At 68.8% G+C, this 219,658-nt stretch carries 221 protein-coding genes, 3 tRNA genes, 1 pseudogene and 1 riboswitch (2 of these 226 cut by a window edge); of the genes and pseudogenes, 120 read left to right on the forward strand and 105 right to left on the reverse strand.

The annotated features are described in order from the left end of the window. Positions 1-562, reverse strand: the 5' portion of a protein-coding gene (locus IEY14_RS08640; protein ID WP_308422008.1) for a GntR family transcriptional regulator. It extends 149 nt beyond the left edge of the window; 562 of the gene's 711 nt are visible here — the first part of the coding sequence; its start codon is at positions 560-562; its stop codon lies beyond the left edge, outside the window. Positions 563-894: 332 nt separating this feature from the next. Here IEY14_RS08640 and gbd point away from each other — a divergent pair, with 332 nt between their 5' ends. The 21 genes from gbd (at position 895) to aroQ (ending at position 24,109) form a co-directional block, all read left to right on the forward strand. Continuing rightward, positions 895-2,007 (forward strand): 4-hydroxybutyrate dehydrogenase, encoded by a 1,113-nt coding sequence (gbd, locus tag IEY14_RS08645; RefSeq protein WP_188907805.1) that lies wholly within the window; start codon positions 895-897, stop codon positions 2,005-2,007. 71 nt (positions 2,008-2,078) lie between these two features. Then, positions 2,079-3,104 carry a sugar ABC transporter substrate-binding protein gene (locus IEY14_RS08650; protein ID WP_188907806.1) on the forward strand — a complete coding sequence of 342 codons (1,026 nt, stop codon included), beginning with the start codon at positions 2,079-2,081 and terminating at the stop codon, positions 3,102-3,104. Positions 3,105-3,174: 70 nt separating this feature from the next. Then, the gene (locus IEY14_RS08655; RefSeq protein WP_188907807.1) at positions 3,175-4,683 is read left to right on the forward strand and encodes a sugar ABC transporter ATP-binding protein; all 1,509 of its coding nucleotides are present in this window, start codon (positions 3,175-3,177) and stop codon (positions 4,681-4,683) included. Beyond that, on the forward strand, positions 4,680-5,678 hold the full coding sequence (locus IEY14_RS08660; protein ID WP_188907808.1) for an ABC transporter permease: 999 nt from the start codon (positions 4,680-4,682) through the stop codon (positions 5,676-5,678). Before IEY14_RS08655 ends, IEY14_RS08660 begins: the two co-directional genes overlap by 4 nt. Next, positions 5,675-6,667: an ABC transporter permease gene (locus IEY14_RS08665; RefSeq protein ID WP_188907809.1), complete on the forward strand. Its 993-nt coding sequence runs from the start codon at positions 5,675-5,677 to the stop codon at positions 6,665-6,667. Before IEY14_RS08660 ends, IEY14_RS08665 begins: the two co-directional genes overlap by 4 nt. 76 nt (positions 6,668-6,743) lie before the next feature. Further along, complete coding sequence (locus IEY14_RS08670; RefSeq protein WP_188908121.1) at positions 6,744-7,712, forward strand: aldo/keto reductase; 969 nt, start codon at positions 6,744-6,746, stop codon at positions 7,710-7,712. Positions 7,713-7,734: 22 nt separating this feature from the next. After that, the gene (locus tag IEY14_RS08675) at positions 7,735-8,157 is read left to right on the forward strand and encodes an RbsD/FucU family protein (RefSeq protein WP_188907810.1); all 423 of its coding nucleotides are present in this window, start codon (positions 7,735-7,737) and stop codon (positions 8,155-8,157) included. 25 nt (positions 8,158-8,182) lie between these two features. Beyond that, on the forward strand, positions 8,183-9,019 hold the full coding sequence (locus tag IEY14_RS08680) for an amidohydrolase family protein (protein ID WP_244639393.1): 837 nt from the start codon (positions 8,183-8,185) through the stop codon (positions 9,017-9,019). Between the two features lie 227 nt (positions 9,020-9,246). Beyond that, complete coding sequence (locus IEY14_RS08685; RefSeq protein ID WP_188907811.1) at positions 9,247-10,068, forward strand: hypothetical protein; 822 nt, start codon at positions 9,247-9,249, stop codon at positions 10,066-10,068. A 61-nt stretch (positions 10,069-10,129) separates the two neighbouring features. Continuing rightward, positions 10,130-12,208 carry a hypothetical protein gene (locus IEY14_RS08690; protein WP_188907812.1) on the forward strand — a complete coding sequence of 693 codons (2,079 nt, stop codon included), beginning with the start codon at positions 10,130-10,132 and terminating at the stop codon, positions 12,206-12,208. After that, entirely contained in the window at positions 12,205-13,497 is a 1,293-nt protein-coding gene (locus IEY14_RS08695; protein WP_188907813.1) for a glycosyltransferase, read from the forward strand. The genes IEY14_RS08690 and IEY14_RS08695 overlap by 4 nt, the downstream gene beginning before the upstream one ends. Continuing rightward, positions 13,494-14,321, forward strand: coding sequence for a hypothetical protein (locus tag IEY14_RS08700; protein ID WP_188907814.1), 828 nt, complete (start codon positions 13,494-13,496; stop codon positions 14,319-14,321). Before IEY14_RS08695 ends, IEY14_RS08700 begins: the two co-directional genes overlap by 4 nt. A 1-nt stretch (position 14,322) precedes the next feature. After that, a complete protein-coding gene (locus IEY14_RS08705; protein ID WP_188907815.1) occupies positions 14,323-15,057 on the forward strand; it encodes a SapC family protein in 735 nt (244 codons plus the stop codon). After that, the gene (locus tag IEY14_RS08710; protein WP_188907816.1) at positions 15,054-15,935 is read left to right on the forward strand and encodes a SapC family protein; all 882 of its coding nucleotides are present in this window, start codon (positions 15,054-15,056) and stop codon (positions 15,933-15,935) included. The genes IEY14_RS08705 and IEY14_RS08710 overlap by 4 nt, the downstream gene beginning before the upstream one ends. Beyond that, complete coding sequence (locus tag IEY14_RS08715) at positions 15,932-16,591, forward strand: class I SAM-dependent methyltransferase (protein ID WP_188907817.1); 660 nt, start codon at positions 15,932-15,934, stop codon at positions 16,589-16,591. The genes IEY14_RS08710 and IEY14_RS08715 overlap by 4 nt, the downstream gene beginning before the upstream one ends. Continuing rightward, positions 16,588-17,844, forward strand: coding sequence for a glycosyltransferase (locus IEY14_RS08720; protein ID WP_188907818.1), 1,257 nt, complete (start codon positions 16,588-16,590; stop codon positions 17,842-17,844). Before IEY14_RS08715 ends, IEY14_RS08720 begins: the two co-directional genes overlap by 4 nt. 86 nt (positions 17,845-17,930) lie before the next feature. Beyond that, positions 17,931-19,064 carry a polysaccharide pyruvyl transferase family protein gene (locus IEY14_RS08725; protein WP_188907819.1) on the forward strand — a complete coding sequence of 378 codons (1,134 nt, stop codon included), beginning with the start codon at positions 17,931-17,933 and terminating at the stop codon, positions 19,062-19,064. Positions 19,065-19,296: 232 nt separating this feature from the next. Beyond that, on the forward strand, positions 19,297-21,066 hold the full coding sequence (locus tag IEY14_RS08730; RefSeq protein WP_210318320.1) for a type I secretion system permease/ATPase: 1,770 nt from the start codon (positions 19,297-19,299) through the stop codon (positions 21,064-21,066). Next, positions 21,063-22,388 carry an HlyD family type I secretion periplasmic adaptor subunit gene (locus tag IEY14_RS08735; protein WP_188907821.1) on the forward strand — a complete coding sequence of 442 codons (1,326 nt, stop codon included), beginning with the start codon at positions 21,063-21,065 and terminating at the stop codon, positions 22,386-22,388. Before IEY14_RS08730 ends, IEY14_RS08735 begins: the two co-directional genes overlap by 4 nt. Positions 22,389-22,391: 3 nt before the next feature. Next, the gene (locus tag IEY14_RS08740) at positions 22,392-23,669 is read left to right on the forward strand and encodes a glycosyltransferase (RefSeq protein ID WP_188907822.1); all 1,278 of its coding nucleotides are present in this window, start codon (positions 22,392-22,394) and stop codon (positions 23,667-23,669) included. Then, positions 23,666-24,109: a type II 3-dehydroquinate dehydratase gene (aroQ, locus tag IEY14_RS08745; protein WP_188907823.1), complete on the forward strand. Its 444-nt coding sequence runs from the start codon at positions 23,666-23,668 to the stop codon at positions 24,107-24,109. The genes IEY14_RS08740 and aroQ overlap by 4 nt, the downstream gene beginning before the upstream one ends. On the opposite strand, the gene IEY14_RS08750 is transcribed toward aroQ, so the two are convergent. From IEY14_RS08750 to IEY14_RS08775, 6 genes are read right to left on the reverse strand one after another with little or no spacing between them, the layout of a single operon-like run. Continuing rightward, positions 24,110-24,916 (reverse strand): IclR family transcriptional regulator, encoded by an 807-nt coding sequence (locus tag IEY14_RS08750; RefSeq protein ID WP_188907824.1) that lies wholly within the window; start codon positions 24,914-24,916, stop codon positions 24,110-24,112. 27 nt (positions 24,917-24,943) lie between these two features. Then, a complete protein-coding gene (locus tag IEY14_RS08755) occupies positions 24,944-25,327 on the reverse strand; it encodes a RidA family protein (protein ID WP_188907825.1) in 384 nt (127 codons plus the stop codon). Positions 25,328-25,344: 17 nt separating this feature from the next. Further along, complete coding sequence (locus tag IEY14_RS08760) at positions 25,345-26,115, reverse strand: amino acid ABC transporter ATP-binding protein (protein WP_210318321.1); 771 nt, start codon at positions 26,113-26,115, stop codon at positions 25,345-25,347. A gap of 13 nt (positions 26,116-26,128) precedes the next feature. Beyond that, entirely contained in the window at positions 26,129-26,791 is a 663-nt protein-coding gene (locus IEY14_RS08765; protein ID WP_188907826.1) for an amino acid ABC transporter permease, read from the reverse strand. A 4-nt stretch (positions 26,792-26,795) separates the two neighbouring features. After that, the gene (locus tag IEY14_RS08770; protein ID WP_188907827.1) at positions 26,796-27,458 is read right to left on the reverse strand and encodes an amino acid ABC transporter permease; all 663 of its coding nucleotides are present in this window, start codon (positions 27,456-27,458) and stop codon (positions 26,796-26,798) included. Positions 27,459-27,516: 58 nt separating this feature from the next. After that, positions 27,517-28,323, reverse strand: a complete 807-nt coding sequence (locus IEY14_RS08775; protein ID WP_244639421.1) for a transporter substrate-binding protein — start codon at positions 28,321-28,323, stop codon at positions 27,517-27,519. A 165-nt stretch (positions 28,324-28,488) separates the two neighbouring features. Between IEY14_RS08775 and IEY14_RS08780 the strand changes: the two genes are divergently transcribed. Beyond that, complete coding sequence (locus IEY14_RS08780; protein WP_188907829.1) at positions 28,489-29,547, forward strand: alanine racemase; 1,059 nt, start codon at positions 28,489-28,491, stop codon at positions 29,545-29,547. On the opposite strand, the gene IEY14_RS08785 is transcribed toward IEY14_RS08780, so the two are convergent. From IEY14_RS08785 to IEY14_RS08795, 3 genes are read right to left on the reverse strand one after another with little or no spacing between them, the layout of a single operon-like run. Continuing rightward, positions 29,542-30,750 carry an MFS transporter gene (locus tag IEY14_RS08785; RefSeq protein ID WP_188907830.1) on the reverse strand — a complete coding sequence of 403 codons (1,209 nt, stop codon included), beginning with the start codon at positions 30,748-30,750 and terminating at the stop codon, positions 29,542-29,544. The genes IEY14_RS08780 and IEY14_RS08785 overlap by 6 nt on opposite strands. A 56-nt stretch (positions 30,751-30,806) precedes the next feature. Further along, positions 30,807-32,246, reverse strand: coding sequence for a M81 family metallopeptidase (locus tag IEY14_RS08790; protein WP_188907831.1), 1,440 nt, complete (start codon positions 32,244-32,246; stop codon positions 30,807-30,809). A gap of 14 nt (positions 32,247-32,260) precedes the next feature. After that, positions 32,261-34,180: a beta-N-acetylhexosaminidase gene (locus IEY14_RS08795; RefSeq protein WP_188907832.1), complete on the reverse strand. Its 1,920-nt coding sequence runs from the start codon at positions 34,178-34,180 to the stop codon at positions 32,261-32,263. Positions 34,181-34,293: 113 nt separating this feature from the next. Between IEY14_RS08795 and IEY14_RS08800 the strand changes: the two genes are divergently transcribed. Both IEY14_RS08800 and IEY14_RS08805 read left to right on the forward strand, forming a co-directional pair. Then, positions 34,294-34,536 (forward strand): type II toxin-antitoxin system Phd/YefM family antitoxin, encoded by a 243-nt coding sequence (locus IEY14_RS08800; protein ID WP_188907833.1) that lies wholly within the window; start codon positions 34,294-34,296, stop codon positions 34,534-34,536. Beyond that, positions 34,536-34,961, forward strand: coding sequence for a type II toxin-antitoxin system VapC family toxin (locus tag IEY14_RS08805; protein WP_188907834.1), 426 nt, complete (start codon positions 34,536-34,538; stop codon positions 34,959-34,961). The genes IEY14_RS08800 and IEY14_RS08805 overlap by 1 nt, the downstream gene beginning before the upstream one ends. A gap of 30 nt (positions 34,962-34,991) precedes the next feature. Here IEY14_RS08805 and IEY14_RS08810 read toward each other — a convergent pair whose 3' ends face one another. The 6 genes from IEY14_RS08810 to IEY14_RS08835 all read right to left on the reverse strand — a co-directional run bounded on the left by IEY14_RS08810 (position 34,992) and on the right by IEY14_RS08835 (position 41,298). After that, positions 34,992-36,128 carry an ABC transporter ATP-binding protein gene (locus IEY14_RS08810; protein WP_188907835.1) on the reverse strand — a complete coding sequence of 379 codons (1,137 nt, stop codon included), beginning with the start codon at positions 36,126-36,128 and terminating at the stop codon, positions 34,992-34,994. An 88-nt stretch (positions 36,129-36,216) separates the two neighbouring features. Continuing rightward, positions 36,217-37,440: an extracellular solute-binding protein gene (locus tag IEY14_RS08815; RefSeq protein ID WP_188907836.1), complete on the reverse strand. Its 1,224-nt coding sequence runs from the start codon at positions 37,438-37,440 to the stop codon at positions 36,217-36,219. Positions 37,441-37,482: 42 nt separating this feature from the next. Continuing rightward, complete coding sequence (locus tag IEY14_RS08820; RefSeq protein WP_188907837.1) at positions 37,483-38,340, reverse strand: carbohydrate ABC transporter permease; 858 nt, start codon at positions 38,338-38,340, stop codon at positions 37,483-37,485. Then, entirely contained in the window at positions 38,337-39,221 is an 885-nt protein-coding gene (locus IEY14_RS08825) for a carbohydrate ABC transporter permease (RefSeq protein WP_188907838.1), read from the reverse strand. The genes IEY14_RS08820 and IEY14_RS08825 overlap by 4 nt, the downstream gene beginning before the upstream one ends. 14 nt (positions 39,222-39,235) lie before the next feature. After that, positions 39,236-40,399 (reverse strand): Gfo/Idh/MocA family protein, encoded by a 1,164-nt coding sequence (locus tag IEY14_RS08830; protein WP_188907839.1) that lies wholly within the window; start codon positions 40,397-40,399, stop codon positions 39,236-39,238. A gap of 143 nt (positions 40,400-40,542) precedes the next feature. Further along, positions 40,543-41,298 carry a copper homeostasis protein CutC gene (locus IEY14_RS08835; protein ID WP_188907840.1) on the reverse strand — a complete coding sequence of 252 codons (756 nt, stop codon included), beginning with the start codon at positions 41,296-41,298 and terminating at the stop codon, positions 40,543-40,545. Positions 41,299-41,433: 135 nt separating this feature from the next. Between IEY14_RS08835 and IEY14_RS08840 the strand changes: the two genes are divergently transcribed. From IEY14_RS08840 to IEY14_RS08865, 6 genes are all read left to right on the forward strand, one after another. After that, a complete protein-coding gene (locus IEY14_RS08840; protein WP_188907841.1) occupies positions 41,434-42,402 on the forward strand; it encodes an ROK family protein in 969 nt (322 codons plus the stop codon). Between the two features lie 141 nt (positions 42,403-42,543). After that, on the forward strand, positions 42,544-43,800 hold the full coding sequence (locus IEY14_RS08845; RefSeq protein ID WP_188907842.1) for an ABC transporter substrate-binding protein: 1,257 nt from the start codon (positions 42,544-42,546) through the stop codon (positions 43,798-43,800). A gap of 30 nt (positions 43,801-43,830) precedes the next feature. Further along, positions 43,831-44,907, forward strand: coding sequence for an ABC transporter ATP-binding protein (locus tag IEY14_RS08850; protein ID WP_188907843.1), 1,077 nt, complete (start codon positions 43,831-43,833; stop codon positions 44,905-44,907). After that, positions 44,904-45,797 carry a carbohydrate ABC transporter permease gene (locus IEY14_RS08855; RefSeq protein ID WP_188907844.1) on the forward strand — a complete coding sequence of 298 codons (894 nt, stop codon included), beginning with the start codon at positions 44,904-44,906 and terminating at the stop codon, positions 45,795-45,797. The genes IEY14_RS08850 and IEY14_RS08855 overlap by 4 nt, the downstream gene beginning before the upstream one ends. A gap of 95 nt (positions 45,798-45,892) precedes the next feature. Continuing rightward, entirely contained in the window at positions 45,893-46,690 is a 798-nt protein-coding gene (locus tag IEY14_RS08860; RefSeq protein ID WP_373288950.1) for a carbohydrate ABC transporter permease, read from the forward strand. Between the two features lie 4 nt (positions 46,691-46,694). After that, entirely contained in the window at positions 46,695-47,195 is a 501-nt protein-coding gene (locus IEY14_RS08865; RefSeq protein WP_188907846.1) for a GNAT family N-acetyltransferase, read from the forward strand. A 237-nt stretch (positions 47,196-47,432) separates the two neighbouring features. On the opposite strand, the gene IEY14_RS08870 is transcribed toward IEY14_RS08865, so the two are convergent. From IEY14_RS08870 to IEY14_RS08880, 3 genes are all read right to left on the reverse strand, one after another. After that, positions 47,433-48,323, reverse strand: coding sequence for an alpha/beta hydrolase family protein (locus tag IEY14_RS08870; RefSeq protein ID WP_244639394.1), 891 nt, complete (start codon positions 48,321-48,323; stop codon positions 47,433-47,435). A gap of 89 nt (positions 48,324-48,412) precedes the next feature. Then, positions 48,413-49,441: an SIS domain-containing protein gene (locus IEY14_RS08875; protein ID WP_188907848.1), complete on the reverse strand. Its 1,029-nt coding sequence runs from the start codon at positions 49,439-49,441 to the stop codon at positions 48,413-48,415. Positions 49,442-49,447: 6 nt separating this feature from the next. Further along, entirely contained in the window at positions 49,448-50,200 is a 753-nt protein-coding gene (locus IEY14_RS08880) for a GntR family transcriptional regulator (protein ID WP_188907849.1), read from the reverse strand. Between the two features lie 365 nt (positions 50,201-50,565). Between IEY14_RS08880 and IEY14_RS08885 the strand changes: the two genes are divergently transcribed. Then, positions 50,566-50,964 carry a VOC family protein gene (locus IEY14_RS08885; RefSeq protein WP_188907850.1) on the forward strand — a complete coding sequence of 133 codons (399 nt, stop codon included), beginning with the start codon at positions 50,566-50,568 and terminating at the stop codon, positions 50,962-50,964. A gap of 23 nt (positions 50,965-50,987) precedes the next feature. Here the strand turns inward: IEY14_RS08885 and IEY14_RS08890 are convergent, their stop codons facing one another. Next, a complete protein-coding gene (locus IEY14_RS08890) occupies positions 50,988-52,979 on the reverse strand; it encodes a response regulator (protein WP_244639395.1) in 1,992 nt (663 codons plus the stop codon). A 661-nt stretch (positions 52,980-53,640) separates the two neighbouring features. On the opposite strand from IEY14_RS08890, the gene IEY14_RS08895 reads away from it, so the two are divergent. From IEY14_RS08895 to IEY14_RS08910, 4 genes are all read left to right on the forward strand, one after another. Beyond that, the gene (locus IEY14_RS08895; RefSeq protein ID WP_188907851.1) at positions 53,641-54,696 is read left to right on the forward strand and encodes a DHH family phosphoesterase; all 1,056 of its coding nucleotides are present in this window, start codon (positions 53,641-53,643) and stop codon (positions 54,694-54,696) included. Further along, on the forward strand, positions 54,693-55,742 hold the full coding sequence (gene uvsE, locus IEY14_RS08900) for a UV DNA damage repair endonuclease UvsE (RefSeq protein ID WP_188907852.1): 1,050 nt from the start codon (positions 54,693-54,695) through the stop codon (positions 55,740-55,742). Before IEY14_RS08895 ends, uvsE begins: the two co-directional genes overlap by 4 nt. A 43-nt stretch (positions 55,743-55,785) precedes the next feature. Further along, on the forward strand, positions 55,786-56,373 hold the full coding sequence (locus IEY14_RS08905; RefSeq protein ID WP_188907853.1) for a sugar O-acetyltransferase: 588 nt from the start codon (positions 55,786-55,788) through the stop codon (positions 56,371-56,373). Between the two features lie 150 nt (positions 56,374-56,523). After that, the gene (locus tag IEY14_RS08910) at positions 56,524-57,660 is read left to right on the forward strand and encodes a GGDEF domain-containing protein (protein ID WP_188907854.1); all 1,137 of its coding nucleotides are present in this window, start codon (positions 56,524-56,526) and stop codon (positions 57,658-57,660) included. A gap of 110 nt (positions 57,661-57,770) precedes the next feature. Here the strand turns inward: IEY14_RS08910 and IEY14_RS08915 are convergent, their stop codons facing one another. Beyond that, the gene (locus tag IEY14_RS08915; RefSeq protein ID WP_188907855.1) at positions 57,771-58,034 is read right to left on the reverse strand and encodes a hypothetical protein; all 264 of its coding nucleotides are present in this window, start codon (positions 58,032-58,034) and stop codon (positions 57,771-57,773) included. A gap of 242 nt (positions 58,035-58,276) precedes the next feature. Between IEY14_RS08915 and IEY14_RS08920 the strand changes: the two genes are divergently transcribed. The 6 genes from IEY14_RS08920 to IEY14_RS08945 all read left to right on the forward strand — a co-directional run bounded on the left by IEY14_RS08920 (position 58,277) and on the right by IEY14_RS08945 (position 65,569). Then, complete coding sequence (locus IEY14_RS08920) at positions 58,277-59,122, forward strand: SDR family oxidoreductase (RefSeq protein ID WP_188907856.1); 846 nt, start codon at positions 58,277-58,279, stop codon at positions 59,120-59,122. Positions 59,123-59,522: 400 nt separating this feature from the next. Beyond that, a complete protein-coding gene (gene cyoA / locus IEY14_RS08925) occupies positions 59,523-60,437 on the forward strand; it encodes a ubiquinol oxidase subunit II (RefSeq protein ID WP_188907857.1) in 915 nt (304 codons plus the stop codon). Positions 60,438-60,442: 5 nt separating this feature from the next. Further along, positions 60,443-62,446, forward strand: a complete 2,004-nt coding sequence (cyoB, locus tag IEY14_RS08930) for a cytochrome o ubiquinol oxidase subunit I (protein ID WP_188907858.1) — start codon at positions 60,443-60,445, stop codon at positions 62,444-62,446. 35 nt (positions 62,447-62,481) lie between these two features. After that, the gene (cyoC, locus tag IEY14_RS08935) at positions 62,482-63,147 is read left to right on the forward strand and encodes a cytochrome o ubiquinol oxidase subunit III (RefSeq protein WP_188908125.1); all 666 of its coding nucleotides are present in this window, start codon (positions 62,482-62,484) and stop codon (positions 63,145-63,147) included. Beyond that, complete coding sequence (gene cyoD / locus IEY14_RS08940) at positions 63,144-63,557, forward strand: cytochrome o ubiquinol oxidase subunit IV (RefSeq protein ID WP_188907859.1); 414 nt, start codon at positions 63,144-63,146, stop codon at positions 63,555-63,557. The genes cyoC and cyoD overlap by 4 nt, the downstream gene beginning before the upstream one ends. 203 nt (positions 63,558-63,760) lie before the next feature. Next, the gene (locus tag IEY14_RS08945; RefSeq protein WP_188907860.1) at positions 63,761-65,569 is read left to right on the forward strand and encodes a glycoside hydrolase family 15 protein; all 1,809 of its coding nucleotides are present in this window, start codon (positions 63,761-63,763) and stop codon (positions 65,567-65,569) included. A gap of 21 nt (positions 65,570-65,590) precedes the next feature. On the opposite strand, the gene glcE is transcribed toward IEY14_RS08945, so the two are convergent. The 3 genes from glcE to IEY14_RS08960 are packed head-to-tail and all read right to left on the reverse strand — an operon-like array spanning position 65,591 to position 68,913. Then, on the reverse strand, positions 65,591-66,820 hold the full coding sequence (gene glcE / locus IEY14_RS08950) for a glycolate oxidase subunit GlcE (RefSeq protein ID WP_188907861.1): 1,230 nt from the start codon (positions 66,818-66,820) through the stop codon (positions 65,591-65,593). After that, positions 66,817-67,407: a Uma2 family endonuclease gene (locus IEY14_RS08955; RefSeq protein ID WP_188907862.1), complete on the reverse strand. Its 591-nt coding sequence runs from the start codon at positions 67,405-67,407 to the stop codon at positions 66,817-66,819. Before IEY14_RS08955 ends, glcE begins: the two co-directional genes overlap by 4 nt. 12 nt (positions 67,408-67,419) lie before the next feature. Continuing rightward, positions 67,420-68,913: an FAD-linked oxidase C-terminal domain-containing protein gene (locus IEY14_RS08960; protein WP_188907863.1), complete on the reverse strand. Its 1,494-nt coding sequence runs from the start codon at positions 68,911-68,913 to the stop codon at positions 67,420-67,422. Between the two features lie 136 nt (positions 68,914-69,049). Here IEY14_RS08960 and IEY14_RS08965 point away from each other — a divergent pair, with 136 nt between their 5' ends. The 3 genes from IEY14_RS08965 to IEY14_RS08975 all read left to right on the forward strand — a co-directional run bounded on the left by IEY14_RS08965 (position 69,050) and on the right by IEY14_RS08975 (position 70,551). After that, a complete protein-coding gene (locus tag IEY14_RS08965; RefSeq protein ID WP_188907864.1) occupies positions 69,050-69,523 on the forward strand; it encodes a GFA family protein in 474 nt (157 codons plus the stop codon). A gap of 94 nt (positions 69,524-69,617) precedes the next feature. Beyond that, positions 69,618-70,259, forward strand: coding sequence for a LysE family translocator (locus IEY14_RS08970; protein ID WP_188907865.1), 642 nt, complete (start codon positions 69,618-69,620; stop codon positions 70,257-70,259). A 79-nt stretch (positions 70,260-70,338) separates the two neighbouring features. Further along, complete coding sequence (locus IEY14_RS08975) at positions 70,339-70,551, forward strand: hypothetical protein (protein WP_188907866.1); 213 nt, start codon at positions 70,339-70,341, stop codon at positions 70,549-70,551. Positions 70,552-70,554: 3 nt separating this feature from the next. Here the strand turns inward: IEY14_RS08975 and IEY14_RS08980 are convergent, their stop codons facing one another. The 3 genes from IEY14_RS08980 to groES all read right to left on the reverse strand — a co-directional run bounded on the left by IEY14_RS08980 (position 70,555) and on the right by groES (position 73,400). After that, complete coding sequence (locus IEY14_RS08980) at positions 70,555-71,247, reverse strand: metallophosphoesterase family protein (RefSeq protein WP_244639397.1); 693 nt, start codon at positions 71,245-71,247, stop codon at positions 70,555-70,557. Positions 71,248-71,367: 120 nt separating this feature from the next. Then, positions 71,368-73,014, reverse strand: coding sequence for a chaperonin GroEL (groL, locus tag IEY14_RS08985; RefSeq protein WP_188907868.1), 1,647 nt, complete (start codon positions 73,012-73,014; stop codon positions 71,368-71,370). Between the two features lie 86 nt (positions 73,015-73,100). Beyond that, a complete protein-coding gene (groES, locus tag IEY14_RS08990; protein WP_188907869.1) occupies positions 73,101-73,400 on the reverse strand; it encodes a co-chaperone GroES in 300 nt (99 codons plus the stop codon). A 375-nt stretch (positions 73,401-73,775) separates the two neighbouring features. Here groES and IEY14_RS08995 point away from each other — a divergent pair, with 375 nt between their 5' ends. The 4 genes from IEY14_RS08995 to IEY14_RS09010 all read left to right on the forward strand — a co-directional run bounded on the left by IEY14_RS08995 (position 73,776) and on the right by IEY14_RS09010 (position 79,724). Next, complete coding sequence (locus IEY14_RS08995; RefSeq protein WP_188907870.1) at positions 73,776-74,615, forward strand: TIGR01459 family HAD-type hydrolase; 840 nt, start codon at positions 73,776-73,778, stop codon at positions 74,613-74,615. Beyond that, the gene (locus tag IEY14_RS09000) at positions 74,612-75,595 is read left to right on the forward strand and encodes a bifunctional riboflavin kinase/FAD synthetase (RefSeq protein WP_188907871.1); all 984 of its coding nucleotides are present in this window, start codon (positions 74,612-74,614) and stop codon (positions 75,593-75,595) included. The genes IEY14_RS08995 and IEY14_RS09000 overlap by 4 nt, the downstream gene beginning before the upstream one ends. Positions 75,596-75,804: 209 nt before the next feature. Continuing rightward, entirely contained in the window at positions 75,805-78,843 is a 3,039-nt protein-coding gene (gene ileS / locus IEY14_RS09005; protein WP_188907872.1) for an isoleucine--tRNA ligase, read from the forward strand. A gap of 206 nt (positions 78,844-79,049) precedes the next feature. Continuing rightward, entirely contained in the window at positions 79,050-79,724 is a 675-nt protein-coding gene (locus tag IEY14_RS09010) for a hypothetical protein (protein WP_188907873.1), read from the forward strand. A 7-nt stretch (positions 79,725-79,731) separates the two neighbouring features. On the opposite strand, the gene IEY14_RS09015 is transcribed toward IEY14_RS09010, so the two are convergent. After that, a complete protein-coding gene (locus IEY14_RS09015) occupies positions 79,732-80,163 on the reverse strand; it encodes a nucleoside deaminase (RefSeq protein ID WP_188908126.1) in 432 nt (143 codons plus the stop codon). Positions 80,164-80,254: 91 nt separating this feature from the next. Here IEY14_RS09015 and IEY14_RS09020 point away from each other — a divergent pair, with 91 nt between their 5' ends. From IEY14_RS09020 to IEY14_RS09040, 5 genes are all read left to right on the forward strand, one after another. After that, positions 80,255-82,216, forward strand: coding sequence for a pseudouridine synthase (locus IEY14_RS09020; protein WP_188907874.1), 1,962 nt, complete (start codon positions 80,255-80,257; stop codon positions 82,214-82,216). A gap of 3 nt (positions 82,217-82,219) precedes the next feature. Further along, the gene (rsmD, locus tag IEY14_RS09025; protein WP_188907875.1) at positions 82,220-82,786 is read left to right on the forward strand and encodes a 16S rRNA (guanine(966)-N(2))-methyltransferase RsmD; all 567 of its coding nucleotides are present in this window, start codon (positions 82,220-82,222) and stop codon (positions 82,784-82,786) included. A gap of 109 nt (positions 82,787-82,895) precedes the next feature. Further along, a complete protein-coding gene (locus IEY14_RS09030; protein WP_188907876.1) occupies positions 82,896-84,317 on the forward strand; it encodes a M16 family metallopeptidase in 1,422 nt (473 codons plus the stop codon). Positions 84,318-84,355: 38 nt separating this feature from the next. Then, positions 84,356-85,678: a M16 family metallopeptidase gene (locus IEY14_RS09035; protein WP_188908127.1), complete on the forward strand. Its 1,323-nt coding sequence runs from the start codon at positions 84,356-84,358 to the stop codon at positions 85,676-85,678. Beyond that, complete coding sequence (locus IEY14_RS09040; protein ID WP_188907877.1) at positions 85,678-86,562, forward strand: patatin-like phospholipase family protein; 885 nt, start codon at positions 85,678-85,680, stop codon at positions 86,560-86,562. Before IEY14_RS09035 ends, IEY14_RS09040 begins: the two co-directional genes overlap by 1 nt. A 3-nt stretch (positions 86,563-86,565) precedes the next feature. On the opposite strand, the gene IEY14_RS09045 is transcribed toward IEY14_RS09040, so the two are convergent. After that, positions 86,566-87,600, reverse strand: a complete 1,035-nt coding sequence (locus IEY14_RS09045) for a DNA topoisomerase IB (RefSeq protein WP_188907878.1) — start codon at positions 87,598-87,600, stop codon at positions 86,566-86,568. Positions 87,601-87,766: 166 nt separating this feature from the next. On the opposite strand from IEY14_RS09045, the gene IEY14_RS09050 reads away from it, so the two are divergent. The 7 genes from IEY14_RS09050 (at position 87,767) to lpxK (ending at position 93,652) form a co-directional block, all read left to right on the forward strand. Continuing rightward, positions 87,767-87,985: a hypervirulence associated TUDOR domain-containing protein gene (locus IEY14_RS09050; protein WP_188907879.1), complete on the forward strand. Its 219-nt coding sequence runs from the start codon at positions 87,767-87,769 to the stop codon at positions 87,983-87,985. Between the two features lie 111 nt (positions 87,986-88,096). Beyond that, complete coding sequence (locus tag IEY14_RS09055; protein WP_188907880.1) at positions 88,097-89,437, forward strand: TldD/PmbA family protein; 1,341 nt, start codon at positions 88,097-88,099, stop codon at positions 89,435-89,437. Then, a complete protein-coding gene (locus IEY14_RS09060; protein ID WP_188907881.1) occupies positions 89,434-90,231 on the forward strand; it encodes a 3'(2'),5'-bisphosphate nucleotidase CysQ in 798 nt (265 codons plus the stop codon). Before IEY14_RS09055 ends, IEY14_RS09060 begins: the two co-directional genes overlap by 4 nt. Before the next feature lie 13 nt (positions 90,232-90,244). Next, on the forward strand, positions 90,245-90,481 hold the full coding sequence (locus IEY14_RS09065) for a DUF4170 domain-containing protein (RefSeq protein WP_188907882.1): 237 nt from the start codon (positions 90,245-90,247) through the stop codon (positions 90,479-90,481). A gap of 38 nt (positions 90,482-90,519) precedes the next feature. Then, complete coding sequence (locus tag IEY14_RS09070) at positions 90,520-91,299, forward strand: lysophospholipid acyltransferase family protein (protein ID WP_188907883.1); 780 nt, start codon at positions 90,520-90,522, stop codon at positions 91,297-91,299. After that, positions 91,296-92,627 (forward strand): lipid IV(A) 3-deoxy-D-manno-octulosonic acid transferase, encoded by a 1,332-nt coding sequence (gene waaA, locus IEY14_RS09075; protein WP_188907884.1) that lies wholly within the window; start codon positions 91,296-91,298, stop codon positions 92,625-92,627. Before IEY14_RS09070 ends, waaA begins: the two co-directional genes overlap by 4 nt. Continuing rightward, positions 92,627-93,652, forward strand: coding sequence for a tetraacyldisaccharide 4'-kinase (gene lpxK, locus IEY14_RS09080; RefSeq protein WP_244639398.1), 1,026 nt, complete (start codon positions 92,627-92,629; stop codon positions 93,650-93,652). The genes waaA and lpxK overlap by 1 nt, the downstream gene beginning before the upstream one ends. Before the next feature lie 10 nt (positions 93,653-93,662). Here lpxK and IEY14_RS09085 read toward each other — a convergent pair whose 3' ends face one another. The 9 genes from IEY14_RS09085 to pgi all read right to left on the reverse strand — a co-directional run bounded on the left by IEY14_RS09085 (position 93,663) and on the right by pgi (position 107,277). Continuing rightward, positions 93,663-93,893 (reverse strand): DUF2093 domain-containing protein, encoded by a 231-nt coding sequence (locus IEY14_RS09085; RefSeq protein WP_188907886.1) that lies wholly within the window; start codon positions 93,891-93,893, stop codon positions 93,663-93,665. Positions 93,894-93,974: 81 nt separating this feature from the next. Beyond that, entirely contained in the window at positions 93,975-95,846 is a 1,872-nt protein-coding gene (gene mutL, locus IEY14_RS09090) for a DNA mismatch repair endonuclease MutL (RefSeq protein ID WP_188907887.1), read from the reverse strand. A 4-nt stretch (positions 95,847-95,850) separates the two neighbouring features. Further along, a complete protein-coding gene (locus IEY14_RS09095) occupies positions 95,851-96,261 on the reverse strand; it encodes a DUF2442 domain-containing protein (protein ID WP_188907888.1) in 411 nt (136 codons plus the stop codon). Positions 96,262-96,534: 273 nt separating this feature from the next. Continuing rightward, entirely contained in the window at positions 96,535-98,571 is a 2,037-nt protein-coding gene (gene glgX, locus IEY14_RS09100; RefSeq protein WP_188907889.1) for a glycogen debranching protein GlgX, read from the reverse strand. Between the two features lie 22 nt (positions 98,572-98,593). Beyond that, positions 98,594-100,222, reverse strand: a complete 1,629-nt coding sequence (locus IEY14_RS09105; protein WP_188907890.1) for an alpha-D-glucose phosphate-specific phosphoglucomutase — start codon at positions 100,220-100,222, stop codon at positions 98,594-98,596. Next, positions 100,219-101,676, reverse strand: coding sequence for a glycogen synthase GlgA (gene glgA, locus IEY14_RS09110; protein WP_188907891.1), 1,458 nt, complete (start codon positions 101,674-101,676; stop codon positions 100,219-100,221). Before glgA ends, IEY14_RS09105 begins: the two co-directional genes overlap by 4 nt. Continuing rightward, complete coding sequence (gene glgC / locus IEY14_RS09115) at positions 101,673-102,941, reverse strand: glucose-1-phosphate adenylyltransferase (RefSeq protein WP_188907892.1); 1,269 nt, start codon at positions 102,939-102,941, stop codon at positions 101,673-101,675. Before glgC ends, glgA begins: the two co-directional genes overlap by 4 nt. Before the next feature lie 180 nt (positions 102,942-103,121). Next, positions 103,122-105,566 (reverse strand): glycogen/starch/alpha-glucan phosphorylase, encoded by a 2,445-nt coding sequence (locus tag IEY14_RS09120; RefSeq protein WP_188908128.1) that lies wholly within the window; start codon positions 105,564-105,566, stop codon positions 103,122-103,124. A 70-nt stretch (positions 105,567-105,636) separates the two neighbouring features. Next, on the reverse strand, positions 105,637-107,277 hold the full coding sequence (gene pgi / locus IEY14_RS09125) for a glucose-6-phosphate isomerase (RefSeq protein WP_188907893.1): 1,641 nt from the start codon (positions 107,275-107,277) through the stop codon (positions 105,637-105,639). Positions 107,278-107,495: 218 nt separating this feature from the next. Between pgi and IEY14_RS09130 the strand changes: the two genes are divergently transcribed. After that, a complete protein-coding gene (locus IEY14_RS09130; protein WP_188907894.1) occupies positions 107,496-107,804 on the forward strand; it encodes a hypothetical protein in 309 nt (102 codons plus the stop codon). Further along, complete coding sequence (locus IEY14_RS09135) at positions 107,801-108,127, forward strand: hypothetical protein (RefSeq protein WP_188907895.1); 327 nt, start codon at positions 107,801-107,803, stop codon at positions 108,125-108,127. The genes IEY14_RS09130 and IEY14_RS09135 overlap by 4 nt, the downstream gene beginning before the upstream one ends. 16 nt (positions 108,128-108,143) lie before the next feature. On the opposite strand, the gene IEY14_RS09140 is transcribed toward IEY14_RS09135, so the two are convergent. After that, positions 108,144-114,410 carry a translocation/assembly module TamB domain-containing protein gene (locus tag IEY14_RS09140; protein ID WP_188907896.1) on the reverse strand — a complete coding sequence of 2,089 codons (6,267 nt, stop codon included), beginning with the start codon at positions 114,408-114,410 and terminating at the stop codon, positions 108,144-108,146. 1 nt (position 114,411) lies between these two features. Then, on the reverse strand, positions 114,412-116,403 hold the full coding sequence (locus IEY14_RS09145; protein ID WP_244639399.1) for an autotransporter assembly complex protein TamA: 1,992 nt from the start codon (positions 116,401-116,403) through the stop codon (positions 114,412-114,414). Between the two features lie 383 nt (positions 116,404-116,786). Here IEY14_RS09145 and IEY14_RS09150 point away from each other — a divergent pair, with 383 nt between their 5' ends. The 3 genes from IEY14_RS09150 (at position 116,787) to IEY14_RS09160 (ending at position 120,555) form a co-directional block, all read left to right on the forward strand. Next, positions 116,787-117,299, forward strand: coding sequence for a (2Fe-2S)-binding protein (locus tag IEY14_RS09150; protein ID WP_188907897.1), 513 nt, complete (start codon positions 116,787-116,789; stop codon positions 117,297-117,299). Positions 117,300-117,386: 87 nt separating this feature from the next. Then, the gene (locus IEY14_RS09155; RefSeq protein WP_188907898.1) at positions 117,387-119,732 is read left to right on the forward strand and encodes a xanthine dehydrogenase family protein molybdopterin-binding subunit; all 2,346 of its coding nucleotides are present in this window, start codon (positions 117,387-117,389) and stop codon (positions 119,730-119,732) included. 22 nt (positions 119,733-119,754) lie between these two features. Next, a complete protein-coding gene (locus IEY14_RS09160; RefSeq protein ID WP_188907899.1) occupies positions 119,755-120,555 on the forward strand; it encodes an FAD binding domain-containing protein in 801 nt (266 codons plus the stop codon). Between the two features lie 84 nt (positions 120,556-120,639). Here the strand turns inward: IEY14_RS09160 and IEY14_RS09165 are convergent, their stop codons facing one another. Together IEY14_RS09165 and IEY14_RS09170 are read right to left on the reverse strand one after the other, a co-directional pair. Beyond that, a complete protein-coding gene (locus IEY14_RS09165) occupies positions 120,640-121,593 on the reverse strand; it encodes a bifunctional helix-turn-helix transcriptional regulator/GNAT family N-acetyltransferase (RefSeq protein ID WP_188907900.1) in 954 nt (317 codons plus the stop codon). Between the two features lie 143 nt (positions 121,594-121,736). Then, positions 121,737-122,282 carry a BA14K family protein gene (locus IEY14_RS09170; RefSeq protein WP_244639400.1) on the reverse strand — a complete coding sequence of 182 codons (546 nt, stop codon included), beginning with the start codon at positions 122,280-122,282 and terminating at the stop codon, positions 121,737-121,739. Between the two features lie 219 nt (positions 122,283-122,501). Between IEY14_RS09170 and IEY14_RS09175 the strand changes: the two genes are divergently transcribed. Next, on the forward strand, positions 122,502-123,743 hold the full coding sequence (locus IEY14_RS09175; RefSeq protein ID WP_188907902.1) for a putative DNA modification/repair radical SAM protein: 1,242 nt from the start codon (positions 122,502-122,504) through the stop codon (positions 123,741-123,743). Positions 123,744-123,746: 3 nt separating this feature from the next. Here the strand turns inward: IEY14_RS09175 and IEY14_RS09180 are convergent, their stop codons facing one another. Together IEY14_RS09180 and IEY14_RS09185 are read right to left on the reverse strand one after the other, a co-directional pair. Beyond that, complete coding sequence (locus IEY14_RS09180; protein ID WP_188907903.1) at positions 123,747-124,169, reverse strand: type II toxin-antitoxin system VapC family toxin; 423 nt, start codon at positions 124,167-124,169, stop codon at positions 123,747-123,749. Next, positions 124,166-124,435, reverse strand: a complete 270-nt coding sequence (locus IEY14_RS09185) for a type II toxin-antitoxin system Phd/YefM family antitoxin (protein WP_308422010.1) — start codon at positions 124,433-124,435, stop codon at positions 124,166-124,168. Before IEY14_RS09185 ends, IEY14_RS09180 begins: the two co-directional genes overlap by 4 nt. A gap of 145 nt (positions 124,436-124,580) precedes the next feature. Between IEY14_RS09185 and IEY14_RS09190 the strand changes: the two genes are divergently transcribed. Continuing rightward, positions 124,581-126,056: a UdgX family uracil-DNA binding protein gene (locus tag IEY14_RS09190; RefSeq protein ID WP_188907905.1), complete on the forward strand. Its 1,476-nt coding sequence runs from the start codon at positions 124,581-124,583 to the stop codon at positions 126,054-126,056. Positions 126,057-126,172: 116 nt separating this feature from the next. Further along, complete coding sequence (locus IEY14_RS09195) at positions 126,173-127,696, forward strand: helicase HerA domain-containing protein (protein WP_188907906.1); 1,524 nt, start codon at positions 126,173-126,175, stop codon at positions 127,694-127,696. A 184-nt stretch (positions 127,697-127,880) separates the two neighbouring features. Here the strand turns inward: IEY14_RS09195 and IEY14_RS09200 are convergent, their stop codons facing one another. Beyond that, on the reverse strand, positions 127,881-128,462 hold the full coding sequence (locus tag IEY14_RS09200; RefSeq protein ID WP_188907907.1) for a DUF2585 family protein: 582 nt from the start codon (positions 128,460-128,462) through the stop codon (positions 127,881-127,883). Between the two features lie 133 nt (positions 128,463-128,595). Here IEY14_RS09200 and IEY14_RS09205 point away from each other — a divergent pair, with 133 nt between their 5' ends. The 4 genes from IEY14_RS09205 to IEY14_RS09220 are packed head-to-tail and all read left to right on the forward strand — an operon-like array spanning position 128,596 to position 133,480. Then, on the forward strand, positions 128,596-129,861 hold the full coding sequence (locus IEY14_RS09205; protein WP_188907908.1) for a glycosyltransferase: 1,266 nt from the start codon (positions 128,596-128,598) through the stop codon (positions 129,859-129,861). Beyond that, on the forward strand, positions 129,854-131,023 hold the full coding sequence (crtY, locus tag IEY14_RS09210) for a lycopene beta-cyclase CrtY (RefSeq protein ID WP_244639401.1): 1,170 nt from the start codon (positions 129,854-129,856) through the stop codon (positions 131,021-131,023). The genes IEY14_RS09205 and crtY overlap by 8 nt, the downstream gene beginning before the upstream one ends. Continuing rightward, the gene (locus IEY14_RS09215) at positions 131,023-132,534 is read left to right on the forward strand and encodes a phytoene desaturase (RefSeq protein WP_188907910.1); all 1,512 of its coding nucleotides are present in this window, start codon (positions 131,023-131,025) and stop codon (positions 132,532-132,534) included. The genes crtY and IEY14_RS09215 overlap by 1 nt, the downstream gene beginning before the upstream one ends. After that, on the forward strand, positions 132,521-133,480 hold the full coding sequence (locus IEY14_RS09220) for a phytoene/squalene synthase family protein (RefSeq protein ID WP_188907911.1): 960 nt from the start codon (positions 132,521-132,523) through the stop codon (positions 133,478-133,480). Before IEY14_RS09215 ends, IEY14_RS09220 begins: the two co-directional genes overlap by 14 nt. On the opposite strand, the gene IEY14_RS09225 is transcribed toward IEY14_RS09220, so the two are convergent. Next, positions 133,416-133,988 carry a sterol desaturase family protein gene (locus tag IEY14_RS09225; protein ID WP_188907912.1) on the reverse strand — a complete coding sequence of 191 codons (573 nt, stop codon included), beginning with the start codon at positions 133,986-133,988 and terminating at the stop codon, positions 133,416-133,418. The two genes, IEY14_RS09220 and IEY14_RS09225, sit on opposite strands and share 65 nt — an antisense overlap. A 25-nt stretch (positions 133,989-134,013) precedes the next feature. After that, positions 134,014-134,970, reverse strand: coding sequence for a polyprenyl synthetase family protein (locus IEY14_RS09230; RefSeq protein ID WP_188907913.1), 957 nt, complete (start codon positions 134,968-134,970; stop codon positions 134,014-134,016). Positions 134,971-135,132: 162 nt separating this feature from the next. On the opposite strand from IEY14_RS09230, the gene fni reads away from it, so the two are divergent. From fni to rpe, 5 genes are all read left to right on the forward strand, one after another. Further along, positions 135,133-136,176 (forward strand): type 2 isopentenyl-diphosphate Delta-isomerase, encoded by a 1,044-nt coding sequence (fni, locus tag IEY14_RS09235; protein ID WP_188908130.1) that lies wholly within the window; start codon positions 135,133-135,135, stop codon positions 136,174-136,176. 43 nt (positions 136,177-136,219) lie between these two features. Continuing rightward, the gene (locus IEY14_RS09240; protein ID WP_188907914.1) at positions 136,220-137,209 is read left to right on the forward strand and encodes a class 1 fructose-bisphosphatase; all 990 of its coding nucleotides are present in this window, start codon (positions 136,220-136,222) and stop codon (positions 137,207-137,209) included. Between the two features lie 133 nt (positions 137,210-137,342). Next, positions 137,343-139,346, forward strand: coding sequence for a transketolase (gene tkt, locus IEY14_RS09245; protein WP_188907915.1), 2,004 nt, complete (start codon positions 137,343-137,345; stop codon positions 139,344-139,346). Beyond that, a complete protein-coding gene (locus tag IEY14_RS09250) occupies positions 139,343-140,539 on the forward strand; it encodes a phosphoglycerate kinase (protein WP_188907916.1) in 1,197 nt (398 codons plus the stop codon). The genes tkt and IEY14_RS09250 overlap by 4 nt, the downstream gene beginning before the upstream one ends. A gap of 214 nt (positions 140,540-140,753) precedes the next feature. Then, positions 140,754-141,422, forward strand: coding sequence for a ribulose-phosphate 3-epimerase (gene rpe / locus IEY14_RS09255; protein WP_188907917.1), 669 nt, complete (start codon positions 140,754-140,756; stop codon positions 141,420-141,422). A 6-nt stretch (positions 141,423-141,428) separates the two neighbouring features. Here the strand turns inward: rpe and eutC are convergent, their stop codons facing one another. Then, a complete protein-coding gene (gene eutC, locus IEY14_RS09260; RefSeq protein ID WP_188907918.1) occupies positions 141,429-142,232 on the reverse strand; it encodes an ethanolamine ammonia-lyase subunit EutC in 804 nt (267 codons plus the stop codon). Between the two features lies 1 nt (position 142,233). Continuing rightward, positions 142,234-143,598 (reverse strand): ethanolamine ammonia-lyase subunit EutB, encoded by a 1,365-nt coding sequence (locus IEY14_RS09265; protein ID WP_280515032.1) that lies wholly within the window; start codon positions 143,596-143,598, stop codon positions 142,234-142,236. A gap of 340 nt (positions 143,599-143,938) precedes the next feature. Here IEY14_RS09265 and IEY14_RS09270 point away from each other — a divergent pair, with 340 nt between their 5' ends. The 4 genes from IEY14_RS09270 (at position 143,939) to IEY14_RS09285 (ending at position 147,635) form a co-directional block, all read left to right on the forward strand. Further along, positions 143,939-144,892, forward strand: a complete 954-nt coding sequence (locus IEY14_RS09270) for a Bug family tripartite tricarboxylate transporter substrate binding protein (RefSeq protein ID WP_188907920.1) — start codon at positions 143,939-143,941, stop codon at positions 144,890-144,892. Continuing rightward, a complete protein-coding gene (locus IEY14_RS09275; protein WP_188907921.1) occupies positions 144,889-145,374 on the forward strand; it encodes a tripartite tricarboxylate transporter TctB family protein in 486 nt (161 codons plus the stop codon). The genes IEY14_RS09270 and IEY14_RS09275 overlap by 4 nt, the downstream gene beginning before the upstream one ends. 15 nt (positions 145,375-145,389) lie before the next feature. Then, positions 145,390-146,907 carry a tripartite tricarboxylate transporter permease gene (locus tag IEY14_RS09280; RefSeq protein WP_188907922.1) on the forward strand — a complete coding sequence of 506 codons (1,518 nt, stop codon included), beginning with the start codon at positions 145,390-145,392 and terminating at the stop codon, positions 146,905-146,907. 89 nt (positions 146,908-146,996) lie between these two features. Next, positions 146,997-147,635, forward strand: coding sequence for a TerC family protein (locus IEY14_RS09285; RefSeq protein WP_188907923.1), 639 nt, complete (start codon positions 146,997-146,999; stop codon positions 147,633-147,635). Between the two features lie 161 nt (positions 147,636-147,796). Here IEY14_RS09285 and IEY14_RS09290 read toward each other — a convergent pair whose 3' ends face one another. Then, positions 147,797-147,979, reverse strand: coding sequence for a hypothetical protein (locus IEY14_RS09290; RefSeq protein ID WP_188907924.1), 183 nt, complete (start codon positions 147,977-147,979; stop codon positions 147,797-147,799). Positions 147,980-148,086: 107 nt separating this feature from the next. Next, positions 148,087-149,046 (reverse strand): sugar kinase, encoded by a 960-nt coding sequence (locus tag IEY14_RS09295; protein ID WP_244639402.1) that lies wholly within the window; start codon positions 149,044-149,046, stop codon positions 148,087-148,089. A 59-nt stretch (positions 149,047-149,105) separates the two neighbouring features. Between IEY14_RS09295 and IEY14_RS09300 the strand changes: the two genes are divergently transcribed. From IEY14_RS09300 to gnd, 4 genes are all read left to right on the forward strand, one after another. Then, positions 149,106-150,164: a succinylglutamate desuccinylase/aspartoacylase domain-containing protein gene (locus tag IEY14_RS09300; protein ID WP_188907925.1), complete on the forward strand. Its 1,059-nt coding sequence runs from the start codon at positions 149,106-149,108 to the stop codon at positions 150,162-150,164. 222 nt (positions 150,165-150,386) lie between these two features. Then, a complete protein-coding gene (locus IEY14_RS09305) occupies positions 150,387-150,593 on the forward strand; it encodes a hypothetical protein (RefSeq protein ID WP_188907926.1) in 207 nt (68 codons plus the stop codon). Between the two features lie 75 nt (positions 150,594-150,668). Further along, positions 150,669-150,941: a DUF2312 domain-containing protein gene (locus IEY14_RS09310; protein ID WP_188907927.1), complete on the forward strand. Its 273-nt coding sequence runs from the start codon at positions 150,669-150,671 to the stop codon at positions 150,939-150,941. A gap of 126 nt (positions 150,942-151,067) precedes the next feature. After that, positions 151,068-152,495 carry an NADP-dependent phosphogluconate dehydrogenase gene (gene gnd, locus IEY14_RS09315; protein WP_188907928.1) on the forward strand — a complete coding sequence of 476 codons (1,428 nt, stop codon included), beginning with the start codon at positions 151,068-151,070 and terminating at the stop codon, positions 152,493-152,495. Positions 152,496-152,543: 48 nt separating this feature from the next. Here gnd and IEY14_RS09320 read toward each other — a convergent pair whose 3' ends face one another. The 14 genes from IEY14_RS09320 to IEY14_RS09385 all read right to left on the reverse strand — a co-directional run bounded on the left by IEY14_RS09320 (position 152,544) and on the right by IEY14_RS09385 (position 162,400). After that, entirely contained in the window at positions 152,544-154,304 is a 1,761-nt protein-coding gene (locus IEY14_RS09320; protein ID WP_210318323.1) for a complex I subunit 5 family protein, read from the reverse strand. Continuing rightward, positions 154,301-154,654, reverse strand: a complete 354-nt coding sequence (locus tag IEY14_RS09325; RefSeq protein ID WP_188907929.1) for a sodium:proton antiporter — start codon at positions 154,652-154,654, stop codon at positions 154,301-154,303. Before IEY14_RS09325 ends, IEY14_RS09320 begins: the two co-directional genes overlap by 4 nt. Positions 154,655-154,657: 3 nt before the next feature. Then, entirely contained in the window at positions 154,658-155,428 is a 771-nt protein-coding gene (locus tag IEY14_RS09330) for an MnhB domain-containing protein (RefSeq protein ID WP_244639424.1), read from the reverse strand. A 2-nt stretch (positions 155,429-155,430) separates the two neighbouring features. Further along, the gene (locus tag IEY14_RS09335) at positions 155,431-155,676 is read right to left on the reverse strand and encodes a hydrogenase subunit MbhD domain-containing protein (protein ID WP_188907931.1); all 246 of its coding nucleotides are present in this window, start codon (positions 155,674-155,676) and stop codon (positions 155,431-155,433) included. Then, positions 155,673-155,957, reverse strand: a complete 285-nt coding sequence (locus IEY14_RS09340) for a monovalent cation/H(+) antiporter subunit G (protein WP_188907932.1) — start codon at positions 155,955-155,957, stop codon at positions 155,673-155,675. The genes IEY14_RS09335 and IEY14_RS09340 overlap by 4 nt, the downstream gene beginning before the upstream one ends. Continuing rightward, complete coding sequence (locus tag IEY14_RS09345; RefSeq protein ID WP_188907933.1) at positions 155,954-156,208, reverse strand: monovalent cation/H+ antiporter complex subunit F; 255 nt, start codon at positions 156,206-156,208, stop codon at positions 155,954-155,956. The genes IEY14_RS09340 and IEY14_RS09345 overlap by 4 nt, the downstream gene beginning before the upstream one ends. After that, positions 156,205-156,660, reverse strand: coding sequence for a hypothetical protein (locus tag IEY14_RS09350; protein WP_188907934.1), 456 nt, complete (start codon positions 156,658-156,660; stop codon positions 156,205-156,207). The genes IEY14_RS09345 and IEY14_RS09350 overlap by 4 nt, the downstream gene beginning before the upstream one ends. 69 nt (positions 156,661-156,729) lie before the next feature. Beyond that, positions 156,730-157,902 (reverse strand): adenylate/guanylate cyclase domain-containing protein, encoded by a 1,173-nt coding sequence (locus IEY14_RS09355; RefSeq protein WP_188907935.1) that lies wholly within the window; start codon positions 157,900-157,902, stop codon positions 156,730-156,732. A gap of 11 nt (positions 157,903-157,913) precedes the next feature. After that, positions 157,914-158,750, reverse strand: coding sequence for an S-formylglutathione hydrolase (fghA, locus tag IEY14_RS09360; RefSeq protein ID WP_188907936.1), 837 nt, complete (start codon positions 158,748-158,750; stop codon positions 157,914-157,916). A 61-nt stretch (positions 158,751-158,811) separates the two neighbouring features. Further along, complete coding sequence (locus tag IEY14_RS09365) at positions 158,812-159,078, reverse strand: BrnA antitoxin family protein (RefSeq protein WP_188907937.1); 267 nt, start codon at positions 159,076-159,078, stop codon at positions 158,812-158,814. Beyond that, the gene (locus IEY14_RS09370; RefSeq protein WP_188907938.1) at positions 159,032-159,310 is read right to left on the reverse strand and encodes a BrnT family toxin; all 279 of its coding nucleotides are present in this window, start codon (positions 159,308-159,310) and stop codon (positions 159,032-159,034) included. Before IEY14_RS09370 ends, IEY14_RS09365 begins: the two co-directional genes overlap by 47 nt. A gap of 24 nt (positions 159,311-159,334) precedes the next feature. Further along, the gene (locus IEY14_RS09375; RefSeq protein WP_188907939.1) at positions 159,335-159,799 is read right to left on the reverse strand and encodes a GNAT family N-acetyltransferase; all 465 of its coding nucleotides are present in this window, start codon (positions 159,797-159,799) and stop codon (positions 159,335-159,337) included. A gap of 7 nt (positions 159,800-159,806) precedes the next feature. Next, positions 159,807-160,919: an S-(hydroxymethyl)glutathione dehydrogenase/class III alcohol dehydrogenase gene (locus IEY14_RS09380; RefSeq protein ID WP_188907940.1), complete on the reverse strand. Its 1,113-nt coding sequence runs from the start codon at positions 160,917-160,919 to the stop codon at positions 159,807-159,809. A 74-nt stretch (positions 160,920-160,993) separates the two neighbouring features. Next, a complete protein-coding gene (locus tag IEY14_RS09385) occupies positions 160,994-162,400 on the reverse strand; it encodes a phosphomannomutase (RefSeq protein ID WP_188907941.1) in 1,407 nt (468 codons plus the stop codon). 108 nt (positions 162,401-162,508) lie between these two features. Here IEY14_RS09385 and IEY14_RS09390 point away from each other — a divergent pair, with 108 nt between their 5' ends. Both IEY14_RS09390 and IEY14_RS09395 read left to right on the forward strand, forming a co-directional pair. Further along, entirely contained in the window at positions 162,509-163,390 is an 882-nt protein-coding gene (locus IEY14_RS09390; protein ID WP_188907942.1) for an aldose 1-epimerase family protein, read from the forward strand. 549 nt (positions 163,391-163,939) lie between these two features. Then, positions 163,940-164,734: a hypothetical protein gene (locus tag IEY14_RS09395; protein ID WP_188907943.1), complete on the forward strand. Its 795-nt coding sequence runs from the start codon at positions 163,940-163,942 to the stop codon at positions 164,732-164,734. A gap of 85 nt (positions 164,735-164,819) precedes the next feature. Here the strand turns inward: IEY14_RS09395 and IEY14_RS09400 are convergent, their stop codons facing one another. Together IEY14_RS09400 and IEY14_RS09405 are read right to left on the reverse strand one after the other, a co-directional pair. After that, positions 164,820-165,161 carry a hypothetical protein gene (locus IEY14_RS09400; protein ID WP_188907944.1) on the reverse strand — a complete coding sequence of 114 codons (342 nt, stop codon included), beginning with the start codon at positions 165,159-165,161 and terminating at the stop codon, positions 164,820-164,822. 31 nt (positions 165,162-165,192) lie between these two features. Further along, the gene (locus IEY14_RS09405) at positions 165,193-166,464 is read right to left on the reverse strand and encodes a flavin monoamine oxidase family protein (RefSeq protein ID WP_244639403.1); all 1,272 of its coding nucleotides are present in this window, start codon (positions 166,462-166,464) and stop codon (positions 165,193-165,195) included. 135 nt (positions 166,465-166,599) lie between these two features. Between IEY14_RS09405 and IEY14_RS09410 the strand changes: the two genes are divergently transcribed. Then, on the forward strand, positions 166,600-167,679 hold the full coding sequence (locus IEY14_RS09410) for a catalase family protein (protein WP_188907946.1): 1,080 nt from the start codon (positions 166,600-166,602) through the stop codon (positions 167,677-167,679). Positions 167,680-167,825: 146 nt separating this feature from the next. Here the strand turns inward: IEY14_RS09410 and IEY14_RS09415 are convergent. Beyond that, positions 167,826-167,900: transfer RNA gene (locus IEY14_RS09415), tRNA-Gln, on the reverse strand. A 156-nt stretch (positions 167,901-168,056) separates the two neighbouring features. Between IEY14_RS09415 and IEY14_RS09420 the strand changes: the two genes are divergently transcribed. Beyond that, a tRNA-Pro gene (locus IEY14_RS09420) sits at positions 168,057-168,133 on the forward strand. A gap of 223 nt (positions 168,134-168,356) precedes the next feature. On the opposite strand, the gene IEY14_RS09425 is transcribed toward IEY14_RS09420, so the two are convergent. The 5 genes from IEY14_RS09425 to IEY14_RS09445 form a co-directional block, all read right to left on the reverse strand. Then, positions 168,357-168,953, reverse strand: a complete 597-nt coding sequence (locus IEY14_RS09425; RefSeq protein ID WP_188907947.1) for a GIY-YIG nuclease family protein — start codon at positions 168,951-168,953, stop codon at positions 168,357-168,359. A gap of 68 nt (positions 168,954-169,021) precedes the next feature. Next, the gene (locus tag IEY14_RS09430) at positions 169,022-169,399 is read right to left on the reverse strand and encodes a hypothetical protein (RefSeq protein ID WP_188907948.1); all 378 of its coding nucleotides are present in this window, start codon (positions 169,397-169,399) and stop codon (positions 169,022-169,024) included. Positions 169,400-169,641: 242 nt separating this feature from the next. After that, entirely contained in the window at positions 169,642-170,109 is a 468-nt protein-coding gene (locus tag IEY14_RS09435; RefSeq protein WP_188907949.1) for a DUF6998 domain-containing protein, read from the reverse strand. Beyond that, complete coding sequence (locus IEY14_RS09440) at positions 170,106-170,561, reverse strand: type II toxin-antitoxin system VapC family toxin (protein WP_188907950.1); 456 nt, start codon at positions 170,559-170,561, stop codon at positions 170,106-170,108. The genes IEY14_RS09435 and IEY14_RS09440 overlap by 4 nt, the downstream gene beginning before the upstream one ends. Continuing rightward, positions 170,558-171,655, reverse strand: a complete 1,098-nt coding sequence (locus IEY14_RS09445) for a hypothetical protein (RefSeq protein ID WP_188907951.1) — start codon at positions 171,653-171,655, stop codon at positions 170,558-170,560. The genes IEY14_RS09440 and IEY14_RS09445 overlap by 4 nt, the downstream gene beginning before the upstream one ends. Positions 171,656-171,755: 100 nt before the next feature. Between IEY14_RS09445 and IEY14_RS09450 the strand changes: the two genes are divergently transcribed. Continuing rightward, complete coding sequence (locus IEY14_RS09450; RefSeq protein ID WP_188907952.1) at positions 171,756-172,562, forward strand: BglII/BstYI family type II restriction endonuclease; 807 nt, start codon at positions 171,756-171,758, stop codon at positions 172,560-172,562. Here the strand turns inward: IEY14_RS09450 and IEY14_RS09455 are convergent, their stop codons facing one another. Beyond that, a complete protein-coding gene (locus IEY14_RS09455) occupies positions 172,563-173,141 on the reverse strand; it encodes an MT-A70 family methyltransferase (RefSeq protein ID WP_188907953.1) in 579 nt (192 codons plus the stop codon). It abuts the gene before it with no gap. Between the two features lie 545 nt (positions 173,142-173,686). On the opposite strand from IEY14_RS09455, the gene IEY14_RS09460 reads away from it, so the two are divergent. Further along, positions 173,687-173,887, forward strand: coding sequence for a hypothetical protein (locus IEY14_RS09460; RefSeq protein WP_188907954.1), 201 nt, complete (start codon positions 173,687-173,689; stop codon positions 173,885-173,887). Then, a complete protein-coding gene (locus IEY14_RS09465) occupies positions 173,884-174,189 on the forward strand; it encodes a DUF3572 family protein (protein WP_188907955.1) in 306 nt (101 codons plus the stop codon). Before IEY14_RS09460 ends, IEY14_RS09465 begins: the two co-directional genes overlap by 4 nt. Before the next feature lie 30 nt (positions 174,190-174,219). Here IEY14_RS09465 and IEY14_RS09470 read toward each other — a convergent pair whose 3' ends face one another. Genes IEY14_RS09470 through IEY14_RS09480 form a run of 4 tightly spaced genes read right to left on the reverse strand, consistent with a single transcriptional unit; the run spans position 174,220 to position 175,440 of the window. Then, a complete protein-coding gene (locus IEY14_RS09470) occupies positions 174,220-174,390 on the reverse strand; it encodes a hypothetical protein (protein ID WP_188907956.1) in 171 nt (56 codons plus the stop codon). Further along, on the reverse strand, positions 174,387-174,860 hold the full coding sequence (locus IEY14_RS09475) for a hypothetical protein (protein ID WP_188907957.1): 474 nt from the start codon (positions 174,858-174,860) through the stop codon (positions 174,387-174,389). Before IEY14_RS09475 ends, IEY14_RS09470 begins: the two co-directional genes overlap by 4 nt. Beyond that, a complete protein-coding gene (locus IEY14_RS25755; protein WP_210318325.1) occupies positions 174,857-175,207 on the reverse strand; it encodes a hypothetical protein in 351 nt (116 codons plus the stop codon). Before IEY14_RS25755 ends, IEY14_RS09475 begins: the two co-directional genes overlap by 4 nt. Continuing rightward, positions 175,204-175,440: a hypothetical protein gene (locus IEY14_RS09480; protein WP_210318327.1), complete on the reverse strand. Its 237-nt coding sequence runs from the start codon at positions 175,438-175,440 to the stop codon at positions 175,204-175,206. Before IEY14_RS09480 ends, IEY14_RS25755 begins: the two co-directional genes overlap by 4 nt. A gap of 288 nt (positions 175,441-175,728) precedes the next feature. Between IEY14_RS09480 and IEY14_RS09485 the strand changes: the two genes are divergently transcribed. Next, positions 175,729-176,409 carry a hypothetical protein gene (locus IEY14_RS09485; protein ID WP_188907959.1) on the forward strand — a complete coding sequence of 227 codons (681 nt, stop codon included), beginning with the start codon at positions 175,729-175,731 and terminating at the stop codon, positions 176,407-176,409. Here the strand turns inward: IEY14_RS09485 and IEY14_RS09490 are convergent. Further along, complete coding sequence (locus IEY14_RS09490; RefSeq protein ID WP_188907960.1) at positions 176,375-176,638, reverse strand: hypothetical protein; 264 nt, start codon at positions 176,636-176,638, stop codon at positions 176,375-176,377. The two genes, IEY14_RS09485 and IEY14_RS09490, sit on opposite strands and share 35 nt — an antisense overlap. Positions 176,639-176,707: 69 nt before the next feature. On the opposite strand from IEY14_RS09490, the gene IEY14_RS09495 reads away from it, so the two are divergent. The 12 genes from IEY14_RS09495 to IEY14_RS09550 all read left to right on the forward strand — a co-directional run bounded on the left by IEY14_RS09495 (position 176,708) and on the right by IEY14_RS09550 (position 186,995). Then, positions 176,708-177,085, forward strand: a complete 378-nt coding sequence (locus IEY14_RS09495) for a hypothetical protein (protein ID WP_188907961.1) — start codon at positions 176,708-176,710, stop codon at positions 177,083-177,085. 210 nt (positions 177,086-177,295) lie between these two features. Beyond that, positions 177,296-177,646 (forward strand): hypothetical protein, encoded by a 351-nt coding sequence (locus tag IEY14_RS09500; RefSeq protein ID WP_188907962.1) that lies wholly within the window; start codon positions 177,296-177,298, stop codon positions 177,644-177,646. An 11-nt stretch (positions 177,647-177,657) separates the two neighbouring features. Further along, positions 177,658-178,065, forward strand: coding sequence for a hypothetical protein (locus IEY14_RS09505; RefSeq protein WP_188907963.1), 408 nt, complete (start codon positions 177,658-177,660; stop codon positions 178,063-178,065). Positions 178,066-178,457: 392 nt separating this feature from the next. Beyond that, on the forward strand, positions 178,458-180,569 hold the full coding sequence (locus IEY14_RS09510; protein ID WP_188907964.1) for a hypothetical protein: 2,112 nt from the start codon (positions 178,458-178,460) through the stop codon (positions 180,567-180,569). A 64-nt stretch (positions 180,570-180,633) separates the two neighbouring features. Further along, positions 180,634-181,452 carry a hypothetical protein gene (locus IEY14_RS09515; RefSeq protein WP_188907965.1) on the forward strand — a complete coding sequence of 273 codons (819 nt, stop codon included), beginning with the start codon at positions 180,634-180,636 and terminating at the stop codon, positions 181,450-181,452. A 524-nt stretch (positions 181,453-181,976) separates the two neighbouring features. Then, complete coding sequence (locus tag IEY14_RS09520; protein ID WP_188907966.1) at positions 181,977-182,507, forward strand: terminase small subunit; 531 nt, start codon at positions 181,977-181,979, stop codon at positions 182,505-182,507. Continuing rightward, entirely contained in the window at positions 182,504-184,741 is a 2,238-nt protein-coding gene (locus IEY14_RS09525; protein WP_188907967.1) for a terminase gpA endonuclease subunit, read from the forward strand. The genes IEY14_RS09520 and IEY14_RS09525 overlap by 4 nt, the downstream gene beginning before the upstream one ends. Next, on the forward strand, positions 184,741-185,037 hold the full coding sequence (locus tag IEY14_RS09530) for a hypothetical protein (RefSeq protein ID WP_188907968.1): 297 nt from the start codon (positions 184,741-184,743) through the stop codon (positions 185,035-185,037). The genes IEY14_RS09525 and IEY14_RS09530 overlap by 1 nt, the downstream gene beginning before the upstream one ends. After that, positions 185,034-185,306, forward strand: a complete 273-nt coding sequence (locus tag IEY14_RS09535) for an Rz1-like lysis system protein LysC (protein WP_188907969.1) — start codon at positions 185,034-185,036, stop codon at positions 185,304-185,306. Before IEY14_RS09530 ends, IEY14_RS09535 begins: the two co-directional genes overlap by 4 nt. Continuing rightward, entirely contained in the window at positions 185,303-185,752 is a 450-nt protein-coding gene (locus IEY14_RS09540; protein ID WP_188907970.1) for a hypothetical protein, read from the forward strand. The genes IEY14_RS09535 and IEY14_RS09540 overlap by 4 nt, the downstream gene beginning before the upstream one ends. Next, positions 185,749-186,303 (forward strand): hypothetical protein, encoded by a 555-nt coding sequence (locus IEY14_RS09545; protein WP_188907971.1) that lies wholly within the window; start codon positions 185,749-185,751, stop codon positions 186,301-186,303. The genes IEY14_RS09540 and IEY14_RS09545 overlap by 4 nt, the downstream gene beginning before the upstream one ends. Before the next feature lie 170 nt (positions 186,304-186,473). Next, on the forward strand, positions 186,474-186,995 hold the full coding sequence (locus tag IEY14_RS09550) for a hypothetical protein (RefSeq protein WP_188907972.1): 522 nt from the start codon (positions 186,474-186,476) through the stop codon (positions 186,993-186,995). 229 nt (positions 186,996-187,224) lie between these two features. Here the strand turns inward: IEY14_RS09550 and IEY14_RS09555 are convergent, their stop codons facing one another. Then, on the reverse strand, positions 187,225-187,449 hold the full coding sequence (locus IEY14_RS09555; protein ID WP_188907973.1) for a helix-turn-helix domain-containing protein: 225 nt from the start codon (positions 187,447-187,449) through the stop codon (positions 187,225-187,227). A gap of 173 nt (positions 187,450-187,622) precedes the next feature. On the opposite strand from IEY14_RS09555, the gene IEY14_RS09560 reads away from it, so the two are divergent. The 7 genes and pseudogenes from IEY14_RS09560 to IEY14_RS25860 all read left to right on the forward strand — a co-directional run. Continuing rightward, a complete protein-coding gene (locus IEY14_RS09560; protein WP_188907974.1) occupies positions 187,623-188,129 on the forward strand; it encodes a hypothetical protein in 507 nt (168 codons plus the stop codon). 51 nt (positions 188,130-188,180) lie between these two features. Further along, the gene (locus IEY14_RS09565) at positions 188,181-189,044 is read left to right on the forward strand and encodes a hypothetical protein (protein WP_188907975.1); all 864 of its coding nucleotides are present in this window, start codon (positions 188,181-188,183) and stop codon (positions 189,042-189,044) included. Beyond that, a complete protein-coding gene (locus tag IEY14_RS09570) occupies positions 189,041-189,430 on the forward strand; it encodes a hypothetical protein (RefSeq protein WP_188907976.1) in 390 nt (129 codons plus the stop codon). Before IEY14_RS09565 ends, IEY14_RS09570 begins: the two co-directional genes overlap by 4 nt. Then, a complete protein-coding gene (locus IEY14_RS09575) occupies positions 189,427-189,609 on the forward strand; it encodes a hypothetical protein (RefSeq protein WP_188907977.1) in 183 nt (60 codons plus the stop codon). Before IEY14_RS09570 ends, IEY14_RS09575 begins: the two co-directional genes overlap by 4 nt. Before the next feature lie 149 nt (positions 189,610-189,758). Then, complete coding sequence (locus IEY14_RS09580) at positions 189,759-190,670, forward strand: tyrosine-type recombinase/integrase (protein WP_188907978.1); 912 nt, start codon at positions 189,759-189,761, stop codon at positions 190,668-190,670. 4 nt (positions 190,671-190,674) lie between these two features. Further along, positions 190,675-191,874 carry an IS91 family transposase gene (locus IEY14_RS09585; RefSeq protein ID WP_188907979.1) on the forward strand — a complete coding sequence of 400 codons (1,200 nt, stop codon included), beginning with the start codon at positions 190,675-190,677 and terminating at the stop codon, positions 191,872-191,874. Positions 191,875-192,343: 469 nt separating this feature from the next. Further along, positions 192,344-192,894: pseudogene (locus IEY14_RS25860) on the forward strand (HAD-IC family P-type ATPase); the annotation flags it as partial. A gap of 102 nt (positions 192,895-192,996) precedes the next feature. Here IEY14_RS25860 and IEY14_RS09595 read toward each other — a convergent pair. From IEY14_RS09595 to IEY14_RS09605, 3 genes are all read right to left on the reverse strand, one after another. Further along, the gene (locus IEY14_RS09595; protein ID WP_244519575.1) at positions 192,997-193,599 is read right to left on the reverse strand and encodes a hypothetical protein; all 603 of its coding nucleotides are present in this window, start codon (positions 193,597-193,599) and stop codon (positions 192,997-192,999) included. A 200-nt stretch (positions 193,600-193,799) separates the two neighbouring features. Continuing rightward, the gene (locus IEY14_RS09600) at positions 193,800-194,237 is read right to left on the reverse strand and encodes an EamA family transporter (RefSeq protein ID WP_061934890.1); all 438 of its coding nucleotides are present in this window, start codon (positions 194,235-194,237) and stop codon (positions 193,800-193,802) included. A gap of 79 nt (positions 194,238-194,316) precedes the next feature. Then, on the reverse strand, positions 194,317-196,161 hold the full coding sequence (locus IEY14_RS09605; RefSeq protein ID WP_061934893.1) for a DUF190 domain-containing protein: 1,845 nt from the start codon (positions 196,159-196,161) through the stop codon (positions 194,317-194,319). A gap of 88 nt (positions 196,162-196,249) precedes the next feature. Continuing rightward, positions 196,250-196,324: riboswitch (Fluoride riboswitch) on the reverse strand. Positions 196,325-196,568: 244 nt separating this feature from the next. Between IEY14_RS09605 and IEY14_RS09610 the strand changes: the two genes are divergently transcribed. Together IEY14_RS09610 and IEY14_RS09615 are read left to right on the forward strand one after the other, a co-directional pair. Next, complete coding sequence (locus IEY14_RS09610) at positions 196,569-197,630, forward strand: molybdopterin-dependent oxidoreductase (RefSeq protein ID WP_061934975.1); 1,062 nt, start codon at positions 196,569-196,571, stop codon at positions 197,628-197,630. A gap of 112 nt (positions 197,631-197,742) precedes the next feature. Beyond that, positions 197,743-197,925 carry a hypothetical protein gene (locus IEY14_RS09615; RefSeq protein ID WP_139183988.1) on the forward strand — a complete coding sequence of 61 codons (183 nt, stop codon included), beginning with the start codon at positions 197,743-197,745 and terminating at the stop codon, positions 197,923-197,925. Between the two features lie 26 nt (positions 197,926-197,951). Here IEY14_RS09615 and IEY14_RS09620 read toward each other — a convergent pair whose 3' ends face one another. Both IEY14_RS09620 and IEY14_RS09625 read right to left on the reverse strand, forming a co-directional pair. Continuing rightward, complete coding sequence (locus IEY14_RS09620) at positions 197,952-199,334, reverse strand: YncE family protein (RefSeq protein ID WP_061934897.1); 1,383 nt, start codon at positions 199,332-199,334, stop codon at positions 197,952-197,954. Beyond that, the gene (locus IEY14_RS09625) at positions 199,331-199,735 is read right to left on the reverse strand and encodes a DUF305 domain-containing protein (protein WP_090672828.1); all 405 of its coding nucleotides are present in this window, start codon (positions 199,733-199,735) and stop codon (positions 199,331-199,333) included. Before IEY14_RS09625 ends, IEY14_RS09620 begins: the two co-directional genes overlap by 4 nt. 195 nt (positions 199,736-199,930) lie before the next feature. Between IEY14_RS09625 and IEY14_RS09630 the strand changes: the two genes are divergently transcribed. Beyond that, positions 199,931-201,082: a TDT family transporter gene (locus tag IEY14_RS09630; RefSeq protein ID WP_061934901.1), complete on the forward strand. Its 1,152-nt coding sequence runs from the start codon at positions 199,931-199,933 to the stop codon at positions 201,080-201,082. A gap of 25 nt (positions 201,083-201,107) precedes the next feature. On the opposite strand, the gene IEY14_RS09635 is transcribed toward IEY14_RS09630, so the two are convergent. The 16 genes from IEY14_RS09635 to IEY14_RS09710 all read right to left on the reverse strand — a co-directional run bounded on the left by IEY14_RS09635 (position 201,108) and on the right by IEY14_RS09710 (position 210,317). After that, positions 201,108-201,773: a uracil-DNA glycosylase family protein gene (locus IEY14_RS09635; RefSeq protein WP_061934903.1), complete on the reverse strand. Its 666-nt coding sequence runs from the start codon at positions 201,771-201,773 to the stop codon at positions 201,108-201,110. Continuing rightward, positions 201,770-202,663: a LysR family transcriptional regulator gene (locus IEY14_RS09640; RefSeq protein WP_061934905.1), complete on the reverse strand. Its 894-nt coding sequence runs from the start codon at positions 202,661-202,663 to the stop codon at positions 201,770-201,772. The genes IEY14_RS09635 and IEY14_RS09640 overlap by 4 nt, the downstream gene beginning before the upstream one ends. Next, the gene (locus tag IEY14_RS09645; RefSeq protein WP_061934907.1) at positions 202,660-203,469 is read right to left on the reverse strand and encodes an anti-sigma factor family protein; all 810 of its coding nucleotides are present in this window, start codon (positions 203,467-203,469) and stop codon (positions 202,660-202,662) included. Before IEY14_RS09645 ends, IEY14_RS09640 begins: the two co-directional genes overlap by 4 nt. Continuing rightward, a complete protein-coding gene (locus IEY14_RS09650; RefSeq protein ID WP_055851749.1) occupies positions 203,466-203,981 on the reverse strand; it encodes an RNA polymerase sigma factor in 516 nt (171 codons plus the stop codon). Before IEY14_RS09650 ends, IEY14_RS09645 begins: the two co-directional genes overlap by 4 nt. Positions 203,982-203,984: 3 nt before the next feature. Next, complete coding sequence (locus IEY14_RS09655; protein ID WP_061934909.1) at positions 203,985-204,401, reverse strand: nuclear transport factor 2 family protein; 417 nt, start codon at positions 204,399-204,401, stop codon at positions 203,985-203,987. A gap of 176 nt (positions 204,402-204,577) precedes the next feature. Continuing rightward, entirely contained in the window at positions 204,578-204,979 is a 402-nt protein-coding gene (locus tag IEY14_RS09660) for a hypothetical protein (protein ID WP_188907980.1), read from the reverse strand. A 24-nt stretch (positions 204,980-205,003) separates the two neighbouring features. After that, on the reverse strand, positions 205,004-205,234 hold the full coding sequence (locus IEY14_RS09665; RefSeq protein ID WP_188907981.1) for a hypothetical protein: 231 nt from the start codon (positions 205,232-205,234) through the stop codon (positions 205,004-205,006). A gap of 106 nt (positions 205,235-205,340) precedes the next feature. Beyond that, positions 205,341-205,487, reverse strand: a complete 147-nt coding sequence (locus IEY14_RS09670; protein ID WP_188907982.1) for a hypothetical protein — start codon at positions 205,485-205,487, stop codon at positions 205,341-205,343. Continuing rightward, entirely contained in the window at positions 205,484-205,873 is a 390-nt protein-coding gene (locus IEY14_RS09675) for a hypothetical protein (protein WP_188907983.1), read from the reverse strand. The genes IEY14_RS09670 and IEY14_RS09675 overlap by 4 nt, the downstream gene beginning before the upstream one ends. Next, positions 205,873-206,775, reverse strand: coding sequence for a metallophosphoesterase (locus IEY14_RS09680; RefSeq protein WP_188907984.1), 903 nt, complete (start codon positions 206,773-206,775; stop codon positions 205,873-205,875). Before IEY14_RS09680 ends, IEY14_RS09675 begins: the two co-directional genes overlap by 1 nt. Positions 206,776-206,994: 219 nt before the next feature. After that, positions 206,995-207,507: a metallophosphoesterase gene (locus IEY14_RS09685; protein WP_188907985.1), complete on the reverse strand. Its 513-nt coding sequence runs from the start codon at positions 207,505-207,507 to the stop codon at positions 206,995-206,997. Further along, entirely contained in the window at positions 207,504-207,689 is a 186-nt protein-coding gene (locus tag IEY14_RS09690; RefSeq protein WP_188907986.1) for a hypothetical protein, read from the reverse strand. Before IEY14_RS09690 ends, IEY14_RS09685 begins: the two co-directional genes overlap by 4 nt. Continuing rightward, the gene (locus IEY14_RS09695; RefSeq protein ID WP_188907987.1) at positions 207,686-207,868 is read right to left on the reverse strand and encodes a hypothetical protein; all 183 of its coding nucleotides are present in this window, start codon (positions 207,866-207,868) and stop codon (positions 207,686-207,688) included. Before IEY14_RS09695 ends, IEY14_RS09690 begins: the two co-directional genes overlap by 4 nt. Beyond that, entirely contained in the window at positions 207,865-208,056 is a 192-nt protein-coding gene (locus IEY14_RS09700; protein ID WP_188907988.1) for a hypothetical protein, read from the reverse strand. Before IEY14_RS09700 ends, IEY14_RS09695 begins: the two co-directional genes overlap by 4 nt. 14 nt (positions 208,057-208,070) lie before the next feature. Next, entirely contained in the window at positions 208,071-209,789 is a 1,719-nt protein-coding gene (locus IEY14_RS09705) for an AAA family ATPase (protein ID WP_188907989.1), read from the reverse strand. A 168-nt stretch (positions 209,790-209,957) separates the two neighbouring features. Beyond that, positions 209,958-210,317, reverse strand: a complete 360-nt coding sequence (locus tag IEY14_RS09710; protein ID WP_188907990.1) for a hypothetical protein — start codon at positions 210,315-210,317, stop codon at positions 209,958-209,960. A gap of 437 nt (positions 210,318-210,754) precedes the next feature. Here IEY14_RS09710 and IEY14_RS09720 point away from each other — a divergent pair, with 437 nt between their 5' ends. Beyond that, positions 210,755-212,029 (forward strand): tyrosine-type recombinase/integrase, encoded by a 1,275-nt coding sequence (locus tag IEY14_RS09720; protein ID WP_210318329.1) that lies wholly within the window; start codon positions 210,755-210,757, stop codon positions 212,027-212,029. Between the two features lie 487 nt (positions 212,030-212,516). Here the strand turns inward: IEY14_RS09720 and IEY14_RS09725 are convergent. After that, a tRNA-Thr gene (locus IEY14_RS09725) sits at positions 212,517-212,592 on the reverse strand. A gap of 199 nt (positions 212,593-212,791) precedes the next feature. Between IEY14_RS09725 and IEY14_RS09730 the strand changes: the two genes are divergently transcribed. The 3 genes from IEY14_RS09730 (at position 212,792) to IEY14_RS09740 (ending at position 216,396) form a co-directional block, all read left to right on the forward strand. Then, on the forward strand, positions 212,792-213,805 hold the full coding sequence (locus IEY14_RS09730) for a hypothetical protein (protein WP_188907993.1): 1,014 nt from the start codon (positions 212,792-212,794) through the stop codon (positions 213,803-213,805). Between the two features lie 55 nt (positions 213,806-213,860). Continuing rightward, positions 213,861-214,667, forward strand: a complete 807-nt coding sequence (locus IEY14_RS09735) for a putative quorum-sensing-regulated virulence factor (protein WP_188907994.1) — start codon at positions 213,861-213,863, stop codon at positions 214,665-214,667. A 64-nt stretch (positions 214,668-214,731) separates the two neighbouring features. Then, complete coding sequence (locus IEY14_RS09740) at positions 214,732-216,396, forward strand: cisplatin damage response ATP-dependent DNA ligase (RefSeq protein ID WP_188907995.1); 1,665 nt, start codon at positions 214,732-214,734, stop codon at positions 216,394-216,396. A gap of 9 nt (positions 216,397-216,405) precedes the next feature. Here the strand turns inward: IEY14_RS09740 and IEY14_RS09745 are convergent, their stop codons facing one another. Continuing rightward, a complete protein-coding gene (locus IEY14_RS09745) occupies positions 216,406-217,749 on the reverse strand; it encodes a sugar porter family MFS transporter (protein ID WP_188907996.1) in 1,344 nt (447 codons plus the stop codon). Between the two features lie 149 nt (positions 217,750-217,898). Between IEY14_RS09745 and IEY14_RS09750 the strand changes: the two genes are divergently transcribed. Further along, entirely contained in the window at positions 217,899-218,168 is a 270-nt protein-coding gene (locus IEY14_RS09750; RefSeq protein WP_188907997.1) for a DUF6460 domain-containing protein, read from the forward strand. Positions 218,169-218,174: 6 nt separating this feature from the next. Here IEY14_RS09750 and IEY14_RS09755 read toward each other — a convergent pair whose 3' ends face one another. Together IEY14_RS09755 and IEY14_RS09760 are read right to left on the reverse strand one after the other, a co-directional pair. Continuing rightward, positions 218,175-219,080, reverse strand: a complete 906-nt coding sequence (locus tag IEY14_RS09755) for a histone deacetylase family protein (RefSeq protein ID WP_188907998.1) — start codon at positions 219,078-219,080, stop codon at positions 218,175-218,177. A 99-nt stretch (positions 219,081-219,179) separates the two neighbouring features. Beyond that, positions 219,180-219,658, reverse strand: the 3' portion of a protein-coding gene (locus IEY14_RS09760; protein ID WP_188907999.1) for a polysaccharide deacetylase family protein. It continues 355 nt past the right edge of the window; only the last 479 of its 834 coding nucleotides appear in the window; its start codon lies beyond the right edge, outside the window — the gene reads right to left on this strand; its stop codon occupies positions 219,180-219,182.

The following is a 219,658-nucleotide window of genomic DNA, read 5'->3' on the forward strand; positions in this document are numbered from 1 at the left end:
CTTCGGCCAGGTGGCCCGGAACGGGGGCGCTCAATTGGCGCATCCGATCGAGATGCGCCTTCATCAGGTTAATGAATTTCCAGATGCGAGGGAACCGGCTGATCTCGGCGATCGTCGCATGAAAGGCGTCGTCCACCTCGATATAGTCGGTGAGGGCGTCGCGCCGCAGGATGTCGCGCATCTCGGCGATGAGCGCGTCGAGGCGGCGGATCTCGGCCTCCGTGACGAAGCGCGTGGCGCGGCGGATGCTCTCGATCTCCAGCGCCCGGCGGATGACGAAGCCCTCCTCGGCCACCTCGTAGGAGATCTTCGAGACATAGGTTCCCGAATGCGGAAACACGTCGACGAGGTCCTCCTCGGCGAGGCGCTTCAGCGCCTCGCGCACCGGGGTGCGCGACACGCCATATTGCAGGCAGAGCTCCTTTTCCGAGATCGCCGCGCCCGGCACCATCGCCAGACGGACAATGGCCTGGCGCAGCAACCCATATATTTGTTCTGCCTTCTGTAGCGGCCGCTCACCGGTCATTTCCGGTGCCTCCTGGGCCGCGACGCCTTTTCGCATACGGTTTCCGCCGATTTCGAAGGGGAGTTGACATCGCCAGTTTGGTCTGGCTTCAATAACTCATATATCAGTTGGCGGCGCAAGCTGCAAATCGCGATCGAGCCGGAAGGTCCGCTGGAGGGCGGGCGGCGCGGTCGGATCGGCAGGACAAGCCGAAACCCGGAGGACGATTCCCCCATTCGCGGCGCCGCGCGCCGCCTGCCGTCCGGCGACCCGTGCCCCGGGGCGCGGGACGGCGTCTCATCCCGAGTCGTTCCGCCGCGGTCCGGCAACGGGCCGCGCACGGTCCTGCTCGTCCCGAAAGTCCCGAAAGCTCGAAAGTCCGGCCCGCGATGGCGCTCATCACCTATCTCACCCGCATCGAATTCGACGAAGGCGCGGTGGCCCGCCTGCCGCAGATCCTCGCCGATCTGAAGGTGGCGCGCCCGCTTCTCGTGACCGATCGCGGCCTCGTCGCCACCGGCCTCGTCGAGCGCGTCGCCGGCCTTTTCTCCGCCGCCCCGGCGCTCTTCGCCGACACGCCCGCCAATCCGACGGAGGAGGCGGTGCTCGCGGCCTTCGAGACCTATCGCGGCGGCGGTTGCGACGGCATCGTCGCGCTCGGCGGCGGCTCCTCGATCGACCTCGCCAAGGCCGTGCGGCTTCTCTCGGGCCACGAGGGACCGCTCGCGCAATATACGGCGGTCGAGGGCGGCGCGGCGAAGATCCACGGCCGGATCTCTCCGCTCGTCGCCGTGCCGACCACGGCCGGCACCGGCTCCGAGGTCGGCCGCGCGGCGGTGATCATCACCCGGGAAGGGCGCAAGCTCGGCATCGTCAGTCCCCATATGCTGCCCTCCGTCGCGCTCTGCGATCCCGAGCTGACGCTCGGCCTGCCGCCCGGCCTCACCGCCGCCACCGGCATGGATGCCCTGTCGCACTGTCTCGAAACCTACATGGCGCCCGCCGTGAACCCGCCCGCCGACGCGATCGCGCTCGACGGCCTGAAGCGCGGCCTCGGCGCGATCCGCACCGCCGTCTCGGAGGGCGCGAACCGGCAGGCGCGCTGGGAGATGATGATGTGCGCCCTGGAAGGGGCGATGGCCTTCCAGAAGGGGCTCGGCGCCGTCCACGCGCTCACCCATCCGCTCGGCGCGGTGCGCGAACTGAACCTCCATCACGGCACGCTCAACGCCGTCCTGATGCCGGCGGTGCTGCGCTTCAACCGTCCGGCGATCGGCGGCAAATGGGACGTCCTCGCGCAGATCCTCGGCGGCGAGCCCGACCGCGTCGTCGCCGATCTCTGCCGGGACATCGGCATGCCCTCCGGCCTTGCCGCCATGGGCGTGACGGAAGCGATGATGGAGAGCGTCGCCGGCGAGGCGTTGAAGGACCATTGCCACGCCACCAATCCCCGCCTCGCCAGCCGCGAGGACTACCTCGAACTCATGCGCCAGTCGCGCTGAGGCGCGCCGGCCCCATCGCGGACCGGTCGGGAGATCCGGTCCGCCCATCCGAACCCCCGGGAGGACATGACATGACCCAGAACGACGACACCACCATGGACGGCGCCGGCTTCGGCCTCAGCCGGCGCGGCTTCCTGAGCGGCGCGGCGGCGATGACCGTCGCGGCGGCGCTCGCCCGGCCGAACTTCGCCTTCGCCCAGGACGCGCAGTTCTGCGCCTCGCTCGGCTGGACGGTCTGGGAATCCGGCCGCCACATCGTCAGCGGCTATCAGGACGCGATCAAGCGCCTCGGCGGCACGCTGACGATCGCCGACGCCAATTACGACGTGAAGAAGCAGGCCGACCAGATCGCCGCCTTCGTCGCCTCGAAGCCGGCCGCGATCTTCATCACGCCCGCCGACGCCGCCGCCATCGCGCCGGCCGTCCAGGCCGCCGTCGCCTCCGGCGTCCCGATCTTCTGCGGCGATTCCTACGTGCCGAACACCACGGTCACCTCGACCGCCATGTCGAACAATTTCGGCCTCGGCGCCTATGGCGCGCAGTACATCGCCGATCGCCTGAAGGGGAAGGGCAAGGTCGCCCTCGTCTCGCTGCCCTCCAACGAGTCCTGGGACCAGCGCACGCTCGGCGCGAAGTCCGTCTTCGTGCGCTATCCGGACATCAAGGTCGTGTCCGAGATCGCCTTCGCCCTCGGCGGCACCACGACGCCGCGCCAGGTGGTGGACAACATCCTCACCGCCAATCCCGAGCTCGACGCCATCTGGTGCGCCTGGGACGGCGCCGCCTCGGAAGGCACGCTGGCGATCAAGGCGGCCGGCCGCGAGGTCTTCATCACCGGCATCGACGGCGGCCAGCAGTCCTTCGAATATATCCAGGCCGGCTCGCCCTTCGCGCTGACGCTCGCCCAGAGCTTCTACGAGATGGCCTATATGAACGCCTTCTACGCGCATGAGGTGATCGCCGGCCGCAAGGCGCCGCGCTTCGTCATCACGCCGTCCTATGCCGTGACGCAGCAGAGCCTCGCCGAGATCGACATCCCGGACACCTACGACCAGCCGGGCGAAGCCGCCAAGATCGGCTGGACGCGCGTCCTCTAAGGACCTCCGACCCGTCCTACGGCATGGCGGGGGCGATCCCCGCCATGTCCTTTCCCGCGAAGGAGGCCCCATGGCCAAGATCCTGCGGATGCAGGCCATCCGAAAGCGCTTCGGTCCCGTCCAGGCGCTGTCCGGCGTCGATTTCGATCTCGAGGCCGGCGAGATCCATGCGCTGCTCGGCATCAACGGCGCCGGCAAGTCGACGCTGATCAAGATCCTGTCGGGCGTCTATACCAAGGACGAGGGCACGATCGAGATCGGCGGCGCGCCGGTCGAGCTCGGCAGTCCGCGCGCCGCCATCGAGGCCGGCATCGCCACCGTCCAGCAGCATCCCGAACTCGTGCCGGACTGCACCGGCGTCGAGAACATCTTCCTCGGCCACGAGGGCGCCAAGCAGGGCCTCTTCGCCCGGCTCGACCGGGCGCGCATGCGCCGCGCCGCCGAGGCGCTCCTGAAGCGCTTTCCGATCGAGATCGACCTCGAGGCGCGCGTCGGCGAGATGCCGGCGGTCGATCGCGAGATCGTCGCCATCCTCCACGCGCTGCGCCACGAGGACATCAGGATCCTGATCCTCGACGAGCCGACCTCGACGCTCACCGAGCGCGAGAAGGCCTCGCTCTTCCAGATGATGCGGACGCTGCGCGCCGCCGGCATCGCCATCATCTACATCACCCATCGCCTGGAGGAGGTCTTCGAGATCGCCGACCGCTTCACCGTCTTCCGCGGCGGGCGCAATGTCGCGACCCTCACCTCGAAGGAGGCGGCGACGCGCAATGTCTCGATCCCCGAGCTGATGCTCGACGAGGCGGCGGTCGACCTCTTTCCGCCGCGTGACGGCCGGGCGGACGGCGAGGTTCTCCTCGAGGCGAAGGGCCTCGGGCGCCACGGCCTCTTCTCGGGCGTCGATCTCGAAGCCCGGCGCGGCGAGATCCTCGGCATCTTCGGTCTCGTCGGCTCGGGCGTCGACGAATTGTCGAAGGCCCTCTACGGCGCGCTGCGCGTCGATGCCGGCACGCTCAAGGTCAAGGGCCGCGAGGCGCGGTTTCGCGGCCCGCACGACGCGCTGAAGGCCGGCGTCTTCCTCGTGCCCGGCGATCGGCGCACGGAAGGCCTGACCATGACGGCGGACGTCACCTTCAACACGACGGTCGCCCATCTCGGCCGCGCCTCGGCCGGCGGCCTCCTGCGCTTCGCCGCCAATCGCCGCGCGACCGAAAAGCTCGCCCGCGACGTCGGTCTCCAGCCCTTCGAGCTCGACCGGCCGGTCAGCGGCTTTTCCGGCGGCAATCAGCAGAAGATCGTCATCGCCAAGGGCCTCTATCGCGAGGCTGACATCTACATCTTCGTCGAGCCGACGGTGGGCGTCGATATCGGCGCCCGGGCGAAGCTCTACGCGCTGATGCGCGACCTCGCCAAGCGGGCCGCCGTGATCGTCATGTCCTCCGACTGCGACGAGGTCCATGGCCTCGCCGACCGGGTGATGGCCCTCTACAAGGGCCGCCCGGTGGAGGTGGCCGATGTCCGGGCCTCGCGCGACCAGCTTCTCGCCGCCGGCATCATGGGAGCGCGCGCCGCATGAGTTCCGCCACGACCCGCCGGACGAATCCCTTCGTCCTCCGTCTTCTCGCCTTTCTCGGGCTGCTGGCGCTGCTCGCGGCGGTCTTCGCCAGCCTGACGCCCGTCTATCTCACCGGCAACAATATCGGGGCGCTGCTCCGCCACATGTCGGTGCAGGGGCTGGCGGCGCTCGGCCTCACCTTCGTCATCGTGGTGCGCCAGTTCGACCTGTCCTTTCCGGGCGTCGCCTCGCTCGGCGCGATGACGCTCGGCTGGCTGATCGCCGCCAAGTACGGGCTCGCCATGGGCATCGTCGGCGGCCTCGCCGTCGGCCTTCTCTGCGGCCTCGTCAACGGCATCGCCGTCGCATTTCTGCGCCTGCCGGACATCGTCGCCACCATCGCGACCGGCGGCGCGGCGGTCGGCCTCTCCTATTTCTATTCGAACGGCACCTCGCTCTCGAAGAACTTCTTCTCCTCCGGCATTCTCAACCTCAACGATTCGAAATGGTTCGGCATCGACGGGCCGGTGGTGATCCTCGCGCTGGCGGCGGCGCTCGCCGCGCTCGTGCTGCACGGCTCGCGCTTCGGCCGCGCCTTCTACGCGACGGGCGAGAACCGCGTCTCGGCGGTCTATTCCGGCATCCGCGTCCGGGCCTATGTGCTCGCCGCCTTCGCCATCTGCGGCGCCGCCTCCTGCCTCGCGATCACGCTACTCGTCGCCTCCTCGGGCGCGGCCAATGTCACGGCGGGCAACCAGCTCCTGATGCCGGCCTATGCCGCCGTCTATCTCGGCGCCGCGCTCTTCGGCGCGCCCTCGGTGCCGGCGACGCTGGCCGGCACGCTCCTGATGTCGGCGATGCTCAACGGCTTCACGCTGATGGCCGTGCCGTATTTCTATTCCGACGCCATCGTCTCCACCGTCCTCATCGTCGCGATCGCCGCCTTCGATCCGAAGGTCGGGGCGGCGCTCCGCCGGCTGCGGCCGGCGCGTCAATCGAAGGAGGCCCGCGCATGAGCGCCATGTCGCATCCGCTGCCGCGCGCCGGGCGCCCGCCCTTCGACCTCCTGCGGCTCCTCGTCCGCATCGGGCCGTTCCTGCTCCTCGCCGGGCTCGTCCTCGTCTTCGCGCTGGCGCGGCCGAGCTTCGTCAGCGCTGGCAACATCACCGACATGCTGCGCTCGGCCTCGATCTCGGCCATCATGTTTCTTGGCCTCACCTGGATCATCGCGGCGGGCGAGATCGATGTCAGCTTCATGTCGGTGGCGGCGCTCGGCACGATGATCGTCGCGGGCCTCGTCCAGGCGGGGGCGGGCTGGCCCGTCGCGGCGCTCGCCGCGCTCGCGGTCGGCGTCGCGATCGGCAGCCTCAACGGGCTGCTCGTCGCGGTGCTGCGCCTGCCGGCGCTCGTCATCACCATCGCCACCGGCGGGCTCGCCGGCTCGGTCGCGGCGGCGATCGGCAAGGGCACCTCGATCCCGCTCGCCTCCACCGATTTCGTCGGCGCGCTAGTGAAGGCCAATCTCGGCATCGTGCCGCTGATCGCGGTGCTCGTGGCGCTCCTCTACGGCGCCGCGCTCTTCCTTCAGGACCGCACGACCTTCGGCCATTACATCTATGCGATGGAGCAGAACCGCGCGGCCGTGGTGGAGGCGGGCGTGCCGGCCGAGCGGCTTCTCTTCCTCCTCTACGTGTTGTCGGGAAGCCTTTCGGCGGTCGCCGGCGTGCTTTTGGCAGGCGACCTTTCCTCCGGCCAGCCTTATATAGGCACGTCCTACTTCATCGACGGGCTGACGGCGGTGCTTCTGGGGGGAATGGCGTTGAAGATGGGCAAGCCCAATGTCGTCGGCACCCTGGTCGGCGTCATGCTTCTCGCCGTGCTTCTCTCCGGCGCCGCCCTGCTCGGATGGACGGATTCGCAGCGCCAGATCGTGCGCGCCGCGCTGCTCATCGCCGGCGTCGCGCTCGTCGTCTGGACCCGCCGCAAGACCCGAGCCCATCTCTGAACCCAGAGGAAGATTCGTGAAAGCCTCCGACAAGAAGCGCCTCAAGCGCGCCGATATCGAACTGACGCTCATCGGCATGGGCACCGCCCCGCTGGGCGGCCTCTACGCCCCCGTCGCCACCGCCGACGCCAAGGCCGCCATCGCGGCGGCCTGGGATGCCGGAATCCGCTATTTCGACATGGCCCCGATGTACGGCCTCGGCCGCTGCGAGCATCTGTCGGGCGAGTTCCTGCGGGAGCAGGACCCCGATGCCTTCCACATCTCCACCAAGGTCGGGCGGCTGATGACCTTCGAGCGGCCGGGCCGCACCCTGCCGCCGGAACCGCCGAAGAACGAGTTCGATTCCGGCTGGCACAACGGCCTGCCGTTCCGCGAGCTCTTCGACTATTCCTATGACGCGATCCTGCGCTCCTACGACGATTCGCGCCAGCGCACCGGCCTCGGACGCCTCGACATCCTCTTCGTCCACGATATCGGCCGCGTCACCCATGGCGCGCTGCACGACCATCATTGGGGCGCCCTCACCAAGGGCGGCGGCTTCCGCGCGCTGGAGGAGCTGAAGGCGTCCGGGCTGATCGCCGGCTTCGGCCTCGGCGTCAACGAATGGCAGGTGATCAGCGACGCGATGGAGGAGACCGATCTCGACTGCTGTCTCCTGGCCGGGCGCTACACGCTGCTCGACGGCGACGCGGCCGAGACCTTCCTGCCGAAGGCGCTGGCCCGCGACGTCGATCTCGTCATCGGCGGCGTGTTCAATTCGGGCATCCTCGCCTCCACCTCCGGCCGCCGCAAGTTCAACTATGTCGACGCGCCGGAGGCGATCGTCGCCAAGGTCGAGAAGCTGGAAGAGGTCTGCCGCCGCTTCGACGTGCCGCTGCCCGCCGCCGCGATCCAGTATCCGATGCGCCATCCGGCCTCGACCTGCGTGGTGATCGGCGCGAAGACCGCCGCCCAGGTGAACGGCAATGTCGCCTGGTTCGAGCAGGCGATCCCCGACGAACTCTGGCGGACGCTCGAGGCCGAAGGCCTCATCCCGCCGCTCTGAAAACCCTCAAGACGAGACGCCCATGCTGAAATCGATCCATCCGCTCCTCAACGGCCAGCTCCTGGCGCTGCTCGACGACATGGGCCATGGCAACGAGATCGTCATCGCCGACGCCAATTTCGGCGCGGCGAACGTGGCGAGGCGTCTCGTCGACCTGCCGGGCGCCAGCGCCACGGATCTCGTCGACGCCATCCTCTCGGTCCTTCCGCTCGACGATTTCGTCGCCGAGCCGATGGCCGTGATGGTGGCGCCGCCGGAAACGCGCCCGATCTACGACGCCTTCCAGGCGAGCGCCGACAGGGCGGAGGGCCGCGCGATCGGCATCGCCGAGATCGAGCCGGGCGATTTCGTCGCCCGCTCGCGCGAGGCCTATGCGGTGATCGCCAGCGGCGAGCGCCGGCTCTACGGCAACGTGATCCTGCGCAAGGGCGTGATCCGGCCATAAGGCCCGGACGCGGGGAGGGGACGCCATGATGATCGACGCCCATCAGCACTTCTGGAAGATTGCGCGCGGCGACTATGGCTGGATGGGCGAGCATGTCGCCCCGCTCCTGCGCGATTTCCTGCCGGACGATCTCCGCCCGCTGCTCGCCCGCTCGGGCATCGCCCGGACGATCCTCGTCCAGGCGGCGGAAACGGAGGCCGAGACGGAATTCCTCCTCGAACGCGCCGAGGCGACGGACTTCATCGCCGGCGTCGTCGGCTGGCTCGACATGGACGACGACGCCTTTCCGGACCGCTTGGCGCGGTTTCGCGAGAATCCCTGGTTCGTCGGCCTCCGGCCGATGCTCCAGGGCCTGCCGGAGGACGACTATATCCTGCGCCCGCGCGTGCTGAAGCATCTCGGCCTCGTGGCGGAGGCGGGGCTGCCCTTCGACATCCTCACCTTCACCCGCCACCTGCCGCATGTCCTGCGGGCGCTGGAGGCGGTGCCGGGGCTTCGCGCGGTGGTCGATCATCTCTCGAAGCCCGAGATCGCGGCGGGCGGGCTCGACCCCTGGCGCGAGCATGTCGCGGCGGTCGCGCGCTTCCCGAACGTCTCCTGCAAGATCTCCGGCATGGTGACGGAAGCCTCGGCAGACTGGGTGCTGGAGGATCTCCGCCCCTATGTCGACCATGTGGTCGAATGTTTCGGCGAGGACCGCCTGATGTTCGGCAGCGACTGGCCGGTGGCGACGCTCGCCGCCTCCTATGCCGAGGTCTGCAACGCCGCTCATGTCCTGCTCGGCCGGCATTTCGGTCCGGCCGGGATGGCGAAGGTCTTCGGCGGCAACGCGGCGCGCTTCTACGGGGTCGAAGGGCGCTAGCGCCGCCGCCCCGCCGCGCCGCCCGCCGCCGCACGGTATAAACCGCGTCGTTACGACCACTTGCCTCGCAATGCCGGGCTTGCCGGGAGGTCTTCGAAGACGGCGAAACACCGGAGGGGGCGTGGTCACTGACCATATGCCGAATACTATTTGAATCAATGTATACCGGTTTGTAAGACCTCAAGCACATTCTGACGCCGTTGTTCGAGGAACGGGGTTCGGCAGAAATGGTGCGGGGAAATATCGAGCTCGCCACCACCGAGGCGATTCAGGGCTGGATCTTCACGGAAGACGGCAAGGTGCGGAACCGGACCGTGCTCGCCTTCAAGGGTGATCTCTGCGTCGGCGCCGGCAAGGTCGATTCCTTCCGGCCGGATCTCGCCGATGCCGGCATGGGCGACGGCTATCTCGGCTTCTCCTTTCCGATCTCGGTCGCGCCCGGCGAGGCCGGCGCCGTGGTCGTCAAGCTGGAAGGCAGCGACGCGATCCTCCTTCAGCACGGCGCCTTCGTCACCACCGGCGCGACGCCGGTCGAGGGGCTCGACCGCGCCACGGTGCGCCGCCGTCTGGCGGAACTGAAATGGGCGCTGAAGCACGGCCGCATCGCCCAGGCCGATTTCGACTATCTGCGCATTCTCTGGTCGCTCGGCGTCTACGAGCGCGGTCTCGTGCGGCGCAATGCCGGCGAGGAGGCGATCGTCACCGACAAGCCGGCCGCGGCGGCGGCGGCGCTCCTCGAATCCTATGTCGAGATGGATACGGAGATCGAGGCGATCCGCGTCGAGAGCGCCGAGGCCTTTTCGGCCGAGCTCGCCGAGCTCGCCGTCGGCGAGGTGCCGGTGGCCGCCGTCCATGCCGGTCACCGTGCGGTGCTGCGCGTCCTCGAAGGCTCGCATGTCGCCGATGCCTCGGGGCGCGGCGCGCCCTTCGTGGACTATCCGCTGTCGGCCGCCAATCTCGTGATGCTCGACGCGCGCGCCACGGTGGAGCTCGTGCTGCCCGAAGGCGGCGCGGTGGACATCTTCGTCGCCCGGCCGGCCCAGTCCTGAGCCGATCCGCTTCGTTCAAGGGTTCCCGCCGCCCGGCCTGCCCGAAGGCTGACGCAACGCCATGTCGCATTCCGCAAGCCCTTCCGATCGTCCTCGTGCCGTGCCGGGCCTGTCCTGGCGCGGCCTGGTGGAGCGCTTCGACCCGCTCGCTGGCATCGAGGGCTGGGCGCTGGCGGAACACGCGCCGGACGCGCCGGTCGAGCTGGAACTGACGGTCGGCGGCGACGCCTTCGCGCTGGCCGCGACCTATCCCGATTTCGCCGAGTTCGACGGCCGGCCCGCCGGGCTCGGCCTGCCGGGCTTCCGCTTTCCGCCCGAGATCTTCACCCGCCTCGCCAAGCTTTCGGCGCGACGCCGGTCGCTGCCGGTCGCGATCCGCGTCGCCGGCACCGATGCCGTGCTCGCCACCGCCACGGGCCGGCTTCCGAGCGTCGGCGAGCTGGCATCCGCCTGGCGCCGGGCGCTGCTCGGCGCCGCCGCCGCGCCCGAGCCGAGGATCACCAAGGGCGACCGGCTCCTGGCGCGTCTCGCCGCCTTCCGCGCCGAGGCGGAGGCGACGGCGCTGCTCCCGCTCCGCCCCTTTTCCGACAACGAGATCGGCCAGATCGAGGCCCTGCATCTCGCCGGCGAGGGCCAGGTCTGGTTCGTCGGCTGGATGAAGCGCGGCGCCGAGCCGGAATTCCCGGCCGTCATCCTCGACCGCCAGAAATATCCGGCCGGCATCGCGATCCTGCAATACGAGCGCGCCGACCTGCCGGCGAGCGCCATCGGCGTGATCGGTCTGATGGAGACCGGCTGGGCGCCGCCGCCCGCCGCCAGGGACGGCTTCGTCTATGTCGGGCGCCAGGGGCAGTACCATCTGCGCTACGGTGCCCAGACCAAGCTCCTGCGCGCCGAGGCGCTGCATGCCGCCTTCGCGCAGGTGCAGCCCGTCGCGCTGGGACCCGTCGCCGAGGCGCTCGGCCAGCTCGTCGGCGCCGGCTCGAACTGGCTGCCCGGCAATGCGGCGGCGGCGGGCATGGTGGCCGAGGGCGGCATCGACCGTCTCCTGATGCTGCCGGGCTTCGGCTGTCTCGCGGAAGGCTGGGCGGTCAGCCCCGCCAAGCGGATCGAGACCTTCCATCTGAAGCTCGGCGACTGCGCCATGATCGCCGACGAGGCCTCCACCGCCTTCCGGCCCCGGCCGGATCTCCAGCCGGTCTTCGGCGCGGCCTCCGTCACGGCGCGGGCCGGCTTCGTCGCGGCCCTGCGCGGCGCGCTGCCGGCCAATGCGACGGGCGCGCCGCTCCTGCGCATCGTGCATGACGACGGCTCGATGGCGGTGCAGCGCGTCGAGCCGAAAGCCCTGCGGCGGCTCGACCTTCTCGCCGATGGCGAGGAGGTGCTGCGCCTGTTTCCGGCGCTGCGCCACGAGCCCTTCTATCCGGCCTTTCTCGACGCCGCGCGCCGGCGGATCGACGAGCGCACGCGCGAGCCGGCACCGCTCTTCCAGCCGGCGCCGGCGCTTCGCGTCCTGGTGCTGCGCCTGCCCGGCGAGCCGGCCAATCTGCGCCTCGCCTTCGACCAGCTGGCGCGCCGCCTGCCATCGGCCCCGGCCGGCACAGGCGTCGCCCTCGTCGCCGACCAGGGGCCGGGTCGCGGCGAGGCGAAGCTGCTCTTCCGCGAATTGCAGGACGCCGTCGCCGCGCCGCTGTCGCTTTTCGGCACCAGCCACGAGGAAGACATTCTCGGCGAGCTGCCCTTCATCCTCGAAGCGCTCGGCGCCGAGCGCTTCGTCCATGTCGGCCGGGGCCTCGTCCCGACCGGGGAGGGCTGGGACGGGGCCATGGCGAGCCTTACGCGGCGCGGCCACGGGCTCGACCGCTTCGAGATCGTCGACGATACCGGCCGCCCGGATCGCGTCGACGGCGCGCTCTCCTCCGTCTGCTTCGGCTGGAGCACGGTCGGCTTTCTCGGCTGGAGCCGCAGGGCGCCCCGCTTCCTGCGCGGCGCCTATCGCTTTGGCGGGTTGCCGCGCCCGGCGCCCGGCGACCGGGTGATCGGGACGGCGGCGATCCGGCTGGAGCGGCCGCGCCCGGCGCGCCTCGCCGACATGATCGACGAGGATCTGATGCGGATGTCCGGGGAGGGCGGGCTATGAGGATCGACCCCGTTCCGCGCTTCGGCCGCGCCCGCCGTCTCCTGCCGGAGCGGATCGCCATCGTCTCCCATTCCCATCCCTCGCTGTCGAAGGGCGGCGCGGAGATCGCCGCCTATTCGCTGTTCCGGGGCCTGCGTCAGATCGGCATCGACGCGATCTATATCGGCGCATGCAATCTCGCCGATCGCGGCAGGCTCGCCTTCGCCGACGAGTTCGAATTCGCCGTCTTCTACGAGGGCGAGCGCTACGACCATTTCTACCATGTCGCGCCGCGCGGCGTGGAAGCGCAGCTCGTCCGCCTCCTGACCGAGGAGCGGATCGGCCTCGTCAACTTCCATCACTTCTTCAATCTGGGGCTCAACGCGCTGCGCGCCGCCAAGGCGCTGCCCGGCATCGCCGCTTTCCTCACGATCCACGAATTCCTGGCGATCTGCCAGAACCACGGGCAGATGATCACCAAGGGTGCAGAACTCCTCTGCGAGCGGGCGACGAACGAGGCCTGCGGCACCTGCTTTCCCGAAGTGCCGCGCACCCGCTTCGCCATGCGCAAGGAAACGATGCTCGACGCGTTCGGCGACTTTTCCGGCTTCGTCTCGCCGAGCCGGTTCCTGGCCGAGCGCTTCCTCGACTGGGGCCTGCCGCCCGAGCGCATGACGGTGATCGAGAACGGCCTCCTCAACCTGCCGGAGCACCATCGGCCGGAAAAGGCGGGCGATACCTGGACCTTCGGTTTCTTCGGCCAGATCAACCCGTTCAAGGGCGTCGACCTGCTTCTCGACGCCGCCGAGATCGTGGCGCGCGACAAGGAGCTTTCGGCGCGGCTGCGCATCCGCATCCACGGCAATCTGATCGGCCAGTCGGCGGCCTTCACCGAGCGCTTCGAGGCGGCGGTGAAGGCGCATCCCTTCCTGTCCTATGCCGGAGCCTACAACAACGCCTCGGTGCACCGGCTGATGGGCGAGTGCGACTATGTGCTGATCCCTTCCAAATGGTGGGAGAATTCGCCGGTCGTGATCCAGGAGGCCTATTCGGTCGGCGCGCCGGTGATCTGCACCGGCATCGGCGGTATGGCGGAAAAGGTGCGCGACGGCGTGTCGGGCCTGCATTTCCGGCTCGGCGATGCCGGCGATCTCGTCCGCGCGATGCGTCTCGCCGCCGATCCGCGCAATGCCGCGACGCTGAAGGCCGGCATTCCGCCGGCGCCGTCCTCGGCCGCCATGGCGGAGCGCTATCTCGCCTTCTTCGCCGCGATGCTCGCCGCCCGCGCCGCGCCGGCCATGCCCGCATGATCCGGGGCCATATCGACTTCGTCTCGCGCAGCCGCGTCGAGGGCTGGATCGCCTGCCCGCGCCTGCCGCTGACCGGGGCGCGCGTCCTCGCCTTCGTCGACGAGACCTGCATCGGCGGCGGCACGGTCAATCTCTTCCGCCAGGACCTTCTCGATGCCGGTTTCGGGGACGGCGTCGTCGGCTTCGGCTTTCCGATCGCGCCCGAGCCCTGGCACGACACCCGCGTCCTCGACGTGCGGCTGGAAGGCGGCAGCACGATCCTGAAGCAATCGCGCGCCTGCCTGGTGCCGCGCGAGGCGGTGGGCGAGGATCGCCGGCGCCAGGGGCGCGACCCGGCCTCGCTCGCCTGGATGCTGGCGCGCGGCTGGCTGAGCCAGGCGCATTTCGACGCCTTGCGCGTTCTCGGCGAATTCGGCGTCCACAGCCAGGCGCTCGCCTTCCGCTCGCCCCCCGATCAGGTGACGGCGCGCTGCGACGAGGCGGCGCTCGCCGCCGCCGATCTCGTGGAGATGCACATGCTCCAGCCGGCCGAGCTGGAGATCCGCGACACGCTGACGCCCGGCGATCTCTCCGGCATCCGCCGCGAATTGCGCAACGCCTTTCCGCATGTGCCGCCGGTGATCGGCCTCTGGGCGGCGCGGGAGCATGTGATCGACGTCGTGGAAGGCGCGCACCGGCCGGGCGCCCAGGCGCTCGCCGGGGGCGGCGTCGAATATGTGTTCGGCGGCCGGCATCTGATGATGCTCGATCTCGACGGCGACTTCTCCTTCGCGCGCGACGGCGAGGCCGGAGGCTTCTCCGCCTTCGTGCCCTGCCGGCCCTGACATGCTGTGCGAGAACCCCCAGCCGCTCGCCGGCGCGCTGATGGCGACGCGCATCTATTCGCCCTTCGCCTATCCGATGCCGCGCCGCGAGCGCGTCGTGCCGGCGGTGGCGGTGGAAGCCGAGCGGCTGGCCGGCGCCTTTCCGCTCGTCTGGCGGCGCGGCACCAACGGCGCCGAGCTCGTCGTGCTGCGCAGCCTTTTGGAGGACGGGTCGGGCTTTCCGCCGGAAGCGGAGCGGGCGCTTGCCCTCCTGCCGCTTCTCCTCCAGGCCTATCCCTTCGTGCTGCCAGCCCATGTCCCCTTGGCGGAGAGGGACAATCCGCGCCTCTTCGACGCGGCGATCCCCGACGCGCCGACCGATGCGGGCGCGGCGATCGCCGGGCCGGACGGGCGCCTGTCGCGCGGCGCCGAACTGCGGCTGCGGGCGCTCGCGATCTTCGAGCGCGACTTCGCCGCGACAATCGGCATCGGCCGCGCCCTGGAAGAGGAGAAGCTGCTGGAGCCCTGGCCGCTCGACTTCGATCTCGGTCATGGGAGGCGCGCCCGCGTCGACGATCTCCTGGTGGTGGCGCCGAAGGCCTTCGAAGGGCCGCGCCTCGCCGCGCTTCTGTCGCGCTTCGGCGCGCCGGCGGCGCGGCTGCTCGGGCTGCACCGCCTGTCGCTGTTCCGGGCGGGAGCCCTGCTCGGCGCGGCGCGCGGCGCGACGGCCGCGATGCGCGCGGGCGCGCGGCCATGAGCGAGGCCGGCCCCGTTCCCCTCGCCAGTCTGGCCGACCGCCGGCTCGAACCGCTCGCGCGCTTCGACTTCGCGCCGAGGCTCGGCTGGATCGCGCTGAACGATACCGAATTCCACCTCTCGGCCCAGCATCTGCCGCTCGCGCTGCGTCTCGTCGGCGGCTTGCCGCGCCTCGGCGCGGTGCTCGACCCGTCGCTGCTCGCCAAGCCCCAGGTCGGCGGCGAGGGGCGCTGGCTCGCGCCCTATCTGCCGATCGCGCTGCGCACCTTTCCCTTCGTGCTCGCCGGCCGGCCGTCGGAACGCCCGATCGACGAGATCCTCGTCCTGCCCGGCACTCGGCGCATCGGCACGCGCGGCCAGCCGATCTGCCTCGATCCGGCCACGGGCACGCTCGCGCCCGAGATGCAGGCCATCCGCAACACGCTGCATATGCTGCGCAAGGGCGGCGAGCGGCTGACGCGCGCCCTCGACCTTCTCGGCATCGCCGGCATTCTCGCGCCGCTCGGCCGGCCGGGCGGCGAGGCGACGCCCTTCCTCACGATCGATCCCGAGCGTTTCGCCGCGCTGGATCCCGGCGCCGTCGCGGCGCTCGCGCACGAATCCTTCCTGCCGCTCGACCTCGCGACGGCGATCCTGTTCTCGCGCCGGGCGCTCGCGCCCGGCTGCGCGGCGCTCCAGCCGGCATCGGGCGCGGCGGAGACGCAGACGGGCGCGCCGCGCGCCGATCCGCTCGACTTCATGTTCGCCAATCTGGAAACGCTGAATTTCGCGCTCGACCCGAGCGATCTCTTCGAGGCCGATCCGGCCGAGGTCGACTGGCACGATCTTGCCCCGCCCCCCTTGCCGGCGATGCGCCATGTCGAGGGCTTCGCGCCGTGACGTCGCGCCGCGTCCTCAATGTCGGCAGTGGGCCTCCGGGCCTGTCCCGCCTGCATCCGGTGTTTCGCGATCCGTCCTGGCGGGCGGTGCGGCTCGACATCGATCCGGGCGTCGCGCCAGACATCGTCGGCGACATGGCGGATCTACGCGCGCTCGTGCCCGACATGAGCTTCGACGCGGTCTGGTCCTCGCACAATCTCGAGCACCTGCCGGCGCATCGGGTCGGCGCGGCGCTCGGCGAGTGGCGGCGCGTCCTCGCGCCGACAGGCTTCGCGCTCCTCACCTGCCCGGATGTCGAGGCGGTGGCGCGGCTCGTCCTCGACAAGGGGCTCGACGCGACGGCCTACGAGTCGCCGGCCGGGCCGATCACGGCGCGCGACATGCTCTGGGGCCATGGCGCCTCCATCGCCGGCGGCCATGGCTTTATGGCGCATCGCACCGGTTTCACGGCCGAAAGCCTCGGCGAGGCGGCGCTCGCCGCCGGCTTCGCCGAGATCCGCGTCGCCCGCCGGCATTTCGCGCTCTGGGCGCTCTGCCTGATGCCGCGCGCCGTCTTAGGCGTGATCGAGACGCTGTTCGAGACGGCGGGCGAGGGGGCGCTGTTTTCCGCGCCGGACGACGAGGCCACGCCGGACCCCGCCTGGGCGGCGCCGTGAAATATCTCTTCGTCCACAACAACTTTCCCGCCCAGTTCCGGCATGTCGCGGCCCGTCTCGCCCGCGATCCCGCCAACGAGGTGCGGGCGATCGGCGCCGAGAACGCCCGGCCGCTGAAGGGCGTCGTCCTGCATCGCTACGCGCTGGCGCCGGCCTCCGTCGCCCATACCCATCCCTTCGCCCGCAGGTTCGACCTGGAATGCCGGCGCGCCGAACAGGCGCTCTATGTCGCGACCATGCTGGCCGAGACGGGCTTCACGCCGGATGTCGTCGTCGCCCATTCCGGCTGGGGCGAGACCCTGCCGCTGCGCGCCGTGTTTCCGCAGGCGCGCATCTTCGCCTATTGCGAATATTTCTACCGCGCGGAAGGATCGGACGTGAATTTCGATCCGGAATTCCCGGCCCTCGGCGTCGACGGGCTCGCCGGGCTCCATGCCCGCAACGCCGCGAGCCTTCTGGCGCTCGTCGAGGCCGATGGCGCCATCACCCCGACGCGCTGGCAGAAATCGACCTTCCCGGCCGAGTTCGCCGACAAGATCGCGATCGTCCACGAGGGCATCGACACCGCGCTCGTCGCGCCCGATCCGGCGGCCTCCTGCCGGCTGGACGACGGCCGCGTCGTCACGCGCGAGGACGAGATCGTCACCTTCGTCGCCCGCAATCTCGAACCCCTGCGCGGCTATCACGTCTTCATGCGCGCCCTGCCGGAGCTGATGCGGGCGCGGCCGAAGGCGCGCGTCGTGGTGGTCGGCGGCTTCGGCGTCTCCTATGGCCAGCGCCCGCCGAGCGGCGACACCTGGCACCGCATCTTCCTCGACGAAGTGGCGGACCGCATCGACCTGTCGCGCCTGCATTTCCTCGGCCATCTGCCCTATGCCGATTATCTCGACGTGCTGCGCGTCTCCTCCGTCCATGTCTATCTGACCTATCCCTTCGTCCTGTCCTGGTCGTGCCTGGAGGCGATGGCGGCGGGCTGCGTCATGGTCGCCTCGGACACCGCGCCGGTGCGCGAGGCGATCGACGGCTCGACCGGCATCCTCGTGCCCTTCCACGCGCCCGCCCGGCTCGCCGAGGCGCTGATCGACGTCCTGTCGGATCCGGCGCGCCATGCTGAGAAGGGCCGCGCCGCGCGGGCCCGCATCATCGAACGCTACGATCTGGAGAGCGTCTGCCTGCCGCGCGCCACGCAACTCCTCGCCGGCGCGGCCAAGCCGAGGCCGATGCTGGAGCCCGGACTTCTTTCCGCCTTCTGAGCGGAGCGATCCAGAGAGTTTTAATCGTTCTGAGCGATGGTCGGAAACGAATTCGTCACGATGACGCCGCGAGGGACATTGGTGCGATGCGCGCTGCACTGGTGAAATATTCGGGGCGTCGCCTCAACAATCACGAGGCCGTCTGGTTCGACATGCCGTTCCAGTCGACGCTGGAGGCCTATTACAATACCGGCGACATCTGCGTGTACGATTCGACGCTGCGTCTCGTCGACTACAGCGAGGGCCATCTCCTCAATATCGACGAGCCGGTGACGGAAGAGGGGGTGCGCCGCATCAAGTCCTCCTGCGACTTCATCATGCTGCGCGGCTCCAACTATATCCACGAGGAGATGGAATGGGGCCATTTCATCGACTGGATCGAGGCGCTGGACCTGCCGGTCCTCGTCATCGGCGTCGGGGCGCAGGCCGAGAAGGAACGGCCGATCATCCTGCCGAAGGAGGGCCGGCGCGTCTGGCAGGCGATCGCCGACCGCGCGCCCGTCATCGGCGTGCGCGGCGCCTTCAGCGCCGAGACGCTGCATCGCAACGGCATCCACAATCTGGAGATCGTCGGCTGTCCGTCGATGTTCCGCGGGCTCGACCGGACGCTGACGCTGCGCCATGCGCCGGGCGGTCCGCGCCGCGTCACCTTCAGCCTGCGGCGCGAGGTCGGCACAACCTATGCCGTCGATCCGGCCGAGTTCCAGCGCACGCAGAAGCGCATCATCGCCAAGCTCGCCCTCGTCGCCGACCTCTATCTCTCCTGCCATGGCGAGCCGGAGGAGAAGGCCTTCTTCTTCAAGGCGCCGCGCCATATGGAGGCGGCGGCGGCCAAGCTCGTCGCCGAGGGCTGGTTCGACGAGGTGACGGGCCGGCTCCTGCGCGGCCTCTACGAAAGCCGGCTCTTCTATGTCGGCGCGCCGGGCGACTACGACGTCTATGCGCCGCAATTCGACGCCGCCCTCGGCTACCGGGTCCATGCGGTGCTGCCGGCGGTGGCGGTCGGCGTGCCGGGCGTGCTCTTCGCCTATGACACGCGCTCGACCGAGCTCGCCGAGACCTTCGACCTGCCGATCTACAGCCCCGAAGCCTTCGAGCGTCAGACCCTGGCCGAGGCGCTGGCGCCGGAACGCTTCGGCCGCTTCCAGTCGCTCTTCGCCGAGCGCTACGACCGGATGAAGGCCTTCATCGAGCGGAACGGCGTCAAGAGCCGGATGTAGCGAAGCGGCCGAAGGGCCGATTCGCGTGAAATTCTCCTTTTAAATCGAGCTTTACCCGCCTCTGCCATCTTCTTAGGCAAGGGGGTGCGAAGGCCTGACGCTTGCGGCGGCGGGTCCTCGGCCAAAACCCCGGCGGCAAAGGGGACACGAGACTGGTGGGAGGGGTCCGGCACGGATCAGAGGGCGGAAGGCGGCGGCGGGATTCGCGCCGCCCGGCCGGACGTCCGTATCCTTGCGCCCCGCCACGGCGCTGGGGTGTCGCTTCCGCATGAAGCCGCTCGCCTCCTCGCCGCTTCTCGGGCTGTTCCGCGACTTTTCCCAGGGCTACGCGGCCCTCTTCGCCTTCGGCTTCGTCCTGCCCTTCCTCTATATGGCGATGTCCTTCATCCCGATGGGCATCATGGAGCGCGTCGGCACGAGCCGCAACGCCTCGACGCTCGTCATGCTGATCGCCATCGCCGCCGTGGTGACGATCACCTACACGCTGCTGGAGATCGTGCGCGCCCAGGTGCTGGAGCGGATGGGCACGGTGATCGACCAGAAGCTGACGCGGCTCTGCTTCGACGCCTTCAACCGCGAGAAGCGCGGGCCGGGCGGAACCCCCGCCCAGGCGCTGGCCGATCTCCAGACCGTGCGGCGCTTTCTCTGCGGCCCCTCGCTCTCGGCCCTTGTTGACGCCTTCTGGTCGCCGCTCTTCGTGATCGTGATGTTCGCGATCAGCCCGGCCTTCGGCGTCCTCATCCTCGCCCTTCTCGCCTTTTCGGGCGCCGCCTCCGTCGCGACCCATTATCTCGCCGCCGGGCACCTGAAGGCGGCGCAGCGCATGGAGGCGGAGGCGAACGAGTTCGGCCTCGCCGTGTCGCGCAATGCCGAGGCGCTGCGCGTCATGGGCATGCTGCCCTGGCTGACGGAGCGTTGGTACAACCTGCATAGCGAGGGCGTCGGCTGGCGCGTCGCGGCGCAAGCCCGCGCCGCCCGCATCGGCCTCCTGCCGCGCATCGTCCAGAACGGCCAGATGATCATCGTCTACGGGCTCGGCGGCTTCCTGTTCCTGCAGGGCGACATCCATATCGGCGTGCTCTTCGTCGTCCTGATGATGATGATGCGCGCGCAGGGGCCGCTCCAGCACATCATCACCAACTGGAGCGCCATCCAGTCCTTCTGGCTGGCGGCCAAGCGCCTCGACGGTCTCCTGCGCGGCATCGACGGGCGGACGAAGCATCTCAGCCTGCCGGCGCCGAGCGGGCCGCTCGTCGTGTCCCGCCTCGTCGGCGGACCGCCGGAGACCGAGAAGCCGATCGTCAACGACGTGTCCTTCACGCTCCAGCCGGGCCGCATCCTCGGCATCGTCGGGCCGAGCGGCGCCGGCAAGTCCTGTCTCAGCCGGCTCGTCGTCGGCATCTGGAAGGCGCGGCGCGGCCAGATCGTCTTCGGCGAGCAGGACCTGTCGCACTGGAACCAGGACGAGCTCGGCCGCCATATCGGCTATGTGCCGCAGGACGTGGAATTCCTGCCCGGAACGGTCGCCGAGAACATCGCGCGCTTCGATCCGGACGCGACGAGCCAGAAGATCCTCGCCGCCGTGGAACTCGCCGGCATCCACGACATCGTGCGCCTCCTGCCGCAGGGCTACGCGACGCGGCTCGGACCCGGCGGCCACACGCTCTCCGGCGGCCAGCGCCAGCGGCTGGCCCTGGCGCGGGCGGTCTACGGCCTGCCGCGCCTCGTCGTCCTCGACGAGCCGAATTCCAATCTCGACGCGGCGGCCGAACAGGTGCTCGGCCGCTCGATGCAGGCGCTGCGCGATGCCGGCGCGGCGGTGATCGTCGTCTCGCACCGCATCAGCCTTCTCGGCTATTGCGACGACATCCTCGTCCTCAACGAGGGCGCGGTGCAGGCGATCGGCGCGCGCGAGCAGATCTTCGCCCGCCTGCCGCGCCTCAAGAACCCGGCGCCCACCATGCCGCCGGTGCTGAACCTCGAGGCGGCGCGGGCCTCATGAGCGACGCGCCGCTGACGCTCGCCGCGCCGCCGCCGGTCAATACCGACTGGCGGGCCTCCTTGCGCCTCGGCTATCTGGTGCTGGCGCTCGGCGTCGGCCTTTGCGGCGGCTGGGCGGCCTTCGCCCATATCGACGCGGCGGTGGTGGTGAACGGCAGCTTTGCCGTGGAATCCAACCGCAAGACGATCCAGCATCTCGAAGGCGGCATCGTCGCCGAGATCCTGGTGCGCGACGGCGACCGCGTCGAGGCGGGCCAGACGCTGCTGCGGCTCGACACGACGCGCATCGAGGCGACGGCGGCGGCGGCGGCGAAATCGCTGGCGACGGCGCTGGCGACGGAAGCGCGCTACGGCGCCCAGCGCGACCTGAAGGACTACATGGTCGTGCCGGAAGAGGCGCTGCGGCTCCTGCGCGGCTATGCGCCGGACGCGATCGAGGACAATCACCGCGAGTTCGAGACGCGCCGCCAGGTGCTGTCCGGCTCGATGGAACTCGTCGACGCGCAGGTCAAGCAGGCGAAGAACGAGATCGCTCAGAGCCGGCTCGACATGCAGTCCGCCGCCGACCAGATGGCGAGCGTCGAGAAGGAACTGGCGAGCGTGCGCCCGCTTCTCGCCAAGGGGCTCGTCGCCATGAGCCGCGTCACCCCGCTGGAGCGGCAGAAGGCGCAATTCGAGGCGCAGATCAAGAAGGCGCGCAACGACGCGGTGAAGGGCGAGGACAAGATCGCCGAACTGGAACTGCGCAAGGAGGCGGTGAGGAAGGACTATAGCCAGGAAGCGGCCAATGCCCTGATCGAGATCGGCCGGCAGGTGGCGAATTTCCGTCAGGAGCGGCAGATCGCGCTCGACATGCTGTCGCGCACGGATCTGCGCTCGCCCGTCGCCGGCACGGTGCAGCAGATGCGCGTCTTCACGATCGGCGGCGTCATCCGCCCCGGCGAGCCGGTGCTCGACGTCGTGCCGGATTCCGACGTCCTCACCGTCAAGGCCAAGATCCCGCCCGCCGATATCGACCGCGTCCACGAGGGCATGGCGGTGGAGATCCATCTGGCGAGCCTGATGAAATATCGGCGCGAGGCGATCCGGGGCACGCTGCGCTTCGTCTCGCGCGACGTGGTGAGCGAGTCGGGCGCCAGCACGCCGCCCTTCTATCCCATCGAGGTCGCGATCGAGGCGGCGAGCATCCCCGACGACGTCCGGCCGAAGCTCGTCGCCGGCATGGAGGCGAGCGTGATCCTGCCGACCGAGGGCCGGAGCGTCCTCCAATACATCACCGCGCCGGTTCTGGAGAACCTGGCGGAATCGCTGCGCGAGCGCTGAGCGATGCGGGCGCTCGTCATCGCCCATGGCCATGTCGGGGCCGGGATCGGCGGCGGGGAACTCGCCGCCGACACGCTGTTCCGCGCGCTCCGCGCCGATCTGGCGGTGGAGGCGGCGGCGCTTCTCGCCCGCACGGGGCGGGAGGATCTGGCGCCGGGCGCGATCGCCGCCGTCGCGCCGGGCGAATTCCTCTGGCGCCGCCGGACGGGCGACTGGTTCCAGCATTGGGGGGAGGGGGGCTCGCTCGACCGCTTCCACGTCTTCCTGCGCCGCCTCGCCCCCGATGCGGTCTTCGTCCACCATTTCGCCCATCTCGGGATCGAGATCCTGCCGGAGATCCGGCGCGCTCTGCCGCAGGCGGCCCTGATCCTGACGCTGCACGACTATGCCGCGCTCTGCCACAATGCCGGGCTCCTGACGCGGCCGGACTTCGAGCGCCGGCCCTGTTCCGGCCCGTCGCCTAAGGCCTGCCACGCCTGCTTTCCGGACCATGCGCCGGAGGCCTTCGCCGCGCGCCGCGAAACGCTGCTTGCCGCCTTCGCGGCCGTCGACCGCTTCGTCGCGCCCTCGCGCTTCCTCGCCCGCCTCTATCGCGATTGGGGTCTCGAAGCGGAGCGCATCGCCGTCGTCGCCAACGGGCTGGCGCCGCTCGCGCCGCCCCCGACGCCCCGGCCGGCGGGTCGCTTGCGGCTCGGCTTCTTCGGCCAGGTCCGGCCGGAAAAGGGGCTCGACGTGCTGCTCGCCGCCCTGCATCGCCTGTCGCCGGACGAGCGCGCCCGTCTCGCCGTCGAGGTGCATGGCAGCCGGCTGGAAGCGCAGTCGCCCTGGTATCGAACGCTGGTCGAGTCGCTCCGCGCGCCGCTTCTCGCGGAGGGCGTCCTCACCTGGCCCGGCGCCTATCGGCGCGACGAGTTGCCGGCGCGCCTTGGCGGCGTCGACTGGACGATCGTCCCCTCGACCTATGTCGAGAACGCGCCGATCGTGATCCAGGAAGCCTTCGCGGCGAAGCGGCCGGTCATCGGCGCCGGCCATGGCGGCATCGCGGAGATGATCGAGGACGGGCGGAACGGGCTGCTCTTCGCGCCGGGCGATGCGCTAGCGCTCGCCGCGCTCCTGCGCCGCCTTCTCGCCGAGCCGGATCTCGGGACCCGGATCGCTGCCGCGACCTCCCCGCCGCCCGGCCCGGCCGCGATGGCGGAAGCCTATCGCGCCCTTGTCCGCGCCGTCCCGCCGAAACCGCTTGCCAAGGCGCGGCTCGGCGCGGAAGAGATCGTGGCATGAGCCTGATCTTCGTCCTCAACGGTCCGAACCTCAATCTCCTCGGCAAGCGCCAGCCCGAGATCTACGGGCGCGAGACGCTGGCCGATGTCGAGCGCGACTGCCGGGCGCTGGCGGAAGAGCTCGGCCACGCGATCCGCTTCCACCAGTCGAACCGTGAATACGAGCTGATCGACTGGATCCACGAGGCGCGCGACGCGGCCGCCGGCATCGTCATCAACCCGGCCGCCTTCACCCACACGTCGGTCGCGATCCTCGACGCGCTGAACGCCTTCGAGGGGCCGGTGATCGAGGTGCATATCTCCAATGTCCACAAGCGCGAGAGCTTCCGGCACCATTCTTATGTCAGCCTTCGGGCGGATGGCGTGATCGCCGGGCTCGGCACGGAAGGCTATCGGCTGGCGCTGCGCCGCCTCGCCTCGCTGATCGGCCCCGGCGCCTGATCAGGCCGGCGACCGGGCGGGCGTCGCCGGGCCGGCATCGGCATACCAGACGCCCAGCCGCTCGGCATTGGCGAGCAGGCAGTCGACATAGGCGCGATGGTTCGCCTTGGCATCCGCCTTCGGGGCGACGAGGCAGAGCGTCGCCGACGCGACGCCGTCCGGCCGGCGCACCGGCACGGCGAAGCAATGGGTATAGCTGTCGACGATCGAATCGAAGGTGAAGAAGCCGTCGCGCGTCGCCTGCCGTACCTCGGCGAGGAAGGTCTCGGGCGCCAGCCATTCGCCGGAGGGCAGGCGGAAATCCTCCGCCGGCACGAAGGCGAGGATCTCGGCGTCGCTGAGATGGTCGAGCAGCAGCCGGCCCGAGGCCGTCCAGGGGATGGGCGTGCGCTCGCCGACGCTGGAGGAGATGCGGAAGGGGCGCGAGCTCTCGCGCATCATGGCGACCGTATACTTGTCGCCGTCGAGCAGGCAGAACTGCGCCGTTTCCCGAACGTCCTCGACGATGCGATCCAGCACCGCCGCCGCCTCGCGCATGATGTCGGAGCGGTCGGCATAGGCCTGGCCGAAGAGGAACAGGCGGCGGCCGAGAAAGACGCGGCCCTCGCCGCCGTTCGGCTCCAGGATGTCGAGCCGAGTCAGCAGGCCGACCAGCTCGTAGACGGTGGAGCGCGGCGCGCCGAGCGCCGTCGCGATCTCGTTCGGACGCATCGGCCGGCGCGCGTCGCGCAGGCAGTCGAGAATGTCGAAGGCGCGTTCGAGGCCCCGCGCCCGGCGGTTCGCGACCTCGTCGACCGGCTTGTCCATTCTCGCGTCCCCGTTGTGGAAAGCCGCTTATTTCCGGCGATAGGCCACGCAGTCAATCTCCACCTTGCAATCCACCATCATGGAGGACTGCACGCAGGCGCGCGCCGGCGGATGATCCTTGAAATACTGCGCGTAGACGCCGTTGAAGCTCCAGAAGTCGCGCGGATCGTCCAGCCAGACGCCGACGCGCACCACGTCCTCCAGGCCGTAGCCGGCCTCCTTCAGGATGGCGACGAGGTTCTCCATCGTCTTGTGCGTCTGCGCGACGATGCCGCCGGAGACGATCTCGCCGTTCTCCATCGCCACCTGGCCGGAGACGTAGAGCCAGCCATCGGCCTCCACCGCGCGGGCGAAGGGCAGGGGCTGCTTGCCGGCACCGGTCTCGCCGGCGCCGTATCGGATGAGGGACATGCTGTTTCCTTTGGCCTTCAATCGAAGCGGGAGGATTTGAGGAAGTCGGCGAGGCGCTCGGTCTTCGGCGCGGCGAACATCGCCTTCGGGTCGCCCTCCTCGCCGATCCGCCCCTGATTCATGAAGATGACGCGGCTCGACACCTCGTAGGCGAAGCGCATCTCGTGGGTGACGAGAAGCATGGTCATGCCGTCCTCGGCGAGGCTGCGCACGACCTGGAGCACTTCGGCGACGAGTTCGGGATCGAGGGCCGAGGTCACCTCGTCGAAAAGCATCAGGCGCGGGCTCATGGCGATGGCCCGCGCGATGGCGACGCGCTGCTGCTGGCCGCCGGAGAGCTTCGACGGATAATGGTCCTTGCGGGCGAGAAGCCCGACCCGGTCGAGCCAGGTCTCGCCGAGGCTGCGCGCCTCCTCGTCCTTCAGCTTCTTCACGAGCTTCAGGCCGAGCGTGACGTTCTCCAGCGCCGTCATATGCGGGAAGAGGTTGAACTGCTGAAAGGCCATGCCGGTGAGCGCCCGCTGGCGGGCGATCTCCTTTTCCGGCTTGCGGCGGCGCTGGCCGCCCTTCGTCTCGAAGCCGATCTCCTCGCCGTCGATGCGGATCGTGCCGCCCTCGAATTCCTCCAGCATGTTGACGCAGCGCAGCATGGTCGTCTTGCCGGAGCCCGACGAGCCGATGATCGAGATCACCTCGCCGGGCTTCACGTCGCAATCGACGCCCTTCAGCACCTCCACCTGGCCGTAGCGCTTGTGGAGGTCGCGGATTTCGAGCAGGTTCGCGGTCATGAGTGGCCGCTCCTCAGGCTAGGCTCGTTCGACGCTCGACATAGCGGCCGAGACATTCGATGGCGTAGTTGACGATGAAGTAGAGCAGCCCGGCGAGGAGATAGAATTCCAGGCTCTTGAAGGTGCGCGAGATGATCTCCTGGCTGCGCAGCAGGAGTTCGGCGACGCCGATGACGGAGAGGAGCGTCGAGGCCTTCACCATCTCCGCCGCCGTGTTGATCCAGGCCGGCAGCGCGAGGCGCAGCGCCTGCGGACCCAGCACATGGCGGAAGGTCTGGCCGAAGGTGAGGCCGATGGCCTTGGCGGCCTCGTTCTGCCCCTTATGGATGGTCTGGAGCGCGCCGCGCGTGATCTCGCCGACATGCGAGGCGCAGAACAGCGTCAGCGCCAGGACGCCCGCCTGGAAGGGCGAGAGGTCGAGCCCCACCGTGCCGAGGATGTAGTAGCTCGCCAACACCAGGACGAGCACCGGCGTGCCGCGGATGAAATCGGTATAGGCGCGGGCGAAGAAGCGGGTGACGCGGTTGCCATAGGCGAGGGCGAGGCCGAGCCCGGTGCCGAGCACCGTGCCGCCGAGGATCGCCAGCGCCGAGATCGCGATCGTCGTGCCGAGCCCGTAGAGGAGCGGCCAGCGCGCCAGCCAGACGAGGTCGAGGAAGGAGGGAGGAGCGCTCATCGCATCATCTCGAAACGGCGAGCCGCGCCTCGATCCGCCGCAGGATGGCGGCGAGGAGGGAGCAGGTCGCGACATAGAGGCCGCTCGCGACGATCCAGGTCTCGATGACGCGGAAGGTCTCGACATTGATCTTGCGGGCCTCGAAGGTCAGTTCGGGCACCGCGATGGCGGCGGCGAGCGAGGTGTCCTTGAAGAGGCCGATGAAGGTGCTCCCGAGCGCCGGCAGCACGGCGCGGATCATGATCGGCAGGACGATGCGCCGCCGGATCTGCCCTTCGGTGAGGCCGATCGCCAGCCCCGCCTCGCGCATGCCCTTCGGCACGCCAAGCAGGCCGCCCCGGAACACCTCGGCGAGATAGGCGCCCGAATAGAGGGCGAGCGCCAGGACGAAGGAATTCGTCTTCGTCAGCCGGAGGCCCATCTGCGGCAGGGCGAAGAAGGAGAAGAGGACGAGGACGAGCAGCGGCAGGTTGCGGAAGACCGTGACGTAGAGGCCGGACAGGGCGCGCAGCACGCGCGAGCGCCCGATCCGCCCGAAGGCGAGGACGAGCCCGATGAGGCAGCCGATGCCGATCGCGAAGACGGCCAGGACGAGGCTGAGGCCGAGGCCCCAGAGCAGGTGATCGAAGTTCCGCCAGACGGCGGCGAAGTTCAGCGTATATCCCATCGGAGCGCTCGGCGAGGGGAAGAAGCCCCGGCGCGCCAAGACGCCGGGGCGGGCGGGCTTACTTAAATTCGACCGGGAAGCCGATCGCCGGCGGGGCGAGGTCCTTGCCGAACCACTTCTTGAAGGAGGCGGCATAGGTGTCGAACTCGACGCCGGTCATCGCCTCGTGCAGCGCGGTGTTGACGAAGTTCAGCCAGTCCTGGTCGCCCTTGGCCACGGCGCAGGCATAGGTCTGCGGGCTCCAGCCATAGCCGGCATCCTTGTACTGGCCGGGATTCTGCGTGACGTACCAGGCGATGGAGGACTGGTCGGTCGCCGCCGCGTCGGCACGGCCCGACTGGAGCGCCTGATAGAGGAGGTCCTGCGCGTCGTACTGGTCGACCTTCGCTTCCGGCAGCGCCTTGTGGACGAGTTCCTCGGCATAGACGTTCTGGAGGACGGCGATCGTCACGGAGGAGCCCGCCGCCTTCAGCGCGGCATAATCCGCGTAGGAGCCGCCTTCCTTCAGCATCAGGCCGACGCCTTCGCGGTAATAGGGAATGGTGAAGTTGACCTGCTGGGCCCGCTCGCCCGTCACCGTCATGAACTGGCAGGTGATGTCGACCTTGCCGGTGGTGATGTTCGGGATGCGGGCATCCGACGACTGGTTGACGAACTCCACCTTCTCCGCATCGCCGAACAGCGCCTTGGCGACGATCTTCGCCATGTCGATGTCGAAGCCCTGCAGCGTGTCGCTGACATCCTTGAAATGCCAGGGCGCGTTGGTCGAGCCGGTGCCGACGACGAGCTTGCCGCGCGCCAGCACGTCTTCGAGCTTGCCGGCCTCGGCGGTGCCGGCGGCAAGGACGACGGAACCCGTCGCCATGAGGCCGAGGATCAGGGACTTCACATCCATTGCCGCTCTCCAGTTCGGGCGCTCCGGCCCGTTGATATTCGATTGTCCGTTATAATGGACATATGCCTCAAATAACGGATTGACCTATTTGTGAGCCTGCTGCATTTCTTGTCAAGCGGCTTTTCGGAGACGATCGTGACCGACCCATTCGACACCCCCGCCGTGCTGGTGGATCTCGCCGTGGCGGAGAACAACATCCGCCGCTTCCAGGCGCATGCGGCGGCGGAGGGCCTTGCCGCCCGCCCGCATGTGAAGACGCACAAGCTGCCTCAGCTCGCCCGGGCGCAGATCGAGGCCGGGGCGGTCGGCATCACCTGCCAGAAGATCGGCGAGGCGGAGGCGCTGGTGGCGGCCGAGCCGGTGATCGCCGACGTGCTCCTCACCTACAACATCGTCGGCGCGGCCAAGCTGGAACGGCTGAAGGCGCTGGCGAGGCGCGTCCGCCTGTCGGTCGTCGCCGACAGCGCGGCGGTGGTGAAGGGCCTGTCGCGGGCCTTCGCCGGGGAGGAACGGGCGCTCGGCGTTCTCGTCGAATGCGATACCGGCGGCCAGCGCTGCGGCGTCCAGACGCCGGAGGCGGCGCGCGATCTGGCGCAGGCCATCGCGGCGGCGCCCGGTCTCGCCTTTCGCGGGCTGATGACCTATCCGGCCGCCGGCGGCGCCGGGGCGGCGGCCGAATTCCTGCGCGCCGCCAAGGCGCTGATCGAGGCGGAAGGGATCGCGGTGCCTGTCGTCACCTCGGGCGGCACGCCCGACATCTGGCGGTCGGCGGCGGACGGCATCCTCACCGAATACCGGCCCGGCACCTATGTCTACAACGACCGCTCGCTGATCGCCCGCGGCGTCGCGACGGAGGCCGATTGCGCCCTGTCGGTGATCGCGACCGTCGTTTCGGTGCCGACGCCGCATCGCGCCCTGATCGATGCCGGCTCGAAGGTGCTGACCTCCGACCTTCTGGGCCTTTCCGGCTACGGCCTGGTGCGCGGGCGCCCGGACATCGCGATCGACCAGCTTTCCGAGGAACATGGCCGGCTGGTGAGCGAGGGGCCGATCAGGCTCGAAGTGGGCGACCGCGTCTCGATCGTGCCGAACCATGTCTGCGTCGTCACCAACATGGTGGACGCGGTCCATGTCCGGCGGGCCGACGGCAGCCTGGAGCTCTGGCCGGTCGTGGCGCGCGGCAAGGTCCTATAGCGCCGGGGCTTCCACCCGCCGCCCGTCGAGCAGCAGCAGGAGCCCGGCGCCGAGCAGCGCCGCCACCGCGCCGAGATGGGCGGTGCCGGGATAGTCGCTGATCGTCGTGCCGAGCGCGAAGAGCCCGGCCGAGACGCCGCCGCTGAGGAAGAAGGCGACCGAGATCAGCGAGCTGCCGAGGCCCGGCCGCCCGCGCATCAGATCCTGGAGATAGGTGATCGGGATGCTGATCAGCGCCGCCGCGCCGAAGCCGCTGATCGGCGTCAGCGCATAGCCCTGCCAGGGTGCCGAGGCGAAGCCGATGAGCACGAGATAGAGCGCGTAGACGGCGGTGCCGAGCGCCAGCGCCGTCACCTTCGTCATATGTCGCTGGAGCCGCGCCCAGACGAAGATGAAGACGACCTCCAGCAGCGCGACGATGCCGACATTGAGGCCGATATCGGTGGTCGTGCCCTTCGCCGCGCCAGTGAGGATGAGCGGCAGCACGGCGGCGTTCACATGCAGCGTCGAGCCGATCAGCGCGAGCGCCACGAGCCGCACGGTGACGCGCGGCGACAGGACCTCGCCGAAGGACAGGCGGAAGGAGACCGACGGCGCCGCGTTCGCCGCCAGCCGCTCCTCCGGCGGCAGCAGGAACAAGACGAGGAGGACGCAGGCGAGCGCGCCGAGGCTGGCGATCAGATAGGCCGGCAGCATGCTGTGGCGGCCGGCGAGCGCCACGGCGACGAGGCCCGGCACGACGACCCAGGACAGCGAGATCGCCGAGCGGACGGTGGAATTGACGAGGCTCGCATCGCCATGGCCCATCCGGTCGGTGGTGCTGCGCACATTGGCGAAGAGCAGCGAATTCACCGAATGGTAGATCGGCAGGAGAAGCAGCGTCGCCAGCACGAAGCTCGCCTGCGAGGGCAGGACGAAGACCAGGCCGTAGCCGGTGACGCCGAACAGCGTCACCGCCAGGATCAGCGAGCGGTAGCGCCCGATCCGGTCGGCGAGGATGCCGATCGAGACGCTGACGAGGACGTTCACCGTCGCGGCGAGGAGGATGAGCGCGGCATAGAGGCCGTTGCCGAGACCGAGCTCGGTGATGCCGACGACCGACTGATAGGGCGCGGTCGCCGCGCCCGAGAAGCCGTAGAAGAAGATCGTCAGCATGCTCGCCCGGATCACCGGGTTCTGCAGGGGCAGGGCCAGCGCGGACATGGCGGGAAGTCTCGAATGAGGGCGGAGGAACGGCCTTTCGCGTGGGCCGCTTCGCCTTATGAGTCGCTCCAGCGCGCCGAGAGCCGCGCCTTCGGCGTGAAATCGAAGCCGCGCTGGAAGGGGAACTTCTGCCCCTCCCGCCGCTCGTTGGCAAGGCTCAGAATGTCCTGGTTCACGACGCCCTCGGTCAGCGCCATGAGATTCGGATTGGCGAGCGGCGCGAGCTCCGGCGACAGGTAGCCGGACTTGACGACGAGCAGCCGCACGGCCTTCGGATCGAGGCCGAGCCGGGCGAAATCGGCGAGGTCGTGATAGGGCCGGCGCTTCGCCGCGAGGACGAGCGTGATGCCGCCGATCGCGACGACGGCCTGCCGGTCGCTCGGCGCGCCCGGATCGTCGAGGCGCAGCACCTCCGCCTCCGCCTCCACCGGATCGCTGGAGATGTCGAGACTGCCGCCGATCCTCAGCCGCGCCCGCGCGCCGAGGCCGGCCGCGAAGGCGGCCTCCACCGCCGGCCGGTCGGCGATGCCGGCGACGAGCGCGCCCTGGAAACCACGCCGGATCAAAGCGGCGAGGACGTCCGCCCGGTCGCCGACGCCGCCGCCGGTCGGATTGTCGCCGGAATCAGCGAGGATCACCGGCCGCGTTTCGCTCGCCTCGGCGAGGTCGAGCATCTCGGGCAGCGGCCCCGTCACCGGGCCGAAGCCGAAATCCTCGCGCGCCGCCCAATAGGCGCCGGCGATCTCTTCCGCCGCCGCCCGCGCCGCCGCCCGGTCGAGCCCGGTGACGATGGCGGCGGCCGTCGCGCGCGGCTCGTCGGCCCAGACATAGCCGACCATCAGATTGGCATCGAGAATGCCGGGCCGGGCGTCGAATTCCGGCAGGCGGGCATAGAGGCCCTTCGCCGGCTCGTCCTCGGTCGAGGTACATTCGCCGGGCAGAAGCACCGGCACCGGCGCGAAGGCGACGCCCGGACGCGGCGCGCCGTTCAGGACATCGACCAGCATCGTGAAGGCCCGCACCATGGTCGAGCGCACGTCGATATGCGGCGCGGTGCGATAGGCGGCGAAGATGTCGAGCTGGTCGACGATGCGCTGCGAGACATTGCCATGGAGATCGTAGCTCGCCGCGACCGGGCAGTCGGCGCCGACCACGTCCCGCGCGGCGGCGATCCAATCGCCCTCCGCGTCGTCCATGCCCTCCACCTTCATCGCGCCATGCATGGCGAGATAGAGCCCGTCGAGCGGCAGCGCCGCTTCGAGCCGCGCCAGGAACTCCGCCTTGAAGCCCTCATAGGCGGCGCGCGCCATCGGCCCGCCGGGAATCGCCCGCGCGTGGAGGAGGGGCAGGATCTCGATCCCGTCCGTCGGCAGGAAGTCGAAATACTCGGACGCGAGAAGGTCCGCGCCCTTCAGGACGCGGAAATCCTCGCTCCGCGCCAGGACCGGCGAATAGGTGCTGCATTCGGTATGGATGCCACCGACGGCGACGCGCATGGGAAGTCTCGATCTCAGAGCTTGGGGCAGAGGGGAACGATCGCGGCGAAGCGATGCCAGTCCTTGTTCTCGCGCGGCGTCCAGGCCGCTTCCGCGACGATGGCGAGGCGCGGAAAGACGAGGCGGTTGAAATAGGCGCGCGACAGGAAATGCTCCGTCCAGATGCAGGCCTGGACGCCCTTCAGCCGCGACAGCAACTCCTCCGGGAAATCGCCGGCCGCCTCGTAGGCATAGCTATGCGCGGGCGGCACGGTGCCGGCCCAACTGGCGCCCGGCTCCTGCCATTCCTCGCCCTGCACCATGTCGAGATAATAGGCCTGGCCCGGCGTCATCACCACCTCGTAGCCCGCCTTGGCGAGCTCGATGCCGACCTCCGGCTTCTCCCAGGCCATCAGCAGCGTGCCCTCCGGCGGAACGCCGCCACCATGGGCCACCTCGTTCCATCCGGCGAGCTTCCTGCCGCGCCGCGTCAGCATCGCCTTCACCTTGCCGAGGAGATGCGACTGGAGCCCGAACGTGCCGGAGAGGCCTTCTTCCGCCATCAGCTTCTTGGCGAGCGGCGAGGCCATCCAGGCATCGTGCGCCACCTCGTCGCCGCCGACATGGACATAGGGCGAGGGAAAGAGCGCCACGACCTCGTCCAGCACCTTTTCCAGGAACTCGTAGGTCAGCGGCACGGCGGGATTCAGCGCGTTGTTCGCGAAGCCCTGCACCGAATGATAGCTGTCCGGCGCCTCCTGGCCGTCGGTCAGGTCCGGCAGCGCGATGAGCGTCGCGGCATTGTGGCCGGGAATCTCGATCTCCGGCACGACGTCGACATGAAGGGCGGCGGCATGGGCGACGACGGCCCGGACGTCCTCCTGGCTGTAGAAGCCGGACACGGCGGTCGCGCCGTTGCCGAGCTGCGGACGGAGCGGCGTGTCCGGGCCGCGCGTCGCGCCGATCGTGGTGAGTTCCGGATAGGCCTTGATCTCCAGCCGCCAGGCCTCGTCATCCGTCAGGTGCCAGTGGAAGACATTGAGCTTCAGCCAAGCCATGATGTCGAGGAGGCGCAGCACGTCCGCCACTGGATAGAACTGGCGCGACACGTCGAGATGGCAGCCACGCCAGCCATGGCGCGGTGCGTCCTCGATCGTGCCGCTCTCGGGAAAGGTGAAGGTCGCCGAAGCCTCGCGTGCGCCATGGAGGAGCTGGGCGAGGCTGACGAGGCCATAATGCCGGCCGGCGGGCCCGCCATAGGCGAGCGTAACGGCGTCTGCCGCGAACGCGATCTCGTAGCCGTCCGGCGCGAGCCGGTCATCGGATGCGAGGCGCAGCGCCCGCCCTTGCGGATCGGCGGCGAAGGAGAAGGGCGCGTGACCGGCCGGGAAGAGGCGCTGGAACAGCGCCAGCACCGTATGGATGGCGCGAAGATCCTCCAGCGCGGTGCCGGGCGCCGGATGGAGCGTCACCGGCAGCGTCTCGCCGGGCTCGGCCTCGATGGCGCGCGGCCAGGGCTGCAAGGCGAAGGGCAGGGGAAGGGCCACGTCGGGAAGAAGCACCGGCGGCGGCTCGCTGACGCGGCCTTCGAGCGCGAGGCCGGAAATCGCGATGTCGACATGCGAGCCGTCGGCCAGCGTCAGATAGGCCGATTTCGGCCCGTCGGTGCAGTGCCGGGCGGGGCGGTGCAGTCCGCCCACCTCGAAGCGCCACGTGGCGCCGGGCGCCAGGGCGAGGCCGGCCGGCGGGGCGAATTCGTGATAGTTCGCGTCGCGCCGCACCAGCCGCGCATTGCGGCTCGCCTCCGGCTCGATCACCCGCGTCAGCGCCGTATAGACGAGGCGGAACTCCGCGATCGTCTCCGGTCCGAGATTGAGAAGCTCGAAGACGAAACGGCCGTTGCCCGTGCCCTCGTCCCTCCAGAGGCTGCTCAGGCGAAAGGAAGCGCTCGGCATGGTCCCCTCCATTTTTCTGTCGTCCGCTGCGGCCAGATCGACCGATGGGTGCTAGGATCGGCGATCATTCGCGCCGGTGGCTCCACGAAGGCGCGCGCGATCAGGAGAGGATCATGGACGTGATCAGTCTTGCCGAAGCGCAGGCCCATCTTGACGAATTGGTCGATCGGGTCGAGGCCGGCGATACGATCGAGATCACCCGGCGTGGTCGTTCGGTGGCGCGGTTGAGCACCGTCGAAATCCCACGCAAGTGGATCGACCTCGCGCTTCTGCGATCTCTGACCGCAGCCCAGTCGCCGACAAGGATCGAAGCGGCCGATCTCGTCCGAGCCATGCGGGACGATGAAAGGTTCTGATGAACTACGCCGATACGTCTCTGATCGTCGCTGCTTTGTCGAACGAACGGGCGACTGTCTGCGCGCAAGATTGGCTTGCGGCGCAGGAACCGGGAGGCTTGGCGATCAGCGACTGGATACTCACTGAAACATCTTCCGCCTTGGCGATCAAGCTCAGGACAGGCCAGATGACGTTGGACCAGCGAGCGAACGCCCTGGCGTTGTTCAACAGGCTGGTCTCGGAAAGCTTCACTCTGCTTACCGTGGCGACCAGGCATTTCCGCCTCGCGGCGACCTTCGTCGATCAGCCTCACCTGAACCTCCGCGCGGGTGATGCCTTGCATCCGGCGGTGGCTGCCGATCACGGCGCCACGCTCCATACGCTCGACCGGCGCCTCGCCGAGGCCGGGCCGCTCATCGGCGTGCCGACATCCCTTCTCGCATGAACGGGTCGCCGACATCGCCTGTCCCGCCCGTCAGGCGGCCGCCGCCTTCATGATGGCGAAGTCGACGTCGGACAGGTCGACCCGGCGCTCGAAGGCCTGGCCGTCCTCGTCGAAAAGGTGGCAGTCCGTCGCGCGGATGCCGGCGGGGATCGCCTCGCCGGGCCGCACCGCCGCCGTGCCCGGCAGGACGGCGCAGAAATTCTCGCCCTCGCTGCCGCCGAGCGCCGCATAGGCGACGGTATTGGCGCCGAGGCGCTCGATCACGCTCGGCACGACGGTCAAGGATATGTCGGCCGGGCCCATCAGCAGATGCTCGGGCCGGATGCCGAGCGTCAGGCGGCGGCCGGCGAGGCCGGCGCGCGGCGCGACGGGGATCGTCGCGCGCTGGCCCTCGTATTCGACCTCCACCCCGGTCTCGCCGACGCCGACCGCCGTGACCGGCAGGAGATTCATCTTCGGATTGCCGATGAAGGTCGCGACGAAGACATTCGCCGGCTTGTGGTAGAGTTCGAGCGGCGCGCCGGTCTGGGCGATGAGGCCGCCATTCAGCACCACGATCCGGTCTGCCATGGTCATGGCCTCCACCTGATCGTGGGTGACGTAGATCATCGTCGCCTTCAGTTCGCGATGCAGCTTGGCGAGTTCGATCCGCATGTCGGCGCGCAGCGCCGCGTCGAGATTGGACAGCGGCTCGTCGAAGAGGAAGATCTTCGGCTCGCGCACGATGGCGCGGCCGATGGCGACGCGCTGGCGCTGGCCTCCGGACAGCATGCCCGGCTTCTGCTGGAGGCGCTGGTCGAGATGCAGGATGCGCGCGGCATTCTCCACGCGGGCGCGGAGCTCGGCTTCCGCCATCTTCTCCACGCGCAGGGGAAAGGCGATGTTCTCGAACACCGTCATATGCGGATAGAGCGCGTAGGACTGGAACACCATGGCGATGCCGCGCTTCACCGGCGGCAGGTCGTTGACCCTCTTGCCGTCGATGGCGATGTCGCCGGAGGTGATGTCCTCCAGCCCGGCGATCATGCGCAGCAGCGTGGACTTGCCGCAGCCCGACGGGCCGACGAAGACGACGAACTCGCCATTGCGCACGTCGAGATCGACGCCTTTGATGATCTCCAGCGTCTCGTAGGATTTACGGACCTGTCTGAGGCTGAGCTGTCCCAAAGGGCTCTCTCCGGCGGCCGGGATCGGCCCGGCCCTTCGCAGCGAAAAGGGGAGGGCGCCGCGCGAGGAGTCGCGCGGCGCCGGAACGTCACTTGTACTGTTCGATCTCGCCGGCGGCCTTCTTCAGCGCCTCTTCCGGCGTCGCCTTGCCGGCGACGACCGACTGGACCATCTCGATCATGGCGTTCTGGAAGCCCTTGTAGTCGGTGAAGAGCGGCTCCGGGCCACCGAACTTGATGCCCTCGATGAAGGGCTTCCAGGCCGGATGGTCGGCGACGAACTTGTCGACATTGGCGGAGGGACGCAGCGGCACGAGGCCGTCGTCGCCCTGGAGCTCGTATTCCTCCTGGCGGTCCGGCGCGGTCAGGAACTTGGCGAATTCGATCGCCTTGTCCTCGACGCCGGTGCCCTTAAAGATCGCGAGGCTGTCGGTGATCAGCAGCGTGCCCGGGCCCTTGGCCTCGGGGCCGAGCGGCAGGTTGGCGACGCCCCAGTTGATCTTGGTCTTCTCCAGGCGGGTGATGGCGCCGGTCGAATTCTGGATCATGCCCGCCTTGCCGTCGAGGAAGATGGCGCGCACCTCGTTCTGCTCGTAGGCGGTCGGGCCTTCCTCGGAATAGGGCGTGATGTCCTTCACACCCTTCAGCGCCGCGAGGTTCTGCGCGCTGTCGAGCGTGACGTTGCCGTCCTTGTCGGTGATCGTGCCGTTATTGGTGTAGACCCAGTGCAGGTACTGGTGCAGCGTGTTGTCGAAGGTCTTCGCCACGAGGCCGTAGCCGGCGATGCCGGTCTTTTCCTTGATCTGCTTGGCGAAGGCGATCTCCTCCTCCCAGGTCTTGGGCGGGGTTTCCGGGTCGAGGCCGGCCTGCTTGAAGAGATCCTTGTTCCAGAACAGCGCCTTGGTCGAGAAGGCGATCGGCACGCCCCATTGCTGGTTCTCGAAGGTGACCGTGTCGACGATGTGCGGCTGGTAGCTCGCCTTCTCAGCATCCGTCATCGGCACCGGAACGATGAGGTCATTCTGCGCGAACTGCTTCAGCGTGCGCGAGCCGACATAGGCGAGGGCGACCGGGTTGCCGGCGGCGGCGAGCGTCGTCGCCTTGTCCTGGCACTGTTCCCAGCCGACGAGTTCCGGCGCGATCTTGTCGTCCGGGTTCTTCTCGTTCCAGGCCTTAAAGGCCTTGTCATGGACCGGATTGATCTTGTCGCCGCAGTAGATGAAGCTGATGTCCTTGGCGGAGGCCAGCGTCGGCAGCGCGGTGCCGGCGAAGAGGGCGAGGGTTCCGGCGAGAAGCGAGAAACGTTTGAGCATGGGATTTCCCTGTTGCTGGAGGTCGTGGCCGCCTTCAGGCGGTCATTGCTTCACGGCGCCGGCGGTGAGGCCCGCGACGAGATAGCGTTGAAGAAGGAAGATCACGAACATGGCGGGGGCGATGCCGACGAAGCTCGCCGCCATCAGCTCGTTCCACACCACTTCCTGCTTGCCGAAATAGGCGAAGAGCCCGACCGGCAGCGGCATGTATTCCGTCTTGGAATTGAAAGTCAGCGCATAGATGAACTGCTGGGCATAGGCGCCGATGAAGGTGGTGATCGTCACGACGATGATGCCGGGCATGGCGATCGGCAGGATCACGCGGCGGAAGGTGTAGAAGCGGCTGGCGCCGTCGACATAGGCGGCCTCTTCGAGTTCGCGCGGGATGCGCAGCATGTAGGTCCTGAGCAGCCAGACCGCGGTCGGGATGAGGAAGGCGACGCCCGGCACGATCATCGCCAGATAGGTGTTGAGGACGCCCATCGCGCGCATCAGCCGGTAGAGCGGAATGAGAAGCACCGCGCCCGAGAACATGTTGACGGCGAGGAAGCTCGCCAGCAGCGGCCCGCGTCCCCGGAAGGCGAAGCGCGAGAAGGCATAGGCCGCCGGCACGGCGAGAAACAGGACGACGACCGTCGCCACGGTCGAGATGAAGAAGGAATTGAAGATGTACCAGCCAAAGCCCGGCACGCTTTCCCACATGGTGCGGTAGGCGGCGAAGGAACCGTTCTCCGGCCAGAAGCGATAGGGCGAGGAGAAGAGCAGCGACAAGGGCTTCAGGGAAACGAGGAAGCCTTCGAGGAACGGCGCGAGGAGGAAGGCCAGGAAGACGAGGATGCCGGCATAGATCGCGATGATCTCGTACCAGCGGTAGCGGTTGATCGAGGGCGTCGTCTTCATCGGGCCGGCTCCGTCGACAGGCGGCTCGTCAGGCGGAAGTAGAACAAGCAGAAGACCGACAGGAAGAGGCAGATCAGCACGGCGCGGGCGGCGCCCTCGCCATATTTGTAGGAGCCGATCGCGGTCTTGTAGGTGTCGATGATCATCGTGGTGGTCGAGCCGGACGGGCCGCCCTTGGTGAGAATCCAGATGATGTCGAAGGAATTGAAGGTCGAGATCAGCGAGATCATCGACATGGTGATCAGCGCCGGCACGATGAGCGGCAGGGTGATGCGGCGGAAGCGGTAGAAGCGCCCGGCGCCGTCCGTCCAGGCCGCCTCGTAGAGATCGCCCGGAATCGCCTGCATCGCGGCGAGGAGATAGAGCGTCACGAGCGGCACGCCGATCCAGACGTCGGTGACGATCGTCGCCCAGAAAGCGCTGTTGCCATAGGCGAGGAAGGCGACCGGGCCGCTCGCGAGGCCGAGATTCTGGAGGACGCCCGAGATCATGCCGAACTGGCCGTTATACATCCAGCCCCACATGAAGATGCCGATGGCCATCGGCACGATCCAGGGCGGCATGGTGAGAAGGCGGAACAGCGAGCGGCCGGGCACGGCGGAATTCAGCAGCACCGCGCCGAACGTGCCGATGATCATCTTCAGGAGGACCGAGAAGAAGGTCCAGACGAAGGTGCGCAGGATCACCCCGGCGAAGGTCTCGTTGAAGATCTTGTCGTAGTTGGCGAATCCGACCCAGGCGGTCGTGCGCTTCAGCGATGCGTCCGTGAAGGACAGGATGCCGGTCTCGACCAGCGGATAGGCGACGATCACCGCGATATAGAGGATCGCCGGAAGAAGCAGCGCCCAGGCGAAGAGCGTGGCGCCCCGCTTGTCGAACACCGGGCCGGCTCCCGTCAGGCCGCGCGGCGCGACTGGAGCGCCTCGTCGAAGCGGTCCCAGAGCGGGCGCATGTCGACGACGGTGCGCTTCGTGCGCGCCTCGTCCATCGAAAGGGCCAGAAGCCCGGCTTCCAGCGCGTTGAGGGTGGAGACCGGCAGCGGCGCGCCGCCCTGGAGATGGGCGAGGATATCCGCCGCCATCTGCTCGTCGGCGCCGTAATGATGCGAGAGGGTGGTCTGGCGCGAATATTCGTTCGCCACGACCTTCTCGCCGCTCAGGACCTCGTGGACGTTTAGATAGGCGCGGACGAAATCGCCCTCCGCCATGCCGCGCGTGCCGATCACGCAGAAGCGGCGGAATTCGTCCGGCACGTTGAGATTGGTGTGGAAGTTGAGGCCGACACCGTTGGCATATTCGACGATGGCGACCTGATAGTCGATGATGTCGGCATCGGAATCGAACACCTTGTCCGAGCCCATCCAGCCGCTCGGCTTGCGGTGGAAGACGTCGAGATCGTTGACGCCCGCCTGGGCCGGGTCGTTCGCCGGCACGAAGCTCTTGCGGCCGCCGAAGCTCGCCACCCGCTCCGGCCGCGCGCCGACGACGCCGTTATAGAGATCGAGGTCGTGGCAGCACTTCTCCAGCATGAAGCTGCCGGCATAGCGCTCGTAGCGCCGCCAGTCGCGCATGAAGAAGGCGCCGTGATAGGGGGCGATATGTTCGGAGGCCTCGATCGAGACGACGTCGCCGAGAAGCCCCTTGGCCTGCGCCGCCAGGAGATCGCGATACATCGGCGAATAGCGCAGCACGAGCCCGACCGCGAGGCGCTCATGGCCGTGCCGCGCCATCAGGGCGGCGAGTTCCAGGCTCTGCTCGATCGTGGTGACGACCGGCTTCTCGCAGAACACCTTCAGCCCGGCTTCGAGGCCGATGCGGATATGGTCGAGATGAAGATGATTGGGCGAGCCGATCATCAGGAGATCGAGCGCCTCGTTGCGGATCAGCTCTTCCGGCGTCGCATAGGCCTTGCCGGCCGAAATGCCCTTTTCGAGAAGGCCCGGCAGGCCGGCCGGCTGCGGATCGACATAGCCGACGATCTCGAAATTCTCCTCGACCGTGCTGAACACGTGGCCGAGATAGCCGAGGCGAAAGCCCAGTCCGATGATGCCGACGCGCATGCGTATCCGGTTCCTGCTCGATGGCGAAGCTGATGGGCGCAAGATTGGTACAGCTTTGGTCCGGCGTCAACAGGCCGCTGGCCGCTTCCTGCCGCAGACGACAGGCTTTCGCCGCCTTCCGCAAGCGCGAAGCCTGAGCATGCTTAACTCCTGGGCAGGGAATTCTCCGCTGTTTCAATCGACTCGCGCAGGAGGGCGATCGCTGCCGCGCTGGTTGCAAAAATCTGTTCGGGGGCAAATCCCCAGCGGGCGAGATCGGGCGCGGTCGGGGCCGCCGCGCGGGCGGAGGCGTGGATCTCATGGGCTCCGGTGCGGCGGAGGATTTCCGCCACGGTCTCCGGCCGGACGCCGCTGCCCGGCATGATCGAAATCCGCCCCGCCGCCCGCTGCCGCAACGCGGCGAGGACCTCGGCGCCGGCGAGCGCGTTCGGCGCGCCGCCGGAGGTGAGGATGCGCTCGAAGCCGAGCTCGATCGCGAGATCGAGCGCCGCGAACGGGTCGGGCACGAGGTCGAAGGCGCGGTGGAGCGTGCGCCCGAGACCGGCCGCTTCCTCGCAAAGCCTTGCCAACAATGCCGCGTCGAGGCTCCGGTCGGGACGCGAGGCGCCGAGCACCACGCCGGCGAGGCCGGCGGCGCGCACCGCCGCGATCTCGGCCCGCATCGCGTCGATCTCCGGCGGCGAGAAGCTGAAATCGCCGACGCGCGGCCGAATCATCGCATAGACCGGCACGGGGGCGGCGGCGGCGAGCGCGATCAGGCCGGGCGAGGGGGTGAGACCGCCGAGATCGAGACTCGAACAGAGTTCCACACGGTCGGCCCCCGCCGCGACGGCCGTCGCCAGACCCTCCGGCGAATCGACGCAGATTTCGAGAAGCACGCGCGGCGCGGAGGCGGTCATCGGGCGGATCCATGCGGCAGGAACGGGCAACCCGCCATTGCGGGACCGGGCTCGCCAATGCTCTAACCGGCCGATCCCCGGTCGGAAAGCGCCGCCGAAGCCGCGCCCCCGTCTTCCCCAACATGAGAGCATGCCATGGCGTCGCCACCGATCGTCCTTCCCGAGGCCTATCGTCCGAAGGCTGTGCCGGCGGGCGGCGTCGCGGGTGTCTGCGCCGATATCGGCGGCTCCTTCATCAAGGCCTCGCGCCTTGCCGCCGACGGTGCTCTCCAGCCGGAGATCCGCGTGCCGACCCCGGCGGCCGATTGGCCGGGCTTCTGCGAAGCGCTCGGCGCCCTCTGCGCCGGGCTGCCGGCGGGCGTGCCGCTGTCGCTCTCGATCGCCGGCGTCTTCGATCCCCGGAGCGGCATCGCCAAGGTCGCCAATATTCCCTGCATCGACGGGCGCCGGCTCGGCGCCGATCTCGAAGCCGCGCTCGGCCGGCCGGTGGCGATCGCCAACGATGCCGACTGCTTCGTGCTCGCCGAGGCGCTGCTCGGCGCCGGCGCCGGCCATCCGGTGGTCTTCGGGGTGATCCTCGGCACCGGCGTCGGCGGCGGCCTCGTCGCCGGCGGGCGGATCGTGGAAGGGGCTGGCGGCGTCGCCGGCGAATGGGGCCATGGCCCGGTGATCCGCCCGGCCGCGCCCGGCGCGCCGCCGGCCCCGGCCTTCGCCTGCGGCTGCGGCCAGACCGGCTGCATCGACACGGTGGGCAGCGCGCGCGGCCTGGAGCGCCTCGACCTGTTTCTGCATGGCGAGGCGCGCGACAGCCGCGTCATCGTCGAATCCTGGCAGGCCGGCGAGGCGACGGCCGGCGCCGTGGTGGCGCTCTGGCTGGACCTCCTGTCGGGGCCGCTGGCGATGATCGTCAATGCGACCGGCGCCTCCGCCGTGCCCGTCGCCGGAGGCCTCGCCAACAGCGCGGAACTCCTGGCGCTGCTCGACGGCGCGGTGCGGCGCGGCATCCTCCGCCGCATGGACCAGCCGCTCGTCACCGCCACCCAGCTCGGCCCGAATGCCGGACTTCTCGGCGCGGCGCTGCGGCTCGGCTCGACGGCCGGCTGATCGCGGCGATGCGCGGCGCAATTTTGTGCAGCGCATTCTGGAAGTTCACTTGACAGGCAGTCGGAGGTCCAATCCAATACCAGTACCGGCGGGTTCTGTTTGGATCCCGCGGCTCCGGTTCCGCCGTCAGGGAGATCGATCATGTCCTGGAAGACCCTCGCCCTCTCCGCCACCCTTCTGTCGGGGCTCGCCCTTGGCCCGGCCCGGGCCGAGACGATCACCATGTTCTGCGGCGCGACGGATTACGACCTCTGCGTCAAGGCCTCGAAGAACTGGGGCGAGAAGACCGGCAACGTCGCCAACATCAACAAGATGCCGGCCAATCTCGACGACGCGATCCCGCTCTTCCAGCAGCTCCTCGCCGCCAGGTCGCCGGATGTCGATGTGCTCTTCCTGGATGTCATCTGGCTCGGCATGTTCAAGAACAACCTGATGGATCTCGGCCCCCTCGTGCCGAAGGAGGAGCAGGCGCAGCATTTCAAGGCGACGCTGGAGGCGGGTCTCCTCGACGGCAAGCTGATCTCGATGCCGATGTATATGGATGTCGGCCTGATGTATTATCGCAAGGACCTCCTCGACAAATACGGCTTGCAGCCGCCCAAGACCTGGGACGAGCTGGCGAGCGAGGCCAAGACCGTGCAGGACAAGGAGCGCGCCGCCGGCCAGGGCGATCTCTGGGGCTATACCTGGCAGGCCAAGAGCTACGAGGGCCTGACCTGCGACGCGATCGAGCTCGTCGCCTCGCATGGCGGCGGCACGATCATCGACCCGGACGGCAAGGTGACGATCGACAATCCGGCCGCCGCCGAGGCGATCACCAAGGCCAAGGGCTGGATCGGCACGATCAGCCCGGAAGGCACGCTGAACTATGACGAAGAGGCCTCGCGCGCCGTCTTCGAGGCCGGCAATTCGGTCTTCCACCGCAACTGGCCCTATGTCTGGGGCACGTCGAACGGCGAGGGCTCGAAGGTCGCCGGCAAGGTCGGCGTGATGCCGCTGCCGGTCGGCAAGGACGGGCAGAAGTCGAGCGGCTGTCTCGGCCCGATGTATGTCGCGATCTCGAAATATTCGCAGCATGCCGAAACGGCGGCGAGCTTCGTGCGCTACATCACCGGCCCGGAAATGCAGAAGATCCGCGCCGTCGAGGGCGCCTACAATCCCTCGATCGCCGCGCTCTACCAGGACCAGGACATCCTGGCCAAGCTTCCCTTCCTGAAGGACACGAGCGCCGCCTTCGCCGATGCCGCGACGCGGCCCTCCGGCTATGCCGGCGCCAATTACAACCGCGTCTCCCAGACCTTCTATCGCGGCGTCCACGACATGCTGACCGGCGGCAATGTCGAATCGGGCCTGAAGGCGATGGCGGGCCGCATCGAGAAGCAGAAGGACGCGCGGTGATCCGCGCGGCGCGCTGAGGGCGATCTTCCCATGGCCTCCGTCGAGCTTCGCGGCGTCTCGAAGAGCTTCCACACGATCGACGTCATCCGCGACGTCGATCTTCGGATCGAGGACGGCGAGTTCGTCGTCTTCGTCGGGCCTTCGGGCTGCGGCAAGTCCACATTGCTCCGCATGGTCGCGGGGCTGATCCCGGTGACGCGCGGCGAGGTCGCGATCGACGGCGAGGCGGTGACGGACGTTCCCGCCTCCGCGCGGGGCGTCGCCTTCGTCTTCCAGTCCTATGCGCTCTATCCGCATATGAATGTCGAGCGGAACATCGGCTTCGCGCTGGAAACGGCGGGGCAGCGGAAGGAGGCGATCCGCGCCAAGGTGAAGGAGGTAGCCCGGCTCCTGAAGGTCGACCATCTCCTCGGCCGGCGCCCGCGCGAGCTCTCCGGCGGCCAGCGCCAGCGCGTCGCCATCGGCCGGGCCCTCGTCCGCAAGCCCGAGGTCTTCCTGTTCGACGAGCCGCTCTCCAATCTCGATACGGACCTGCGCGCCGAGATGCGGGTGGAGATCGCCCGGCTCCACAAGGAACTCGGCACGACCATGATCTATGTGACGCACGATCAGGTGGAGGCGATGACGCTCGCCGACCGCATCGTCGTCCTCAATGCCGGGCGGATCGAGCAGGTCGGCAGTCCGAGCGAACTCTATCACGCGCCGGCGAGCCGCTTCGTCGCCGGCTTCATCGGCTCGCCGCGCATGAACTTCCTGAAGGTGCGCGACGAGGCGGGCGTCCTCACGGGCGCGGGCGGTCTCGCCCTGCCGGTCGGCCTGCCGGGCGTCGCCGAGATCGGCCTTCGGCCGGAGGCGCTGCGGCTCGTGGCGCCGGGCGAGGGGGCGATCTCGGGCCGGCTCGAACGGATCGAGGATCTCGGCCACGAGCATCATGCCTATGTGCGCCTGTCCGACGATTCGGTCGTCGCCCTGCGCCTGCCGGGCCGCGTGCCGGCGGCGACGGTGGACGAGACGGTGGCGCTCGGCTTCGACCGCGACGATCTCTATCTCTTCGCCGAGGACGGGCGGCGGCTCGCGCCCGCCCTTCGCCAGGGCGCGGCGGCATGACGACGCGGCTCGAACGCCGCGAGCATCGCGCGGCCTGGCTCTTTCTCTTCCCCATGGCGGCGGCGATGCTGCTCGTCGCCCTCTGGCCGCTCGGCCGCACCTTCTTCTTCTCCTTCACCGACGCCTATCTCGACGACCCGACCACCTATGGCTTCGTCGGCTTCGAGAACTTCCTGGAGGTCGCGCGCGACCCGTCCTTCTGGCTGGCGGTCAGGAACACGCTGGTCTTCACGGTTCTGTCCGTCTCGCTCGAAACCCTGCTCGGCCTCGGCATCGCGCTTCTCATCAACGAGGCGATCCCGGGGCGGGGACTGGTGCGGGCGGCGATCCTCGTGCCCTGGGCGATTCCCGTCGTCGTCTCCACCAAGATCTGGGACTGGATGCTGAACGACCAGTTCGGCATCGTGAACAAGGCGATCGTCGGCCTCGGCCTCGCCGAGCACGGCATCGCCTGGACCTCCGGCTCCTGGCTGATCATGGGCGTCACCATCTTCATCGACATATGGATGACGACGCCCTTCATGGTGCTTCTCATCCTCGCCGGCCTGCAATTGCTGCCGGGCGAGATCTTCGAGGCGGCGGAGGTCGACGGCATTCCGGCCTGGAAACGCTTCTGGTCGATCACCCTGCCGCTGCTGCGCCCGGCGATCGGCGTCGCCGTGCTCTTCCGGGTGCTCGACGCGCTGCGGATGTTCGACCTCGCCTATGTGCTCTCCGCCAGCAACGAGAACATCATGACCATGTCGATCTATGCGCGGAACCGGCTGATCTCGTTCCAGGAGCTCGGCATCGGCTCGGCCGCCTCGACCTCCGTCTTCCTGATCGTCGCCCTCGTCGCGATCCTGATCATCGGCGCGCTGCGGCTCGACCGGGCGGCGGGAGAGGTCTGATGGACGCCGCCCTGCCGCTCTCCTCGCCGGCCTCGCTCGCCCGCCGCCGCGCCGCGCTGCGCCACCGCCGGGCCCGGCGCGTGAAGCGCGGCCTGATGATGGCCGCCCTGGCGCTCGCCCTCGTCTACACGCTCTTTCCCTATTACTGGGCGATCGTCTCCTCGACCAAGCAGGGCGACGCGCTCTTCGACCGGGCGCTCCTGCCGGCGCTCGATCTCACGAACTACCGGCTGCTCTTCGCCAATCCGGTCTTCATGCGCTCGCTCGCCAATTCGGTCTTCGTCGCGACCTCGACGACGGCGATCTCGCTGCTCCTCGGCGTCAGCGCCGCCTATGCGCTCGGCCGCATCGAGTTTCCGCAGCGGCGGGCGGTGTTGATCCTCGTCCTGATGATCTCGATCTTCCCGCAGGTCGTGGTTCTCTCCGGCATGTTCGAGCTGGTGCAATGGCTCGGCCTCTTCAACCGGCCGAGTTCGCTCGTCCTCACGTATCTCCTCTCCACCGTACCCTTCACCACCTGGATCCTCACGAGCTTCATCCGCGAGTTTCCGCGCGAGCTGGAGGAGGCGGCGGTGATGGACGGCGCCTCGCACTGGCGCATCCTCACCCGCATCCTCCTGCCCCTGATGGGGCCGGCGCTCGCCTCCACCGGCATCCTCGCCTTCATCCTGGCCTGGAACGAGTTCCTCTTCGCGCTGACCTTCATCCTCACCGACGAGAACCGCACGGTGCCGGTGGCGATCGGTCTCATCTCCGGCGCCTCGCGCTACGAATATCCCTTCGGCCAGATCATGGCGGCCTCCGTCACGGTGACGCTGCCGCTGATCGTCCTCGTCCTCCTCTTCCAACGCAAGATCGTCTCCGGCCTCACCGCCGGCGCCGTGAAAGGCTGATCCGATGTCGCTCGACATGCTCGTGAAGCTCTACGACCTCGCGCCCGATCCGGCGCTCGACCGGCGCCTCGCCGAAGGGGGCATCGAGATCCGCCGCGCGCTGCCGCCGGAACTCGTGCTGATCAACCGCTGGATCGAGCCGCGCTTCGGCGCCGGCTGGGTGAGCGAGACGACGGTGGCGATGGCGCGCCAGCCGCCGGCCTGCTTCCTGGCGGTGAAGGGGGGCGAGCTGATCGGCTTCGCCTGCTACGACGCGACGGCGCGCGGCTTCTTCGGCCCGACCGGCGTCGACGAGACGGCGCGGGGCCTCGGGGCCGGCCAGGGCCTGCTCCTCGCCTGCCTCACCGACATGCGCAACCAGGGCTATGGCTATGGCGTGATCGGCGCCGCCGGCCCGCAGGACTTCTATCGCCGCTGCGTCGGCGCCATCGGCATCGAGGGCTCCTCGCCCGGCATCTATCGCGGCATGCTGCGCGACGCCGAGCCGACCTACAAGGAGCACTGAGCCTCCATTTGGATCCTGGCGCGCTTATGCCTTGATGTTTGGCGAAACCGTCTCAGCTTCGTCATCCCGGCCTTGAGCCGGGATCCATGCCTCGGCGAGGCAGCATGGGTGGGGACAAGAAAGGGGTGCCCTTCCGCATCGTTCCCGGCCCGCCTTGACCGGCTTGGCATGGATCCCGGCTCAAGGCCGGGATGACGAAGGGCAAGGCGAGCAGATCGCTGCCAAGGCGCGATGAGATCAGATCCCGCCGAAGAAGGCGAGGCTTTCCGCCGTCTCGCCCGGGATTGCGGATGTATGGTCGCCGGCGACGATGCCGTGCCGGACCTTGCGGCCGGCCGCCGTCGCCCGCTCGGCGGTGAGGCGGATCGCGTTCTCGGTCCGCAGCTCCTTCGAACCGTGCAGCATCAGCACCGGGCATTTGAAGCTTCCCGCATAGCAGACGGCCGAGCGCATCTCGAATTCGCGCGGATCGGCCGTGTCGAAGCGGATGTCCTCGGCGAAACGGCCGAAGAAGGCGCGGGCGTCGGGATTGGGCGAGAAGGCCGCCGCCGCCCGGAAGAGCGGCGAGGCGAGGGCGGCGAGCAGCGTCAGCGTGCCGCCGACGCTATGGCCGGCGAGGAACAGGCGCGAGGTGTCGACGCCCGGCACGGCGCGCAGGGCTGCCGCCGCCGCCAGGACGTCGGCGGTCTCGTCGTAGAAGCCGGAAAAGGCGCCGGGCTGGCCGTTCTCGGCGCGGAGCGCCGGCATCAGCGCGACGAAACCCTGATCGCGATAGGGCTTCGTCAGATCCCAATGGCCGTGCCAGAGCGCGTTGCCGCCGTGCAGGAACAGGATCGCCGGGCGTGTCTCGCCCGCCGGCACCGGTTCGGACAGCCAGGCGGTGAGGTCCAACCCGTCGGAGCGATAGCGGATGCGGCGCGCGCCGGGCGGTGCGTCGAGCGACTCGCCCTCGTCCGGCGCCGGCCCGCGCCGGAGAAGATGCGTCGCGAAGCCGCGCCGCGCCGCCGCATAGTCCTCCGCGAAGAGCGGCGGCGCGGCATCGTCCGGATAGGGCTGGCGGGCGGGGGCGGGTTCGGCCCCGAAGGCGAGGCGCGGCGCCGCGCCGAACGCCAGGCCCGCGAGAACCATCCTTCGATCGAGGCCCATGACCGCCCTCCGAAGCGCCCGTCCACGATGGGGAACATAGGCGGGGCGCGGCCGGCGACGACCGCGCCGCGTCAGACCGTCTCGGTGACCTTGCGCAGGCCCCTGGGATTGTCCGGGTCGTGGCCGCGCGCCCGCGACAGGGCCTCGGCGAAGCCGTAGAAGGAGAGGATCATCGACAGGGGCTCGGTCAGCGGGTGGCCGGTCGGCGCATGGGGCAGGGCGGTCGGCCGGTTCGCCTCGCCGCCGATGGCGAAGAGCGCCGCGCCGCTCTCGGCGAGGCGCCGGCAGACGTCGATCATGCCGGGCCGGGCCGCGTCGTCCGGCATGAAGACGAAGGCCGGAAAGCCGCTCTCGACCAGCGAGACCGGACCGTGGATCAGTTCGGCCCCCGAGAAGCATTCGGCATGGAGGATCGAGGTTTCCTTGAACTTCAGCGCCGCCTCGCCCGCCATGGCGAGGCCGGGACCGCGCCCGACCGTATAGAGCGAACTCGCCTGCCGGCAGGGCTCCAGCGCGGCCGACCAGTCCATGGCGAGCGCCCGGGACAGGGCGTCCGGCAGGGCGGCCAGCGCGGCGAGCAGGGCCTCGTCCTCCGCCCAATGGGCGACGATGCCGAGCGCCGCCACCGCCGAGGTGACGAAGCTCTTCGTCGCCGCGACGCTGCGCTCCGGCCCGGCCGCCAGCGGCACCGCCCGCCCGGCCTCGGCCGCCAGCGGCGAGTTCTCGGCATTGACCAGCGCGATCGTCTCGGCGCCGGCCTCGCGCACCCGGCGCATCAGGGCGACGATGTCCGGGCTCTGGCCGGATTGCGAGATGCCGATGCCGGCGGCGCCCGGCAGGCGGAGCCGCGCGCCGTAGACGGAGGCGAGCGAGGGGCCGAGCGAGGCGACCGGAACGCCGAGCCGCAGTTCCGTGACATATTTCAGGAAGGTCGCCGCCTGGTCCGACGAGCCCCGCGCGACGGTGACGACGACGCGCGGATCGAGCCGGCGGAGCAGCGCGCCGGCCTCCCGCATGGCGTCGCCCGAAGTGCCGAGCAGCCGCTCCACGGCGGCCGGCGCCTCGTCGATCTCCTGGCGCATCAAGGAAGGCATGGTCATTCCGGCTCAGCTCCTGGAAGAAACGGTGAGTTCGGCGACGAAGTCGTAGGCGTCGCCGCGATAGTGCGATTGGGTGAGTTCGACGGGGCGGCCGCCGGCATCGAAGGCAACGCGCACCATGCAGAGCGCGGCGGCCCCTTCGGGCAGGCCGAGCAGGGCGGCATCCTCCGCCCCGAGATTTTCCGCGCTGATGCGCTGGAGCGCCCGGACGGGGCGGTGCCCGAGCCGGTCCATCGCGTCGTAGAGCGAGCCGTCCACGGCGGCGGGATCGGGCAGGAGGGCGGCGGGCACGCAGGCCCGCTCGACCACGATCGGCGTCGCGTCCGCGCGGCGCATGCGCGACAGCCGCGCCACCGCCTCGCCGGGCGACAGGCCGAGCCGCAGCGCCTCTTCCGGCGTCACCCGGCCGATCGAGCGGTCCAGCCATTGCGAGGTCGTCGCATGGCCGCGCGCCCGCATGTCCTCGGTGAAGGAGGTGAGATGCGACAGGCCCTGCTGGAACTTGCGCTGGGGCGGGGCGACGAAGGTGCCCGAGCCGTGGCGCTGTTCGATGAGACCCTCGGCGACGAGGCCTTCCAGCGCCTTGCGCACGGTGACGCGCGACACGCCGACGCTCGCGGCGAGCTCGCGCTCCGGCGGCAGCGCCTCCAGCGGCTTCAGCGCGCCGTCCAGCACCGCCTGACGGATCTTCGCCTGCAGGCGCAGGTAGAGCGGACCTTCGTCAGAAAGGAAGCCGTCCGGTCCGAAGATCGTGTTCATCGCCTGTCCGAGCAAAAACGACGCGGTGGGGGAAGTGGTTCGCTTCATCCAATACCAAAGAAGTCCAGGCGCTTGCAATGGACCACAGCGAATTCCGTCGATCGCCGCGCAAGATCGCGCTGCGACTATCCCGATATCGGAAGAAACATTAGCAAAAACATACGTCTAGACGGCTGAGCGCGCAGGTTGTCGAAGGCTTCCCCTTCCAATCGATGCGCCCGCCCGTTCGTGACAGTATTGGTACTTATTTGGTTCTGTCAATGAGTCCGAGGCGCAGCCCGACCGGCATGGATTCCGTCGCGGCTTTTCCCTAACTACCGGCGCGGCGGTGCGACCGCCAGGGCGAACGGGATACGGGGGCCGACGTGGCGAAGCTCATTCATTCGATGATCCGGGTGCTGGACGAGGCGCGGTCCGTCGCCTTCTATCGCACGGCCTTCGGCCTCGAGATCGCCGACCGGCTGGATTTCGACGGCTTCACGCTGATCTATCTCGCCAATGACGAGTCCGGCTTCGAGCTGGAACTGACCGTCAACAAGGGGCAGGCGGAGCCCTACGACCTCGGCAAGGGCTACGGGCATCTGGCTGTATCCGTCGCCGATCTGGAGGCCGAGCATCGCCGGCTGGCGGAGGCCGGCCTCCAGCCGAAGGACATCAAGGAGCTCGCCCATACCTCCAGCGGCGGCATGGCGCGCTTCTTCTTCATCGAGGACCCGGACGGCTACAAGATCGAGGTGCTCCAGCGCGGCTGGCGCTTCCGCTAGGGCGCGGCCGGGGCCGGCGCGGCTCAGCCCGGTCCGTCCGTCACCGCGCGCACATTGGCCGCTACCTCCTTCAGGCTGACCTCGCCCTTGGTCATGACATGCGAGGCGGATTCGAGCCGCACGCGCTCGGCGGCGGTGAGATCCCGCGCCGAAAGGACGATGACCGGGATGTCGCGGTCGCTCGGCCGGCTGCGCAGCGCATGCAGGAAGCTGAAGCCGTCCATCACCGGCATCGTCAGGTCGAGCAGGATGACGCGGGGCGGGGCGGCCGCGACGCGGTCGAGCGCCTCCTGGCCGTTCGCCGCCTCCACCACCGTCCAGCCGTCGCGCTCGAGGGACGAGCGCACCCGCTCGCGCGCATCCGGATCGTCGTCGACGACGAGCACGTCGCCGACATCCTCGCGGAAGCGGTCCATCACCTCGCGGAAGCGCTCCCAGCGCACCGGCTTGTCGACATAGTCGGCGGCGCCGAGCGAGGAGGCGAGGCCGCGCTCGCTGACGAAGGTGACCATCACGACCGGAATGCTGGCGAGATCGGGATCGGCCTTCAATCGGCCGAGCACCGTCCAGCCGTCGATGCCGGGCATCATCACGTCGAGCAGGATGGCGCGCGGCCGCAATTCCTTGGCGAGCGTCAGGCCCGTCGCCCCGTCGGCGGCGGTGACCGTCGAGAAGCCCTCGCGCGCGAGAAAGCGCGTCATCAGTTCGCGCTGCGCCGTGTCGTCGTCGATCACCAGCACCACCTTCGCCGGATCGACATCCGGGACGACCGGCACCTGCGCTTCGAGTTCGGCCTCCTCCGGCGCGGGCTCGGGCACGGCGAAGGGCAGGGTGAGGGTGAAGGTGCTGCCCCGGCCCGCCTCGCTGGTCACCGAGACTTCGCCGCCCAGCATGGCACTGAAGGCCTTGGTGAGGGCGAGGCCGAGACCGGTGCCGCCATATTTGCGCGTCGTCGAGGCATCGGCCTGCTGGAAGCGCTGGAACAGACGCTCCAGCTGCTCGGCCGTCATGCCGATGCCGGTGTCATGAACGGTGAAGACCATCGCCTCCGCCCGCCGCTCGACGCCGAGCGTGATGGTGCCGTCCTGCGTGAACTTCGCGGCATTGCTCAGGAGGTTGAGAAGGATCTGGCGCAGCTTGGTGACGTCGGAATGGAGCGTTCCGACCGCCCCGGCGAGACGCAGTTCCAGACGGTTGTTCTTCTTCTCCACCAGCCGCTGGGCCGTCGCCGCGACGTCCCGCACGATCTCGGCGACGTCGAAGGTCTCGGCATAGATGTCCATCTTGCCGCTCTCGACCTTCGACAGGTCGAGCACGTCGTTGATGAGGCTCAGGAGATGGCGGGCATTGCTCTCGATCTTGGCGACGTCGCGTGCGAGATCGGCGGGAGCCGCGCCGTCCTCGGCCTCCTCGATGATCATCTCGGCATAGCCGATGATCGCCGACAGCGGCGTGCGCAGCTCGTGGCTCATATTCGCCAGGAACTGGCTCTTGGCGATATTGGCCTCCTCGGCCGCCTGCAGCGCGTCGGTCGCCGCCCGTTCGGCGAGGATCTGGTCCGTCGTCTCGTTGCAGGCGCAGAAGAGACCGGTGACGGTGCCGGTGTCGTCGTAGACGGGCGTGTAGGAAAAGGCGAAATGCGCCTCCGCCATCGTGCCGTTGCGTTCGACATAGAGGGTGATGTCGTCGAAATGCACCGACTCCCCGTCGAAGACCTGAAGGACCAGCGGCTCGATCTCGCTCCAGATCTCGGCCCAGACCTCGCGGAAGGGATGGCCGAAGGCGGAAGGGTGCTTGCTCTGCAGCAGGCCGCAATAGGCGTCGTTGTAGAGCATCGTGCCCTGCTCGCCCCAGGCGAGGAACATCGGCTGGCGCGAGGCCAGCATCAGGCCGACCAGCGTCTTCAGCGCGCGGGGCCAGGTCGAGGGGGCGCCGAGCGGGGTCGCGACCCAGTCGAAGTCCCGGAAGCGCCCGGCCATCTCACCCTTGCCGCTCAAGAAGCGGGACGTCACCATGGCCGATCGCCCTCCTGCCGGCCGCCGCGCCACGCGCCCGGCCGACCGTCGAGCCTACCTAAGCTTCGATTGAGCACCTGACAGGGGGACATCATGTCCCGGAGAAAAAAGGGAAATCGCGATGGCTGAAAGCTGGCGGAAGGGTCTAGAAAACCAAAACGCCCACCGGGGGAGGACCGGTGGGCGTTGGTTTCAGCCCTCGCCTGGGAGGAGGAGAGCGAGGGCATCGCGGCGGGCGGTGGGAGGAACCGCCGGCCTATCCGCATCGCCCTGGGAGGAGGTGGGCGCTGCGAAACTCTGATGCACTGAACATACGGATTCGCGGGTCCTTGGAGAAGTTCCAATTTCGCATGGCCGCCTTGCCGATTTGCGGGGGCTGAGCCGGCGGCCGGATGCTTCCTGCCCCCGGAAACGAATGAGGCCGCTGCCCTCCCAAGCAGCGGCCCCAAGAAGCTCAGGAGCAATCGCTCGACCAAGCCGGTCTTCTGGATAGCGGGGAAAGCCCCCGTTCGTCTAGACCGTCATCAATCTGCTTCGTAAATATTCACCCCCTGCCTTCCGTAGCGGCGACCGGGACCATCGGCGCCGGTCGTCTCCGCCGGTTCCGACGGATCGAATCGAGACCTCCGCAGTTCCACGGCGAAGGAACGGCGAGGCAGGCATGGCGGCAGACTTGAGGATCGCGTCACCCGAGGATTTTCCCGAAGCGCTCCGCGCCTTCGGGCCGGAGCCGCTTATCGTCTGCCATAACGACGCCGACGGACTGTCAGCGGGGGTGATCCTGAAGAAGGCGCTGGAACGGCAAGGCCGGCATCCGGCGATCCGCATCGTCGGCAAGGGCGAGAACGCCTATTCGGACGCCTTCCAGGCCGAACTCGCGCCGCGCCGCCGCGACGGCGTGATCCTCGCCGATGTCGGCACGTCCTCGGCGCTGCGTCCCGCCGGTCCGGCGATCGTGGTGGACCACCATGTGCCGACCGGCCTCCCCGCCGGGGCCACCGTGATCTCCGGCATCGAGAACCGCCCCGTTCCGACCTCCAGCCTCATCGCCTATCGCGCGGCGCGGGCGCTCGGGCCGGCGGAGGATCTTCTCTGGCTCGCCGCGATCGGCCTCATCGGCGATCTGGCGGAAGGGGAGGGCTTTCCGGAAATGGAAAGCGCCCGCGCTCTCGGCATTACCGCCCTTCGCAAGGCGGCCTCGCTCGTCAACGCGCCGCGCCGCACGGCGAAGGGCGATGCCTCGGCCGCCTTCGCTCTCCTCGACAAGGCGGAAGGGCCGAAGGCGGTCCTGTCCGGCGCCCATACGGAAACGGCGGCGCTACTCGACGCCAAGGCCGAGGTCGCGCGTGAACTCGATGCCGCGCGCAAGGCCGCCCCGAAAATCGTCGGCGACGTCGCGATCATCCGCTTCCATTCGCCCTGCCAGATCCATCCGCTCGTCGCCCAGGCCTGGCGGGGCCGGCTGAAGGGCAAGATCGTCATCGCCGCCAATACCGGCTACCGGCCGGGCTTCGTGCATTTCGCCGCCCGCGCCGAGGGCGAGCGCGACCTCATCGCCTTCTTCGCCGCCCATCGCCCGCCGGGCGCCGACGAACAGTATGGCAACGGCCATCGTCTCGCCTCCGGCGGCGCGCTGCGCCTGCCCGACTGGAACCTCTTCGTCGCCGATCTCGGCTTCGGCGCCGAGATGGGGCTCGACGCCCGGGAGGCGGCATGAGCGCCCGCCTGTCGCGGCTCGGCTTTCCGGTCAAGGTGATGGCGCGGGACGACCTGAAGAGCAATGACAGCCGCCGCGCCGCCAGCGACCCGCATCTGAAGGTCTCGCTCGGCTATCTCGACCAGATCCTCGACCATCTCGACCGGCACGACATCCGCATGTACCGCATGTCCTCGGACATCGCGCCCTATGCGACCCATCCCGACATGCCGCAGTTCCACGCGATGGTGAAGGAAAGCGCCGCGGAGCTCGCCGCCTTCGGCCGGAAGGCGAAGCAGCTCGACATCCGCCTGTCCTTCCATCCCTCGCAATTCGTGGTCCTGAACAGCCCCGACCCGGACCTCGTCGCCAAGAGCGCCTGGGATCTCGCCAGCCAGGCCGAGATGCTGGACCTGATGGAGCTCGGGCCGGAAGCGGTGCTCGTCATCCATGTCGGCGGCACCTATGGCGACGTTCCGGCCAGCCGCGAGCGCTGGGCGCGGACCTGGCCGACCCTGCCGGAGCCGGTGCGCCGCCGCCTCGTCCTCGAACATGACGACCTGCGCTTCTCCGCCGAGGACGTTCTCTGGATCCACGAGCGGACGGGCGTGCGGCTGATCTTCGACTATCAGCATTTCTGGTGCCTCAATCCCGAGCGCGCCGATCTGCGGCAGACGCTGGAGCGCGTTCTCGCCACCTGGCCGGAGGGCCAGCAGCCGAAGCTGCATTTCTCCTCGCCTCGCACGGAGCTGCGCGAGCAGGTGCGGATCGACAAGGCGACGAAGAAGAAGAAGACCGTGCATGTCGCCCCGGTCTTCACCGGACATGCGGATTTCTGCAATCCGTTCGAATTCGCCACCTTCATGCGCGTGGCGGAAGGGCTCGACTTCGACGTCATGCTGGAGGCGAAGGCGAAGGATCTCGCCCTTCTGCGGCTGCGCCCCGATCTCCTGCGCTACGCGCCGGATGTCGCGGCCCGCTTCGGACTGGAAGCGCAGGACGCGCCGGCGCTCGAAGCCGAAGAGGAGGAGGCGGTGGAGGAGGAACTCGTGCCGGGCGGCGCGTGACGCCCGCCCGCCAGGCAAGCCGCGAGGGGAGGGGCATCCCGTCATGGTGACGCAGAAGGAACGCATGCTTGCCGGCGAGCTCTACAGGGCGGACGATCCGGAACTCGGCGCCGCCTACAGCCGCGCCCAGACGCTTCTCGCCGCCTTCAACGCGACGCGCGGCGACGATGTCGAGCGGCTGACCCGCATCCTCGGCGACCTCCTCGGCCATCTCGGCGAGGGCGCCATGATCAAGCCGGCCTTGCATTGCGACTATGGCGCGAACATCTCGATCGGCGCCCGCAGCTTCGTCAATGTCGGCTGCGTCCTTCTCGACTGCAACCGGATCGTCATCGGCGAGGAGGTTCAGATCGCGCCGGGCGTCCATATCTACACGGCGACCCATCCGCTCGACGCCGCGACCCGCCGGGCGGGCTGGGAGGCGGCGCATCCGGTTTTCATCGGCGACGGCGTCTGGCTGGGCGGCGGCTCGATCGTCTGTCCCGGCGTGACCATCGGCGAGAACACGGTCGTCGGCGCGGGCAGCGTCGTCACAAAGTCGCTGCCGGCGAACGTGCTGGCGGTCGGCAATCCCTGCCGTGTGCTGCGGGCCCTCGACGGGACCGACCCGGAGGGAGGCGGAAGCCGTTAACCGATGCCTCGGCCATCACATCTTGCGTGATCAGCCACTTCGAACCGCAATCGGCGGCATTCGGTCGCGGCGCGAGCCGCGGCCGTTAGGAATTGATGATGCTGCCCTGGATTATGCTCGCGCCACGACCCGTGCCCGCAGGCTGCGCCCATGGACCTTCATACGCTCCACGTGGCGAGCGCGCTGACCAACGTCACCTGCGGACTCGTTCTCGCCGTCGCCTGGTTCGTGCGAAACGAAAGGCCCTGTCTCGGCTGGTGGTCGGCGGCCTTCATGGTCTTCGCTCTCGGCCTTCTCCTGCAGATCGAGGGATCGACCCATCCGGCCGTCGGGGCGCTGACCTACGGGCTCCTCGTCGCCGGCTCGCTCCTGATGCTGTCCGGCTTCCGCAGCTTCGACGGCCGGCGGGCCTTCTCCAACGGCATGCTCCTGTCGCTGCCCCTGCCGCCGGCGACGCATGTCCTCTTGCGCGCCGCCTTTCCCGACACGGAATGGCCGGAGCTCGTCACCTTCGTCGTCAGCTGCCTCCTCCTCATCCAGGTGCCCTTCTACGTTCTCGCCGAGAATCGCGACCGCCTCGCCTTCCGCCGGCTCGCGGGCGCGACCATGGCGGCGCAGCTCGCGATCACGATCTCCGTCGTCGTCTGGGGCTCGGCCCTGGTCTCGCCGGAAAATGTCGCGCTGGCGATCTCGCTCTCCGATCAGGTCTGCAGCACGATCATCATCGCCTGCGTGCTCGGCGTGGTGATCGAGCGCGACAACCAGCGGCTCGGCCGGCTGGCCCATCGTGACGGGCTCACCGGCTGCCTCAACCGGGCGGGCCTCCTGGCCTATAAGGCGACGGCCTCCGGGGCCCACGGCGTCCTGGTCGCCGATCTCGACCATTTCAAGCGCCTGAACGACCGGCACGGGCATTCCGCCGGCGACGAGGCCCTGCGCGAATTCGTCCGCCGCGCCGAGGCGAGCCTGCCGATGAACACGATCCTCGCCCGCTCCGGCGGCGAGGAATTCGTCGCCCTCCTGCCAAGCCGCTCAGCCGCCGAGACGGAGGCCGCCGCGATCCGCCTGAAGGAGGCGGTGAACGCGCGTCTCGTGGATTTCGAAGGCGCCGGCATCGCCCTGACGGTGAGCGTCGGCGTCGCGAGCGTTTCGCCGGGCGAAGCCCTGCGCGACGGTATCCGACGGGCCGATGCCGCGCTCTACCGGGCGAAGGGCGCGGGTCGAAACCGCGTCGCGGTCTACGAGCCCTCGATGCCCTCGGCCGAGTCCGCGATCGCCGTCGCCTGAGGGAAAGGGACGGGGGCGCATCTTCGGCGGCATGCCGGGGGAAGGGCCGCGTGAAGGCGCTCCGGGACGTCGCGAGACCGCGGACGGGACGGCCGCAGTGCTGGCGACCCTTACGAACGTCGCTTCGCCGGAAGGGGGCGATAGAGGAGGATCCTCCCGGTCGGCCGCATCTGGAGGAGAATGTCGAACTCGGCCGCATTGGCGGTCAAGAGGGTCAGTCCCAGTTTCTCGGCCTGGAGGAACAGGACGCAGTCGTGCAGCGCCTTCATCCTGGCGTCGTCGCCATAGCCCTGCGTTCGGCTGAGGATTCCGGCATAGACCGCGGCCCGGCCCATGACGTCGGAATCCGGCGTGAACTGGCGGTGCGCCGGCATTCCTCGCACGATCCGCCCGATCGCCGATCTCGCTGCCGCCGTGCGCGGATCGTCCCCGTGCTACGCTCCGAACGCGAATATCAGTCTCAAGGCGCGGTATCCTCCGCTGCCCTTCCGACCGATCGTCAGCCGGTGACCGAACCCGTCGCCCCTTTTGCGGAACGCCGCGCGGCGGGCGGCCATTCCCGCCGTGAGGGTCGCGCCTCCAACCCGCGCGGCCAGACCAGCCAGGGACGGGACCCATGTCGAACTTTCCGCCGCAGCATCAGAACCATTCGCCGGGGCGCGAGCACGAGATGGATCCGGCGCCCGACTATGCGCCGCGCTATCCGGGCTCCGGTCGGCTCCAGGGCAAGGTGGCGCTCGTCACCGGCGGCGATTCCGGCATCGGCCGGGCGACGGCCGTCCTCTTCGCCCGCGAGGGGGCGAAGCTCGCCATCGTCTATCAGGAAGAGCATCGCGACGCGGAGGACACGAAGGCGCTGATCGAGGCGGAAGGCGGCGAGGCGCTGCTCCTTCCCGGCGACGTGCGCCAGAAGTCCTTCTGCATGAAGGCGGTGGCGGACACGGTCTCGCGCTTCGGCAAGCTCGACGTGCTCGTCAACAACGCCGCCTATCAGGAGGAGGTCGAGGACCTGCGCGATCTCTCCGAGGACCAGCTCCGCCGCACCTTCGAGACCAACATCTACGGCTATTTCTTCATGACGCAGGCCGCGCTCGACCATCTGAAGGAAGGCGCGTCGATCGTGATGACCACCTCGGTCAACAGCTTCAAGGGCAACACGACCCTCATCGACTATTCGGCGACGAAGGGTGCCATCACCGCCTTCGTGCGCTCCATGGCGCAGAACCTCGTGGAGAAGAAGATCCGGGTGAACGGCGTCGCGCCGGGCCCGATCTGGACGCCCTTCATTCCCGACACGATGCCGCCGGACAAGGTGGCGAGCTTCGGCAGCCAGGTGCCGATGAAGCGGGCCGGCCAGCCGAACGAGGTAGCCTCCTGCTTCCTGTTCCTGGCCTGCGAGGACGCTTCCTACATCACCGGCCAGGTGTTGCATCCGAATGGCGGTACGATGGTCGGCGGCTGAGCCGCGTAAGGCGCGAGCGCGAAAAGAAAACATGGCAGTCATGCAACCTCCGCATGGCTGCCATGCGCGTCTTCGGGGCTCGCTTGTGCCGGCCTCCGCCGGCCGAACCCTTCGAATTTTCCTTGAACTCCTTTCAAACTGCGCGCTGGCCGGCGCTCGCCGCGTCGGCCGGAGGACGGCGGCGAGATAAGCGCCGCTCCGCCGGGCCTTTGGTCGCGTCCTGCCGCCGCGCCGCCATTTGCCGCATTCGATTCCCTCGAGGCTTGCGCAATCCTTAAAGGCGGGAGAGTAGTCGCCTTGAGTGACGCGCCTGGATGCACGGGGTAAGAAATCGGCCATTGCCGGATGCGCCCGTTCTGTGCATGCAGGCGGCAAGCGTTCAACGGAAGATCGGCAGGCAATGACGGTTTCGCACGGTTCGAGAGCCAGGCGGCTGCTCACGCTCCTCGGCATAGGCGCGGCGGTGCTCCCGCTCTCGTCCTGCATGGGGATTCTCAATCCGGAAGGGCCGGTGGCCGAGGCGCAGCGGCGCATTCTCGACAACGCCACCTGGATCATGGTCGTCGCCGTGCTCATCCCGGTGATGTTCATCGTCGTGTTCTTCTCCTGGTGGTACCGGGCGAGCAACACGAAGGCGACCTATCGGCCGAACTGGGCCTATTCCGGCGCGGTGGAACTGGTGGTCTGGGCGATCCCGGTGCTCATCATCCTCTTCCTCGGCGGCATCACCTGGATCGGCTCGCACGAGCTCGATCCGCGCCGGCCGCTCGACGACGGCCGCGAGCCGCTCGACGTCCAGGTCGTGTCGCTCGACTGGAAATGGCTCTTCATCTATCCGAGCCTCAACGTCGCGAGCGTCAACGAACTGGCGATGCCGGTCGGCCAGCCGGTGCGCTTCCACATCACCTCGGCGACGGTGATGAACGCCTTCCAGATCCCGCAGCTCGGCAGCATGATCTATGCCATGAACGGCATGGAGACGCAGCTGAACCTGATGGCCAACAATGTCGGCGAGTATCACGGCCAGTCCTCGCACTATAGCGGCGACGGCTTCTCCGACATGTACTTCAAGGCTCGCGCGATGAGCGCGGGCGACTTCAGCGACTGGATCGGCCGGGCGCGCGAGACGGGCGAGGTGCTGGACACCGCCGCCTACGAGAAGCTCGTCCGGGAAAGCAAGGACGTGAAACCCTATACCTATCAGGCCGTGCAGTCCGGCCTCTTCAATTCGATTGTCCTGCAGACCGCGCCGCAGGCGCCCGGCCCCCAGAAGGGCGAGCCGAGCGTCGACGTGTCGCCTCGCTCGGAGGGCTGAGACCCATGCTCGGCAAACTCTCCTGGGATGCCATCCCGTTCCATGAGCCCATCCCGCTCATCACGTCCGGCCTCGTCGGCCTCATCGGCGCGGCGATCCTCGCCTGGATCGTGCTGAAGGGGCACTTGCCCTATCTCTGGCGCGAGTGGATCACCTCGGTCGACCACAAGCGCATCGGCATCATGTACATCATCATGGCGATGGTCATGCTGCTGCGCGGCTTCGCCGACGCCATCATGATGCGCACGCAGCAGGCCGTCGCCTACGACGCGCCCGGCTATCTGCCGCCCGACCATTACGATCAGATCTTCTCCGCCCACGGGACGATCATGATCTTCTTCGTCGCCATGCCCTTCGTCATCGGCCTGATGAACTACGTCCTGCCGCTGCAACTCGGCGTGCGCGACGTGGCTTTCCCGACCTTCAACTCGGTGTCCTTCTGGCTCACCGCCTCGGGCGCGCTGCTGATCAACGTCTCGCTGGTCATCGGCGAGTTCTCGCGCGCCACCTGGCTCGCCTATCCGCCGCTCTCGGAGCTGAAGTTCTCGCCGGGCGTCGGCGTCGACTACTATCTCTGGGCCCTGCAGATCTCGGGTCTCGGCACGCTGATGTCGGGCGTCAACCTCGTCACCACCATCCTGAAGATGCGCGCGCCGGGCATGACCTATACGCGCATGCCGATCTTCTGCTGGACCTCGCTCGCCTCCAACCTCCTGATCGTCGCGGCCTTCCCGATCCTGACCGCCACGCTCGCGATGCTCATCCTCGACCGCTACCTCGACTTCCATTTCTTCACGAATGACGGCGGCGGCAACATGATGCTCTACATGAACCTCATCTGGGCATGGGGGCATCCGGAGGTCTACATCCTCATCCTGCCGATCTTCGGCGTCTTCTCGGAAGTCATCTCGACCTTCTCCGGCAAGCCGCTCTTCGGCTACCGCTCGATGATCGCCGCCACGATGGTGATCTGCATCCTCTCCTTCATGGTCTGGCTGCACCACTTCTTCACCATGGGCGCCGGCGCCAACGTGAACGCGATCTTCGGCATCATGTCGATGGTCATCGCCGTGCCGACGGGCGTGAAGGTCTTCAACTGGCTCTTTACCATGTATGGCGGGCGCATCCGCTACACGACGCCGATGCTCTGGTCGGTGGCCTTCATCATCACCTTCACCATCGGCGGCATCACCGGCGTGCTCCTCGCCATCCCGCCGGTCGACTTCGTGGTGCACAACTCGCTGTTCCTGGTCGCGCATTTCCACAACGTGATCATCGGCGGCGTGCTCTTCGGCGCCTTCGCCGGCTATACCTACTGGTTCCCGAAGGCCTTCGGCTTCAAGCTCGACGAGCGGCTCGGCCGCTACGCCTTCTGGTGCTGGGTGATCGGCTTCTACCTCGCCTTCATGCCGCTCTACGTGGTCGGCCTGATGGGCATGACGCGCCGCATGCAGCATTTCGACGTCGCCGCCTGGTATCCCTGGATCCTCGTCGCGGGCGTCGGCGCCTTCGTCATCCTCGCCGGCATCGGCTTCCAGGTGCTGCAGCTCGTCTATTCCATCCGCCATCGCGAGAAGCTGCGCGACATCTCGGGCGATCCCTGGGACGGCCGCACGCTGGAATGGATCACGACCTCGCCGCCCCCGGTCTTCAACTTCGCGTCCATGCCGGACGTGCGGGGCGAGGAGGTCTATTGGGGCATGAAGCAGGCCGCGATCACGCAGGCGCAGCTCTCGCAGATGCCGAAATACGAGCATATCGAGATGCCGCGGAACTCGCCGACGGGCTTCGTCTCGGCGGTCTTCTCGACCATGGTCGGCTTCGCGATGATCTGGCACATCTGGTGGATGGTCATCGTCGGCCTGATCGGTGCCTTCGGCGTGTTCGTGGTCTTCGCCTGGCGCGATCACGACGAGTATGAAATCCCGGCCGAGGAGGTGGAACGGCAGGACGCCGAGCGTCGCCGGCAGAAGGCCGCCCTCCTGATCCGCGAAGGGGTGAAGGCATGAGCCACGCAGCCATTGGCAATCCCGCCGACCCGTACATGCTGGGGCACGGCTCGCACGACGCGAGCCGGCACGGCGACCCGCACAATGTCGGGCATGGCGGCGAGTCGGACGCGCCGGGCCATGGCGCCGGCGGCCCGGCGCCCAAGCGCATCATCGTCGGCTACGGCTTCTGGATCTTCCTCCTCTCCGACATCATCATGTTCTCGGCCTTCTTCGCGGCCTATGCCGTGCTGAGGGACGCGACGGATGGCGGCCCGACGGGGCGCGAGCTCTTCGACCTGCCCTTCGTGGCGGTCGAGACGGCGCTTCTGCTCCTGTCGAGCTTCTTCTGCGGCATGGCGGGCCTCGCCATGGCCCAGAAGAACCATCTCTGGTTCCAGCTGATGATGGCGGTGACCTTCGTCTTCGGCGCCGGCTTCCTCGCGATGGAAATCTACGAATTCCACCATCTGGTGGAAAGCGGCGCGGGGCCGTCGCGCAGCGCCTTCCTGTCGGCCTTCTTCGCGCTGGTCGGCTGCCATGGCGTCCACGTCGCGGGCGGCAGCCTCTGGCTGCTCACCATGATGGCGCAGATCTTCGTCAAGGGCTTCAACCAGAACATGGAGCGGCGCTTCCTCTGCTTCAGCCTGTTCTGGCACGCGCTGGACATCATCTGGGTCGCCGTCTTCTCCATCGTCTATCTCATGGGAGCCGGGGCATGAACACCTCGACCACCTCCGAATACGATCCGCACGGCAAGGATGTCGCGCCGGGCGACGACAGCGCCGAACACGGCTCGCTGCGCGACGGCATCGTCAACTACGTCATCGGCCTCGCCTTCGCCGGCATCCTCACCACCGCCTCCTTCCTGGTGGCGGGCTCCGGCTCGATCTACGGGCCGGGCGTCCCGGTGGCGATCCTGGTGCTGGCGGTGGCGCAGATGGGCGTCCATCTCGTGTTCTTCCTCCACATCACCACCGGGCCGGACAACACCAACAACGTCCTGGCGCTCGCCTTCGGCGTGCTGATCGTCGTACTGATCGTCGCCGGCTCGCTCTGGATCATGGCGAACCTGCACCAGAACATGGTGCCGGCGAACCCGATGGGCGCGATCTACAACGCCCCGCTCTGAGACTCGGACGGCCCGCCTCGCGCGGGCCGTCCGCCGTGACGATCCGGCGCATGGCGGCGCCGGGCCGTCCTCCTAGCTTTCGGCCGGTCCGCAACGGAGCGTAACCCGGTCTTGATCCCGCTTCATCCCCTTGCCGCCGCCTGGCGGCGGCGTCCCTGTCGCGAATGCCGCCTCGCCCGCCTCGCCGGCCGGCCCGCTCGCCGATGAAGCCCTATCCCCGCACGGGCGAGATGCCCGACCGCCGGCGCCTCGCCGGCCTGCCGCTGGAATCCTATGCCGCGCTCGGCGATGGCCGTTCCGTCGCGCTCAGCGGCGCCGATGGCTCCATCGACTGGTGGTGCGTGCCGAACATGGATTCGCCGCCGCTCTTCGACCGCCTCCTCGCCGAGGAGAGCGGCGGCTGCTTCATCGTCGCGCCGCGCCAGCCCTTCACCGTCGCGCGCGGCTACCGGCCCGGCAGCAATGTCTTCGAGACGGTCTTCACCACGGCGACCGGCCGGGCGAAGCTGACGGAATCGATGAATTCCGGCCATGCCGGGCGCCTGCCCTGGTGCGAGCTGGCCCGCCGGATCGAAGGACTGGACGGAACCGTCGATTTCGAGCTGCGCCTCGTCTTCGGCACGCGCGCCGACACGATCTGCCCCTTCCTCGCGCGCAACGACAATGCGACGACCTTCAATGCCGGCGAGGTGACCGGCCTTCTTCGCCATAGCGACGGCGTCACGCTCGATTTCGAGGACGATCTGGAGATCCGGGGGTCCTTCACTTTGCGGCCCGGCGATCGCGAGACGGTGGCGATCATCGCCGGCGAGAACGAGCCGCTGATCGCCGCGAGTGTCGAGGAGATCGACCGTCGCATCGACATCGCCGATGCCGAATGGCGGCAATGGTCGGACGATATCGGCTATAGCGGCAAGTTCGGCGAGGCGGTGAACCGCAGCGCGCTGGCGCTGAAGCTGCTTCTCTATTCGCCAAGCGGTGCCATCGCCGCCGCCGCGACCACCTCGCTGCCGGAGGGCTTCGGCTCGGGCAAGAACTACGACTATCGCTATGCCTGGGTGCGCGACGCCTCCTATACGATCAAGGCCTTCCTGCGCATCGGCGCCAAGGCGGAGGCGAAGGCCGCCTTCTCCTGGCTGATCAAGTGCCTCGACACCCATGGGCCGCATGTCTGCTACGACCTGCAGGGCGGGCTCGCCGAGGACGTGCGCGAATACGACCTGCCGGGCTATCGCGGCGAGCGGCCGGTGGTCGCCGGCAACCAGGCGGCCAAGCAGCACCAGCACGGCATCTTCGGCGACATCTTCGAAACGGCGGCGCGCTTCGTCGGCAATGGCCATATTCTCGACCGGCGCAGCGGCGCGGTGCTGGCGAGCCTCGCCGATCTCGCCGTCGAGAGCTGGCGCACGAAGGATTCCGGCATCTGGGAGCTTTCGGAACTCCGCGATTACACGATGTCGAAGATCTCCGCCTGGCAGGGCTTGGCGCGGGCGGTGGAACTCGCCGATGGCGGCCATATCCCCGCGACCTGCCGCGATCGCTGGGCACGCGGCCGCGACCGCATCGCCGCCTGGATCGACGCCAATTGCTGGTCGGAGGCGAAGCAGTCCTATGTTTTCCATCCGGGCTGCGACACGATCGACGCGTCGCTCGCGCTCGCCGTCCGCTTCGGCTTCGACGGCCGCGACCGCCTGGAGAAGACGATCCGGGCGATCGACCGCGAGCTCGGCGCCGGGCCGTTCCATTACCGCTATGGCGGCGTCGAGAACGACGAGGGCTGCTTCCTCGCCTGCACCTTCTGGGTGCTGGAAGGACTGGCGCTGCTCGGCCATCGCGATGAGGCCGAACGGCGCTTCGCCGAGGTGCTGGCGGCGCTCGACACGGGCTGTGGCATCTATGCCGAGATGGTGGCGCCGGACAGCGGCACCTATCTCGGCAACTTGCCGCAGGGCCTGACGCATCTCGCCCTGATCCAGACGGCCGCGACGCTGTCCGGGCAGGCTTTGAGCTGAGGCGGGTTTCGCGCCTTCCGCCTACATCCGGCCCGGATTGAGGATGCCCTTCGGATCGAACTGCGCCTTCAGACGCGCCGAAAGCGCGGCAAGGGCGGGGGCCTGCGGCTGGAACACCGGCACGGCCGCCCGGACGCTCGTCGGCGCGCGCACCAGCGTCGCATGGCCGCCGCCGTGCTGCGCCACGATCGCGCGGATGGTGTCGGCCTCCGGCTCGCCGTCGAGGCGCAGCCAGACGAGCCCGCCCTGCCAGTCGTAGAAGGCCTCGGCCGCCATCCGCATGCGGATCGCCATCACGATGGCGGGCGCGCGCGTCGGCGTCACCGACAGGCGCCAGACCGGGCGTTCGGTGCCGTCGGCGAAGGGGCGCGCGTCGCGGATGTCGCGCCAGAGCGCCGCCGAGGCCTCCGCCTCGTACCGCTCCAGCCGCGCGACGCGGGACAGGGCCGGGCCGAGCGTCGAAGCGCGGGCCGCGACCGAGGGGCCGAAGCCCTCCAGCCGGATCAGCGTCGCCGGCTCGTCGCCGAGCGCGCCGCCCGCCACGCGGCCGGCGACATAGGCCGGTAGATGCCCCGCGCCCGAGACCTCCGCCGGAGAGCCCATGGCCGCCGCCATCGCGCCCGCCGCCGCATCCTCTTCCAACCCGCGCAGCACCAGCGTCACTTCCGTTTCCGCCCGGGGCAGGACCTTGAAGGTCACCTCGGTGAGGACGGCGAGCGTGCCATGCGAGCCGGCCATGCCCTTCGACAGGTCGTAGCCCGTGACGTTCTTCACGACGCGCCCGCCGGAGGCGAAGGCTTCGCCCCGGCCGGACACGGCCTTGACGCCGAGGACATGGTCGCGCGCCGCGCCTTTCGCGATGCGGCGCGGGCCGGCGAGATTGCAGGCGAGGAGGCCGCCGATCGTGCCGAGACCGGGGGAACGGCCGTGCAGCGGGCCGTAGTCGATCGGCTCGAAGTCGAAGCGCTGGCGGTTCTCGCCGAGCAGCGCCTCGATCTCGGCGAGCGGCGTGCCCGCCTTCGCCGACAGCACCAGTTCCTCCGGCTCGTAGAGTGTGACGCCGGCGAGCCCGCCGAGCGACAGCGTCCGCGCGGCCTGGACGGGACGGCCGAGCCCGGCCTTCGACCCAGTGCCCTCGATGGCGAGCGGCGCTTCGTCGCGAAGTGCGTCCTGCACGAGGTCCACCACGTCCGCCGCAGAGGAAGGACGGAGCGGCGTCGAACCGGCCGGCAGGGTTACGGCAATGCTCATCGAACGGGAGTGCCCTTATAGAGGTCGCCGAGCCGGCGATCGAAACCGAATTCCGGCAGGGCGATCCGGTCCTCGATCGACCGGAAGACACGGCCGCGCCAGCCATCGGCCCGCGACCAGACCTCGGCACAGGCTTCCGTCTGATGAAGGATCAGGACGTGGAGGCAGTCCGGGGCCCGGGCATAGAGCTCGCGCTTGCGGCCGATCATTTCCGACGTGTTCGACGGCGACAGAACTTCGGCGGCGAGATGGAAGTCCCGAGCATAGTGGACCCTCTCGACGGAGCCGCCGACGACGGCGACATCCGCGATCGGCCGGAAATCGTCCAGCCCCTCGATCATCAGGCCGATCTCGATCATCGCGAAGAGATCGTGCCCTGCGCCTTCGAGCGCATCGTTCAGATGCCGGGCCAAGTTCAGCGAGATGCGCTGATGCACGAGGGTCGGCGGATTCATCATCAGGAAAGGTCTTCCATCGATCAGCTGCCACCGCTCTTCGTCCGGGCGATCCTCGATCGTCGCCTGGAACGTCTCCGCCGACAGTCGGGCGGCCGGCCATCGCAACGCGGGTTCGGGGAGAGCGCTCATCACGATGCCTTTTCAGAACCTCGGCAGTTCGGGGAAGGGCAGGGCACCCTTGTGCACCTGGAGCCGCCCCAGCTCGGCGCAGCGGTGCAGCACCGGGAAGACCTTGCCGGGATTGAGGAGGTGCTTCTCGTCGAAGGCGCATTTCACCCGCTGCTGGTGGCGCAGGTCGTCCTCGGAAAAGACCTCCGTCATCAGGTCGCGCTTCTCGATACCGACGCCGTGCTCGCCGGTAAGGACCCCGCCGACCTCGACGCAGAGCCGCAGGATGTCGGCGCCGAAGGCCTCGGCGCGCTCGAACTCGTCGTCCCGCGCCGCGTCGTAGAGGATCAGCGGGTGGAGGTTGCCGTCGCCGGCATGGAAGACATTGGCGACGCCCAGCCGATGCTTTTCCGACAGCGCCTTCATGCCGGACAGGACGCGCGGCAGCTCCTTCCTCGGAATGGTGCCGTCCATGCAGAGATAGTCGGCCGAGATGCGGCCGACGGCCGGGAAGGCCGCCTTGCGCCCGGCCCAGAACAGGGCGCGCTCCTCCTCGCTGCGCGAGATGCGGCATTCGGTGGCGCCATGGGCGAGCGCGATGGCCTCGACCTCCGACAGGAGGAAGTCGACCTCCGCCTGCGGCCCGTCGAGCTCGACGATCAGCAGCGCCTCGACGTCGCGCGGATAGCCGGCATGGACGAAATCCTCGGCGGCGAGGATCGCCGGCCGGTCCATCATCTCCATTCCGGCGGGGATGATGCCCTTGGCGATGATCGCGGCGACGCAGGCGCCCGCCGCCTCGCTGGTCGGAAAGCCGATCAGCACGGCCCGCGCCGTTTCCGGCGACTGGAGGATACGCACCGTCACCTCGGTCACGACGCCGAGCAGCCCTTCCGAACCGGTGAGGAGGCCGAGAAGGTCGTAGCCCTCCGCGTCGAGATGCTTGCCGCCGAGCCGGATCACCTCGCCCGCCATGGTGACGAACTCGACGCCGAGCACGTTGTTGGCGGTGAGGCCGTATTTCAGGCAGTGCACGCCGCCGGAATTTTCCGCGACATTGCCGCCGATCGAGCAGGCGATCTGCGAGGAGGGATCGGGCGCGTAGTAGAAGCGCTGATGCTCCACCGCGCGGGTGATGCCGAGATTGGTGACGCCCGGCTGCACCACGGCGCAGCGATTGTCGAAATCGATCTCCAGGATGCGGCTGAACTTCGACATCACCAGAAGCACGCCGTCGGCGAGCGGCAGCGCGCCGCCGGACAGCGAGGTGCCCGAGCCGCGCGGCACGACGGGGATGTTCTCCTGGTGGCAGTAGCGCAGGACGGCGGCGACCTCGGCCACCGTTTCCGGCAGCACCACGGCGAGCGGCAGCTGCCGATAGGCGGTGAGCCCGTCGGTCTCGAAGACGCGCATGGCGGCGGGCGCGGAAACGGTGCCTTCGCCCGGCACGATCGCCCGCAGGGCTTCCACCACCGCCTCGCGCCGCGCGAGGATCGCCTCGTCCGGCTTCGGCATCAGGATGGCCATGTTTCGTCCTCCCTGTTCCTCTCGGCCGGAACCTATGAACTGCGGTGGGCGATGTCCATCGCGCAAGCTGGCTCCATCCCCTCCCGAAGCTGCTATATTGCGCCGCGGCCGGGATCGGCGCGGCCCGGAGATCGCCATGTCTCTGTCTCTTCCCCTCGAAGGCGGCTGCCGCTGCGGCGCGGTGCGGTTTCGCGCCGCCGCGCCGCCGATGCTGACCATGGCCTGCCATTGCACCGGCTGCCAGCGGATGACGGCGAGCGCCTATTCGCTGAGCGCCGCCTTTCCGAGCGAGGCTTTCGCGGTGATCGCGGGCGAGCCGGTGCCGGGCGGGCTGAAGCGCGCCGATATCCACCATTTCTTCTGCCCCTCCTGCCTGTCCTGGCTGTTCACGCAGCTCGAAGGCGTCGACAGCTTCGTCAATGTCCGCGCGCCGCTCTTCGACGACACGTCCTGGTTCTCGCCCTTCATCGAGACCTGGACGGCGGAGAAACTGCCCTTCGCCTCGGTGCCGGCGGTCCACAGCTTCGCGGCGCTGCCGGCGATGGCGGATTACGAAGGGCTGGTGCGCGCCTATGGCGAATGGGCGGGCGCGGCATCGTCGCCCGGCTGAGGCGGTTCCGCGCCGGAACGCGGTGAGATCGTGCTGGACGGCGGCGCGGCCGCATGGCTTGCTGCGGATGTCGCACAACCGAAAGTGACGCTCCATGCCGGTTCCGCTCGATCACTTCCTCGCCTTCGCCCTGTCCAGCCTGGTGCTAGTCGCCATTCCGGGACCGACCATCGTGATGGTCGTCAGCGAGGCGCTCGCCCATGGGCGGCGCATCGCGCTGGCCAGCGTCCTCGGCGTCGCGCTCGGCGATCTCCTGGCCGCCAGCCTGTCGCTGGTCGGCGTCGGCACCGTGCTCGCCGCCTCCGGCCTCGCCTTCACGCTGCTGAAATGGCTGGGCGCGGCCTATCTCGTCTTCATCGGCCTCAAGATGTGGCGGGCGCCGGCGCCGGACTTCGCGCCACCCGAAACCGGATCGGTGCAGGTCGCCTCGCGCCGCATCTTCCGCGATTCCTTCCTCGTCACGCTGTTCAATCCGAAGGGCATCGTGTTCTTCATGGCCTTCGTGCCGCAGTTCATCTCGGCCGAGAGGGCGTTCGCGCCGCAGGCCGCGCAGCTCGTCGCGACATTCGTCGTGATCGGCATGGTCAATGCCTTCGCCTATGCCACGCTCGCCTCCGGCGCGCGCCGTCTCGTGCGGCGGCCACGCGTCCTCAAGGCGGCGACGCGCACCGGCGCCGGCTTCCTGATCGGCGCCGGCATCGCCTCGCTCTTCGTTCGCCGCGCCGCCGCTGCCTGAATCCGGCGGCGGAACGGCGGCCCGCCCATCCCGTTCTCCCTCGCAAGGCACGAATTCGTGACGCATGAAGGAGACCAAGATGTCGAAGCTCAGCAACGGGACGCCGATCGAGCCGCTCTACGGCAAGAACGCTCCGGCGCCGGAAGTGCGCGCCGATCCCGCCCCGGAAGGCCGCGAGGACCCGCAAGGATCCGTGATGGACGACGAGGAGAATCTCGACGAGGCGATCGAGGAGACCTTCCCGGCCTCCGATCCGATCTCCCCCAGCCGGATCGACGGCCCGAACAATTGAGGCTCAGAGGATCGCGGCGCCCGCCGCGTCCAGCCGCAGACAGGTGAGGCGTCCGGTCCGCACCGCGCCGGTGTCGATGCCGATCCGGTTCGGCCGGAATTCCGGTTCCTCCACCGGCGTATGACCATGCACGACGACGGCTCCGAGCGGGCCGTCGAAATCGAGAAAGTCGTGGCGGATCCAGACGAGATCGGTCGGGCTCTGCCGCTCCAACGGCAGGCCGGGCCGAAGGCCCGCATGGACGAAGAAGTAAGGGCCTCGGCGGACGAAGAGCGAAAGCCCTCGCAAGAAAGCGAGATGATCCTGCGGCAGGTCGAGAAGATCGGCCTGCCGATAGGCGCCGTCCTCGTCCGGCTCGATGCCATAGGAGGCGAGCGTCGCGTCGCCGCCATTGTAGAGCCAGGCCTCGATCGGCAGCTTGCCGTCCAGCGCGTCGAGCAGCATCGCCTCGTGATTGCCGAGGAGGCAGATCAGCTCGGCCTCGTCCATCCGCCGGCGCAACCGCGCGATCACCTCGGCGCTGTCCGGCCCGCGATCGATATAGTCGCCGAGATAGATCTCGGTGCACCGGAGCCCCGGATGCTCGGCCCGGTCCGCCGCGATCCGGTCGATCATGCGCTCCAGAAGATCGGCGCGGCCGTGGATGTCGCCGACCGCGTAGACGACTTCGCCCTCGGCCAGCCCCGGATAGGTCATGCTCGCATCCTCCATTTTTAGGAGATAAGCGCCTCGCGGCGCGGCGCCATGGCGGGAAAACGGAAAAGGGCCCGGCGATGCCGAGCCCCTTCCTCATTTCCTGGCGAATGGCCGGACGTCTTAGAAGTCCATGCCGCCCATGCCGCCCATGCCGCCGCCCGGCATGCCGGCCGGAGCGCCCGAGTCCTTCTTTGGGGCCTCGGAGATCATGGCCTCGGTGGTGACAAGAAGACCGGCGACGGAGGCCGCGTCCTGGAGCGCCGAGCGCACGACCTTGACCGGGTCGACGATGCCGGCCTGGATCATGTCGCCATACTCGCCCGACTGGGCGTTGTAGCCGAAGGTCACCGAAGCGTTGTCGAGCAGCTTGCCGACGACGATCGAGCCTTCGCCGCCCGCGTTCGTCACGATCTGGCGGATCGGAGCCTGGAGCGCCTTGCGGACGATGGCGATGCCGGCGTCCTGATCGGCGTTCTCGCCCTTGAGTTCGAGCGCGTTGGAAGCGCGGAGCAGGGCGACGCCGCCGCCGGCCACGATGCCTTCCTCGACGGCCGCGCGGGTCGCGTTGAGCGCGTCGTCAACACGGTCCTTCTTCTCCTTGACCTCGACCTCGGTCGCGCCGCCGACGCGGATCACCGCGACGCCGCCGGCCAGCTTGGCGAGGCGCTCCTGGAGCTTCTCGCGGTCGTAGTCGGAGGTGGTCTCCTCGATCTGCGCCTTGATCTGGCCGACACGGGCCTGGATCTGGGCGGTCTCGCCGGAGCCGTCGACGATCGTGGTGTTCTCCTTGGTGATGGAGACCTTCTTGGCGCGGCCGAGCATGTCGAGCGTGACGTTCTCGAGCTTGATGCCGAGGTCTTCCGAGATCACCTGGCCGTTGGTCAGGATCGCGATGTCCTCGAGCATGGCCTTGCGGCGGTCGCCGAAGCCCGGAGCCTTGACGGCGGCGATCTTCAGGCCGCCGCGCAGCTTGTTGACGACGAGCGTGGCGAGCGCCTCGCCCTCGACGTCCTCGGAGATGATGAGGAGCGGCTTGCCCGACTGCACGACGGCCTCGAGGACCGGCAGCATGGCCTGGAGGTTGGAGAGCTTCTTCTCGTGCAGGAGGATGTAGGGGTCCTCGAGCTCGGCCACCATCTTCTCGGCATTGGTGACGAAGTAGGGGGAGAGGTAGCCGCGGTCGAACTGCATGCCCTCGACGACTTCGAGCTCGGTCTCGGCGGTCTTGGCTTCCTCGACCGTGATGACGCCCTCGTTGCCGACCTTCTGCATCGCGTTCGCGATCATCTGGCCGATTTCCTTCTCGCCATTGGCGGAGATGGTGCCGACCTGGGCGACCTCGTCGGAGGTCTCGATCTTGCGGGCGGAGGAGACGAGCGCGTCGACGACCTTCGCGACGGCCGCGTCGATGCCGCGCTTGACGTCCATCGGGTTCATGCCGGCGGCCACCGCCTTGGCGCCTTCCTTCACGATCGCCTGGGCGAGAACCGTGGCGGTCGTCGTGCCGTCGCCGGCCTTGTCATTGGTCTTCGAGGCCACTTCGCGCACCATCTGGGCGCCCATGTTCTCGAACTTGTCCTCGAGCTCGATCTCCTTGGCGACGGAAACGCCGTCCTTGGTGATGCGAGGAGCGCCGAAGGACTTGTCGATCACGACGTTGCGGCCCTTCGGGCCGAGCGTGACCTTCACGGCGTCGGCGAGGATGTCCACGCCGCGCAGCATGCGCTCGCGGGCGTCACGGCCGAACTTGACTTCTTTGGCTGCCATCTGGGTTTCTCCTCGATGCGCTTCCTGGGGAAGGCCACATCGTTTTCGAGATGAAAAGGTTTAGGTCGGGCGTCGCTTCGAGGCGATCAGGCGGAGATCACGCCCATGATGTCGCTCTCCTTCATGATGAGGAGATCCTCGCCGTTCACCTTGACCTCGGTGCCGGACCACTTGCCGAAGAGCACGCGGTCGCCGGCCTTCACGTCGAGGGCCTGGACGGCGCCCTTGTCGTCGCGGGTGCCCGGGCCGACGGCGACGACTTCGCCTTCCTGCGGCTTCTCCTTGGCGGTGTCCGGGATGATGATGCCGCCGGCGGTCTTCTGCTCGGACTCGACGCGACGCACGACGACGCGGTCGTGCAGCGGACGGAAGTTCAGAGTGGCCATCGTCTGTTCCCTCAGCTTTCGTACTTCGCCGACGACCCGGAAGGGTGCCGGCGGGAAAGGTTGGCACTCGCTGTTCGAGAGTGCTAGCAGCGGCGAGATAGGCGGTGGAGGGCGAGGCTGTCAAGAAGCGGGCGGATCGGACCCCCGCGAATTTTTCATGACGCGGACCGTCGCGGCCGGGGTTCAGATGCGGTCGCCCCCGGCCGGGCGCAAGGGGCGGGCGCCGCGATCCCCCGGCATTCTCGCCGATGGTGAACGCGAAAGGCCGCAGGAATAACGGGTTGCTTGACGCGGCCGGGCGCGGCTTCTATCGCCCGGAAGAGGGCGAGCGCGCTCCATCGCCATGGCCCTCGAAGCGGATAGCAGCGAGAATCGATGAACGCACCCGAAGCCATCGCTTCCCTGGCGGCCGTCGCCCCGGCCTACAAGGCGATCTTCTGCGACGTCTGGGGCGTCGTCCATGACGGCGTCGCCAAGCATGCGGCGGCGGAGGCGGCGCTCACGGCCGCGCGCCGCGCCGGCTGCCATGTCGTCCTCCTCACCAATTCGCCGCGTCCGAACGAGGGCGTGCGGCGCCAGCTCGACGGTCTCTCCTTCTCGCCGGAAGCCTATGATGCGATCGTCACCTCGGGCGACGTGACGCGGCGCCTGATCGCCGAGACCGGCCGTCCGCTCCTGCATGTCGGGCCGCAGCGCGACCTCGACCTCTTCGCCGGCCTCGCCGCCGAATTCGTCGACGAGGCGCGGGCCGAGGCGGTGATCGTCACCGGGCTTCACGACGACACGACCGAGACGCCGGCCGATTACGCGCCGCTGCTGGAGCGCCTGAAGCGCCGCGACCTGCCGATGATCTGCGCCAATCCCGACGTCGTCGTCCATCGCGGCGAGCGGCTGATCTTCTGCGCCGGCGCGATCGCCCGCGACTACGAGCGGCTCGGCGGCCGGGTCGCCATGGCCGGCAAGCCGCATGCGCCGATCTATGCCGAGGCGCAGCGCGTCGCGGGCGTCGCCGGCCCGGCCGAGGTGCTGGCCGTCGGCGACGGGCTCAACACCGATATTCGCGGCGCGAACGCCTATGGCGCCGACGCGCTCCTGATCATGGCGGGCGTCCATCGCGACGAGCTCGGCGGCTTCGACGTCGCCGGCGAGGTGCTCGGCGCCCATCTCGGCGGCCAGGATCTCGCCGCCCGCTTCTTCATGCCGCGGCTCGTATGACGGACGGCTCGATCCGCCGCTTCGGCCCGGCCTCGACGCTTGCCGGAATGTATCGCGGCGGCGTCGTCGCGATCGGCAATTTCGACGGCATCCATCGCGGCCATCAGGCGGTGCTCGGCGCGGCGACGGATCTGGCTGAGAAGGAGGGCGCGCCGGCGCTGTGTCTCACCTTCGAGCCGCATCCGCGCAGCGTCTTCGCGCCCGACCGTCCGGTGCCGCGCCTGACGCCGCCGCCGGTCAAGGCCCGGCTTCTGGAGAAGCTCGGCTTTAGCGCGGTGGTGGAGCAGCCCTTCGACCGCGCCTTCGCCGCGATGACGGCGGAAGAGTTCGTGTCCGAGATCCTGGTGCGCGATCTCGCCGCCCGCCACGTCGTCGTCGGCTTCGATTTCCAGTACGGCGCCAGGCGCCAGGGCAGCGTCGCGACGCTGCAGGAGGCGGGCACCCGCCACGGCTTCGGCGTCACGGCCGTGCCGCCCTTCGTCGCCGAGGGCGGCGAGCCGGTCTCCTCCAGCCGCATCCGCGCCGATCTCGGCCGGGGCGACGTCGCCGGCGCGGCGGCGCTGCTCGGCTATCGCTGGACGATCGAATCGATGGTGATCGGCGGCCAGAAGCTCGGCCGCCAGCTCGGGTATCCGACCGCCAACATGGCGCTGTCCGAGGGCGGGCTCCTCGCCCACGGCATCTATGCCGTGCGCTTCCGCCGCGAGGGCGGGGCGCTGCACGACGGCGTCGCGAGCTACGGGCGCCGGCCGACCTTCGACAACGGCGCGGCGTTGTTCGAGACCTATCTCTTCGATTTCGAGGGCGATCTCTACGGCGAGACCTGCGACGTCTCGGTCTTCGCGCGGCTGCGCGGCGAGGAGAAGTTCGACGGCATCGAGGCGCTGATCGCGCAGATGGACCGCGACGCGGCCGAGGCGCGGGCGCTTCTGTCCGGCGTCCAGCCGCTCTCGCCGCTCGACCGGTTGCTGGCCTTCTAGGAGAGCGACGCTTTTCTTGGCGGTCCCGAGTTGCTAGAGCCCGTCCCCATGACGATCCCGCGCGCGCTCACCGGCCTTCTTCGAATTAGCCGCCCGGCCTTCTGAGCGGCCCGCCGCCGCTCGAAGGTCGGGATGCGTTTCACGCCGACACCCTTTCCTCCGATCCGCGCCGTGTCGAGCCTTCCACGGCGCCAGGCCTTCCGAGATCCATGAGCGACACGCCGAAGACGACCGACAAGCCCGCCGGCACCGACTATTCCAAGACCCTCTTCCTGCCGGAGACCGCGTTCCCGATGCGCGCCGGCCTGCCGCAGAAGGAGCCGGAATGGCTGAAGCGCTGGGACGAGATGAAGCTCTACGACCAGCTGCGCGAGGCTTCCAAGGACCGGCCGAAATATGTGCTGCATGACGGCCCGCCCTATGCCAACGGCCATCTCCATATCGGCCACGCGCTGAACAAGGTGCTGAAGGACGTCATCAACCGCTCCTTCCAGATGCGCGGCTACGACGCCAACTACGTGCCCGGCTGGGACTGCCACGGCCTGCCGATCGAGTGGAAGATCGAGGAGGAGAACTACCGCGCCAAGGGCAAGCCGAAGCCCGATCTCAACGACGCGTCGGCGATGGTCGCTTTCCGCAAGGAATGCCGCGCCTATGCCGAGCACTGGGTCGGCGTCCAGTCTGGCGAGTTCCGGCGCCTCGGCGTCGAGGGCGATTTCCGCAATCCCTATCTGACCATGGCCTATGAGGCGGAAAGCGTCATCGCCGGCGAACTGATCAAGTTCGCGATGAGCGGCCAGCTCTATCGCGGCTCGAAGCCGGTCATGTGGTCGGTGGTCGAGAAGACCGCGCTCGCCGAGGCCGAGGTCGAATATGACGACTACGAGTCCGATACGGTCTGGGTGAAGTTTCCGGTGCGCGGCGAGGGACCGCTCGCCGGGGCCTCGGTCGTCATCTGGACGACCACGCCCTGGACGATGCCGGCCAATCGCGCGATCACCTACAGCCCGAAGATCGCCTACGGACTCTACGAGGTCACGGCGCCGGAGGATGCGGACAATCCACGCTGGGCGAAGCCGGGCGAGCGGCTGATTCTCGCCGATGCGCTGGCCGCCGATGTTCTCGCCAAGGCCCGCGTGCCGGAAGGCGGCTTCCGCCGCGTCGCGGCCGTCCTGCCGGACGAACTGGCGGGGCTGGTCTGCGATCATCCGCTGAAGGGGCTGGCCGGCGGCTACGCCTTCGCCGTGCCGCTGCTCTTCGGCGCGCATGTGACGGACGATGCCGGCACCGGCTTCGTCCATACCGCGCCCGGCCATGGCCGGGAGGACTTCGAGGCCTGGGTCGACGCGCGGCGCGCGCTGGAGGCTCGGGGCATCGACCCGGCGATCCCCTTCGCGGTGGACGACGACGGCTTCTACACCAAGGACGCGCCCGGCTTCGGGCCGGAGGCGGAAGGCGGGCCGGCGCGGGTTCTCGACGACAAAGGCAAGAAGGGCGACGCCAACAAGCGCGTCATCGAGGCGCTGATCGCCGCCGGCAATCTTCTCGCGCGCGGCCGGCTGAAGCATCAATATCCGCATTCCTGGCGCTCCAAGAAGCCGGTGATCTATCGCAACACGCCGCAGTGGTTCGTCCATATGGACAAATCATTGTCTGACAACACAATCGATCTGAGCGCCATCTTCTTGGGTTGGTTAGGACCCGCCGCTCCTCCGCAGCCCCTTGTTGAAGATACGCTGCGAAACAGGGCTATGCGGGCAATTGCAGACACGCGCTTCGTGCCTGCCGCCGGCCGCAACCGGATCGGCGGCATGATCGAGACGCGGCCGGACTGGGTCCTGTCGCGCCAGCGCGCCTGGGGCGTGCCGATCGCGGTCTTCGTCGACGAGGATGGCGAGGTGCTGAGGGACGAGAGCGTCAACGCCCGCATCCTCGCCGCCTTCGCGGCCGAAGGGGCGGATGCCTGGTTCGCGGCGGGCGCCAAGGAGCGCTTCCTCGGCAACGCGCATGACGCCGCGCGATGGACCATGGTCCGCGACATCCTGGACGTCTGGTTCGATTCCGGCTCGACCCACGCCTTCTGCCTAGAGAAGCGGCCGGATCTCAAATGGCCGGCCGATCTCTATCTCGAAGGCTCCGACCAGCATCGCGGCTGGTTCCATTCCTCGCTGCTCGAAGCCTGCGGCACGCGCGGCCGGGCGCCCTACGACGCGGTGCTGACGCATGGCTTCGTCATGGACGAGGACGGGCGCAAGATGTCGAAGTCGCTCGGCAATGTCGTGACGCCGCAGGAGGTGATCCAGCAGTCCGGCGCCGACATCCTGCGCCTCTGGGTCGTCTCGTCCGACTATTCGGAGGATCTGCGCCTCGGCAAGACGATCCTCCAGACCAATATCGACAGCTATCGCAAGCTGCGGAACACCATCCGCTGGATGCTCGGCACGCTGGCGCACGATACCGGCGAGACGGTGCCGCTCGCCGAGATGCCGGAACTCGAACGGCTGATGCTGCATCGCCTCGCCGAGCTCGGCCGGCTGGTGCGGAAGGCCTATGACGAGTTCGACTTCAAGCGCATCGCCCGCGCGCTGCTCGACTTCATGGTGGTCGAGCTTTCGGCCTTCTATTTCGACATCCGCAAGGACGCGCTCTATTGCGACGCGCCCTCGTCGAAGCGCCGCCTTGCGGCGATGGAAGTGGTGCGGCAGCTCTTCGACCATCTGGTCACCTGGCTCGCCCCCATGCTGCCCTTCACCATGGAGGAGGCCTGGCTGGAGCGGCACCCGGACAGCCGCTCGGTGCATTTCGAGCAGATGCGCGAGCCCGATGCCGCCTGGGAGGATGCCGAGCTCGCCGCCAAGTGGCAGAAGATCCGGCAGGTCCGCCGCGTCGTGACCGGCGCGCTGGAGGAGGAGCGGCGCGAGAAGCGCATCGGCTCCTCGCTGGAGGCCGCGCCGATCCTCTTCATCGAGGAGGCGGATCTGCGCGCCCTCGCCGAGACGGTGGATTTCGCCGAGATCGCGATCACCAGCGGCCTCGCCATCCGGCCGGGGCCGGCACCGGAGGGCGCCTTCCGCCTGCCCGACGCGCCGGGCATCGCCGTGCTGCCGGAAAAGGCGAAGGGCACGAAATGCGCCCGCTCCTGGCGCGTCACCGACGATGTCGGCTCCGATCCCGACTTCCCGGACGTCTCGGCCCGCGACGCGGCGGCGCTGCGGGAACTGCGCGCGCTCGGGCGTCTCGGCGCCTGAGACGGGCGGTCGGCCTCCAGAAAACGGTGGGCGAGGCGGCTGTGGCCGCCGCGCCACGCCGGCCGTTTCTTGCGCGGCGCGCTACGATCCTTTAAGAAACGCCCGGAATTCGACAGATTTGGGTGGGATCGCGCAGGTCTTGGGGGCCGCGCGATGCAACTGTCGGGCTCGCAGGGGAAGTGGACCGGCAAGGGGGCCGTCACGGCATGAATCTTCGGAAGATGCGCGCCGCCACGGCGCTCGGCGTCGTCTTGGCCGGTCTCGGCCTTTCGGGCTGTCTCGGCCCGACCTACGGAACCGGAAAATCGGCCGGCGCCCAGCTCTTCAGCGATATCGACGGCATGCTGGCCCTTGGACCCAAGGAGCGGGACGAGATCGACTATTCGCCGCGCGCCGAACTGGTGCGCCCGAAGGACAAGTCGGTCCTGCCGGCGCCGCAGGCGAGCGTGGATGCCGCGAGCGGTGGCAAGTGGCCGGAATCGCCGGAACAGCGCCGTGCCCGCATCCGCGCGGCGGCGGACGCGCGGGATACCGGCGGCGTCGTCCAGCCCGGCGAACTCCTCGCCGACAAGGAAGGCGTGACCGAGGACGAGAAGGCCCGCAACACCTGGGCCGGCGCCCGTCAGAATCAGGTGAAGGGCATCCTGACCCCGGACGAATTGAAGTCGGGCCGCGAGGGCTTCATGCAGCGCCTCGCCGAATCGAAGCAGGGCAGCCCGACGACCCGCAAATATCTCTCCGAGCCGCCGATCGCCTATCGCCAGCCGTCCTCTTCCGCGCCGGTCGGCGATCCGGGCGAGGACGAGGACGTGAAGCAGAAGCGCATCGACGGCAAGGACGAGACCTTCCTGTCCAAGCTGAAGAGCCTCAATCCCTTCTGATCGTCCGTCAGTCGCGCCGCGCGGCGAAGAAGTCGCGCAGGATCTCGCCGGCCTCGCGGCCGGCGATGTCGGAATAGACATCCGGCGCGTGATGGCAGGTCGGCTGGGCGTAGAAGCGGGCGCCATGCGCCACCCCGCCGCCCTTCGGGTCTTCCGCCCCGTAATAGAGCCGGCGCAGCCGCGCGAAACTGATCGCCGCCGCGCACATGGCGCAGGGCTCCAACGTCACGTAGAGATCGGCGCCGACGAGGCGTTCCTGGCCAAGCTCCGCGCAGGCGGCGCGGATCGCCAGCATCTCGGCATGGGCGGTCGGATCGTTCAATTCTCGCGTGCGGTTGCCGGCCCGGGCGACGACCGCGCCGCCGAGCACCACCACCGCGCCCACCGGCACTTCGCCGCGCGCCCCTGCGGCGCGCGCCTCAGTGAGCGCCTGTTCCATATAACCGCTGCCTGGCTGCTCCGGCACCACCTGTTCCCTCGCGCCTGTTCGAGCGACCTGATAAGCAGCGCCTGATTCGAAGGCAAAGACGATGAGCGATAAAAGCGACGGCGACGACAAGAAACGCGGCGGCAAGTTCGGCCCGCGCAAGAGCGGGGGCGGGCGCCCGGGTTTCGACAAGGGCGGCGACCGGCCGCGTTCGCGGGCGCCGCGCGCCGCCGAAGGGGGCGAGACGCCCTATCGCGGCCGCGCCCAGCGCAAGGATTCCGGCGCCGAAGGCGGCGCCAAGCCCTTCCGCAGCCGTGGCCCACGCCCGGAAGGCCAGACCGCCGACGACGGCGGCAAGCCGTTCCGGGGCCGCGCGCCCCGGACGGAAACGCGCGGGGAGGGCGGCGCCAAGCCTTTCCGCCCCAGCGCGCCGCGCGGCGACGACCGCGCCACCGAGGGCGGCGGCGAGCGCCCGCGCCGCAGCTTCGGCAAGGATGGCGAACGGCCGCGCGCCTTCGCCAAGCGCGAGGAAGGCGGCGAGGAGCGCCCGCGCCGCAGCTTCGCCAAGGATGGCGAGCGCCCGAGCGGGCCGCGCCGCGAGCGCGGGACCGGCGACGACAAGGCGACCGCCCGGCCGCGCCGCGCCGCCGAGGACGGCGAGGAGAGCGGCGGCGCGATGCGCATCGCCAAGCGCCTCGCCCGCGCCGGCATCGCCTCGCGCCGCGACGCCGAGGGCATGATCGCCGACGGACGGGTGCGGCTCAACGGCCATCTGGTCGAGACGCCGGCCGTCACCGTGACCATGGCCGACCGGATCGAGATCGACGGCGAGCCCTTGCCGGCGGCCGAGCGCACGCGGCTCTGGCTGTTCCACAAGCCGGCCGGCATCGTCACCACCAATCGCGACCCGGAAGGCCGCCCGACCGTCTTCGACCGCTTGCCGGACGACCTGCCGCGCGTCCTCACCGTCGGGCGTCTCGACATCAACACCGAAGGCCTCCTGCTGCTGACCAATGACGGCGGCCTGTCGCGCACGCTGGAACTGCCGGCCACCGGCTGGCTGCGGCGCTATCGCGTGCGCGCCCATGGCAAGATCGATCAGGCGCAGCTCGACGACCTGAAGCACGGCATCGCCGTCGACGGCGTGTTCTACGGCGCGATCGAGGCGACGCTCGATTCGCAGAAGGGCTCGAATGTCTGGATGACGCTCGGCCTGCGCGAGGGCAAGAATCGCGAGGTGAAGCGGGTGCTCGGCCATCTCGGGCTCGAGGTGAACCGGCTGATCCGTCTGTCCTTCGGCCCGTTCCAGCTCGGCGACCTGCCGGAAGGGGCGGTGCGCGAGATCAAGGGGCGGACGCTGCGCGACCAGCTCGGCGAGCGCCTGATCGAGGAATCGGGCGCCGACTTCGATTCGCCGATCCTGAACCCCTTCACCAACGAGGTGGTGGAGCCCGGCACCCGCCGCGCGCCGTCCGCCCCGACGAAGGCCGAGCCGGCCGACAAGCCGGCCTCCCGCCGGTTCGACGCGCCGGCGACGGACGAATGGGTGTCCTCCAAGGTGGAGGCCAAGCCGAGCCGCAAGGCCTTCGGCCAGGCCAAGCGCGAATCCGCCCTGTCGCGGCTCGACACCAAGCCGCGCCGCGAGGCGGGCGGCGCGCGCCCCTTCAAGCCGAAGCGCCCGCGCGAGGACGAGGCCGAGGCGGCGCCGGCCCGGCCGAAGCCCGGCGCCCGGCGCAATGCCAATGTCTGGATCGCGCCCGGCGGCCGGCCGCTCGGCGAGAAGAAGGCGGCCGAATTGAAGGCGCGCGAGGCCGAGCGCGCCGAGGGCGGCGACAAGCCCTTGCGCTCGCGCGGTTTCCGCGACCGGCCGGACGGCGCCCCGGCTTCGGCCGATGGCGACAAGCCGCGCCGCTCGGCGGGCTTCCGCCAGCAATCGACCGGCCGCTCCTTCGGCGAGCGCGAGGAGCGCGGCGGCAAGTCCGGCTTCAAGCCGGGCGGCACCGGCCCGAAGGGCGCGGGGGGCAAGCGGCCGGGCGGCGGCGGCCGGCCGCGGCGCGACGGTTAAGTCTTGCGCATCGTCGGCGGCCGCCTGCGCGGGCGCGCGCTCTCCACGCCGAAGACGGACACGATCCGTCCGACCACGGACCGGGCGCGCGAGACCCTTTTCAACGTCATCGAGCACGCCCATGCCGGCGTGCTGGACGGCGCGCGCGTGCTCGATCTCTTTTCGGGAACGGGCGCGCTCGGCCTCGAAGCCCTGTCGCGCGGCGCGCGCTTCTGCCTCTTCGTCGAGGAAGGGGTCGAGGGCCGGGGTCTCCTGCGCGCCAATATCGAGGCCTTCGGCCTCACCGGCGCCACCAAGGTCTTTCGCCGCGACGCGGCGGCGCTGGGTCCGGTCGCGCCGCTCGAAGCCTTCGATCTCCTCTTCGCCGATCCGCCCTATGGGCGGGGCCTCGGCCACCGGGCGCTCGCCAGCGCCCGCGACGGCGGCTGGCTGAGCGAAGGGGCGCTTGCCATCGTCGAGGAGGCGGTCGGCGCTCCCTTCGAGCTGCCGGAGCGCTTCGAGCTCCTGGACGAGCGGCGGATCGGCGACACGGTCTTCCGCTTCGCACGCTTTTCCGCCGGCCCGCCCTAACGAAAACGTAAATTGCGCCTGTCATGGCGGCGGACTACCTCCCCGGAAACGGGGCTCGGCCTAGTTTGAGCCCCGTCTTCGTTTTCAAGGACCGAAGGACAAGCTGCCGATGATCTCGATGTCCCGCCTGGCCGGCGCGTCCCTTTTGGCCCTCGCCCTCGGCTTCGCCCTGCCGGCTCTGGCCGAGGCGCCGCAGAAGCCGGCGACGGCGGCCGAGCGCATGGCGGAAGCCGAGGCGAAGCGGCCGAAGATCGAGAGCTTCACGCTCGCGAACGGCCTCGCCGTCGTGGTCCTGCCGGATCATCGCGCGCCGATCGTGACGCAGATGGTCTGGTACAAGGCGGGCGCCGCCGACGAGGTGGCCGGCACGTCCGGCATCGCCCATTTCCTCGAACATCTGATGTTCAAGGGCACGAAGAACCACAAGGCCGGCGAGTTCTCGGCCGCCGTCTCCGAGATCGGCGGCGAGGAGAACGCCTTCACCACCTCCGACTACACGGCCTATTACCAGCAGGTGCCGGCGAGCGCCCTCGAAGAGATGATGCAGTTCGAATCCGATCGGATGGAGAATCTCATCCTGTCGGACGAGGCGGTGCTGCCCGAGCGCGACGTGATCCTCGAGGAGCGCCGCATGCGCGTCGAGAACGATCCCGCCGCCAAGCTCGGCGAGGCGATGGATGCCGCGCTCTACCAGAACAGCCATTACGGCATTCCGGTCATCGGCTGGCGGCACGAGATGGAGAAGCTGTCGCGCGAGGATGCGATCGCCTGGTACGACCGTTACTACACGCCGAACAACGCCACGCTGATCGTCGCCGGCGACGTGACGGCGGAGGAGGTGCGGCGCCTCGCCGAGAAGACCTTCGGCCAGGTGAAGCGCCGCGCCGAGCCCGGCGACCGCGCCGCCCGCCGCGCCACCGAGCCCGAGCCGAACGCCGCCCGCAGCGTCACCCTGAGGGACCCGCGCGTCACCCAGCCCTCGATGCAGCGGAACTATCTCGTGCCCTCGGACGTGACGGCGGCGCCGGGCGAGGCGGAGGCGCTGGACGTTCTCGCCGATATTCTCGGCGGCGGCACGACGAGTCGGCTCTACCGCTCGCTGGTGGTGGAGCAGGGCCTGTCGGCCGGCGCGGGCGCCTTCTACCAGAGCGGCCGCCTGAAGGAGGCCGAGTTCGGCGTCTACGGCTCGCCGCGCGGCGAGGCGGACCTGCCGAAGGTGGAGGCGGCGATCGACTCCGAGCTCGCCAAGCTCCTGAAGGACGGCATCACGCCGGACGAGCTGGAGCGCGCCAAGAACCATGTGCGCAAGGGCGTGATCTACGAGCGCGACAACCAGGCGGCGCTCGGCCGGCGCTACGGCGCGGCGCTTTCCATCGGCCGCACCATCGCCGATGTCGATTCCTATCCCGACCGGATCGAGAAGGTGACGGTGGAGGCGGTGAACGCCGCCGCCCGGAAATATCTGGACCGCAAGCGCTCGGTGACGGGCTATCTCCTGCCCGAAGGGCCGGCGCCCGAGACCCGTTCCTGAGCCTTTCCCGTCGAAGGACCGCTTTGATCGTGACCGCGATGTTCCGCCCGCTTCCCCGCCTCGCCGCCGTTCTCGGCTTCTCGCTCCTTTCCGCCTTCGCGCTGCCGGGCGCGGCGGGCGCGGTGGAGATCAAGGAGATCACCAGCCCCGGCGGCATCCGCGCCTATCTGGTGGAGGACTACACGAACCCGCTCGTCGCCGTGAACTTCGCCTTCAAGGGCGCCGGCTCCGCCGCCGATCCGGCGGGCAAGGAGGGCACGGCCAATCTTCTCACCGGCCTCCTCGACGAGGGCGCCGGCGACATCGAGAGCCGCGCCTTCCAGGACAAGGTGGACGAACTCGGCATCGGCCTCAGCTTCGATGCCTCCTACGACAATTTCACCGGCTCGTTCCGCACCATCGTCGAGAACGAGGACGAGGGCTTCGACCTCCTGCGCCTCGCGCTCAACCGGCCGCGCTTCGACCGCGAGCCGCTGGAGCGCATCCGCGGCCAGATCATGACCGGCATCCTCGCCAACGAGAACGATCCCGGCGACCTCCTGACCAAGGCCTGGCGGCGGACGACCTTCCCGGACCATCCCTATTCGCGCCCGCAGGAGGGCACGAAGGAAACGCTCGCGGCGATCGGACGCGAGGACCTGCAGCGCTTCCGCGACAAGGGCTTCGCCCGCGACAACCTCGTCGTCGGCGTCGTCGGGGCGATCGACGCGGAGGCGCTGGGCGCCGAGCTCGACCGCGTCTTCGGCACCCTGCCGGCCAAGGCCGAACTGCCGAAGGTGGCCGACGTGACGCCGACGCTCGCCCGCCGCGAGGCGGTGGCGCTGGACGTGCCGCAGACCCTCATCCGCTTCGCCCTGCCGGGCGTGAAGCGCGACGACAAGGACTTCTTCGCCGCCTATCTCATGAACCACATCTTCGGCGGCGGCACCTTCACCTCGCGTCTCTTCCAGGAAGTGCGCGAGAAGCGGGGCCTTGCCTATAATGTCGGCTCCTTCCTCGCCTCCTACGACCATACGGCCGCGATGACCGTGTCCACGGCGACGCGCTCCGACAAGGCGCAGGATTCGATCGACATCATCAAGGCGGAGATGAAGCGCCTCGCCGCGACCGGGCCGACGTCGGAGGAACTGGCAACGGCCAAGGCCTTCGTGAAGGGCTCCTATGCCATCCGCAATCTCGATTCCTCGCTCGCCATCGCCTCGACGCTGGTCGGCATCCAGCTCGACGATCTCGGCATCGACTACATCAACCGCCGCGAGGCGCTGATCGACGCCGTGACGCTGGAGGACGTGAAGCGCGTTGCGGCCCAGCTGCTCGGCGTCGAGCCGACCGTCGTCACCGTCGGCCCGAACGGCGCCTGATGGCCGCCGAGGCCTCGATCGGCCTCGCGCTCGGCGGCGGCGGCGCGCGGGGTCTGGCGCATATCCATGTCCTCGAAGCCTTCGATGATCTCGGACTGAAGCCGGCCGCCATCGCCGGCTCCTCCATCGGCGCCATCATCGGCGCCGGCTATGCCTTCGGCATGAGCGGCGCCGAGGTGCGCGACTACACGCTCGCCTCCTTCGCCTCGCCCCGCCATATCGGCGGCATCCTCTGGGCGAGCCGGCCGACGAGCTTCGCCGAGTTTTTGGCTGATGGCGGCTTCCGCTTCGGCCAGCTCAATGCCGAGCGGCTGCTCACGGCCCTTGTCCCTCATATGGCGACGGTGGAGTTCGCCGAACTCGTCATTCCCCTGTCGGTGACGGCGACGGATTTCTACGCCCGGCGGTGCCTCGCGATCGAGACCGGCCCGCTTGTCAGCGCGCTCGCCGCCTCGGCCGCGCTGCCCACCGTCTTCCGCCCGGTGCGGCGCGAGGGCGCCGTGCTGATCGACGGCGGCATCTATGAGCCCTTGCCCTTCGAATGGCTGCGCGACAAGGCGGCCGGGGTCGTCGCCGTCGACGTCAATGGCGGGCCGGAGGGCGATCCGCGCCGCCTGCCGAGCCCGGTCGAGGCGATGGTCGGCGCCTCGCAACTCATGCAGCAGTCGATCATCGAGACGAAGCTGCGCCTCGCGCCGCCCGATCTCCTGTTCCGCCCGCCGGTCTCGCGCTTCGGCGTCCTCGATTTCCTGAAGGCCCGCGACATCCTGGACGAAACCGTCTCCCTGCGCGAGGAGGCGAAACGCGGCCTTTCCGGTCTCCTGGAGGCGAAGGCGGGCGCCGGGCGGGCGGATCTCGCCGGTGCCATTTCCGACGCGCTCTGACCGTCAGCTCGTCGCGACCTCTTCCAGGAAGCGCATCAGGCCTGTCTCCTCGCGCGTCAGGCCCTGGCGCGGCTTGCCCTTGAGCAGGCCGGGATCGAGCCGCCCCGCCTCATAGGCGCTGACGATCTCGGGATGGACATAGGAGGCGCGCGCCACGGCCGGCGTGTTGCGCAGCCGCTCGCTGACGGCCCGCATCGCCTTGCCCACCGCCCGCTTGCGCTTGGCCTCGGTATCGGCGCCGAGCGCCGTCTCCTCGGCGAGAAGAAAGCGCAGCGCCTCGGCCGAGCCGTGGAAGGTGCGGAAATCCTTGGCCGAGATCTTCGAGGCGGCGGCGTCGCGCAGGTATTCGTTGAGGACCGGGGCCGTCAGGTGGCGCTTGCGCTTGCCGTCCTTGAAGGCGAAGAGGCGCTTCGCCCGCTGCTCGCGGAAGCGACCGAGCGAGGAGAGAAGCGGCTTGTCGCCGACCTCGATCTCGTTGACCTTCGAGGACTTGCCGAGGAAGCGCAGGGTCCCGCCGGCCTTGCCGAGCTTCAGGTCGCGCCGGGTGAGGGAGGCGACGCCGCGCCCGCCATCCTCGGCATATTTCTCGTGGCCCGGCCGCATCGCGGCCAGATCGACCAGCCGGGCGGCGGTGGCGCAGGCGCCCCGCCGGTCGACGGTCTTGCGCCGCATGTCGCGCGCGATGCGCTTGCGCAGCTTCGGCAGCGCCTTGCCGAAGCGCAGGAGGCGCTCCGTCTTCACGGCATTGCGCACATTCACCCAATGTTCGTGATAGCGATACTGGATGCGGTCCTTCTCGTCCCGGCCGATCGCCTGGATATGGCCGTTCTCCTCCAGGCAGATCCGCACGTCGCGCCAAGCCGGCGGAATGGCGAGGGCCTGGATCCGCGCCTTCAGTTCCTTGTCGATCGGGCGTTCGTCCTCGGTAAAGCAGATCGAATGGCCGCGTCCGTGTTTCCGGCGCTCGATCAGGAACTCCTCCGGATCGACGAGAAGGAGACCGAAGCGTTCGGCGTGAAAGGCGAGGCGTTTGTCCATCGAACTCGGGGCACGGCAATGGACCATACGAACGGGCGCCGGCTGTCCGGGTTCCCGTGGCGCCTGCGGCGAAACGCGCCACGGTCGCCGCGCCCCGGAACGGAACGCCGCCGCCCCGCCGCGCTTCCCCTGCCAGAAGCAACGGCCAGGAACAGGAGCGCCGGCGATGGACAAGTTCAAGCGCGGCCAGGAAGTCGAATGGAAATGGGGGAAGAGCAAGGCGTCCGGCAAGGTGACGCAGAGCTTCACCTCCGACGTCACCCGCACGATCGAGGGCAAGGAGATCTCGCGCAAGGCGGATGCCGACCATCCCGCCTATATGATCAAGCAGGAGGACGGCGCGCGGGTCCTGAAGAAGCATTCCGAGCTTTCCGCCAAGCACTGACGCCGTTCCCGGCGATCACGAGGCCGCGCTCGCCAGCGCGGCCTTTTCCTTTGCTTGCTGGCGGGCCTGGGGCACCATAGATGGGGGCGGGGCAGCGAACCGGACGGAACCATGATCGACGCCAATCAAAGCCTTCTGGACAGCGCGGCCCGCCTCGTCGAGGCGGCGCGGCGGGCCGGCGCGGATGCGGCGGACGCGGCCGTCGTGCGCTCGCGCTCGCGCGGGGTCTCGGTGCGGCTCGGCAAGCCGGAAGAGGTGGAGGCGTCGGAAAGCGAGGACATGTCGCTGCGCGTCTTCGTCGGGCGGCGCAGCGCCTCCGTCTCGGCCGATGCGCGGGTGGAGATCGGCCCCCTGGTCGAACGCGCTTTGGCCATGGCCAGGGTCTCGCCGGAGGACCCCTATGCCGGCCTTGCCGACCCCGCGCTGCTGGCGCGCGGGTCGCAGGAGGCGCTCGATCTCTTCGACCCGTCCGAGCCGTCCGGCGAGGTGCTTCGCGAGGAGGCGCTGGCGCTGGAGGATGCGGCGCGCGCCGTGCCGGGCGTCACCAATTCGCACGGCGCCTCCGCCGGCTACGGCCATGCCGGACTGGTGCTCGCGACCTCGGACGGCTTTTCCGGCGCGCGGACGCGCTCCTCCTTCTACCGCCAGGTGTCGGCCGTGGCGGGCGAGGGCGTGCGGATGCAGCGCGATTCGGATTTCGATTCCCGCCTGCATCTCGCCGATCTCGACAGCTGCGAGGCGATCGGGCGGAGCGCCGGCGAGCGCACGGTGCGGCGCCTCGAACCGCGCATGATCGCGACCGGCCGCTATCCCGTCATCTTCGACCGCCGCATCTCGCGCGGCAAGATCGGCAATCTCCTCAGCGCCATCAACGGCGCGGCCATCGCCCGCGGCACGAGCTTCCTGAAGGACCGGATGGGCGCCGCCATCCTGCCGCGCGGCATTTCGGTGATCGACCGGCCGCTCCTCGCCCGGCGGCCCGGCTCGCGCGACTTCGACGGCGAGGGCGTGCGCGGCGAGGATCTGGTGCTGGTCGAGGATGGCGTGTTGCGGAACTGGCTGCTCGACAGCGCGACGGGGCGCGAGCTCGGCCTGCCGACGAACGGCCGCGCCTCCCGCTCCTCCGGCGGCCTTTCGCCCTCGTCCACCAATGTCGAGGTGACGCCGGGTCCGATGACCCTGGAGGCGCTGCTGCGCGACACCGGCCACGGCATCTATGTCACCGACACGATCGGCCACGGCGCCAATCTCGTGACCGGCGACTATAGCTGCGGCTTTTCCGGCTTCATGATCGAGAATGGCGAGCTCACCTTCCCGATCTCCGAAATGACCATTGCCGGGCATCTCGCCGAGATGTTCCACTCCATGGTGCTCGCCGACGATCCGGACCTGCGCTTCACGGTGGCGGCGCCGACGATGCGCTTCGAGGCGATGACGGTGGCGGGCCGGTGAGCGCGGCGGCCGGCGCCGATCTCGACCTCCTCCTCGCGGCGGCGGCGGAGGCGGGGCGGGTCGCCCAGCGCTTCTTCCGCCAGTCGCCGCAGGTCTGGTGGAAGGAGGGGCATTCCCCGGTCTCGGAAGCCGACTTCGCCGTCGACACCTATCTGCGCCAGACGCTGCTCGCCGCCCGGCCCGACTATGGCTGGCTGTCGGAGGAGACCGAGGCGGTGCCGATCACCGGCCCGGAGCCGGACTGCTTCTTCGTGGTCGATCCGATCGACGGCACGCGCGCCTTCCTGCGCGGCGAGGAGACCTGGTGCGTCGCCCTGGCGGTGATCCGGCGCGGCCGGCCGGTGGCGGCGGTGGTCGATGCCCCGGCCAAGGCGGAAGTCTTCCACGCGACGCGGGACGGCGGCGCCTTCCTGAACGGGGCGGCGCTCGATCTTTCCGAAAGCCCCGGCGAGCGACCCTTCGCCGTCGCCATGCCGGACGGCATGCGCAAGGCGCTGACACCGGACATGCGCCGCGATCTCCGCGCGACGCCGAGCGCGCCCTCGCTCGCCTATCGCATCGCGCAGGTCGCGGCGGCGCGGATCGACGGCACGCTGATCCGGCCGAGCGCCAGCGACTGGGACATCGCCGCCGCCGATCTGATCCTCGCCGAGGCCGGCGGGCGCCTCGGCGACATCGAGGGCGAGGAAAGGCTTTACAAGCTCGAAGGCAGGAGGCATGGCCTGCTCATCGCCGGTGCGCGGCACGCCTGGCCGACGCTGCAGGCGATCGCCCGGGCCGCCACATCCATCTGAGGGATCGACGGACATGGTTGCGGAACAGGAACCCAAGCAGCTCCTGCATCTGGTCTTCGGCGGCGAGCTCGCCAATCTCGACAAGGTCGAGTTCGCCGATCTGAAGGCGGTCGACATCGTCGGCATCTATCCCGACTACGCGACCGCGCTCACCGCTTGGCGCGGCAAGGCGCAGCAGACCGTGGACAATGCCGCCATGCGCTATTTCATCGTCCATATCCACCGCCTGCTCGACCCGGAACGCGGTTGACGGCCGACGGCCGGCCGGGAGCGGCACCGCGGGATTTCATGAGCGACGAGGACGCCGAGCGGGAGGCACCGAAGCCACGGCAGAGGCGCAGCCTGACCAAGCGCCTACGGCTGCGGCTGCGCCGCCTGATTCGCCACGACCGGGCGATGCGGCTTCTCGCCTTCCTGGTGGAACAGGCGCTGACCGTCATCGTCGCGACGCAGAGCCGGCTGGCGCCGCGGACTGAGAGCGACGCGGCCCTGCGGCGGCACGGTCCCGTGATCGTCGGCTGCTGGCACGGGCAGCATCTTCTCGCGCCCTTCTTTCGGCCGAAAGACATGCGCTTCGTCGCGCTTCTGTCGAAGAATGCCGATGCCGAGGTGAATGCGCGCGTGGTGGAGCGTCTGGGAGTGGAAACGGTGCGCGGCTCCGGCGGGCGGGTCCCCGGCAAGACCCTGGAAAAGGGCGGCGCGCGGGCGCTGATCGCCCTGCGCCGCCGCATGGCCGAAGGGGCGAGCGTCTTCATGATCGCCGACGTCTCCAAGGCGACGCCGCGTCAGGCCGGTCTCGGCATCGTGACGCTCGCCAAGATCAGCGGCCGGCCGATCATGCCCTGCGCCGCCACGACGAGCCGCCGCCATGTGGTGCGCCGGTCCTGGGACAAGACGACGATCCCGCTGCCCTTCGGCCGCATGGCCGTCGTCGTCGGCGATCCGATCTTCGTGCCCGCCGATGCCGATGCGGCGCTTCTGGAGGAGAAGCGCCGCGAGGTGACGGCGGCGATCGAGGGCGCCAATCGCCGGGCGCTCGAACTCGTCTCGGCGGAGATGGCGGCGTGAGCGGGCGCTGGGCGCGCACCGCGCTGACCGCCTATCGCCTCTTCGGCGCCGTCGCCTATCCGATGCTCGGCCCCTATGTCACTTGGCGGGCGACGCGCGGCAAGGAGGAGCTGGCGCGCCGGCGCGAGCGCTACGGCTTCGCCGGCGTCGAGCGGCCGGACGGGCCGGTCGTCTGGGTCCATGCGGCGAGCGTCGGCGAAAGCAATGCGGTCATCCCGCTGGTGCGCGAGATCGTGGCCGAGCGGATCGGGGTCGTGATGACGACCGGCACCGTCACCTCCGCCGGCATCGTGCGCGAGCGTCTCGGCGACAGCGTCATCCATCAATATGTCCCGCTCGACTTCAAGCCCTCGGTCGCGCGCTTCCTCGACCACTGGCGCCCCGATCTGGCGCTCGTCGCCGAAAGCGAGATCTGGCCGATGACCATGCTGGAGCTGACGAAGCGGCGCATTCCGCAGGTCCTCGTCAATGCCCGCCTGTCGGACCGCTCCTTCCGCCGCTGGAAGGCGGCGCCCTCGGTCGCCGAATCGCTTCTCGAAAACCTCGCCCAGGTCGTCGCCCAGTCGGATGTCGATGGCGAGCGCTTCCACGTCCTCGGCGCGCGGGCGGTGACGGTGGCCGGCAATCTGAAGGCGGAGGCCGGCCCGCCCCCCTTCGACCCGCAGGTGCTGCGCATCCTGTCCGGGGCGATCGGCGACCGGCCCGTCTGGGCCGCCGTCTCGACCCATCCGGGCGAGGAGGCGACGGCGGCGGATGTCCACCGCGCGCTGCGTCTCGCCCGGCCCGAACTCCTCACCATCGTCGTGCCGCGCCATGTCGAGCGCGCCGACGCGCTCGCCGCCGAATTCGCGCAGCGCGGCCTCAGCGTCGCGAGGCGCAGCCGGGGCGAGATGCCGGACAGGACGACCGACATCTATCTCGGCGATACGATGGGCGAGATGGGCCTTTATCTGCGTCTCACCGAGATCGCCTTCATCGGCCGCTCGCTCGCCGCCCATGGCGGGCAGAATCCGCTGGAAGGCGCGATGCTCGGCACGGCGATCCTCTCCGGCCGCTATGTGCAGAACTTCCGCGACATCTATTCGCAGCTCCTGCGGCGCGGCGGGGCGCGGCTCGTCAAGGATGGCGAGAACCTGCGCGACGCCGTCGCCGAACTCCTCGACCGCCCGGACCGGCGCCGCGCGATGATGGCGGCGGCCGGCGACACGGTGGCCGAGATGCAGGGCGCGCTCGACCGCACGCTTCAGGCGCTGGAGCCGTTCCTGCGCCCGCTGAAGCTCTCGATCAGCCTCGACGACAGCCGGATGCGGGCCGGCGGCGGAGGATGATGGCGGGAGAGACGCCCGGTTTCTGGTGGCGGGAGGCCGGCTGGCAGGCGAAGCTTCTCGGCCCCGCCGCCGCGCTCTATGGCACGGTCGCGGCGCGGCGCCTCGATCGCGGCGAGCGGGCCGAGACCGGACTGCCGGTGCTCTGCGTCGGCAATTTCACCATCGGCGGCGGCGGCAAGACGCCGACGGCGATCGCCCTGGCCGGCGCGGCGCGCGCGGAAGGGCTGGTGCCGGGCTTCGTGTCGCGCGGCCATGGCGGGACGGCGCGCGAGGCGGTGCTGGTCGATCTCCACCACCATCATGCCGGCCTCGTCGGCGACGAGCCGATGCTGCTCGCGCGCCACGCGCCGACCGCCGTCGCGGTCGACCGCAAGCGCGCCGCCGCGCTGCTCGCCGCGCAAGGGGTCGATTTCCTGATCATGGACGACGGCTTTCAGAGCGCGCGGCTCGCCGTCGATTTCGCGCTGATCGTGATCGATGCCGGGCGCGGCCTCGGCAATGCCCGCGTCCTGCCGGCGGGTCCGCTCCGCGCGCCGCTCGGCCCCCAGATCCGCCATGCCGACGCGCTCCTGGTCATCGGCAAGGGGTCGGCCGGCGACGGCGCCATCCGCCGCACCGCCAAGGGCGGCAAGCCGGTTCATGAAGCGGTGCTGCGGGCCGAGACCGTCGAGCACCTGCGCGGCCGGCGGCTCTTCGCCTTTGCCGGCATCGCCGATCCCGGCAAGTTCTATCGGACGATCCGGGAACTCGGCCTCGATCTCGCCGGGCGGCGCGACTTTCCCGACCACCATCCCTTCACGCTGGAGGACATGGCGGATCTGCGCGAAGAAGCGGCCCGCGCCGGGGCGCGGCTCGTCACCACCGAAAAGGATGCGGTGCGCCTGGAGGCACGCGGCGCCGAGGGGCGCGCCTTTCGGGCCGAGATCGAGGTGCTCGGCGTCGCTCTCGCCTTCGAGCCGGCGGGGCTCGGGCGACGTTTCGTACGCGAGACGCTGGCCGCCTTCAAGCGCCGGCGCCTTCGCTGATCAGCGGCCTTCAGCGGCCGGCGACGGCGGCGAGCCTGGGATTGGCCTCGAGTTCGCGCTGGAGCGAGACCGCCGCGCTCGCATAGGGCTCCTGCCGCGCGACGCTCCAGTAGCGCAGCATGTCGAGGGGGATCGCCTCGCCCGTCACCGCGCAGCGCACGAAGGCGCCCGGCTTCAGCACTTCGAAATCGCCGTCGATATAGCGAAGCCGCGCCTCGCCGCTCATGTCCATTCGGTTCATGGCTCTCAGATAGAGCATCGCCCCGCGAAGCGGAAGCGCTTGCCGTCGAAGCCAGCCTTTCGGGGCGCGATTATCCGGCCGTCAGCGACGGCCGAACAGGCGCTCGATATCGGCGAGCTTCATCTCGACGAAGGTCGGCCGCCCGTGATTGCACTGGCCGGCGCCGGGCGTCGCCTCCATCTGGCGCAGCAGCGCATCCATCTCCTCGCCGCGCATCGGCCGCCCGGCGCGCACCGAACCGTGGCAGGCCATGCGCGAGGCGATGGCATCGACGCGCTGGCCGAGCCCTTCGCCGCTTTGGCCGTCGGCCAATTCGTCGGCGAGGTCTCGCAGCATGGCGCGCGTATCGACGTCGCCGAGAATCGCCGGCGTCGCGCGCACGGCGACCGCGCCCCGTCCGAAGCGCTCCAGCTTCAGGCCGAGCCGGTCGAAGCTCGGCGCCGCCTCCGCGAGGCGGTCGACATCCTCCTCCGGCAGGTCGATCACGTCCGGGATGAGGAGAAGCTGTGCGGCGAGCGGCGCCCCGTGGATCGCCGTCTTCATGCGCTCGTAGACGAGCCGCTCATGGGCCGCGTGCTGATCGACGATGACGATGCCGTCGCGCGTCTCGGCGATGATGAAGGCCTTGTGCACCTGGGTCCGCGCCGCGCCGAGCGGAAAGGCTTCCGCCTCCGGCCCGTCCGGTTCGGGGGCGGAAGCGGCTTGGCGCGCGGCGGGGGCGAAGCCGTCCCAGGTCGCGGGACCCTCTTCGGCGAAACCATAGGCCGGGGCGGCGGCTTGCGCCTCCGGCTCCAGCGGGCGGAAGGGCGAGCGCGCCGCCTCGAAGGGCGTTCGCGGCGTCTCGCTGCGGTGATAGGCGGGCGAGCGCGCCCCGTGCAGCGTCGAATGGCGGAGCGCCGGCTGGAGTGGCGCCGTGGCGGCGGCCTGGCGGAAGGCGCCCAGCATGTCGGCCGCGCCGCGCGTCGAGCCGCGCAGGCCGGATTCGCCGAGCGCCTGCCGGATCGCGCCGATCACGAGACCGCGCACGAGGCCCGGATCGCGGAAGCGGACATCGGCCTTGGCCGGATGGACATTGACGTCCACCTCCACCGGATCGATCGTCAGGAACAGCGCGGCGACGGGGTGGCGGTCGCGCGCCATCACGTCGGCATAGGCGCCGCGCAGCGCCGAGAGCAGCATCTTGTCGCGCACCGGCCGGCCGTTGACGAAGACATATTGGTGCAGCGCATTGCCGCGCGCATAGGTCGGAATGCCGGCATAGCCGCGCAGGACGACGCCCTCCCGCTCGGCATCGACCTCCAGCGCATTCGCCATGAATTCGGAGCCGAGCACGGCGGCGAGGCGCGCCGGCAGGTCGCCCGGCTCGAACACGGTCTCGCTGCGGTCGCTGCCGGACAGTTCGAAGCGCACCGGCGGAAAGGCGAGGGCGATGCGGCGCACGACCTCGGTGATGGCGCTCGCCTCGGCGCGCTCGCCCTTCAGGAATTTCAGCCGCGCCGGCACCGAATGGAAGAGATCGCGCACCTCGACCACCGTGCCGCGCGACAGGGGCGCCGGGCGCGGCCCCTCGCAACGGCCGTTGCCGACGAAGACCTCCGCCGCCTCCGCCGCGCCCTCCGCCCTGGAGCGCAGCGTGAGGCGCGCCACCGAGCCGATCGAGGGCAGGGCCTCGCCGCGAAAGCCGAGCGTCTCCACCAGGGAGATGTCGCCGCCGAGCTTCGAGGTGCAATGGCGGCGGACGGCGAGCAGCAACTCGTCCGGCGGAATGCCGCAACCGTCGTCGCTGATGCGGATCAGCGTCTTGCCGCCGCCGGCGGTCGCGATGGCGATGCGCCGCGCCCCGGCATCCAGCGCATTCTCGACCAGTTCCTTGACGACGCTCGCCGGCCGCTCCACCACCTCGCCGGCGGCGATCTGGTCGATGACATCGTCGGGAAGCTGACGAATGGGCATGGCGTCACCCCGCCTTGCGCGGCCGGCCGCCCTTGCGCCCGTTCTCGCGCGAGGCCGCGACCTTGGCGGGCGGGCGCGACTGCCCGCCGCGCCGCGCCGCCTCCATGAAGCGGGCGGTGCCGAAGATCCCCGCCATCAGGCCCTTGATGGTGAAATCCGCGTCGAGCGTTTCCCAATGGAGACCCGTCTCGCCCTGGATCTCGACCTCGGCGAGTTCGGCATCGCTCGCGTCTTCCAGGCCCTGCAGCGAACGGGCCGGCACCATGAAGCTCGATCCATTGGCGAAGTCTATGACGATCCGCCCCGACGCCGCGTCGTAGCGCGCGGCCTGCGGCAGCGGCATGGAGGCACGCTCCTCCTCGCCGCGCCGAACCGCACGCTCATAGTCCTCGTCCGTCACTTCAAACCGGGCCATGACTCTTCTCCCAGCGTCGGATGAGAAACTCCTGATGCCGTTCGGCCAAACGGATTGGGTGGAACAGCAACCACGCCGACGTCATCAGGCTCCGAATGTCGCCAGTCGCCGCCAGATCGATCCACAGGCATTCGCCGCGTTCAAAGACGCGCATCGGAGCCGGCGACGGTCATTCTTTCGGATGACAGGCGCCGACCGATTTCTCGGACGGATCATCATCCATCGATAGCCCGAGGTCTTGGATTCAGGCAAGCCGGCCTTGATCACGCTTGTTCATGTTTCCACGACGATCAGCACCGCGCGCGCCGGCACCACGAGTGGGTGGTCGGAGGCGAGGGGCACCGGCTCGGCATCCGGGCGGTCGGAGCGCAGTTCGAGGACGAAGCCGGTCTTCGTCTCGGGCAGCCGCGCCAGCACCTCCTCACGGCCCGCATTGAGATAGACGAGCGCGCGGGCGAGGCGGCCATCGCCGTCCGGCGCCGTGAGATCGAGCGCGAGGACGCGGCGCCCGTCCTCCTGCCAGTCCCGCACCTCCATCTCCTCGCCGTCCTCGCGCCGCCAGACGGCGTCGCGCGCGGCCCCCGCCGTCACGGGCTCGCCCGTCAGGAAGGCGTCGCGCGCCAGCGCCGGATGGGTGCGGCGCAGCCCGGCGAGCCGGCCGACGAAGGCGACGAGCTCCCGGTCAGCGCGCGGCCAGTCGATCCAGGTGATCTCGTTGTCCTGGGCATAGGCATTGTTGTTGCCGCGCTGCGTGCGGCCGAGTTCGTCGCCGGCGGTGAGCATCGGATTGCCGCGCGCGACGAAGAGCGTCGCGAGCAGCGCCCGGACGTCGCGAGCGCGCGCTTCCAGGATCGCCGGGTCGCCGGTCTCGCCCTCCGCGCCGTTGTTCCAGGAATGGTTGTCGTTATGGCCGTCGCGATTGTTCTCGCCATTCGCCTCGTTGTGCTTGCCGGCATAGGCGACGAGATCGGCGAGGGTGAAGCCGTCATGGGCGGCGAGGAAGTTGACGCCGGCCGAGGGGCGGCGCCCGTCGGTGGCGAAGAGATCGGCCGAGCCGGCGAGCCGCGTCGCCAGCGCGCCGACCATGCCGGCGTCGCCGCGCCAGAAGCGGCGCACGTCGTCGCGGAAGCGGTCCTGCCATTCGAGGAAGGGCGGCGGGAAATTGCCGACCTGATAGCCGCCCGGCCCGATATCCCAAGGCTCGGCCACATGGATGCGGTCCTTCAGCACCGCATCCTCTGCCACCATGGCGAAGAAGGGCGCCTTGCGGCTGAAGCCGGTGTCCTCGCGGCCGAGCACCGTGCCGAGATCGTAGCGGAAACCGTCGAGTCCGGTCTCCTCCACCCAGCGCCGCAGCGTGTCGCGGAACAGGCGGACCACCGGCGCCCGGTCGGCGGCGAAGGTATTGCCGGTGCCGGTGTCGTTGACGAGCCGGCCGGCATCCTCGCGCGCATGGCGATAGTAGAGCGCGTTGTCGAGGCCGCGAAAGGCGATGGTCGGGCCGAACTCGTCGCTTTCGCCGGAATGGTTCAGCACCACGTCGAGAAGGACGCGGATGCCGCGATGGTGCAGCGCCTCGACGGCGGCGCGGATCTCGGGAAAGCCGCCCGGCGCGAGGCGCGGGTCGGGCGCCATCAGGGCGATGGGATTGTAGCCCCAGGCATTGGTGAGGCCGAGCGCGGCGAGATGGCGCTCGTCGAGCGAGGCGGCGAGCGGCATCAGCTCCACCGTCTCGACGCCGAGCCGCGTCAGATGGTCGAGAAGCGGCGCCTCGCAGAGAGCGGCGACCGTGCCGCGCAGCCGCACCGGAAGATCCGGCCGGCTCTGCGAGAAGCCGCGCACCAGGAGCTCGTAGGTGAAGCCGGGCGGGGCGAAGGGGAGGGGGCGGGCGCCGGTTTCCGGCGGGAGCGCCAGGGCGCGCGGCACGAAGGGGCCGCTATCGAGGCCGCGCGACGGCGGCGCGGCGAGTTCCGGCCGCCAGACGAAGGCGCGGTCGAGACGCCGCGCGTAAGGATCGACCAGGAGCTTCGAGGCGTCGAAGCGATGCCCGCGCGCCGGATCAAAGGGTCCGCGCGCCCGGAAGCCGTAGCGCGCGCCCGCCGCCATGCCGGGCGCGAAGCCGAAGCGCACATTGCCGTCGCGGCCCGGCAAGCGCAGCCGCTCGGTCTCGCGCGTGCCGAACTCGTCGAAGAGGCAGAGCTGCACCTCGTCGGCATTCTCGGAATAGACGGCGAAATGCACGCCGTCCTCCGTCACCGTCGCGCCGAGCTCGGCGGGCAGGCCGCGCTCGGCCGTCAGAAGCGTCGCCATGGCGGGCCGCTCCCGTCCGGCGTCAGGTGATGACGTCCGGCGCCTCGCGGCCGGTCCATTTGCGGATCTCGCCGACGGCTTCCGCCGTCTCGATCAGCTCCTTCAGCGCCTCCGCCGGGGGAAGGTCGTGAAGATCCGCATGGCCCTCGAAGCGCTCGATATAGACGCGCAGCGTCGCGCCCTTCGTGCCGGTGCCGGACAGGCGGAAGACGATGCGCGAGCCGCCGGAGAAGACGATGCGCACGCCTTGGCCGGTCGAGATCGAGCCGTCCACCGGGTCCTTGTAGGAGAAGTCGTCGGCTTCCGAGACGACGAGCGTGCCGAAGCGCTGGCCGCTCATCGAGGCGAGACGGTCGCGCAGGGAATCCATCAGGCTGTTGGCACCCTTGGACTCGACCTCCTCGTAGTCGTGGCGCTGGTAGTAGTTGCGCCCGAATTCGCGCCAGTGCTCGGCGAGGATGTCCTTCACGCTCTTGCCGGTGGCGGCGAGGATGTTCAGCCAGAGCAGCACGGCCCAGACGCCGTCCTTCTCGCGCACGTGGTCGGAGCCGGTGCCGGCGCTTTCCTCGCCGCAGATCGTCACCTTGCCGGCGTCCAGGAGATTGCCGAAGAACTTCCAGCCGGTCGGCGTCTCGTAGATGCCGAGGCCGCGCTTCTGCGCCACGCGATCGGCCGCCTGGCTGGTCGGCATGGAGCGCGCGATGCCGGCGATACCCTTGGCATAGCCCGGCGCCAGATGGGCGTTCGCCGCGAGGACTGCGAGCGAATCGGAGGGGCTGACGACGATGCCGCGCCCGACGATCAGGTTGCGGTCGCCGTCGCCGTCCGAGGCCGCGCCGAAATCCGGCCCGTCCGGCGCCATCAGATGGTCGATGAGGTCCTTGGCATAGACGGCGTTCGGATCGGGATGGCCGCCGCCGAAATCGGGGAGCGGCGTGCCGTTGACGACCGTGCCGGCGGGGGCGCCGAGCAGGCCCTCGAAGATCGCCTTGGCATAGGGGCCGGTCACGGCATGCATCGCGTCGAAGCGCATGCGGAAGCCGCCGGCCAGCATCGCCTTGATCGCCGGGAAGTCGAACAGCGCCTGCATCAGCTCGGCATAGTCGGCGACGGGATCGACGATCTCCACCACCATGTCGCCGAGCCGCGTCTCGCCGATCTTGGAAAGGTCCGGCGCCGGCTCGCAGACGATCTTGTACTCGGTGATCTCCTTCGTGCGCCGATAGGTCGCCTCGGTGATCTTCTCCGGCGCCGGGCCGCCGTTCGAGATGTTGTACTTGATGCCGAAATCGCCGTCCGGTCCGCCGGGATTGTGGCTGGCCGACAGCACGATGCCGCCCGAGGCCTGCCGCTTGCGGATGAGGTTCGAGGCGGCCGGGGTGGAGAGGATGCCGTCCTGGCCGACGATCACGCGGCCATAGCCGTTCGCCGCCGCCATGCGGATCGCGAGCTCGATCACCTCGCGGTTGAAGAAGCGGCCGTCGCCGCCGATGACGAGCGCCGCGTCCGCCGGCCGTTCCACCACGTCGAACAGCGACTGGATGAAGTTCTGCGCATAGTGGGGCTGCTGGAAATGCGGCACCTTCTTGCGCAGACCGGACGTGCCGGGCTTCTGATCGTCGTAAGGGGTGGTCGCGACGGTCTCGATCATGAGGCTTCTTCTTTGAGGAGATCCCGGTAGAGATCGGCATAGCGCGAGGCGCTCGCCGTCCAGCTCACATCGGTAGCCATGCCACGCTTCTGCATCGCCTGCCAGAGCGCCGGCTGGCGATAGAGCTCGGCGACGCGGACGACGGCGTCGTGCAGCGACTTCGCCGTGACCGGCGCGAAGATCGCGCCCGTCGCGACATTGGAGATGACGGCGGCGTAATTGGCGTTGATCACCGTGTCGGCGAGGCCGCCGACGCGGCTGACCACCGGCACGCAGCCATAGCGCAGCCCGCAGAGCTGGGTGAGGCCGCAGGGCTCGAAGCGCGAGGGGATGAGGATCGCGTCCGCCCCGCCCTGGATGCGGTGCGCCAGCGCCTCGTCATAGCCGATCTTGACGCCGACCCGCTGCGGATGGCGGCCATGGGCGGCGAGAAAGGCGCCCTCGATCATGCGGTCGCCTGAGCCGAAGATGGCGAGGCGCACGCCGCTCGCCACGATGTCGTCCACCGCTTCGGCGAGGACGTCCATGCCCTTCTGCCAGGTGAGGCGGCTGACGACGCAGAAGATCGGCCCGTCATCCGAGGCGAGGCCGAACTCGGCTTCCAGCGCCCGCTTGTTGAGGCCGCGCTGGTTCAGCGCGTCGATGGTGAAGCGGGCCGGCAGGTCCGGGTCCGTCGCCGGGTTCCAGGCCTCGGTGTCGATGCCGTTGACGATGCCGACCAGCCGGTCGCCGCGCCCGTGCAGGAGCCCGTCGAGGCCCATGCCGCCTTCCTTGGTCAGGATCTCCTCGGCATAGGTGGGGCTCACCGTCGTGACGACGTCGGCGGCATGGAGGCCGCCCTTCAGGAAACCGACGCTGCCGTAATATTCGACGCCCTCCAGCGACCAGGCGGTGCGCGGCAGGCCGAGCTTGGGAAAGATCTCCGCCCCGAAGGCGCCCTGGAAGGCGAGATTGTGGATGGTGAGGAGGCTCTTGACCCGCCGCGCGCCGGAAAAGGCGAGATAGACGGGGGCGAGGCCCGCCTGCCAGTCATGCGCGTGGAGGATGTTCGGCTGGAAGCCCTCGACGGCGCCGCCGGCGACGAGCGCCGCCGCCTTCCCGAGCGCGGCGAAGCGCGCCCAGTTGTCCGGGTGGTCCTGGCCGGTCTCCGTGATGTAGGGGCCGCCCGGCCGGTCGAAGAGATGCGGCGCGTCGAGAAGAAGGAGGTCGAGCCCGGCCTGCCGCGTCGCGAGGAGCCGCGCCGGTCCGCCGAAGAGATCGGGGATCGCCAGCACCTCCGCGACGGGCGCGTCGCCGAGCTTCGCCAGCACCGGCCGATAGGCCGGCATCAGGCTCTTCACCTCGAGCCCGAGTTCGGTGAGGGCGAGCGGCAGGGCACCCGCGACGTCCGCGAGGCCGCCCGTCTTGACGAGGGGATAGATCTCGGAGGCGACCGCGAGGACGGTGGGGTTCATCGATAGCTCAACCGGTCGATCATCGGCTGGGTGACGAGGCAGATGCCGTTGCTGGTGCGGCGGAAGCGCTGCGCGTCGAGGTCCGGGTCCTCGCCGATCACCAGCCCGTCCGGGATCTGCACGCCGCGGTCGACGACGACGCCGGACAACCGCGCGCCGCGCCCGATATGCGTATGCGGCAGAACTACGGCATGGTTCAGCTGCGAATAGGAATGCATCCTGACGCCGGTGAAGAGCAGCGAGCGGCGCAGCGCCCCGCCCGAGATGATGCAGTCGCCCGAGACCAGCGAGGAGATCGCCATGCCGCGCCGGCCGTCGTCGTCATGGACGAACTTCGCCGGCGGGGTGATCTCCGAATAGGTCCAGATCGGCCAGTCGCGGTCGTAGATGTCGAGCGGCGGCACCACGTCGGTGAGGTCGATATTGGCCTGCCAATAGGCGTCCACCGTGCCGACGTCGCGCCAATAGGCGTCGGTCTCCTGGGCCGAGCGGACGCAGGAGCGGTTGAAGGAATGGGCCTGCGCCCGCCCGTGCTTGACGATATGGGGAATGATGTCCTTGCCGAAGTCGCGGCTGGAATTCGGGTCGGCCGCGTCGCGCCGCAGCTGGTCCATCAGGAACTTGGTCTCGAAGACGTAGATGCCCATCGAGGCCAGCGCGTAGTCCGGGCGGCCCGGCATCGGCGGCGGGTCCTTCGGCTTCTCGATGAAATCGGTGATGAGGCCGGTCTCGTCGACATGCATCACGCCGAAGCCGGTTGCCTCCATGCGCGGCACTTCGAGACAGCCGACCGTCACGTCCGCTCCCGAATCGACGTGATTCTGGAGCATGATCTCGTAGTCCATCTTGTAGATGTGATCGCCTGCCAGGATGATCATGTATTTGGGGGCGTAGTCCTCGATGATGTCGGCGTTCTGGTAGACCGCGTCGGCCGTGCCGGCATACCACTGGTCTTCCGACACGCGCTGCGAGGCGGGCAGGACGTCGAAGCTTTCGTTGCGCTCGGGCCGCAGGAAGTTCCAGCCGCGCTGGAGATGGCGGATCAGCGAATGGGCCTTGTACTGCGTCGCGACGCCGATGCGGCGGATGCCCGAATTTAAGGCATTGGACAGCGCGAAGTCGATGATGCGGGTCTTGCCGCCGAAATAGACCGCCGGCTTGGCGCGCGTGTCGGTCATCTCCATCAGGCGGCTGCCGCGACCGCCGGCAAGGACATAGGCCATGGTATCACGCGCGATCGGCGCGTGGCGCTTGCGGTCCGTCATCCTGTTCCTCCCGAGACTCGACGCGGCTCTTGTTCGCCGCGCCAAGGCAGGAACGCGGCTTTTGCCTATGGTTGTAGCAGCTTCTGCCGTTTCGGGAAGCGCGGCACAGCGGCCTTTCCGCAGCATTTCGAGGCAGGCCCCGCCATCGCCGCCGAGGGCGGCGCGACGGGGCCGCGCCGGTCACGCGCCGGTCGGCGCGCTCCAGATGTCCTTGGCATATTCGCGGATCGAGCGGTCGGAGGAGAACCAGGCCATCCGGGCGGTGTTGTGCACCGCCTTGGTGCCCCAGGCGGTCGGGTCCTGCCAGACGGTGTCGAGCCGGCGCTGGGTCTGCCAATAGGCCTCGAAATCGGCCGCGATCATCCACCAGTCGTTGCCGTAGAGATTGTCGATCAGGTTGGAGTAGCGGCCCGGCTCGGAGAAGACGCCATGGCTGATCGAGTCGAGCGCGCCCTTCAGGATCGGCGAGTTCTCGATGATCTCGCGTCCGCCCTGGCCGTTGGCCCGGCGCGCCGCCACCTGCTCGGCGGTGAGCCCGAAGATGAAGATGTTGTCCTCGCCGATATGCTCCAGCATCTCGACATTGGCGCCATCCAGCGTGCCGATGGTCAGCGCGCCGTTCATCGCGAACTTCATGTTGCCGGTGCCCGAGGCTTCGAGGCCGGCGGTGGAGATCTGCTCCGACAGGTCCGCCGCCGGCATGATCTGCTCGGCGAGGCTGACATTGTAGTTCGGCAGGAAGACCACCTTCAGGAGGTTCTGCACCGAGGGATCGGCATTGATCACCCGCGCCACGTCATTGGCGAGGTGGATGATCTGCTTGGCATTGGCATAGGAGGGCGCCGCCTTGCCGGCGAAGATCTTGACGCGCGGCTGCCAGGCGATCTCGGGATGCGAGCGGATCTGGTCGTAGAGCGCGACCGCCTCGATGATGTTCAGGAACTGGCGCTTGTATTCGTGGATGCGCTTCACCTGCACGTCGAACATCGCATGGGGATCGACCGAGATCGCCAGCCGTTCCTCGATCGTCTTGGCGAGGCGCTGCTTGTTCCGCAGCTTCACCGCCATGAACTTGTCGCGGAAGCCGGCATCCGTGGCGAGGGCGTCGAGGCCCTTGATCTTGGTGATGTCGTCCTTGAAGCCGGGGCCGATCGCCTCGGTGACGAGGGCGGTGAGATCCGGGTTGCACTCCATGATCCAGCGGCGCGGCGTCACGCCGTTCGTCTTGTTCTGGATGCGCTCCGGATAGAGCTCGTGCAGGTTGTGGAACACCGTCTTCTTCATGAGCTCGGTGTGCAGCGCCGAGACGCCGTTGATCGCATGGCTGCCGACGAAGGCGAGCTGGCCCATGCGCACGCGACGGCCCGAGCCCTCGTCGATCAGCGAGATCGCCGCGATCTTGCCGCCGTCGAGCCCGCTCTGCGTCGCCTCGCGGATGATCTGCGCGTTGATCGCGTAGATGATCTGCATCTGGCGCGGCAGGAGACGCTCGAAGAGATTGACCGGCCAAGTCTCCAGCGCTTCCGGCAGCAGCGTGTGGTTGGTGTAGGAGAAGACCTTCTTGGTGATGTCCCAGGCCTGATCCCAGCCCATGGCGTGGACGTCGATCAGGAGGCGCATCATCTCGGCGACGGACACGGCCGGATGGGTGTCGTTCAGCTGGATCGCCACCTTGTCGGGCAGGGTGGTGAGATCGCCGTGCCGCTTCAGATGATGGCGGATGATGTCCTGGAGCGAGGCCGAGGAGAAGAAGAATTCCTGGCGCAGGCGCAGTTCCTGGCCGGCGAGATGGGAATCGGCGGGATAGAGGACCTGCGTGATCGACTGCGCCCGGTTGGCTTCCAGGAGGGCGCCGATATGGTCGCCCGAATTGAAGGCGTCGAGCAGGATCGGATCGAGCGCCCGCGCGCTCCAGAGGCGCAGCGTGTTGACGCGCGCGCCGCGCCAGCCGACGATCGGCGTGTCATAGGCGACGGCGAGGATGCGCTCGGCCGGGCGCCAGACCTGGCGCGGCGGCTTGCCGGCTTCCTCGATCATCGTGACCTTGCCGCCGAAGCCGATCTCGAAGGCGCGCTCGCGCCGCTCGAATTCCCAGGGGTTGCCGTGTTCGAGCCAGGTTTCCGGCAGCTCGACCTGCTGGCCGTCGACCACTTCCTGGCGGAAGAAGCCGTGGACATAGCGGATGCCGTAGCCGAAGCCCGGCACGCCGGTGGAGGCCATGGATTCCATGAAGCAGGCGGCGAGGCGGCCGAGACCGCCATTGCCGAGCGCCGCGTCCGGCTCCAGGAGCTCGATGAGGTCGATCTCGACGTCATAGGCGGAAAGCGCGTCGCGGATGGCCTCCGACAGGCCGAGATTGTTGATCGCGTCGCGGAGCAGGCGGCCGATCAGGAATTCCATCGAGAGATAGCAGACGCGCTTGGCGCCGCTCGCATTGTTGCGGGCATTGGAGGCGAGCCAATGATCGACGATGCGGTCGCGCACCGCGAGGGTCGTCGCCTCCAGCCAGTCGTGCCGCCGCGCCGTCGCGGGGTCCTTGCCGATCGCATAGGTCAGCTTCTCGGCGATCTCCTTGGCGAGGGCGGCGCTGTCGTTGCGCCTCGGGGCCGGTTTCGGCGCCGCCATGGCGACGTCGTCGACCCCCTCGAAACTTGCCTCGCTGCGGCTGGACTTCTCGACGGCGGAGCTCATGGCTTCAGGTCCTCATGTGTCGGATGACCTCCACGAGGCCAGCCGTTGATCCATCATGTCCTTGCGTGCCCGTCTCGCCGGTGACGACCGACAGCAGGCTTGTCGCCAATTCCTTGCCCAGTTCGACGCCCCACTGGTCGTAGGAGTTGATGCCGAACAGCGCGCCCTCGACGAAGACCCGATGCTCGTAGAGCGCCACGAGGCGCCCGAACGTCGCCGGATCGAGAAGCTTGTACAGGATCATTATGGACGGCCGGTTACCGGCGAATTCGCGGTGCGGCGCGATCCGTTCCGCCTCGGCGGCGTCCGCCCCCTTGTCGAGGATCTGCTTGCGCGCCTCCTCCAGCGTGCGGCCGCGCATCAGCGCCTCGGCCTGCGCCAGGCAATTGGCGAGGAGAAGGTCCTGGTGGTGCTTCAGCGCCGGCTCGTGGCTGTTGGCGCCGACCATGAACTCGCAGGGGATGACGTCCGTGCCCTGATGCAGCAGCTGGTAGAAGGCGTGCTGGCCGTTGGTGCCGGGCTCGCCCCAGACGAGGGGGCCGGTGACGGTGCGGGTCGGCTCGCCGTCGAGGCCGACATGCTTGCCGTTCGATTCCATGTCGAGCTGCTGGAGATAGGCCGGCAGGCGCAGGAGCCGCTGGTCGTAGGGCAGGATGGCGCGGGCCGGATAGCCCTGCGCGACGCGGTGCCACCAGCCGACGAGGCCGAGGATGACCGGCAGGTTCTCGGCGAGCGGCGCGTGGCGGAAATGCCGGTCCATCTCGCGCGCGCCGGCCAGGAACTCGCGGAAGCGCGCCGGCCCGATCGCCAGCATCACCGGCAGGCCGATCGCCGACCAGACCGAATAGCGCCCGCCGACCCAGTCCCAGAAGCCGAAGACCCGCGCCTCGTCGATGCCGAAGGCCGCCACCTTGTCGAGCGCGGTGGAGACGGCGGCGAAATGGGCGTTCACCGCCGCCTCGCCGAGCCGCTCGGCGATGAAGCGCCGCGCCGTCGCGGCATTCGTCATCGTCTCGATGGTGGTGAAGGTCTTCGAGGCGACGATGAAGAGGCTGGTCTCGGGATCGAGCAGCTTCAGCGTGTCGTGGATATGGGCGCCGTCGACATTGGAGACGAAATGCGCGCGCGGCCCGTCGTGATAGGGGGCGAGCGCCAGCACCGTCATCACCGGGCCGAGATCGGAACCGCCGATGCCGATATTGACGACGTCGGTGATCACCTTGCCGGTCGAGCCCCGGATCTCGCCGGAGCGGATGGCCGAGGCGAAGGCGCTCATGCGGGCGAGGACGTCCTCGACCTCGGCGCCGACCGGCTTGCCGCCGGTCGCGAAACCGTCCTCCGGCAGGGCGCGCAGCGCGACATGCAGCACCGCGCGGCCCTCGGTGGCGTTGATCGGCGCGCCGGCGAACATCGCGTCGCGTTTCTCCTCGACGCCGGCCTTGCGGGCGAGTTCGACGAGGGCGTCGAGATCGTCGCGGCCGAGGGCACATTTGGAAATGTCGAGCAGCATGTCGCCGAGCCGCACATGCATCGTCTCGAAGCGCTGCGGCTCCTTGGCGAAACGTTCGCGGATGCCTTCCGCCTTCGCCGCCGCCCCGCGCTGGCGCATCGCCGCAAAACCGTCGTTCAAACCTGTCTCGGGCATGAGACCCCCCTCGATCCGACCGGATTCGTTTCCGGCCGAGACTTATCACCCCCTCGTCCCCGGTCGATAGGCACAAGGCGATTTTCCTGCACCTCCCGATCGGCGGGCGAGACGGCAGATTTCACCCGGAAGGCAGGGAACGGCGGCCCTTCCCGCTCATTCGACAGCCGAGCCGGCCGCGTTTCTCGCTCCAGTCCACCGGCCGCCGAGGCTGTTCCATGCGCAAGACTCCGATCGCCGCCCTTCTTCTCGCCGCCATGCTCGGGAGCGCCGGCTGCGTCTCGGCCGGGCCGGGCGACCCTTCCAGCCGCTATGTGATCAATGTGGTGACGCCGGCCGAGGTGGCGATCGGCAACGACGAAATGACGCGCAGCGTCAACCGCAACACCTTGCCGGGCACGGTGGAGCGCACCGTCGCCGCCAATCCCGGCCTCGGCGAGGCGCTGGCCCGCAACCGCGTCGATCTCAGCCGCGTCGCCGCCATCCGCGTGCGCCCGTCCGGCGTGGCGGACGTCTTCCTGAAATGAGCCGCGCCGTCTTTTCCTCCCGTTTCGCCGCCTTCGCCGCGCTCCTCGCTCTCGGTGGCTGTCTCGCGCCGGCCGCCGATCGGGGCGATCCGGCGGCGCGCTACACGATCAGCATCCAGCGGCCGAACGAGGTGCTGACGGGCCGGCCGGTCCGCAACCTCGCCGTCGGACGGAACGCCAATCGCGGCGAGGTCGAGCGCACGCTCGCCGCCAATCCGGGCCTCGCCGAGGCGCTCGTCCGCAACGGCGTCGATCTGCGCATGGTCACCGCGCTGCGCGTCGGCCCGACCGGCGTGGTGGAGGTCTATACGCGCGGCCGCTGAAACCGGCCGCGCCGTCTCAATATTCGTGCTCGTAGAAGATGCCGACCTCGCCGCCGCCCTTGGCGGTGACGGCGCCGCTCGCCTTCAGTCCCTTGCCGATATCGATGTTGATCGAGGCGCGCCCCGTCGAGTCGACGCCGAGATAGGTCCGGTCGTTCAGATATTTGCCGACGCCGACCGCCGTCTGGCCGTCCGCCGTGGTGCGCAGGTCGAGATCGTCAACGCCGATCTGCGAGCGGAGGTTTTCGAGAAGGCCGGTCGAGCCGCCGACCCCGGCGAGCTGGGCCGCCGCTTCCGCGAGCTGCGCGATCTGGAGCGGCGAGAGATTGGTCGTGCCCTGATTGAAGATCAGCCGCGCCAGCACCTCGTCCTGCGGCAAGGCGGGCGAGGAGGAGAAGCTGAAGCTCGGATCGTTGGCCGGTCCCGTCACCGTGACATTCACCGTGACATCGCCGGAATCGGAGGTCGCGACGAAGTCGAGCAGCGGGATCAGGCCGCCTGTGAAGCCGAGCCGGCCGCTCTGGAAGTCGAGCCGCTTGTTGAGGATCACCAGCCGGCCGCGCGTCAGGTCGAAGCCGCCGGTGATCGAGGGCGCGGCGGCCGAGCCCTGGATGCGTAAGGAGCCGCCCATCTGCACGTCGAGGCCGCGCCCGCGCACGAAGATCTCGCTCGGCGCGTTGAAGGCGATGTCGAGATCGATGCCGCCGCCACCGCCGCCGGCCTTCCGCGGCGGGAACAATTCGCGCTGCTGCTTGGCGACGCGCGGCGGCGCGTTGCGGCGCGTGACGTCGATCCGGGCGAGCGAGGTCGGGAAGCGCGAGGGCACGAGGATGTCCATGCGCTTGACGTCGATCGAGCCGGCGAGGCGCGGCGTGCCGGTCAGCTGGCCGGTGATCGTCAGCGCCGCGTCGAGCCGGGCCGCGACGAGCTCGCCATCGGCATAGCGTCCGTCCGCGACGCGGATCGAGAGATCGGCCGGGAAGCCGTTCGAAAGGCCGAGCGTGCCGCCGGCCGTGATCGTGCCGCCGGCCGCGAGATTGGCGCGGAAGCTCGAAATCGTCGCGGTCTGGCCGGACAACGTGATCGTGGTCGCGATATTGCGGACCGAGACATTGGCGCCGGTATCGGTGAAGCTCGCCCCGGCGGTCGAGATCGTGCCGTTGACATTGGGCGCGGCGGCCGTGCCCGTCACCGCCACATCGACCCGCACCGTCCCTTGCGCCGAACGCCCGCCTTCCGCGAGAATCCGGTTGGCGAGGGCGAGGGGGGCCGTGCCATTGGCGCGCAGGTCGAAATCCGGCGTGCCGGCAAGGCCGACCGTGCCGTTCGCGCGGAAGTCGAGGCCGCCGCCGCCGGAGAGGACCGTGTCCAGCCGCAGCACCTTGTTGGCGAATTCGCCATTCGCCCGGATGGCGAGCGGGCCGATGCCGGCATCCCGCGTCTGGGCCAGGGTGAGGCCGGCGACATTCAGATCGAAGCGCGCCTGCGGATCGGCGGCGGGGCCGGTCGCTCGCGCGCTGCCGTTGATCGTGCCGGTCGGATCGATGCCGGAGGCCGCCGCGCTCGCCAGCGAGGCCGGCAGGTTGCGGATCGCCACATCGAGATCGAGCTCGCGGCCCGCCCGGCCGGTGAGCTCCACCACGCCGCCGCCCACGGTGACGCGGCCGGTCTCGATCTCGACATTGCCGTTCTCGAAGCGGCCGGCGGCGACGGCGTTCAGGGCCGGCGTCCTGGCCGCCCGCGTCTGGCGGGTGGAGACGGTCTCGGCGCGAAGGTCGAAGCGGGCCGAAGGGGCGCTCAGCGAGCCCTCGGCCCGCGCCGTGCCCGACAGGGTGCCTTCCACCCCGAGATCGGCGACGAAGGCATTGGCGAGCGCCACGGGCACGCGGGCGAGCGTCGCGTCGATCGAAAGACGTTGTCCGACCGAGCCCTTGGCCTCGATCGTGCCTTGGCCGGCCGCGATCCGCGCCGTGCCGATCTCGGCCGTGCCGTCCGCATAGCGTCCCGAGAGATCCAGGCTGAGAAGCGGCAGCTTCGCCGCCTTTGCCTTCTCGGTGGTGATGGAGCGCCCTTCGATCTCGAAGGTCGCCTCCGGCGCGGCGAGGCTGCCGCTCGCCTTGGCGCTGCCGGACAGCCGCCCGCTGGCGCCGAGCCCTTCGACGAAGCCGTTGGCGAGGGCGACCGGCAGATCGTCGAGCGCGAGGTCGAGATCGAGCCGGCGGCCGACCGTGCCGCTGAGGCCGAGCGTGCCGCCGCCGATCGCGACCTGACCGCTGGCGATCTCGGCGCTGCCCTGCGCATAGCGGCCCGCGACATCGAGCGTCGCCGGCTTCAGCGAAGCCGCCTTCAGCTGGCGCGTCGTCAGGCCCGCGCCGGACAGTTCGAAATTCGCCTGCGGATCGGCCAGGGAGCCCGTCGCCCGCGCCGTGCCCGACAGGGTGCCGGCGGCGTTGAGATTCGGCACGAAGGCATTGGCGAGTCCGACCGGCAGGCGCTGGATGTCGAGTTTCAGATCGACTACCTCGCCGGCCGTGCCGGTGAGGTCGAGAAAGGCGTCGCCGGTGGCGAGGCGGCCGCGCTCGATCGTGGCCGTCTTATTGGCGACGCGGCCGGCGATGTCGAGCGTCAGCGGCGCGATGCCGGAGGCGCGGATGCGCTCGGCCGTGATGTCGCGGCCCGTCAGGTTGAAGGTCGCGTTCGGGTCCTGGAGCGTCCCCTTCGCCATGGCCTCGCCCGACAGGGTGCCCCGCGCCTCGAGCCCCGGCACGAAGGCATTGGCGAGGCCGACCGGGAAGCGGCCGAGCTGGACATCGAGATCGAGGACGCGCCCGACCTTGCCGCTGGCCCGCAGGGACGCCTCGCCGAAATCGAGCACCGCCGTTTCGAGATCGGCCGTGCCTTCGGCGAACCGGCCGGCAAGGCGAAGCTGCCCCGGCGCAATGCCGGATTGGCGCACCGCCTCGGCCGTGATGCCCGAGCCGGAAAGATCGAAGACGGCATTCGGCTGCGCCGCCGGGCCGGTGACGCGCGCCGTGCCGGACAGCGAGCCGGCGGCCTTCAACCCGGAGACGAAGCCGTTGGCCAGCGCCACCGGCACGTCCTGCAACCGCGCCTCTAGGTCCAGCGTCTCGCCCGCCGTGCCCGTCGCCTCGACGAAGGCATTGCCGATCGTCGCCCGGCCTTGGTCGAGACGGAGCGTCGAGCCGGCATAGGAGCCGGCGAGCGCGAGCTCGATCGGCGGCACGCCGGCATCCGCCACCTCGCGCGCCGTGATGCCGGTGCCGGCAATGTCGAAGCGCGCTTCCGGCCGGGCCGGCGTTCCGGTGGCGCTCGCCCGGCCGGAGATCGTGCCCGTCGCGTCGAGGCCGGAAACGAAGCCGTTGGCGAGCGCGACGGGGAGCTTGTCGAGCGTGGCGCGCAGATCGAGGAGATCGGCACCGACGCGGCCCTCGGCGGCGAGCGAGCCGCTGCCGAGTTCGGCGCGGGCGGTGGCGAGCGTCAGGATGCCGCCTTCGTAGCTGCCGGCGCCTTCCAGGCGGGCGGCCGGCAGCCGGCCGGCACGGGTCTGGCGGGTCTCGATCGCGTCGCCCGAGATGCGGAACCGCCCCTGCGGCGCGGCGGCGCTGCCGGAAAGATCCGCTTCGCCGGTCAGAGTGCCGGAGGCGTCGAGACCGGTGACGAAGGGATTGGCGACGGCGAGCGGCACCCGGTCGAGGACGAGGTTCAGGGCCAGCGTCGCGCCGGCCGTGCCGCCGGCGCGCAAGGAGCCGGCGCCGATGCCAAGCTCGAGCGGCGCGATCGTCGTCACGCCATTGGCGATCGTCACGCGCGCGGGGCTCTTCAGCGCCACCGCCGCGTCGCGGATGTCGGCACTCAGTCGGTCGAGCGCGACCGAGGTCTCGGTCGGGGCGATCGCCGCGACGCCGCCCGCTTCGATCGGCGCGCCATTGGCCCGCGCCTTCAGGTCGAAGCGCGTGCCCTGTCCGGCATCCGACAGATCGATGACGAGGCCCTCCACGGCGATGCCGCCCGCCTGGAGACCGTCGGCGCGGACCGTGCCGCGCGGCAGGGGCTTGCCGAGATAGTCGGCGATGGCAAGCTTCAGGCTGGCGCCGGTCAGCGTGTTGCCGGCGGCGAGAAGCCGCGTGGAGGTGAGATCGACCGCCGCCACCGGCCGGTCGTCGCCCTCGACCTTCAGGTCGATCCGGCCCTTGAGATCGCCGCTCGCCTGCTGGAGCGCGAGGGCGGCGAGCGGCCCGACATCCTCCACCGCCACGTCGAGCCGGCCGGTTGGCACGGCGCCGGTGGTGATGGTGAGATCGCCCATGACGGTGTTCGGCCCCTGGCGGATGGCGAGATCCGAGATGCGGCGCTCGCCGGAGGGGAGAGTGGCGAGACGGGCGCCGCCGGAAAGCGGCGCGCCGTCGAGCGTGCCGGAGATTTCGACCTTGCCGGCGGCATTGGCGCCGGTGAAGGTGCCGCGCGCCGAGGCGCGCAGATCGGCGAGCTCGCGGCCGTTGACCCTGAGGCCCTGGCTGTCGAGCATCAGATCGACATCCGGCGCGGCGGACGGGCCCTTGGCCTGAAGCGCGAAATCGGCCTTGCCGCTGACGGCGGCCTTGTCCGATTGCGGCACGTCGACCGTGCCCTTCACATCCGCCTCGACCGTGCCGTCGCCGAGCCGCGCGGAGCCGGCGATCGTCAGGCCGCTGCCTTTGACGCTGAGATCCTGGGCGGCCAGCGTGCCGTTGGCGTCGCGCAGGACGCGGCCGGACAGGGCGGTGCGCTCGCCGGCGAGCGGCACGAGGGCCGCGGACAGCGCCAGCGTCTGGAAGTCGCTGGTGAGCGTCAGGTCGAAGGTCGAGAAGTCGAGTGCCGCCGTGCCCTTGATCCCTGCCGTCGCGGCGCCGGTGGTGATGCGCCCATTCGTCAGGCTCAGGCTGTTGGACCCAAGCGCACCGTCCGCCGCGATCGCGACGCGCCCCTGCGTGAAGCGGGCGCCGACGCCTTCCGGCATCGCCACCGAGGCGGCCTGGGCTTCGACCTGCAGGGGGCCGGCGAGATTCGAGAGGTCGAAGCCGCGTGTCGTCAGTGCCAGCGTCAGGTCGCGCGCTGCATAAGACCCGTAGCCGGCCTGCGGCAGATTGGCCGAAAGGTCGATATTGGCGGCGGCGAGCGCGCCGGCGAGCTTGCCCTGGAGGCGGGCGACGTCGATCACCGTCTGGCCGGTGCCCGAGCCGAAGCGTAGCGGCACCGCGCCGCCATCCGGCGCGTCGAGGGCGAGGTCGAGCACGGTCTGCGGCCCGGCGCGGTCGAGCGTGCCGGTGGCCCGCAGCCGCACCGCCTGGCTGGCGAGCTGCGCCTCGTCGATGCCGAGAACGCCGTCCGGCCGGACGAGCACGTTGGCGTCGAGCTGCGCCCCGCCGCGCAGATAGGGCCGGGCGATCTCCGGCGCGAAGCGCTCGGCGGCGACGCGCAAGGAGGCCGAGACGCGCCGGCCCTCGGGCGTGTCGCCGACTCGCGCCGTCAGCATCGCGGCATTCTCGCCGCCGACATCGAGCGCGCCATTGGCCATGAAGTCGCTGAGCGGCCCGGCGCCGTCGATGGTCAGCTGCACCGGCGGCGCGCCGGGCAGTTTCAGGAGCGTCGCGACGAGCCCGCCGGCCGGCTCGCTGGCCGCGACCTTCACGTCCAGCCGATTGTCCGCCGGGGCGAAGAGAATATTGGCCGAAACGCGCCCCGGCTGGTCGAGCCGCTCGATGTCGAGATTCGTCTCCAGCCGCGTCGGATCGGCGGCGAGCACGAGCTTGGCATTCATCGACAGGCGCGCCCGCGTGCCGGCGATCGCCTCGCCGAGCACGAATTCGGTGATGGCGAGGCGCTGGATGTCGGCGGTGATGTTGGGCAGGCCGCCGCCGGATTGCGCCTGATCCTTCGGCGAGGGCGGCAGTTCGGGCAGGCGCTCCAGCACGATCTGCCCGGCCGTCAGCGACTGGACGGAGACGTTGGAGCGCACGATCGCCAGCGGCGACCAGTCCATGGCGAGGTCGCGGGCGGTGAGGAAGGTGCCCTTCGGATCGGCGACCGTGACGCTCGCGATGCGCAGGTTGCCCGACAGCGCGCCGGACAGGCCGTCGATCTTCACCTTCAGCGAATCGGTCGAGACGAGATTCTCGATCTGCCGCGCGATGAATTCCTGCGCGCCCGCCCGCTCCATGCCGAGGCCGGTAAAGGCGAGGCAGAACAGGAGAAGGGCGAGGACGGGGCGGAAGGCGCGCATCATGTCAGAAAGCCTGTCCGATGCCGGCATAGATCTGGAAGCTCTGGTCGCGGTCGCTCGGCTGGGCGGGGAAGCCGACATCCACCCGGATCGGGCCGAAGCTCGTGAGATAGCGCGCGCCGATGCCGTAGCCGATCTTGAAGTTCGAGAAATCGGGCACGATGTCGGTGCCGACCGTGCCGGCATCGACGAAGGGCACGATCTGGATGTTCTCCGTCACGCCGATGCGGAATTCGAGATTGGCCTCGAACAGCGACAGGCCGCCCTTCGGCGTGTCGTTGAAGGAGGGATCGCCGGTCGGCCCCGTGACGTTCGGAAAGAACGGGCCGATCGTCTGGAACTGGTAGCCGCGCACCGAGCCGCCGCCGCCGGCATAGAAGCGCCGGTCGTTCGGGATGTCGAGAAGGTCGCCGCCGAGGATCGAGCCGATGCCGAGCCGGCCGGCGAGGATGAAGCGGTTGTTCTCGGTCAGCGACAGATAGGTCGAGGCCTCCGCCTCGGTCTTGATGAAGGGCACGCCGCCCTGGATCTCGTAGGAGGGCTCGGCGGTGAGCTTGGCGAGGAGGCCCTTCGTCGGGTTCAGCTTGTTGTCGCGCCCGTCGAACGTATAGGTGATCGGCACGGAGGCGATGAGATATTCGGCATCGCCCAGATAGTCGGTGATCGTCTCGTATTCGCCGCGCAGCCGCGCTTCCAGCGTCTGGCGCTCGTCGATCGCGTATTGCACGCCGCTCGTCACCGCGAAGGAATTGCGGTCATAGGCGAGGGGATGCTCGCTCACCGCCTCCAGCGAGCCGACATAGACCGAGTCCGGCCCGAGGACGCCCGGCTTCTTGAAGACCAGCGAGGCCTTGTAGTCGAGATCCTCGGTGTTGCGCACCGTGTCGCTGTCCGAGAGGCTCGCGCCGATGCGCGACACGGAGGCGTCGAGCCGCAGGCTTTCCGCCCGGCCGAAGAGGTTGCGATTGCCGATATAGCCGGAAATGCCGGCGCCGTCGGTGTTCGAATAGGTGGCGCCGATGCCGTAATAGTTGAACTTGCGCTCGGCGAGATCGACCTCGACCGGCAGCGTGCCGTCCTCCTGCTGCGCCTTGCCCTCCTTCACGCTGACGGAGGAGAAGACGTCGAGCTTCACCAGCCGCTCGCGCGCCTTCTTGAGATCGGCGGGCGAGAAGATCGCGCCCTTCTCGATGCCGGTCATATAGGCGACGAAGCCGGGATCGACGGCCTTGGTGCCGTCCACGAAGATGTCGCCGAAGGGCACCGTCTCGCCGGGCGAGACGGCGAGCCGGTAGTCCAGGCGATGCGTCGCGGAATCCGCCACCACGTCGCGCGTCGTGATCGCGACGAAGGGCCGCCCCTCGTTGCGCAGCGCCTCCAGGAGCTTGGCCTCCTGGTCGAGGATGCGGGTCGAGGCGGCCGAGGAGCCGGGCGCCAGATCGTAGGCCTTCGGGTCGATCGGCACGCCGTTCGCCCGGATATCGACATTGCCGATGGTGAAGGGCTGGCCCGGCTCGACGATGATCTGCACCGGCACGGGGCGCGAGGTGTCGAAGCTCGCGTCCGGGGCCAGCGTCGCGATGTCGCGCCCCTCGATCAGGATGGTGACGAGCCCGTCATAGCGCGCGTTCTCGTAGAGCGCCGCGACGAGGCGCTTGCGGTCGGTCTTGGCCTTCGACAGGAGGCCGAGCGAGCCGGAGACCGGCTGCTTCTCGTCGGTGACGAGCGAGGAGGCTTGGTTCAGCGCCTTGGAAAGATTCTCGTCCGCCGGCGTCACCGACAGCGTGACCGTATAGTTGATCGGGTCGATCACGCCGACGTTCGGGTCCTTCGGGTCCTCGAACAGCTTGAGGCCGAAGATCTCCAGAGCCTCTGCCGGCCAGGGCGCGGCGCCGGCAAGCGCCGCCGCCAGAAGGGCGGCCCGGCCGAGCGCGCCGATCCGGCGGCCCGCGGTTTTCGGGTGACGGGAACGCCCCCGATCGGCTGCCGCTGTCAAACGCTCACTCCGGCCATGCCGTCAGTTCCATCCCTCGGACGCCGGATTCGCGAGGGCGGGGCCACTGTTCCAGCCGCCGCGCCTGCGGGTCGGCTGGAAAGATGCCCGAAAATCCTGCCGGAACAACACGGCAAGCTTGTCGCAGCCTGACATTCGCGTCATCGCCGGACGATTCCGCGACGCCCTGTGCCCCGCCCGTCACAGGTCGTGGCGGGGGCAAGGCGCGATATCCAAATGGATATTGCGACTGGAATCGTTCTAAAAACCGCTTGCTGGCGGGGAAAGGCCGGGGCAATCTTCCGGGCGAAGCGCCGGCACGGCCGGGCGCGACGACGGTCGACGAGGGAGCGCCGACCGGCAAAGATCATCATCGGGAGGCGATCATGACCGAAGTGTCCATGACGGTGAACGGCCGCGCCCTGCGCGCCGACGTCGAGGACCGCACGCTGCTGGTGCATCTCATCCGCGACCAGCTCCATCTCACGGGCACGCATGTCGGCTGCGACACCTCGCAATGCGGGGCCTGCGTCGTGCATGTGGACGGCAAGGCGGTGAAGAGCTGCACCATGCTGGCGGTGCAGGCGTCGGGCGCCGAGGTGGTGACGATCGAGGGCATCGCGCCGAGCGCCGCCGAGCTGCATCCGGTCCAGGCGGCCTTCCGCGAGCATCACGGGCTGCAATGCGGCTATTGCACGCCCGGCATGATCATGACCGCCGTCGACATGATCCGGCGCCATGACGGCAAGCTGGACGAGAAGACGGTGCGCGAGGAGCTGGACGGCAATATCTGCCGCTGCACCGGCTATCACAACATCGTCAAGGCGATCCTCGCGGCGGCCGGCGCCATGTCGGCCGGCGCCGCGCCGAGCGAACAGGAACTCGTCGCCGCCGAATAGGCGGAGCCGCGTCGCGATCAGGGAGCCGGACCCGCGCCATGGGAGGCGGCGGCCGGCATGTCCGAACGGAACTGGGAGGTTTTGCGGATGGGTATCGAGGGAATCGGCGCGAGCGTCCTGCGCAAGGAGGACCGGCGCTTCATCACCGGACGGGGCCGCTATGTCGACGACATGGTGGTGCCCGGCATGAAATATGCCGCCTTCGTGCGCAGCCCCCATGCGCATGCCAGCTTCTCGTCGATCGACAAGTCGGCGGCGCTCGCCATGCCGGGCGTCATCGCCGTCCTGACCGGCGAGGAGCTTCGGGCCGACGGCATCGGCAATCTGATCTGCGGCTGGGCCGTCACCTCCAAGGACGGCTCGCCGATGAACATGGGCGCCTGGCCGGCGCTCGCCGTCGGCACGGTGCGCCATGTCGGGCAGGCGGTGGCCGTGGTGGTCGCCGAGACGCGCGGACAGGCCCGCGACGCGGCCGAGGCCGTGGAGGTCGCCTATGAGGAACTGCCGGCGGTGACGCAAGCCGTCGCGGCGCTGGGCGAGGGGGCGCCGCAGCTCCACCCGGAAGCGAAGAACAATCTCGTCTTCGACTGGGAGCTCGGCAACAAGCCGGAGGTGGACGCCGCCTTCGCCAGGGCCGCCCATGTCACGAAGCTCCACATCGTCAACAACCGCCTCGTGCCGAACGCCATGGAGCCGCGCGCGGCGCTCGGGCAATACGACCCGGCCGAGGACCATTACACGGTCTGGACGACCTCGCAGAACCCGCATGTCGCCCGTCTGGTGATGAGCGCCTTCTACAATGTCGCGCCCGAGCACAAGCTGCGCGTCATCGCGCCGGATGTCGGCGGCGGCTTCGGCTCGAAGATCTACATCTATCCGGAAGAGATCGTCTGCCTCTGGGCCTCCAAGCGCACCGGCGTGCCGGTGAAATGGACCGCCGACCGCACCGAGGCCTTCCTGACCGACGCCCATGGCCGCGACCATGTGACGGAGGTGGAACTGGCGCTCGACGCCGACAACCGCTTCATCGGCCTGAAGGTCGACACGGTCGCCAATCTCGGGGCCTATATGTCGCTCTTCTCCTCGGCGACGCCCACCTATCTCTACGGCACGCTCCTGTCCGGCCAGTACGACATTCCGGCGATCTACGTGAACGTGAAGGCGGTCTATACCAACACCGTTCCCGTCGACGCCTATCGCGGCGCCGGCCGGCCGGAAGCGACCTATGTGGTGGAGCGCACCGTCGAGACGGCGGCGCGCGAGCTCGGCATCTCCCCGGCGGAGCTCCGGCGCCGCAACTTCGTCCGGTCCTTCCCGCATCAGACGCCCGTCATCATGTGCTATGACGCCGGCGACTTCGAAGCCTCGCTGGAGGCCGGCATGCAGGCGGCGGACGTCGCCGGCTTCGAGGCGCGGCGCGCCGAGGCGCAGGGGCGCGGCAAGCTGCGCGGCCTCGGCATGAGCTGCTATATCGAGGCCTGCGGCATCGCGCCCTCCAAGGCGGTCGGCTCGCTCGGCGCCGGCGTCGGCCTCTGGGAATCGGCGGAGATCCGCGTCAATCCGGTCGGAACGGTGGAGATCCTCACCGGCTCGCACAGCCATGGCCAGGGCCACGAGACGACCTTCGCCCAGCTCATCGCCGAACGCTTCGGGCTGCCGGTCGACAATGTCCAGGTGATCCACGGCGACACCGACAAGGTGCAGTTCGGCATGGGCACCTATGGCTCGCGCTCCGGCGCGGTCGGCATGTCGGCCATCGTCAAGGCGCTCGACAAGGTGGAGAAGAAGGCGAAGAAGATCGCCGCCCATCTCCTCGAAGCCGACGAGGGCGATATCGAGATCGCCAATGGCGAGGTGCGCGTCGCCGGCACCGACCGCAAGCTCGGCTGGCACGAGGTGGCGCTCAACGCCTATACGGCGCACAACCTGCCGGACGGCATGGAGCCGGGTCTCAAGGAAGGCGCCTTCTACGATCCGCAGAACTTCACCTTCCCGGCCGGCTGCTACATCTGCGAGGTCGAGGTGGACCCGGAGACCGGCGGCGTCGAGATCGTGCAGTTCGTCGCGGCCGACGATTTCGGCACGGTGATCAACCCGATGATCGTCCATGGCCAGGTGCATGGCGGCATCGCGCAGGGCATCGGCCAGGCGCTGCTGGAAGGCACCGTCTATGACGGGTCCGGGCAGCTCGTGACGGCGAGCTACATGGACTATGCCATGCCGCGCGCGCAGAACCTGCCGAGCTTCCAGGTCTCGACCACGTCGACGCCGAGCCCCTCCAATCCGCTCGGGATGAAGGGCTGCGGCGAGGCGGGAGCCATCGGCTCGCCGCCGGCGGTAATTAACGCCATCACCGACGCCATCGGCAACAACGATCTCACCATGCCCGCGACCCCGCAGAAGGTGTGGGACGCGATCCGGGCCGTCGCCTGAGCGCCGAGAGGGAGGACGATCCATGTATCAGACGAGCTATCACCGGCCTTCGTCCCTTGCCGAAGCGGCGGAGGCGATCGCGGCGGCGGGCGGCGAGGGCAAGTATCTCGCCGGCGGCATGACGCTGATCCCGACGATGAAGCAGCGCCTGGCGAGCCCGAGCGCGCTGGTGGACCTGCGCCATATCGGCGACATGAAGGGGCTTGCCGTCGAGGGACGGCAAGTGCGGATCGGCGGCGGCATCACCCATGCCGAGATCGCCGCCTCGGAGGCGATCGGCGCGGTCGCCCACGGCTTCCGCGAACTCGCCGGCCTGATCGGCGATCCGGCCGTGCGCCATATGGGCACGATCGGCGGCTCGGTCGCCAATTTCGATCCCGCCGCCGACTATCCGGCGGCGCTGCTGGCGATGGGCGCGACGATCCGCACCGACAAACGCGAGATCGCGGCGGAGGACTTCTTCCTCGGCCTGTTCGAGACGGCGCTGGAGGAGAACGAGATCGTCACCGGCGTTTCCTTCGAGGCGCCGGAAGCCTCCGCCTACGAGAAGTTCCGCAACCCTGCCTCGCGCTATGCGATGTGCGGCGTCTTCGTCGCCCGGCGGGGCGGGGAGGCGCGGGTCGGCGTCACCGGCGCCTCGCAGAGCGGCGCCTATCTCTGGCGCGAGGCGGGCGAGGCGCTGTCGGCGAACTTCGCGCCGGAGGCGCTCGACGGCTTGAACGTGGCGGCGGGGGATATGCTCTCCGACATCCACGGCTCGGCCGCATACCGCGCCAATCTCGTGAAGGTCATCGCCAAGCGCGCCGTCGCCAAGGCGCGCTGAGCTCCGTCCTCCGACGAGATCGACGTCATCGGCAAGGGCCTGCGGCCCTTTCCGACCCTCCGCCGCCGTCACGGCCGCAACCGCTTATGCCCGGCCACCCCGAGGCCGCGCGAAGCGTTGCTCCAGCACCTCGCGACCCCATTGCCGTCCCACGCGTTCCTCGACGCAGCGGAAGCCGTGGGCCTCGTAGAGATGCCGAGCCGCCGCCAACCCGCTGAAGGTCCAGAGTTGCGTTTCGGCGAAGTCCTGCGCGTCGGCGAAGGATAGGGCGGTGCCGAGCAACTCCCGGCCGATACCGGTGCCGCGCGCGCCGTCATCGACGATGAACCAGCGCAGATGCGCGATTCCCTCGCCCAGATCCTCGCCGTCGATCGCGACGGAGCCCACGATGTCGCGGCCATCGAGGGCGGCCCAGACGGCATTTCGTGGATGCGCGAGGCGATCGCAAAAGGCGGCGAGACCGCCCGCGACGACGGACTCGAAGGCCTGCCCGAAATCGGCGGTCCGCGCGTAATAGCGCGCATGCATTTCGGTGACGCGCCCGATGAGGCCGGACCGATAGCCGCGCGCGATCCGGATCGCCTTTGCCGCGTCGCGGCCATCGCGACGGCCGGCGAGGGCGCCGGCATAGAGGCGCAGGCCCTCCATCACGGTACGGTCCTGACCCGGAGCAAGGTTCGTCAGCGCACCGGCCACCTGGCGGCGGGCATGGGCATGGATCGCCGCCGTCCGGGCCTGGCCGGACTTGCTCAGAAACAGCTTCTTCGCGCGGCTGTCTGTCGCATCCACCTCTTCCCGCAGATCGCCGGCCCGGACCAGCTTGTCGAGCAGGCGGCTGACGCTCGACTTTTCCAGTCGGAGAGCCTCCGCCAGATGTCGTGCCGTGAGACCGGGGCGACAATCGATCTCGATCAAGGCATGGACGGCGGAGGGCGACAATGCGGTTCCGGCGAAGGCGCCGCCCAGGAAACCCAATTCGCGGACGAGATGGCGGGATGCCGCGCGGATGGGTTCGATGAGATCGCCGTCGTCCGTCATAGCCAAGGCCGAAATGGTTGCATGATGCAACCATATGCGCGAACGAAGATCGGCGCCAGAGGGTCTGGCGCCGATCTTCGATGGTATCGCGGACGACAGTCGCCCCTATTCTGATCCGATCGCGTTCGATCGTGCCGCCTGTCTCAGAGGCGGCAGAGGTGCCGATAGCCGTCGTATCCGACGAAGGTGTTCGTGCGGTAGTCGTAGGTCCGATAGCGCGCCGCACAGGCATCCGCCCGGCTGTAGCCGCGATAATAGGCGCGCACCGGCCGGGCCTCGCGATAGACCGGCACCGCCACGGGACCCGGACGATAATAGACGCGGCGCTCGACATAGGCCGGGCCTTCGACGATCACGTCCGGCCGCCCGTAATAGCCGCCACCGTAATAGCCGTTGCCGTAATAGCCGCGCCCGTAGAAGCGGCCGTCATTATAGGGCCGATCGCTGAGCGCCGTGCCGAGCAGCGCGCCGACACCGAGGCCGATCGCGCCCGCCGCCAGGGCGTCGCCGCCATGGTCGCGCCAGCCGCGCCGATAGCGCCAGCCGTCGTCGCGCCAACCGCCACCGTGCCAGCCGCCGCCATGCCAGCCGCGACCGCCCCAGCCGGGACCCCAAGGATCGGCCGCCGCCGATGTCGCGCTGGCGCCGATCATGCCCGCCGCCAGCGTTGCGGCGGCACCAAGGGTCAAAAGAAGCTTCCTCATCCCACACCTGCCGAAGGTTCGAACATCGCCAAGCCTTGAACGCAACACCGCGAGGAAGGCATTTGGAATTGCGGAGGAAACAATCTCCGCTCCGATTCCGTTCCCGTCGCGGGAAGGTTGCGGCGGCGAAAATGCCGCATCCCGATCCACAGAGAGTCGCTAAAGCGGTTCGCCTGAACGGAACATGAACGCTATATTCACCGCATGGCCAGTCTCAGCTTGAAAGAAAAGCTCGCGATCCTGTCGGACGCGGCGAAATACGATGCCTCCTGCGCGTCCAGCGGCACGTCGAAACGCGACTCGCTGAAATCCGGCGGCATCGGCTCGACCGAGGGCTCGGGCATCTGCCACGCCTATGCGCCGGACGGGCGATGCATCTCGCTCCTGAAGATCCTGATGACGAATTTCTGCGTCTATGACTGCGTCTATTGCGTCAACCGCTCGTCGTCCAACGTGCAGCGCGCCCGCTTCTCGGTGGAGGAGGTGGTGCGGCTCACCATGAACTTCTACAAGCGCAACTATATCGAGGGCCTGTTCCTCTCCTCCGGCATCATCCGGAGCTCCGACTACACGATGGAGCAGATGGTGGCGATCGCCCGCAAGCTGCGCCTGGAGGAGAACTTTCGCGGCTATATCCATCTGAAGACGATCCCCGACGCCGCGCCGCAGCTCATCGAGGAGGCGGGACTCTTCGCCGACCGCCTGTCGATCAATATCGAACTGCCGACCGACCTGTCGCTCGTCGCTCTGGCGCCGGAAAAGGATGCGCGCGACATCCGCCGCTCGATGGGCCATCTGCGGGCGAAGATCGAGGAACATGCCGGCGAGGCGAAGGACCGGACGAAGCCGCGCCGCTTCTCGCCCGCCGGCCAGTCGACGCAGATGATCATCGGCGCCGACGCCTCGGACGACGACGCGATCCTGTCGCGCTCGGAAAATCTCTACGGTTCCTACGGCCTGCGCCGCGTCTATTATTCGGCCTTCTCGCCGATCCCGGACGCGTCGAGCCGCCTGCCGTCGAGCCGCCCGCCGCTACTGCGCGAACACCGCCTCTATCAGGCCGACTGGCTGATGCGCTTCTACGGCTTCGAGCGCCGCGAGATCGTATCGGGCGGAGAGGGGGGCATGCTCGATCTCGCCCTCGATCCGAAGCTCGCCTGGGCGCTGAAGAACCGGCACCGCTTTCCGGTGGACGTCAACCGGGCCGATCGCGAGCTTCTGCTGCGCGTGCCGGGCCTCGGGACGAAGGCGGTGAAGCGCATCCTGTCCACCCGCCCGCACAAGCGCCTGCGGCTGGAGGATGTCGGCCGGCTCTGCCAGTCGATCGAGAAGGTGCGGCCCTTCGTCATCGCCGAAGGCTGGTCGCCCAGCCGCTTCGCCGACCGCGACGACCTGCGCGACACGATGGCGCCGCGCCAGAAGGCGAAGCAACTGAGCCTCTTCTGAGGATCAGGCCGCCCAGGGATCGAGAATGCGGCATCCCGCGATGCTGGCGAAATCGGCGACGTTGCGGGTGACGAGGGTCAGATCGTGAACGAGGGCGGTCGCGCCGATGAGGGCGTCGTTGCGCGGGCGCGGGTTCGGTATGCTGATCGCGGCGCAAGCCATCGCGACGTCTTCGGTGATCGGCAGGACGAGGCCGGGGCGGAGGGCGTTACGATAGGCGGTGAACCATTCCCGGAGGATGTCGCTCTGTTTCGGATCACGCCGCTGGCAGAGCAGGATGCCCTGCTCGATCTCCATGATCGTCATGACCGACACGAAGGACGCGTCGCCGGGAAGGGCGTGCAGCCTCTTCAGGATATCCGGTGCGATCCGGTCGGGGCGGCGAAGCGTCGAGACGATATTCGTATCGAGAAGATAGCCCGTCATCCGAAATCGATCGGCGTTTTTCTGTCGGGAATTTCCTGTCTGGCCGGCGGTTCGAAATCGAAATCCGCTTCCGGGCGCATGTCGGCGAGCATGTCGACGATCGATGGTCGCTTGAGCCGCAGATAGTCCTCGTGGGTCATCAGGACATAGGCCGGCTCGCCGTTCTCGGTCAGAACGACGGGACCGTTCGCGGCGGCCTGCGCCGCCGGTGCGATCTGATCGTCGGCGGGCGGCATGGGAAATGTCGATCTGGCTGCGTTGGACAAGATCGCGCCCTCCACGATGACGGATCGCCAGCATAGCGTCCCCGATTTCCATGGTCCACGCGACGGTGAACGGATCGCCGAGGATCGGCGTTGCCTCTCGATTTCGCCGGTGCCGCCACCGCCATATCCCCAAGGAGCCCATTCCATGTTCGTCGCCCGTCTCGCCCACCCCGCCGATTTCGAGGGCTGGCGCGCGGCGGCGCGGCGGGCGGTGGCGCTCGGCATCCCTCCGGAGGAGATGAGCTTCGTCACCGGCGAGGAGGCGCCGAGCCTCTTCGCCGAACCCCTGCCGGAGGAGGGGGAGGCGCCGGAGCGGACCGTCACCGTCGCGAAGGCCTTTCCCGATCTCGCGCGGCACGTCCTCTGCCACCAGGACCCCGAACGCTTCCTTCTCGCCTATCGGCTGCTCTGGCGGTTGCAGACCGAGAAGGGCCTCCTGGAGATCGCCTCCGATCCCGATGTCCTGCGGGCGGGGGAACTGGCGAAGGCGGTGCGGCGCGACGCGCATAAGATGACGGCCTTCGTCCGCTTCCGCGAGATCGAGACGGCCGATGGGCGGCATTACATCGCCTGGTTCGAGCCGACGCACCATATCGTCGAGCTGACGGCGCCCTTCTTCATGCGGCGCTTCGCCGGCATGGTCTGGACCATCCTCACCCCGCTGCGCTCGGTCCATTGGGACGGGGCGGACTTGAGCTTCGGGCCGCCGGGCTCGCGCGAGGATCATCCGGCGGAGGACGATGCCGAGGCGCTCTGGCTCACCTATTACGCCTCGATCTTCAATCCGGCGCGGCTGAAGGTGAAGGCCATGCAGGCCGAGATGCCGAAGAAATACTGGAAGAACCTGCCGGAAGCGGCGCTGATCGAGCCATTGGTGCGCGGCGCCGAAGCGGCATCGCGGCGCATGCTGGAAACCGCCCCGACCCTGCCGAGTTTCCGGCACGAACGGGTGATGGAGCGCGGCGAGATGGCAAGGACGGCGAAACTCGCGGCGGAGCCGCGACACGGCAACCAGCCGCGCACGCTGGACGAGGCGCGGGCCGAGGCGCGCCATTGCAAGGCCTGCCCGCTCTGGGAGCCGGCGACGCAGACCGTCTTCGGCAAGGGACCGGACCATGCGCCGGTGATCTTCGTCGGCGAACAGCCGGGCGACCAGGAGGATCTCGCCGGCGAACCCTTCGTCGGGCCGGCCGGCAAGGTCTTCGACGCGGCGCTCGCCGAGGCCGGCATCGACCGCGACCAGGCCTATGTCACCAATGCGGTGAAGCACTTCAAGTTCGTGCCGCGCGGCAAGCGGCGCATCCACCAGAAGCCGAGCATGGGCGAGGTGAAGGCCTGCCGCTTCTGGCTGGAGATCGAGCGCGATCTGGTGCGGCCGAAGCTCGTCGTGGCGCTAGGCGCGACGGCGGCGGCGACCGTTCTCGGCAAGGCGGTGACGATCCGCGACACGCGCTCGCGGCTGATCGATCTGGAGGAGGGGGCGAAGCTCCTCGTCACCGTGCACCCGGCCTATATCCTGCGCCTGCCGGACCCCGAATCGCAGGCCCGCGAGACCGAGGCCTTCCATCGCGACATGGATCTCGTCCGCGCCACCGTTCCCGAGATCGCGCTTGCAGCCTGAGGGGCGGACTTGTCCACAGACCCGCAAATCTGTGGAAGGCGGGCGGGCCGTCCGACTCCTCGCACCCCCCGCGTGCTAGCGCTGTCGTTCGGTAAAATTCGTGGAGAATCCTGGGCATGAAGGTTGCCGTCGATCTCGGGACGAACGCGGCGGGCGAGCCGGCCGAGCTCGATCTCGAGGAGCTCCTGTCGACGCGCCTTCTCGTCCAGGGCAATTCCGGCTCCGGCAAGTCGCATCTCCTGCGCCGCCTCCTGGAGCAGAGCGCGCCCTTCGTGCAGCAGGCGATCGTCGATCCGGAAGGCGATTTCGTCTCCTTCGCCGATCGCTTCGGCCATCTGGTGGTCGATGCCGACCGCACGCCGAACGAGTTGCAGCGCATCGCGCAGCGCATCCGCGAGCACCGCGCCTCGGTCGTCCTCAATCTCGAAGGGCTCGATGCCGAGGTGCAGATGAGCTGCGCGGCGGCCTTCCTCAACGGTCTCTTCGATGCCGAGCACGCCTATTGGTTTCCCATGCTGATCGCGGTGGACGAGGCGCAGCTCTTCGCTCCGGCGATCGCCGGCGAGGTGTCGGACGAGGCGCGCAAGCTCTCGCTCGGCGCGATGACCAATCTCATGTGCCGTGGCCGCAAGCGCGGCCTCGCCGGCATCGTCGCGACGCAGCGCCTCGCCAAGCTCGCCAAGAACGTCGCGGCCGAGGCCTCGAACTTCCTGATGGGCCGCACCTTCCTCGATATCGACATGGCGCGCGCCGCCGATCTTCTCGGCATGGACCGCCGCCAGGCCGAGCGCTTCCGCGATCTGGAGCCCGGCCATTTCGTGGCGCTCGGCCCGGCTCTGTCGCGCCGGCCGGTGGCCATCCGCATCGGCTCGGTGGAAACGCGCGGCCGCACCGGCCGGCCTTCGCTGATGGCCCTGCCGGAGCTCGCCCAGGCCGACATGCGCGATCTGATCTTCGCCAGCGCCGAGGACGAGGCGTTCACGCCGCCCCCGCCGCGCGAGCCGGCGGCGCCGCGCGTCTCGACGCACGAGCTCCTCGGCCGCGTCGCCGCGGGGCGCGAGAAACCCGTTGCCGCGCCGGAGGACGAGGATTCGCGCAGCGAGGACGAGCGCCGGCTGATCGTCGAGGAGATCTTCGCCGAGATGCTGGCCGATCCCGACGCCGCCTTCCGTCCGGTGCCGGTGCTGTTCCAGGACTTTCTCACCCATTGCCGGCTGAAGCGCCTGCGCGGGGCGGAGACCGACATGGCCGCCTTCCGCCGCCGGCTGTCGCTGGCGCGGGCGGGCGTCACGGAAGATGTCGCCGACGAGAGCTGGCAGGCGGTGATCGCCGCCTCCGACGCCCTGCCGGAGGACATGCAGGGCGTGTTCCTGATGCTGGCGCGGGCCGCCCGCGACGGCGCCGACTGCCCGACCGACGAGGCGCTGGCCCGCGCCTATGGCAGCCATTCGCCCTCGCGCGGGCGCTTTCTCCTCGGCTTCATGGCCGAGCGCGGCCTCGTCAAGGTCGAGCAGGACTTCAAGGGCAATCGCGTGGTGACGATCCTGCCGACCGGCTGGCGCCTCGTCCAGCGCGGCAAGCCGGTGAAGGTCGACGAAGCCCGCGCCCGCCGCGCCGCCCGGCTGACGACGAAGGTCTGAAGGAACGGCGCGGGCGTATCACCGCGTTCCTTCTCCCGAGCCGGGAGAAGGTGCCGGCAGGCGGATGAGGGAGCCGTAGCGTGCCGACGGCGGCGCCCTACGCTTCCCTCACCCGACCCTTCGGGCCACCCTCTCCCGACCCGGAAGAGGGAGGGGCGCCTATTCCTGAACGGGCCGTCCTTCGCTACACCGCCACGCCCACCAGCCGCAGCGTGCCGATGATGAAGCCGTCATGGGCGCCGAGGCTGACGGCGATCTCGATGGCGACGACGATCGCGAGGATGGCCGGCCAGGCGAGCCAGGGCATCGCGCCGGCGCCGGCGAGGGCGAAGAGCGTGTCGCCGAAGGAATTCAGCAGGCTGTCGCCGGAATAATGCGGCGCATTGGCGCCGCCCGAGAAGACGCCGATGATCCAGGGTGTGTTCTCCGCCACTTCCCAGATCGAATGGCCGAAGAGCACGGCCAGCAGCATATCCGTCCGCGACCAGTGCGGCCGCAGATACCGGACGAGGGCGAAGAGGCCCATGCCGAAGGCGATGTGGAGGAGGGAGAACCAGTCGGCGAATTGCTGCGAGTTCTCGGCCGGATCGGCGCCGAACTGCCAGAGCGTGACCTTGCCGCAGGGGCAGACCGGATCGCGCCCCATCAGGAGAAGGATCGCCGCCATCGCACCGAGGATGCCGAGGGCCGTGGCGAGCCGCGCCGAGGCGGCCCTGGGGAAGGGGCTGCGTTCGTCGGCCGGCACGGGAGGGGTCAGAGACGACATGGTCCGTCCTGAACGTACCGCAGCGAAGCGGGTTGCGTGTCCGCGCGCGGTGCATCGCCCGCCTGCGCAAAAAAGCGCGGCGGCCGGGCCGCCGGCATCGCCGCCGCCGGTCCTGCCGCTATCTTCGTCGGCGATGGCGCGCTTCGTTCTGATCCCATCCCCCTTCGTCAGCCATATCCGCGTCTTCGAGGCTCTCGCGGACCGCCTCGTCGCGCGCGGCCATCACGTCGCCTTCCTCGTCAATGACGGCGTCAGGCGCCATGTCGTCGCCAATGCCGAGCTGCGCTCCGTCCGGGAGGAGGGGCGAGGCGGCCTCGAGGCGATCGTCCGGCGCGCGGCGCGGCCGAGCGGACCCTTCGGCATCCTGCGCACCGTGGCCGATGTCGCGGCGCTGACCGACGCGCTCTGCCGCGACGGACCGGCGATCCTCGGCGCGTTGAAGCCGGACATGCTGGTCGGCGACGAGATGGAGCCCGCCACCGGCCTCCTCGCCGAGCATCTGCGCCTGCCCTATGCTTCGGTCGCCGCGGCGCTGCCGATCGATCCGGCGCCGGGCATTCCCTTGCCCTATCTGTCCTGGTCCTTCGATCCGAGCCCGGACGGGCTGAAGCGCAATCGCGGCGGCGAGACGGTGGCGCGCCTGTTCCTGCGGCGGCAGCGCCGCGTGATCGAAGCCTGGGCCGGACGGTTCGGCCTCGCGCCGCGCGGCGGCGTCGAGGACTGGCTGTCGCCGACGCTCCGCATCGCCCAGACCGTGCCGGGCTTCGACTTTCCGCGCCCCGCCTCGCCGATCTTCCACGCGGTCGGTCCGATCCGGGCCGAAAGCCCGCTCGCCCCGGCGCTGCCCCTCGCGATCGAGCGCGGACGCCCGCTGGTCTTCCTGTCCTTCGGCACCATGCAGGGGCATCGCCTCGGCCTGTTCCGCCGTCTGGTGCGGGGCGCGCACGACCATGGCGCGCAGGTGCTTCTCGCCCATTGCGGACGCCTCGGCGCGAAGGACGCGGCGAGGACCGGCGCCGACCATGTCACGGATTTCGTGTCGCTGCCGGCCGTCATGCGCCAGGCGGCGCTCTGCATCACCCATGGCGGGCTGAACACGGTGATGGACGCGCTGGCGGCGGGCGTGCCGCTTCTCGTCGTGCCGATCGCCTTCGACCAGCCGGGCGTCGCCGCCCGCGTCGTGCATCACGGGGTCGGCGAGGCGCGGTCCCGCGTCATGGTGTCCTGCGGTCGCGCCGAGGCTTCCATCGGGCGGCTCCTCGCGTCATCCACGGCCCGGGCCAAGGCGGCGGCGATCGGCCGCGAGATCGCCGAGGCGGGCGGAGCGGAACTGGCGGTGGACCTCATCGAGAACGCACTGAAGCCCAATGCGGTCGAGCGGCAGGTCGCGCTTGCCTGAGCGCTTCGATCTCGTCCTTGTCGGCGGCGGCCTCGCCAACGGGCTCATCGCCTGGCGCCTGCTCGAACGGCGCCCCGACCTGTCGCTCCTCCTTCTCGAAGGCGGCGAGGCGATCGGCGGCAACCACACCTGGTCCTTCCACGAGCACGACCTGACGCCAGCGGAAAATGCCTGGCTCGCACCCTTCCTGTGCCATGCCTGGCCGGATTACGAGGTGCGCTTTCCGGCGCGGCGCCGGCGGATCGCCACCGGCTATCGCAGCGTCGCCTCCGACCGCTTCCGCGATCTCCTGACGGGCCGCCTCGGCGCGGCGCTGCGCCTGCGGGCACGGGTCGCCGGGCTCGCGCCGGAGGCCGTCACCCTCGCGGATGGCCGGCGCATCGAGGCCGGCGCGGTGATCGACGGGCGCGGCCATGCGGCGAGCCCGCATGTCGATCTCGGCTATCAGAAGTTCCTCGGCCAGGAACTCCGCCTCGCCGCGCCGCACGGTCTCGTCCGGCCCGTCGTGATGGATGCGACAGTGCCGCAGGAGGACGGCTATCGCTTCGTCTATCTCCTGCCCTTCGGCCCGAGCGACCTCCTCGTCGAGGACACCTATTATGCCGACGGCGCGGCGCTCGACCGCGCGGCGCTGCGGCGGCGGATCGCCGATTACTGCGCGGCGGCCGGCTGGCGCGTCGCCGGGGTGATGCGCGAGGAGGACGGCATCCTGCCGATCGCGCTCGACGGCGACATCGCGGCCTTCTGGGCGGCGCGGGCGGGCGTGCCGGCGAGCGGGCTCGCCGCCGCGCTCTTCCATCCGACGACCGGCTATTCGCTGCCCGACGCCGCGCGCCTCGCCGACCGGATCGCCTCGGCGCCCGACCTCTCGGCCCCGGCGCTCTTCGCCCTTTGCCGCGACTGGTCGATGGCGCGCTGGGAGGAGCGTCGCTTCTTCCGGGCGCTGAACCGCATGCTCTATTTCGCCGGCGAACCGCGCCGCCGCTTCGAGATCCTCCAGCATTTCCATCGCCTGCCGGACGAGCTGATCGCCCGCTTCTACGCGGCACGGCTCACCGGTCCCGACAAGCTGCGCGTCCTGGCCGGGCGTCCCCCCGTGCCGGTCATGGGGGCGCTCGGCGCCCTCGCGCGCCCGCGCCCCATTCGGAAGGAACACGCCTGATGCTGGACCGCACGCTGCCCGGACGGCGCGCCATCGTCGTCGGCGCCGGCTTCGGCGGCCTCGCCCTCGCCATCCGTCTCCAGACGGCGGGGATCGCCACGACGCTCCTCGAACGGCGCGACAAGCCGGGCGGGCGGGCCTATGTCTACGAGGATCAGGGCTTTACCTTCGATGCCGGACCGACGGTGATCACCGACCCGTCCGCGCTGGAGGAACTGTTCGAGGGGGCGGGGCGGCGCCTTGCCGACTATGTCGAGCTCCTGCCGGTCTCGCCCTTCTACCGGCTCTGCTGGGAAGACGGCTACAGCTTCGACTACGTCAACGACCAGGCCGAGCTCGACCGACAGATCGGCGCCAAAAACCCGCGCGATCTCGCCGGCTATCGCCGCTTTCTCGACTATTCGAAGGCGGTCTTCGAGGAAGGCTATGTCAAGCTCGGCACCGTGCCCTTCCTCCAGTTCCGCGACATGGTGCGGGCGGGACCGCAGCTCGCCCGGCTCCAGGCCTGGAAGAGCGTCTATGCCAAGGTCGCCGAATTCATCGAGGACGAGCAGCTTCGCCAGGCCTTCTCCTTCCATTCGCTGCTGGTCGGCGGCAATCCCTTCGCGACCTCCTCGATCTACGCCCTGATCCACGCGCTGGAGCGGCGCTGGGGCGTGTTCTTCCCGCGCGGCGGCACCGGCGCCCTGGTGCGCGGCATGGCGAAGCTCTTCGAGGATCTCGGCGGACGAGTGGAGCTGAATGCCGATGTCGAGCGCATCGCGCTGGAAGGCGGGCGGGCGACGGGCGTCGTCCTGAAGGACGGGCGGCGCTTCGACGCCGATCTCGTCGCCTCCAACGCCGATGTCGTCCATACCTACGAGACGCTACTGAAGGGCACGGCGCGCGGCGCGGCCGAGGCGCGGCGGCTGCGGCGCAAGAAGTTCTCGATGTCGCTCTTCGTGATCTATTTCGGCCTGAAGCGGCACCGGCCGGAGATCATGCACCATACGGTCTGCTTCGGGGCGCGCTATCGCGACCTCATCGCGGAGATCTTCAACGGCCGGACGCTGCCGCACGACTTCTCGCTCTATCTTCACAACCCTTGCGCCACCGATCCCTCGCTGGCGCCGCCCGGCATGGGCAGCTTCTACGTGCTGGCGCCCGTGCCCCATCTCGGCAATGCCGCCCTCGACTGGGAGAAGGAAGGGCCGCTCTATCGCGACCGCATCCTGGCCTATCTGGAGCGGCACTATATTCCGGGTCTCAGGGACGATCTCGTCACCTGCCGCATCTTCACGCCGCAGGATTTCCGCAGCGAGCTCAACGCCCATCTTGGCAGCGCCTTCTCGCTCGATCCGGTGCTAACGCAGAGCGCCTGGTTCCGGCCGCACAATCGCGACGACGCCATTCCCAATCTCTATATCGTCGGTGCCGGCACGCATCCGGGAGCGGGCGTTCCGGGCGTCGTCGGCTCGGCCAAGGCGACGGCGGCGCTGATGATCGCGGATGCCGCCCATGTCCGCCCCTGACGCCGGCGCGGCGGCCGACCGCGCCGAGGTGCTGCGGCTGGCGGCCGGAACGATCGCCAGGGGCTCGCAGAGCTTCGCGGCGGCGGCGCGGCTCTTCGAGCCCGAGACGCGGGCCGACGCGATCCTGCTCTATGCCTGGTGCCGGCACTGCGACGACGTGGTGGACGGCCAGTCGCTCGGCCATGGCGGCGCGGCGCCTCCGGCGGCGGAGGCCCTGGCGCGCCTCGCCGAGCTGGAGGAACAGACGCGCGCCGCCTTCGCCGGGGCGACGCCGGCCGACCCGGCCTTCCGCGCCCTCGCGCTCGTCGCGCGGCGGAGGCGTCTGCCGCTCGCTCTCGCCCTCCATCATCTCGACGGCTTCCGCATGGATGTCGAGGAGCGGCGCTACGCGACGCTGGAGGATCTTCTCGAATATTGCCACCGCGTCGCCGGGGTCGTCGGCACCATGATGGCGCGGATCATGGGCGCCAGCGATCCGCTCGTCCTCACCCGCGCCGCCGATCTCGGCCTCGCCTTCCAGCTCACCAATATCGCCCGCGACATCGTGCCGGACGCGACGGTCGGGCGGGTCTATCTGCCGGAGGACTGGCTGCGGCAGGCGGGCCTCAGCCGGGAGGATCTGACGGACCCCGAGGCCCGCGAGCGGCTCGCCCGCCTCGCGCGCCGGCTGGTGGAGACGGCCGAGCCCTTCTACGCCTCGGCCCGGATCGGGATCGACGCGCTGCCGCGCCGCTCGGCCTGGGCGATCGCGACGGCGCTCGGCGTCTATCGCCAGATCGGGCTCGACGTGGTGGCGCGGGGACCCGGCGCCTGGGACGGCCGGGTCGCGACGAGCGGCCTCGCCAAGCTCGGCCATGTCGCGAAGGGCGCGGGCGTCGCGCTCAGCCGGCGGGCGGGCGCTCCGCCGCCGCGCCCGGCGGCGCTCTGGGCACATCGCTGGATCTGACGGCCTCGCGCTCGGCCCGGCGCTCGCGTTCCACCGCGCCGGAGGCCTTCAGCTGCGCGTTGAGCCGGTCGATCGGCGGGGCGTAGAGGAAGCCGAAGGACACGCCGTCCTCCTTGCCCTTGACGGCGTGGTGCAGCCGATGCGCCTGGACGAGCCGCTTGGCATAGCCCTTGTGCGGAATGGCGCGGAACGGCCAGCGCTGATGCACCAGCCCGTCATGCACGATGAAATAGAACAGGCCGTAGAGGAGGATGCCGGTCGCGAGCGCGGTGACGAGCGGATAGCCGTAGGCGCCGACCGCGAAGAGCACGATCGACACGCCGGCGAAGACCAGGGCGTAGAGGTCGTTCTTCTCCAGAAGCTCGTCATGCGGCTCGTGATGCGAGCGGTGCCAGCCCCAGCCCCAGCCATGCATCACGTATTTGTGCGTCCACCACGCGACGAATTCCATGCCGAGAAAGGTCGCCAGCGCCACCAGGATGAGCACCGGCCAGCTCGTCAGCTCCATCGATTCGCTCCGTTGCGGCCCCGGCTCACGCCAGGCCGACTTCCCTTTCGCCGGCGCCGGCTTCCGCCGGGCGCGGCGCCCGTTCGGCCGGCATCGCCGCGCGAAGTGTCGCGCCGATGGCGAGGTCGACCAGACCCTGCATGCGGCTGCCCGGGCCGAAGACGCAAGCCAGCGAACGCTCGGCGGCGCTCGCATGGCGCTCGATGCGGCGCTGCACGGCCGCCGGTCCCATCATCGCGACGATGGTCGACTTGTTGCGGTCCTGCCCGACATCCTTGCCGAGTTCGGCCGCCGCCGCCAGCTGGTCGAGCAGATCGTCGACGAGCTGGAAGGCATGGCCGAGCTCCTGGGCGAAGAGCCGCAGTTCCGCCCGGTCCGGCTCGCGCGCGCCGGCGATGACGCCGCCGATCTCCACGGCGGCGCTGAAGAGCGAGCCGGTCTTCAGTCCGTTGGCGGCGGCGATGCGGGCGACGGGCCGCTCCGCCGCTCCGCCGCGCAGGTCCTCGAACTGGCCGGCGACGAGGCCGCGCACGCCGACGGCGCGCGACAGGATGGCGATCGCCTCGAGCCGCGCCTCGGCGCCGAGATCGGGAATCGTCGCGAGCAGCTGGCTGCTGCCGGCCAGCGCCCCGATCGCGACGAGCACCGCCACGTCCTCGCCATGGCCGATATGCACCGCCGGCAGGCCGCGTCGCATGGTCGCATCGTCCATGCAGGGCAGGTCGTCGAGGACGAGCGAGGCGGCATGCACCATCTCCACCGCGCAGCCGGCATCGATCGCCGCCTCGGTGGCGCCGCCGAGATCCTCGGCCACCACCACCGTCATCAGGGGGCGCAGGCGCTTGCCGGGCGCCAGCACGCCGTCGCGCAGCGCCTCGGTCAGCGCCGTCTGGCCGGCCAGCGTCTGCGGCAGCACCGCTTCCAGGCGCAGGTCGATCCGTCTTCGGATGGCATCCAGGCTTGTCTTGAGGTCTGGCGTCATGCCGCAGCGATCGCTTTCCAAGGCCGGTCGAAACTACGGCTTGACGCCGCTCACGGCTTCGTGCCGCATTATGATAGTTGTTGCGATTGAATCGGGTGCCAAGTGGCCGTAGTGCCGCAAGGGCGATTTCCGACAAGTTTGCGGGAGTGCAACCTCTTGTCGATGCTCGAGCGGACCAGGGACGGCAGCGGGATCGGAGCGCGCAAGAGCGACCATCTCGATATCGTGCTGTCACCGCGATTTGATGCCAAGCGGGCGGAAGCCGGCTTCGCCGCGATCCGCTTCCGCCACGAGGCGCTGCCGGAACTCGACTATGACGCGATCGACCTCTCGACGCGGTTTCTCGGCCGGCCGCTGAAGGCGCCGCTCCTCATCTCCTCCATGACCGGCGGTCCCGACCGGGCCGGGCGGATCAACGCCCATCTCGCCGAGGCGGCCGAGGCGCTGGGCATCGCGCTCGCCGTCGGCTCGCAGCGCATCGCGATCGAGGGGCGCGGCTCGGCCGGGCTCGACGCGTCCCTGCGCCGGCTCGCGCCCTCGGTGCCGATCCTCGCCAATCTCGGCGGGGCGCAGCTCGTCGCCGGCTACGGCGTCGCCGAGGCACGCCGGGCGGTCGACATGATCGAAGCCGACGGCCTCATCGTGCATCTCAACCCGCTGCAGGAAGCGGTGCAGGAGGGCGGCGACCGCAACTGGCGCGGCGTGCTCGCCGCCATCGAGCGCCTCGTCCGCGAGCTCGGCCTGCCGGTGATCGTCAAGGAGGTCGGCGCCGGCATCTCGGGCGCGACCGCCCGGCGGCTTCAGGAAGCGGGCGTCGCGGTGATCGACGTCGCGGGCGCCGGCGGCACGAGCTGGGCGGCGGTCGAGGCCGAGCGCACGAGCGATCCCGACCGCGCGGCGACGGCGCTGCTCTTCGCCGATTGGGGCATTCCGACCACCCGCGCCATCATGGAGGTGCGGGACGCCTGTCCGACGATCCCGATCATCGGCTCGGGCGGGGTGCGCAACGGGCTGGACGCGGCGAAGGCGATTCGGCTCGGCGCCGATCTCGCCGGGCAGGCGGCGGCGGGTCTCGCGGCGGCGCAGGGCTCGGCGGAGGCCGCGACGCGGCATTTCCACGCCGTGATCGAGCAATTGCGCATCGCCTGCTTCTGCACCGGCTCGCGGGACCTTTCGGCCTTGCGCCAGGCGCCGCTGCAAGCCTAACGCGGCTCTGCTGACGCATCCGCTCCGAGGAGGACGCCGTTCCATGGCCCTGACGCTTGACGATTTCCTGACCGCCGCCGCCGAGGCGCGGGCCGAACTGCGGCCGGTGGCGGAGACGATCCGCCATTTCGCGGCGGCGGCCGTCACGGTGCAGGCGACCATCGCCGCCGGCGGGGCGGGGGACGATCTCGCCGCCGGGCAGGACCGCCAGAATGCCGGCGGCGACATGCAGAAGGAACTCGACGTCGTCGCCGACCGCGCCTTTCTCGCCGCCGCCAAGGCCTCGCCCGTCGCCTTCTACGGCTCGGAGGAGCAGGACGAGGCGGTGGCCTTCGGCGACGGGCCGCTGGCGCTGGCGATCGATCCGCTCGACGGCTCGTCCAATATCGAGACCAACGTCTCGATCGGCACGATCTTCTCGCTCCTGCCGGTGGAGGCGAGCCATCGCACCGATCCGGCCACGGTCTTTCGTCAGCCGGGCACAAGGCAGCTCGCGGCGGGCTTCTTCATCTACGGGCCGCAGCTCCTCCTGGTCGTGACGCTCGGCCAGGGCACGAAGGTCTTCCTCCACGCGCCGGGCGCGGAAGGCTTCGTCGAATTCGGCAAGGCGCCGGCCATCCCCGAGGACGCCAAGGAATATGCGGTGAACGCCTCCAACCGGCGGCACTGGGCGCCGGGCGTCCGGGCCTATGTCGAGGATCTCGACGCCGGCCGGGACGGCCCGCGCGGCCGCGATTTCGGCATGCGCTATGTCGGCTCGATGGTGGCGGACGCCTATCGCATCTTCCGGCGCGGCGGCGTGTTCTTCTATCCGGGCGATACGCGCAAGGGCTACGAGCGCGGCCGGCTGCGCCAGCTCTACGAGACCAATCCCATGGCCTTCTGCATCGAGCAGGCCGGGGGCGCGGCGACGGACGGCGCGAGGCGCATGCTGGAGATCGTGCCGGACGGCCTCCATGCCCGCACGCCCTTCGTCTTCGGCTCGAAGGCGGAGGTCGAGGCCGCCAAGGGATATTTCACCAAGGCGGGCTGAGCGCGCGCGAGGCTGGTGGATTTGATGCGAATGGCGCGTTAAAGCGTCGGGCGGCTCGGCCGGTCATCTCCCGGCCAGCCCGTCCGCCGGTCCGAGGAGGGTCCGGGGCGCCCCCATCAGCGGAGAGGTTCGCATGTCGCAAGTCGCCACCAAGCCCATGGATGCCACACCCGACCGCGACTCCCGCGACATGGCGAACGCGATCCGCGCGCTCGCCATGGACGCGGTGCAGAAGGCCAATTCCGGCCATCCGGGCATGCCGATGGGCATGGCGGACGTCGCCAGCGTCCTGTTCCGGGACTTCATCAAGCTCGATCCCGCCCGGCCCGACTGGCCGGATCGCGACCGCTTCGTCCTGTCCAACGGCCATGGCTCGATGCTGCTCTACGCGCTGCATCACCTCGTCGGCTATTCCGACATGACGATCGACCAGCTGAAGAACTTCCGCCAGATCGGCTCGAAGACCGCCGGCCATCCCGAATACGGCCATGCGCTGGGCATCGAGACCACCACCGGCCCGCTCGGCCAGGGCATCACCACCGCCGTCGGCATGGCGCTCGCCGAGCGCATGATGAACGCCCGCTACGGCGACGATCTCGTCGACCACTATACCTATGTCTTCTGCGGCGACGGCTGCCTGATGGAAGGCATCAGCCACGAGGCGATCGACCTCGCCGGCCATCTGAAGCTGAACAAGCTCATCGTCCTCTTCGACGACAACGGCATCTCGATCGACGGCAAGACCGATCTCGCCACTTCCACCGACCAGGTGAAGCGCTTCGAGGCGGCCGGCTGGCACGCCGAGCGCGTCGACGGCCATGACGCGGCGGCGATCCGAGCCGCGATCGAGCGCGCCCGCAAGTCCGACAAGCCGGCGATGATCGCCGCCAAGACCATCATCGGCTACGGCTCGCCCAAGCTCGCCGGCTCGGAGAAGAGCCATGGCGCGCCGCTCGGCCCCGACGAGATCGCCGCGACCCGCGAGAAGCTGGTCTGGACGGCGGAAGCCTTCGCGATCCCGGACACCATCCTCCAGGGCTGGCGCGAGATCGGCAAGAAGGGCTCGGCCGCCAGCGCCGAATGGGACAAGCGCCATGCCGCCTCGCAGAAGCGCGCCGAATTCGACGCCGCAATCAAGGGCGAACTCGGCGCCGACTTCGCCAAGGTGATGGCCGACTATCGCCAGAAGCTGTCCGACGAGAAGCCGAAGCTCGCCACCCGCAAGTCCTCCGAGGCGACGCTGGAAGTGGTGAACGCCGCGACCGAGCTCACCGTCGGCGGCTCGGCCGACCTCACCCATTCCGTCTTCACCCTGACCAAGGGCATGGGCGACGTGCAGGCCGGCCATTACGACGGGCGCTACATCCGCTACGGCATCCGCGAACATGCGATGTCGGCGGTGATGAACGGCCTCGCCCTCCATGGCGGCTTCATTCCCTATGGCGGCACCTTCCTCGTCTTCTCCGACTACATGCGCGGCGGCATGCGCCTTTCGGCGCTGATGGGCCTCCGGGTCGTCTACGTCCTGACGCATGATTCGATCGGTCTCGGCGAGGATGGCCCGACGCACCAGCCGATCGAGCATCTGACCATGCTGCGCGCGACGCCGAACATGCTGGTCTTCCGCCCGGCCGACGCGATCGAGACGGCCGAGGCCTGGGAAGTGGCGCTCACCGCGCACCGCCCCTCCGTCTTGTCGCTGTCGCGCCAAAACCTGCCGACGGTGCGCGCCGGCGACATCGCCGAGAACCGCACGGCGAAGGGCGGCTATGTGCTGCGCGAGGCCGAGGGCGAGCGTCAGGTGACGATCATGGCCTCGGGGTCGGAGATCGAGATCGCGCTGGCCGGCGCCGACAAGCTGGCGGCGGAGGGCATTCGCGCCGCCGTCGTCTCCATGCCGAGCCACGAGCTCTTCCTGGAGCAGGACGCGGCCTATCGCGCCAAGGTGCTCGGCACCGCGCCGCGCGTCGCGGTCGAGGCCGCCGCCGGCATGTCCTGGGATCGCTTCATCGGCACGGAAGGCCGCTTCGTCGGCATGCGCTCCTTCGGCGCCTCCGGCCCGGCGCCGAAGCTCTACGAGCATTTCGGCATCACGCCGGAGGGCGTGGCCGAGGCGGCCCGGGAGATCCTGCGTTGACCGCGCTGCCCTCGATCGACGGCGTGGACGTGAAGGGCAAGACCCTTCTCATCCGCGCCGATCTCAACGTGCCGGCGAAGGACGGCAGGGTGACGGACGCGACGCGCCTCGAGCGCTTCGCGCCCACCGTCCAGGAGCTGGCCCGGAAAGGCGCGCGGATCGTCATCCTCGCGCATTTCGGCCGGCCGAAGGGCAAGCCCGACCCGGAATTCACCCTGAAGCCGGTGGCCGACAAGCTCGGCGAGATCCTCGGCGCGCCGGTCGCCTTCGCGCCTGACTGCGTCGGCGAGCCGGCCAAGGCCGTGGTGGCGGGGCTGAAGGACGGCGATGTCGCCGTCCTCGAAAACCTGCGCTTCCATGCCGAGGAGGAGAAGAATGATCCGGGCTTCGCCAGGGAGCTCGCGGCGCTCGGCGACATCTATGTCAACGACGCCTTCTCCTGCGCCCATCGCGCCCATGCCTCGACGCATGCGCTGGCGACCGTGCTGCCGGCCTATGCCGGGCCCTCGCTCCTCGCCGAGGTCCAGGCGCTGGAATCGGCTTTGACCGAGCCGAAGCGCCCGGTCGCGGCGGTGGTCGGCGGCGCCAAGGTCTCGACCAAGATCGGCGTCCTCGAATTCCTCGTGCCGAAGATGGACCATCTCGTCATCGGTGGCGGCATGGCGAACACCTTCCTCGCCGCCCAGGGCTTCGACGTCGGCAAGTCGCTCTTCGAGGCCGATGCCAAGGGCACGGCCCAGCGGGTGATGGCCATGGCGAAGGAATCGGGCTGCACGCTGCACCTGCCGACCGACGTCGTGGTGGCGCGCGAGTTCAAGGCGGGCGCCGCCAACGAGACCGTCGAGATCGAGACGATCCCGGCGGACGCCATGGCGCTCGATGTCGGACCGAAGACGGTGGACGCGATCGTCGCCGCGCTCGGCACCTGCAAGACGCTGCTCTGGAACGGCCCGCTCGGCGCCTTCGAGATCCAGCCCTTCGACGCGGCGACCAACAAGGTGGCGCTCGCCGCCGCCCGGCTGACGAAGGAAGGCCAGCTCGTCACCGTCGCCGGCGGCGGCGACACGGTGGCCGCCCTCAACGCCTCCGGCGCGGCCGACGACTTCACCTATCTGTCAACGGCCGGCGGCGCTTTCCTCGAATGGCTGGAAGGCAAGGAACTGCCGGGCATCGAGGTGCTGCGGAAGGGGTAAGGCCCCTGCCGCCCGACGAGCAGGCGCCATTCCTCTCCCCTGCGGGGAGAGGGTGGTTCGCGAAGCGAACCGGGTGAGGGGCATGCGGCGATGGAGATGATCCGACGGCCGCCCGGCTTCGCCGACCCCTCATCGCCCTGCCGGGCACTTCTCCCCGCCGGGGAGAAGAAACCCGGTTTCGAAGCCGCGTCCCATTCCGAACAGGGCAAATCCCATGTCCCATCCCCTCGTCATCGCCCCCTCCATCCTGTCCGCCGATTTCGCGCGGCTCGGCGAGGAGGTGGCGGCCGTCGACGCGGCCGGGGCGGACTGGATCCATCTCGACGTGATGGACGGGCATTTCGTGCCGAACATCACCTTCGGCCCGCCGATCATCAAGGCGCTGCGCGGCGCCTCGTCGAAGCTCTTCGACTGCCATCTGATGATCGAGCCCTGCGATCCCTATCTCGAAGCCTTCGCGGAGGCCGGCTGCGATCTCATCACGGTCCATGCCGAGGCGACGCGCCATCTCGACCGCTCGCTCCAGGCGATCCGAGGGCTGGGGAAGAAGGTCGGCGTCGCGCTCAACCCGGCGACGCCCGAGACGGCGGTGGAACATGTGCTCGACCGCGTCGATCTGGTGCTGGTGATGACCGTCAATCCCGGCTTCGGCGGCCAGGCCTTCATTCCGGCCATGCTGGAGAAGATCCGGCGCCTGCGCCGGATGATCGGCGATCGCCCGGTGCGGATCGAGGTGGATGGCGGCATCGCGCCGGAAACCGCGCCCCTGGTCTTCGCGGCCGGAGCCGACACCTTCGTCGCCGGCTCGGCCGTGTTCAAGGGCGGGCCGACCGCCTATGCCGGCCAGATCGAGGCGCTGCGCAAGGCCGCGACGCGCCGCTGACGCCGCTTAGCGGCTCTCCGGCGCCGCTCCGAGCGCGGCCTGTGCCGCGTGCTCGATGAGATCCTCCTCGTCCTTCAGCCGCGTGCCGCTGAAGCCGAGCGCCGTGGCGCGGGTGAGGAGCCGCGCGAGCTTCGGCGCGGCGAGGCTGGGGGGCAGGCCGCCCTCGCGGATGTTCGACACGCAGTTGCGATCGGCATCCGTGGTGCGGCCGGGCTCCGGCGCGAAAGTGAGATAGGCGCCGAGACTGTCGGCCGCCGAAAGGCCGGGCCGCTCGCCGATCAGCATCAGGACGAGACGCGCCTTCAGCGCCGCCCCGGCGGGATCGGACAGGGCGACGCGCGCCTGCGAGGCGACGAGGATCGGCGCGACGCGCCAGTCGCCCGGCAGGAGGCGCAGGACATCCGCCGCCACGCCCGCCGCGTAGAGATTGGCCGCATGGGCCGAGAGCCCGTCGGCGGCGATCAGCGCCAGATCGAAGGGACCTTCGCGCCCCGCCGCTTCCAGCGCCGCCTGCGCGGGCTCGCCGAGCCGCCGGCCGAGATCGGGACGGCGCAGATAGGTCGGGCGGTCCGGCGCGGCGCTGGCGATGCGCAGCACGGCGCGGCCGGTGCCGAGAAGTTCGGCCTCGATCGCCTCGGCGGCGAAGCCGGCATGCACCGCGTCGCGCGCCCGCGCATGGGCTTCGGCGAAATCGAGATGCGCGGCGGTCGGCAATCCGGCGCCGGCCCGGCCGAGGCCGATCCGCGCCGCCGTATGCCGGCGCAGCGCCGCGATCGGATGGGACGGGGGAGGGGCGCGGTCGGCGCTCATGTCAGGACGCCTCCAGGAGATGCGTGCGGTCGAGGAGTTCCAGCGAGCGGTCGCCCTCGGCCGGGGCGAGCATGCCCTCGGCGTCGAAGATGCCGAAGCCTTCCGCCCAGGCCTCGAATTCCGGCGCGGCCCGGAGATCCAGCGTGCGGCGGATATAGGCGGCGTCGTGGAAGGAGGTGGACTGATAGTTCAGCATGATGTCGTCCGAGCCCGGCACGCCCATCACGAAATTGACGCCGGCGACGGCGAGCAGCGTCAGGAGGTTGTCCATGTCGTCCTGATCGGCCTCGGCATGGTTGGTGTAGCAGACGTCGCAGCCCATCGGCAGGCCGAGCAACTTGCCGCAGAAATGGTCCTCCAGCCCGGCCCGGATGATCTCCTTGCCGTCATAGAGATATTCCGGGCCGATAAAGCCGACGACGGTGTTGACGAGGAGCGGCGAGAACTCGCGCGCCACGGCATAGGCGCGCGTCTCCATCGTCTGCTGGTCGATGCCGTGATGGGCGTTGGCGGAGAGCGCCGAGCCCTGGCCGGTCTCGAAATACATGGCGTTGCGGCCGACCGTGCCGCGGTTCAGCTCCGCCGCCGCGTCATGGGCTTCCTTCAGCATCGCGAGATCGATGCCGAAGGAGCGGTTGGCGGCCTGGCTGCCGGCGATCGACTGGAAGACGAGATCGACCGGCGCGCCGCGCGCCATCACCTGCAGGGCCGTCGTGACATGGGCGAGGACGCAGGACTGGACCGGGCAGCCGAGCCGGAAGCGCAGCTCCTCGATGAGCTCGAGCAGGCGGATCATCGCCTCCGGGCTGTCGGTCGCCGGGTTGATGCCGATCACCGCGTCGCCGCAGCCGAATTGCAGCCCGTCGACGATCGAGGCCGCGACGCCCTTCGGATCGTCGGTCGGATGGTTCGGCTGGATGCGCACCGACAGCCGCCCCGGCAGGCCGACCGTGGTGCGGAAGGCGGTGACGACGGGACGCTTCCTCGCCACGGCGACGAGATCCTGATTGCGCATGATCTTCGAAGTGGCCGCCACCATCTCGGGCGTCAGGCCCCATTGCAGCGCCGCGATCGCCTCCCGGCTCGCCGCGTCGGACAGGAGCCATTCGCGGAACTCGCCGACGGAGAGATGCGCGATCGGCGCGAAGGCCTGCGGATCGTGCCGGTCGAGGATCAGGGCGGAGACCTCGTCCGCCTCGGGATCGATCAGCGGGGTCGCCAGGATCTCGGCGAGGCCCGTATCGGCGAGCCGGCGCTGCGCGGCGACCCGCGCCTCGGCGCTTTCCGCCGCGATCCCGGCCAGGAAGTCGCCGGAACGCGCGGGCGAGGCCGCCGCCATCAGGCTCTTGAGGTCCTCCGGGGTCACGTCTCGTCTCCGCTTCGCATCGTGGCGCATGAAAGGGCAAAGGCCCGCAAAGGTCAATTTCGAAGCATGATTCGATCGCCGCCAAGGAATGGCGCCGCAGCCGCCGCATCGCGAAAGTCTTGTTGCAGTGCATCCAAGCGAATCTCGATCGTCTTGGCATTCGAATGGCCTGCTGGCGCGTATCGCTCCATGGTCGGCTCGATTTTCGTCGATCGTGGCTGCGGTGAATTCGCCCACCATCCGGAAAGAAGGCTTGGCGATCGTTCCGGTTGTCGCCTATTCAGGAGCGTATTGCCTGCGGCGGGAGGCTGTTGCTGCGGCGATCCTTGGGAGAGAACCGATGAAGAAGACGCTGCTGGCCGCGCTCGTGCTCGGCCTGCTTTCGGGCCCGGCCTTCGCCGAAACCGAAAGCTACATCATCATGGCGCCCGCTTCGCCGGGCGGCGGCTGGGACCAGACGGCCCGCGCCATGCAGAGCGTCCTGCAGGAGGCCGGCATCGCCAAGGATGTCGAGGTGGTCAACGTGCCGGGCGCCGGCGGCACGATCGGCCTCGCGCAGTTCGTCGCGCAGAAGAACGGCGATCCGTCCGCCCTTCTCGTCGGCGGCTTCGTCATGGTCGGCGCGATCCTCACCAACCAGTCGCCGGTGACGCTCGATCAGGTGACGCCGGTCGCCCGCCTCACCGGCGAGGTCGAGGCGGTGGTCGTGCCGGCCGCCTCGCCCTTCAAGACGATCGGCGATCTCGTCGCCGCGCTGAAGCAGAATCCCGGCACCGTGTCCTTCGCCGGCGGCTCGGCCGGCGGCACCGATCACATCGCGGCCGGCCTCATCGCCAAGGCGGCGGGTGTCGATCCGCGCGGCATGAACTACATCGCCTATTCCGGCGGCGGCGAGGCGCTGGCGGCGATCCTCGGGCAGCAGGTCGCGGCGGGCATTTCCGGCTATGGCGAGTTCGAGGCCCAGATCAAGGCCGGCCAGCTCCGGCTCCTCGCCATCACCAGCGAGAAGCGGCTCGACGGCGTCGACGCGCCGACGCTGAAGGAATCCGGGCTCGACGTCGTCCTCCAGAACTGGCGCATGGTCGCCGCCGCGCCCGGCATCTCGGACGACCAGAAGGCGCAGATCACCGCCGACGTGAAGAAGATGGTGACGAGTGAACAGTGGCAGGCGGTGCTGAAGCGCAACGGCTGGGACGACGCCTATCTCGAAGGCGAGGCCTTCAAGACCGAACTCGCCAAGAACATCGCCGATACGAAGGCCGTCCTCACCGATATCGGCCTCGTGCAGCAATGACCGAGACCTCCTCGCCCGAAAGGGAGCGCCGCCCGGACTGGGCGGCGGCCGCGATCGGCCTCGGCCTCGCCGTCGTCGCCGTCGTCGTGGCCTGGAACGCCTATTCGCTGCGCGGCGGCGCCTACGCGACCGTCGGCCCGAAATCCTTTCCCTATGTCGTGGCCGCGGCGCTGGCGATCCTGTCGGTCTGGACGCTGGTGGAGGCCTGGCGCGGCGATTTTCCGAAGCGCGACCATGACGAGCTCGGGCCGATCTTCTGGATCGTCGCGGGTCTGGCGGCGCAACTCCTGCTGCTGAAGCCCGCCGGCTTCTCGATCGCGACCGGGCTGCTCTTCGCCTGCGCGGCCGCCGCCTTCGGCAAGCGCCGGCTGTGGCTGACGATCCCGATCGGCATCGCGCTCGCCTTCGTCATCTGGATGGTCTTCACGCGGCTCCTGAAACTGGCGCTGCCGGGCGGGCCGCTGGAGCGGCTGGTCTTCTAGCGGGGAGGGCACGAGATGGACACATTCGCCCTGCTCGGGGACGGGCTCCTGACGGCGATGCAGCCGATGCATCTCCTTTACGCGCTGATCGGCGTGACGCTCGGCACGGCCGTCGGCGTCCTGCCCGGCATCGGCCCGGCGCTCACCGTGGCGCTGCTCCTGCCGGTGACCTACCGGCTCGATCCCGCCGGCTCGCTCATCATGTTCGCCGGCATCTATTACGGCGGCATGTATGGCGGCTCGACGACCTCGATCCTCCTCAACACGCCGGGCGAAAGCGCCTCGATCGTCACGGCGCTCGAAGGCAACAAGATGGCGCGGGCCGGACGCGGCGGGCCGGCGCTCGCCACGGCGGCGATCGGCTCCTTCGTCGCCGGCCTCATCGCCACGCTCGGCCTCGCCTTCATCGCGCCGGCGATCGTCAGCTTCGCGCTGTCCTTCGGGCCGGCCGAATATTTCGCCCTGATGGTGCTCGCCTTCGTCACCGTGTCCGCCGCCTTCGGCGATTCTGCGCTGCGCGGGCTCACCGCCCTCGCCATCGGGCTCACCCTCGGCCTGATCGGCATCGATCTCCAGACCGGCCAGACGCGCCTGTCCTTCGGCATCCCGGAGCTTCTCGACGGGGTCGAGGTGACGACGCTGGCCGTCGCGCTCTTCGCCATCGGCGAGACCCTGTCGGTGGCGGCGGCCGGCCACCGCACGCCCGATACGGTGGAGGCGGTGCGCGGTTCGCTCTGGATGAGCCGCGAGGACTGGGCGCGTTCCTGGAAGCCCTGGCTGCGCGGCACCGCGATCGGCTTTCCGATCGGCGCGATGCCGGCGGGCGGCGCCGAGATCGGCACCTTCCTGTCCTATGCCGCCGAGAAGAACCTGTCGAAGCGGCCGGAAGAGTTCGGCAAGGGCGCGATCGAAGGCGTGGCGGGACCGGAGGCGGCGAACAACGCCTCGGCGGCCGGCACCCTGGTGCCGCTCCTGACGCTCGGCCTGCCGACCTCGGCGACGGCGGCGATCATGCTGGCCGGATTCCAGCAGTTCGGCCTGCAACCGGGGCCGCTGCTCTTCGCGACGCGGCCGGAAATCGTCTGGGGCCTCATCGCCAGCCTGCTCATCGCCAATTTCATGCTGGTCGTCCTCAACCTGCCGCTGATCGGGCTCTGGGTGCGCCTCCTCACCGTGCCGCGCCCCTGGCTCTATGCCGGCATCCTCGTCTTCGCGACGCTCGGCACGATCGGCGCCAATCCCTCGCCGGTGGAGCTCGGCATGCTTCTCGTCTTCGGCCTGATGGGCTACGGCCTGCGCCGCTTCGGCTATCCGATCGCGCCGGTGGTGGTGGGGCTGATCCTCGGGCCGATGGCGGAACAGCAGCTGCGCCGCGCCCTGCAGATCAGCCAGGGCGATCCGACGATCCTCGTCCATTCGCCGCTGGCGATCGTGCTTCTCCTTCTCGCGCTGTCGGCGCTCGTCGTGCCGATGGTGCTGCGGGCGCGCGGGCGCGGCCAGATGCTGGAACAGCTGGCCGCCAACGAGGATTGAGACGGCGGTCGATCGACCGCCGCCCCTTGCCCGTCCTGGGGGTTTCCACGTACGGGCAGGGGCGCGAAGCGCGTGCAAGGGGGCGTTGAATGGAATTCCTGACCGTCGAGTCGCTGACGGCGCTCGCGCAGATCGTCATGATCGATCTCGTGCTGGCCGGCGACAATGCGATCGTGATCGGCCTCGCCGCCGCCGGCCTGCCGAAGGAGCAGCGGTCGAAGGCGATTCTCGTCGGCATCCTGGCGGCGACGGTCCTGCGCATTCTCTTCGCCGCAGGCACGCAATGGCTGCTCGGCTTCGGCGGCTCGCTGCTGATCGCGGGCGGCCTCCTGCTGCTCTATGTCTGCTGGAAGATGTGGCGCGAGCTGCGCCACGCGGCGGCGGAGGCGGCCGGCGAGGCCGCTCTCGAAGGCGCCGAGACCGGCGCGCCGCGCAAGACCCTTGCGCAGGCCGTCTGGCAGATCGTCGTCGCCGACGTCTCGATGTCGCTCGACAACGTGCTGGCGGTCGCGGGCGCGGCCGGCGAGCATCTCTGGGTCCTCATCATCGGCCTGACGCTGTCGATCGCCCTGATGGGCCTTGCCGCCAGCTTCATCGCCAAGCTGCTCCAGCGCTATCGCTGGATCGCCTATATCGGCCTCGCGATCATCCTCTATGTCGCGGTCGAGATGATCCTGAAGGGCATCGAGCAGGTCTGGCCCGGCACCATCCCGGCCTTTCTGATCTGAGCGGGACAGACGGGATGGAAAGGCGGTCCGGCGGGCCGCCCTTTTCGCGAGGTCCCGCGCCGAACTCCGGCCTTGGGATAAGGCGCAGTCAAGACAAAGCCCGCGGACCTTGCGGTCGCGGGCTCGGGTCTTCGGAAATGTGATCCGCTGGAAGCGGGGTCTCAGCGGCGGCCGATGAGATCCCAATGGCGACCGTCGATGCCGACGGCGCGCAGCGCATGGTTCGAGGGGCGACGGCCAGCCTCGGCGGCGCTCGCGCAGGAATTGGCACCGTCGATCATGGTTGCGATCGACGCAAGCGTCGAGCGCATCGAGCGGATCTTGGCGGGGCCGGCGGTGGTCATCACGATCTCCTTTGTCGTGACCCTGATATGCCCTTTCGCACCGGCGAAAAGAAGGGACGGATTGGCAGCGCTGCCATGCGCGACGCGCATGTCTGATTCACCGGTTTTTAGACAATTGCCGCTATCGTCTCGATTCCCTCCACCAAAGCTCCGCGATGGCGCACGACCTCGCCGGCCAAGCCATGCGCCGAACGGGCGGCATCGGCCGGCTCGCGCCCGCAGAGCCGCGCCGCGAGATAGGCGGCGGAGAACGAATCGCCGGCCCCCGTCGTGTCGACCGCGTCCTCCACCTGGCGCGCCGCGACGGCAAGGCGCGTTCTCCCAGCGGCGACGAGGGCCGGGCCGCCGCCGTCCTTCACCACCACTTCCGCCGCGCCGAGCGCAAGGTAGCGTTCGGCGGTCTCCTCGGGGGAGGCATCGCCGAAGGCTTCCGCCTCGTCGGCGAAGCTCGGCAGCGACAGGCTCGCGGCCCGCGCGCCCGCCTCGATCGCCGCGCACATCTCCGCCTTGTCGGCCCAGAGGCGCGGCCGGATGTTCGGATCGAAGGCGACGATGCGTCCGTCCGCCTTGGCGCGGCCGAGACGGGCGAGGAGCGCCTCGCGATGGGCGGGCGAAAGGATCGCCAGGGTGATGCCGGAGAAATAGAGCGCGTCGGCCGCGTCGATCGCGGCCTCGAGATGCGCCGGATCGGCGGCGAGCTCCTTGGCGGCGCTGGTGTCGCGCCAATAGGTGAAGCTGCGCTCGGCCCCGTCGAGACGGATCATGTAGAGGCCGGGCATGCGGCGCGGCACGCGGCGGACGAAGCCGGTGTCGATGCCGGCGCCGGCCATGAAGGCGAGCATCGCCTGCGATTCGGCATCGTCGCCGACGCCCGACAGATAGGCGACGTCGAAGGCGGCGGGCAGCAGGCGGCGCAGATACCAGGCCGTGTTGAACGTGTCGCCGGCGAAGCCCTTGCGGTAGAGCCCGTCGGCGCCGAGCGCCAGCTCGATCATGCATTCGCCGATGGCGAGAACCCGCCCCCCGGCGCCACTGCCCCGCATCGCCATGAAACCCGCCTCCGCCATAGCCTTTTCCCGTGGAAACGCTATGCGTTCACCATGGGCGGACAGGCAAGGATGTTTCCATGGAAAAGTCGATCGAACGGCTGCGCGGCGACACGCCCGGCACCGAATGGCGCTTCGCCGTCCTCTCCTTCGGCGATGGCGAGACCGGGGCGCCCAGCGCCTATCTCCAGGCGGCCCTCCATGCGAACGAGCTGCCGGGCGTCGTCGCGATCCATGCGCTGGTGCCGAAGCTCCTGAAGGCCGAGGCCGAGGGGCGGATTCCCGGCCGCATCACCATCGTGCCGCATGCCAATCCGATCGCGGCCGGCGAGCATCTCTTTCTCGAACATATGGGCCGCTTCTCGCTCCATTCGCGTACCAACTACAATCGCGACTTCCCGCTGCTCGGCGACGGCGACGCCTCGCGCCTGCCCGGCGACGAGGCGCCGGTCTCGGCCGAGAAGCGGCTGAAGGCGCGGCTGGTGAAGCTGATGCTCGGCGCCGATCTCGTCCTCGATCTCCATTGCGACGACGAATCCCTGCAATATTTCTACGCGCCCAAGCCCTTCTGGCCGCATATGGCGGATCTCGCCGCCTGCCTCGCCTGCAAGGCGGTGCTGCTCTGGGACGAGTCCTCGGACGGCGCCTTCGAGGAGGCGGCCTATGCGCCGCATCGCGGCCGGCCGGCGGAGGACGACAGCTGGGCGCGCCGCGCGGTGACGACGGTGGAGCTGCGCGGCCGGGCCGATGTCTCGCCGGAGCTCGCCGAGGCCGATGCCGAGGGTCTCTACCGTTTCCTCGTCCTGCGCGGGGTCGTGCGCGACACGGACGTCGCCGCGCCCGCGCCCTTCGCCGGCACGGTGACGCCGCTCGAACAGGTGGAGATGATCATGGCGCCGGCCGGCGGTGCGCTGCTCTACCATGTGGGACCCGGCGACCGCGTCGCGGCGGGCGACCGGCTGGTGACGATCCTGACGGCGCCCGGCGAGCCGGAGGGCGAGGTGGTCGTCACGGCCCCGCAGGCCGGGCTGATCCTCACCCGCCGCGCGCATCGCTCGACGCGGGTCGGCGAGGCGCTCCTAAAGCTTCTGGGCTCGCGTCCGTCGGAAGGGGCGAGGAGCGGCGCGCTGGAGGCCTGACCCCGCCGTCTCGACCGGCTCCCGGGCCGGAAGGCAAGCGAAAAGGGGCCTCCCGCGCCCCTTTTTCGGCCAGTCGGGAAGCCAAAATTTTCGGCCCTTCCCAAGCGCCTGATCCCTCGGCGCTTTCCGGCGACCGCCAGTTTCGGGCAAGGTCCGCGACCTTGTTCCACCTTCATGGGACTCCACCTTGCGACCCGGGGCCGAAGAACGAGGGGAACCGCGATGTCGCAATCGCTGACGATCATTCTTGCCGACTATCTGACGGGGCGCATCTCGACCATCGAGGCGCTGCAACGGTCGAACTGCCAGGCGGTGGACGATCTCGTGCGCGCCGCCCGCAGCGAGGGCGACGAGATCGACGAATATGCCGCGCAGCGGCGGCGCGATCTCGTCCGGCACGCGGCGGCGGGCCGGGTGCAGCGGCTGTGAGCCGCAAGGCGGATTAAGGAACCGCTTACCTTCGCCTGCGAAGACTGCTCCCGCCAGTTTCAGAAAGGAGCAACCATGAGCGACGACGTTTCGATGGCTTCGGGTGGCCGCATCCGGTCCTTCGTCGAGCGGATCGAGCAGCTCGAGCAGGAGATCGCCGATCTCAACGAGGGCAAGAAGGAGGTCTTCGCCGAGGCCAAGGGCGAGGGCTTCGACGTCAAGATCCTCAAGGAGATCATCAAGCTGCGCAAGCAGGACCAGGACGAGCGCGACGAGCACGAGACGCTGCTCGACCTCTACATGAAGGCCATGGACGAGGCCGAGGCGCCGATCGCCAAGGCCGCCTGACAAGGGTCCGCCGGTCCGGCCCCGCTCTCGCGAGCGGGGCCTTTTTCTTTACCCGTTTCGGTCATGTCGTTGACGACGGGGGGGCGCAAATCTAACCCTCCACCTCGGCTATCAGAGGAGGCGGCAATGAGCGACGCAAAGGCCGATATCGGCGTACTCGGCATGGGCACGATGGGGGCGATGCTCGCCCTCAACATCGCGGAGGAGGACTTCGAGACGGCCATCTTCAACCGCACGACGGAGAAGGCCTTCAAGGTCCGCGACGACAATCCCGAGCTCGCCGCCAAGCTGCATCCAGAGAATTCGCTGGAGGAGTTCGTCGCCGCGCTGAAGACGCCGCGCGTCGTCCTCATCATGGTCAATGCCGGCAAGCCAGTGGACGAGCAGATCGAGCACCTGAAGCCGCTCCTCGAGAAGGGCGACATCGTCATCGACGGCGGCAATGCCGATTTCAACGACACCGTCCGCCGCAACAAGGCGATGGAGGGAACGGGCATCCATTTCGTCGGCATGGGCGTTTCGGGCGGCGAGCTCGGCGCGCGCCACGGACCCTCGATCATGGTCGGCGGCGACAAGGCGGTGTGGGAGCGCCTGAAGCCGATCCTCCAGCCGGTCGCGGCGCAATATGACGGCAGCCCCTGCGTCGCTTGGCTCGGCACCGACGGCGCCGGCCATTTCGTCAAGACGATCCATAACGGCATCGAATATGCCGACATGCAGATGATCGCCGAGATCTACGGCATCATGCGCGACGGCCTCGGCATGGCGGCGCCCGACATGGCCAAGGTCTTCGCCGACTGGAACACGCGGGGGCTCGCCTCCTATCTCGTCGAGATCACAGCGGCGGTGCTGGCCGAGACCGACCAGGAGACCGGCAAGCCGCTGGTCGATCTCATCGTCGACGAGGCCGGCCAAAAGGGCACGGGCCGCTGGTCGGTGATCGAGGCGCAGAAGCTCGGCATCGGCGCGACCACGCTGGAATCGGCCGTGTCGGCGCGCGGCATCTCGTCCCGCCGCGCCGAGCGCGCCGACGCCGCCAAGGTCTATGCCGACCTGACGCTGCCGGCGAGCACCTTCGCCTCCGGCACCGAGGGCCTGCGGGAACTGGAAGAGGCGCTGGAGACGGCGAAGATCATCGCCTATGCGCAGGGCTATGCGATCATGGCGGCGGCGAGCCAGGAATTCACCTGGAACCTGCCGCTCGGCGACATCGCCCGCATCTGGCGCGCCGGCTGCATCATCCGCTCCGACTTCCTGGACGACATCGCTAAGGCCTACGAGACCGGGGAGACGGTGATCAATCTCCTTCAGACGCCGACCTTCTCCGGCCGCGTCGCCAAGGGGCAGGCGGCGCTGCGCCAGGTCGTCTCCAAGGCGACGCTCGCCGGCGTGCCGGTGCCGGCGCTGGGCGCGGCCCTGTTCTATTTCGACGACTATCGACGGGCGCGCGGCACCGCCAATCTCGTCCAGGGCCAGCGCGACCTCTTCGGCGCGCATACCTTCACCCGCTTCGACAAGGACGGCGTGCAGCACCATCATTGGCCGGCGGTCTGATCCGCCGTCCATCGAACCCCGTCCCCGCGCCATCTCGCGGGGACGGCCTCAGCCATAGGCGAGGGCGGCGGCGATGAGGCCGAGGCCGAGCATCATCCAGGCGACATAGTCGCCGACCATGCCGGAATGCACCGCCTGCAACGCCTGGAACGGGCGCCGTTCGAGCTTGGCGAGCCGGCGAGCGAGAGGCGTCACCGGGCGCCGGCGCAGCAGCGAAGCGCCCGTCAGCGCCAGCATCAGGACGAAGGGCGCGATGCCGGCGAGCGACAGCTCGGCCGGCGGCAGCAGCACCTCGCCCGCCTGATCGGGCGCGAGGAGGCGCGGTGCCGCGCGGCCGAGAAAGGGCTCGACCAGCGCGGGCGGCACGAGCGCCAGCGCCAGGACGAAGGCGCAGGGCAGAAGCATCAGCCAGAGCGGCCGGTTGGCCTTCTCGGTCTCCCGCTCCGTTGGGGCGAAGGCCTCGACGCCCGGCGCGCCGCTGAGCCCGGCGAAGATCCGCAGCGCGGCGCGCAGCACGGCGGCGCCGGTGAGCGCCGTCGATAGGATCACCGCGACGTCGAGAAGCGGCGAGCGCGTCTCGACATGGATGAGATGCGTCGCGCCGTGCAGGAGGCCGAAGGGCAGGCCGCCGAGAAGGAGGCCGCCGAGCCCCATGGCGAGCCCGGCCGGCCAGAGCGCCTTGCTCTTGCCGTGCAGCGCGATCTCGTCCGCCGAATGGCGCAGCGCCAGCAGCATGCCGGCCGTCATGAAGAGGCCCGCCTTCACGAGGCCGTGGCCGAAGACATAGAGCAGCACGCCCCCGGCGCCGACCGGTGTGAGCGTCGCCACCCCGACCAGCATGATGCCGAGATGCGAGATGGTGGAGAAGGCGAGAAGGCGCTTCAGATGCGTCTGCGCCCAGGCCATCAGCGCGCCGAGGATCGCCGTGCCGAGCCCGAGCCAGGCGAGCCCGCCCCGGACGAGGCCGACGATCCGGTCCTCGTGGGCGAAGACCTCCGCCGTCAGTTTCAGCAGGGCGAAGAGGGCGAGGCTGACCATCGCGCCCGAGAAGATCATCGAGACCGGGCTCGGCGCCACGGCATGGGCATCGGCGAGCCAGAGATGGAAGGGCAGGATGGCCGCCTTGGTGAGCAGCGCGGCGGCGAGGAGCGCGAAGCCGCCGAGAAGCACCGGATCGTCGCCGAGCCGGGCGCCGGCCGCGCCCATCGCGGAGAAATCGAGCGTGCCGGTTCTCGAATAGAGGAGGCCGATGCCGGCCAGCATCATCACGCTCGCCAGGGTGTTGGTGACGATGAAGTTCAGCGCCCCTTCGAGCGAGCTTTCGCCGAGCGGATAGGCGGTGAGCGCGAAGGCGGCGACGCTCATCAGTTCGAACCAGACGAAGAGGTTGAAGAGGTCGCGCGTCAGCGAGAAGCCGGCCATCGCCGCGAGGAAGAGCAGCATCAGGATATGGAAATGCATGCGCACCGCGTCGAAATAGCCCCAGGCGAAGACGAAGGCGCAGGCGAAGAGCATCCCGCAGAAGCCCGCCATCGCGGCGCTGGCCGGGTCCGCCCGGAAGCCGATGCCAAGAACGACGCCCGGCCGGCCGGCGGCGTCCGGCGTCCAGCCGCCGAACCAATGGGTGATCGGCCCCTCCAGCGCTTCGTCCGCCAGCCAGAAGGATAAGGCGGCGACGGCGACGGCGGCGGCGAAAGCGACGAGATCGCCGAGGCGCGGCGGCAGGATATGGGCGAGCGCCAGCATCACCGCGCCCGTCGCGAGCGGCAGGAGGACGGGCAGGGGGAGAAGGCTTTCGGCAAGGCTCACCGGTGGGCCCTCAGCGGCTTCAGGCTATGCGGATCGAGCGTCCCCCGCCGCTTGTGGACCTGGAGCGAGATCGCGAGAAGCAGCGCCGTTACCGCCGCCCCGACCACGATATCTGTGAGGACCAGCGCCTGGACCACCGGATCGACCGCGCGGGTGCCGGGCGGATGGTCGTAGAAGATCGGCGGGCCGCCGCCCCATTCGTAGCCGATGGCGAGAAGCAGCACATAAGTCGAGGACTGGCAGACCGACAGGCAGGCGATGAGATGCACGTAATGGCGCGAGGTGGCGATGCCGTAGAGGCCGATGCCGAAGAGCCAGGCGGCGACGAGCCAGGGAAGGACGCCCGGCATGCGCTAGCGGTCCTCGTCCTCGGGCGGCGGATCGTCGCCGGCGACGCGCGTCTCCTCCATGAATTCCAGGAGCATCATGCCGAAGCCTCCGGCGACGGCGAGCGCCACGGCATGGTTGCCGACGAGCATCAGGCCGCCCGAGAACAGGTCCTTGTAGGTGCCGAGCGGCAGGAGATTGGTGAGGGCGGCATGGCCCCCTGCCAGCGGCAAGAGCGCGGCGAGGGCGAAGACGAAGGCGCCGCCGCCCTCCAGCGCCGCGAGCACCGGGCTCTTCGTCAGCCGGCGCCAGGCGGCGTAGCCTTCGCCGAGATAAAGGACCGGCAGACTGGACGCTATGATGACGCCGCCCTGGAAGCCGCCGCCCGGCGTCACCGTGCCATGCAGGGTGACATAGAGGCCGAAGAGGAGGATGGCGCCGGCAAGGACCCGGCAGGTCGCGACCACGGCCTCGGCCCGCTCCTCCAGGGCGCGGCCCGGCAGCCGCCCGGCGCGGTCGCGCTCGCCTTCGCCGCGCGTGCCGCGCAGGAGAATGACGGTGCCCGTCACCGCCGCCACCATCATGAATTCCTCGCCCAGCGTGTCGATGCCGCGAAAGTCGAAGTTCACCGCCGCGATCATGTTGGAGACGTTGCGCAGTTCCGGACCCAGCGCGTTCACCGCCGCGCCATAGGGCGAGGAGGCGGCGCCGAAGGGCGGCATGGCGCCGATCACGGCGACGAGGCCCGGCAGGGCGAGCAGGAGGGCGAGGCCGAGAAGGGCGAGGCGGAGAGACACGCTCAAGGCCGGCCCCGGTTGATCGCGACGGCCGCGAGGGTGACGAGGAAGAGCAGCGGCGTGACGATGGTGCCGACGGCGATTTCCGACAGGGCGACGTCCGGCGCCTGAAGCGCGAAGAACAGGAGGCCGAGCACGAGGCCGTTGGCGGCGAGGGCGAAGACCTGCCGCTTCGGATCGCGGACAAGCACCACCAAAGTGCCGGACAGGGCGGCAAGGATGAGGATGCCGGTCAGGAGCGCGCTCATCGCCGCCGCCCTTCGCGCAGGAGAATGGCCCGCGCGGCCGCATGGGTCGCCACCGCATTGCCGAAGAGGACGAGGAGGAGGATCGCCAGCGCCTTCAGGGCGCGGGGCGTGACGCCGTCGGCGAGACAGGCGGCGAGGACGACGGGCAGGGTGCAGGCGACGGCGACGAAGCCGCCGGCATGGAGACGCTCCAGCGGGCGGGCGAGCCGCAGGCAGGCGGCGGCGCCGAGAAGGGCCGCGAGCGCGGCGAGACCGAGAAGGATCGCGACGGGCAGAGTCATAGCCAGCGCTCGTAGAAGAGCGCGACGAGGAGGCCGGCCGGCGGGCTGAGAAGGGCGAGGGCGAGCGCCAGATCGATCGCCGAGGCCTGGTCGAAGGCGAAGCTGAGGGCGAGAAGCGCGACGATCGCGAGCGTGCCGAGGAGTTGCGCGGCGCCGATGCGCGCCGCGACGGTGCCGCGCGCGCAGGCGAGGCAGCCGAGCGCCAGGGCCGGCAGAAGGGCGAGCCCGAAGAGCGACCAGACCTCGCTCACGGCCTCGGTCCGTTGGCGGCGGGCGTCAGCCCGTGGATCTGCATCCGGTCGCGCCCCTCCTGAAGGCGCAGGACGAAGCTGTCGGGCGAGAGCGACCCGGCGAGAAGGATCGCGGCCCGGCGTCCGGCCGCCGCGCCGTCGCGCTTCTCGCCGATGGGAATGTCCTTCAGGCGGATATGCGCGCCGAGCTCGCCACGGGCGAGCCCGCCCGCCAGCGCGCGGCCGGTGCGCCATGTGCCGGGAAGGATGGGCGCGAGGGCGCCCGCCACCCGCGCCGCGTCGGCGATCGCGAAGCGGAGCGGCCGCCTTGCGACCCGCAGCAGCGCCTCCATCCAGAACGCGGTGCCGGCCGCGGCGGGCAGGGCGACGGCGATCTCATGGGCGGACAGGCTGCCGGCGAAGAGCAGATAGAGCGGGACCAGAGCCGAAGTAATGATGACTGCCCGCCGCAAGGTTCCGCTTCCCCGATGCTTCCATCCGTCACGGGGAAGTGTCCCGCGCCCGGCGGGCGGCAAGGGGGCTCAGAACGGGCTTTCGTAGCCGAAGACCTCCTGCGGCTCGGCGATGCCTTTCAGGGCGAAGAATCCGAGCGGCACGGCACCGGCGCCGCAGCGCTCGGCGAAGGGGCGCGACAGGACGAGATGGCGCCCGAGCTCGTCGCAGAGCTCTTCGAGGCGGCTCGCGAGATTGACCGCCGGGCCGATCACGGTGAAGTCGAGCCGCCGCGCCGCGCCGATATTGCCGTAGAAGACGGTGCCGAGATGAAGGGCGATGTCGAGCGCGACCGGTTCCGCGACCTCGGCGTTGAGGGCGGTATTGGCGGCGAGCGCGTCCCGCGCCGCCTGGAGCGCCCGGGCGCAGGCTTCCCGCGTCTCGGCGGGATCGGCCTTCAGCGGAAAGACCGCGAGCAGGCCGTCGCCCATGAATTTCAGGATCTCGCCGCCGTTCTCGGCGATCGGCCGGTCGAGGAGATCGAAGCGCTGCCCGAGCAGGGCGACGATCTCCGGCGGCGACAGGCGTTCGGACAGGGCGGTGAAGCCCTTCAGATCGGCGAAGAGAATGGCGGCATCGATCGCCTCGCCCTCGCCGCGATGCACGAAGCCGTCGAGGATGCGGTCGCCGGTGCGCGCCCCGACATAGATGCGCAGCATCTCGCGCGCGATGCGCGACAGCTCGATCCGATAGACCGCGAGGCCGATCGCCGGCAGGATCGCGTCGATGAGACCGTGATGCGCCGCGCCGAAGCCGGCCGCGTCGTCGGTCGCCAGACCGAAGGCCATGCCGCGGATCTGCGTCTCGTTCGGATAGCCGATGATCTTCACGAGATAGTGGCGCCCGCCTTCGGCGGCGATGGCGCCGAGGAGCGGAAAGGCTTCGAGTGCCGCTTCGTCCGCGAGGCACCAGGTCTTTTCCAGAAGGCCGAGCTGCAGGATGTGCTGGATCGGCGAGCGGCGCATGCGCTCCTCGCCCTCGCTGCCATGCGGTGCCCATTCGGTGTACATCGCGCCGCCGCGCTGCCAGACGAAGCTGGCGCCGCGAAGATTGGGGTCCAGCGAGGGGACGTTCACCGACAGCCGCGTCAGCGGCAGAAACGGGGCGAGCCGGGCGGCGAGCCCCGCGACGAAGGCCTCTTCCGAGAGAGCCGAAAGGCCCTGGTCGATGATCCAGTCGCGCAGTTCATCGGCCGGGCCCATCGGGGGTGCCCCTAGCGCTTCAGCCGTTCGGCATGCCAGGCGAGATGGTCCGCCATGAAGGTCGAGACGAAGGCATAGGAATGGTCGTAGCCTTCGCGCATGTTGAGGGTGAGCGGAATGCCGGCCTTGTCGCAGGCCTCCTTCAGCAGCCAGGGGCGGAGGCCCGTCTCCAGATATTCGTCCTTGTCGCCCTGGTCGACCAGGAATTCCGAAAAGCGCTTGCCGTCCTCGATGAGAAGGGTCGTGTCATAGTCGCGATAGGCCATGGTGTTGTGGCCGAGATATTTCGCGAGGGCCGGGCGCGACCAGTCGGCGGTGCTCGGCTGGACGATCGGGGCGAAGGCGGAGGCGCTGCGGAAGCGCTCAGGATGTTTCAGGGCGATGGTGAGCGCGCCATGGCCGCCCATCGAATGGCCCATGATCGCCTGCCGGCTGAGATCGGCCGGGAAGTTCACCGCGAGATAGGAGGGCAGTTCGTCGGTGATGTAGGAATACATGCGGTAATTGGCGTCGTAGGGCGCCTCTGTCGCGTCGAGATAGAAGCCGGCGCCGGAGCCGAACTGCCAATTGTCCGTCTCGTCCGGCACATGCGGGCCGCGCGGGCTGGTATCCGGCAGGACGATCATCAGGCCGAGCTCGGCGGCGGCGCGGCGATATTCCGCCTTGTCCATCGCATTCTGGTGCGTGCAGGTCAGGCCCGACAGGAACCAGACCACCGGCACCTTGGCCGTCGCGGCCTGGGGCGGCACGAAGACCGCGAAGGTCATCGGCGTGTCGGTGCTGCGGGAATAGTGGCGGTAGACGCCCTGGATCCCGCCATGGGCCTTCGCGCTGGAAAGGGTTTCCATCTTCTGTCCGGTCCTGATTGTCCTGGAACTGCTTGAGGCCGAGCGGATCGCGGGCGGGGCGTCAGCCCGCGCCCTTCTCGATCCATTCGCGAAGGGCTTGGTTGACGCGCGTCTGCCAGCCTCGGCCGCTGGCGCGCAGGGCGCTGGCGATGTCCTCGTCGAGGCGGAGCGTCACGCGCTGCTTGGGATGGGCGACGGGCGGGCGCCCGCGCTGCACGAGCCGGCCGTTCTCATGGATGTCGGCCCGTTCGAACCATTCGTCGTCGAGTTCCGGCGCGTCGTCAGGATCGACCCAGGCGGGCGCCGTATCGTGCTTGCTCGCGGTCATTCGCTTTTCTCATCGAGATGATGTGTCGCGCGTCGCCGCGCTGCGTCCAGACGACGACCATCATGCGGCTGGCAAGATAGCCTACGGTGATGATCCGCGTCTCGCCATAGGCATATCGATCGTTCTCGCCGTCGATCGTCACGCCGGCGAAAACCTCCACCGCATCGGCGAAGTCGAGACCACGCTCGGCCAGGGTCCAGTCCCGCTTCGCCGGATCGAAGGTGATGCGCATCACATTAAATGTGCCGACATTTATTCACGTCAAGCCTGTATGGCCGGGTCGGCGCATGTCGACATGCTCGATGCCGTCCTCGAGATAGGGAAGACCCTCCGCCTCAAAGCCGTGCCGGGCGTAGAAGGCCTCAAGACGGCTCTGCGCCGACAGGACGATCGCATGGCCGGGTGAGCCTTCGGCGGCGAAGCGCAGCGCCTCCGCCATCATCCGATGGCCGAGGCCCGTGCCGCGCTGACCGGGGCCCACCGCGATGCGGCCGATCCGCCAGGCCGGCTCCTCGGCGCTCGGGCCGAAGAGCCGCAGGCAGCCGGCGAGTCCGCTCGCCTCGAAACCCATCAGATGATGAGCCTCGGGGTCGCGCCCGTCGATCTCGGGAAAGGCGCAGGCCTGTTCCACCACGAAGACGTCGCAGCGGAGTTTCAGGATGTCGTGCAGTTCGCGCGCCGTCAGCGCGTCGAAGGCCCGCCAGCGCCAGTCCGTGGCCATCGTGCGATCAGAAGGTGACGACCGAGCGAATCGACTTGCCCTCGTGCATCAGGTCGAAGGCCGTGTTGATCTCGTCGAGCGGCATCACGTGGGTGATGAGATCGTCGATATTGATCTTGCCCTCCATGTACCAGTCGACGATCTTCGGCACGTCGGTGCGCCCGCGTGCCCCGCCGAAGGCGGTGCCCTTCCAGACGCGGCCGGTGACGAGCTGGAACGGCCGGGTCGCGATCTCCTTGCCGGCCTCGGCGACGCCGATGACGATCGATTCGCCCCAGCCGCGATGGCAGCATTCCAGCGCCTGACGCATGACGTTCGTGTTGCCGGTCGCGTCGAAGGAGAAGTCAGCGCCGCCGCCGGTGAGATCGACGATCGCCTGGACGACCTTGTCGTTGCCCACCTCGTTCGGATTGATGAAGTCCGTCATGCCGAACTTCCTCGCCATCTCCGCCTTGGCGGGGTTGAGGTCGACGCCGATGATCCTGTCGGCCCCGACCATGCGGGCGCCCTGAATGACGTTGAGGCCGATGCCGCCGAGGCCGAAGACTACGACATTGGCGCCCGGCCAGACCTTGGCGGTGTAGATCACCGCGCCGATGCCCGTCGTCACGCCGCAGCCGATATAGCAGATCTTGTCGAAGGGCGCGTCCTCGCGCACCTTGGCGAGCGCGATCTCGGGCAGCACGGTGAAGTTCGAGAAGGTCGAGCAGCCCATGTAGTGGAATACGGTCGCGTCGTCGCAGCGGAAGCGGCTGGTGCCGTCCGGCATCACGCCCTGGCCCTGCGTCGAGCGGATGGCGGTGCAGAGATTGGTGCGGCGCGACAGGCAGCTCTTACAGTTGCGGCATTCCGGCGTGTAGAGCGGGATGACGTGATCGCCGGGCTTCAGCGTCGTGACGCCCGGCCCGACCTCGCGCACGATGCCGGCGCCCTCATGGCCGAGGATCGCCGGGAACTTGCCCTCGGAATCGAGGCCCGACAGCGTATAGGCGTCGGTATGGCAGACGCCCGTCGCCATCACCTCGACCATCACCTCGCCCGCCTTCGGGCCCTCGATCTCGATCGTCTCGATCGTGAGCGGCTTCCTGGCTTCCCACGCGACCGCGGCTCTCGTCTGCATCGCCCGTCTCCCCGATGATCATCGCAATTCCGGCCCTCTCATGGACGAGAGCGCCGGGGTCGCGCAAGGCTCGTTCAGCGGACGGTGGCTTCGGCCGTGGCCAGACCCCATTCCAGGAGCTCGCGCGCCTTCGCCTCGCTGCCCGCCTCGACATAGCAGCGCAGCTCCGGGGCGTTGCCGGAAGCGCGGAAATGCACGGTCGCGCCATCGGCGAGAAGCACCCGCACGCCGTCGAGAGCGTTGACCTCGCGGACGATGCCGACGGGGGCGAAGAACGCTTCCCGATAGGCCGCGTCGCTCGCGAGCCGCGCCAGGAACGGGCCGCTTCGCTCCGCCGGGACCTCCTGCAGGCGATGCGCCGCCGCGTGGCCGGCGTCGAGCCCGTCCACCACGGCGCCGAGCGACTGGCCCTTCGCCTTCGCCTCGGCGAGAGTGGACAGAATCGGCAGCATCGCGTCGCGCGTCGCGAGCGCCGGCAGATGCCGGCCGCCGCGCGCCACGTCCGAGAAGAGAAGCAGTCCGCCATTCGCCTCGAAGCCGACGATGCCGGTCTCGCCGGCCTGCGCCGCCTCGACCATGCCCGCGATGACGAAGGGCGAGCCGACCTTGGTGCGGCGGACCTTCGCGGCGATGCCGGAGGCTTCCACGGCGGCGCTGGAGGTGACGGGCGTCACGATGGTGGAAAGGCCGAGATGCCGGGCGGTGACGAGGCCGATCACGTCGCCGCGCAGGATGCGGCCGCGCTCGTCCGCCACCAGCGGCCGGTCGGCATCGCCATCCGTCGAGACGATGGCGTCGAGCGTGCCCTCGGCGGCCCAGCCGGCGACGGCCGCGATGTCCTCCGCGCGATGCGCCTCGGTATCGACCGGAATGAAGCTGTCCGAGCGGCCGAGCGCCACCGGCACCGCGCCGAGCGCGGCGACGAGGTCGGCGAGGACGTCGCGCGCCACGGAGGAATGCTGGTAGACGCCGATGCGCAGGCCATCGAGGGCGGCGGGGCCGAAGAAGTCGAGATAGCGGCGATGATAGGGGCTGATCGCCTCCAGCCGCTCGGCCTCGGTCGAGGCGATCGCGGCGGGCCGGCCCTCGGCCTCCACCTCGGCGAAGCGGGCCAGGATGCCGGCCTCGTCCGCCTTGGTGATCTCGCCCTCGGCCGAGTAGAATTTCAGGCCGTTGCGGTCGTCGGGAATATGGCTGCCGGTGATCATGATCGCCGGGCTCGCCGCCGAAAGCGCCGCCAGCGCCAGGGCGGGCGTCGGCAGCGCGCCGCAATCCACCGGCCGGAAGCCGGCGGCCCGGGCGGCGGCGATGCAGTTCTGCGCGATCTCGGGGCTCGATCCGCGCAGGTCGCGCCCGATGAACACCCGGCCGGGCGTGCCGACATGGCGCAGGAAAGCCAGCGAATAGGCATAGCTCGGCCAGCCGACGAGATCCGTGACGAGGCCGCGCAGGCCGCTCGTGCCGAATTTGAGCGAAGACATTCGGTGCCCTGGCCTTTCGAAGGTTTTTTGTGCCCACGGGAGGGACGGTAACTTCGTTTCTCCTATCTTGCCCGCACGCGCAAACGCGAATCGGCGAAAAGGGCGAAGATGGTTGACACGCACCGGATAGAGGCCAGCGGCATCTCGGCCGTGGTGACGGCGGAGGGAGCGGAGCTGACAAGCGTCCGCGACGGCGCCGGCACCGAGCTGCTCTGGCAGGCGGGGCCGGAATGGCCGCGCCACGCGCCCGTGCTCTTTCCGATCGTCGGGCGGCTCGCCGGCGACGTCCTGCGCCACGCCGGCCGCGACTACACGCTTACCCAGCACGGTTTCGCCCGCGACAGCCGTTTCGAATGGGTGGAGCGCTCGCCTTCCAGGGCGGTGCTGCGCCTGTCCGACAGCGCGGCAACGCGCGAGCGCTATCCCTTCGCCTTTCGGCTCGACCTGATCTACGAGGTGGCGGAGCGGAGCCTCGCGGTCACCTCGCGCATCACCAATACCGGCGACGACGTCCTGCCCTGCGGCGTCGGCGCCCATCCGGGCTTCCGCTGGCCGCTGGTCGACGACTGCCCGAAGGATCGGCACGAATTGCGGTTCGAGGCCGAGGAGGAGGGGCCGGTCCTGTCCGTCGAAGGCGGCCTGCTCGGCGCGCCGAAGCCGGACATGCCGATCGAGGGGCGCGTCCTGCCGCTGCGCGAGGAACTCTTCGCCCGCGACGCGCTGGTGCTGCCCGGCGTAAAGAGCCGCAGCGTGCGCTATGTCGCGCTCGGCGAGGACGGGGCCGAGCGCCGCGCCCTCACCATCTCCTGGGACGACTACAAGGATCTCGGCGTCTGGTCTAAGCCGTCCGGCGCGCCGTTCCTCTGCATCGAGCCCTGGTATTCGATGGCGAGCCCGGTCGGCTGGGACGGCGAGATCGCCGAGAAGCCCGGCTTCCTCCGCCTGTCGCCCGGCGACAGCCGCGACTTCGTCTGGCGCGTCGCGGTCTGATCCCATCGCGCCTTCGCAAGGACTCGTCCGCCTTGCCGCGTCGTCATCCCGGCCGCCGAGCCGGGATTCGTGCCAAACCGGTTCGGCAGGCGAAGGGCGGTATGAAAGGACGCTACTTATCCGACCTTGTCGGTGCGTTTCCGCCGAGACCTGATTTCAGGCCAAACCCGGGATGGCGACGCCGACATGAATCAAGGAGATCAACGGACAGAGACTGTCATGATTCTATAACCCGGCTGCGGTGATCTCCGGACCAGTAGAGTCCGATTGTCTTTCCGGATCTGTTCTGCAAGCCGATATGGAGGCCGGGACGGCGCGAGCTTAGTTTTGTTCGGCTGGGATCAGGACGACCCTTTCCGCAGCGAAGAGGCGGATGCGTGTATCCGTGACTACGGCCGCCCTTTTTTCCGAAGGTATCGAACGCGCTTCAAATCACCGATGTCATCGGTGAAATGACGCGCGCTTCCACCTGCTTCGAGCAAGGCGGGTCCATTAGCTGTCTAAACATCAGGCGCGTCCCACGACGCTCGATCTGAAGGAGGTCAGCCCGTGCTTTCCGGAGTGAACAACGCAGCATCGAACAGGCCGCCGCAACTGCCGGAGCGCCGAAGCGACGACGGAACGAACGCATTTCCGAAGGATGCCGGAGCGGCTGCGGACCGCAATCCTGTCACGACCTCCGCTCCTCGGAGCAACAGCCTCTTCTATACATCGATCAAAGCCAACTTCGATGCCTGGATGCGCGAATACCAAGCCGATGGCGCTGGCGAGACGGCTTTGACTCTCGTCGGCAATGCCCGATCCTCCTATCGCGACATCGCCCGCCATGCCGCGGACGAAGGCGGTTTCGAAAATGCCCGCGCCTTCGTCCAATCGCTTGGAACGGACCAATTGAAGGCGCTGCAACAAATCCACCGGCTCGCCGATCCCATCGACCCGTCAACCTTGACCGAGGAAGGCGCGTTGAACCTCCTCCTGCCGAAGACCATGGCGCGGGACATCGATGGCGACGGAATGGTGTCGGAAGGCTCATCGAAGGGGATCATCTTCCCGCCGGGCAACGCGCCGCAGGCCGTCAGGGATGCCTGGGCCAAAACGACGGAGGGAATGAACTTCGCCACCAAGCTGCACCTTGAGATGTCGATGTTTCTGGCACGGAACACAAATGTATCCGGGGGTGACGGAATGTCCGGCGCGGCGGACTTCTCGTCCTGGATCGACCGGGCGATCCAGAGCGCGACGCGCAACGTCGGTGCCCAGCGCGCCGACAATAAGGCATTCGCTCTCGAAATTCTGAATGGCCTCAAGCTGTTTCGGGCGAACCTCTCGTCAGATCCGGCGTGACGTTCAACGGCACTCAAGGCCAGGACGTGTCTTCCAGCCTATACTAGCCGCCGGACCACCCGAGAGTTTCCGACCAGAGTTATAGCTAATTCGCCGGCTGCTGCGGAAGGGCGCCCGGCGGGATCACCGGCGTGGTGTTCGGATCGGGGTCGGGCGCCGGGGCTTGGATGCTCGTATCCGCGGTGGCGGGCGGCGTCAGCACGCCCTTGCAGTCGGCGAGCTTGCCGGTGAGGTCGCCCTCGGCCTGCTGGGTGCCGGGTGCGGCCGCGCAAGGATCGGTCGGGCGCGCCTCGGCGCCCGGCGCCGGCTGTTCCTCGCCGGGCTTCGACGTATCCGGCCCGCTCGGCTGGGCGGCCGCCGGCAGGGACAGGGCGAAAAGCGCGGCGCCGAGAAGGGCGCCGGCGCGTGACGGGCGGTGGAGGGACATGGGCGGGCCTTCGCGTCTGATGTTCGAAGGATCAACGCGCCAGGACGCCGGGCGCTCCCGATCGCCTCAGGGCCGGATCGCCGCCCGCGAATGAAGCGATCACGGCCTCGGCCGCCGCCTGGCCGGTCAGATAGGCGCCGTGCGCGGTGGAGAAATGCGTTTTCGACACCGCCTCGCCGGCGAAGAAGACCCGGTTCTCGACCGGCTCGGCCAGACGGGCGCGCATCGCGGCCGCGCCGGGGCGGGCATAGGAATAGGAGCCGCCGGCGAAGGGATCGGCCTGCCAGAGATGCATCGGCAGCGGCGCGATCCGCCGCGCGAAATCGCCGCCGAGGCGGCCGACGAGCTCGGCCCTGGCAAAGTCGAAGAAGGCGGCCTCGCCCCCGCCGGCCAGCTCGGCCGTCAGCGGTCCGCCGAAATAGCATTCGATCAGCGGCCGGCCGAAGGGGCGGAGATGGTAGGCGGCCGTGTCGGCCCTGTCCGTCGCGCCGAAGACGCGGCTGTCGGCGTCGAATTCCTCCGCCCGTTCGAGCCGCAGATAGAGCTTCTCGGCAAGGCCGAGCGGCAGGGACGCGGCGGCCTCCGCCTTGTCCGGCAGGCCGGGGCGGAAGCTGACCCGCTCCTCGGCGAGAAGCCGCGTCGGCAGCGTGACGATCAGCCGCTCGGCCGTCAGGCTTCCCCGCGTCGTCTCGATCCGCAGCCGGTTGCCGGCATGATCCACCGCCTCGACCGTGGTGCCGAGCGCGACGGGCAGGTCGGCGCCATGGGCGGCGATCGCCCGGCCATAGCCCTCGACCACCCGCCAGTTGACGCCGCTATCCTCGTAGAGATCGAGATCCTTGGCGGAGATCTCGGCGGCCTTCGCGCCGCTGTAATAGGTGCTGATCGCATCCATCAGCCCGTTCCAGCGATTGCCGGCTTCGAAGAAGGCGGCGACCGGCGCGTCGGCCGGCGCGTCGCGCACCGTCGCCAGCCGTTCCTCGAAATCCGCCTGCGCCGCCTGGAAATCCGCGAACTCGGCCTCGCTCAAGCCGTCCAGCGCCGAGTTGCGCGCCCAGGGCGGCCGGCTGCGATCGATCCGGAAGCCGAGGGCTTCGACGATCGGGGCCAGCGGATTGCGGTCGGCGGAATGAAGCCAGCCGCAGCCGAGATCGAGCCCGGTCCCGCCCGCGAGATCGCGCGTCAGGGCGCGCCCGCCGAGCCGGTCGCGGGCCTCGACGAGGAGAACGTCGATGCCGGCCGCCCGCAGCGCCCGGCCCGCGCCGATCCCGGCGGCGCCGGCGCCGAGCACGAGGACTTCCACATGGTTCTTCATCGGCGGGGAGCTGGAACGCCGCCGGCTTCCGGCAAGATGTCCATGCTCCACCGGGTGTGACTACGGATTGGAACGGTTGCAGCGACTGGCGGATTGCTCAGGCAACCACCGGAGAGATTTCCCATGACCTTGCCAGCCCCCATCCGCTATTCGCCCGCTGTCGAGGATCGGCGGGAGGATGAAGCCGAGGTCGTGCACGATCTCAACGAGACCTTCGACACGATCCTGAAGACCACGGCCGAGGATTACGGCCATGCGGTGCGCTCCGTCCATGCCAAGGCGCATGGCATCCTGGAGGGCACGCTGAAGGTCGCGGACGGCCTGCCGCCGGACCTCGCCCAGGGCCTTTTCGCCACGCCCGGCGAGCATCGCGTCTTCCTCCGCCTTTCGACCAATGCCGGCGACATCCTGCCTGACGCGATCTCGCTGCCGCGCGGCCTGGCGCTGAAGATTCTCGATGTCGAGGGCGAGCGCCTGCCCGGCGCGGACGGGCGCACGCAGGATTTCGTCATGGTCAACGGCCCGGTCTTCCAGACGAAGAATGCCAAGCAGTTTCTCGGCAATCTGAAGATGCTGGCCGGCACCACCGACCGGATCGAGGGCACGAAGGAGGTGATGTCGACGGTCCTGCGCGGCGTGAACAAGGCGCTGCAGGCCGTCGGCCTGGAAAGCCCCAAGATCCAGTCGCTGGGCGGCGCCCCGAATGTCGATCCGCTCGGCGAGACCTATTACAGCGTCACGCCCTTCCGCTATGGCGACCATATCGCGAAGTTCAGCCTCGTGCCGGTCTCGCCCGACCTGACGCGGCATACCGGCCAGGAGATCGACGCGAGCGACCGGCCGGACGCGATCCGCGAGACGGTCCAGGCCGAGATGCAGGGCGCCGTCGGCATCTGGGAGTTCCGCGTCCAGCTCTGCCGCGATCTCGACAAGCAGCCGGTCGAGGACCCGACGGTGGAATGGAAGGAAGAGGACAGTCCCTTCCAGACGGTGGCGACGATCACCGTCGGCCATCAGGACAGTTGGGACGAGGACCGGGTGCGGGCGGTGAACGAGGAGATGCGCTTCAGCACCTGGACGGGCCTTGCCGCGCACCAGCCGCTCGGCAACATCAACCGCGCCCGCCGCGATACCTATCGCCACTCCTCGGACTTCCGCCAGGGCTTCAACCGCTGCCCGATCCACGAGCCGGCGGAACGCTGACCGCCACACCGAACCGCCCCGTGCTCATCGAGAGGCGCGGGGTGGGGGTGTAATGCAAAAAGGAGAAACGGGCGGTCGCGAGGTGCCTGCCGCGAAGGGCAGGGGCGGTGGCGAGGAGGAGTTCGTTCGGGGCAGTCTGTCAGCGATGGCTGGGGCGCCAGGATTCGAACCTGGGAATGGCGGTACCAAAAACCGCTGCCTTACCACTTGGCGACGCCCCATCGCGGCCGTTTCGGCGTGGGGCTCTATATCGTCTGGCGGAAGCCGACGCAATCCGCGCTGCCCTGGATGTTGCCGTCGGACTCTTCCGAAAGAAAACCGATGGAATCCGCTTGCAGGCCCACCGGAGCCTCGCTATAAGGCCCGCACCGCAGCAGCGGAGTGTAGCGCAGTCTGGTAGCGCACCTCGTTCGGGACGAGGGGGTCGCAGGTTCAAATCCTGCCACTCCGACCAGCCGCCTCCAAGGAAATCAAAGGTTTCGGGACACCCCCTCCGGGGTCGTCGGGGCGCGCCAACGATACCGCCAACGATACGTGCCATTCCGTTGGCGGAGACGGTCGGCTCCAATGCTGACGCCGCCCGGATTTCGACCCACGGCGTGGGCCGGATCATGGGTCGAGAAGGCTGATTCGCGGGCTCAAACCGCGGTCCGGCCCCCCGCCTGCGCCGGTCGAAGCTACCGGAATTCGTAGTCCCGATGCGACGGCAACAGCGTCCCCTTCGCCGTCTTGCCTACCTCGCTCTGCAGAGCCTTCAGCGCCGTCGAGAAGCCGCAGGTCAGGATCTCCTTCGCGACGTTCGGCTTGCCGTCCTTGACGAAGGGTCTTTCGGTCCGGAACGACGACAGCTTGGCCAGCGATGCCCCTTCGACCTTCCCACCGTTCGCGACCGGTGCGTGCCACAGGATCCGCCAGTCGGAGATCCCGCCGTAGCCTTGGTTCCGCAGGTTCCGCTCGCGCTGCTCGACATCGACGCACGTGCCGATCTTGACGAGCCGCGCCGACTTCGAACCAGCGACGTATACGATCCCGGGATCGCTGTGACGGGCCGCGAAGGCAAGCTTCTTCGTGTCGCATTGGCAGCAGTGTCCCGCCCGCGTCCTAAGCCTGTGTCCGGCGGCAGCGCAGGGACTGCCGAGGACGACCGGCTTCCCCTGCGCCTTCGCGACGGCCTTCCAAGCAGCGGAGGTCATCCCGGCCGCGATCAGAACATCAGATGCAGAAAGCCCTTGGGTTTTCAGGAATGCGAGTTCTTCATTCGTTAGGCTCATCATCCACCTACAAGTCGACGATCTTCAATAACGCGGAGAGAACGAGACCTACGGACCCGCCGCCTCCGACTTCAGTTGCCGGCGGCCGCCATGAGGATCTGCACGACCGACAAAAGCAGTCCCGCAATTCCAACGACGCCGGCTAGAGTTGGAGAGCGCAGCAGGCGCATGATCTCTGGCCACAGCGGATCAGGGGTATCGACGAGCAATTCGGCCGCGTCTATGAGCGCCATCGCGTTCGCCGTTCGTGCATTCGAGAGCTTGGCGGATGAGACGACTGATCTCATTTCCTGAAGCAGTTGTTTCAGTTCGGCCCGCTGCTGGCTCGAAAGGTCGTACCGACCAGTCCAAACTGCGCTGTCGATGGCGCCTGGTATGCTTCCGGTCTGGGCGGCATCGATTCCTGCGGCAGTGATCTGGAAAAGTCGGCCACCCTTGATCTGGTACATCTGACGGGTCGTCACCAAGCCCATCGTTTCGAGGTCATCCGTCAAAGTCAGGATGTATTGGTTCGAAGCCCCGATTCCTGTCGCTTTGGAGATCGTCGGTATCGTGCAGTACCTCTGATCCCCGGATGCAAGACGAGAGTGCAAGTAGTCTAGGATCCGCTTCTGATCGCTTCGCGCAGTCACTTGCTGTTCCGTCCCATGTACCGTTCGCGACTAGCTCGCTTCCGCGTTTTCTTTAGGCGCTACCGGATCATTTCGAGTCTGTCGATGTCGGCCACCTCGCGGTCTGCCGCCCGCAGCTGTCCAAGAGTCAGGGAACGCTGACCGACCCAAGATGCCGGCAGCCGCTTGACGGCCATCGCTTCCGGGCCGTTGAAATCGACTATGCCGGTCAGTGTCTCGACGTCCAGGCTGAAGAAGATGAGATGGTCTGCCCTTGTCTCGACCATCCGGAACGCCGCGCCGCGTCCGCTCGCGCTGGCCTTGACCTGCACCGAGCGTCCATCGCTGGCGTGACCGTCGATCCCGGTGACACTGCGACCCACAAGGACGATGCCGAAAAGTTCCGCGGCGAGCGCCTCGCCCAGATCGCCCAGAAGATTGCCGTCGAGGGTGAACGACAGGCCAGACGCTCGATAGTGGTCGCGCAGGGCGTTCCGAGCCTTGACGAGGTCCTCGATGATCGGCGGCAGTTCGAAGCTTCGGTTCAACGGCGCCGCCCCCTCGGGGCCGGCCGTTCCGGCTCGGCGACGTGACGGCCGGAGGGGCAGATGACCTCCAGGCCCTCGAAGTACTTCAGGAAGTCGTCCTCGTTCGCCGTCAACAGAGGCGCCTGTTCGGTCCTTGCCACGGCACCGATGAGGAAGTCCGGCAGCATGGTGAGCTTGGTGCCGCCGTTCTCCCGATATCGTCGGAAGACCTTCGACGCCAGAAACAGGGCCTCCGGCGTATGGCCGACGCGCTCGATCTCGAGCTCCTCGATGATCGCCAAGACGTCGCCGACCTGGTTCTGGTCGTAGCAAAGCTCCGCGAAGACCAGATCGGGAATGAAGAGCGCGCCCTCGGCACGTGCCGCATCGATCTGCTCCACTGCCCATTCATGGTGGGGCTCCTCTTCCCGAAGAGCCGCGAAGATCGTGCTGGTGTCGATGAAGGTCGTCATTTCTCCCGCGTGATCCTCATCAGCTCGTCAGCCGACATGCGCGGTCGGATCTGCCGCTCCTGAAGCCGTAGCATCGCCTCCTTCGTCTTGGATCGAACGAACCGCTCGATGTCGAAGTTCGCGAGTTCCTCCTCCCCTATGACCTCGAAGCCGGCCGCGTAGCGGGCGAGCAGGGCGCAGGACCGCGGGATGCTCTTCAGGATTGTCCGGTTCTTGGGATGGATGGCGCCGACGACGTGGTCCGTCGCGCTCAGGAATTCCTCGACGTCCGGCACCCGCTCTTCCGTTCGCCTGGCAACGGCTTCGTCGGAGAACCGCTCGCGACCGCCGCAGACTTCGTAGAGAAGCACCAGGTGCCTGACGGCCATCTCCTTCTCGAGCGTTCGACGACCGGTCAGCTGGATGAAGTGGTGGCGTTCGAGGAGAGACGCATACTGGTCCGAGGCCGTGACCTGCCGATCCAGAAGTCGATCCTCGATGATGCGGTCCAGGGCGAGGAACAGGGCGTCCACCCACCAGCGCTCGATGCGGCTGCGTGGGAAGTCCCTGATGCGGCCCTTGTCGAAGATGAAGTTGAGGTTGGTCGCCAGCTTCCCGACGGTCTCGCCCTTGTACCTCTCGTCCTCGCCGACGAACGTCGCGATGTCCGAAGCGCTGATGCGGCGGGTATCCCATGCGAACTCGCGGTCGATGTGCTCCCGGATGTAGGCGTTGGCCCACATCGCCGGACGCCGCTGGGTCGGATTCGCTCTCTTGAACTTTCCGGCGAAGCTCAGGAGGAACGTGAACATAGCCAGCTTGTCGAAACGGGCCGAATGGGGCGCGCTGAGTGCCTGGAACACCAGCTCGTCGGCGACGATGTAGTCCTCCCCCCGGCTCTGACGGGTGAAGAGGAAGTAGTTCATCGGGATGTAGTCGGGCCTGTTCCGCTTCGAGATGCGTGCGCGGAACTCCTCCCTTGGCACGTCCTCCATCCGTTCCGCGAACCCTATCCGGATCGTTTCGTGCAGCTCCTCCAGCCCGGCTGCGTCGCGTCCCCAGGAGAAGTTCTTCGTGAAGCTGCCGGGCCTCCACTCCTGCTTCTCGTCAGCCATCGAGGTCGCATCCACCCCACACGGCTGCGCACGATCCGAGGTGGCCGTCGCATCGACTTGCGGCTACCATGCGGCACGCATCATCGGGTCAAGTTTCATCATGTTCGACAGTCTGATCGATCGGGGCTTCCAGGTCGAGATCCACTCGCATGCGAAGGCGATCCTCAGCGTCGACTTCCCCGATGCGGTCGCCGACATCGAGACGGCGATCGGCGGCCTGTCCATCCCGATCCAGGAGATCATCGGGGGCGGCGGCGGCGAGACGCAGGGCACGCAGCGGCTTCGACGTGCATTGGCCGACCTCGGCTGGCGCAAATTGAACTTTACGGTCGAGAAGAGGATCAACGGGGTCGCCCGCGAGGCGATCTCCCACGAAATCGATCACGTGAAGACGTTCGACGCGGGCGTCGTGGCTCTCGAGATCGAGTGGAACAATAAGGACCCGTTCTTCGACAGGGATCTCGAGAACTTCAAGCGCCTGCACGCGGACGGAGCGATCTCGGTCGGCATGATCGTCACTCGGGGTCGGTCGATGCAGGACGAGATGAAGGCGATGGTGCTGCGCTTCGCCCGCGAGCGGGGCATCGCCTCGAACGACGATCTAAGGGCTATCGGACTTGTCCCCACGCCCCGGCAGCAACGGGGCGTCGAGACGAGGATGAGGGCGTCGGGCGTGGATTTCGCCGAAGCATGGTCCGCGCTCTTCGTCGCAGACAAGTACGGAGCCGCGACGACGCACTGGTCGAAGCTGGAGGACCGGGTCCACCGAGGCGTTGGCAATCCGTGTCCCCTAGTCCTGATCGGTCTGCCGTCGTCGATCGTCACCTTCGGCGAGAAGCTGGACATGGACGATATCGCCGCTGCCGAGGAGAAACTGGAGGCGGAAGGCATCACCTCCGCCGCGTGATCATTCCGCGGCGATGCGGTCCGTCGCCGAGTTGTGGCCGTACGTCTTCCAGGTCGGTTCGTAGGTGTCGTCGGCCTGGTTGCCCCATGTCGACCAGCCGGTCCGGACGCCGCGGCCGAACATCTCCAGGTACGGACCCGGCGAGCAGGACTCGATGAGAGGATACTGCTCGTCCGGCTTCCGGCTGTGTTCCCGCTTCCGGCTCGAGATGTAGTTCACCTGCGATCGGCCCGGCGGCAGGGTTCGGGCGTTCTTCCCGCGAGTCCCGAAGAGGATCAGTTCGGTGACGTTCCTGAAGTAGAATCCGACTCCGCGACCATCCGATCCGCCGTCCTTGCGCACCTTGTGCCAGACGATGTTGGCCTTGTAGGTGAAGCCCCACGCTCGGAGCACTTCGATGCCCTCCGGCAGAAGGGCGTTAGGAACCCACAGGTAGAGGTGGGACGTGGGCGCCGCGACCTTGGAGACCGGCAGTTCCTTGATCGACGGCAGGTCCATCGTACCGTAGCGCGAGAGACGCTTGTGCTCAGGCGCGACCTTGCCGGTGCGGTTCATGAACTGCCACGGCGGGTCCGCCATGATCGTAGCGAACCTCCGACCGTCGGCAAAACCGAGCAGATCGTCCGCTGGTGAGGGAGCATCGGGACGCGGTGACAAACGCTAATTCCAGTATGGGACTCGTTGATCGACACTGTAGATCGAAACGCTAACCATTCCCACCACCGACGGGAGGCCGCGTCTCTTTCGCATGAGGTAATCGGGCGGATGTTCGGCGTCGGAGCCTGAAGGTGAAATGGCCGCCGGCTTCCTTCGCCCGCGGCCATTCCGTATTTCCTCGCACGCCATCCATGGCAGCGGGATCTCGCGTCGGCCTCTATCGCCTTCTTTTCATACGACGACCCTTCCTCGATCGCCGCTTGCCAAGAAGCTATGCCCCGAACCTAGGACCTTCAAGCTCGGACTGCGATCGTCACTGCGGTTCGGTTAATGGAGCCGCCCACCGCCAAAGTCTCGCCCTCCACACATGCCGACTTATCCACAGAAAAGAACGAAACAGGAACAAATCCTCGACTCTGGATCGGTCTCGGGTCACTCTCGGCGCAACGCTTCAGAGGATGACCTCAATGTCGAGACTGCCCGATCGATTCGTCGACCTACCACTTACCGATGATCTGGACGCGGCCGTCGACGCTGCCCTCGCGACGGCAGGAGGCGATCCCCGCGTCGCGATCCAGAGCCTGATCCTCGGGCAGAAAAACCTGATGCAGGCGTACGACGCCAGGCTCTCGGCGGGCTACGTGCGTCGGGGCATCGACCGGCGATGATCCGGGACCGCGACCCCGTACTCGACGCGGACGAGATCGGGATCCAGGCTCTGATGTTCGTCGCAAGCCACGACGACCTGATGAACCGATTCCTCGATCTCTCGGGCCTCCAAGCGGACGGCGTCCGTGCAGCGGCGGCTGACCCGAGCTTCTTCGTCAGCCTTCTCGACTTCATCCTGGCCCGCGAGGAAGACGTGATCGACCTCGCGAGCCAGCTGCGGGTCCGGCCTCAGCTGATCGGGCAAGCGAGGAATGTCCTCGCCAAAGCGACCGGCTTAGACCTCGTCGACCTGCCTACCTGATTTAAGAATCGGCCGCTGTCGATCGGAACGTCAGTCTTCCGCCTGGCGGCGGCGAGCCGCTTCGATCCGTTCCTGCAGGCTCGGGCGCGGCATCGGCTTTTTCCGGCCTTCCAGGGTGACCACGAAGCGCTCGACGAGAGCCTGGTCGGGCGTCGAAAGGGCCGAGATGCGTGCTTTCAGACAGCAGGATTTCTCGGTCACGACAAAAGCCGGAGACCGCGGTCGTGGGCCGCGACGAGGATTTCGCCGACTTCGTCGTCGCCGCCCCGTTCGGCCGCATCGAGCGCGTCGAGGAGATCGCGGTCGGAGGCCTCGGCGACGCGGTTGCGGACGATCTCGACGCGCAGCGAATCCAAGATCGCAGCGCGCACGTTCTTCCGGATCGTCGCGTCCGTCTCGGTCTCGGGATCTCCGAGATGGAACTCCGCGACCTCCATGATGCCGAGCCGGGCCCGGAGCTGGTACGCCCCTTCGCTGACCTCGTCGCACCGGGTGATGCAGGATTCGTCGATCCCGACCAGGAGCCTCGAGGCGGACTGGCGACGGCGCTCGAGGTAGGGTTCGAGGACGGCGAGGGCTTCAAAGGCCAGCTTTTCCGGCGTCGCGGTATCGCGCTCGCCGAGTTCGGCGATCTCGACGAGCTTGTCGCGGACGAATTCGAGATTGGTCATGCGGTCTCCTGTTCGGTTGCGCCCCGGACCATGCCGACGGCGGAGGAAAGAGAGGACGGAAGGAAGATACCGAGCCGCGACATCCGGACCTGGATCGCGCCCGGCGTGCGTCCCATCGCTGCGGCGATGTCCTCGACGGAGCGGCCGGCGGATCGGAAGGAGCGGAGGACGGCGTCGTCCCTTCTCGTCCAGCGGCGGCGACGGCTCGAGGCGCCGAGCAGCCGGGCGCGCCATTGCACCGCGGATGGGGAGCGTCCGAGCAGAGCGCCGATCCGGTCGTGACGGACGCCGTCGCAGGCGAGTGCGTAGAGGTGCTCGTCCTCTACGTCGGTCCACCGCCCGCTCACGACGGAATCCGCCCGGTATAGAAGTCGACGGCCTCGACGGGGACCTGCAGGCGCCGGGCGATGCGGCTCGACGCCCAACCCTCCGCGGCCAGATCCCGCATGCGCTCGCGGGTCGGCGCGAGGATGCTGTCCCATGAGGCCACGCCGAGCCGGGAGGCCATCGTCTGGACGCCCGTGACGGGGCGGCCGAGCGCCTCGGCGGCGTCGCGCACCGTGCGGCCGACGCGCAGCATGTCGCGCAGCTTCGTCTTCTCTTCTTCCGTCCACGTCGGGCTGAACCGCCTGTCCATCTTTCCCCGAAACAATCGTTTCGGGGAAAGATAGGCATGGTAAGTATGCCGAGCAACTCGAAAGATAACTTCTTATCGTTCGCGCTCGGATCGAGAAATCAAATCCTTTCAACGAGAAGGATATAGATCGTTCGAATTTCGAAGGATTCCAGACGCGCTGAAAAAGGACTTCGGGAAAACTTTCTTTACTCCGTCCTATGTTCCGGTCATGAACCGAAGAAAGGAAGTCCCATGCGTGCAGCCCTCGCCAAGATCCTGTCCTCCGTCGCGAGGATCGTATTTCTGCCTGTGGAAATCGTCGTGAACGGGGTCCGGCACGTGATCCAGATGCTCGTCCCGGCACGAAACACCGAGTCGCTGGACGTCGCTGAGGACGTCGTCGGGGAAGAGGTCCCGGCCGAGCAGCTCCAGATGATGGCGGCGGCAAGGGAAGCCCGGAAGGCTGCCGCGGAGGTCCGCAGGTCGGAGCCGATGCGCATCCGCATGGCGGCGAGGGAATTGTCCGAAGGTCGGTCGGTGTCGAAGGCCCTGTTCGATCCGGCCGTGCCGGACGAAGCCGAGGTCCTGGACTGGATGCGGGATCTGGGCGCCTTCCACCTCGGGCTCCTCATGAACGCGACCGACGAGGAGATCGAATGGCACCTGCGCGGCGACCGCTACCGTTCGATTCCTCTCCTGCCTGCGGACGAGGCTCGGGCGGAGGAATTGCGGGAGGCGAACCGCATGCCGGACGAGATCGAGTGGATCCGCATCCTCATCGATCGCAGGAAATCGAACGGCGACTATCCAGACGGCGACCAGATGGACGATCTGATCGCCGAAGCCCGGCAGCTGGTCGAGAGCCGTGCACGCGTCGGCGACCACCTGCCGAGGCGGGTCAGCGGGGGTTCGCGCTACGACGAGGCCGCGTGATCTGCGCGGCTTCGAGCTCGGCGATGCGGGCGAGCGCCCACTCGAGTTCGCCGGCGAGCGCCTTCGAGATGGAGCGCTCGCGGCGCAGGGCACGCGTCATGAGATCGAGAGCCTGCGGGGCGCTGCGGTCGATCTGACGCTCCTGCTGCGCCGCGTTGAACGCCGCCATCGCGAGGGCCTGAATCCCGCCTTCGAGCGAATGACAGAAGCGGGTCGGGTTGTAGGTCATCGGTCCATCTCCGGCGGGACGAGGCCGGCCGGTGCCGAGAACGTCTCACGGTCAGGATAGGAGCACAGAATGACGAACGAAGGGTTAACGGAAGGCCGCGTTCCCCCGAAATTCCGCACTCGAGAGGAGCGCCGGCGGCAGGCCGAGTACTCCGCCCGCCATCGAGCCGCGCACGCCGACGAACCGGACATGCGCGTCGTCGACCGTGCGCTCGTCGAGGCGATCGGTCTCTATATACAAGCGCTGCCGCCCGAGCAGGCCAAGGTCGTCGCACCGGCCCTGGCGGCGAGCGCGATCGCGGGGCTGGAGTATGCCGGTTTCGGCAGGAAGGCGGCGAAACGGGCGGTCGGCCGGCGCGTGCTGTATTTCACCTCCGAGGCATGCCAGGGCATTGTAAAAGCTGCGAAATACCGTGCGAGTGCGGCTTCCGGAGATCTCACGGCGTGAGACGATAACTAGGCCGGCACCCCCGTTACTCCTTCATTCTCCGTGAGTGATCGAGCCGCCGCATAACGCATCTCACACAGCCGCCGCGGATCCCCTCCACGGCGGCTTATTCATGCGATCCTCCCGCAGGTATTTCGGCTTCTCTCTTTCGTCCCCGGACCCGATTTTCGCGTCAGACGGCGCACATCCCACGTGCCGATGGAGACCCAGATGCTGCACCGGAGCACCCCCCAGACCGCCGACGCAGAGGAAGCAGCCCGCCGCCGCGCCGTCCGCCTCGTCGCCATCCACGTCACCGGCATGTCGCCGGCAGGTCACGGTGACACGCACGCACGGCTTCGCGCCTCGCTCTCCGGCGCCGGCGCGGCGTGGTTCGACGACGTGCTCGAGACGGCTGCCGTCACCGCGGCGTGCGAGATCAATCCGAGCGAGTGGGACGTCGGGGGTCTGCCGCCCGTGACGGAGGCCGAGCTCGCGGCGCTGGTCGATGCCGGGGTGATGGAGGCCCTCGAAGACGAGGACGCGCCCGAGCCTGCGTTCGGTTCCGGGATGCGGATGTGATGGAGGGAACGATGATGGACGAGAACGAGATCGACGAGGTGACCGAGGCGACGGACGACCCATTCGCGGGTCTCGAGGCCGAGGAGCGCGAACGCGCCTCCCGCATGCGTTCCGGGTTCGCCAACGCCGTCTCGGCATGCGGTCTGAGCACCGAAGAGACGATGTCGTACCTCGGTCAGAGCCGGTCCACGGTCGAGAAAAAGAGGGCGGGCAAGCTGCCGATGACCGCCGCCGACGGAAAGGCGCTCTCCGGGTTGTGGCACAGGATCCGGAGCGGCAAGGTCCAGGACCTGCCGCCGGGTCCGTTCGGGATGGCGGTCACGATGCTCGTCCTGTCCGGGAGACACGTCCCGCAGCAGACGAAGCGGGGCCGACCGAGGTACGTGCCGACGGACGCTACGGCCGACGAACCGTCGTGACCGATGCGGGTCCGTCCGGCGTCGCTCGGGCGATCCGCAATGCAGGACAAGCGGTTGCGCCGTGTGCGGGGCGCTGCCGAGATCGAGATAAGTGATTCCGGGATCGAGATCGGCGCTACGGACCTCGACATAACGCTTCCGGCGGCGACCCCGGAGGCGAATATCCTAACAGTGATAGGTATTTAGCGGGAAAATCGGCCCTTGCCGCAGGCCGGCGGATCTGCCTATTTTCTGTCCTGAAAAGCGAAAAGGGCCCGCCGGCAAGCGAGCCCTTTTCAGACAGAAACCTGGCCGGTGAGGGACAGGGCATTCGGATGGGTCGATTATAGCGTTTCGGCGCGTAAGCGGCAACCCCGATCCCCCATCCGGCCCTACGTGGATCGGGTAGGGAATTGAGCTTCGAAGACAGGCCGGACGGGATCGTCTGGAGGAACAGCTGGGACGAGGACCGGTTCGGCGACGACCCGGCGATCGGCAACCCGTTCACGGGCGAACAGGCCACGATGGCGGCCCGTTGGGACGTCCGGACCTGGTGGCGCGAGATGGCGCGCCGGTACGGGCTTACCGAAAACGAGTCGATGATCGCCGTCGAGCTCTGGGCCGAAGCCGTGGGTCTCGGCCGGTGGACGAACTACTCCCGCAGCGACGAGCACTACGCCAAGTTCCCGAAGAGCGTGTTCTACACGAAGCGTCTGATCTGCTCGGGCGTCGACGGGCTGGAGAGGAAGGGTCTCGTCTGGAACTGGCGGCAGGTGCCGTACGGATTCGGGTGGCAGAGCGCCGTGAAGGCGACGCCCGAACTGGTCGCGATGGTCCAGGCCGTCATCGACGCCATCGGCCGTCCCTATCCCGCCCGACCGAAGAGCGTACTCGTCCTCCGCGACGCGGACGGCAAGCCCATGCCGATCCGCGAGACCGGCGAGACGAGGCGGATGACCGTGGATCTCGAGGACTACAACAACCTCCTGCGCTCCTCGACCGTCGACGGAGAGCACGCCACCTGTGTCCGGCGCGTCTTCAACGAGACCATCAAGCAGGGCGGCCGGCACTACTGCATCGGCCTGTCGTACCAGCGGAAGCCCTTCTTCGAGCGGGCCCGGATGATGATCAACGGTCGGAGCGTCGTCGAGTACGACTACGGCAGCCAGCATCCGTGCCTGCTCTACGCGATGGCGGGACTGCCGATCCCGGAGGACGCCTACGACCTCGAATGGTGGGATCGCGATCTCCAGAAGGTCGCCTTCCTCGTGATGATCAACTGCAGCGATCCGGACGTGGCGTTGCATTCGATCGCCGGGAAGCCTGCGATGGGCAAGGTGGCCGAGCCGGGCTCCGAGGAGGCCCTGCGCGTAGCGTCGGCGCTCTATGCCGAACTCGCCGATCGACACAGAGCGATCGCGCACATGTTCTCGACCGGCATCGGACGGGTGCTGCAGCGCAAGGATTCCGACATGATGGCGGAGGTCCTGAGAGAGATGACGAAGGCGAAGCGGTTGGCATTGCCCGTCTTCGACAGCTGCATTGTCGAGGAAGCCGATGGAGACCTCCTGGCGGACGTCATGCGCAGGGTCGCGATCCGGGCTAAGGTGGAGGGAATTCGGATCGAGAAGGTCGTCCCGAAGAAGGATTCTTCCGTAACGGAAGATTTCGACGAATTCCCAGTGCAGGAAGGGCGTGCAGCGGAAACGTCACGTCTTATGCCTGCTTCTTCCCTTCCTTCTTCCTCTCTCTCTTCCTCCCCCTTCCAGGATCAGGCGCTGGAGCTGAAAGCTGCGTCGCGCCGAGCCGTAGGCGAGGCGCTGCGGACCGAGGCCGAAGGCCGACCGCCCCTTCCTGAATCCTTCCTCTCCGTCTCGGACGCCTCCGCAGAAGCTCCCACGGTCGATTCCGTTCTCGATCCGTCCGGATATGCCATTTTGGTCGAATCCCCCACAGGATCGCCTGACGTCGAACCCCACGACCATTCCTCCTTCCGCTCCAAGTCGCACTCGCTGCCGTGGAATAGATCTTCGATCCTGGCGTCCCTGGACCTGCTCCGACACGACCGTGCCGTCGCCGCCGCCCGTGCCGTCGCCGGTCCCGCTGTCTCCCCCGACCTCGACTGGACTGCGACCGTCGGCTTCGGTCTCGCGCAGAACACCGATCGTGGGTCATGCTGGACCTGGTCGCAACCCGGCCGGCGGGAGTGCGTCGTCCATCTCGTCAACGCCGCCGCCGAGACGGTCCTCGCCGTCGTCGATCAGGCCGCCGCGGGAAGGGTCGTCGAGGCCTACCTGCGGTCGCTCTCAGGATCCGGTCCTCGGCTGCGCATCGACGTGTCGTATGCCGGCCGCTACGATCTCGGCGTGTCGCCCGAGGAGAACTCCTTCCGCTTCGAGCCCGTCACCGACGTCCTGCGCCGTCCGTCGCTCGTCCCCGGCGCGCCCGACGTCGAGGACGACGAGCCGCCGTTCGTGACGGACGAGGCGTGGTTCGACGACGAGGACCTGCCACTCGCCGCCTGAACCCCGGGGATCTCCGTGGACGGGCTCGACTACCGTGCCGGCCGTCCTCGCCCCGGAGCCCTGCATGCCGTCCCGCGACCTCGTCTCCATCCGCTCCCGCGACCTCGATCATCTCGCCCGCCGCTACCGCGAGCTCTCCGTGGACTTCGGCCGATCGATGCAGGGCACTCTGAACGAGGTCGCCACGTCCTCGACGAAGCGCATGAAGAGCCGCTTCGAAACCGACATCGACGGCGGTCCGACGAAATGGACGGCCATCAAGCCGGGGAGCACCTCGGGCTCGGTCGTCACGCGGAAGGGAACGTACGACCCGAACGCCTCTGCGATCTCGTCGAAGATCGAGGTCTCGCCGAACCAGTCGCGCTACCTGAAGTACCTCCTTGGCGTCGAGCGGGAACGGCGCGCCGGCGACACGGGCGCCGCCGACGAATGGAACTTCATCCCGGTCGCGGACGCCTATCCATACCTGGACGAGCAAGGGGTGGACCCGGTCTACGGTCAGAACCTCCGCCAGAAGACGATCTCCCGCCTGATGAAGCGGGCGGCGGCCCAGCAGAAGAAGCTCGACGACTATCGCGCCCGCGGGAAGCCGGTGCAGGACACGGGGCCGCTCCGGTTCGGCCGGATCTTCTTCGGGCGCATCGGCCGTACGACCGGCTTCTTCGAGCGTCCGGTCGGCCGGCCGAGGGACATCAAGCTCCTCATCCTGGCGCAGAAGATCAGCCGGTACGACCGCTCCGACGGCTACCTCGTCCCCGCCTGGAACGACTCGGTGCTCGCCGCAGCGAGGACGATCCCCATGCGCATGGAACGTCGCCTGAACGAGGCGCTCGCGGCGCGTAACGGCGGGGGTGGAGGATCCGGCGCGGGCGGGCCACCGTGACGATGCCGTCCGTGGCGCGTCAGGAAGGCCGCTGGAGGGCGGAACGCGGAACCGGCATCGGACGTGATTTCGGAAACGTGCGACGTGCGGGCGGCTGCGTCGGCTACGGACACTCACGCCGTGAGACGAGCGAGGACGGCCGCTGAAGGGAGGAAGGGCGCGGCCGTGTACCTCCACGGGCCCGCTGCCGGTTCGGGCTGCCGCCGCGGGGCCGCCGCGCCGCCGCCGCCGGCCGCCAGGCCCCGGGGGGCCCCAGGGGCTGCAGCCGTAGGCGGGAGGTTCGCGCAGGACCCTCGCGTACGTGCTTACGGAAGTTTCGAACCGGCCCCAGCAGGCCAGCAGGGCCTCCACGGCGGCTCCCCCGGGAACTCCGGGGACGGGAACGGGCAGAACCTGACGGGTCGACACCCGTCCGGAGCCCCGAAGTGAGCCGATCCTCCCGCCGCCGCGACCCCCTCCGTCGCCGCGACCCCGCGGCCGCCGTCGAGGACGCGGTCGAATCGGCCGAGCGCTCCGACCGCGTCGTGTCCCTCAGCCGGGCGGCCGTCCTCCTCGGCCGCAACCGGGAGACCCTGTCGGCCTGGATGGCCAAGGGCATGCCGGTCGAGGGACGCGGCGGTACCGGCGAGGCCGTCCTCGTCGACCTGAAGCGGGTCGTCGAATGGCTCGAGGCCCGGGCCCGCGAGGACGAGCGCCGGAAGTTCGCCCGTCCGGACCCCGGCGCCGAGGGAGACCGCCCCCTGACGACCAGGGAGAAGATCGAGCTGGCGAAGCTGGCCGGCCAGACGATGAAGAACGGCAAGGACGCCGGCTACCTGGTGCCCCGTCCCGTCGTCGAGGCGGCGTTCGAGCGGTGCCTCGGCATCGTCCGGATCTCCGTGATGGCCGTCCCGGAGCGCCTGGTGCGCGAGATGTCCGGATTCCCCGAGGACCGGAAGGCCGTCTGGCGGAAGAAGGCCATCCGGTCCTGCGCCGCGTCCCTTGAGGAGGCCGCCGAGAGCATCGCCACGGCCATGTCGACGTTCGATCCGGGCGCGGACGCCGCCGACGAATGAGCCTCCTCGACGATCCCGGCTTCACCAGGGACTGCATCGAGCTCACCCGCACGGGCGCGGGCGCCTTCCTGGCCGCCCTCGGGAAGGGTGCGCAGGCGCTCGTCCCGAACGAGCCGATGGACATCGTCGAGTGGATCGAGTCCCACGTCGTCATCCCGCCGGAGGTGTCCGAGCGGGCGGGTCCGGCCGAGGTCACGAAGCTCCAGGCCGGCATCCTGCGGGCTGGACAGGACCACCGCACCCGGCAACGGACCTTCAAGAAGCCCGTCCGCATCGGCTCCTCGCTGATGACGGCCTTCGAGATCCTCTACTACGCCTTCCACGAAGGGCAGCCGTGCATCTACTACGAACGCAGCGACGGCGCCGCGCAGGACTTCCACGACAAGGTCCTGATGCCGCTGATCCTGGCAAGTCCGAAGCTCGCCCCGCTGCTCCGTCCGCGGACGAAGGCGGGGGTCCAGGACGCCTGGTCGGACATCATCCTGCGCAACGGTGCCCCGATCCAGATGCGTTCGGCGTCCAACAACTCGTCGTTCCGCGCCATCAAGGGCTCCAAGGTCTTCGCCGACGAGGTCTCGTCCAAGGAATGGCGCGACCTGTCCAAGCACTCCGAGGGTTCGAAGCTCGGTCTCGCCCGGAACCGCGGCCAGCAGTTCGCGAACTTTCTCCTCGGCGTCGGCTCGACCCCCACGAACGCCGGCGAGTGCGTCGTGTCGATCGAGCTCGCCCGGTCAGACCGTCGCCGGTTCCACGTTCCGTGCCCGCACTGCCAGGTCATGATCCCCTTGCTGCCGGACATCCGCCGGTCGGAGAGCCGTTCCATGAAGACGGGCGGCGGGCTGCGCTGGACCGAGACCGACGACCGCGTGGACGACGCCTGGTACGAATGCCAGGAGTGCGACCGCCACATCGAGGAGGTCCAGAAGCTCGACCTCCTGGACAAGGGCGAATGGGTCGCCACCTCCACCACCGGCGAGGAGGGCCACGCCGGCTTCGAGATCTGGGGCATCTACTCGTCCGACCCGCGCTCCGGGTTCCTGGACATCGCCCGCGACCACCGGAAGGCCCAGCACGACGCCGGGGAGATGCCTCGGTTCGTCAACACCGTGCTCGCGCAGGAGTTCTCCCGCTCGCCCGTGGCCGAGGTAGACCCCGCCTCGCTGGACGCCCGGAAGGTGGCCTACAAGCTGGCCGACGGGACGCCGGCGGAAGGTCCGTCGTGGGCGATCGGCGCCTGGGCGGGCATCGACGCCCAGCAGGGCAGCCTCGACGACCAGACGCGTCCTCCGCGCCTCGAGATGACCATCCACGTCACGGGCCCGAACCGGCGCCGCGCCGTCGTGAAGCACCATGTGATCGCCTTCCGGGAGGTCGTCGACCGCTTCACCGGCGAGATCGAGGAGGTCCCGGTCGAGCCCTTCACGGCCGCCTGCGCCGACATCGTCTGGGAGATCCTGGAACGGGGCATCCTGCTCGAGGACGGCCGTCGCCTGCCGATCAAGAGGTGCGCCGTGGACAACGGCTGGCGCACGGACGACGCCCAGAAGTTCTGCATGCTCCCGAAGTCGAAGGCGCTCGGCATCGTGCCCGTGCGCGGCGCCTCGTCGGAGCGGGCGGGCAACCGTGCGCCGCTCGTCCCGGCGAACCTGATGGTCGCCAGGAGCCCCAAGAGCGGCAGGCAGTACCTCTGGGTCGGCACGCAGACCGCCAAGGACATCATCCGGCGCATCCTCTCGATCCCGGTGCCGGGTCCGGAGAGCGTCGAGTTCTCGGCCGACCTGCCCGAGGACTACTTCCGCGGCCTCCTGCAGGAGCGCCTGGTCGAGATCCGGCCGGGCGTCCGCATGTGGCGGCCCATCGACCCCAAGATCACGGCCGAGCCGCTGGACTGCCTGGCCTACTCCCTCGCCATGGAAAGGATGGACGTGCGCAAGAACCCGAGACTGAGGAAGGCGATCGACGAGATCGCTCCGGAGGCCGTCGAGGCCGCCCTGGTGGCTCAGGCGGAGGCCGCCGCGGCGCCCGTCGACCCGCCGCCCGAGCCGCCGGCCGACGCATCCCCCGGGAAGTCCGGGGAGGCCGAGGGGCAGGCTGGCGACCAGACGTCGGGTGGCGTCCGGTTCCGCATCGTCCAGCGCGTCGTGCCGCGTCCCGTCCCGCCCGTCGAGACGGAGCCGGCGAAGGCGCAGAAGGTGCGGCGCCGTCCGAAGCAGACAGGCGGGATCGGCTGGTGATGGACCTCTTCAGAAGCCTCGCGGACACGGCCGCCGACCTGAAGACGATGCGGGCCACGCTGGACATCCGGACGACGGAGCGGGACGCCGCCCGGGCCGAGACCGCCCTGGTGGCGCGGGACCGCGCCGCCTCCGTCGCCGCCCTCGAGACCGAACGGACCCGCGCCGTCGCGGCCGAGCGGAAGGCAGCCGACCTGCGCATCCGGATCGCCCGCGACGTCGGCACGGACCGCGACGGGCCGACCGCGCCGGTGCTCCGGGACGTCCTGCGTGCCATGCGGGAGGGAGCCCGATGAGGAACGGTGAGGCACTATCGTTCGCTTTCCTGGCATCGCTCCTCGGCGGCTGCGCGGCCGGTCCCGCGACCGTCGTGCGCACCCCACTGGCCGAGAGGATCCCGGCTTCGCTGACCACCTGCGCCGCCCGTCCGGAGCCCGGCGCGGCGGATCGGCAGTCAGACGTCGCGGCGTTCGTCGTCGAGCTGGACGCCGCCGGCGAGGACTGCCGCGGGAAGGTCGACGCCATCAGGAAGATCGTCGCCGAGGACACCGGGAGGACGGGATGACGACCCCTACGCCTCCGCCGCCCGGTCCGCCGCCACCGCCCACACCGCCGCCCGGTTTCCTCGCCAGCCTGAAGGCGCGTGTGGACGCCATCGGCGGCATCGTGACCGTCCTCGGCGCCACCGGCACGATCGTCGTCGCCGGGGTCGGCACGACGCAGGGCTACGTCCAGAAGGCCTACGACTATTTCGTCACCGCCGAGAAGACGACGAGCCAGGTCTCGGCCCTGGACGAGCGCCTGAAACTCGTCGAGGCGGAGAAGACGGTCCTTCAGAAGGACCGAGCAGAGGTCGCCCGGATCGCCTCCGAGCTGAAGGCCACGGCCGACCGCCTGGCGCAGACCGGCGTCGACGTCACGACCATGCGCGAACTCCTTCAGCGCCTCGAGGTGAAGCTCGCAACTCTCGACGGCGTCCTCGACGGCATGCGGGACAGGAGGCGGAAATGACCCCCCTCATGAGGATCGCGCTCGGCGCGGCCGCGGCGATCGTCGGGGTCGGCGTCTGGCAGGCGTCCCGCGACCCGCAGGTCTACTCCGCGCCCTCGGACTACCGGGTCGAGCGCCGCATCATCGACGGCAACGAACGCGTCGTCGTCTATGCCGCCGTCACGAAGCTGCTCGACTGCGACCTCGACCGAGGTGACGGGCCGTTGTGGATCGAGTTCGAGAACGAGGGCGAGGACGTGCCGCCGATCAGCGCCTTCTATCGGCCGGACGGCACGCAGTCGGGATCGAACGCGATCCGGGGCGGCCAGAGCATGGTGCTCGACGGCTACTCCGCCACGATACCGAACCGGATGCGCGGCTTCGGCGGCACGTTCACCGTCATGATCCCGTGCCAGCTCTGGACGGACGGTCCCGGCGGCACGCGGCAGTGGGGTCGGAACGTCTTGGCGACCTGGGGACCGATCGCGGTGCCGCCGCCCGGCATGTCCGTGACCAGCGTCGGCGCCAAGTTGACGTTCACGGCCCGGGCGGCGGCCGCGCTTCCGCAATAGCGGCAACGCCCGCATCTTCCGCAACAACGGAAGGGTCCGTTTCCGTTGTTGCGGAAGGGCGCCGGTCCCGACTTCCGCTTATCGGAAAAGCGTGCATTTCCGCATTTGCGGAAATAGTGCTTGATTTCCGTAAATGCGGAAATATGCTGTCGGGACTGATGGAGGTCCCGATGACGAATGCAGCAATCCTCGAGCAGATCGGCAACGCTCTCTACGGCGGGCGCTGGAAGTCCGACCTGGCCGGCGATCTAAGCCTGTCGGCGCGCATGCTGCGTCTCTATGCGTCCGGCTCGCATCCCGTGCCCGACGCCGTCGTCGATCGTGCGCGTGATCTCGCGAGAACACGGGCGGAGACGCTCCTCGCGCTCGCCGGCGACGCCGCACCGGTCGCCGCCTCGGCCGCAGTCGGTCGCCCGGCGGGCGTTCCGCTGGACGGCGATGCCTACCTCGCACTCGCGAAGCGGCTCGGCAGCCAACGTCCATCGGGCATGTCCGCGGGAGAGTGGGCGGCGCGGAACGCGTCGACGCATCATGTGCGAAGCCGCGATACCGGCTCCGATCTGCAGCTGAGGGGTGTCGGGACGTTCGATCTGCAGATCTGGGGCGATGTCGGCCGGATCGAGGCAATCAACCTCCGCGTCGAAGCGGATCGGCTCGCGCTCGCCGACTACACGTTAATCGAACCGGCCTGACGATACCCGCCGTTAACCGGCAATTTCGGGAACGCTGGACGCCGGCGCCGGTCCTGGCCTAGCCTTCCCTCAACGCCTCACGGCGCCTTTCGCCCCGTCGGGGCGGTTTCGCATGCCGACGGGCACGTCCCGTCATCGAGATCACCGTCGCCCCACGGGGCGGACCACCGGACCTCGCACGAGGTCCTCCCTTCGTCCTCTGCGGGGACGGGGTCGGTCCGCCTGGGCGCTATTCCTCGTCGCTCTCCGCCAACCGGCTCAGCTCCTCGCGTTCGCGTTGCGGGAGCATTTCGTATGCCCGGATGACCGTCTTCACATACCTCGGCACCTCGCTGCCGAACTGCCCGCGCAGCTGACGGCTGACGGTGTTCGGCGCGACGCCGAGCAGCGCCGCCAAACGCTTCTGCGTCAGGCCCGCACGCTTCGCTCTCTGCTGCCACGGTTCGTCGTCCATGGCGACGAGGAGTATCCGGCCCGGCTCCGGAGCGCAAGAAATCAACGTCACGTATAAAAATCCTCTTGCATTCTAATCAACGTCGCGTAGATTTTAATATACGTCACGTCGATAGGCAAGGACGTTCACCGGCAAGGCCCCGAGGGGCGACGCCAACGAGAAGGAAGAGAATCATGGCCCAGTTCACCACCCCCGTCGTCGCCCGCGCCTGGAACGCCGAGAAGGACGCCGCCGCTGCTGAGACCCCGATCGAGGTCGGCCTCGGATACTGGAGCGGCATCGACGTCGACGGCGGTCTCCGCGTCCTCGAGCTCGACGCCGGCGCCGGCCGTCCGCTGGAGTTCGAGACCCACAAGCGCGGCAACAACTGGACCGCCGTGCTGACGGGCAAGAACGCCGCAAACATGAGCCGCGAGTTCCGCCGCTATCAGAACCGTCACTTCGATTACTCGTCGTTGTCCGTCGGCGACGCGCTCGAGGTCGGCGCCGACTACGTCACGTCGGGCGGCAACAGGAAGCCGTGCCGCTACTACGTGCTCGCGGTCCACATCGACGACGACCGCTTCGGCTTCGTCCTGTTCGACACCGCCGCGCAGGTCATGAAGGCCGCCCGGACCTACCGACAGAACGTCATGATCGAGCACGGCGAGGATCCCCGCGTCGCGGCCAAGGCCGCCTGACCCCGCCTGGGAGGGGCCATGGTCCCTCCCGCCGTCCTTCCGGAGATCGTCATGTCCAAGATCACGCTGACCCAGACCGAGAACGGCCACGCTCTGTCGTTCCGCTTCAATCCCGTCCTGAATTCGCTCGTGAAGAAGACCTTCCCGGGCGCCGCCTTCTCCGCCGCCGACAGGGGCTGGAGGATCCCGCACGCGGACCCCCGCACGCTCGCCGTCTTCGTCGATTTCGCCGAGGAGACGCTCGCCAAGGAGGACGCCGAGCTCGACGCCCAGCGTGCCGCCGTCGAGGCCTGGCGCGAAGGCGAGCGCATCGCGAAGGAGCGCCGCGACGCGGAGTTCGAGGCCGGCCAGAAGGCTTTCTTCGAAGCCGCCCAGGAGCGCGACCGCCTGCGCGGCGCCGGCAGCTTCCTGACGCTCGACGCCTCGATCCGGAAGGGCGACGTCATCCAGCGCGACGGGCGCGACGTCCTCGTCCTCGACGCCTGGAAGTCCCCGTACATCTCCGGTCCGGAAGCCGTTCGCCGCGGCACGCCCGAGTTCGCACGCACCAGCCCGTTCTTCGTGAAGTTCGAGACCGCGACGGCCGAGAACCTCGCGGAGCGCGATGCCGAGCGCGAGTTCGCCCGCGTTGCCGCCCGCCGGCTCGAGATCCTGCAAGAGGCCTCGCAGTCGGACGACATTCCCGTCGTCGAGGGTGTCATCGGCGGCCGCGTCATCGAGCCGGCAGGACGCGGCTGGAGGTCGTCGATCTTCCGCCTCGACGACGCCTGGCTCTGGCACGTCCTCGACCACGGCTGGACGGCCGACGACGGCGACGCGGCGTTCCGCCCGACCTTCAACTACGGCCACTCCACCGCCCGCCGCATCCCGGCGACGGACGAGATCCGCGCCCTGTTCGCCGAGGTGGCGGCATGACCCGCATCGATCTCGCCCGCGTCCTCACGATCCTCCTCGCCGCAGAGCCAATCGTCTGGCGCCGCCGCGTCGTCCAGGGCGACGTCGCCGAGCTGTCCGATTGGATCGCCCGCAAGGGCCGCGTTCCCGCGTTCCGGTGGAACGGCGACAAGACCGAGAACGCCCTGTCCATGCGCCTCCACGCCTACGCCGTCCGCCTCGCGAACGAGGACGGGATCCCGTCGCCGGAAAATCCCATGATCGCCGCCCGGTCCGAGTGCTCGACGCCGCGCCACCTCCGCCCGTCGCCGACCCGCATCGTCGAGCGCCGCCGCACGGACGAGGCGCGGCGGCGCATCGCGGCGGAGGACGCCGATCAGTCTTTCTGGCCGGAGGGCTCCGCATGAGACGGACGCTGACGAAGCTCGACCGCCACGTCGTCAAACTGGAAGCCCGCGTCCGGGATCTGGAGCGCGAGAACGAATGGCTCCGGGCGATGTCCTCGTCCGGCTTCGCCCGCGGGTTGATCAAGCCCGCACCGAGCATCGAATGGACGCCCGCCGCCGAAGAGGAGGACCTGCTGTAGGGCTGACACGGGTGGTTGAACGAACCCGCTTCCGCGGGATGGGCGGCGGCTTCGTCGTTTGGGGAATGATGCGAGCGCGTTGCGCTGATTGAGCGACGCCCGGTTGCGGGCGGACGATCCCGGCTCCTTCACCCGGACGGAGCCTTTCCATGACGACCTCCCTCGTTCCCGCCGCCACCTCGATAAGTCCGTTGCGGCAGCGCCTGATCGCCGACATGACGATGCGGCGCTTCTCGGCCGAGACGCAGCGCAACTACCTGCGCGACGTCGGACGTCTCGCCTCGTTTCTCGGGCGCTCACCCGACACGGCCAGCGCCGAGGATCTGCGCCGCTTCCAGATCGCCCTTCAGGAGGCTGGGCTCGGCGTGCCGACGATGAACGCCATCGTCTCGGCGCTGCGCTTCTTCTTCGTCCACACGATCGACCGACCCGACCTCGCCCGCAAGCTGGTGCGGCTGCGCTATCCCCGCAGCTTGCCCGATGTCCTGAGCCCCGACGAGATGCGTCGCCTGCTCGGCGCCACCGTCTGCCTGAAGCATCTGGCGGCCCTTTCGGTTGCTTACGGCGCAGGGCTGCGCGTCGCCGAGGTCGCGAGCCTCAAGGTCGGCGACATCGACTCCACCCGCATGTTGCTGCGCGTCGAGCGCGGCAAGGGCGGGCGCGACCGCAACGCCATGCTGTCCGCCGACCTCCTCGCTCTTCTGCGCGAATGGTGGATCGAGGGCCATCGGCAGGGCATCCTGCATCGCGAGGGCTGGCTGTTCCCCGGCCAGAGCTGGGATCGGCCCATCTCCACCCGCCAGCTTCACCGCATCGTCGTCGAGGCGGCGCGGGCGGCCGCCATCCCCAAGCGGGTCGGTCCGCACACGCTGCGCCATTCCTTCGCCACGCACCTCCTGGAAGACGGCGTCGACATCCGCGTCATCCAGGTTCTGCTCGGCCACGCCAAGCTCGACACCACCGCGCTCTACGCCAAGGTCGCCGTGCGCACGGTGCGGGCCGTGGTCAGCCCGCTCGACCGGCTCGCCCTGGTTCCCCGCGAGGAGGCCTCGCCCGGCTGAGCCGATGGGCGCCTCGATCGAGGTCGCCGACATCCTGCGTGTTGCCGGGCCCGCGTTCCGGGCGAGCCGTGCCGGGCACGTGAGCCTTTCCGAGCTGAAAGTCATGTCGGCGATCGAGCACTGCCGCACCGCCGCTCTCGGCGGCCATGTCGAGGGCTGCGACGATTGCGGCCATCTGCGGATCGCCTACAACTCCTGCTGCAACCGGCACTGTCCGCGGTGCCAGGGCGCGGCGGCGCGCGATTGGCTGGCCGAGCGACAGGCCGACCTCCTGCCGGTCGGCTACTTCCACGTCGTCTTCACGCTGCCCGCCGAGATCGGCGCGATCGCCTTCCAGAACAAGCGGGCCGTCTACGACCTCCTGTTCCGTGCCTCCACGCAGACGATGACGACGATCGCCGCCGATCCGAAGCATCTGGGTGCCCGCATCGGCCTCACGGCCGTCCTCCACACCTGGGGCTCGGCCATGACCCATCACCCGCACATCCACATGATCGTGCCCGGCGGCGGCCTCTCGCCGGACGGAACGCGCTGGATCACCTCGCGTCCCGCCTTCCTCCTGCCCGTGCGGGTGCTCGGCGCCCTGTTCCGACGCCTCTTCCTCGAAGGCCTCGCCGCCCTCTACCGTGCCAACCAACTTGCCTTCCATGGCACAATGGCGAACCTCGCCGATCCACGCGCCTTCGCCCGCCATCTCGCCCCAGTGCGCCGCAAACGCTGGGTCGTCTACGCCAAGCCGCCCTTCGCCGGGCCAGAGGCCGTTCTGGCCTACCTCTCGCGCTACACCCACCGCGTCGCCATCTCGTCGCGGCGCATCACCGCCTTCGACGGCTGCACCGTCACCTTCCGCGTCAAGGACTACCGTCAAGACGGCGCCGCCCGCCACCGCACTCTGACGGTGGAGGCGGGAGAGTTCATCCGCCGCTTCCTGCTCCACGTTCTGCCTCGCGGCTTCCACCGCATCCGGCACTACGGGTTCCTCACCGGGCCGAACCGCAAGGCCGGCCTTGATCGCATCCGCGAGCTTCTCGGCGCCCCGCCCGTGCCCGAACCTGCCACCACCGAGGTGCCGGACCCGCCCGACATCCGCCCGACTTGCCCGTGCTGCGGCGGAGAGATGCGCATCGTCGGCATCCTCCTGCGCTGGCATCAGCCGCGAGGGCCGCCGCCACGCTCGCCACCGAACCGGGAGCGATCACCATGACCCGGCATGGCACGGCACCGCCATCCGCCCGAGACCATGTGCTCCGGGGCGCGGTCCCGTGCGGCCCTATGAAGGGAAAAGCCGTCGGTAGACGGTCTCGGATCGGTTCCTCGCCCGCCTCGACGACGTCGCTAACGCCAAAACGGGCGGCGTGCCATCGGCATGCTGTACCGTCTGGCGGTCGCGGCCCTTTGCCCCTGCACCGCCGTCAGAAGAAAACCCCATAGCTCACTGACCGGCATCCCGCGGGTTCATTCTTCCGCGACTTTCGTACGCCTCGGGGCGCCCGAAACTCTTCAGGATAGCTGTCAGTCCGCTCTGGAGACGCAGGTACGGACAGCCGACATTGTCGGTCTTACTGAAGCTGTACTCAGTGAGCTCCGGCAGCGCATTGGATGCTCGCCCGCCCGCCGCCCGCGGCGACGTCGTCCAGCATCTCGCCGACGAGAAAGAGGAGCACGACCGTCGCGGCCTCTTCCTCGGCGTCGATGAAGACGGTGCCTATGGCGGCAATGCTCATCAACGTCTGAGGGCGTCCGGCACCCGATCCGCCAAGCTAACGGGCGACAACAGGCGCACCGCGGAGGCGGTCGCCGCAGGCCTCGGCATCGAAGGGCGCGCCGACCTCTTACCGCAGAACAAACAGCGCATCGTGCGCGAGCTTCAAGCGGATGGCTTCACGGTCGCCAAGATCTGCGACGCCATCAACGACGCACCGGCGCTGGCTGCCGCCGAAACGGTATCGCAATGGGCGGCGGAACCGACTTCGCGTTGCAGGCGGCCGGCGCGGCCGTCCCGCACGGACGGCTTCAAGACATCCACGACATGATCGCACGGTGGAAGAGCATCATGGGCAACATTCGGACGAACATCGCCATCGCGCTGGGCCTGGAGATGGTGTTCCTCGTCACCACCGTCGTCGGCATCACGCGCCTCTGGCCGGCCATCCTAGCCGACACGGGCGCGATCCTCCTTGCCACCGCGAAGGCCATGCGCCTTCTCGGCTGTAGGCCCGGTTAGCCACGCCAACCAAACCCTGCGGTCGCTCCGTTTGTGGGTCAAGGCCTTCGCTGGGCGCTGACACCAGCGGAGAGGGCATTGCCTCTACGGCCGATGTGAGGACTAGGCAGGGTCGTCCTCGACGGCAGCGGTCGATCCGACGGCGGAACCGCCGCCCCCGCCCATGCCACCCCCTGCGCTGCCACCTCCGCCACCGCCGCGCGCGCCATCACCCCTCTCCCGATCTCCTTTGCTCCGTCCGCCCGAACCCGACGGGTGGGCCGGACCTTGCCGCGGCAGGACAAGACCGACCGGGACCGGATCGAGATCGAGCGCTTCACGGATGAAGTCGCGCAGCGATGCCACGAGCCTGTGCGTATGGGCGGGGCGCCCGGCAACCAACTCGCGGGCCGCCTTCTCGGCGAGCCTGACATGCTCTTCCGTCCCGAGCAGGATGATGTCGGCGAGCGAAGCCTCCACCGCGTCCCGGATCCGACGTCCGCGGTCCCATGCTGTCGGGTCCACGATAACGACGTCGGCCGTTCCGGCACCCATGGCTTCTCCTGCTGAAGCGCTCTGGCGCATCAAGTCGCAGAGATGCCGGGGATCGACCGTCAGGGTACCCGTGAAGGATCCTCCGAGCACCTTGTAGGCCGCAATCAGGGTGCGCAGGCGCTCGTTGATCTGGCGGTTCAGGCGCTCGCGCTTCTGCTGAACCGTCAGCATGACCAGCAGTCGGATGCCGACACCGACGAGCGTGACAAGCGCCAGACCGAGGAGAGAGACGAACAGGCCCTGCCGAACAAGAGGTCGACGTTGCGCAAGGAATTCTCCTGTCAGCTTTCTGGTGCAATGCACGAACGGCTGACGAGACGTTTATGGGCCGGCTCAGGCACAATCTTTTGGTCGCCAGGGCATTCATCCGTTCACCCTCGATAGGCAACGAGGATCGCTCCCGCGGCTATGAAGGCAACGCCCAACCAGTTCGGCGCGGACAGTCGCTCGCCGAGGAAGACGACGCCGAACACCGCGACAAGGACGACGCTCAGCTTGTCGATCGGCGCGACCCGGGCGGCGTCGCCGAGCTTCAGGGCACGGAAGTAGCAGAGCCAGGATCCTCCCGTCGCGATCCCCGAGAGCACCAGGAACAGGTACGTTCGCCCCGAGATGGATCCCGGCGACTGGAACTGGCCCGTCATCGCGAGGATCGCGCCGAGCACGATAAGGATGACGACTGTCCGGATGAAGGTGGCGAAGTCGGAGTTGACGTTCTCGATCCCGATCTTCGCGAAGATCGCCGTGAGGGCCGCGAAGGCCGCGGACGAGAGTGCCCAGAACTGCCAGGAGGCGACGGCGAACTTCATCGGGATTGCTCCATTTTGAGAGGCGACAGCGGCGGAGGTGGTTGCCGCCGGTCGCGTCCGGGAATGCCAGTGGACTTCGTCATCCGATCTGCGGAATGGGGCCGGCTGCCCCATCTTCTGCGACGGTGGTCTCCTCAAGGGACTCGTCACCCTCTCCGACCGTCCAGTGCTCGATGTGCTTGAACACGATCACCTTGTCGCGGAGGAGCGAGCCATGCTCGCGGCAGAAGGTCTCGAGCACCGGACGGTGCCCGACCAGTTCGACACACATCGTCAGCTCCGGATTGGAATACTCCCCGCTCGGCTCCTGCGCGACGCCGTGGTTGCTGTAGCCGTAGTGGGTGTGGTGGGCGATGGCGTTCATGATCCCGGCCTTCTTGGCGAGGAGCACGAGCTCGCGGTAGAGGGGCTTGCCGCCCCACAACGCGAACCGCCCCGACCCCGACGCCTTGTCGCCGGGCTTCAAGTAGATCCGGAGCATCCCGATGTCGCTCGGGCTGAGGTGGTGCGAATGGGTCATGTCGGTTCCTGTCGAGGGAGTGAAGGAGAGTGGTTCGGCAACCCGGGCTGCCCGACGGCGGCCAGGCAGGGAGAAGTCGGGCGTCGGCCTGCCGATGGTGCGCACCTCCCGCAGCGAGACGTCGGGCGGCAGGAAGCCGTGGTCGATCTTCGGCACGCCGACGCGCTGGGATAGGTAGATGCCGGAGTGGCCGCTGAAGACGTAGGCGAGGAAACAGGCCGTCGCGATGTAGACGGCGTTCTCCGCGCCGAAGAGCTCGATGCCCATGATGGTGCAGGCGATCGGCGTGTTCGAGGCGCCGGCGAAGACGGCGACGAAGCCGATCCCGGCGAAGAGGTCGACGGGCGCGCCGATCGCATGGCCGATCGCGCTGCCGAGGCCGGCTCCGATGAAGAAGAGCGGGGTGACCTCGCCGCCCTTGAAGCCGCAGCCCAGCGTCACGACGGTGAAGAGCAGCTTCCACGCCCAGGCCCACTCGTTGGACCGGGCAGGATCGAAGAAGCCGGAGATCGTCGCGTCCGCCGGGTTGGGGGACCAGACGCCGAGGCCAAGATACTCGCGGGTCCCGAGGACGTAGACGAGACCGATGAGGAGGAGGCCGCCGAGGACGGGACGCAAGGGGGCGAAGGGCAGGATGCGCTTCACGAGGCCCTGCACGGCGTGGAGGCTCTCGGCGAAGAACTGGCTGACGAGGCCGAAGGCGACGCCCGCCAGCGCGACCTGGGCGAATAGGAGGATGTCAAGCCTGAAGCCTTGCATCCCGTCCCCGAAGCCAATGAGGAAGTGGGTGTGCTCGATGCCCCATTGCAAGCAGACCCAGTCGCCGACGACGGCCGCGACGAGGCAGGGCACCAATGCCTCGTACTGGATGCGACCGACCGTCAGGACCTCAAGCGCGAAGATCGCGCCGGCGATTGGTGTTCCGAAGACCGCGCCGAAGCCTGCGGCGATGCCGGCCATGAGGAGGAGGCGGACCTCCTTCTGTCCCAGCCGCATCGCCTTGCCGAAGGCGGACGCAAGGCTGCCGCCGAGCTGGACCGCCGTCCCCTCGCGTCCCGCCGATCCGCCGAAGAGGTGGGTGACCACCGTTGAGACCAGGATCAGCGGCGCCATGCGCAAGGGCACGCCGCCGCCCGGCTCGTGGATCTGTTCGACGATCAGGTTGTTGCCGCCCTCGGCCGACCGACCGAACCAATGGTAGGCAAGGCCAACGGCGAGACCGGCGACGGGAAGCCAGTAGAAGAGGTCGGGGGTCTCGAACCTTGCTTTGGTGGCGACGTCGAGAGCCCAAAGGAACAGGGCGCAGGCCGAGCCGACGGCAGCGGCCATCGGCAGGACGAGCAGCACCCACTTGGCGAGGACGATCGCCTGGAGGGTTCGGGTGGCAAGGGCATTCGGCGGCATGATCTGGCTCCGGTGCGGGCGGAGCGATCAGGCAGTCTGCATCGGGTGGGATGCGGGCCGGACATCACTACTCGCCCGCCATGTTGCGGGTGGAGTAGGAGTCATCAGCCCATCGGAAGGCGGTTCGGCACGAGGCCCGGCAGAATCCATTGCCGTCCCGGACGTCTACGCGATCGTCGCGAGCGCTGTCAACTAGGGTTTCATGTGCCGTCGGACACGCCTTCAGGGAACTGGTGATCGAAGGGAATGTTGCTCTGTTTCATGCAACTTACTGCCTTGGAGATGTCACGATGCCCACAAGACGGACCGTGCTCCAAGGAGCGAGTTGCCTCTTGGTGACTCATACGACATGGTCCACTTTGGCTGCTTCGGCGGCCACCGCTGCACCGACCGAGCCCGCCAGCGACCTGCTCGTCCACAGCAAGCTTCCTTTGAACGCCGAGACGCCGATCGCCAAGCTCCGGTCCTCCTTCGTCACGCCCCAGGCCGATTTCTACATCCGCGACCACGGCACCGTGCCGAAGATCGACGAGACGGGCTACAGGCTGAAGATCGGCGGCAAGGTGGAGACGCCCGTCGAACTGTCGCTTTCGGATCTCAAGTCACGCTTCCCCGAGCGGAATGTCATGGCCGTCATGCAGTGCGCCGGCAACCGCCGGGCAGACATGGTCGATGTCGGGTATGTCGAGGGTGACCTCTGGGGCCCCGGCGCGATCGGCAATGCGGAATGGACCGGCGTCTCGCTAGCTGACGTCCTCAGCGCCGCAGGCGCCGAAGACGGCACAGGGCTCCATGTGGCGTTCTTCGCGCATGACGAGGTCGTCATGAAGGATGATCGTTTCGACTACGGCGTCTCGATCCCGCTCGAGAAGGCGATGACCCCGGATGTTCTCCTCGCCTGGGCCATGAACGGCGAGCCCTTGATGGCCGAGCACGGCTTTCCCCTACGCGTCGTGGTGCCCGGCTACGCCGGAACTCGCAGCCCCAAATGGTTGGCCTCGATCATGGTGCAGGACGAAGAGGCCGATACCCCGATCCAGCGAAAGGAGTATCGGCTCTTTCCTCCGACGACGACGAAGGAGTCGGCCGACAAGGATCCGAACGTCGTCATCAACGACATGCCCTCGAACGCTGCGATCTGCATTCCGGCTGCCGGGGCGACGTTGAAGCCGGGAACGACGAAGATTGAGGGCTACGCGATCGGGACGCAAAATGGCGTCGCCAAGGTCGAGGTCTCCTACGATGGTGGCGAGATTTGGCACGAGGCTACTATCGACAAGCAGGCTGATACCCAGTGGGCGTGGATCTTCTGGTCTGTCGTCCTCGACCTACCGACCGGACAGCACCAGCTCGCCGTCCGTTCCTTCGACGGTGTCGGCGGTTCGCAACCCGACGACATCGCGAAGATCTGGAACTGGAAGGGTTATCTCGCCTATTCGTGGCATCGCGTCTCGATCAGAGTCGGCTGAGGCTTCGCAAAGGGACGAAGGCCGCGAACGCGTCCGATCGGCTAGCGCACCAACACGTCCGATCGTTTCTGCGGTTGGTCGATGATGCGAGCAGATGAAAGGCGGGATTGCCATGAGCAAGCAGCATGGACCGGAAGATACAGACGAGCTGGAGATGGAAGAGCTGGCCCAAATCGAAGATGGGCCATCGAGCGCCAGAGATGTGTCGAAGGCTCGCGACTCAGGTCTTTCATGGGTTCTCATCGCAGGTGCGTTGCTGGCCGTCTGCGTCGTCCTGTGGAGCACGCTTGGCTAGCAACGCAACTCTGGACCCAGCCGTCTCTAGCGGCTGGTGAGGACCGGGCTGGCCGTACCCTTCAGACCCTCGACCACGACCAGCCGCGGCTCCTTGCCCGCCGCCGGCTCCCCCGGGGCGCCGATCGTGCGCACCGGGCCGATGCTGGAGGCCATGCCGGCGCCCTTGTCGTTGGTCTTCAGCACCACGACGGGCTCGTCCTGCCCTTCGAAGAACACGCCGTATTCGGTCACCGGCTTCAGCTTGGCGAGGCTGACGTCGATCGCGTCAACGAGGCCGAGATTGCGCGAGACGACCATGCCGGAACCGTCCGCGCCCTCGGGCGCCTTCAGCGATAGCGTCAGGTTCTCTGGACCCGCCTTCAACGGCACAAGGTTTTCGGTGCCCGCGCCCACGGGAACCGCGCCTGGCACGAAGACGAGGGCCTGCGGGGCCTGTCCGGTCGGGATCTCGGCCACGACCTTCTGCTCGGCCGTGTCGATCACGTCGACCTTGTCGCCGTTCTCGAGCCCGACGAAGATCCGGCTGCCGTCCTCCGAACCCCAGATGCCGTGTGGCAGCGCCCCGACCGAAATCGTTGCAACGAGCTGCGTCTTCTCGCCGGGCTTGTAGACCTTCACGACGTTCTCGCCGCCGATCGTGACGTAGACCAGCGTCTCGCCGTCCACCGTTCCGAAGCCGAGATGGTTGGAGATCGGCCCGCTGTCGATCACCTCCTTCACCTCGAGCGTCTTGGCATCGACGCGCGTGACCTTGCCGACGTCCTTGTGCGTCAGCCAGACGTTGCTGCCGTCAGGGCTCACCTGTACGAAGGGCACGAAGGGCGAGATGACCGGGATCCGCTTCACCAGCGCATGGCTCGCGACGTCGAAGACCTCGAGCACCGGGTTGAACGAGTTGGCGACGAAGGCGAGCTTGCCGTCGCGCGAGAACTTGGTCATGCCGGGGCCGCTTGTCGTCGGGATGCGGCCCGTCTCCTTGAAGGTCGTGGCATCGATCACCGAGAGGTAGTCCTCTCCGCGCACCGTCGCCCAGACTTCCCTCCCGTCCGGCGTGAAGAAGGCCTCGTGCGGGTTGCGCCCGACATAGGTCGTGCCCTTCACGGCATTGGTCGCCGTGTCGATGAAGGTGACGGAGTTCGTCACCGTCGAGACGACGACGAGCGTCTTGTGGTCCGGCGAAAATCCTAGGCCGTGGACGTTGACCTCGCCCTTGTAGAGGGGGCTCAGAACGTCCGGCCGCGGATTGCCGAGCCGGATCTGGCCCAGCAGCTTGTTGGCGACGGGGTCGATGACCGAGACCGTGTTGGAGTTCTGGTCGGCGGTGTAGACGCGGTCTGAGGCGGCGGGCAGCGCGAAGGCCGACGTCGAGACGAGGAGCGCGGCGGCGAGAATGGCGGTGCGGGTCATGGGGTTGTCTCCGGAACGGGCTTTGGTTTGTCGGCAGATGCGGCGAGCATCGAGCGCATCAGCGTAATCTCGTAGGTCTGTTCGGTGATGATGGACTGCGCGAGGTTGCGGATCGCCGGGTCCTCGGTCGAGCCGAGGACGGCCTTGGCCATGTCGATCGCGCCCTGGTGATGCGGGATCATCTGGGACAGGAAGTCGTGCTCGGGATCGCCGGTCACCGGGGCCGACATCATACCGGCGTGCATCCTCTCCATCGCCTCGGCGGTCGCTTCGGCATAGTGTGAGCCGTCGGGTGTGGCCGGCACCATCGCCGAGTGCTGATGAGCGGGCGCGTCCTGCGCCTCTGCCGAGGAGAGTGACGCCCCGGCGAAGGCCAAGGTCAGGAAAAGCGTCTTCAGCATGGAATCACAGGGTCCTCGAAGTACGGGTTCGACAAGAAGACGCGTGCGGATGCCTTTCATTCCCGTGGCAGCAACATTTATTCGGGGCGAGGCGCCTGAAGCATCCATCGCCCCCATCGATCGGAATGACCAAAACAACGCGTTGGATCGAACGATTGCAGTGGCGCATGGTTCGGACAGGATAAGGACCCGCCAATGACCTTCGAACAGATGCGTGCCGTCACCCTTGGCCTCCAACCGCTGTCGCGCCTCGACAGCCCTCGCGAGGTCGTGCGCCAGTTCACCCCGAACTGGTTCGCCGCCACGATGGGTACCGGGATCCTCGCGATTGCGCTGTCGCAGTTCCAGGCTGACGTGCCGATGCTGCATCCGGTGGCCGAGGGCCTCTGGATGTTCAACATCGCGCTCTTCGCGCTCTTCGCTGGGCTCTACGCTGCCCGCTGGATCTTCTTCTTCGACGGGGCCAAGCGCATCTTCGGCCATTCCGTCGTGTCGATGTTCTTCGGCTGCATCCCGATGGGCCTCGCCACCATCGTCAACGGCTTCCTGATCTTTGGCCTGCCGCGCTACGGCGAAGTGGCGGTCGGGATCGCAGAGACGCTCTGGTGGATCGACGTCGCGATGGCGGCGGCCTGCGGGGTCGCCATTCCCTTCATGATGTTCACGCGCCAGAGCCACACGATCGACCAGATGACCGCGGTCTGGCTCCTGCCGGTGGTCGCGGCCGAAGTCGCCGCCGTCTCCGGGGGACTGCTCGCGCCGCATCTCGTCGACCCGCATTCCCAGCTCGTGGTGTTGACCCTCTCCTATGCGCTCTGGGCGCTGTCGGTGCCGATCGCGCTCAGCATCCTCGTCGTGCTCCTCCTGCGCATGGCCGTCCACAAGCTGCCGCACGCCAACATGGCGGCGTCGAGCTGGCTGGCGCTCGGGCCGATCGGCACTGGCGCGCTCGGGCTCATGACGCTGGGCGGCGCGGCGCCCGCGATCCTTTCCGCCAACGGGCTGGAGCGCTTCGGCGCCTTCGCGGAAGGGCTCGGCCTCTTCGGCGGGCTGCTGCTCTGGGGCTACGGGCTCTGGTGGCTGGCGATGGCCGTGCTCGTGACGCTGCGCTACCTGCGCGACGGCCTTCCCTTCAACATCGGCTGGTGGGGCTACACGTTCCCCCTTGGTGTCTATGCCGTGGCCACGCTGAAGCTCGGCACCCTCCTGCCGCTCGCTGCCATCCACGTCTTCGGCGCGGTGCTCGTTGCGGTGCTGGCGGTGCTTTGGGTGATCGTCGGAACGAGGACGGTGCGCGGTGCCTGGAGGGGCGATCTCTTCGTCTCGCCCTGCCTCAAGGCCGATTGAGAGAAGTAGGGGCAACCACTGGCGGTCAGTCGTCGAGGAAGGCGGTGACGCCGGCCCGGAACCGGATGGCGCCGCCCTGGGCGGGGTGGCGCACGTAGGTGGCGGGGATACCGAGCCCGTCCGCCGCACGCTGCGCCATCCGGCCGATGCAGAGGATTCGGCGCGGCGCGAAGATCGCGACGATCATCTCCAGCACCTTCCGATGTTCGGCGATCTCGGTCCGCGTCGGCGTCCGGTTGCGCAAGGGCAGAACGCCGCGATGGGGATGGAAGAGCACCGCGTTCCAGAACAACGGCAGCGGGTCGGGCACCGCGTTCCAGATCTCCCGGGAGGTTCCAGACTCCAGTGTCGGCAGGGTCCCGCGGGTCGCCCGCGCTAGCGGCGGATCGAGGCCGAGCCGCTGCGACAGGTCGGCGAGACGCCCGTCACCCGTGAACGGCACGCCTGTCCGACGCGCTCCAAAGCGCGAGGGTGCTTCGCCGAGCCAGAGGTCACGGACGTCGCGATTCGCCATAGCGGCGAGATAGCGCCCGAGATTGCGACGGCGAGTTACCGGCGCGTCCGCGCCCTCGATCTCCGCGTCGAACCCGGCATACGGGTTGAACAGGTTGGCCTTGCCGGGCAGCGCCGAGAGACGCTCGACGATCGCGTCGACTGAATGTCGTCTGGACGTGGTCGATCCATCGATCACGCCCGCGGAACCTCGATCGTCGGCAGCTCGGCCAGAAAGGCGGCGACGGCGCGGCTCGGGTGACGGTCCCTTGCCAGCACCGAATGGAACCCGCGCGACGGCAGGTCGAAGGGCAGCGCCACCAGCTTCCCCGTGCGAAGGCCGGCATCCGCAACCACTGCGGGGAGGATCCCGACGCCGGCGCCCGCCTCGATCGCCGCGCGCACGGCCTCGTTCGAGGGCAGTTCGAGTTCGACCGAAAACGCGGTGGGATCGACACCGAAGGCTTCGAGCGCGCTTTCAAGGATCGCGCGGGTGCCCGAGCCCCGTTCGCGAAGCACCCAGCGCGCCGACACGAGATCTCCGGTTGCGACGGGAAAGCCGGAGCCCACGCGCATGGATGCCGCGACCAGAATCAGCCGGTCGTCGGCGACGCGTTGCGTTCCCAGCCTGGCATCGCCGAGTTCGTCCTCCACGAAGCCGAGATCGGCCGTGCCATCCAGCACCGCCTCGGCCGTGCGCGCCGTGTTGGCGATGCTCAGCCGAAGTTCGATGCCGGGATGGCGGGCCTTGAAGCCCGCGAGCACCGGCGGCAGCCAGTGGTTCGCCACCGTCTGGCTTGCGACGATGCGGAGACGACCCCGCTTCAGTCCGGCAAGTTCGGAAAGCATGAGGCCGGCATCCTCGGCCCGCGCAAGCACCGCGCGGGCCTCGGGCAAAAACAGGCGACCCGCCTCGGTGAGTTCGATCCTCCGCCCCACGCGGTCGAACAGCCGGACGTCGTGGCGCTCCTCCAGTGCGGCTATGGCGGCGCTCGTCGCCGACTGCGTTAGGTTCAGCGACTTCGCCGCCTCCGTCACGTGCTCGCGTTCGGCAACGGCAACGAAGATGCGAAGCTGATCGAGCGTCACAGCGTACCGCCTGAGAGGCCCGGGGCGGGGCGGTTCAGGCTGTCGTAGACGGCCGTCGCCACCTGCATCAGCCGTTCGCGCGGCGCCTCGGCCGACACGACGTAGCCAAGGCCGGCGTCGCGCCAGAAGAAGGCTGAGATGCCGTTCTCCTCGACGAACTGGAACGACGTCTCGTCCTTCTCGTCGGTCTTGATGAACAGCGTCAGCCGCGTGCCCTGGTCGTCGTCGTACATCAGCATCGCAGCGGGACCCGCGCCCGCAGGCAGGAGGCGCCCGCCCATTAGCCGATAGCCGAGCCCCGTCAGGTCCGGAGCCGACAGCCGCGTTCCCAGCCGCTTCGATAGCCATTGCAGGAGATGCGCCTCCTCGTCGGCCCGCACTTCGACGGGATGGACCACCTCGACCACGAAGGTGCGATGCGCCGCGATCGCCTCGTCGGCCATGACCGCCACACGAGCCATCTGCGGCGGCACGCGCAGGACGTCGTTCGCCAGCCACCCGCCGGCGCTACCGAGGATCAGCCAGCCCATGACGGCCGCGATGCGCAGACGTGTGGCCGCGAAGCGACCGCGACGGGCCTCGCGGATGTTTGCCATGCGCAACCGCGCGGGAATCGGCTCCTCGGCCTTGAAGGCAAGCCGTTCGCGCAGTGCCCGGGCGATCTCGCGGTCGCGAGCGAGGGCCGCGGCGATCTCCGGTCGCTCCGTGAGATAGGCTTCGACTACGGGCAGCCGCTCGGCCTCGAGCCGTCCGTCCACATAGGCTTGCAGGTCGTCCTCGCCGACGGGCGTGTCCCTGCGCCTCATTTGACTCTCCTCAAGGGCGCGCGGATCCCGGTCTCCAGGATGGCGCGCAGCTTCTCGCGCGCCCGCGACAGGCGCGACATGACCGTGCCGACCGGCAGCCCGATCACCCGCGCCGCCTCGTCGTAGCTCATGTCTTCGACGCCGACGAGAAGGAGGACGGTGCGGTGCTCTTCACTCAGCGCATCGAGCCCCGCGAGAACGTCGCGGAGCCCGGCGCGACCGTCCTGGTCGCCATCCACCGCCGGCGGCGAGGCCATCTCGTCGAGCGCCACGTGGGGCCCACGCCGCTTGTGCTGGCGCAGGCCCGAGAGGTGGAGGTTGCGCAGGATGGCGAACAGCCAGGCGCGCAGGTCGCCGTCGGGCCGGCGTAGGTGCCAGCGCCCGACGGCACGCTCCAGGCAGTCCTGGACGAGATCGTCGGCGGCGTCGCCATCGCGCACCAGCGCATAGGCATAGCGCCTCAGGCCCGGAATGAGCGGTTCGATCCGCGCCGCGATCTCGTCGGTCGACATGCTTTACTTCGCCAGCGTTGGGTCGATCTGCCAGATCTCGTCGGTGAGCTTGCCGTCCCGGAACATCATGACGTAGCGCACCGGGATCTTGTTGTCGTTGGCGAAGACGACATCGGCGACGACGGTGGCGCCCTTCGGGTTCATGCTCTCGCGCATCTCGACGACGGTGGCCTTGAGGCCGGTCTGCGCCTTGGCGAACTTTGCCCAGGTCGCGGCGATCTCGGGGCCCGTGTAGGTGCCATCGAGCGGACCGCCGACCCAGTGAAGCGTTGCGGACGGGGCATAGGCGGCGGTGACCGCGGCGCTATCGCCCTTGGTGATCGCTTCGATATGCGCCTTCGCCATGTCGCCGGCGGGACCCGCAAGCGCGGTCGAAGCCCCGGCGGAAAGAATGGCGATGGCTGCAAGGAGGGTCTTCATGGCTCGGTGTCCTTCGGTTCGGCCGCGATTGGCCAACGGAAGACGTCCGGGAACGGCGCTTATTCCCAAAGGATTGAAAATTAGAGACGAGCAGGTTCAGTTCGGCGTCCAGACGGAACGTCCGCTAACGGCGCAAGCTGAAAAGGCACCAAAGGGCTTCGTTGGGTCGATAGCAGTCACTCGTCGCCGTACGCCTCATAGATGCGCTTCGGTGCCACGCCCGGGCACGCTTCCCACGACGACGACCACGACACCCGACCCGGCTCAAGGTCGAAAATCCCGAAGGGCCGGCCCTTCCATTCCCCGACCGCGATCCCGGACACGACGCCGGCCGGACCCATCACCGCGCTGCCCAGCTCCGCCGTCGTCGTGAACGAGCATGCCGGCACGGCGTCGAGGACGGTCGGGTCGGTCGCGGTCCAGCGGATCGTCCAGCCGCCGGAACGAGGGACGATGTCGAGCTCGCAGACGAGGTCGCCGCACTCGGCGGAATAGCGGCCGCTGTATCGGTCGGGCTCTGCGTGCGCGGCGATCGGCGTGGTCGAGACGAGCAGGAGGGTGGCGAGGGCGATGCGCATGCGGGGTCTCCTGGGGTTGAGGTGTCAGTCTTCGTCGCGGCGCCGTGTGGCCTCGACGAGATCGTCGGTGCTTCGGCCAAATTCGGCGAGTGCCTCGGCTTCGACGGCCAGACGCCCGAGTTCGGCGGCCGCCGCCTCGGCCGCGGCGAGGCGCACGCGTCGAATCTGCACGCCCGACAGCCCCATGCGATCGCGGAGATCGTCGAGGCGCAGGTCGCCGTCGAGCCAGGCGCCTATGAGGTCGGCGTCCGTCATGCGTCGCCTCGGGCGGCCGATTCGATCGCGGCGATATCGTCCGGCGAAAGCCCATGATTCTCGAGCGCGAAGTCGATGAGTTCGTCGTCCGTCATGGTCGCGGCCATCAAGAGATCGCGGTGTGCGCGTTCCTGGCGAGCGGCGCCGTCTCGTCGACGAGGGTGCAGCCGAGACGGCGGGCGTGGCGGAGGACGTTAGAAGCGGATTCGCCGGCGAGCCAGAGACGGAGGACTTCACGGTCGAGGAGTGTCATGCGTCGCTCCTGGTGAAGGGGATGCCGAGACGGCCGGCGAGGGCTGGTAGGTCGCCGGGCGGGACGTCGAGGATCTCGGCCGCCATCCGCGACGAGGTACCGCCGGCGGACCAAAGCTCGAGGACGGCGCGGTCGATGTCGAAGGGGACGGGGTCGAAGGTCATCTCGATCCACGTCTGTCGGTGGTCCTCCCGACGAAGCGCGGCCTTGGCGGCGTTCCAGAGCTCGGGCGGGACCGCCTCCGGCCACGCGACCGGCTGCGGGCGCATGCGGTGGTGAACGAGCGCGACGTCGACGTACCCGACGCCGTGTCGCGACGCGATCTCCGTGAACGGGCGGACGGCGGCGAGGTCGGCCTCGACGAGGCGGCGGGTCTCGTCGTCCATCAGCCCGGCTCGCGGCCGAACGGCCACTGGAAATCGTTCGGACGATCGATGGCGATGTCGAGGTTCGCCCCGGTCGCGAGCGGACGGTGGTCGTCGGTGTCGATGACCAGTGCGGGATCGAACGCCGGGTTCTCGATCTCGGCGGGGCGGAAGCGGCCGGCGGCGGCGCGGACGTAGCCGCGGGGGTTGGCGAGGATTCGCGTGCCGGCGAGCTGGTAGTCGCGGCGTTCATGAATGTGACCGTGCAGCCAGAAGTCGGGGTTGTAGCGGCGGACCAACGGCTCGAGGTTCGACGCGTAGCTCGCATCGAGGGGCTCCGTGCAGCGCCCGCCGAGGAGGCTGCGGCCGCTCGGGGCGTGGTGCGTCATGACGATCGTCGCGCCCGCGAAGGGGATCGTCAGGCGCGCCTCGATGAAGGCTCGGTAGCGCTGGTGCTCCTCGGCGAGCATCCATGTGCGCAGGCGGCGCTGGTAGGAATTCGTGCGGATCATCCGCAAATCGTTCATGTACTTCGTGGATTCGACGTGCGCGGTGTAGGCGTCCGAGTAGATCTCATAGTCCGTCCAGAGCGTACCGCCGAGGATGCGGCAGCCGTTCAGGACGATCTCGTCGCCGTCGAGGAGGTGGATGCCCTGCTCGGAGCCCAGCCGATCGCGAAAACGCCCGATCTCCGTGTCGAGGGACGAGCGCCAATAGTCGTGGTTGCCGGCGCACAGGACGATGGGCAAGCCCGTACGGTCGCGCTGGCGCATGAGCCAACGGAGGCCGCGGCGGCTGAGGCGGCCCGCGATGTCGCCAACGCAGAGGATCGCGTCGGCGGCGAGACCGGCGGGGATGTCGTAGCTGGCGCCGCTCGCGGAGCTATAGTCGTCGTGGATGTCGGATAGGAGGTGGAATCGCATCTCCGTTGCTTCCCTAGCGGTGTCCCACGATGCGGCAGGGGCCGCGGCGGGTACGTGTCTCTTGTAGCATGCGAATGGTCGACGGCGGGTGGACGAGATAGGTCCAATTCGAGTTGTCGGCCGATTTCCTTCGCTGCCTCGGCCTCGCGGCGCTTCCGGACACGATCGTCGAGGACGCCGAGGAGATACGCGGCCGCCGGACCCCAGTCGCGCACTGGGTCATTCATTCTGGGCGTCCCCGATGCGGGCGAGGACCTCGGGCAGCGTGACGGGACGGTAGCCCCACGCATCGACCCCGACGTCGCACGACCGCCCGACGCCGGCGCGGCGCCCGTGTACGTGGCCGAAGAGGTGGACCGACTGCCGGAAATACGCCTTCCACTCCAGGAGCGGGTAGTGGCACAAAATCACGCGGACGCCATCGACTGCGATCTCGCGGAGGTCCGAGACCGACTGCCAATCCATGCCCGTGCAGATCGTCAGGCTGTCGTGATTGCCCGCGATCAGGTGCTTGCGGCCGTTCAAGCGGTCGAAGACGTGGCCGGCCTCGGCGGCGCTCGCCTTGTACGCGAAGTCGCCGAGGTGCCAGACCTCGTCGTCTGGCGCGACGACGGCGTTCCAGTTGGAGATCAGGACCTCGCGCATCTCGGCGACGCCTTCGAAGGGGCGCTTGTTCATATGGATGACGTTCGCGTGCCCGAAATGGGTATCGGCAGTGAACCAGGTCGTCATGCGGCACCTCCACGGAGAGCGTCGAGGAGGCGCTCGACATAGCCTGGCGACAGCTCGCGCAGGCCGGCGGCGACGGCGATCGGGACGGACTCCTCGCGGCGGAGACCGTAGACGCGCTCGGCCTCTAGCAGGTCCTCGGCGACGTGCTGCGGCAGGATGGCTTCGACGTGCATGGTGGTCATCGACGACCCAACTCCTTGTATGCTTCCTCTCTGACGTACCGAGACATCTGCATGAACCAGCGGATCGCCGCCTCGACCACCTCGTCGTCGGTCCGCTTGTCCTCGCCGCTCATGAGGAGGACGTAGCCGGCGACGACGAGGGGCAGGTCGAATGTCGCCCGGACGTCGCCGTCGATCATGACCGGCTCCGGCGATGGCGCTCGACGAGCATTCCTAGCGCGCATTGTCCGAGCCGATGGCGCTCGTCGGCGTCGAGCATGCTGAAGACCGAGACCGCGAGGTGCACGATCTCGAGGTCCGGGACACCCTCCGTCTCCTCGATCGAGCGGAGGCGGGCGGCGACGTCGGGCGGGAACGCGATGACCATTGTGTCCGCCCCTCTCACTGCATCGTCCGCGAGCGGTCGCGGTGATCGAGAGCCGCTTCGACGGCCGTGCGCAACTTGCGCAGCGACCCGCCGCCCCAGACCTTCCCGACGACCTCGACCTCGTCCGGCGCCAGCCCCTCGAAGAAGCGCAGGGGGATCCCGCGCTCGTCGTGGACGTCCATCGCGATTCCGTCGACGAGGCTGTCGAGGTGCTCGAGGCCGGGGTTCGGCATGACGACGACGCGGAAGCGGTCGCGGAGCGGGGCGGGAATCCCGTCTAGGCTGTTCGCGGTCGCGAGGAATGTGACGGCCGAGAGATTCACGTTGGTCTCCAACGCGGTCTCGAAATACGTCTCGGCCGAATGGCGCTCGAGCATGGGCAACAGGGCGTGCAGGAGCGAGCCGTTGTGGCTCGACGTCCCCGTCTTCTCGAGCTCGTCGAGGACGACCGCCGGATTTGCGATCTTGTTCGAGCGGATGAGCTCAAGCGGGACCGAAGCCCGGCGGGTGCTCCACTGCGCGGGCGTGCCGCCGAACGAGCCGTCCGCGACCGATGCGCAGGGGAACACGACCGACGGCAGGCCGAGGCGACGCGTCAGAGCCGCAAGGAGGCGCGTCTTGCCGGATCCCGGATCGCCGACGAGGAGCGTGGGGCGAAGGCGCACGGGCTGACCGGGGACGACGTCGGCAAGTATGCGGCGGACGACGTCCCCGGCGTGCGGCCACACGCGGGCGAGATCGCGTGCGATCGGCTCGACGTCGGGCGCGACGACAAGCGGAACGCGGAGCAGAGACAGCTTCGCGAATTGCCCCATGAAGCTCTTCTGGTCGGCGGTTCCGGCGACTTCGAGCTTCGGGACGACGGCGAGCTTCGGCTGCCCGAGCAGTTCCGAGATCGATTGGCTCGTCGGAGCCTGGGCGGCCTCGATCGCCCGGCGCTCCTTCTCCTGACGGGCGGACTCGTCGAGGCGTGCGGCTGCCTCGTTCTGGAAATATTCCTCCTCCGTGAAGAAGGCCGGATGCGGATTTTCAGGAGGCGCCGCGGCCGAGACCGGGTTGGCGAGCGCGAAAAGCTCCTCGCGCTGGAGCTTGCCGCTCGTGAAGCGCATGACCGCTGGATGGTTCTCGCGCAGCCAGTCGTTCGCTTCCGTCAGCGCGGCGAGGCGGCGGAGGACGATATGCCCTTCGGCCGACGTCGAATTCTGCCATCCACGCGTCCAGCCGTCGGTCCCGTACGGAAAATCCTGGCGGAACTCGAGGCCGAGGCGGTAGCAAAGGCGGCGGAAGTCAAAGCCGACGTACATAGAGAACAGGAGATCGCGCAGGCGGCGGTCGCCGAAGACGGCCGCGTACCATGCAGCGCGCTGTCGCACCGCTGCGATCTCGACGGAATCGGTCGCGAGGTCGATCGGCGCGACGGCGTCATGGATGCGGACGGCGCCGGCGAGAGACGGCCATACGCCGAAATCCTTGAGGTCCTCTCGGAGGGGCTCGGGAAGCGGCGAGACGGCGCGGGAACGGGCGACGTAGACCTCGACGTCGGCGGCGAGGAGGTCGCGGAAGGGCGCGTGGCCGTCTAGGAGCTGCTGCACCGAGGGATAATGGTCGCCGCGGCGGATCTTCTCGTCGAGCGCCTCGAACATCTTGTGCTCGCGGGCATAGCCCTTCGCGAGCTCGGCGACGTTCGCTTCGGAATCGCGCCATTCATGGTCGGAGAAATTGAATGCGGTCACTGTGGATGGCCCTTGCCATCTGCGCTTCCCGTCGCGGCATCGGCCGGCAGGGGATAGCTCTCGAAATCGTCCGCGGATGCGGGGTCGATCCCGATGACGCTGTTCTATCAGCAATCCTGCGGAAATGGGTTAACGCGACGTGTAATTCTGTACTAAAGCCGGTTTTCCTTACTCGCGGACCGGCTCGGGCTTCGGCGGCGGTGCGTCGCTGAGCTTCTTCGAGTACTCCCGGATGTGCATGCGCAGGAGGTTCTCGGGCACGCCGTCGGCTTTGAAATCCTCGACGACGGCGTCGAGCTCGGCGTCCAGCTCCTTCATCAGAGGCTGAAGGCGCTCCAGCTCGGAGATCACCCTCGGCGGGAACGTCGACGACCCGTCCAGCCACCGCTCCGCGTTGCGCTTCGAGACGCCCAACCAGCTGACGAGGCGGTCCGGGGCGAGCGAGCCGAGCACGGAATGGACGAGGACGAGCAGGTCGTCGAGCGGGCGGTCGTTCTCGCGGCGAGGGCGCGGGTTCTTGTCGGTCATAGGCGGCATTCCTCGCCGTTGTGGACTCTCGGCACCATCCGCCAATGGCGTTAACCAAAGCTGAATTATTGGCTGGACGAGGTGCCCTCCAGGTCCGAGAACTCCATCACGGACTCCGGCGAAAAAGGCCGGGACCGCACCCGACGGCGCACGACGAGGCGCCGGCACGCGAGGAGCAGCTGGATGCAGCAGACGGAGTCCGCCCGACCGGCGGCCAGATACATGCTTGTCGTCGGACGTTGGGAGCCGCCCGACCTGTCGGACTGCGCGCCCGACCGTCTCCTGACGCTCGACGAGGCGCCATGGCTGCCGGAGCTCGGTGGCCATGTGACCGTGAAGATGATGCGGACGGCGATAGAGGCCGGCCGACTGCCCGCGACGCGACTGGGACGGACGCTGTTCGTCACCCGGGACGGTGTCGAACAGTGGAGAGAAGAATGCCTCGTGAAGCGAAACCCGCCCGCCTCTGGCTCCGTCCCGCCCGGAAGGGCAAGGGTGGCAAAGGCGGCCGCCCCGCCGTCTGGGTCATCCTCGACGCTGGACGCCAGATCAGCACTGGATGCGGCGCGGGCGATCGCGGCAAGGCTGAGAAGGCCCACGCCGAATACATGATCGGCAAGGCGACCAAGGCGGTCGTCAGGCAGTCGAATCGCCGGCCGGCGCACGAAGTGACGATCGCGGAGGTCCTGGCGCGGTACATGACCGTGAAGGCCGACAAGGTCGCCCGCCCCGACGAGCTTGCCCAGCACGTAGAGCGCCTTCTCGAGTTCTGGGGAGAGCGCACGTGCGACGACATCAACTCCGTGACGTGCGACGAGTACGTGCGGAGCCGCACGGGCGTTCCGTGGAAGTCATCGCGTCCGGAGAAGACCGGCAACAAACCTCGTCTGACGACGTCGGCCGGGGCCCGCCGCGACCTGGAGGATCTCCGAGCCGCCCTGAACCGTGCGGTGAAGGACAAGATTCTGGCTGAGTTCGTGTCCGTCGAGCTGCCGGACGAGAACGGCGAGCGCGACGTCTGGTTGACCGTCGAAGAGGTCGAGGAGATGTGCCGAATCGCTCGCGAGACGACCGAGGTCCAGACCCGCCATCGGGGAGCCGCGAAGGGACAGGTCCTGGCGACGAAGAAGCGGCCGCTCGCCCACGTCGAACGCTTCATCCGCGTCGGCGTCCAGACCGGGACCCGTGCCACCGCGGTCTGCGAGGCCTCGTTCGAACGCGAGGAAGGACGGCCGTGGGTCGACCTCGACAACGAACTCTTCTTCCGTCGGCCGCCCGGCGCGAAGGATAAGGCAAACAAGCGCTACCCGCCGGCGCCGCTCGCCCCCCAGCTCGTCGAGGAGATGCGCGGGTGGAAGGACTCCGGCGCCAGGTACGTCGTCGAGCGGGACGGGAAGCCGGTGGACTGCCGGAAGGGTTATGAACGCGTCGTCGAGATCCTCGCCCTCGACCGCCACGTCGTCCGCCACACGCTCCGCCACACGGCGGCCACCTGGATGATGCAGGACGGCGTGGACTTGGCGGAAGCCGCCGGATATCTCGGCATGACTGTCGAGACGCTGACCCGGCGGTACGCGCACCACCACCCGGCGCACCAGAAGACGGCCGCCGCAACGCTCGCCAAGCGCATGAACCGCGCCAACGCTTCGCCAACGAAACGGCGGGAAAAAGCGGGAAACGACGAGGACGAGGAGGAGCCGGAAGCCGCGTAGCGCAGGGGCTTCAGGATCGAGCCACAACGTTCGGGACGAGGGGGTCGCAGGTTCAAATCCTGCCACTCCGACCACGGATCTCCTGAAATCTTCGATCATGCATCATTGGCCGATATGCTTGCGCATGTGGCCGGTAGGAGCAGCGAATGAGCCGGTCCATCGTAGGGCAGGGTTCGTCGGCCGGCCCGCCGTGTCTCGGCGCAGTCGCCCTGGGCCCGCCTCTGTTTTGAATGAGGCTGGCGATCCACTGCGGTGCATTATCCGTGATGAAATCGTCTAAGGGCGCAACGGTCCGAGGGCGATCGTGCCGGCCCGCGATCCGCGACGAAGCGCTGGAGCCACCGACGCCAGAGAATCGATTGCTTTCCGCGTTTCGATGCTGCCATGCGCGGCGCAGGGCAGAAGCGGAAAGGCGCAGAATACTTCGCGTGTCTCGGTCAGCGATCGGCGCCGGACGCGACGTTTCGAGATGGAAGTCTGGGAGGAGTGGTGCCGCTTGCGTGACTCGAACACGCGACCCCATCATTACGAATGATGTGCTCTACCGGCTGAGCTAAAGCGGCCCGTCGTGGCGGTGAACCGCCCGTCGACTGGTGGGCGTATTACCAGAACCGGTGAGGGATGCAAGCCGTCCTCCGCCGAAAAGCGGGGTGAGGCTCGCCTGGGGCTTGCGTCGGCGGAAAGGGAGAGGGTGGGGCGCGCCCTTTTCCCGACGGCGCGCCGGCATAGTTTCGTGCCCAGGAAACGACCGGAACCTCGACCTTGCGATTTCCCGCGCACGCGGCCCTTGGCCTCAGCCTCGCCCTGTCCGTCTTCGCCGCGCCCGGCGCGCGTGGGGCGGAGCCCGATCCGCAGGCCTTTCGCGCCGCCGTCGACGCGGCCTGCCGGGCCGCCGGCGCGGCGGCGCTGGACGAGATCTCGGCCACGGTCGATCCCTATGGCTCGGATCATTACGGCTTCGCGCTTCTCTCCGGCATCGAGAAGGGCACGCGGGCGACGCGCTCCATGCTCTGCGCCTATGACCGCGCGAGCCGCCGCGCCGAGGTCGGCAGCCTTCTCGATCTCGCCGGTGCCAAGGAGGCGCTGTCCGACTTTCCGGTCGGCCGCGAAGCCGCCCCGGCGGGCACCGCCGCGACGCTGATCTATCCGAACGCGCCGAGCTGCGGCCAGGACTGCCTCGCCCATTGGACGGCGCTGTCCCTCGCCGATCAGAACCAGTTGACGGCGCTGCCCGAGCAGGTGCGGCGGACGCTGGCGGAGGCGAAGCCGGCGGGCGAGCCCGCCGATCTCGCGGCGGCGCGCGCGGCGGCGGTCTCCACCGTCGCGGCGGCCGGCGGGCGGCCCGATGGCGAGACGGCGGCCGATCTTGTCGCCGTTCCGGCCGGCGACCGGACCTGCGAGATGCTGTGGTTCGGCTATATGGGCGAGCCGTCGCGCAAGGTCGCGACGGACCGCTGCCGCGTCGATCGGCTGCCGGACGGGGCGCTGTCCGTCACGAAGACGAGCGGCGAGAATCTCACCGTCCTCGTCCGCATGCTCGGCACGGGCCTTGCCATCGTCGGCGGGCGCGACGCGCCGGCCGGCCCGCCGCCCGGCGGCTACGATCTCGCGCGGCCGAACGATCCGGTCGATCCGCATTATGGCAACAAGGTCGGGCTCGCGGTGGCGCGGCCGGATGGCCGGCTCTTCATCGTCTCGATCGAGGAGCGCGGCATCGAGCCGCCCGATCCGAGCTTCTTCGAGGTGATCGCGGTCGGACTGCCGAAAGGCAAATGAGCCGCATCGCGCGGCGCTTGAAACCGGAGGCGCGCCGCGCGACATCGCCAGCACCATGTCGGATCTCTTTCCCCCGCGCGCCCGCACCCTGCCGCTCTTTCCCGAAACGCCGCCGCATGTGGTGCGCGTCATCGATGTCGAGACGGCCGGGCAGCGGCTCGAAGCCGATGCCGTGATCGAGATCGGCTCGGCCGATCTCGATCTTCTCACCGGCGAGATCGGTTCGGCGATGGAAACGCTGGTCGATCCCGCCGGCGTGGAGATCAATCCGCATGCGCGGCGCGTCCATCAGATCTCGGACGAGATGCTGGAAGGGGCGCCGCCCTTCGCCGAGGCCGTGCGGCCCTTCGCCGGGGCGCCGGTCTATGCGGCGCAGCGCGCCGAGTTCGACCGCTCGCGCCTGCGCCTGCCCGGCCGCTGGCTCTGCACCTATCGTCTGGCCCTGCGCGCCTTTCCGGGCGTGCGCGCCCATGGGCTGCAATCGCTCGTCAAATATCTGCCGCTCGATCTCTCCGACGTCCGGCCGCGCCTCGAGGCGCTGCATCCGCATCGCGCGCTCTACGACGCGCTCTGCACGGCGGTGCTCCTGCGGGAGATCGCCCGCGTCCTCATGCCGCGCTGCGCCGATCTCGCCGATTTCCTCGATCGCGCCGAACGGGTCTCGGCCGAGCCGGCGCTGCTGACGAAGCTGCGCTTCGGCAAATACAAGGGCGTGCCGCTCGGCGAAGTGCCGGCCGACTATCTCGAATGGCTGATCCGCGAGCCGGGCATGGAGGCGGATGCCGTCTTCTCGGCCCGCTACCATCTCGACCATCCGAAGATCCGGGGCCTGCGCGCCGCGCCCGACCTGCCGCTCGCGTGAGGCGCCCCGGGACGGCGCCGGCCCGCGCCCTATCTTCCCGGCGAAGCCCGCAAGCCTGTCCTCCATGAAGCGTTTCGCCGAACTCCTCGACCGTCTCGTCCTCACCCCCTCCCGCAACGGCAAGCTGCGCCTGATGGAGGACTATTTCCGTAGCGTGCCCGATCCCGAGCGCGGCTATGCGCTCGCCGCGATCACCGGCGAATTGGAAATCCGCAGCGTCAAGCCCGCCATGCTGCGCGCCCTGATGACGGCGCGGATGGACGAGGTGCTCTTCGCCTATTCCTACGACTATGTCGGCGATCTCGCCGAGGCGATCGCCCTCGTCTGGCCCTCGCCGCATGACGGCGAGCGGCAGGGGCGCAACGACGTGCCGACGCTCGCCGAGATCGTTGCGGCGCTGGACCGCGCGACGCGGGTGGAAGGGCCGAAGCTCGTCGAGGAATGGCTCGACCGGCTGGATTCCTCCGGCCGCTACGCCCTCCTGAAGCTCGTCACCGGCTCGATGCGGATCGGCGTGTCCGCCCGCCTCGCCAAGCAGGCTCTGGCCGAGTTCGGGGGCAAGGACGTGACCGAGATCGAGGAGCTCTGGCACGGGCTGCACCCGCCCTATGGCGATCTCTTCGCCTGGCTGTCCGGCGACGGCGAAAAACCCGTCTCGGCGGCGGCGAGCCCCTTCCGCCCGGTGATGCTGTCGCAGCCGCTGGAGGAGCCGGATTACGGGCGCATCACGGCCGAGGATTACGCGGCCGAATGGAAATGGGACGGCATCCGCGTCCAGGCGACGCGCGAGCGCGGCGTCGCCCGGCTCTATTCCCGCTCGGGCGACGATATTTCGGGCGCCTTTCCCGATCTCCTCGACCATATGGATTTCGACGGCGCGCTCGACGGCGAACTGCTCGTCGCCCGGCCGGCGGTCCGGGGCGAGCCGCTGGTGGCGCCGCATGGCGCCGGGCCGGTCGAGGACGACATCGTCGTCGGCACCTTTTCCGATCTCCAGCAGCGCCTCAACCGCAAGACGGTCTCGGCGGCGGTGATCCGCCAGCATCCGGTCTTCCTGCGCACCTACGATCTCCTCCAGGACGGGGCGGAGGATCTACGCCCGCTGCCCTTCGCCGAGCGTCGGCGCCGCCTCGACCGTTTCGTCGCGGCCCTCGACCGCTCGCGCTTCGACGTCTCGCCCTTCGTGCCCTTCGCGAGCTTCGAGGATCTCCGGCGCCTGCGGGCCGCCCCGCCCCATGCGGTGATCGAGGGGCTGATGCTGAAGCGCTGGGATTCGGCCTATGTGCCGGGCCGGCCGAAGGGGCCCTGGTTCAAGTGGAAGCAGGACCCGCATGTGATCGACGCGGTGCTGATGTATGCCCAGCGCGGCCATGGCAAGCGCTCGAGCTTCTATTCGGACTATACGTTCGGCGTCTGGTCCGGTCCGGCGGACGACCCGGTGCTGGTGCCCGTCGGCAAGGCCTATTTCGGCTTCACCGACGAGGAGCTGAAGCAGCTCGACAAATATATCCGCGACAACACGATCGGCCGCTTCGGCCCGGTCCGCTCCGTGCGGGCCGAGCCGGACCACGGGCTCGTCATCGAGGTCGCCTTCGAGGGGTTGCAACGCTCCGGCCGGCACAAGTCCGGCGTCGCGATGCGCTTTCCCCGCGTCTCGCGCCTGCGCTGGGACAAGCCGGCCTTCGAGGCCGACCGGATCGAGACGCTGGAAGCGATGCTGGGCGACTGAGGCGGCGCCTCAGCCCCGCGCCAGCGCCGTGCCGGAAAGGTCGCGCTCGATGGCTTCCAGCGAGCGGCCCTTGGTCTCCGGCACGAGGCGCAGGGTGAAGACGATCGCGGCGAGCGTGAAGGCGGCGAAGAGCAGGAAGGTGCCGGCCGCGCCGAAGCCGGCGATGAGCAGCAGGAAAACCTGGCTGACGACGAGATTGGCCACCCAGTTCGCCACCGTCGAGACCGCCATCCCGCGCCCGCGCACCGCCAGCGGGAAGATCTCGGAGATCAGCAGCCAGAAGACCGGGCCGAGGCCGATGGCGAAGAAGCCGACATAGGCGGCGACCGAGAGCATCGTGACCCAGGCGAGACCCCCGCTGGTGCCGATCGCGAAGCTGGCGGCGAGGACGAGCAGCATCGCGGCCATGCCGGCCATGCCCCAGAGGAGCAGCGCGCGCCGGCCGACGCGATCGATCAGCTGCAAGGCGACATAGGTCATGATCACGTTGACGAGGCCGACGCCGGCGGTGGCGAGGATGGCGACGGAGGTCGAGCCGAGACCCGCCTGCTCGAAGATCGTCGGGGCGAAATAGATCACCGTGTTGATGCCGGTAATCTGCTGGAAGATCGCGAGGCCGACGCCGATGATCAGCGGCATCCGGCCGCGCCCGGAGAAGACCTCGGACCAGGGCGCGCCCGCCTCGTCCTTTCGCGTCGCGCCCCGCAATTCGCGCAGTTCCGCCTCGACATCGCCGCCGGCGCCGATCTTGCGGAGCGCGTCGCGCGCGGCCTCCATGTCGCCCTGGCCGGCGAGCCAGCGCGGGCTGTCCGGCAGGGGCAGCATGCCGAAGAAAAGGACGATGCCCGGCACCGCGCCCGCCGCCAGCATCCAGCGCCAGCCCGCCGTCACGTCGGCGAGGAGATAGTCGACGACATAGGAGAGAAGGATGCCGGAGGTGATGCACATCTGATTCAGCGACACCACCGTGCCGCGCTTTTCGGCCGGCGCGATCTCGGCGAGATAGAGCGGCGTCAGCATGGAGGCGACGCCGATCGCCGCGCCGACGACGAAGCGGCCGGCGAGCAGCATCGGGAAGTCCGGCGCCACGGCGCAGAGGATCGCTCCGGCGACGAAGAGCAGGGCGACGACGAGAATGACGCGCTTGCGGCCGAACCGGTCGGAGATCGAGCCGGCCGCCGCCGCGCCGAGGCCGGCGCCCGCCAGCGCGATCGAGACGACGAGGCCCTGCTGGTTGAGATCGAGCGCCAGCGCGTCCTTCAGGAAGGGCAGGGCGCCCGAGATCACCCCGGTATCGTAGCCGAAGAGCAAGCCGCCGAGCGACGCCGTGGCCGCGACCTTCCTGAAACTCATCACATCTGACCTTTGCGGGAATCGATGTCCGGCGCACTACCAGAACGCGGACGAAACGGAAATCTCCCGTCGCCGTTGCGGAGCCCGCGCTCTTGCGGTTCGGCGGGCGCCCGCTTACCTCGATCCCATCGAGGCTTGAAAGGGCGGACATGGTCGATCGCGTGTCGGATTTTCTCGGAGGCTCGCCGCTCGGCGTGCTCGTGCGCCTTATCGTCCTGTCGCTGGTCGTCGGCTTCGTCCTGTCCTGGCTCGGCTGGAGCCCGCGCGAGATCCTGTTCTGGCTGGAGGACACCGTGCGGGACGTGTGGCGCGGCCTGTTCGGCTCGATGGACCGGCTCGTGAACTATTTCCTGGTCGGCGCCGCGATCGTCTTCCCGTTGTTCCTCCTGTCGCGCCTCTTCAAGTCCGGGCGGCGCTGAGCCGCCTCAACCGAATTCCATCGCCACGCGGTGGAGGATGGTGTGGCGGCGGGCCAGGGCCTCGATGTCGCGCGAATAGCCGCCGCCGATGACGCCGGCGACCGGGATGCCGCGCTCGCGGAAAAAGCCGATGACGCGCCGGTCGCGCTCGGCGAGGCCCGCATCGCTGAGAGAGAGGCGCCCCAGCCGGTCCGCCGCATGCGGATCGACGCCGGCATTGTAGAAGACGATGTCCGGCCGCGCCTCGGCGAGCGCGCGGCGGAGCACCGGCGCCAGGATCTCGAGATAGGCTTCGTCGCCGAGCCCGTCCGGCAGCGCGATGTCGATGTCGGAAGGCGGCTTCACGTCCGGATAGTTGCGCTCGGCATGGATCGACAGGGTGAAGACCCGCGCCGAGCCGGCGAAGATCAGCGCCGTGCCGTCCCCCTGATGCACGTCGCAGTCGAAGACGAGGACGCGCCCGACCTCGCCCTCGGCGAGCAGCACGCAGGCCGCCACCGCGACATCGTTGAAGACCGAGAAGCCGGCGCCGCCGTCGCGCCGCGCGTGATGGCTGCCGCCGGCCGTGTTGCAGGCGAGCCCCTGGGCGAGGGCGAGCCGCCCGGCGAGCACCGTGCCCGCCGTCGCGCAGCGCGAGCGGAGCGCGACGCGGTCGTCCACCCGATAGCCGATCGCCTTCTCGATCGGCGCCGGCACGCTCTGCGTCAGCACCGCCTCGACATAGGCCCGCGAATGGGCGAGCGTCAGCCAGCCCTCGGGCGCGGGATCCGGCACAGCGAAGCCGTCGCCCGCGACGATGCCGTCCTCGACCAGGATCTCGGCGAGGCGCGAGAATTTCGACATCGGAAAGCGGTGCTTCGCGTCGAAATGCGCGTCGAAGGCGGGATGGTGGACGATCGGGGGCGGCGACATCGCGCCTGAACTAACGCGGCGCCCGAGCGCTGGCGAGGGGCGCGACGCCGGCCGTTCACCGCCGCGCGACGAGTTGGACGAAATGGCCGCCGCGCCGCGTCACCTCGTCGATGACCATCGGCAGGAGTTCCACCGTATGGCGCTGCACGTCGTGCAGGACGATGATGCCGCGATCGGTCTTGTCGAGCCGCTCCCGGAAGCGCGCGAAGCTTTCCGCCGCCGGCTGGCCGCGCCAGTCCTCCGGCGTGATGTCGGCGAAGACGGCCGTGGCGCCGAGGCCATGGACGTAGTCGCGCAGCTCCGGCGTGCTTCCCAGCGCGGAAAGCGGAACAGGCGCCCGCCGCCATCCGCGCCGCCCGCCGCCGCTTCCACCGCCTCCATGCCGGACAGGACCTCTGCCTTGGCCTTGTCGATCGGCAGTTCGGGCAGGCTCTTATGCCAGTAGGTATGACTGCCGATGGTGAAGCCGCCGCTTCTGATCGTGCCGACGATCATCGGAAAGAGCCGCGCGCTGATGCCGAGCATGAAGAAGGTCGCCGGCACGCAGCGCGACTTCAGGATGTGGGCGATGTGCGGGG

It is taken from the genome of Aureimonas endophytica (genome assembly GCF_014642635.1).
GTDB classification, from domain to species: domain Bacteria; phylum Pseudomonadota; class Alphaproteobacteria; order Rhizobiales; family Rhizobiaceae; genus Plantimonas; species Plantimonas endophytica.

Excerpts from the sequence above, each read along its gene's own strand:
- gbd (WP_188907805.1), top strand. The coding sequence starts at position 895 with ATGGCGCTCATCACCTATCTCACCCGCATCGAATTCGACGAAGGCGCG.
- IEY14_RS08650 (WP_188907806.1), top strand. The coding sequence starts at position 2,079 with ATGACCCAGAACGACGACACCACCATGGACGGCGCCGGCTTCGGCCTC.
- IEY14_RS08655 (WP_188907807.1), top strand. The coding sequence starts at position 3,175 with ATGGCCAAGATCCTGCGGATGCAGGCCATCCGAAAGCGCTTCGGTCCC.
- IEY14_RS08660 (WP_188907808.1), top strand. The coding sequence starts at position 4,680 with ATGAGTTCCGCCACGACCCGCCGGACGAATCCCTTCGTCCTCCGTCTT.
- IEY14_RS08665 (WP_188907809.1), top strand. The coding sequence starts at position 5,675 with ATGAGCGCCATGTCGCATCCGCTGCCGCGCGCCGGGCGCCCGCCCTTC.
- IEY14_RS08670 (WP_188908121.1), top strand. The coding sequence starts at position 6,744 with ATGGGCACCGCCCCGCTGGGCGGCCTCTACGCCCCCGTCGCCACCGCC.
- IEY14_RS08675 (WP_188907810.1), top strand. The coding sequence starts at position 7,735 with ATGCTGAAATCGATCCATCCGCTCCTCAACGGCCAGCTCCTGGCGCTG.
- IEY14_RS08680 (WP_244639393.1), top strand. The coding sequence starts at position 8,183 with ATGATGATCGACGCCCATCAGCACTTCTGGAAGATTGCGCGCGGCGAC.
- IEY14_RS08685 (WP_188907811.1), top strand. The coding sequence starts at position 9,247 with ATGGTGCGGGGAAATATCGAGCTCGCCACCACCGAGGCGATTCAGGGC.
- IEY14_RS08690 (WP_188907812.1), top strand. The coding sequence starts at position 10,130 with ATGTCGCATTCCGCAAGCCCTTCCGATCGTCCTCGTGCCGTGCCGGGC.
- IEY14_RS08695 (WP_188907813.1), top strand. The coding sequence starts at position 12,205 with ATGAGGATCGACCCCGTTCCGCGCTTCGGCCGCGCCCGCCGTCTCCTG.
- IEY14_RS08700 (WP_188907814.1), top strand. The coding sequence starts at position 13,494 with ATGATCCGGGGCCATATCGACTTCGTCTCGCGCAGCCGCGTCGAGGGC.
- IEY14_RS08705 (WP_188907815.1), top strand. The coding sequence starts at position 14,323 with ATGCTGTGCGAGAACCCCCAGCCGCTCGCCGGCGCGCTGATGGCGACG.
- IEY14_RS08710 (WP_188907816.1), top strand. The coding sequence starts at position 15,054 with ATGAGCGAGGCCGGCCCCGTTCCCCTCGCCAGTCTGGCCGACCGCCGG.
- IEY14_RS08725 (WP_188907819.1), top strand. The coding sequence starts at position 17,931 with ATGCGCGCTGCACTGGTGAAATATTCGGGGCGTCGCCTCAACAATCAC.
- IEY14_RS08735 (WP_188907821.1), top strand. The coding sequence starts at position 21,063 with ATGAGCGACGCGCCGCTGACGCTCGCCGCGCCGCCGCCGGTCAATACC.
- IEY14_RS08740 (WP_188907822.1), top strand. The coding sequence starts at position 22,392 with ATGCGGGCGCTCGTCATCGCCCATGGCCATGTCGGGGCCGGGATCGGC.
- aroQ (WP_188907823.1), top strand. The coding sequence starts at position 23,666 with ATGAGCCTGATCTTCGTCCTCAACGGTCCGAACCTCAATCTCCTCGGC.
- IEY14_RS08750 (WP_188907824.1), bottom strand. The coding sequence starts at position 24,916 with ATGGACAAGCCGGTCGACGAGGTCGCGAACCGCCGGGCGCGGGGCCTC.
- IEY14_RS08755 (WP_188907825.1), bottom strand. The coding sequence starts at position 25,327 with ATGTCCCTCATCCGATACGGCGCCGGCGAGACCGGTGCCGGCAAGCAG.
- IEY14_RS08760 (WP_210318321.1), bottom strand. The coding sequence starts at position 26,115 with ATGACCGCGAACCTGCTCGAAATCCGCGACCTCCACAAGCGCTACGGC.
- IEY14_RS08765 (WP_188907826.1), bottom strand. The coding sequence starts at position 26,791 with ATGAGCGCTCCTCCCTCCTTCCTCGACCTCGTCTGGCTGGCGCGCTGG.
- IEY14_RS08770 (WP_188907827.1), bottom strand. The coding sequence starts at position 27,458 with ATGGGATATACGCTGAACTTCGCCGCCGTCTGGCGGAACTTCGATCAC.
- IEY14_RS08775 (WP_244639421.1), bottom strand. The coding sequence starts at position 28,323 with ATGGCGACGGGTTCCGTCGTCCTTGCCGCCGGCACCGCCGAGGCCGGC.
- IEY14_RS08785 (WP_188907830.1), bottom strand. The coding sequence starts at position 30,750 with ATGTCCGCGCTGGCCCTGCCCCTGCAGAACCCGGTGATCCGGGCGAGC.
- IEY14_RS08790 (WP_188907831.1), bottom strand. The coding sequence starts at position 32,246 with ATGCGCGTCGCCGTCGGTGGCATCCATACCGAATGCAGCACCTATTCG.
- IEY14_RS08795 (WP_188907832.1), bottom strand. The coding sequence starts at position 34,180 with ATGCCGAGCGCTTCCTTTCGCCTGAGCAGCCTCTGGAGGGACGAGGGC.
- IEY14_RS08800 (WP_188907833.1), top strand. The coding sequence starts at position 34,294 with ATGGACGTGATCAGTCTTGCCGAAGCGCAGGCCCATCTTGACGAATTG.
- IEY14_RS08805 (WP_188907834.1), top strand. The coding sequence starts at position 34,536 with ATGAACTACGCCGATACGTCTCTGATCGTCGCTGCTTTGTCGAACGAA.
- IEY14_RS08815 (WP_188907836.1), bottom strand. The coding sequence starts at position 37,440 with ATGCTCAAACGTTTCTCGCTTCTCGCCGGAACCCTCGCCCTCTTCGCC.
- IEY14_RS08820 (WP_188907837.1), bottom strand. The coding sequence starts at position 38,340 with ATGAAGACGACGCCCTCGATCAACCGCTACCGCTGGTACGAGATCATC.
- IEY14_RS08830 (WP_188907839.1), bottom strand. The coding sequence starts at position 40,399 with ATGCGCGTCGGCATCATCGGACTGGGCTTTCGCCTCGGCTATCTCGGC.
- IEY14_RS08835 (WP_188907840.1), bottom strand. The coding sequence starts at position 41,298 with ATGACCGCCTCCGCGCCGCGCGTGCTTCTCGAAATCTGCGTCGATTCG.
- IEY14_RS08840 (WP_188907841.1), top strand. The coding sequence starts at position 41,434 with ATGGCGTCGCCACCGATCGTCCTTCCCGAGGCCTATCGTCCGAAGGCT.
- IEY14_RS08845 (WP_188907842.1), top strand. The coding sequence starts at position 42,544 with ATGTCCTGGAAGACCCTCGCCCTCTCCGCCACCCTTCTGTCGGGGCTC.
- IEY14_RS08850 (WP_188907843.1), top strand. The coding sequence starts at position 43,831 with ATGGCCTCCGTCGAGCTTCGCGGCGTCTCGAAGAGCTTCCACACGATC.
- IEY14_RS08855 (WP_188907844.1), top strand. The coding sequence starts at position 44,904 with ATGACGACGCGGCTCGAACGCCGCGAGCATCGCGCGGCCTGGCTCTTT.
- IEY14_RS08860 (WP_373288950.1), top strand. The coding sequence starts at position 45,893 with ATGATGGCCGCCCTGGCGCTCGCCCTCGTCTACACGCTCTTTCCCTAT.
- IEY14_RS08865 (WP_188907846.1), top strand. The coding sequence starts at position 46,695 with ATGTCGCTCGACATGCTCGTGAAGCTCTACGACCTCGCGCCCGATCCG.
- IEY14_RS08870 (WP_244639394.1), bottom strand. The coding sequence starts at position 48,323 with ATGGTTCTCGCGGGCCTGGCGTTCGGCGCGGCGCCGCGCCTCGCCTTC.
- IEY14_RS08875 (WP_188907848.1), bottom strand. The coding sequence starts at position 49,441 with ATGACCATGCCTTCCTTGATGCGCCAGGAGATCGACGAGGCGCCGGCC.
- IEY14_RS08880 (WP_188907849.1), bottom strand. The coding sequence starts at position 50,200 with ATGAACACGATCTTCGGACCGGACGGCTTCCTTTCTGACGAAGGTCCG.
- IEY14_RS08890 (WP_244639395.1), bottom strand. The coding sequence starts at position 52,979 with ATGGTGACGTCCCGCTTCTTGAGCGGCAAGGGTGAGATGGCCGGGCGC.
- IEY14_RS08895 (WP_188907851.1), top strand. The coding sequence starts at position 53,641 with ATGGCGGCAGACTTGAGGATCGCGTCACCCGAGGATTTTCCCGAAGCG.
- uvsE (WP_188907852.1), top strand. The coding sequence starts at position 54,693 with ATGAGCGCCCGCCTGTCGCGGCTCGGCTTTCCGGTCAAGGTGATGGCG.
- IEY14_RS08905 (WP_188907853.1), top strand. The coding sequence starts at position 55,786 with ATGGTGACGCAGAAGGAACGCATGCTTGCCGGCGAGCTCTACAGGGCG.
- IEY14_RS08910 (WP_188907854.1), top strand. The coding sequence starts at position 56,524 with ATGGACCTTCATACGCTCCACGTGGCGAGCGCGCTGACCAACGTCACC.
- IEY14_RS08915 (WP_188907855.1), bottom strand. The coding sequence starts at position 58,034 with ATGCCGGCGCACCGCCAGTTCACGCCGGATTCCGACGTCATGGGCCGG.
- IEY14_RS08920 (WP_188907856.1), top strand. The coding sequence starts at position 58,277 with ATGTCGAACTTTCCGCCGCAGCATCAGAACCATTCGCCGGGGCGCGAG.
- cyoA (WP_188907857.1), top strand. The coding sequence starts at position 59,523 with ATGACGGTTTCGCACGGTTCGAGAGCCAGGCGGCTGCTCACGCTCCTC.
- cyoB (WP_188907858.1), top strand. The coding sequence starts at position 60,443 with ATGCTCGGCAAACTCTCCTGGGATGCCATCCCGTTCCATGAGCCCATC.
- cyoC (WP_188908125.1), top strand. The coding sequence starts at position 62,482 with ATGCTGGGGCACGGCTCGCACGACGCGAGCCGGCACGGCGACCCGCAC.
- cyoD (WP_188907859.1), top strand. The coding sequence starts at position 63,144 with ATGAACACCTCGACCACCTCCGAATACGATCCGCACGGCAAGGATGTC.
- IEY14_RS08945 (WP_188907860.1), top strand. The coding sequence starts at position 63,761 with ATGAAGCCCTATCCCCGCACGGGCGAGATGCCCGACCGCCGGCGCCTC.
- glcE (WP_188907861.1), bottom strand. The coding sequence starts at position 66,820 with ATGAGCATTGCCGTAACCCTGCCGGCCGGTTCGACGCCGCTCCGTCCT.
- IEY14_RS08955 (WP_188907862.1), bottom strand. The coding sequence starts at position 67,407 with ATGAGCGCTCTCCCCGAACCCGCGTTGCGATGGCCGGCCGCCCGACTG.
- IEY14_RS08960 (WP_188907863.1), bottom strand. The coding sequence starts at position 68,913 with ATGGCCATCCTGATGCCGAAGCCGGACGAGGCGATCCTCGCGCGGCGC.
- IEY14_RS08965 (WP_188907864.1), top strand. The coding sequence starts at position 69,050 with ATGTCTCTGTCTCTTCCCCTCGAAGGCGGCTGCCGCTGCGGCGCGGTG.
- IEY14_RS08970 (WP_188907865.1), top strand. The coding sequence starts at position 69,618 with ATGCCGGTTCCGCTCGATCACTTCCTCGCCTTCGCCCTGTCCAGCCTG.
- IEY14_RS08975 (WP_188907866.1), top strand. The coding sequence starts at position 70,339 with ATGTCGAAGCTCAGCAACGGGACGCCGATCGAGCCGCTCTACGGCAAG.
- IEY14_RS08980 (WP_244639397.1), bottom strand. The coding sequence starts at position 71,247 with ATGACCTATCCGGGGCTGGCCGAGGGCGAAGTCGTCTACGCGGTCGGC.
- groL (WP_188907868.1), bottom strand. The coding sequence starts at position 73,014 with ATGGCAGCCAAAGAAGTCAAGTTCGGCCGTGACGCCCGCGAGCGCATG.
- groES (WP_188907869.1), bottom strand. The coding sequence starts at position 73,400 with ATGGCCACTCTGAACTTCCGTCCGCTGCACGACCGCGTCGTCGTGCGT.
- IEY14_RS08995 (WP_188907870.1), top strand. The coding sequence starts at position 73,776 with ATGAACGCACCCGAAGCCATCGCTTCCCTGGCGGCCGTCGCCCCGGCC.
- IEY14_RS09000 (WP_188907871.1), top strand. The coding sequence starts at position 74,612 with ATGACGGACGGCTCGATCCGCCGCTTCGGCCCGGCCTCGACGCTTGCC.
- ileS (WP_188907872.1), top strand. The coding sequence starts at position 75,805 with ATGAGCGACACGCCGAAGACGACCGACAAGCCCGCCGGCACCGACTAT.
- IEY14_RS09010 (WP_188907873.1), top strand. The coding sequence starts at position 79,050 with ATGAATCTTCGGAAGATGCGCGCCGCCACGGCGCTCGGCGTCGTCTTG.
- IEY14_RS09015 (WP_188908126.1), bottom strand. The coding sequence starts at position 80,163 with ATGGAACAGGCGCTCACTGAGGCGCGCGCCGCAGGGGCGCGCGGCGAA.
- IEY14_RS09020 (WP_188907874.1), top strand. The coding sequence starts at position 80,255 with ATGAGCGATAAAAGCGACGGCGACGACAAGAAACGCGGCGGCAAGTTC.
- IEY14_RS09030 (WP_188907876.1), top strand. The coding sequence starts at position 82,896 with ATGATCTCGATGTCCCGCCTGGCCGGCGCGTCCCTTTTGGCCCTCGCC.
- IEY14_RS09035 (WP_188908127.1), top strand. The coding sequence starts at position 84,356 with ATGTTCCGCCCGCTTCCCCGCCTCGCCGCCGTTCTCGGCTTCTCGCTC.
- IEY14_RS09040 (WP_188907877.1), top strand. The coding sequence starts at position 85,678 with ATGGCCGCCGAGGCCTCGATCGGCCTCGCGCTCGGCGGCGGCGGCGCG.
- IEY14_RS09045 (WP_188907878.1), bottom strand. The coding sequence starts at position 87,600 with ATGGACAAACGCCTCGCCTTTCACGCCGAACGCTTCGGTCTCCTTCTC.
- IEY14_RS09050 (WP_188907879.1), top strand. The coding sequence starts at position 87,767 with ATGGACAAGTTCAAGCGCGGCCAGGAAGTCGAATGGAAATGGGGGAAG.
- IEY14_RS09055 (WP_188907880.1), top strand. The coding sequence starts at position 88,097 with ATGATCGACGCCAATCAAAGCCTTCTGGACAGCGCGGCCCGCCTCGTC.
- IEY14_RS09065 (WP_188907882.1), top strand. The coding sequence starts at position 90,245 with ATGGTTGCGGAACAGGAACCCAAGCAGCTCCTGCATCTGGTCTTCGGC.
- IEY14_RS09070 (WP_188907883.1), top strand. The coding sequence starts at position 90,520 with ATGAGCGACGAGGACGCCGAGCGGGAGGCACCGAAGCCACGGCAGAGG.
- lpxK (WP_244639398.1), top strand. The coding sequence starts at position 92,627 with ATGGCGGGAGAGACGCCCGGTTTCTGGTGGCGGGAGGCCGGCTGGCAG.
- IEY14_RS09085 (WP_188907886.1), bottom strand. The coding sequence starts at position 93,893 with ATGAACCGAATGGACATGAGCGGCGAGGCGCGGCTTCGCTATATCGAC.
- mutL (WP_188907887.1), bottom strand. The coding sequence starts at position 95,846 with ATGCCCATTCGTCAGCTTCCCGACGATGTCATCGACCAGATCGCCGCC.
- IEY14_RS09095 (WP_188907888.1), bottom strand. The coding sequence starts at position 96,261 with ATGGCCCGGTTTGAAGTGACGGACGAGGACTATGAGCGTGCGGTTCGG.
- glgX (WP_188907889.1), bottom strand. The coding sequence starts at position 98,571 with ATGGCGACGCTTCTGACGGCCGAGCGCGGCCTGCCCGCCGAGCTCGGC.
- IEY14_RS09105 (WP_188907890.1), bottom strand. The coding sequence starts at position 100,222 with ATGATCGAGACCGTCGCGACCACCCCTTACGACGATCAGAAGCCCGGC.
- glgA (WP_188907891.1), bottom strand. The coding sequence starts at position 101,676 with ATGAACCCCACCGTCCTCGCGGTCGCCTCCGAGATCTATCCCCTCGTC.
- glgC (WP_188907892.1), bottom strand. The coding sequence starts at position 102,941 with ATGACGGACCGCAAGCGCCACGCGCCGATCGCGCGTGATACCATGGCC.
- IEY14_RS09120 (WP_188908128.1), bottom strand. The coding sequence starts at position 105,566 with ATGGCGGCGCCGAAACCGGCCCCGAGGCGCAACGACAGCGCCGCCCTC.
- pgi (WP_188907893.1), bottom strand. The coding sequence starts at position 107,277 with ATGCCCGAGACAGGTTTGAACGACGGTTTTGCGGCGATGCGCCAGCGC.
- IEY14_RS09130 (WP_188907894.1), top strand. The coding sequence starts at position 107,496 with ATGCGCAAGACTCCGATCGCCGCCCTTCTTCTCGCCGCCATGCTCGGG.
- IEY14_RS09135 (WP_188907895.1), top strand. The coding sequence starts at position 107,801 with ATGAGCCGCGCCGTCTTTTCCTCCCGTTTCGCCGCCTTCGCCGCGCTC.
- IEY14_RS09140 (WP_188907896.1), bottom strand. The coding sequence starts at position 114,410 with ATGATGCGCGCCTTCCGCCCCGTCCTCGCCCTTCTCCTGTTCTGCCTC.
- IEY14_RS09150 (WP_188907897.1), top strand. The coding sequence starts at position 116,787 with ATGACCGAAGTGTCCATGACGGTGAACGGCCGCGCCCTGCGCGCCGAC.
- IEY14_RS09155 (WP_188907898.1), top strand. The coding sequence starts at position 117,387 with ATGGGTATCGAGGGAATCGGCGCGAGCGTCCTGCGCAAGGAGGACCGG.
- IEY14_RS09160 (WP_188907899.1), top strand. The coding sequence starts at position 119,755 with ATGTATCAGACGAGCTATCACCGGCCTTCGTCCCTTGCCGAAGCGGCG.
- IEY14_RS09165 (WP_188907900.1), bottom strand. The coding sequence starts at position 121,593 with ATGACGGACGACGGCGATCTCATCGAACCCATCCGCGCGGCATCCCGC.
- IEY14_RS09175 (WP_188907902.1), top strand. The coding sequence starts at position 122,502 with ATGGCCAGTCTCAGCTTGAAAGAAAAGCTCGCGATCCTGTCGGACGCG.
- IEY14_RS09180 (WP_188907903.1), bottom strand. The coding sequence starts at position 124,169 with ATGACGGGCTATCTTCTCGATACGAATATCGTCTCGACGCTTCGCCGC.
- IEY14_RS09190 (WP_188907905.1), top strand. The coding sequence starts at position 124,581 with ATGTTCGTCGCCCGTCTCGCCCACCCCGCCGATTTCGAGGGCTGGCGC.
- IEY14_RS09195 (WP_188907906.1), top strand. The coding sequence starts at position 126,173 with ATGAAGGTTGCCGTCGATCTCGGGACGAACGCGGCGGGCGAGCCGGCC.
- IEY14_RS09200 (WP_188907907.1), bottom strand. The coding sequence starts at position 128,462 with ATGTCGTCTCTGACCCCTCCCGTGCCGGCCGACGAACGCAGCCCCTTC.
- IEY14_RS09205 (WP_188907908.1), top strand. The coding sequence starts at position 128,596 with ATGGCGCGCTTCGTTCTGATCCCATCCCCCTTCGTCAGCCATATCCGC.
- IEY14_RS09215 (WP_188907910.1), top strand. The coding sequence starts at position 131,023 with ATGCTGGACCGCACGCTGCCCGGACGGCGCGCCATCGTCGTCGGCGCC.
- IEY14_RS09220 (WP_188907911.1), top strand. The coding sequence starts at position 132,521 with ATGTCCGCCCCTGACGCCGGCGCGGCGGCCGACCGCGCCGAGGTGCTG.
- IEY14_RS09225 (WP_188907912.1), bottom strand. The coding sequence starts at position 133,988 with ATGGAGCTGACGAGCTGGCCGGTGCTCATCCTGGTGGCGCTGGCGACC.
- IEY14_RS09230 (WP_188907913.1), bottom strand. The coding sequence starts at position 134,970 with ATGACGCCAGACCTCAAGACAAGCCTGGATGCCATCCGAAGACGGATC.
- fni (WP_188908130.1), top strand. The coding sequence starts at position 135,133 with ATGCTCGAGCGGACCAGGGACGGCAGCGGGATCGGAGCGCGCAAGAGC.
- IEY14_RS09240 (WP_188907914.1), top strand. The coding sequence starts at position 136,220 with ATGGCCCTGACGCTTGACGATTTCCTGACCGCCGCCGCCGAGGCGCGG.
- tkt (WP_188907915.1), top strand. The coding sequence starts at position 137,343 with ATGTCGCAAGTCGCCACCAAGCCCATGGATGCCACACCCGACCGCGAC.
- rpe (WP_188907917.1), top strand. The coding sequence starts at position 140,754 with ATGTCCCATCCCCTCGTCATCGCCCCCTCCATCCTGTCCGCCGATTTC.
- eutC (WP_188907918.1), bottom strand. The coding sequence starts at position 142,232 with ATGAGCGCCGACCGCGCCCCTCCCCCGTCCCATCCGATCGCGGCGCTG.
- IEY14_RS09270 (WP_188907920.1), top strand. The coding sequence starts at position 143,939 with ATGAAGAAGACGCTGCTGGCCGCGCTCGTGCTCGGCCTGCTTTCGGGC.
- IEY14_RS09275 (WP_188907921.1), top strand. The coding sequence starts at position 144,889 with ATGACCGAGACCTCCTCGCCCGAAAGGGAGCGCCGCCCGGACTGGGCG.
- IEY14_RS09280 (WP_188907922.1), top strand. The coding sequence starts at position 145,390 with ATGGACACATTCGCCCTGCTCGGGGACGGGCTCCTGACGGCGATGCAG.
- IEY14_RS09285 (WP_188907923.1), top strand. The coding sequence starts at position 146,997 with ATGGAATTCCTGACCGTCGAGTCGCTGACGGCGCTCGCGCAGATCGTC.
- IEY14_RS09290 (WP_188907924.1), bottom strand. The coding sequence starts at position 147,979 with ATGACCACCGCCGGCCCCGCCAAGATCCGCTCGATGCGCTCGACGCTT.
- IEY14_RS09295 (WP_244639402.1), bottom strand. The coding sequence starts at position 149,046 with ATGGCGGAGGCGGGTTTCATGGCGATGCGGGGCAGTGGCGCCGGGGGG.
- IEY14_RS09300 (WP_188907925.1), top strand. The coding sequence starts at position 149,106 with ATGGAAAAGTCGATCGAACGGCTGCGCGGCGACACGCCCGGCACCGAA.
- IEY14_RS09305 (WP_188907926.1), top strand. The coding sequence starts at position 150,387 with ATGTCGCAATCGCTGACGATCATTCTTGCCGACTATCTGACGGGGCGC.
- IEY14_RS09310 (WP_188907927.1), top strand. The coding sequence starts at position 150,669 with ATGAGCGACGACGTTTCGATGGCTTCGGGTGGCCGCATCCGGTCCTTC.
- gnd (WP_188907928.1), top strand. The coding sequence starts at position 151,068 with ATGAGCGACGCAAAGGCCGATATCGGCGTACTCGGCATGGGCACGATG.
- IEY14_RS09325 (WP_188907929.1), bottom strand. The coding sequence starts at position 154,654 with ATGCCGGGCGTCCTTCCCTGGCTCGTCGCCGCCTGGCTCTTCGGCATC.
- IEY14_RS09335 (WP_188907931.1), bottom strand. The coding sequence starts at position 155,676 with ATGAGCGCGCTCCTGACCGGCATCCTCATCCTTGCCGCCCTGTCCGGC.
- IEY14_RS09340 (WP_188907932.1), bottom strand. The coding sequence starts at position 155,957 with ATGACTCTGCCCGTCGCGATCCTTCTCGGTCTCGCCGCGCTCGCGGCC.
- IEY14_RS09355 (WP_188907935.1), bottom strand. The coding sequence starts at position 157,902 with ATGGGCCCGGCCGATGAACTGCGCGACTGGATCATCGACCAGGGCCTT.
- fghA (WP_188907936.1), bottom strand. The coding sequence starts at position 158,750 with ATGGAAACCCTTTCCAGCGCGAAGGCCCATGGCGGGATCCAGGGCGTC.
- IEY14_RS09365 (WP_188907937.1), bottom strand. The coding sequence starts at position 159,078 with ATGACCGCGAGCAAGCACGATACGGCGCCCGCCTGGGTCGATCCTGAC.
- IEY14_RS09370 (WP_188907938.1), bottom strand. The coding sequence starts at position 159,310 with ATGCGCATCACCTTCGATCCGGCGAAGCGGGACTGGACCCTGGCCGAG.
- IEY14_RS09375 (WP_188907939.1), bottom strand. The coding sequence starts at position 159,799 with ATGGCCACGGACTGGCGCTGGCGGGCCTTCGACGCGCTGACGGCGCGC.
- IEY14_RS09380 (WP_188907940.1), bottom strand. The coding sequence starts at position 160,919 with ATGCAGACGAGAGCCGCGGTCGCGTGGGAAGCCAGGAAGCCGCTCACG.
- IEY14_RS09385 (WP_188907941.1), bottom strand. The coding sequence starts at position 162,400 with ATGTCTTCGCTCAAATTCGGCACGAGCGGCCTGCGCGGCCTCGTCACG.
- IEY14_RS09390 (WP_188907942.1), top strand. The coding sequence starts at position 162,509 with ATGGTTGACACGCACCGGATAGAGGCCAGCGGCATCTCGGCCGTGGTG.
- IEY14_RS09400 (WP_188907944.1), bottom strand. The coding sequence starts at position 165,161 with ATGTCCCTCCACCGCCCGTCACGCGCCGGCGCCCTTCTCGGCGCCGCG.
- IEY14_RS09410 (WP_188907946.1), top strand. The coding sequence starts at position 166,600 with ATGACCTTGCCAGCCCCCATCCGCTATTCGCCCGCTGTCGAGGATCGG.
- IEY14_RS09425 (WP_188907947.1), bottom strand. The coding sequence starts at position 168,953 with ATGATGAGCCTAACGAATGAAGAACTCGCATTCCTGAAAACCCAAGGG.
- IEY14_RS09430 (WP_188907948.1), bottom strand. The coding sequence starts at position 169,399 with ATGTACCAGATCAAGGGTGGCCGACTTTTCCAGATCACTGCCGCAGGA.
- IEY14_RS09440 (WP_188907950.1), bottom strand. The coding sequence starts at position 170,561 with ATGACGACCTTCATCGACACCAGCACGATCTTCGCGGCTCTTCGGGAA.
- IEY14_RS09445 (WP_188907951.1), bottom strand. The coding sequence starts at position 171,655 with ATGGCTGACGAGAAGCAGGAGTGGAGGCCCGGCAGCTTCACGAAGAAC.
- IEY14_RS09450 (WP_188907952.1), top strand. The coding sequence starts at position 171,756 with ATGTTCGACAGTCTGATCGATCGGGGCTTCCAGGTCGAGATCCACTCG.
- IEY14_RS09455 (WP_188907953.1), bottom strand. The coding sequence starts at position 173,141 with ATGGCGGACCCGCCGTGGCAGTTCATGAACCGCACCGGCAAGGTCGCG.
- IEY14_RS09460 (WP_188907954.1), top strand. The coding sequence starts at position 173,687 with ATGTCGAGACTGCCCGATCGATTCGTCGACCTACCACTTACCGATGAT.
- IEY14_RS09465 (WP_188907955.1), top strand. The coding sequence starts at position 173,884 with ATGATCCGGGACCGCGACCCCGTACTCGACGCGGACGAGATCGGGATC.
- IEY14_RS09475 (WP_188907957.1), bottom strand. The coding sequence starts at position 174,860 with ATGACCAATCTCGAATTCGTCCGCGACAAGCTCGTCGAGATCGCCGAA.
- IEY14_RS09480 (WP_210318327.1), bottom strand. The coding sequence starts at position 175,440 with ATGCTGCGCGTCGGCCGCACGGTGCGCGACGCCGCCGAGGCGCTCGGC.
- IEY14_RS09485 (WP_188907959.1), top strand. The coding sequence starts at position 175,729 with ATGCGTGCAGCCCTCGCCAAGATCCTGTCCTCCGTCGCGAGGATCGTA.
- IEY14_RS09490 (WP_188907960.1), bottom strand. The coding sequence starts at position 176,638 with ATGACCTACAACCCGACCCGCTTCTGTCATTCGCTCGAAGGCGGGATT.
- IEY14_RS09495 (WP_188907961.1), top strand. The coding sequence starts at position 176,708 with ATGACGAACGAAGGGTTAACGGAAGGCCGCGTTCCCCCGAAATTCCGC.
- IEY14_RS09500 (WP_188907962.1), top strand. The coding sequence starts at position 177,296 with ATGCTGCACCGGAGCACCCCCCAGACCGCCGACGCAGAGGAAGCAGCC.
- IEY14_RS09505 (WP_188907963.1), top strand. The coding sequence starts at position 177,658 with ATGATGGACGAGAACGAGATCGACGAGGTGACCGAGGCGACGGACGAC.
- IEY14_RS09515 (WP_188907965.1), top strand. The coding sequence starts at position 180,634 with ATGCCGTCCCGCGACCTCGTCTCCATCCGCTCCCGCGACCTCGATCAT.
- IEY14_RS09525 (WP_188907967.1), top strand. The coding sequence starts at position 182,504 with ATGAGCCTCCTCGACGATCCCGGCTTCACCAGGGACTGCATCGAGCTC.
- IEY14_RS09530 (WP_188907968.1), top strand. The coding sequence starts at position 184,741 with ATGGACCTCTTCAGAAGCCTCGCGGACACGGCCGCCGACCTGAAGACG.
- IEY14_RS09535 (WP_188907969.1), top strand. The coding sequence starts at position 185,034 with ATGAGGAACGGTGAGGCACTATCGTTCGCTTTCCTGGCATCGCTCCTC.
- IEY14_RS09540 (WP_188907970.1), top strand. The coding sequence starts at position 185,303 with ATGACGACCCCTACGCCTCCGCCGCCCGGTCCGCCGCCACCGCCCACA.
- IEY14_RS09545 (WP_188907971.1), top strand. The coding sequence starts at position 185,749 with ATGACCCCCCTCATGAGGATCGCGCTCGGCGCGGCCGCGGCGATCGTC.
- IEY14_RS09550 (WP_188907972.1), top strand. The coding sequence starts at position 186,474 with ATGACGAATGCAGCAATCCTCGAGCAGATCGGCAACGCTCTCTACGGC.
- IEY14_RS09555 (WP_188907973.1), bottom strand. The coding sequence starts at position 187,449 with ATGGACGACGAACCGTGGCAGCAGAGAGCGAAGCGTGCGGGCCTGACG.
- IEY14_RS09560 (WP_188907974.1), top strand. The coding sequence starts at position 187,623 with ATGGCCCAGTTCACCACCCCCGTCGTCGCCCGCGCCTGGAACGCCGAG.
- IEY14_RS09565 (WP_188907975.1), top strand. The coding sequence starts at position 188,181 with ATGTCCAAGATCACGCTGACCCAGACCGAGAACGGCCACGCTCTGTCG.
- IEY14_RS09570 (WP_188907976.1), top strand. The coding sequence starts at position 189,041 with ATGACCCGCATCGATCTCGCCCGCGTCCTCACGATCCTCCTCGCCGCA.
- IEY14_RS09575 (WP_188907977.1), top strand. The coding sequence starts at position 189,427 with ATGAGACGGACGCTGACGAAGCTCGACCGCCACGTCGTCAAACTGGAA.
- IEY14_RS09580 (WP_188907978.1), top strand. The coding sequence starts at position 189,759 with ATGACGACCTCCCTCGTTCCCGCCGCCACCTCGATAAGTCCGTTGCGG.
- IEY14_RS09585 (WP_188907979.1), top strand. The coding sequence starts at position 190,675 with ATGGGCGCCTCGATCGAGGTCGCCGACATCCTGCGTGTTGCCGGGCCC.
- IEY14_RS09595 (WP_244519575.1), bottom strand. The coding sequence starts at position 193,599 with ATGCTGACGGTTCAGCAGAAGCGCGAGCGCCTGAACCGCCAGATCAAC.
- IEY14_RS09600 (WP_061934890.1), bottom strand. The coding sequence starts at position 194,237 with ATGAAGTTCGCCGTCGCCTCCTGGCAGTTCTGGGCACTCTCGTCCGCG.
- IEY14_RS09605 (WP_061934893.1), bottom strand. The coding sequence starts at position 196,161 with ATGCCGCCGAATGCCCTTGCCACCCGAACCCTCCAGGCGATCGTCCTC.
- IEY14_RS09615 (WP_139183988.1), top strand. The coding sequence starts at position 197,743 with ATGAGCAAGCAGCATGGACCGGAAGATACAGACGAGCTGGAGATGGAA.
- IEY14_RS09620 (WP_061934897.1), bottom strand. The coding sequence starts at position 199,334 with ATGACCCGCACCGCCATTCTCGCCGCCGCGCTCCTCGTCTCGACGTCG.
- IEY14_RS09625 (WP_090672828.1), bottom strand. The coding sequence starts at position 199,735 with ATGCTGAAGACGCTTTTCCTGACCTTGGCCTTCGCCGGGGCGTCACTC.
- IEY14_RS09630 (WP_061934901.1), top strand. The coding sequence starts at position 199,931 with ATGACCTTCGAACAGATGCGTGCCGTCACCCTTGGCCTCCAACCGCTG.
- IEY14_RS09645 (WP_061934907.1), bottom strand. The coding sequence starts at position 203,469 with ATGAGGCGCAGGGACACGCCCGTCGGCGAGGACGACCTGCAAGCCTAT.
- IEY14_RS09650 (WP_055851749.1), bottom strand. The coding sequence starts at position 203,981 with ATGTCGACCGACGAGATCGCGGCGCGGATCGAACCGCTCATTCCGGGC.
- IEY14_RS09655 (WP_061934909.1), bottom strand. The coding sequence starts at position 204,401 with ATGAAGACCCTCCTTGCAGCCATCGCCATTCTTTCCGCCGGGGCTTCG.
- IEY14_RS09660 (WP_188907980.1), bottom strand. The coding sequence starts at position 204,979 with ATGCGCATCGCCCTCGCCACCCTCCTGCTCGTCTCGACCACGCCGATC.
- IEY14_RS09665 (WP_188907981.1), bottom strand. The coding sequence starts at position 205,234 with ATGACGGACGCCGACCTCATAGGCGCCTGGCTCGACGGCGACCTGCGC.
- IEY14_RS09670 (WP_188907982.1), bottom strand. The coding sequence starts at position 205,487 with ATGACACTCCTCGACCGTGAAGTCCTCCGTCTCTGGCTCGCCGGCGAA.
- IEY14_RS09675 (WP_188907983.1), bottom strand. The coding sequence starts at position 205,873 with ATGGACGACGAGACCCGCCGCCTCGTCGAGGCCGACCTCGCCGCCGTC.
- IEY14_RS09680 (WP_188907984.1), bottom strand. The coding sequence starts at position 206,775 with ATGCGATTCCACCTCCTATCCGACATCCACGACGACTATAGCTCCGCG.
- IEY14_RS09685 (WP_188907985.1), bottom strand. The coding sequence starts at position 207,507 with ATGACGACCTGGTTCACTGCCGATACCCATTTCGGGCACGCGAACGTC.
- IEY14_RS09690 (WP_188907986.1), bottom strand. The coding sequence starts at position 207,689 with ATGACCACCATGCACGTCGAAGCCATCCTGCCGCAGCACGTCGCCGAG.
- IEY14_RS09695 (WP_188907987.1), bottom strand. The coding sequence starts at position 207,868 with ATGATCGACGGCGACGTCCGGGCGACATTCGACCTGCCCCTCGTCGTC.
- IEY14_RS09700 (WP_188907988.1), bottom strand. The coding sequence starts at position 208,056 with ATGGTCATCGCGTTCCCGCCCGACGTCGCCGCCCGCCTCCGCTCGATC.
- IEY14_RS09710 (WP_188907990.1), bottom strand. The coding sequence starts at position 210,317 with ATGACCGACAAGAACCCGCGCCCTCGCCGCGAGAACGACCGCCCGCTC.
- IEY14_RS09720 (WP_210318329.1), top strand. The coding sequence starts at position 210,755 with ATGCCTCGTGAAGCGAAACCCGCCCGCCTCTGGCTCCGTCCCGCCCGG.
- IEY14_RS09735 (WP_188907994.1), top strand. The coding sequence starts at position 213,861 with ATGTCGGATCTCTTTCCCCCGCGCGCCCGCACCCTGCCGCTCTTTCCC.
- IEY14_RS09740 (WP_188907995.1), top strand. The coding sequence starts at position 214,732 with ATGAAGCGTTTCGCCGAACTCCTCGACCGTCTCGTCCTCACCCCCTCC.
- IEY14_RS09745 (WP_188907996.1), bottom strand. The coding sequence starts at position 217,749 with ATGAGTTTCAGGAAGGTCGCGGCCACGGCGTCGCTCGGCGGCTTGCTC.
- IEY14_RS09750 (WP_188907997.1), top strand. The coding sequence starts at position 217,899 with ATGGTCGATCGCGTGTCGGATTTTCTCGGAGGCTCGCCGCTCGGCGTG.
- IEY14_RS09755 (WP_188907998.1), bottom strand. The coding sequence starts at position 219,080 with ATGTCGCCGCCCCCGATCGTCCACCATCCCGCCTTCGACGCGCATTTC.